Annotated in this window: 238 protein-coding genes and 6 pseudogenes (2 of these 244 running past the window's edge); 62 read left to right on the top strand and 182 right to left on the bottom strand. The window is 43.2% G+C overall.

What is annotated here, in order from left to right:
• Positions 1-110: the 3' portion of a hypothetical protein gene (locus tag ACYJZR_RS07395; RefSeq protein WP_005453881.1), read on the top strand. Its footprint begins 70 nt before the window's first position; only the last 110 of its 180 coding nucleotides appear in the window; its start codon lies off the left edge, out of view; it ends in the stop codon at positions 108-110.
• 74 nt (positions 111-184) lie between these two features.
• Here the strand turns inward: ACYJZR_RS07395 and ACYJZR_RS07390 are convergent, their stop codons facing one another.
• The 12 genes from ACYJZR_RS07390 to ACYJZR_RS07335 all read right to left on the bottom strand — a co-directional run bounded on the left by ACYJZR_RS07390 (position 185) and on the right by ACYJZR_RS07335 (position 16,459).
• Positions 185-1,405, bottom strand: coding sequence for an ammonium transporter (locus ACYJZR_RS07390; protein ID WP_406966355.1), 1,221 nt, complete (start codon positions 1,403-1,405; stop codon positions 185-187).
• A gap of 345 nt (positions 1,406-1,750) precedes the next feature.
• Positions 1,751-2,653, bottom strand: coding sequence for an immunity 49 family protein (locus ACYJZR_RS07385; RefSeq protein WP_025507048.1), 903 nt, complete (start codon positions 2,651-2,653; stop codon positions 1,751-1,753).
• 2 nt (positions 2,654-2,655) lie between these two features.
• Positions 2,656-7,041 (bottom strand): RHS repeat-associated core domain-containing protein, encoded by a 4,386-nt coding sequence (locus tag ACYJZR_RS07380; RefSeq protein ID WP_406966343.1) that lies wholly within the window; start codon positions 7,039-7,041, stop codon positions 2,656-2,658.
• A 501-nt stretch (positions 7,042-7,542) separates the two neighbouring features.
• Positions 7,543-7,959, bottom strand: coding sequence for a membrane protein (locus ACYJZR_RS07375; protein ID WP_005479430.1), 417 nt, complete (start codon positions 7,957-7,959; stop codon positions 7,543-7,545).
• A complete protein-coding gene (locus tag ACYJZR_RS07370; RefSeq protein ID WP_083151278.1) occupies positions 7,943-8,995 on the bottom strand; it encodes a formate dehydrogenase subunit gamma in 1,053 nt (350 codons plus the stop codon). Before ACYJZR_RS07370 ends, ACYJZR_RS07375 begins: the two co-directional genes overlap by 17 nt.
• 14 nt (positions 8,996-9,009) lie before the next feature.
• Positions 9,010-9,618, bottom strand: a complete 609-nt coding sequence (fdh3B, locus tag ACYJZR_RS07365) for a formate dehydrogenase FDH3 subunit beta (protein WP_005453840.1) — start codon at positions 9,616-9,618, stop codon at positions 9,010-9,012.
• A gap of 11 nt (positions 9,619-9,629) precedes the next feature.
• The gene (locus tag ACYJZR_RS07360; RefSeq protein ID WP_005453899.1) at positions 9,630-12,485 is read right to left on the bottom strand and encodes a formate dehydrogenase subunit alpha; all 2,856 of its coding nucleotides are present in this window, start codon (positions 12,483-12,485) and stop codon (positions 9,630-9,632) included.
• Between the two features lie 10 nt (positions 12,486-12,495).
• Entirely contained in the window at positions 12,496-12,696 is a 201-nt protein-coding gene (locus ACYJZR_RS07355; RefSeq protein ID WP_005396171.1) for a twin-arginine translocation signal domain-containing protein, read from the bottom strand.
• Between the two features lie 73 nt (positions 12,697-12,769).
• Complete coding sequence (locus tag ACYJZR_RS07350) at positions 12,770-13,396, bottom strand: TorD/DmsD family molecular chaperone (protein ID WP_406966342.1); 627 nt, start codon at positions 13,394-13,396, stop codon at positions 12,770-12,772.
• Between the two features lie 9 nt (positions 13,397-13,405).
• Complete coding sequence (locus ACYJZR_RS07345) at positions 13,406-15,067, bottom strand: 4Fe-4S dicluster domain-containing protein (RefSeq protein ID WP_020903769.1); 1,662 nt, start codon at positions 15,065-15,067, stop codon at positions 13,406-13,408.
• Between the two features lie 308 nt (positions 15,068-15,375).
• Positions 15,376-16,005, bottom strand: a complete 630-nt coding sequence (locus ACYJZR_RS07340; protein WP_023625031.1) for a DUF3306 domain-containing protein — start codon at positions 16,003-16,005, stop codon at positions 15,376-15,378.
• Complete coding sequence (locus ACYJZR_RS07335) at positions 15,995-16,459, bottom strand: DUF3305 domain-containing protein (RefSeq protein WP_005396177.1); 465 nt, start codon at positions 16,457-16,459, stop codon at positions 15,995-15,997. The genes ACYJZR_RS07340 and ACYJZR_RS07335 overlap by 11 nt, the downstream gene beginning before the upstream one ends.
• 315 nt (positions 16,460-16,774) lie before the next feature.
• Between ACYJZR_RS07335 and ACYJZR_RS07330 the strand changes: the two genes are divergently transcribed.
• Positions 16,775-17,608, top strand: coding sequence for a formate dehydrogenase accessory sulfurtransferase FdhD (locus ACYJZR_RS07330; RefSeq protein WP_005453887.1), 834 nt, complete (start codon positions 16,775-16,777; stop codon positions 17,606-17,608).
• A 360-nt stretch (positions 17,609-17,968) separates the two neighbouring features.
• Here the strand turns inward: ACYJZR_RS07330 and ACYJZR_RS07325 are convergent, their stop codons facing one another.
• The 3 genes from ACYJZR_RS07325 to ACYJZR_RS07315 form a co-directional block, all read right to left on the bottom strand.
• Positions 17,969-19,561, bottom strand: coding sequence for an ABC-F family ATPase (locus ACYJZR_RS07325; RefSeq protein WP_005453913.1), 1,593 nt, complete (start codon positions 19,559-19,561; stop codon positions 17,969-17,971).
• A 251-nt stretch (positions 19,562-19,812) separates the two neighbouring features.
• The gene (locus tag ACYJZR_RS07320) at positions 19,813-21,852 is read right to left on the bottom strand and encodes a sensor histidine kinase (RefSeq protein WP_005495055.1); all 2,040 of its coding nucleotides are present in this window, start codon (positions 21,850-21,852) and stop codon (positions 19,813-19,815) included.
• Positions 21,842-23,293 carry a sigma-54-dependent transcriptional regulator gene (locus tag ACYJZR_RS07315; RefSeq protein WP_005453875.1) on the bottom strand — a complete coding sequence of 484 codons (1,452 nt, stop codon included), beginning with the start codon at positions 23,291-23,293 and terminating at the stop codon, positions 21,842-21,844. Before ACYJZR_RS07315 ends, ACYJZR_RS07320 begins: the two co-directional genes overlap by 11 nt.
• A gap of 325 nt (positions 23,294-23,618) precedes the next feature.
• Between ACYJZR_RS07315 and ACYJZR_RS07310 the strand changes: the two genes are divergently transcribed.
• The 6 genes from ACYJZR_RS07310 to ACYJZR_RS07285 all read left to right on the top strand — a co-directional run bounded on the left by ACYJZR_RS07310 (position 23,619) and on the right by ACYJZR_RS07285 (position 28,593).
• A complete protein-coding gene (locus tag ACYJZR_RS07310; protein ID WP_015296729.1) occupies positions 23,619-24,437 on the top strand; it encodes an ABC transporter substrate-binding protein in 819 nt (272 codons plus the stop codon).
• Between the two features lie 6 nt (positions 24,438-24,443).
• Positions 24,444-25,142: an ABC transporter permease gene (locus ACYJZR_RS07305; protein WP_005396188.1), complete on the top strand. Its 699-nt coding sequence runs from the start codon at positions 24,444-24,446 to the stop codon at positions 25,140-25,142.
• A gap of 50 nt (positions 25,143-25,192) precedes the next feature.
• Entirely contained in the window at positions 25,193-25,912 is a 720-nt protein-coding gene (locus ACYJZR_RS07300; protein ID WP_025522065.1) for an energy-coupling factor ABC transporter ATP-binding protein, read from the top strand.
• A complete protein-coding gene (gene mobA / locus ACYJZR_RS07295) occupies positions 25,890-26,477 on the top strand; it encodes a molybdenum cofactor guanylyltransferase MobA (protein ID WP_025499924.1) in 588 nt (195 codons plus the stop codon). The genes ACYJZR_RS07300 and mobA overlap by 23 nt, the downstream gene beginning before the upstream one ends.
• Positions 26,474-28,252 (top strand): bifunctional molybdopterin-guanine dinucleotide biosynthesis adaptor protein MobB/molybdopterin molybdotransferase MoeA, encoded by a 1,779-nt coding sequence (locus ACYJZR_RS07290; RefSeq protein WP_406966341.1) that lies wholly within the window; start codon positions 26,474-26,476, stop codon positions 28,250-28,252. The genes mobA and ACYJZR_RS07290 overlap by 4 nt, the downstream gene beginning before the upstream one ends.
• A gap of 74 nt (positions 28,253-28,326) precedes the next feature.
• Complete coding sequence (locus tag ACYJZR_RS07285) at positions 28,327-28,593, top strand: DUF2960 domain-containing protein (protein ID WP_005377584.1); 267 nt, start codon at positions 28,327-28,329, stop codon at positions 28,591-28,593.
• Between the two features lie 219 nt (positions 28,594-28,812).
• Here the strand turns inward: ACYJZR_RS07285 and nagK are convergent, their stop codons facing one another.
• Positions 28,813-29,721: an N-acetylglucosamine kinase gene (gene nagK, locus ACYJZR_RS07280; protein ID WP_005495063.1), complete on the bottom strand. Its 909-nt coding sequence runs from the start codon at positions 29,719-29,721 to the stop codon at positions 28,813-28,815.
• Between the two features lie 173 nt (positions 29,722-29,894).
• Positions 29,895-30,644: a tRNA-uridine aminocarboxypropyltransferase gene (locus ACYJZR_RS07275; protein WP_029842797.1), complete on the bottom strand. Its 750-nt coding sequence runs from the start codon at positions 30,642-30,644 to the stop codon at positions 29,895-29,897.
• Positions 30,645-30,798: 154 nt separating this feature from the next.
• Between ACYJZR_RS07275 and ACYJZR_RS07270 the strand changes: the two genes are divergently transcribed.
• Positions 30,799-31,626, top strand: coding sequence for a sterol desaturase family protein (locus ACYJZR_RS07270; RefSeq protein WP_069492806.1), 828 nt, complete (start codon positions 30,799-30,801; stop codon positions 31,624-31,626).
• 96 nt (positions 31,627-31,722) lie between these two features.
• Here ACYJZR_RS07270 and ACYJZR_RS07265 read toward each other — a convergent pair whose 3' ends face one another.
• The 6 genes from ACYJZR_RS07265 to ACYJZR_RS07240 all read right to left on the bottom strand — a co-directional run bounded on the left by ACYJZR_RS07265 (position 31,723) and on the right by ACYJZR_RS07240 (position 36,146).
• Complete coding sequence (locus ACYJZR_RS07265; protein ID WP_406966340.1) at positions 31,723-31,941, bottom strand: hypothetical protein; 219 nt, start codon at positions 31,939-31,941, stop codon at positions 31,723-31,725.
• Between the two features lie 44 nt (positions 31,942-31,985).
• On the bottom strand, positions 31,986-32,366 hold the full coding sequence (locus ACYJZR_RS07260) for a hypothetical protein (protein WP_005495070.1): 381 nt from the start codon (positions 32,364-32,366) through the stop codon (positions 31,986-31,988).
• A 263-nt stretch (positions 32,367-32,629) separates the two neighbouring features.
• The gene (locus tag ACYJZR_RS07255) at positions 32,630-33,097 is read right to left on the bottom strand and encodes a hypothetical protein (protein ID WP_069489040.1); all 468 of its coding nucleotides are present in this window, start codon (positions 33,095-33,097) and stop codon (positions 32,630-32,632) included.
• On the bottom strand, positions 33,098-33,511 hold the full coding sequence (locus tag ACYJZR_RS07250) for an NUDIX hydrolase (protein WP_406966339.1): 414 nt from the start codon (positions 33,509-33,511) through the stop codon (positions 33,098-33,100).
• Entirely contained in the window at positions 33,501-33,920 is a 420-nt protein-coding gene (locus tag ACYJZR_RS07245) for an NUDIX domain-containing protein (RefSeq protein ID WP_025545532.1), read from the bottom strand. Before ACYJZR_RS07245 ends, ACYJZR_RS07250 begins: the two co-directional genes overlap by 11 nt.
• 207 nt (positions 33,921-34,127) lie before the next feature.
• Complete coding sequence (locus tag ACYJZR_RS07240) at positions 34,128-36,146, bottom strand: methyl-accepting chemotaxis protein (protein WP_406966338.1); 2,019 nt, start codon at positions 36,144-36,146, stop codon at positions 34,128-34,130.
• A 134-nt stretch (positions 36,147-36,280) separates the two neighbouring features.
• On the opposite strand from ACYJZR_RS07240, the gene ACYJZR_RS07235 reads away from it, so the two are divergent.
• Positions 36,281-36,775: an NlpC/P60 family protein gene (locus ACYJZR_RS07235; protein ID WP_015296721.1), complete on the top strand. Its 495-nt coding sequence runs from the start codon at positions 36,281-36,283 to the stop codon at positions 36,773-36,775.
• A gap of 62 nt (positions 36,776-36,837) precedes the next feature.
• Here ACYJZR_RS07235 and ACYJZR_RS07230 read toward each other — a convergent pair whose 3' ends face one another.
• The 3 genes from ACYJZR_RS07230 to ACYJZR_RS07220 form a co-directional block, all read right to left on the bottom strand.
• A complete protein-coding gene (locus tag ACYJZR_RS07230; RefSeq protein WP_005453925.1) occupies positions 36,838-37,182 on the bottom strand; it encodes a DUF3802 family protein in 345 nt (114 codons plus the stop codon).
• Between the two features lie 140 nt (positions 37,183-37,322).
• Positions 37,323-38,285 carry a GGDEF domain-containing protein gene (locus ACYJZR_RS07225; RefSeq protein ID WP_005453915.1) on the bottom strand — a complete coding sequence of 321 codons (963 nt, stop codon included), beginning with the start codon at positions 38,283-38,285 and terminating at the stop codon, positions 37,323-37,325.
• Positions 38,285-39,256: a response regulator gene (locus tag ACYJZR_RS07220; RefSeq protein WP_015296719.1), complete on the bottom strand. Its 972-nt coding sequence runs from the start codon at positions 39,254-39,256 to the stop codon at positions 38,285-38,287. Before ACYJZR_RS07220 ends, ACYJZR_RS07225 begins: the two co-directional genes overlap by 1 nt.
• Before the next feature lie 224 nt (positions 39,257-39,480).
• Between ACYJZR_RS07220 and ACYJZR_RS07215 the strand changes: the two genes are divergently transcribed.
• Both ACYJZR_RS07215 and ACYJZR_RS07210 read left to right on the top strand, forming a co-directional pair.
• Complete coding sequence (locus tag ACYJZR_RS07215; protein WP_461715866.1) at positions 39,481-40,347, top strand: fructosamine kinase family protein; 867 nt, start codon at positions 39,481-39,483, stop codon at positions 40,345-40,347.
• A 283-nt stretch (positions 40,348-40,630) separates the two neighbouring features.
• The gene (locus ACYJZR_RS07210; protein WP_005396219.1) at positions 40,631-40,825 is read left to right on the top strand and encodes a CPXCG motif-containing cysteine-rich protein; all 195 of its coding nucleotides are present in this window, start codon (positions 40,631-40,633) and stop codon (positions 40,823-40,825) included.
• 108 nt (positions 40,826-40,933) lie between these two features.
• Here ACYJZR_RS07210 and ACYJZR_RS07205 read toward each other — a convergent pair whose 3' ends face one another.
• Positions 40,934-41,545 (bottom strand): riboflavin synthase, encoded by a 612-nt coding sequence (locus tag ACYJZR_RS07205; RefSeq protein ID WP_025507637.1) that lies wholly within the window; start codon positions 41,543-41,545, stop codon positions 40,934-40,936.
• A 287-nt stretch (positions 41,546-41,832) separates the two neighbouring features.
• Here ACYJZR_RS07205 and ACYJZR_RS07200 point away from each other — a divergent pair, with 287 nt between their 5' ends.
• The gene (locus tag ACYJZR_RS07200) at positions 41,833-43,203 is read left to right on the top strand and encodes an MATE family efflux transporter (protein WP_015296717.1); all 1,371 of its coding nucleotides are present in this window, start codon (positions 41,833-41,835) and stop codon (positions 43,201-43,203) included.
• 142 nt (positions 43,204-43,345) lie between these two features.
• Positions 43,346-44,356 (top strand): DUF3080 domain-containing protein, encoded by a 1,011-nt coding sequence (locus ACYJZR_RS07195; RefSeq protein WP_025524985.1) that lies wholly within the window; start codon positions 43,346-43,348, stop codon positions 44,354-44,356.
• Here the strand turns inward: ACYJZR_RS07195 and ACYJZR_RS07190 are convergent.
• A complete protein-coding gene (locus tag ACYJZR_RS07190) occupies positions 44,346-45,188 on the bottom strand; it encodes a DNA ligase (RefSeq protein WP_017448527.1) in 843 nt (280 codons plus the stop codon). The genes ACYJZR_RS07195 and ACYJZR_RS07190 overlap by 11 nt on opposite strands.
• A 376-nt stretch (positions 45,189-45,564) precedes the next feature.
• Here ACYJZR_RS07190 and ACYJZR_RS07185 point away from each other — a divergent pair, with 376 nt between their 5' ends.
• From ACYJZR_RS07185 to ACYJZR_RS07110, 16 genes are all read left to right on the top strand, one after another.
• The gene (locus tag ACYJZR_RS07185; RefSeq protein ID WP_005454817.1) at positions 45,565-45,885 is read left to right on the top strand and encodes an STAS domain-containing protein; all 321 of its coding nucleotides are present in this window, start codon (positions 45,565-45,567) and stop codon (positions 45,883-45,885) included.
• Positions 45,886-45,911: 26 nt separating this feature from the next.
• On the top strand, positions 45,912-46,814 hold the full coding sequence (locus ACYJZR_RS07180; RefSeq protein ID WP_005491469.1) for an OmpA family protein: 903 nt from the start codon (positions 45,912-45,914) through the stop codon (positions 46,812-46,814).
• Between the two features lie 32 nt (positions 46,815-46,846).
• A complete protein-coding gene (locus ACYJZR_RS07175) occupies positions 46,847-48,913 on the top strand; it encodes an SLBB domain-containing protein (protein WP_049877691.1) in 2,067 nt (688 codons plus the stop codon).
• Complete coding sequence (locus ACYJZR_RS07170) at positions 48,913-49,599, top strand: CpsD/CapB family tyrosine-protein kinase (RefSeq protein WP_005454821.1); 687 nt, start codon at positions 48,913-48,915, stop codon at positions 49,597-49,599. Before ACYJZR_RS07175 ends, ACYJZR_RS07170 begins: the two co-directional genes overlap by 1 nt.
• Before the next feature lie 12 nt (positions 49,600-49,611).
• Positions 49,612-49,992: an Hpt domain-containing protein gene (locus ACYJZR_RS07165; RefSeq protein ID WP_005454845.1), complete on the top strand. Its 381-nt coding sequence runs from the start codon at positions 49,612-49,614 to the stop codon at positions 49,990-49,992.
• 271 nt (positions 49,993-50,263) lie between these two features.
• A complete protein-coding gene (locus ACYJZR_RS07160) occupies positions 50,264-51,808 on the top strand; it encodes a sigma-54-dependent transcriptional regulator (RefSeq protein WP_029559867.1) in 1,545 nt (514 codons plus the stop codon).
• Positions 51,783-52,853, top strand: coding sequence for a glycosyltransferase family 4 protein (locus tag ACYJZR_RS07155; RefSeq protein WP_406966336.1), 1,071 nt, complete (start codon positions 51,783-51,785; stop codon positions 52,851-52,853). The genes ACYJZR_RS07160 and ACYJZR_RS07155 overlap by 26 nt, the downstream gene beginning before the upstream one ends.
• A 150-nt stretch (positions 52,854-53,003) precedes the next feature.
• Positions 53,004-54,188: a glycosyltransferase gene (locus ACYJZR_RS07150; RefSeq protein ID WP_140090697.1), complete on the top strand. Its 1,185-nt coding sequence runs from the start codon at positions 53,004-53,006 to the stop codon at positions 54,186-54,188.
• Between the two features lie 10 nt (positions 54,189-54,198).
• Positions 54,199-55,371 (top strand): glycosyltransferase family 4 protein, encoded by a 1,173-nt coding sequence (locus ACYJZR_RS07145; RefSeq protein WP_005483470.1) that lies wholly within the window; start codon positions 54,199-54,201, stop codon positions 55,369-55,371.
• Complete coding sequence (locus ACYJZR_RS07140) at positions 55,364-56,794, top strand: lipopolysaccharide biosynthesis protein (protein WP_406966335.1); 1,431 nt, start codon at positions 55,364-55,366, stop codon at positions 56,792-56,794. Before ACYJZR_RS07145 ends, ACYJZR_RS07140 begins: the two co-directional genes overlap by 8 nt.
• Positions 56,791-58,155: an O-antigen ligase family protein gene (locus ACYJZR_RS07135; RefSeq protein ID WP_005454946.1), complete on the top strand. Its 1,365-nt coding sequence runs from the start codon at positions 56,791-56,793 to the stop codon at positions 58,153-58,155. The genes ACYJZR_RS07140 and ACYJZR_RS07135 overlap by 4 nt, the downstream gene beginning before the upstream one ends.
• A 115-nt stretch (positions 58,156-58,270) precedes the next feature.
• Positions 58,271-59,395 carry a glycosyltransferase gene (locus ACYJZR_RS07130; protein ID WP_031380940.1) on the top strand — a complete coding sequence of 375 codons (1,125 nt, stop codon included), beginning with the start codon at positions 58,271-58,273 and terminating at the stop codon, positions 59,393-59,395.
• Positions 59,392-60,825 (top strand): GumC family protein, encoded by a 1,434-nt coding sequence (locus ACYJZR_RS07125; RefSeq protein WP_005455029.1) that lies wholly within the window; start codon positions 59,392-59,394, stop codon positions 60,823-60,825. The genes ACYJZR_RS07130 and ACYJZR_RS07125 overlap by 4 nt, the downstream gene beginning before the upstream one ends.
• Before the next feature lie 235 nt (positions 60,826-61,060).
• Complete coding sequence (locus tag ACYJZR_RS07120; RefSeq protein WP_193276054.1) at positions 61,061-62,179, top strand: glycosyltransferase; 1,119 nt, start codon at positions 61,061-61,063, stop codon at positions 62,177-62,179.
• Entirely contained in the window at positions 62,172-63,365 is a 1,194-nt protein-coding gene (locus ACYJZR_RS07115; RefSeq protein ID WP_015296707.1) for a glycosyltransferase family 2 protein, read from the top strand. Before ACYJZR_RS07120 ends, ACYJZR_RS07115 begins: the two co-directional genes overlap by 8 nt.
• A gap of 10 nt (positions 63,366-63,375) precedes the next feature.
• Entirely contained in the window at positions 63,376-64,014 is a 639-nt protein-coding gene (locus ACYJZR_RS07110) for a sugar transferase (protein ID WP_005495117.1), read from the top strand.
• 18 nt (positions 64,015-64,032) lie between these two features.
• On the opposite strand, the gene ACYJZR_RS07105 is transcribed toward ACYJZR_RS07110, so the two are convergent.
• The 5 genes from ACYJZR_RS07105 to hrpA all read right to left on the bottom strand — a co-directional run bounded on the left by ACYJZR_RS07105 (position 64,033) and on the right by hrpA (position 71,917).
• Entirely contained in the window at positions 64,033-64,422 is a 390-nt protein-coding gene (locus ACYJZR_RS07105; RefSeq protein ID WP_100662288.1) for an ATP-binding protein, read from the bottom strand.
• 120 nt (positions 64,423-64,542) lie between these two features.
• Positions 64,543-66,123 (bottom strand): BCCT family transporter, encoded by a 1,581-nt coding sequence (locus ACYJZR_RS07100; RefSeq protein ID WP_069540361.1) that lies wholly within the window; start codon positions 66,121-66,123, stop codon positions 64,543-64,545.
• A gap of 384 nt (positions 66,124-66,507) precedes the next feature.
• Positions 66,508-67,023, bottom strand: a complete 516-nt coding sequence (locus ACYJZR_RS07095; RefSeq protein WP_140078703.1) for an outer membrane beta-barrel protein — start codon at positions 67,021-67,023, stop codon at positions 66,508-66,510.
• A gap of 243 nt (positions 67,024-67,266) precedes the next feature.
• The gene (locus ACYJZR_RS07090; protein ID WP_005483427.1) at positions 67,267-67,746 is read right to left on the bottom strand and encodes an outer membrane beta-barrel protein; all 480 of its coding nucleotides are present in this window, start codon (positions 67,744-67,746) and stop codon (positions 67,267-67,269) included.
• A gap of 184 nt (positions 67,747-67,930) precedes the next feature.
• Positions 67,931-71,917: an ATP-dependent RNA helicase HrpA gene (gene hrpA / locus ACYJZR_RS07085; RefSeq protein ID WP_025636356.1), complete on the bottom strand. Its 3,987-nt coding sequence runs from the start codon at positions 71,915-71,917 to the stop codon at positions 67,931-67,933.
• 185 nt (positions 71,918-72,102) lie between these two features.
• Here hrpA and ACYJZR_RS07080 point away from each other — a divergent pair, with 185 nt between their 5' ends.
• Positions 72,103-72,687: an FMN-dependent NADH-azoreductase gene (locus ACYJZR_RS07080; protein ID WP_015296704.1), complete on the top strand. Its 585-nt coding sequence runs from the start codon at positions 72,103-72,105 to the stop codon at positions 72,685-72,687.
• A 56-nt stretch (positions 72,688-72,743) separates the two neighbouring features.
• Here ACYJZR_RS07080 and ACYJZR_RS07075 read toward each other — a convergent pair whose 3' ends face one another.
• The 6 genes from ACYJZR_RS07075 to ACYJZR_RS07050 all read right to left on the bottom strand — a co-directional run bounded on the left by ACYJZR_RS07075 (position 72,744) and on the right by ACYJZR_RS07050 (position 79,647).
• The gene (locus tag ACYJZR_RS07075) at positions 72,744-73,241 is read right to left on the bottom strand and encodes a 4Fe-4S binding protein (protein ID WP_258519971.1); all 498 of its coding nucleotides are present in this window, start codon (positions 73,239-73,241) and stop codon (positions 72,744-72,746) included.
• Positions 73,228-73,839 carry a TorD/DmsD family molecular chaperone gene (locus ACYJZR_RS07070; RefSeq protein WP_461715865.1) on the bottom strand — a complete coding sequence of 204 codons (612 nt, stop codon included), beginning with the start codon at positions 73,837-73,839 and terminating at the stop codon, positions 73,228-73,230. Before ACYJZR_RS07070 ends, ACYJZR_RS07075 begins: the two co-directional genes overlap by 14 nt.
• A gap of 111 nt (positions 73,840-73,950) precedes the next feature.
• Positions 73,951-74,802: a dimethyl sulfoxide reductase anchor subunit family protein gene (locus tag ACYJZR_RS07065; RefSeq protein ID WP_005483416.1), complete on the bottom strand. Its 852-nt coding sequence runs from the start codon at positions 74,800-74,802 to the stop codon at positions 73,951-73,953.
• Positions 74,802-75,431, bottom strand: a complete 630-nt coding sequence (locus ACYJZR_RS07060) for a DMSO/selenate family reductase complex B subunit (protein WP_140079777.1) — start codon at positions 75,429-75,431, stop codon at positions 74,802-74,804. The genes ACYJZR_RS07065 and ACYJZR_RS07060 overlap by 1 nt, the downstream gene beginning before the upstream one ends.
• A complete protein-coding gene (locus ACYJZR_RS07055) occupies positions 75,431-77,878 on the bottom strand; it encodes a DmsA/YnfE/YnfF family dimethyl sulfoxide reductase (protein ID WP_461715864.1) in 2,448 nt (815 codons plus the stop codon). The genes ACYJZR_RS07060 and ACYJZR_RS07055 overlap by 1 nt, the downstream gene beginning before the upstream one ends.
• A gap of 488 nt (positions 77,879-78,366) precedes the next feature.
• Positions 78,367-79,647: a MipA/OmpV family protein gene (locus ACYJZR_RS07050; protein WP_228777689.1), complete on the bottom strand. Its 1,281-nt coding sequence runs from the start codon at positions 79,645-79,647 to the stop codon at positions 78,367-78,369.
• Between the two features lie 280 nt (positions 79,648-79,927).
• On the opposite strand from ACYJZR_RS07050, the gene ACYJZR_RS07045 reads away from it, so the two are divergent.
• From ACYJZR_RS07045 to ACYJZR_RS07035, 3 genes are all read left to right on the top strand, one after another.
• Positions 79,928-80,278: a VC1380 family protein gene (locus ACYJZR_RS07045; protein WP_025505285.1), complete on the top strand. Its 351-nt coding sequence runs from the start codon at positions 79,928-79,930 to the stop codon at positions 80,276-80,278.
• A 9-nt stretch (positions 80,279-80,287) separates the two neighbouring features.
• Positions 80,288-82,237 carry an alkaline phosphatase D family protein gene (locus tag ACYJZR_RS07040; RefSeq protein ID WP_406966333.1) on the top strand — a complete coding sequence of 650 codons (1,950 nt, stop codon included), beginning with the start codon at positions 80,288-80,290 and terminating at the stop codon, positions 82,235-82,237.
• Positions 82,238-82,325: 88 nt separating this feature from the next.
• Positions 82,326-82,766, top strand: a complete 441-nt coding sequence (locus ACYJZR_RS07035; protein ID WP_069540870.1) for a tellurite resistance TerB family protein — start codon at positions 82,326-82,328, stop codon at positions 82,764-82,766.
• Between the two features lie 185 nt (positions 82,767-82,951).
• Here ACYJZR_RS07035 and ACYJZR_RS07030 read toward each other — a convergent pair whose 3' ends face one another.
• On the bottom strand, positions 82,952-83,482 hold the full coding sequence (locus tag ACYJZR_RS07030) for a 3'-5' exonuclease (RefSeq protein WP_025502838.1): 531 nt from the start codon (positions 83,480-83,482) through the stop codon (positions 82,952-82,954).
• 82 nt (positions 83,483-83,564) lie between these two features.
• The gene (locus ACYJZR_RS07025) at positions 83,565-85,106 is read right to left on the bottom strand and encodes a sensor domain-containing diguanylate cyclase (protein WP_069540868.1); all 1,542 of its coding nucleotides are present in this window, start codon (positions 85,104-85,106) and stop codon (positions 83,565-83,567) included.
• A 289-nt stretch (positions 85,107-85,395) separates the two neighbouring features.
• Between ACYJZR_RS07025 and ACYJZR_RS07020 the strand changes: the two genes are divergently transcribed.
• From ACYJZR_RS07020 to ACYJZR_RS07010, 3 genes are all read left to right on the top strand, one after another.
• On the top strand, positions 85,396-86,028 hold the full coding sequence (locus ACYJZR_RS07020; protein WP_005454971.1) for a DUF2760 domain-containing protein: 633 nt from the start codon (positions 85,396-85,398) through the stop codon (positions 86,026-86,028).
• Positions 86,028-87,980: an Hsp70 family protein gene (locus ACYJZR_RS07015; protein ID WP_276454550.1), complete on the top strand. Its 1,953-nt coding sequence runs from the start codon at positions 86,028-86,030 to the stop codon at positions 87,978-87,980. Before ACYJZR_RS07020 ends, ACYJZR_RS07015 begins: the two co-directional genes overlap by 1 nt.
• 61 nt (positions 87,981-88,041) lie before the next feature.
• Entirely contained in the window at positions 88,042-90,849 is a 2,808-nt protein-coding gene (locus tag ACYJZR_RS07010) for an Hsp70 family protein (protein ID WP_461715863.1), read from the top strand.
• 97 nt (positions 90,850-90,946) lie between these two features.
• Here ACYJZR_RS07010 and ACYJZR_RS07005 read toward each other — a convergent pair whose 3' ends face one another.
• Positions 90,947-91,141, bottom strand: a complete 195-nt coding sequence (locus ACYJZR_RS07005) for a hypothetical protein (protein ID WP_005455030.1) — start codon at positions 91,139-91,141, stop codon at positions 90,947-90,949.
• Between the two features lie 86 nt (positions 91,142-91,227).
• Here ACYJZR_RS07005 and ACYJZR_RS07000 point away from each other — a divergent pair, with 86 nt between their 5' ends.
• From ACYJZR_RS07000 to ACYJZR_RS06975, 6 genes are all read left to right on the top strand, one after another.
• The gene (locus tag ACYJZR_RS07000; RefSeq protein ID WP_025534531.1) at positions 91,228-91,914 is read left to right on the top strand and encodes a DNA-3-methyladenine glycosylase I; all 687 of its coding nucleotides are present in this window, start codon (positions 91,228-91,230) and stop codon (positions 91,912-91,914) included.
• Between the two features lie 500 nt (positions 91,915-92,414).
• Positions 92,415-93,758 (top strand): sodium/glutamate symporter, encoded by a 1,344-nt coding sequence (locus ACYJZR_RS06995; RefSeq protein WP_005454913.1) that lies wholly within the window; start codon positions 92,415-92,417, stop codon positions 93,756-93,758.
• 236 nt (positions 93,759-93,994) lie between these two features.
• The gene (locus ACYJZR_RS06990) at positions 93,995-94,486 is read left to right on the top strand and encodes a prepilin-type N-terminal cleavage/methylation domain-containing protein (protein WP_005454955.1); all 492 of its coding nucleotides are present in this window, start codon (positions 93,995-93,997) and stop codon (positions 94,484-94,486) included.
• A 273-nt stretch (positions 94,487-94,759) separates the two neighbouring features.
• On the top strand, positions 94,760-96,499 hold the full coding sequence (locus ACYJZR_RS06985) for an ABC transporter transmembrane domain-containing protein (RefSeq protein ID WP_025508417.1): 1,740 nt from the start codon (positions 94,760-94,762) through the stop codon (positions 96,497-96,499).
• 3 nt (positions 96,500-96,502) lie between these two features.
• Positions 96,503-98,281 carry an ABC transporter transmembrane domain-containing protein gene (locus ACYJZR_RS06980; protein ID WP_406966331.1) on the top strand — a complete coding sequence of 593 codons (1,779 nt, stop codon included), beginning with the start codon at positions 96,503-96,505 and terminating at the stop codon, positions 98,279-98,281.
• A gap of 229 nt (positions 98,282-98,510) precedes the next feature.
• Positions 98,511-99,059, top strand: coding sequence for an MSHA operon transcriptional regulator (locus ACYJZR_RS06975; protein ID WP_005454867.1), 549 nt, complete (start codon positions 98,511-98,513; stop codon positions 99,057-99,059).
• Positions 99,060-99,209: 150 nt separating this feature from the next.
• Here ACYJZR_RS06975 and ACYJZR_RS06970 read toward each other — a convergent pair whose 3' ends face one another.
• The 4 genes from ACYJZR_RS06970 to ACYJZR_RS06955 all read right to left on the bottom strand — a co-directional run bounded on the left by ACYJZR_RS06970 (position 99,210) and on the right by ACYJZR_RS06955 (position 103,455).
• Positions 99,210-99,428, bottom strand: coding sequence for a hypothetical protein (locus ACYJZR_RS06970; protein ID WP_005455055.1), 219 nt, complete (start codon positions 99,426-99,428; stop codon positions 99,210-99,212).
• A gap of 90 nt (positions 99,429-99,518) precedes the next feature.
• Positions 99,519-100,643, bottom strand: coding sequence for an HD-GYP domain-containing protein (locus ACYJZR_RS06965; RefSeq protein ID WP_021486653.1), 1,125 nt, complete (start codon positions 100,641-100,643; stop codon positions 99,519-99,521).
• A 240-nt stretch (positions 100,644-100,883) separates the two neighbouring features.
• Positions 100,884-102,089 (bottom strand): aromatic amino acid transport family protein, encoded by a 1,206-nt coding sequence (locus tag ACYJZR_RS06960; RefSeq protein ID WP_015296687.1) that lies wholly within the window; start codon positions 102,087-102,089, stop codon positions 100,884-100,886.
• Between the two features lie 175 nt (positions 102,090-102,264).
• The gene (locus ACYJZR_RS06955; RefSeq protein ID WP_406966330.1) at positions 102,265-103,455 is read right to left on the bottom strand and encodes an iron-containing alcohol dehydrogenase; all 1,191 of its coding nucleotides are present in this window, start codon (positions 103,453-103,455) and stop codon (positions 102,265-102,267) included.
• A 576-nt stretch (positions 103,456-104,031) separates the two neighbouring features.
• Here ACYJZR_RS06955 and ACYJZR_RS06950 point away from each other — a divergent pair.
• Positions 104,032-105,297, top strand: coding sequence for an HD-GYP domain-containing protein (locus ACYJZR_RS06950; RefSeq protein WP_015296685.1), 1,266 nt, complete (start codon positions 104,032-104,034; stop codon positions 105,295-105,297).
• A gap of 65 nt (positions 105,298-105,362) precedes the next feature.
• On the opposite strand, the gene ACYJZR_RS06945 is transcribed toward ACYJZR_RS06950, so the two are convergent.
• Both ACYJZR_RS06945 and ACYJZR_RS06940 read right to left on the bottom strand, forming a co-directional pair.
• Complete coding sequence (locus tag ACYJZR_RS06945) at positions 105,363-105,965, bottom strand: 2OG-Fe(II) oxygenase (RefSeq protein ID WP_005454888.1); 603 nt, start codon at positions 105,963-105,965, stop codon at positions 105,363-105,365.
• A 160-nt stretch (positions 105,966-106,125) separates the two neighbouring features.
• Positions 106,126-106,893 carry a TerC family protein gene (locus ACYJZR_RS06940; protein ID WP_406966329.1) on the bottom strand — a complete coding sequence of 256 codons (768 nt, stop codon included), beginning with the start codon at positions 106,891-106,893 and terminating at the stop codon, positions 106,126-106,128.
• 458 nt (positions 106,894-107,351) lie between these two features.
• Here ACYJZR_RS06940 and ACYJZR_RS06935 point away from each other — a divergent pair, with 458 nt between their 5' ends.
• Positions 107,352-108,290, top strand: coding sequence for a LysR family transcriptional regulator (locus ACYJZR_RS06935; protein ID WP_021448633.1), 939 nt, complete (start codon positions 107,352-107,354; stop codon positions 108,288-108,290).
• 15 nt (positions 108,291-108,305) lie between these two features.
• Here the strand turns inward: ACYJZR_RS06935 and ACYJZR_RS06930 are convergent, their stop codons facing one another.
• The 4 genes from ACYJZR_RS06930 to ACYJZR_RS06915 all read right to left on the bottom strand — a co-directional run bounded on the left by ACYJZR_RS06930 (position 108,306) and on the right by ACYJZR_RS06915 (position 112,964).
• Complete coding sequence (locus ACYJZR_RS06930; protein WP_080606960.1) at positions 108,306-109,187, bottom strand: YjjW family glycine radical enzyme activase; 882 nt, start codon at positions 109,185-109,187, stop codon at positions 108,306-108,308.
• A 20-nt stretch (positions 109,188-109,207) separates the two neighbouring features.
• A complete protein-coding gene (locus ACYJZR_RS06925; RefSeq protein WP_025622438.1) occupies positions 109,208-110,746 on the bottom strand; it encodes a YjjI family glycine radical enzyme in 1,539 nt (512 codons plus the stop codon).
• 179 nt (positions 110,747-110,925) lie between these two features.
• Positions 110,926-111,552 carry a LysE family translocator gene (locus ACYJZR_RS06920; protein ID WP_005495271.1) on the bottom strand — a complete coding sequence of 209 codons (627 nt, stop codon included), beginning with the start codon at positions 111,550-111,552 and terminating at the stop codon, positions 110,926-110,928.
• A gap of 200 nt (positions 111,553-111,752) precedes the next feature.
• Positions 111,753-112,964, bottom strand: a complete 1,212-nt coding sequence (locus ACYJZR_RS06915; protein WP_461715862.1) for an HD-GYP domain-containing protein — start codon at positions 112,962-112,964, stop codon at positions 111,753-111,755.
• 345 nt (positions 112,965-113,309) lie between these two features.
• On the opposite strand from ACYJZR_RS06915, the gene scrG reads away from it, so the two are divergent.
• Positions 113,310-115,109, top strand: a complete 1,800-nt coding sequence (gene scrG / locus ACYJZR_RS06910; protein WP_140281041.1) for a regulatory protein ScrG — start codon at positions 113,310-113,312, stop codon at positions 115,107-115,109.
• Positions 115,110-115,217: 108 nt separating this feature from the next.
• On the opposite strand, the gene ACYJZR_RS06905 is transcribed toward scrG, so the two are convergent.
• From ACYJZR_RS06905 to ACYJZR_RS06845, 13 genes are all read right to left on the bottom strand, one after another.
• On the bottom strand, positions 115,218-115,691 hold the full coding sequence (locus ACYJZR_RS06905; protein ID WP_005454901.1) for a response regulator: 474 nt from the start codon (positions 115,689-115,691) through the stop codon (positions 115,218-115,220).
• Positions 115,678-117,015 (bottom strand): sensor histidine kinase, encoded by a 1,338-nt coding sequence (locus ACYJZR_RS06900; RefSeq protein ID WP_025589164.1) that lies wholly within the window; start codon positions 117,013-117,015, stop codon positions 115,678-115,680. Before ACYJZR_RS06900 ends, ACYJZR_RS06905 begins: the two co-directional genes overlap by 14 nt.
• Positions 117,016-117,018: 3 nt before the next feature.
• A complete protein-coding gene (locus tag ACYJZR_RS06895) occupies positions 117,019-118,437 on the bottom strand; it encodes an SLC13 family permease (protein WP_025624168.1) in 1,419 nt (472 codons plus the stop codon).
• Between the two features lie 236 nt (positions 118,438-118,673).
• A complete protein-coding gene (locus tag ACYJZR_RS06890; RefSeq protein WP_180921045.1) occupies positions 118,674-119,147 on the bottom strand; it encodes a GNAT family N-acetyltransferase in 474 nt (157 codons plus the stop codon).
• Between the two features lie 2 nt (positions 119,148-119,149).
• Positions 119,150-119,485: a hypothetical protein gene (locus ACYJZR_RS06885; RefSeq protein ID WP_005480730.1), complete on the bottom strand. Its 336-nt coding sequence runs from the start codon at positions 119,483-119,485 to the stop codon at positions 119,150-119,152.
• 148 nt (positions 119,486-119,633) lie between these two features.
• A complete protein-coding gene (locus ACYJZR_RS06880; RefSeq protein WP_024701682.1) occupies positions 119,634-120,236 on the bottom strand; it encodes a histidine phosphatase family protein in 603 nt (200 codons plus the stop codon).
• 105 nt (positions 120,237-120,341) lie between these two features.
• Positions 120,342-120,626, bottom strand: coding sequence for a putative quinol monooxygenase (locus ACYJZR_RS06875; protein WP_461715861.1), 285 nt, complete (start codon positions 120,624-120,626; stop codon positions 120,342-120,344).
• Between the two features lie 92 nt (positions 120,627-120,718).
• Positions 120,719-121,084, bottom strand: a complete 366-nt coding sequence (locus ACYJZR_RS06870) for a hypothetical protein (protein WP_021454243.1) — start codon at positions 121,082-121,084, stop codon at positions 120,719-120,721.
• A 112-nt stretch (positions 121,085-121,196) separates the two neighbouring features.
• Positions 121,197-121,844, bottom strand: a complete 648-nt coding sequence (locus tag ACYJZR_RS06865) for a methyltransferase domain-containing protein (RefSeq protein WP_193291203.1) — start codon at positions 121,842-121,844, stop codon at positions 121,197-121,199.
• 45 nt (positions 121,845-121,889) lie between these two features.
• Positions 121,890-122,789, bottom strand: coding sequence for a LysR family transcriptional regulator (locus ACYJZR_RS06860; RefSeq protein WP_005455031.1), 900 nt, complete (start codon positions 122,787-122,789; stop codon positions 121,890-121,892).
• A gap of 123 nt (positions 122,790-122,912) precedes the next feature.
• The gene (gene pdxY / locus ACYJZR_RS06855) at positions 122,913-123,764 is read right to left on the bottom strand and encodes a pyridoxal kinase (protein WP_461715860.1); all 852 of its coding nucleotides are present in this window, start codon (positions 123,762-123,764) and stop codon (positions 122,913-122,915) included.
• Positions 123,765-124,040: 276 nt separating this feature from the next.
• Entirely contained in the window at positions 124,041-124,220 is a 180-nt protein-coding gene (locus ACYJZR_RS06850) for a hypothetical protein (RefSeq protein WP_020903854.1), read from the bottom strand.
• Positions 124,221-124,439: 219 nt separating this feature from the next.
• Positions 124,440-124,571, bottom strand: a complete 132-nt coding sequence (locus ACYJZR_RS06845) for a hypothetical protein (RefSeq protein ID WP_370623268.1) — start codon at positions 124,569-124,571, stop codon at positions 124,440-124,442.
• A gap of 334 nt (positions 124,572-124,905) precedes the next feature.
• On the opposite strand from ACYJZR_RS06845, the gene ACYJZR_RS06840 reads away from it, so the two are divergent.
• The 6 genes from ACYJZR_RS06840 (at position 124,906) to ACYJZR_RS06815 (ending at position 130,846) form a co-directional block, all read left to right on the top strand.
• Positions 124,906-125,118, top strand: coding sequence for a DUF1656 domain-containing protein (locus ACYJZR_RS06840; protein ID WP_005454886.1), 213 nt, complete (start codon positions 124,906-124,908; stop codon positions 125,116-125,118).
• Between the two features lie 12 nt (positions 125,119-125,130).
• Entirely contained in the window at positions 125,131-125,994 is an 864-nt protein-coding gene (locus tag ACYJZR_RS06835) for an HlyD family secretion protein (protein WP_461715859.1), read from the top strand.
• 13 nt (positions 125,995-126,007) lie between these two features.
• Positions 126,008-127,372, top strand: a complete 1,365-nt coding sequence (locus tag ACYJZR_RS06830) for an FUSC family protein (protein ID WP_025570735.1) — start codon at positions 126,008-126,010, stop codon at positions 127,370-127,372.
• Between the two features lie 114 nt (positions 127,373-127,486).
• Positions 127,487-128,389, top strand: a complete 903-nt coding sequence (locus ACYJZR_RS06825; RefSeq protein ID WP_140243386.1) for a hypothetical protein — start codon at positions 127,487-127,489, stop codon at positions 128,387-128,389.
• Positions 128,390-128,399: 10 nt separating this feature from the next.
• A complete protein-coding gene (locus ACYJZR_RS06820; protein WP_406966322.1) occupies positions 128,400-129,581 on the top strand; it encodes a BamA/TamA family outer membrane protein in 1,182 nt (393 codons plus the stop codon).
• 95 nt (positions 129,582-129,676) lie between these two features.
• Complete coding sequence (locus tag ACYJZR_RS06815; protein WP_406966321.1) at positions 129,677-130,846, top strand: DUF4056 domain-containing protein; 1,170 nt, start codon at positions 129,677-129,679, stop codon at positions 130,844-130,846.
• A 113-nt stretch (positions 130,847-130,959) separates the two neighbouring features.
• Here ACYJZR_RS06815 and ACYJZR_RS06810 read toward each other — a convergent pair.
• From ACYJZR_RS06810 to ACYJZR_RS06760, 11 genes and pseudogenes are all read right to left on the bottom strand, one after another.
• Positions 130,960-131,193: pseudogene (locus ACYJZR_RS06810) on the bottom strand (integrase core domain-containing protein); the annotation flags it as partial.
• Between the two features lie 223 nt (positions 131,194-131,416).
• Positions 131,417-132,337: an IS5-like element ISVpa3 family transposase gene (locus ACYJZR_RS06805; RefSeq protein ID WP_406966320.1), complete on the bottom strand. Its 921-nt coding sequence runs from the start codon at positions 132,335-132,337 to the stop codon at positions 131,417-131,419.
• A 1,796-nt stretch (positions 132,338-134,133) separates the two neighbouring features.
• Positions 134,134-134,499: a T6SS amidase immunity protein Tai4 family protein gene (locus ACYJZR_RS06800; RefSeq protein ID WP_025537001.1), complete on the bottom strand. Its 366-nt coding sequence runs from the start codon at positions 134,497-134,499 to the stop codon at positions 134,134-134,136.
• Complete coding sequence (locus ACYJZR_RS06795) at positions 134,481-134,960, bottom strand: type VI secretion system amidase effector protein Tae4 (RefSeq protein WP_025537003.1); 480 nt, start codon at positions 134,958-134,960, stop codon at positions 134,481-134,483. Before ACYJZR_RS06795 ends, ACYJZR_RS06800 begins: the two co-directional genes overlap by 19 nt.
• Positions 134,961-135,206: 246 nt before the next feature.
• Positions 135,207-135,560: pseudogene (locus ACYJZR_RS06790) on the bottom strand (VOC family protein).
• A gap of 1,196 nt (positions 135,561-136,756) precedes the next feature.
• Positions 136,757-137,065, bottom strand: a complete 309-nt coding sequence (locus tag ACYJZR_RS06785) for a hypothetical protein (protein ID WP_025594887.1) — start codon at positions 137,063-137,065, stop codon at positions 136,757-136,759.
• Between the two features lie 162 nt (positions 137,066-137,227).
• The gene (locus ACYJZR_RS06780) at positions 137,228-137,992 is read right to left on the bottom strand and encodes a hypothetical protein (protein WP_085576710.1); all 765 of its coding nucleotides are present in this window, start codon (positions 137,990-137,992) and stop codon (positions 137,228-137,230) included.
• A 161-nt stretch (positions 137,993-138,153) separates the two neighbouring features.
• Positions 138,154-138,744: a hypothetical protein gene (locus tag ACYJZR_RS06775; protein WP_069501442.1), complete on the bottom strand. Its 591-nt coding sequence runs from the start codon at positions 138,742-138,744 to the stop codon at positions 138,154-138,156.
• Positions 138,745-139,090: 346 nt separating this feature from the next.
• The gene (locus ACYJZR_RS06770) at positions 139,091-139,546 is read right to left on the bottom strand and encodes a GNAT family N-acetyltransferase (RefSeq protein ID WP_080341997.1); all 456 of its coding nucleotides are present in this window, start codon (positions 139,544-139,546) and stop codon (positions 139,091-139,093) included.
• 126 nt (positions 139,547-139,672) lie between these two features.
• The gene (locus ACYJZR_RS06765; protein WP_406966319.1) at positions 139,673-140,053 is read right to left on the bottom strand and encodes a TonB family protein; all 381 of its coding nucleotides are present in this window, start codon (positions 140,051-140,053) and stop codon (positions 139,673-139,675) included.
• 147 nt (positions 140,054-140,200) lie between these two features.
• Entirely contained in the window at positions 140,201-140,608 is a 408-nt protein-coding gene (locus tag ACYJZR_RS06760; protein ID WP_406966318.1) for a hypothetical protein, read from the bottom strand.
• Positions 140,609-141,374: 766 nt separating this feature from the next.
• Between ACYJZR_RS06760 and ACYJZR_RS06755 the strand changes: the two genes are divergently transcribed.
• On the top strand, positions 141,375-141,881 hold the full coding sequence (locus ACYJZR_RS06755) for a hypothetical protein (RefSeq protein ID WP_406966317.1): 507 nt from the start codon (positions 141,375-141,377) through the stop codon (positions 141,879-141,881).
• 126 nt (positions 141,882-142,007) lie between these two features.
• Here the strand turns inward: ACYJZR_RS06755 and ACYJZR_RS06750 are convergent, their stop codons facing one another.
• The 3 genes from ACYJZR_RS06750 to ACYJZR_RS06740 all read right to left on the bottom strand — a co-directional run bounded on the left by ACYJZR_RS06750 (position 142,008) and on the right by ACYJZR_RS06740 (position 145,010).
• The gene (locus ACYJZR_RS06750; RefSeq protein WP_406966316.1) at positions 142,008-143,222 is read right to left on the bottom strand and encodes a hypothetical protein; all 1,215 of its coding nucleotides are present in this window, start codon (positions 143,220-143,222) and stop codon (positions 142,008-142,010) included.
• Between the two features lie 752 nt (positions 143,223-143,974).
• On the bottom strand, positions 143,975-144,454 hold the full coding sequence (locus ACYJZR_RS06745; RefSeq protein WP_406966315.1) for a hypothetical protein: 480 nt from the start codon (positions 144,452-144,454) through the stop codon (positions 143,975-143,977).
• Between the two features lie 133 nt (positions 144,455-144,587).
• A complete protein-coding gene (locus ACYJZR_RS06740; protein WP_005433788.1) occupies positions 144,588-145,010 on the bottom strand; it encodes a hypothetical protein in 423 nt (140 codons plus the stop codon).
• A 730-nt stretch (positions 145,011-145,740) separates the two neighbouring features.
• Between ACYJZR_RS06740 and ACYJZR_RS06735 the strand changes: the two genes are divergently transcribed.
• Complete coding sequence (locus ACYJZR_RS06735; protein WP_053314549.1) at positions 145,741-146,043, top strand: hypothetical protein; 303 nt, start codon at positions 145,741-145,743, stop codon at positions 146,041-146,043.
• A gap of 207 nt (positions 146,044-146,250) precedes the next feature.
• On the opposite strand, the gene ACYJZR_RS06730 is transcribed toward ACYJZR_RS06735, so the two are convergent.
• From ACYJZR_RS06730 to ACYJZR_RS06700, 7 genes and pseudogenes are all read right to left on the bottom strand, one after another.
• Positions 146,251-146,589 carry a hypothetical protein gene (locus tag ACYJZR_RS06730; RefSeq protein ID WP_025628170.1) on the bottom strand — a complete coding sequence of 113 codons (339 nt, stop codon included), beginning with the start codon at positions 146,587-146,589 and terminating at the stop codon, positions 146,251-146,253.
• 131 nt (positions 146,590-146,720) lie between these two features.
• On the bottom strand, positions 146,721-147,512 hold the full coding sequence (locus ACYJZR_RS06725; RefSeq protein WP_461715858.1) for a hypothetical protein: 792 nt from the start codon (positions 147,510-147,512) through the stop codon (positions 146,721-146,723).
• Between the two features lie 719 nt (positions 147,513-148,231).
• Positions 148,232-148,434 (bottom strand): annotated as a pseudogene (locus ACYJZR_RS06720) (hypothetical protein).
• Between the two features lie 252 nt (positions 148,435-148,686).
• On the bottom strand, positions 148,687-149,031 hold the full coding sequence (locus ACYJZR_RS06715; protein ID WP_461715857.1) for a hypothetical protein: 345 nt from the start codon (positions 149,029-149,031) through the stop codon (positions 148,687-148,689).
• A gap of 151 nt (positions 149,032-149,182) precedes the next feature.
• Complete coding sequence (locus ACYJZR_RS06710; RefSeq protein ID WP_461715856.1) at positions 149,183-149,629, bottom strand: GNAT family N-acetyltransferase; 447 nt, start codon at positions 149,627-149,629, stop codon at positions 149,183-149,185.
• Between the two features lie 133 nt (positions 149,630-149,762).
• Positions 149,763-150,065 (bottom strand): hypothetical protein, encoded by a 303-nt coding sequence (locus tag ACYJZR_RS06705; RefSeq protein ID WP_029825389.1) that lies wholly within the window; start codon positions 150,063-150,065, stop codon positions 149,763-149,765.
• Between the two features lie 153 nt (positions 150,066-150,218).
• The gene (locus tag ACYJZR_RS06700; protein ID WP_461715855.1) at positions 150,219-150,626 is read right to left on the bottom strand and encodes a hypothetical protein; all 408 of its coding nucleotides are present in this window, start codon (positions 150,624-150,626) and stop codon (positions 150,219-150,221) included.
• A gap of 212 nt (positions 150,627-150,838) precedes the next feature.
• Between ACYJZR_RS06700 and ACYJZR_RS06695 the strand changes: the two genes are divergently transcribed.
• Positions 150,839-151,285, top strand: a complete 447-nt coding sequence (locus ACYJZR_RS06695; protein WP_025502503.1) for a DUF417 family protein — start codon at positions 150,839-150,841, stop codon at positions 151,283-151,285.
• Positions 151,286-151,920: 635 nt separating this feature from the next.
• Here ACYJZR_RS06695 and ACYJZR_RS06690 read toward each other — a convergent pair.
• Both ACYJZR_RS06690 and ACYJZR_RS06685 read right to left on the bottom strand, forming a co-directional pair.
• Complete coding sequence (locus ACYJZR_RS06690) at positions 151,921-152,370, bottom strand: GNAT family N-acetyltransferase (RefSeq protein WP_140112896.1); 450 nt, start codon at positions 152,368-152,370, stop codon at positions 151,921-151,923.
• 321 nt (positions 152,371-152,691) lie between these two features.
• Positions 152,692-152,853, bottom strand: coding sequence for a hypothetical protein (locus ACYJZR_RS06685; RefSeq protein WP_318086090.1), 162 nt, complete (start codon positions 152,851-152,853; stop codon positions 152,692-152,694).
• A 227-nt stretch (positions 152,854-153,080) separates the two neighbouring features.
• Here ACYJZR_RS06685 and ACYJZR_RS06680 point away from each other — a divergent pair, with 227 nt between their 5' ends.
• The gene (locus tag ACYJZR_RS06680) at positions 153,081-153,383 is read left to right on the top strand and encodes a hypothetical protein (protein ID WP_042762919.1); all 303 of its coding nucleotides are present in this window, start codon (positions 153,081-153,083) and stop codon (positions 153,381-153,383) included.
• A gap of 317 nt (positions 153,384-153,700) precedes the next feature.
• Positions 153,701-153,964 carry a hypothetical protein gene (locus tag ACYJZR_RS06675; protein WP_461715854.1) on the top strand — a complete coding sequence of 88 codons (264 nt, stop codon included), beginning with the start codon at positions 153,701-153,703 and terminating at the stop codon, positions 153,962-153,964.
• Between the two features lie 260 nt (positions 153,965-154,224).
• Here the strand turns inward: ACYJZR_RS06675 and ACYJZR_RS06670 are convergent, their stop codons facing one another.
• From ACYJZR_RS06670 to ACYJZR_RS06605, 14 genes are all read right to left on the bottom strand, one after another.
• Entirely contained in the window at positions 154,225-154,746 is a 522-nt protein-coding gene (locus ACYJZR_RS06670; protein ID WP_046268386.1) for a GNAT family N-acetyltransferase, read from the bottom strand.
• A gap of 134 nt (positions 154,747-154,880) precedes the next feature.
• Entirely contained in the window at positions 154,881-155,276 is a 396-nt protein-coding gene (locus tag ACYJZR_RS06665) for a hypothetical protein (protein WP_419457905.1), read from the bottom strand.
• Positions 155,277-155,920: 644 nt separating this feature from the next.
• A complete protein-coding gene (locus ACYJZR_RS06660) occupies positions 155,921-156,334 on the bottom strand; it encodes a VOC family protein (protein ID WP_021453103.1) in 414 nt (137 codons plus the stop codon).
• 182 nt (positions 156,335-156,516) lie between these two features.
• Complete coding sequence (locus ACYJZR_RS06655) at positions 156,517-157,284, bottom strand: carbon-nitrogen hydrolase family protein (RefSeq protein WP_053320426.1); 768 nt, start codon at positions 157,282-157,284, stop codon at positions 156,517-156,519.
• Positions 157,285-157,432: 148 nt separating this feature from the next.
• On the bottom strand, positions 157,433-157,717 hold the full coding sequence (locus ACYJZR_RS06650) for a MazG nucleotide pyrophosphohydrolase domain-containing protein (protein WP_021452995.1): 285 nt from the start codon (positions 157,715-157,717) through the stop codon (positions 157,433-157,435).
• A 225-nt stretch (positions 157,718-157,942) separates the two neighbouring features.
• Entirely contained in the window at positions 157,943-158,203 is a 261-nt protein-coding gene (locus tag ACYJZR_RS06645; RefSeq protein WP_025558052.1) for a hypothetical protein, read from the bottom strand.
• Between the two features lie 136 nt (positions 158,204-158,339).
• Complete coding sequence (locus tag ACYJZR_RS06640) at positions 158,340-158,816, bottom strand: GNAT family N-acetyltransferase (protein ID WP_406966467.1); 477 nt, start codon at positions 158,814-158,816, stop codon at positions 158,340-158,342.
• A gap of 127 nt (positions 158,817-158,943) precedes the next feature.
• The gene (locus tag ACYJZR_RS06635; protein WP_015296898.1) at positions 158,944-159,465 is read right to left on the bottom strand and encodes a GNAT family N-acetyltransferase; all 522 of its coding nucleotides are present in this window, start codon (positions 159,463-159,465) and stop codon (positions 158,944-158,946) included.
• A gap of 136 nt (positions 159,466-159,601) precedes the next feature.
• A complete protein-coding gene (locus tag ACYJZR_RS06630) occupies positions 159,602-160,048 on the bottom strand; it encodes a GNAT family N-acetyltransferase (protein ID WP_025553785.1) in 447 nt (148 codons plus the stop codon).
• A 599-nt stretch (positions 160,049-160,647) separates the two neighbouring features.
• Complete coding sequence (locus ACYJZR_RS06625) at positions 160,648-161,073, bottom strand: bifunctional diaminohydroxyphosphoribosylaminopyrimidine deaminase/5-amino-6-(5-phosphoribosylamino)uracil reductase RibD (protein ID WP_406966489.1); 426 nt, start codon at positions 161,071-161,073, stop codon at positions 160,648-160,650.
• 167 nt (positions 161,074-161,240) lie between these two features.
• The gene (locus tag ACYJZR_RS06620) at positions 161,241-161,543 is read right to left on the bottom strand and encodes a type II toxin-antitoxin system RelE/ParE family toxin (RefSeq protein ID WP_069512227.1); all 303 of its coding nucleotides are present in this window, start codon (positions 161,541-161,543) and stop codon (positions 161,241-161,243) included.
• Positions 161,531-161,788 (bottom strand): type II toxin-antitoxin system Phd/YefM family antitoxin, encoded by a 258-nt coding sequence (locus ACYJZR_RS06615; protein ID WP_005448240.1) that lies wholly within the window; start codon positions 161,786-161,788, stop codon positions 161,531-161,533. The genes ACYJZR_RS06620 and ACYJZR_RS06615 overlap by 13 nt, the downstream gene beginning before the upstream one ends.
• Positions 161,789-161,979: 191 nt before the next feature.
• Positions 161,980-162,474: a hypothetical protein gene (locus ACYJZR_RS06610; RefSeq protein WP_100661986.1), complete on the bottom strand. Its 495-nt coding sequence runs from the start codon at positions 162,472-162,474 to the stop codon at positions 161,980-161,982.
• Between the two features lie 146 nt (positions 162,475-162,620).
• On the bottom strand, positions 162,621-162,893 hold the full coding sequence (locus ACYJZR_RS06605) for a PnuC protein (protein ID WP_406966476.1): 273 nt from the start codon (positions 162,891-162,893) through the stop codon (positions 162,621-162,623).
• Positions 162,894-163,622: 729 nt separating this feature from the next.
• On the opposite strand from ACYJZR_RS06605, the gene ACYJZR_RS06600 reads away from it, so the two are divergent.
• A complete protein-coding gene (locus tag ACYJZR_RS06600; protein WP_461715853.1) occupies positions 163,623-164,018 on the top strand; it encodes a hypothetical protein in 396 nt (131 codons plus the stop codon).
• Between the two features lie 103 nt (positions 164,019-164,121).
• On the opposite strand, the gene ACYJZR_RS06595 is transcribed toward ACYJZR_RS06600, so the two are convergent.
• The 18 genes from ACYJZR_RS06595 to ACYJZR_RS06510 form a co-directional block, all read right to left on the bottom strand.
• A complete protein-coding gene (locus tag ACYJZR_RS06595) occupies positions 164,122-164,424 on the bottom strand; it encodes a hypothetical protein (protein ID WP_029825389.1) in 303 nt (100 codons plus the stop codon).
• 209 nt (positions 164,425-164,633) lie between these two features.
• The gene (locus ACYJZR_RS06590; RefSeq protein WP_140055914.1) at positions 164,634-164,915 is read right to left on the bottom strand and encodes a barstar family protein; all 282 of its coding nucleotides are present in this window, start codon (positions 164,913-164,915) and stop codon (positions 164,634-164,636) included.
• Positions 164,916-165,057: 142 nt separating this feature from the next.
• Positions 165,058-165,567 (bottom strand): P-loop NTPase family protein, encoded by a 510-nt coding sequence (locus ACYJZR_RS06585; protein WP_025553775.1) that lies wholly within the window; start codon positions 165,565-165,567, stop codon positions 165,058-165,060.
• Positions 165,568-165,710: 143 nt separating this feature from the next.
• A complete protein-coding gene (locus ACYJZR_RS06580; RefSeq protein WP_029832791.1) occupies positions 165,711-166,172 on the bottom strand; it encodes a hypothetical protein in 462 nt (153 codons plus the stop codon).
• Positions 166,173-166,321: 149 nt separating this feature from the next.
• Entirely contained in the window at positions 166,322-167,152 is an 831-nt protein-coding gene (locus tag ACYJZR_RS06575; RefSeq protein ID WP_406966475.1) for a TIR domain-containing protein, read from the bottom strand.
• A gap of 174 nt (positions 167,153-167,326) precedes the next feature.
• A complete protein-coding gene (locus ACYJZR_RS06570; RefSeq protein ID WP_025553659.1) occupies positions 167,327-167,803 on the bottom strand; it encodes a GNAT family N-acetyltransferase in 477 nt (158 codons plus the stop codon).
• A gap of 134 nt (positions 167,804-167,937) precedes the next feature.
• Complete coding sequence (locus tag ACYJZR_RS06565; protein ID WP_042766354.1) at positions 167,938-168,447, bottom strand: hypothetical protein; 510 nt, start codon at positions 168,445-168,447, stop codon at positions 167,938-167,940.
• A gap of 147 nt (positions 168,448-168,594) precedes the next feature.
• Positions 168,595-169,419 (bottom strand): FRG domain-containing protein, encoded by an 825-nt coding sequence (locus tag ACYJZR_RS06560; protein WP_406966474.1) that lies wholly within the window; start codon positions 169,417-169,419, stop codon positions 168,595-168,597.
• Positions 169,420-169,563: 144 nt separating this feature from the next.
• Complete coding sequence (locus ACYJZR_RS06555; protein WP_406966473.1) at positions 169,564-170,091, bottom strand: hypothetical protein; 528 nt, start codon at positions 170,089-170,091, stop codon at positions 169,564-169,566.
• Between the two features lie 158 nt (positions 170,092-170,249).
• Complete coding sequence (locus tag ACYJZR_RS06550; RefSeq protein WP_406966472.1) at positions 170,250-170,732, bottom strand: tetratricopeptide repeat protein; 483 nt, start codon at positions 170,730-170,732, stop codon at positions 170,250-170,252.
• A 135-nt stretch (positions 170,733-170,867) separates the two neighbouring features.
• Positions 170,868-171,236 carry a hypothetical protein gene (locus tag ACYJZR_RS06545; protein WP_042765274.1) on the bottom strand — a complete coding sequence of 123 codons (369 nt, stop codon included), beginning with the start codon at positions 171,234-171,236 and terminating at the stop codon, positions 170,868-170,870.
• Between the two features lie 135 nt (positions 171,237-171,371).
• Positions 171,372-171,710: a hypothetical protein gene (locus tag ACYJZR_RS06540; RefSeq protein ID WP_219594426.1), complete on the bottom strand. Its 339-nt coding sequence runs from the start codon at positions 171,708-171,710 to the stop codon at positions 171,372-171,374.
• A gap of 700 nt (positions 171,711-172,410) precedes the next feature.
• Positions 172,411-172,971: a hypothetical protein gene (locus ACYJZR_RS06535; RefSeq protein ID WP_017045768.1), complete on the bottom strand. Its 561-nt coding sequence runs from the start codon at positions 172,969-172,971 to the stop codon at positions 172,411-172,413.
• Positions 172,972-173,106: 135 nt separating this feature from the next.
• The gene (locus ACYJZR_RS06530; protein WP_017449632.1) at positions 173,107-173,619 is read right to left on the bottom strand and encodes a hypothetical protein; all 513 of its coding nucleotides are present in this window, start codon (positions 173,617-173,619) and stop codon (positions 173,107-173,109) included.
• A 149-nt stretch (positions 173,620-173,768) separates the two neighbouring features.
• Complete coding sequence (locus tag ACYJZR_RS06525) at positions 173,769-174,296, bottom strand: hypothetical protein (protein WP_140299826.1); 528 nt, start codon at positions 174,294-174,296, stop codon at positions 173,769-173,771.
• Between the two features lie 161 nt (positions 174,297-174,457).
• Positions 174,458-174,979, bottom strand: a complete 522-nt coding sequence (locus tag ACYJZR_RS06520; protein ID WP_281517013.1) for a GNAT family N-acetyltransferase — start codon at positions 174,977-174,979, stop codon at positions 174,458-174,460.
• A 1,582-nt stretch (positions 174,980-176,561) separates the two neighbouring features.
• The gene (locus ACYJZR_RS06515) at positions 176,562-176,921 is read right to left on the bottom strand and encodes a hypothetical protein (protein ID WP_130241184.1); all 360 of its coding nucleotides are present in this window, start codon (positions 176,919-176,921) and stop codon (positions 176,562-176,564) included.
• 652 nt (positions 176,922-177,573) lie between these two features.
• Positions 177,574-178,170: a glutathione S-transferase family protein gene (locus ACYJZR_RS06510; RefSeq protein WP_406966466.1), complete on the bottom strand. Its 597-nt coding sequence runs from the start codon at positions 178,168-178,170 to the stop codon at positions 177,574-177,576.
• Positions 178,171-178,380: 210 nt separating this feature from the next.
• Between ACYJZR_RS06510 and ACYJZR_RS06505 the strand changes: the two genes are divergently transcribed.
• On the top strand, positions 178,381-178,629 hold the full coding sequence (locus tag ACYJZR_RS06505) for a type II toxin-antitoxin system Phd/YefM family antitoxin (RefSeq protein ID WP_005377003.1): 249 nt from the start codon (positions 178,381-178,383) through the stop codon (positions 178,627-178,629).
• A complete protein-coding gene (locus ACYJZR_RS06500; protein ID WP_005377002.1) occupies positions 178,619-178,909 on the top strand; it encodes a type II toxin-antitoxin system RelE family toxin in 291 nt (96 codons plus the stop codon). Before ACYJZR_RS06505 ends, ACYJZR_RS06500 begins: the two co-directional genes overlap by 11 nt.
• Positions 178,910-179,053: 144 nt before the next feature.
• Here the strand turns inward: ACYJZR_RS06500 and ACYJZR_RS06495 are convergent.
• The 24 genes and pseudogenes from ACYJZR_RS06495 to ACYJZR_RS06380 form a co-directional block, all read right to left on the bottom strand.
• Positions 179,054-179,470: pseudogene (locus tag ACYJZR_RS06495) on the bottom strand (lysozyme inhibitor LprI family protein).
• Positions 179,471-179,621: 151 nt separating this feature from the next.
• A complete protein-coding gene (locus ACYJZR_RS06490; RefSeq protein ID WP_345875307.1) occupies positions 179,622-180,269 on the bottom strand; it encodes a hypothetical protein in 648 nt (215 codons plus the stop codon).
• Between the two features lie 954 nt (positions 180,270-181,223).
• Positions 181,224-181,974: pseudogene (locus ACYJZR_RS06485) on the bottom strand (phosphotransferase family protein).
• A 136-nt stretch (positions 181,975-182,110) separates the two neighbouring features.
• Positions 182,111-182,653, bottom strand: coding sequence for a hypothetical protein (locus ACYJZR_RS06480; RefSeq protein ID WP_318127981.1), 543 nt, complete (start codon positions 182,651-182,653; stop codon positions 182,111-182,113).
• 145 nt (positions 182,654-182,798) lie between these two features.
• Positions 182,799-183,728, bottom strand: coding sequence for a GIY-YIG nuclease family protein (locus ACYJZR_RS06475; protein WP_140100473.1), 930 nt, complete (start codon positions 183,726-183,728; stop codon positions 182,799-182,801).
• A gap of 1,169 nt (positions 183,729-184,897) precedes the next feature.
• Positions 184,898-185,374 (bottom strand): GNAT family N-acetyltransferase, encoded by a 477-nt coding sequence (locus ACYJZR_RS06470; RefSeq protein WP_406966467.1) that lies wholly within the window; start codon positions 185,372-185,374, stop codon positions 184,898-184,900.
• Positions 185,375-185,523: 149 nt separating this feature from the next.
• Positions 185,524-185,931: a hypothetical protein gene (locus ACYJZR_RS06465; RefSeq protein ID WP_281947765.1), complete on the bottom strand. Its 408-nt coding sequence runs from the start codon at positions 185,929-185,931 to the stop codon at positions 185,524-185,526.
• A gap of 122 nt (positions 185,932-186,053) precedes the next feature.
• Positions 186,054-186,575 carry a GNAT family N-acetyltransferase gene (locus ACYJZR_RS06460; protein ID WP_015296898.1) on the bottom strand — a complete coding sequence of 174 codons (522 nt, stop codon included), beginning with the start codon at positions 186,573-186,575 and terminating at the stop codon, positions 186,054-186,056.
• Between the two features lie 149 nt (positions 186,576-186,724).
• Positions 186,725-187,333, bottom strand: coding sequence for a pyridoxamine 5'-phosphate oxidase family protein (locus tag ACYJZR_RS06455; RefSeq protein WP_023585736.1), 609 nt, complete (start codon positions 187,331-187,333; stop codon positions 186,725-186,727).
• Between the two features lie 690 nt (positions 187,334-188,023).
• Positions 188,024-188,500 carry a GNAT family N-acetyltransferase gene (locus tag ACYJZR_RS06450; protein WP_140203821.1) on the bottom strand — a complete coding sequence of 159 codons (477 nt, stop codon included), beginning with the start codon at positions 188,498-188,500 and terminating at the stop codon, positions 188,024-188,026.
• Between the two features lie 140 nt (positions 188,501-188,640).
• Complete coding sequence (locus tag ACYJZR_RS06445) at positions 188,641-189,330, bottom strand: hypothetical protein (protein ID WP_349974013.1); 690 nt, start codon at positions 189,328-189,330, stop codon at positions 188,641-188,643.
• Positions 189,331-189,542: 212 nt separating this feature from the next.
• The gene (locus ACYJZR_RS06440) at positions 189,543-189,836 is read right to left on the bottom strand and encodes a hypothetical protein (protein ID WP_461715852.1); all 294 of its coding nucleotides are present in this window, start codon (positions 189,834-189,836) and stop codon (positions 189,543-189,545) included.
• 104 nt (positions 189,837-189,940) lie between these two features.
• Positions 189,941-190,645, bottom strand: a complete 705-nt coding sequence (locus ACYJZR_RS06435; protein WP_140107913.1) for a class I SAM-dependent methyltransferase — start codon at positions 190,643-190,645, stop codon at positions 189,941-189,943.
• Between the two features lie 156 nt (positions 190,646-190,801).
• Positions 190,802-191,236, bottom strand: coding sequence for a GNAT family N-acetyltransferase (locus ACYJZR_RS06430; RefSeq protein WP_046268212.1), 435 nt, complete (start codon positions 191,234-191,236; stop codon positions 190,802-190,804).
• Positions 191,237-191,381: 145 nt separating this feature from the next.
• Complete coding sequence (locus ACYJZR_RS06425; RefSeq protein ID WP_021448742.1) at positions 191,382-191,699, bottom strand: hypothetical protein; 318 nt, start codon at positions 191,697-191,699, stop codon at positions 191,382-191,384.
• A 150-nt stretch (positions 191,700-191,849) separates the two neighbouring features.
• Positions 191,850-192,089: a hypothetical protein gene (locus ACYJZR_RS06420; RefSeq protein WP_237458071.1), complete on the bottom strand. Its 240-nt coding sequence runs from the start codon at positions 192,087-192,089 to the stop codon at positions 191,850-191,852.
• Positions 192,090-192,797: 708 nt separating this feature from the next.
• The gene (locus tag ACYJZR_RS06415; protein WP_461715851.1) at positions 192,798-193,484 is read right to left on the bottom strand and encodes an HAD family hydrolase; all 687 of its coding nucleotides are present in this window, start codon (positions 193,482-193,484) and stop codon (positions 192,798-192,800) included.
• Between the two features lie 128 nt (positions 193,485-193,612).
• Positions 193,613-194,209, bottom strand: coding sequence for a DJ-1/PfpI family protein (locus tag ACYJZR_RS06410; RefSeq protein WP_461715850.1), 597 nt, complete (start codon positions 194,207-194,209; stop codon positions 193,613-193,615).
• Between the two features lie 184 nt (positions 194,210-194,393).
• A complete protein-coding gene (locus ACYJZR_RS06405; protein WP_461715849.1) occupies positions 194,394-194,684 on the bottom strand; it encodes a YkgJ family cysteine cluster protein in 291 nt (96 codons plus the stop codon).
• A 207-nt stretch (positions 194,685-194,891) separates the two neighbouring features.
• Positions 194,892-195,209 (bottom strand): hypothetical protein, encoded by a 318-nt coding sequence (locus ACYJZR_RS06400; RefSeq protein ID WP_044023840.1) that lies wholly within the window; start codon positions 195,207-195,209, stop codon positions 194,892-194,894.
• Between the two features lie 150 nt (positions 195,210-195,359).
• A complete protein-coding gene (locus tag ACYJZR_RS06395) occupies positions 195,360-195,848 on the bottom strand; it encodes a 2-thiouracil desulfurase family protein (RefSeq protein WP_029849863.1) in 489 nt (162 codons plus the stop codon).
• A gap of 629 nt (positions 195,849-196,477) precedes the next feature.
• The gene (locus ACYJZR_RS06390; RefSeq protein ID WP_461715848.1) at positions 196,478-197,224 is read right to left on the bottom strand and encodes a carbon-nitrogen hydrolase family protein; all 747 of its coding nucleotides are present in this window, start codon (positions 197,222-197,224) and stop codon (positions 196,478-196,480) included.
• Between the two features lie 150 nt (positions 197,225-197,374).
• The gene (locus tag ACYJZR_RS06385) at positions 197,375-197,872 is read right to left on the bottom strand and encodes a GFA family protein (RefSeq protein WP_461715847.1); all 498 of its coding nucleotides are present in this window, start codon (positions 197,870-197,872) and stop codon (positions 197,375-197,377) included.
• Positions 197,873-197,958: 86 nt separating this feature from the next.
• A complete protein-coding gene (locus tag ACYJZR_RS06380; protein WP_025527050.1) occupies positions 197,959-198,486 on the bottom strand; it encodes an AAA family ATPase in 528 nt (175 codons plus the stop codon).
• A gap of 261 nt (positions 198,487-198,747) precedes the next feature.
• On the opposite strand from ACYJZR_RS06380, the gene ACYJZR_RS06375 reads away from it, so the two are divergent.
• On the top strand, positions 198,748-199,050 hold the full coding sequence (locus tag ACYJZR_RS06375; protein ID WP_053314549.1) for a hypothetical protein: 303 nt from the start codon (positions 198,748-198,750) through the stop codon (positions 199,048-199,050).
• A gap of 819 nt (positions 199,051-199,869) precedes the next feature.
• On the opposite strand, the gene ACYJZR_RS06370 is transcribed toward ACYJZR_RS06375, so the two are convergent.
• The 22 genes and pseudogenes from ACYJZR_RS06370 to ACYJZR_RS06265 form a co-directional block, all read right to left on the bottom strand.
• On the bottom strand, positions 199,870-200,364 hold the full coding sequence (locus tag ACYJZR_RS06370) for a hypothetical protein (protein WP_100661986.1): 495 nt from the start codon (positions 200,362-200,364) through the stop codon (positions 199,870-199,872).
• Positions 200,365-200,982: 618 nt separating this feature from the next.
• On the bottom strand, positions 200,983-201,783 hold the full coding sequence (locus ACYJZR_RS06365; RefSeq protein WP_021448777.1) for an HNH endonuclease: 801 nt from the start codon (positions 201,781-201,783) through the stop codon (positions 200,983-200,985).
• Positions 201,784-201,918: 135 nt separating this feature from the next.
• A pseudogene (locus ACYJZR_RS06360) lies at positions 201,919-202,329 on the bottom strand (cytidine deaminase).
• 148 nt (positions 202,330-202,477) lie between these two features.
• Positions 202,478-203,278 (bottom strand): HNH endonuclease, encoded by an 801-nt coding sequence (locus tag ACYJZR_RS06355; protein WP_021448777.1) that lies wholly within the window; start codon positions 203,276-203,278, stop codon positions 202,478-202,480.
• Positions 203,279-203,413: 135 nt separating this feature from the next.
• Positions 203,414-203,890, bottom strand: a complete 477-nt coding sequence (locus tag ACYJZR_RS06350) for a GNAT family N-acetyltransferase (protein WP_406966467.1) — start codon at positions 203,888-203,890, stop codon at positions 203,414-203,416.
• Between the two features lie 1,037 nt (positions 203,891-204,927).
• Positions 204,928-205,308, bottom strand: coding sequence for a VOC family protein (locus tag ACYJZR_RS06345; RefSeq protein WP_406966469.1), 381 nt, complete (start codon positions 205,306-205,308; stop codon positions 204,928-204,930).
• 151 nt (positions 205,309-205,459) lie between these two features.
• On the bottom strand, positions 205,460-206,203 hold the full coding sequence (locus ACYJZR_RS06340; RefSeq protein ID WP_332205045.1) for a hypothetical protein: 744 nt from the start codon (positions 206,201-206,203) through the stop codon (positions 205,460-205,462).
• A gap of 143 nt (positions 206,204-206,346) precedes the next feature.
• Positions 206,347-206,679: a hypothetical protein gene (locus ACYJZR_RS06335; RefSeq protein ID WP_140178143.1), complete on the bottom strand. Its 333-nt coding sequence runs from the start codon at positions 206,677-206,679 to the stop codon at positions 206,347-206,349.
• Between the two features lie 164 nt (positions 206,680-206,843).
• Positions 206,844-207,239 (bottom strand): ACT domain-containing protein, encoded by a 396-nt coding sequence (locus ACYJZR_RS06330; protein ID WP_406966470.1) that lies wholly within the window; start codon positions 207,237-207,239, stop codon positions 206,844-206,846.
• Between the two features lie 138 nt (positions 207,240-207,377).
• Complete coding sequence (locus ACYJZR_RS06325) at positions 207,378-207,842, bottom strand: GNAT family N-acetyltransferase (RefSeq protein ID WP_406966471.1); 465 nt, start codon at positions 207,840-207,842, stop codon at positions 207,378-207,380.
• 691 nt (positions 207,843-208,533) lie between these two features.
• A complete protein-coding gene (locus tag ACYJZR_RS06320; protein WP_140155432.1) occupies positions 208,534-208,998 on the bottom strand; it encodes a GNAT family N-acetyltransferase in 465 nt (154 codons plus the stop codon).
• 184 nt (positions 208,999-209,182) lie between these two features.
• The gene (locus tag ACYJZR_RS06315) at positions 209,183-209,773 is read right to left on the bottom strand and encodes a cold shock and DUF1294 domain-containing protein (RefSeq protein WP_311018156.1); all 591 of its coding nucleotides are present in this window, start codon (positions 209,771-209,773) and stop codon (positions 209,183-209,185) included.
• A gap of 159 nt (positions 209,774-209,932) precedes the next feature.
• The gene (locus ACYJZR_RS06310) at positions 209,933-210,313 is read right to left on the bottom strand and encodes a TonB family protein (RefSeq protein WP_406966481.1); all 381 of its coding nucleotides are present in this window, start codon (positions 210,311-210,313) and stop codon (positions 209,933-209,935) included.
• A 137-nt stretch (positions 210,314-210,450) separates the two neighbouring features.
• The gene (locus ACYJZR_RS06305; RefSeq protein ID WP_406966480.1) at positions 210,451-211,197 is read right to left on the bottom strand and encodes a hypothetical protein; all 747 of its coding nucleotides are present in this window, start codon (positions 211,195-211,197) and stop codon (positions 210,451-210,453) included.
• A 142-nt stretch (positions 211,198-211,339) separates the two neighbouring features.
• Positions 211,340-212,140 (bottom strand): HNH endonuclease, encoded by an 801-nt coding sequence (locus tag ACYJZR_RS06300; protein ID WP_021448777.1) that lies wholly within the window; start codon positions 212,138-212,140, stop codon positions 211,340-211,342.
• Between the two features lie 149 nt (positions 212,141-212,289).
• Complete coding sequence (locus ACYJZR_RS06295) at positions 212,290-212,694, bottom strand: DUF1801 domain-containing protein (protein ID WP_029801206.1); 405 nt, start codon at positions 212,692-212,694, stop codon at positions 212,290-212,292.
• Positions 212,695-212,831: 137 nt separating this feature from the next.
• Complete coding sequence (locus ACYJZR_RS06290; protein WP_406966479.1) at positions 212,832-213,350, bottom strand: hypothetical protein; 519 nt, start codon at positions 213,348-213,350, stop codon at positions 212,832-212,834.
• A gap of 222 nt (positions 213,351-213,572) precedes the next feature.
• A complete protein-coding gene (locus ACYJZR_RS06285; protein WP_406966478.1) occupies positions 213,573-213,917 on the bottom strand; it encodes a hypothetical protein in 345 nt (114 codons plus the stop codon).
• Between the two features lie 627 nt (positions 213,918-214,544).
• Positions 214,545-215,024 carry an Sbal_3080 family lipoprotein gene (locus ACYJZR_RS06280; protein WP_029865936.1) on the bottom strand — a complete coding sequence of 160 codons (480 nt, stop codon included), beginning with the start codon at positions 215,022-215,024 and terminating at the stop codon, positions 214,545-214,547.
• Between the two features lie 807 nt (positions 215,025-215,831).
• The gene (locus tag ACYJZR_RS06275) at positions 215,832-216,422 is read right to left on the bottom strand and encodes a cold shock and DUF1294 domain-containing protein (protein ID WP_311018156.1); all 591 of its coding nucleotides are present in this window, start codon (positions 216,420-216,422) and stop codon (positions 215,832-215,834) included.
• A 166-nt stretch (positions 216,423-216,588) separates the two neighbouring features.
• Positions 216,589-216,810 carry a VF530 family protein gene (locus ACYJZR_RS06270; protein ID WP_025625190.1) on the bottom strand — a complete coding sequence of 74 codons (222 nt, stop codon included), beginning with the start codon at positions 216,808-216,810 and terminating at the stop codon, positions 216,589-216,591.
• A 271-nt stretch (positions 216,811-217,081) separates the two neighbouring features.
• Positions 217,082-217,576, bottom strand: a complete 495-nt coding sequence (locus tag ACYJZR_RS06265; RefSeq protein ID WP_100661986.1) for a hypothetical protein — start codon at positions 217,574-217,576, stop codon at positions 217,082-217,084.
• A gap of 243 nt (positions 217,577-217,819) precedes the next feature.
• Between ACYJZR_RS06265 and ACYJZR_RS06260 the strand changes: the two genes are divergently transcribed.
• Positions 217,820-218,122 (top strand): hypothetical protein, encoded by a 303-nt coding sequence (locus ACYJZR_RS06260; protein WP_053314549.1) that lies wholly within the window; start codon positions 217,820-217,822, stop codon positions 218,120-218,122.
• Between the two features lie 207 nt (positions 218,123-218,329).
• Here the strand turns inward: ACYJZR_RS06260 and ACYJZR_RS06255 are convergent, their stop codons facing one another.
• The 16 genes from ACYJZR_RS06255 to ACYJZR_RS06180 form a co-directional block, all read right to left on the bottom strand.
• Entirely contained in the window at positions 218,330-218,752 is a 423-nt protein-coding gene (locus tag ACYJZR_RS06255; RefSeq protein WP_406966483.1) for a hypothetical protein, read from the bottom strand.
• A 154-nt stretch (positions 218,753-218,906) separates the two neighbouring features.
• Entirely contained in the window at positions 218,907-219,662 is a 756-nt protein-coding gene (locus ACYJZR_RS06250; protein ID WP_206623221.1) for a DUF6602 domain-containing protein, read from the bottom strand.
• A gap of 833 nt (positions 219,663-220,495) precedes the next feature.
• Complete coding sequence (locus tag ACYJZR_RS06245; protein ID WP_267864905.1) at positions 220,496-220,621, bottom strand: hypothetical protein; 126 nt, start codon at positions 220,619-220,621, stop codon at positions 220,496-220,498.
• 277 nt (positions 220,622-220,898) lie between these two features.
• On the bottom strand, positions 220,899-221,117 hold the full coding sequence (locus ACYJZR_RS06240) for a hypothetical protein (RefSeq protein ID WP_406966482.1): 219 nt from the start codon (positions 221,115-221,117) through the stop codon (positions 220,899-220,901).
• A gap of 245 nt (positions 221,118-221,362) precedes the next feature.
• Entirely contained in the window at positions 221,363-221,680 is a 318-nt protein-coding gene (locus ACYJZR_RS06235) for a hypothetical protein (RefSeq protein ID WP_044023840.1), read from the bottom strand.
• A gap of 152 nt (positions 221,681-221,832) precedes the next feature.
• Complete coding sequence (locus ACYJZR_RS06230) at positions 221,833-222,072, bottom strand: hypothetical protein (protein ID WP_237458071.1); 240 nt, start codon at positions 222,070-222,072, stop codon at positions 221,833-221,835.
• Between the two features lie 698 nt (positions 222,073-222,770).
• On the bottom strand, positions 222,771-223,247 hold the full coding sequence (locus ACYJZR_RS06225; protein WP_140203821.1) for a GNAT family N-acetyltransferase: 477 nt from the start codon (positions 223,245-223,247) through the stop codon (positions 222,771-222,773).
• Between the two features lie 141 nt (positions 223,248-223,388).
• The gene (locus ACYJZR_RS06220) at positions 223,389-223,979 is read right to left on the bottom strand and encodes a hypothetical protein (RefSeq protein ID WP_140076852.1); all 591 of its coding nucleotides are present in this window, start codon (positions 223,977-223,979) and stop codon (positions 223,389-223,391) included.
• Positions 223,980-224,136: 157 nt separating this feature from the next.
• A complete protein-coding gene (locus ACYJZR_RS06215; RefSeq protein WP_140304378.1) occupies positions 224,137-224,631 on the bottom strand; it encodes a GNAT family N-acetyltransferase in 495 nt (164 codons plus the stop codon).
• Positions 224,632-224,775: 144 nt separating this feature from the next.
• Positions 224,776-225,306 (bottom strand): hypothetical protein, encoded by a 531-nt coding sequence (locus tag ACYJZR_RS06210; protein ID WP_140052762.1) that lies wholly within the window; start codon positions 225,304-225,306, stop codon positions 224,776-224,778.
• Positions 225,307-225,451: 145 nt separating this feature from the next.
• Positions 225,452-226,663 carry a DUF3644 domain-containing protein gene (locus tag ACYJZR_RS06205; RefSeq protein WP_274023696.1) on the bottom strand — a complete coding sequence of 404 codons (1,212 nt, stop codon included), beginning with the start codon at positions 226,661-226,663 and terminating at the stop codon, positions 225,452-225,454.
• Between the two features lie 606 nt (positions 226,664-227,269).
• Positions 227,270-227,644 (bottom strand): nuclear transport factor 2 family protein, encoded by a 375-nt coding sequence (locus ACYJZR_RS06200; protein ID WP_274063367.1) that lies wholly within the window; start codon positions 227,642-227,644, stop codon positions 227,270-227,272.
• 152 nt (positions 227,645-227,796) lie between these two features.
• The gene (locus ACYJZR_RS06195) at positions 227,797-228,405 is read right to left on the bottom strand and encodes a pyridoxamine 5'-phosphate oxidase family protein (protein WP_023585736.1); all 609 of its coding nucleotides are present in this window, start codon (positions 228,403-228,405) and stop codon (positions 227,797-227,799) included.
• 842 nt (positions 228,406-229,247) lie between these two features.
• Positions 229,248-229,433 (bottom strand): hypothetical protein, encoded by a 186-nt coding sequence (locus ACYJZR_RS06190; protein ID WP_136678260.1) that lies wholly within the window; start codon positions 229,431-229,433, stop codon positions 229,248-229,250.
• 172 nt (positions 229,434-229,605) lie between these two features.
• Entirely contained in the window at positions 229,606-230,292 is a 687-nt protein-coding gene (locus tag ACYJZR_RS06185; protein WP_419408246.1) for a DUF4336 domain-containing protein, read from the bottom strand.
• Between the two features lie 144 nt (positions 230,293-230,436).
• A protein-coding gene (locus ACYJZR_RS06180) for a DUF3465 domain-containing protein (RefSeq protein WP_318095395.1) crosses the window boundary here: on the bottom strand, positions 230,437-230,686 show its 3' portion. It continues 146 nt past the right edge of the window; 250 of the gene's 396 nt are visible here — the last part of the coding sequence; its start codon lies off the right edge, out of view — the gene reads right to left on this strand; its stop codon occupies positions 230,437-230,439.

The raw sequence follows: 230,686 nt of genomic DNA, 5'->3' as shown, positions 1-230,686 counted from the left end.
GTGAAATTGACGACGTAAAAGTAAAAGTCAGCACAAATGATGACAATCATGGGCCGCATGGCAATGGTAGCTTTTGCCCCCCTGGTCAAGCTAAAAAAGGCAACTGCTAAAGCGGCTTGTATATCGATTTGAAGCAAACAGTTTAAAAAAAGAGCGGTTTGATGCCGCTCTTTTTTCGATTAAATTAGTCTTCGTTAGTAGATGATATTTTATGAATCGCTAAATCCGCACCATTAAACTCGTCTTCTTCTGAAAGCCTTAAACCTGTTAGAGCGTTAATTGCGCCATAGACTACAAGAGCACCTAAAACCGCAATGGAAATGCCAAGAAATGTCCCTAAAACTTGAACCGCGAAGCTAACACCGCCCATTCCACCAAATCCACTTTGACCAAAAACTCCTGCAGCGATCCCGCCCCAAGCACCACATACTCCATGCAAAGGCCACACACCCAGTACGTCATCGAGTTTGGTTCGGTTTTGCAGATACGTGAACAGATACACAAACAAAACCCCAGCAACGGCACCTGTCACTAATGCACCAAGCGGATGCATTAAATCTGACCCCGCGCAAACCGCAACCAAACCGGCCAAAGGGCCATTGTGAATAAAGCCAGGGTCATTTTTACCCGCAAGTAATGAAGCTACGATACCTCCAACCATTGCCATCAACGAGTTCATCGCCACTAAGCCACTGATTCCAGAAAGAGTTTGAGCGGACATAACGTTGAAACCAAACCAGCCAACACAGAGAATCCAAGCCCCAAGTGCCAAAAATGGGATATTAGATGGAGCGAAGTTCGTATGCTTTCCTGCGCGGATACGACCTCTACGCATCCCTAAAAAAGTAACAGCCACCAGCGCAATCCATCCACCAACGCCGTGCACAACGACCGAACCTGCAAAATCGTGAAAACCATAACCAAAGGTACTTTCAAACCAAGCTTGAACACCAAAGTTTCCGTTCCAGATCATTCCTTCAAATAGTGGGTATACGACGCCGACAGTGAAAAATGTTGCGATTAGAATCGGATAAAAACGAGCTCGCTCCGCGATACCACCAGAAACAATAGCAGGAATCGCCGCAGCGAAGGTCAGTAAGAAAAAGAACTTAACCAACTCGTAGCCATTATCTTGAGATAAGGTTTGAGCATCGGAAAAGAACGTGCCGCCATAAGCAACCCAATAACCAATAAAAAAGTAAGCAATCGCAGAAATACCAAAATCGGCAATAATTTTAACGAGTGCGTTTACTTGGTTCTTTTGGCGCACGGTTCCCACTTCAAGAAAAGCAAAACCAGCATGCATCAAAAAAACCATGATGGCACCCAACAATAGAAAAAGTGTATCGGAACTTTGTGTGAGAGCTTGTACAACGCCATGTACCTGATCGGCAGTTACACTCATTATGTTTATCTCCGTTATTTGTAGCGCACTCATCCTGTGCATCAAAGTTAAAGTCATCACCAATTTGGTGAATGAAATTCACAAAGCGTCTAATACAGCAATTACCGTTCCATAATTTACTCTTCTAACAATTAGGATTTAATTCATTGTTTTATAAGACTTTAAATGAAATCAAAAACATTTATTTGTATTGATTTTATCTATTCAAATGCACCAATGTAGGGTCTATGCACCAATATAATGCGCACAACATGCACGCGTTTAATTAGTATACTCTGGCCATAAACGCAAAAAGCCACCTCATAAGAGATGGCTCATACATTAAATTTCTAACTAAATGATAATTTATCGTGTGATCTTGCCTGCTTTTACATCTTCTAACCAACGCCCCTCGACGAGATAAGGAGGAAGCCAACCGGTTTCAATAGATAGACGGTTGCCTTTGTCGTACCACATACAAGCCATACCAAGTAGAGGGAAAGAGATGAAAGTTTCTATAGAAATCAAGTCCTCTGGCTTATCGAGCCTCATTTGGTATTGCTCTTGGAACTGAAGGTTCTTAATGAGTACATCTTCGAAATCATAACCGATGTCGGTTGTCAGGGCGGCAAAAGTTTCCAAAATACCCATGGCAATTTCTAACGCCCAATCATCACCCTGAGCAACTGCCGCGTCCATCGCGGCCACCAGTTTATCAGGGTAGTCTGCTGTACGGTTATGGAAAGACTGAATCACATCCACCAGCATATAAGACAGCTCACCCGCTTTGGTAGAACTCTGTCTCATCAAAGAAATCGGAAAGTTTGCCAACACATCCATACTAGCTTTGTCACGGACGATTACAGAGGTAAAATAGGTATCCAGCCACATTGAAGGACAAATGAAGCCCATCTCTAAGATACCTTCACCATCCCATGTTACTTCTGGGTAACCGAGTATCTTAATAGTTAATGACTCATTCGGAAACATAGTAAGCCGATGATAACAAGCGCCCATTAGAGAAGTTTCATAAAGACGCAAGGTACATATTTGTTCATCTTCATGTGAGGTTTGGAACCAGGTATACCAGCGAACCTGGTCGATGGCAAAATCACCAAGACTGATTAGATTTTCCCTCCTGACTTTAAGACCTTCTTTTCTGTTATCTAGGACCCTGTTTATAAATTTTTTTTTACTCGCAATGGCTTGTGCGTCAAGTTCAGGATTTGCTTTGCGCTCTACGATCTTGATCGATTCATTACTTTGCATTTTTACTTTAATCCTTTGGAATTAATTTTAAACTCTGCCACTTCTAGTTTTAAGTCCGAGGCCTTTCCACTTTCAGGGATGCTTGCTTGAGTATGTATATATCGAATAGGTCTGCCGGATAAAGCGGCGTATTGAATTTCGTCGGCAGCTACTTTTTCCGTCGTTCCTTCTATATTTTTCGACATTAACTTAACTATTTCCGCCGCATATTTACTTGTACCTTGCTGATATGCCTCGTTTCCAATCTTACGGCTACCCAGCGGGCTGCTCCCCCCTTTGGCCTCAACAATGATAATTTCACCTGGTGGTGGCTCTTCCACCTCGTAAACCATGTCAAAGTCGCCCGGCTTCGAAATTGAAGTTCCAATATCTTTGGGATGAAGCAACTTAGCATTGGGACATTTATTTCGAACAAAGTCATCCGCGGCCAACTCACCAATTTTTGCAGACTGTTGGTTAATATTGCCGATTTGAGCGTTATATCCCTCTTCGCCAGTTCGAGCGTCCACAGCCTTTTGACGCTCTTTCAAACATTCATCAATTTTTGCTTTGTTTCTTTCTGTTAGCTCATAACCACTCGTATTGAGTTCAGAGTTTTCTTTATACTCTGCTTTATTCAGCACAAGATCTTCAGTGAAGATCGTGCAACCTTCTTCCCCGCCAACTTTCTCTGAGTCAAAAACATGCGCATTTACAAATTCCTCAATCCCAACAACATACTGCACTTCGTGTCTGCTGCCATCTGAATGATTGATATGACGATAAAAAGTAATCTCGTTTTTCTCGCAATCAATATGGTCTAGGTCGTATTCATATCGAATATGATTTTTACCTTTGGGTTTTCGGATTTTGACTTGCGAACGAGCGCCATCTTCTCCGACAGATGACTCTTTTGCCGCCTCTAAAATCTGATCGCAAACCTCTTGGGGAACGTTGTTTTGCGCCTGATACTCAGCCAGCATTTTCTGCAAGCGTTTTAGCCCTTCTTCACAAAGAAAACCTGTTGGGTCAATCCACTGGATAGGGTTCACTGCATATTGGTAATGGTTAATACCACCAGCAATAGATATCGGGTCTTGTTGGATAAAGCGTCCTAGCTTAGGGTCGTAATAACGAGCGAGGTTGTAATGTAAGTTGGTTTCTTGGTCGAAGTACTGCCCTTGAAAACGCAGTGGATTTCTCACCTCTTCAACGTCTATAGAAGCAAATCCATGGACATCATAACTTGCACTCCAAACGATATTTCCGGCACTGTCTTTTAGTCGCTCCGGTTTGCCTACCTGATCACATTCATACAAATAAATTGAGCCATTTTCTAACACAGCCAATGGGATGTAGGTTTCTGGTTGATATAAGTACCAACGAAAGCCATCGGCCGTGCGTTCTCCGAGCAAACGCTCACCTTCCCAAAGAAACTCGGTGATACCATGTTGAGTAATTTTCTTTGTTCTACGGCCTAATGCATCATATTCATAGTGACTAATACTAGAATCACCATGTACTTCTACCAGTTGATTTAATGCGTCAAACACACGTTTTTGAACCGTGCCATCGCCTTCTCGTTTAACTTGATTGCCTTGTTGGTCGTATTTGTAACGAACACCTGCATAAACTTCAATTCGGTCACTCATTACCTTAGAATCAGCCAAAGCGGGATTCCCAAAGCTATCTGATTCAAATGTTGAAGTCGAACCTGCTTCTCTAACCTTTGTAACGTGCCCGAGAGTATCGTACTGATAGTGAGTTGCCCCTGCAGTATTATCTAAAATTGAAGAGATTCGGTTCTGTGCATTGTATATGTATTTTTTTTCTCTACCTGACCATTGCTGCTCGACTAATCGGCCGACACCGTCATAAAGCTTGCTCTCTTTGAAACTCGCAGTTTCAGTGACAGAAAGCCTCCCCATAACATCATATTGGAACTCAATTTTCGGTAATGAGTCATCGCTAAACCGGATTTCGGAAAGCCTACCCTTGGTGTCGTATGAAAAGTTAAGTGACGTCTTGTCAGGCAAGGTTTGCGAAATACGCTGCCCGACTCGGTTAAACTCTTCACCGATTTCAAATTGACCTTGAATACGCTTAGTTAAATGTCCAAATGAGGAATATTGATACTGTAGAGTTTGATGACGATTAGAGGCTAAAGTCAATCTTCCACCTAACGTATAGTTAAAGTGATTCTCAACAATATTTTTTCCATTTCCCGCTTTAATATGCTGAAGAAAGCCAGCATCGTCATAGCGGTATAAAACGGTCCTATCTACAACATCTTTTCGGGTGATTCTTCCCATAGAGTCGTATTTGAATTGGCTGTGTAGCCCATCAAATCCTACGGTACCTGATAGTAAACCTTCGCTGTCGTACAAAAACTCAAACTCTAGACCATCACTTCGAACTAATTTCGTTAGGTTACGTTGTTGATCGTACTCGTAGGAAATATGGCTGCCATCAGGGAAGATTACCGCTTCTTGTTGAGCCAAAGCTCCCCATTGATAAGACGTGACACCTTCTGGTGTGTGTATCTGTGCAACACGACTAAACTCGTCATAAGCGTACTCTTCACTGTAACCGACTTTGTCTTCGTCGTTGAAATATCTTATCGATGTGCGGCGTCCGTAATCATCATAGGAAATCTGGGCAACACATCCATCGGGATACGCAATCCCATTAACTAAATCGGTAGCGCCATAACTGTAGCGAAGTAAAGTGCCATCTACTTCATGAGCGACTAATCTTTGTTGTTTATCCCACCACCAACGGCTCTTCTTACCATCTTCAGACTCTCTCTTTACGACTTGACCATGTTTATCGTATTCATACTCCGTTACGCAGCCTAGAGCATCGATATCCCACACTCGTTGGCCAAGACTGTTGTAATAGGCCTTTTCAAGATCACCATCAGGAGATACCGTTTTTACAAGCTTACCTAAGCTGTCATAACCATATTGAATTTGAGCACCGGAAGAGTGCAGTTTGGAAATTAATTGGCCTTGCTGATTGTACTGGTACTGTGTTGTCGAGTTATCTGGGAATACCGCTTTCTCTTTACGCCCTAAATGATCATAGTGCCATTGCCACGTTCTTCCTGTCGGGCTCGATTTTTCAAGCAGATGACCTTGCTCATCATGAATGAAAGTCCACTCATTATCTAAAGAGTCAGAATAAGAGGACTTTGCGCCCTCATAATGGAATCGATAATCATAAATACCTGAGTCACCAAAGTTTCTAATGCACTTAGCACTCGAGCCTTCTCCCGACCATTCAAAGTGATGCGTAAACCCTGTTGGTCGAACACGTTTGGCTATCAAATGTTGGTCTTGATACTCATATCGCTCAGTCAAACCCAAATCATTCGTCGCACCAACAAGATCGTCTTGCTCGTCATAGATATATGTTGTTAATACTTGTTCTGTCTTTGCGTTCAGCAATTCAACAAGGCGCCCTTGTTTATCATATTGACACTCAAGAACTGGTCGCTTGTTATGTGCAACTTCAACTAGACGATGGTTTCTCGAATAACGGAGTTGGAACGTCGAAAAGATTCCATTGCGGACTTGTTTTAATAGCCAAATGTCTTCTACCAACTCAAAACGATATTGATCACCACTAGAAAGAGTGACAATTCGTGTATTTGGGTTTAGGAAATGACAGCTTGCTCCGACATAGACTTGATAACTTGTTGAACCATTCTCAACTGGTTCAAATTCAATCTCGTCAGCAGAATCACTTACAAATTCCCATGAGGTGACGTTGTGCTTTTCATCTGTGACTTCTTTCAGTTCAAATTGAAAAGCATGTCGCCAACCGTAACCAAGACCTTGATTTCGGGAAGCTTTGGATGAACGATACGTTCTTGACCAAACGAAGCCATTGGGAAGCTCTACATCATTGAGTGTTAATATTTCTTCGCCCGTTACTAGAGAAACCGGATCTCCCGCTTTTTCATGACATTCGCTGCCCGTCTGTAAAGGCTTTGCAGAGGCTGAATTCTTAGCTTGGGTTTTAGAAGATGTATGTGCTTTGTTCTGCTTAGACTTTGCTTTTACTTGCTTAGGTACCGGTGTTGGTTCACTGGATATTGTCGCGTTTTTCTTTGTTTTAGGGAAACTAGCGACATAAAGAGAACCATTCACAAGTGCTTTTGCAAATACAGGCGCATAAAGCTCTGGTGTCAGTTCTTCATCCGGTACGTTTGGGGGAAACTGATCAAGTAGATGATACAACTCTTCAACACGGCTTGAGCTAAGCGGTACGAAGTCATCTAGAAACGCCTTCGCACTCTGTTCTGAGTCAAACTTTTTGTGTTCACCTTTTGGGATTGGCTGACTGGAAAAATGATAGCTTTGACCAAGGCAGTTGGTGAGAGGGATAACAAATTGAGGAATCATAGTTGTAACGAGTGTGTCCTTTCCTATTGCCTACCACTGACTTCACAAGTTTGCTTTGTTTTCATCTAGCAGGTACTGAGAATACAAAGCAAACGTGTGAAAGCCGGATCCTTTTCAGAATTCGACTATTCCTTGACTTGAATGCACTAAGGCGAATTTGATGCTCTTTAAAAAGCTGAGCGTCGCGTACTCTAGCGGCTAAAAATGCCTTGAGTAAATGAACAATAGTGTGAGTGAGACTGAGGTCTCAGCGATTTGCCTTTTAGAGAGCAATTTCTTTTGTTAATTTGATTCGCTCCCCAGATAACAAAATTCACCAAGAAAATTCACAATAGTCGCATGACTGAGATACCGTGTCTCACACAAGAGAAGTTGACTCAAACTATAGAACGTTATGATCATGTCCAGCGTGTCACGACAAGCTTCTGGCTCTCCATTGCATAACCGAAGCAATAAAAAAGCCGCCCTAAATAAGGCGGCTTTGATGTTGTTGAGGTTCAATTATAGATTTGGACCTGTAGAGGGAGTATGAGGTTGATTGTTACGCAGTTGCTGCATGCCTTGGAACATACGGATGAACCAGACAAGAATAGCTAACGCAGCGAATACCATTCCGACCCAAGGGATGAAGTAAGCGATGTCTTCGATCAACGTACTTTTCACCCAATAATCACTCACCCCGACTAGCACACCGTTAGAGGTCGCTACGGTGACAATCAGCACCACAAAAAACGTCAGGTAGAGGAAGAAGGTACGAATCAGACCGTAGTAATGAGAAATCACTACGTCGCTGTCTTCCCCCTTATCCAAACGGTAACCCGCATAGATAATTGCGATAACGCCTGAGATCAAAAACGTAAACGGGGTAAAACAACTCAGGATATACGCAATCCAAATCCCGTTATGATGTTTGTTCATTCGCTTTCGCTCCTTTCTCTGTCGTTGGTTTTGATTCTGTTTCGCCCATCGCTTCTTTAGACTTCACTTCTTCATACCAAAGGTCGTGATGCTCTTTCGCCCATGTTTCATCGACTTCACCAGTCACCATGCCTTCTAACGCACCTTCCATACCGAATAGACCGATATAGATGTGGAAAATAAAGCCACAGATCAGAATCAGGGCTGAAATGGCATGAACTAGGTTAGAAAGTTCCATATCTCGTCGAGTTTGCCCAAAGATTGGGAAATCCAAAACTAAACCACTTACCGCGACAATAGCGCCAAAGAAAATCAACAACCAGTAGATGGCTTTCTCACCACCGTTTGAGAACCCTGCCGATGGATGCGTTCCTTTGTGCTTACCAACCATGCCGCCCATTTTCATGAACCAACGAATATCTGTCATGTTTGGAATCGACTTGCGCCACCATTTCAAGAGTACAAACATCAGCAAAATGAAGAACAGTGGTCCCATGTAGTTGTGGTACTGCTTCGCCAACATGACGATAAAGCCCCAAAACTCGGTAGGAACATACGGTTTTAAAAAGTGCTTACCGTAAACCAGCATCAAACCACTGAATGCAAGCGTTAAGAATGTAAACGCCATACTCCAGTGGAGAGCGCGATCCAAGCGAGACCAGCGCTTCATCTTTTTGCCTGTACGAGGCTTACTTAGCATCAAAGGGCCAACAAATACGTAAGCCATGATAACCATCGCGATACTGCCGAAAATCGCGACAGCACCAGCAGGAGACATCCATTTCTCTTTTAGAATGTACCAAGTCTCACCAGGTTTACTGATTAATACGCCATGTTCTGGCGATTTAGACGTGGTATAACCTTCTTGCCCCTCTCTGACTTCGCGCCAATAGTCTGCCCCGGCGAGTTGCGTTATCTCCTGTTGAACCACTTTAGAAGATTGCTCCTCTGCTGAAGCAGGCATTACGAAAGTCAGCAGCAATGCCGTCATCATTGACAGCATCGCTAGAGACGCACGTTTAAGAGTGTTTAACATGTGCCTCTCCTTACTTAGCTTTTCGTCGCATCGTAAGAAAGATCGTTTCCGTCTGTCCAACCTGCGTTTTTCGCGCCGCGCTCTACCACTCGTTGACGGAAAATATCAGAGACTTTCTCTGCGTCACCCGCAAGTAGTGCTTTTGTTGAACATAGCGATGCACACATCGGTAGTTTGCCTTCTGCGATACGGTTCGCACCGTATTTTTGGCGTTCTTCTTCTGAACCTGGTTCAGTGTTTGGACCGCCTGCGCAGAACGTACATTTGTCCATTTTGCCACGTTCACCGAACGCTTCTTGTTTCGGGAACTGTGGAGCGCCAAACGGACAAGCAAACAAGCAGTAACCACAGCCGATGCACAGATCTTTATTGTGAAGTACGATGCCGTCTTCTGTATGCTCGAAACAGTCAGCTGGACAAACCGCCATACAAGGCGCATCTGTACAGTGCATACAAGCAACAGAGATCGAGTTTTCACCCGGTTCACCGTCATTAAGTGTCACAACGCGACGACGTTGGATACCCCATTCAAGCGCATCGTCGTTTTCGTTCTTACATGCAGTAACACAGCCGTTACACTCGATACAGCGTTTGGTGTCACATAGGAATTTCATTCGTGCCATTGTCAGACTCCTTACGCTTTACGAATGTTACATAGGGTTACTTTGGTTTCCTGCATCAAAGTAACAGGGTCGTAACCGTAAGTGGTTGCCGTGTTGGCGGCTTCGCCAACAACATAAGGTTGCGTGCCTTCTGGGTATTTAGGACGTAGGTCTTCACCTTCGAACTTACCGCCAAAGTGGAACGGAATGAACGCCAAGCCAGGTTTCACACGACGTGTTACCATCGCTTTCACCTTGATTCGCCCCTTCTCTGCACCTTCAACCCAAACATCATCACCATCTCTGAAGCCAAGATCGTTCGCGTCTTTCGGGTTCACTTCAACAAACATTTCTTGTTGAAGCTCGGCAAGCCAAGGGTTTGAACGCGTCTCTTCACCACCACCTTCGTATTCAACCAGACGGCCAGAAGTCAGAACGATTGGGTACTCGCCCGATTTGTCTTGCTCTTGAATTGATTTATACAACGTAGGAACACGGAAGATTGCATCTTTGTCATCCCAAGTTGGGTAATCCGTTACAAGGTCACGACGTGGTGTGTACAGTGGTTCACGATGCAGTGGTACGCGGTCTGGGAACGTCCAAACAATCGCACGCGCTTTCGCGTTACCAAATGGGATACAACCGTGCTTGATCGCGACACGCTGAATACCGCCAGAAAGGTCAGTCTTCCAGTTTTTACCCTCTGCTGCCGCTTTCTCTTCAGCCGTTAGATCGTCCCACCAACCAAGTTGTTTCAACAACTTGTCAGTGAATTCTGGGTAACCGTCTTTGATTTCACAGCCTTTCGAGTAGCTGTCTTCTGCAAGAAGACTCTTGCCTTCGAATTCCACACCAAAGCGCGTACGGAAGTTACCGCCACCTTCGGCAACCGTCTTAGACGTATCGTACAGAATGTGTGTGCCTGGGTGTTTCATTTCCGGCGTACCCCAACATGGCCAAGGTAGACCGTAGGTTTCACCGTTGACAGGGCCACCTTCCGCTTCCAATGTGGTTTTGTGGAACGTATGCCAGTTTTGTTGGTGCGCTTTCAAACGCTCTGGGCTTTGGCCTGTGTAACCAATCGTCCACATGCCTTTGTTGAATTCACGCGTTAGGTCTTCAATCACCGGCTGGTTGTTTTCAACACGGATGTTTTTGAACAGAAGATCTGAATAGCCCAGTTTCTTCGAAAGCAGGTACATGATTTCATGGTCAGGTTTTGATTCGAACAAAGGTTCAATCACCTGATCACGCCATTGCAGAGAGCGGTTAGAAGCGGTAACACTGCCGTATGTTTCAAACTGCGTTGTTGCAGGAAGCAAGTAAACGCCGTCGGTACGGTCGTTCATTACCGCAGCAACAGTTGGGTATGGGTCCACAATCACCATCATGTCCAACTTCTGCATCGCTTTTTTCATCTCAACACCACGTGTTTGAGAGTTCACTGCGTGACCCCAGTAGAACATTGCACGGATGTTTTCGCGTTGACGAATGTTGTCTTTGTTTTCTAGTACGCCATCCACCCAACGAGATACAGGAATACCTGCACTGTTCATTGGTTTTTGACCACCGTAAGCATTGTCATCGAAACGACCTTTAATCCATTCGTAATCGATTTCCCACACTTTTGACCAGTGTCGCCAAGCACCTTCAGAAAGGCCGTAGTAACCCGGTAGCGTGTCAGAAAGTACGCCAAGGTCGGTCGCGCCTTGTACGTTATCGTGACCACGGAAGATGTTTGCGCCGCCGCCTGATTTACCAATGTTACCAAGCGCTAGCTCAAGCACACAGTAAGCACGTGTGTTGTTGTTACCAGTAGTATGCTGAGTACCACCCATACACCAAACAATACAGCCCGGGCGATTTTCAGAAAGCAGTTTTGCTGTTTGGTAAACGTCTTCTTCGCTTACGCCTGTTACGCGCTCAACTTCTGCTGGCGTCCACTTCGCTACTTCAGCACGGATTTCATCCATACCGAATACACGTTGACGGATGAACTCTTTATCTTCCCATTGGTTTTCGAAGATGTGCCACAACACACCCCAAATGAATGCTACGTCAGAACCAGGACGAAGTGAGACATAGTGATCCGATTTTGCTGCCGTACGTGTACGACGAGGATCCGCTACGACGATCTTACAGTTGTTCTTCTCTTTCGCGATCAGAATGTGCTGCATCGCTACTGGGTGTGCTTCAGCTGGGTTTGAACCAATGAACAGCATCGACTTACAGTTGTGCATGTCATTGAAAGAGTTGGTCATCGCACCGTAACCCCAAGTGTTCGCTACACCCGCCACGGTTGTTGAGTGACAAATACGCGCTTGGTGGTCAACGTTGTTAGTGCCCCAAAGTGATGCCATTTTGCGGAACAAGTACGCTTGTTCGTTGCTGTGCTTTGCGCTTCCCAAGAAGTAAACCGAATCAGGGCCAGACTCTTTGCGGATGTCCATCACCTTGTTACCGATTTCTTCGATCGCTTGATCCCAAGAAAGCTTTTTCCACTTACCGTTTTCAAGCTTCATTGGGTATTTAAGACGGCGCTCACCGTGGCCATGTTCACGCAGTGCTGCGCCTTTTGCACAGTGTCCACCGGCGTTAAATGGGTGGTCGAATGCAGGCTCTTGACCCGTCCAAACACCATTTTGAACTTCTGCGTAAATACCACAACCCACTGAACAGTGAGAACAGATAGTACGTTTTACTTCTGTTTTCGCTTCTGGGTCGACTGATTTTGCTTGCGCCTTTTTCATCATTCCCGGTGCGAATAGACTAGCACCAACCACTGCGCCACCAGCGGCAAGCGAAGTGTTTTTCATGAATGCACGACGAGATACGCCAAGCTGGTTCGTTTCTTTGCTCACACTGTCGGAGCGTTTGACAAGTTTCATCCGTTATCTCCTAAAGTGTGTCGTAGTAATCGCGAATGTGTTGAGTTTCACGATACCCTTTCTTCTTCACGTCTTTTTCAGAAGGCTCAACCGTTTCTGAAGCAACGGCCACTTTTGTGGTTCCCGCAACAACAGCACCAGCAACGGCAGCGGTTGTGAAGCCTTTTAGGAGATCCCTACGGCTTGTGTTTATTTCTTTATTATCTTTCATCATTGCTTCCTTACCTTACGGTAGATCTTTGGAGACTCATGCCTCTCTATCGATATGACCAAGTACTGCTCGATTACTCGTAATCAGTGACGTTTTTCACATCAATTTTTAATTTGCTCTTACTGCTTTTGGTATTCACGCTAAAGCGCACTTGCTCTAACGTTAAAAATGCATCGCAAAGCTGTGCAGCTGGCTTGTAGAAGTTCACGCTTTCTGCGTTCTCTAGTTGGCGCGTAAAAGATTGGAACCAAGGGGCGATGTGTTTGTTAAACACCGCTTGTTGAAGTTCTTCCTCTTCACCCGTCAGCATTGCCATCACTTCGCACAGTGCAGAAATATGGTCTTCAGGCTCTTTCACGTTCTCTTCTCGTTCGATGCCTAAAAGATCCAGATCGCGACGAATTTCCGCTAACGGTTTTTCCATCATCGAGCCAGTGCGATGCCAAGATCCGAATGGCACAACTTCACCACGTCCAATGCCAATAAACAGATCTTGATATTCTTCTTCTAATGCTTCTCGTTGCGCTTCGTTCGAGGCTTGTTGCAGTGCGAGCCAAGCTTTTTGCATCGCGCTCTCAGACGGCTCAATTTCTAGCGATTTCAAGAACGCCAGCATTTCATCAGTTGGCGCACTACGAAAAAGTGCGGATAGAACGAGATAAATGTCCGTTCTCAGTGTTTGTTCTTGTTGTGTATCCACTGCGAGCTCCTAGTATTTCAATTGATTCATTGGATCAGCAGCCATCGACTCAAACATGTCGATCACACGACAGTCTTCACACATGGCGATGCGATTAATGGCGGCTTCATCAGAGAAATGAGAATGACCACGAAGCTTGTTTTGCAGCATGTCGATCATCGATTGCGGAGCAAAAGGCTTGTGACAACGAATGCACTCGGCTGCCTTTTCTTCATGAATCACAACCGCTTTCTGGCGTTCTTCTTTCACCCAGTTCATACGAGGAGTAAGCGTCAGCACTTTCTCTGGACACGCTTTCTCGCACAGCCCACATTGAATGCAGTCTTGCTCGACGAATTTAAGCGACGGAGATTGGCCGTCCGTATGCAATGCACGTGTTGGACACACCGCCACACAGCTCATGCACAACGTACAATCTTTATTTTCACAAGAGACTGTGCCGTAAGGTGCGTTCGCTGGAAGCTCAACAATGTTCTCAACTGGAATACGTGATGCTGACAACGCATCCAACGCCGTAAATAGACGCTGACGTTTGTTACCTTGCAAATCACCTAATGCCAAATCAAAAGACTCAGTACAAAGTGTCGGAGCACCTTCACGTAGTGACTCTAGGTACAAAATGTCGATGGTTTCTTTGGCGATACCAAGTTGGTCGAGCAGCTCTTGAGCAATACCTACTTCGCTATTAAGCACACGAATAATGGTTTGAGGCATAAAACGCGAAGCCGCAAACAGCACCTGAGTGGCACCGTTCACAAGCGCGGCAAACCAAGTATCTATACCAACCGAAGGCAGTTCTTCCACCACAATTGGAATCACATTATCTGGCAATGCTTTTAGTGCCATCACGTTGTAGCTCTCGTGGCGAGAACTACAAATCAATACGATAGGATCTAAACCACCCGCTTGCTCATAGTTGGCTAGCGTACGTTCAATAAACTTTTGCGTATCTTCGGGGTTTGGCAGTGCGTAATGAATAGCTTCTGTCGGACACGCTGTAGCACAAGTACCCACGCCTTGACATAGGTATGGGTTGATCTCGATGCGATGGCCCGTTTTGTCGCTGCCTTCACTCGATAGTGCCCCTGCCGGACAAGCATCCACACAACGTTCGCAACCTTTTACGCCACGAGAGCTGTGTGCACATAGATCGGTATCTAAACGGAAGAATTTCGGTTTATCGAACGTCCCCATCAAGGTTGGAATTTCTTCCAACGCTTCAGCCAGTTTCGGATAGCCACGACCAACTGGGTAGTAGCCCGGTACTGGTACTTCTTCCGACATGCAGCTGTTTAGGCAAAGATCGAGTACGATATCGAAACAATCGCTATTGATCGCGACCTTGGCAAGATTGTTGGTCGAACCATGATTTTCAATCAGAACTTCAAACGTACCTAAGAACCCTGAAACCTGAACCGAATTGGCGTAGTAAAGCTCGGGATTTGTTCCCTTTTCGCCATCGGTAGAAAGCAGCGTTAGGCTGTTCATTTGCGACAATTGCGCTGCCGCACTTTCGATGATTGCCGTTGGACCCACAATCAAAGTATTACCGCCGCTTTCATAGCTTACGGTTGGTGGAATAAGATTGGTCAACTCTACGGTATTTTCGAAAGCGTACAGCCTCGCTTTACCGTTATTGGAAGTTGCTTGTTCTAATAATTGTTTCAGCATTGCTCAATTCCATTTATGAACATGGATAGTCTTTTCCATCTCTTAGTGTAGTTAGCGCCGGAGATTCTGCTGATTAACTTATCAATGAGCATTCTTATTCCGCCATCTCTAGGCGATGAATACTACGCAGTGCGTCCGTGCTAACTTCAACCAGATTGGTATTGAGCAACAAATAGCAAATGTCATGCCAATAAAATATCAATTAAAATTCAATCAGTTAGACATTTTACCGACAAATAGTAGGGATAAAAAAACCGGTTGAGACATTTTGTCCCAGCCGGTTCATTGAGTGTTTAGTCAAAATGTACCTATTCTTTGTGTGGTATATTTTGTCTCACCTCGTTAGGCGGTGATTCCTCAGCAAAAGTATCACTTTCACCAGATACTGTATTTATATACAGTTCATTTTCATCTTGGGTAATTCCGGCACTTTTTTCGGCGTTTGGTTCTGAGTCTTCAACCACTTCAGATGAGATATCGTCAGCGTTAAGTTCAGATCCTTGCGCCGTTTCAGCGTCTGGTTCTTCTTCCACTTTTTCTTTAACCCAATCACGCAGCGTCTCTGCGACGTCTTTAGAAAGTGACTTTAAGTTACTGTAATCATCATCGTAATCGTCTAGGCCATCACGCACATTAAATTCTTCGGACAAGAACATTTTGCGCAGCGCGGCTTTCTTAACGCTTTCTGAAGCTTCAGAAACCAGCAGTTGCGCCACAGACATTTCTTCGGGCTTTTCAGTCTCTACACTCGCGGTAATGTCTGGTGACTGACTAACCTCGTTGACGTTCAAAGCGTCTGAGCTTTCGTCAGCGTTTGAAAGCGCTGTGACACAATCTTCGGATTGCTCCGTCTCTGCTATCGGCGTGATCTCTTCATCCTGTTGGGAAGGTTCTTCTAATTTACGTTTCGACCAACGGCTTAAAAAACTAGTTGCCATTTGCTCTGCCCGCTCCTTTGCGTTTCTTACGTCTTACTTCTAACAACTCACCGTGGCGACCGATAAAGGCTTCCATCCAAGCCTGAACGGCTAACGGCATATCGTTGGATAGTACAAGGTTGTCGCCATCCATATATTGCGCCGCGACAGATTGTGAAGCCGTTAGTAGCTGTATCGCTGGTTTTTCACCAGACTCGACGTTATCCATCACTAAAAAAAGTTTAGGTTGCTGAGAGCTTAAGTTAAAGCGGTAGTCTGTACGCTCGTCTTTGTGCAATTGCAACAGACAAACATCTGGAGTCTCTTCCGTCGGATTTAGCGCAAATCCCGTCAACTGCCATTGGGTTGTCACCCAAATCCCTGTACTGATCTCATGCTCAACAAGCTCTACGCCAATTGGCCATGCGTCTTCAGTCTTCTCGTAATTGTTCTCGAAATCTTTCTTATCCGACATAACTCACCCAGTTTTTCTATTTTGGTCTGAAAACTCACAGGACATTTTGACCTTGGCTTTCATCCATTTCATCGCTACAAAGCAATAACCGCGCCAAATCAATCCTATACACAGCGCTATACTCAAGTACCAAAGTAGTTGAAACTCAAATTTATTGATGTGTCATTACTGCGATATCGCAGTTTTAATGCATTGTTGACATAAAACCTCGCAATTTTTATGGGAACCGCTATTTTGGAACGAGATTTGCTTTGCTAACCACTTAGCAAGCTAAATGCGTAGCAACCTAACGCTCTTAATCACTAGGACACGACTGTGCTGAAACCAAATATTATTAAAACCAGTGAAAATCCCCTGCAAACCATTGAAGTCGATGTGTACGACGAGTACGGCGAAAAGCTCACGAAGCAAATCGCTTGCGAGCGTCCTCTTACGGTCATGCTGAACTGGAAAGAAGTGGTCACGCTCATGACGCTAGGTTCGCGTCCAGAAGCGCTAGTACTGGGTTATTTAAAAAACCAAAGCTTCCTGTCTGATCCAGCAGCGATTGAATCCGTCATTATTGACTGGGAAACGCATTCCGCAGCGGTGATTACTAAAGAAAATACCGAACATTTAGAAGGCGCTCTGAAAAAGAAAACCGTCACATCTGGCTGTGGTCAAGGCACCATGTATGGCAACGTGATGAAACAACTTGAGAACTACCAAGTGCCTCAAGTTCCGCTTAAGCAATCAGAAATCTACTCCGCACTTGAAGCGTTGACTCATTACAACGACACCTACAAAAAAGCGGGCGCGGTGCATGGCTGTGCGGTTTGCAAAGGCAATGAGGTATTGTCATTTGTGGAAGATGTCGGCCGTCACAACGCAGTGGATACGCTTGCAGGTGAGATGTGGCTCAAAGAAGAGACAGGTGAAGATAAAATTTTCTACACAACAGGTCGCCTTACATCAGAGATGGTGATTAAAGTAGCTCAAATGGGCATTCCTGTTCTGCTTTCTCGCTCTGGCGTTACTCAAATGGGGTTAGATCTAGCGAAGCAATTTGGCATTACGACCATTGCGCGTGCGAAAGGTTTGCGATTCCAAGTATTTACCGGAGCGGACAAGATTGAGTTTGATGTGAAAGGCGAAAACGCATCTCGTTAACGAGAACACATTACAAAACCGCCGATTAGTGTAAACTTATAACGATTGGGATAAGTAAATCATCACGTTATGAAGGCTTAACTAAGCGATATAAGCCAGAAATAGCAACGTTTGTTGTAGCAATACAATACTTGTTTAATTGATGCTAACTACAGCTCATTCACAAAGGATGTGAACTATGGACAATGACCAACTGTGGAATTTTTTGCTCACGCCCAGTGGCATTATGCTCTCAATGATCATTACATTTGGTGTCGTCGGCATATATGCGTATCTAACCGGTCAGTTTAAGGATTAAGACCAATTAAAAAAGCCTCGCTAAATAGCGAGGCTTTTACTTTTCAAGCGCTGTATGAGTAATTACGCGTCAACGCCACGAGATTTCAAGAACTCAGAGTAAGTACCTTTGAAGTCTGAAATCTTGCCATCGCGAATTTCGATAATACGCGTTGCTAGCGAGTCTACGAACACACGGTCATGAGATACGAAGAACAACGTGCCTTTGTATTGCTCAAGCGCGGTGTTCAAAGATTCGATCGATTCCATGTCCATGTGGTTGGTTGGTTCGTCCATTAGCAACATGTTTGGCTTGTGCATCATCAGCTTGCCAAGCAGCATACGACCTTGCTCACCACCAGACAGTACTTTTACTGACTTCTTAATGTCGTCTTGACCAAACAGCATACGACCTAGGAAACCACGAACCACTTGCTCGTCGTCGCCCTCTTGACGCCATTGACCCATCCAATCCGTTAAGTTCATGTCTTCTGCAAACTCATGCGCGTGGTCTTGCGCGTAGTAACCGATGTTTGCATTTTCAGACCATTTGAACTCACCCGCACGAGGTTCAAGTACACCAGCAAGCGTGTTTAGAAGAGTTGTTTTACCCACACCGTTCTCACCGATGATCGCAACGCGCTCACCCACTTCAAAAATTGCATTGAAGTCTGAGAACAAGTCCTCTTCAAAACCTTGGCTTAGGTTTTCAACAATCAGAGCGTTACGGAACAGTTCTTTCGACTGTTCGAAACGAATGAATGGGTTTTGACGGCTAGACGCTTTAACTTCGTCCAGTTTGATCTTGTCAATTTGCTTCGCGCGAGACGTAGCTTGTTTTGCTTTCGATGCGTTTGCAGAGAAACGCGCCACAAAAGTTTGTAGCTCAGCGATTTGAGCTTTCTTCTTCGCGTTGTCGCTAAGTAGACGTTCGCGAGCTTGAGAAGCCGCGGTCATGTACTCGTCGTAGTTACCAGGGTAAACACGTAGTTCACCGTAATCCAAGTCAGCCATGTGCGTACATACTGAGTTTAGGAAGTGACGGTCGTGCGAGATGATGATCATCGTGCAGTTACGCGCGTTTAGCGTGTCTTCCAACCAACGGATTGTATCCATGTCCAAGTTGTTGGTTGGTTCGTCAAGTAGCATGATGTCTGGGTCAGCAAACAGGATTTGCGCTAGAAGCACACGCAGTTTCCAACCTGGAGCCACTTCGCTCATTAAACCGAAGTGTTGTTCCATTGGGATGCCTACAGCAAGAAGCAGTTCACCCGCTTTTGCTTCTGCCATGTAGCCGTCCATTTCCGCGAATTGAACTTCAAGGTCAGCCACTTTCATGCCGTCTTCTTCGCTCATTTCTGGCAAAGAGTAAATACGGTCACGCTCTTGCTTCACTTCCCAAAGCTCTTTGTGACCCATGATTACCGTGTCGATAACCGTGAATTCTTCGTACGCGAACTGATCCTGGTTTAGCTTTGCAACGCGCTCATTTGGATCGTAGCTTACGTTACCGCCTGTTGGCTCAAGCTCACCGCTTAAGATCTTCATAAAGGTTGATTTACCACAACCGTTAGCCCCGATTAAGCCATAGCGGTTACCTTCGCCAAACTTAACTGAGATGTTTTCAAATAACGGCTTAGCGCCAAATTGTTGAGTGATATTCGCTGTGGAGATCAAAACCTTTACCTTAGCAATTTAAGTGTATTGAGAAAAAACCGGGCAACGGTACTGCTTCAAGCTACATACTTCAAGTTTTGTTTTTATTAATTAATGGGAAATATGTTTCGTTACCTGTGTTTTTCTGTACGAAAAGGCGAAAAACCCATGTCATTTGTCGTACTTAAAGTGGCAACGAAGGATAAGATGAGTAGATAAGAAAAAGGCCAGTCTTCACTGACCTTTTTTGATGGAACTGGCGTTGGTTTACGTTACGCGATGTTCGTCACTTCCAGCAGTAGCTCGGCTTTCTTCGGTAAATAGATGCTGAATGTACTTCCTTTACCCCATTCAGACTCTGCTTTTAACTCACCACCCGTTTGGCTGAGAATACTTTGGGAGACCGATAGCCCTAGCCCTGTGCCGTCGCGTTTCGTCGTGTAAAACGGTGAGAAAATTCGATTTAAGTTTTCTGGTTTGATACCACAACCATCGTCGATAACATGAATCGCTGCGCCCTTTATTTCACCTTCTTCAATCCAATCTTCACTCATTACGATCAGTTTTCCTTTGCCGTTCATCGCATGAATGGCATTCATTTGCAGGTTAACCAAAATTTGTAGCAAGTGATGGCGATTAATTTCGACTGGCGTATGCGCTTGTAAATCGGTAATAAATTCGACGTCGCGCTTCTTAGTACCGGTTTTGACCAAGGTGATGCTCTCATCAATGATCGGGTTGACATGTTGCCAAGTGATTTCATCTTGAACACCGCCTTGGCGACTGTATTGCAATAAACTGCGAGTGATATTGCGGATACGGTCAATTTGCGCGTGAATTGCATCAATTTCTTCTTGAACTCGACTCGCATCTTCACCCAACTCAAAGTGAATCAACTCAACGTTACCAAGAATTACCGCAGTTGGATTATTGATTTCGTGTGCAATCCCGGCGGTCAGCTCACCGAGCGCCGCCAGTTTTTCATGCACTACCAATTTATCGCGGGTTTGGTTGAGCAACTGAATGTGAAGTTCGAGTTCCTCAGTTTTTTCTCGCAAGCTAGCCGTTCGCTCTTGAACTTTACACTCCAACTGCGCCGCAGCATTTTTGAGTTCGATTTTGCGATCTTCCAAGGCGTCAAGCATATTGTCGAACTGTCTAGCCAACTGCGCCAACTCATGATGATCATCCAACCCCAGGGGACCAATACGTTTCTCTTTGCCAAGTTGAACGAGCTTAACGACTTTATGAATGCGCTCTATTGGTCGGAACAAATCACGCGAACCACGATAAACCATGACGCCAGAAACCAGTAATAGCATTAAGGTAATAAGGCTGATTTCGGCGATGTTGGTCATGTATGCTTTCACAAATGGCCACATCAGGTAGCCGGTATAAAGCATACCAATGACGTTATCGTACTGGTCTTTGATTGGTTGATAAGCGGTGATGTACCACGCATCGTACACATACGCGCGGTCGACCCATTGCTGACCTTGAGAGAGCACTTGGTTATACACTTCAGCACTCACTCGCGTACCAATAGCGCGCCCTAGCCTATGATCGCTGTCTAGAGGAACATTGGTGCTCACACGCAAATCATCAAGAAACACGGTCAACGTACCCACAGGGCGAAGGCGGTCATTATCACTGAGATAAATGAGATCGCGGATTTGATCCACCAGTACAGTACTGTTGTTGAGGAGCAAACCACCATCAAGGAAGCCGATCAAATCGTTCGCTTGGCTGTATACCGGAATAACGGTACGACTCACCAAGCCGCGCGCTTCCATTCCACCATCAGCCAGAATGGGCACTTCGGCCCGTTTGGCGAGTTCCGGATCGAGCTGTTCGAGTTCTTCCCGATTGAGTACATCAAAAAACGATTCGCGCTTGGTGAGATCCATAAAACGGAATTTGTTTTCCATCGAATTAACGCGTTGGAAAGAGAGAAAGTCTAGGGAGTAACGTTTTTTCTGTTCAGTAACCCACTTTTGTAGCTCGTCTTGTGGTGTCCCTTGATTTATTCGAGTTCGGAAGTCGTAGGAGTCAGCAAACGCTCGCACGTAATTGGCTTGCTTTTGTTGTAACAACGTCACGCTGTTATTTGCCACACCCAAACGCTCTGACACATCCAGCAGCGCGTTTTGCCACGTGTAATGGATAGACCAATAAATCGTAATACCGATCAGCGCTATCAACGTAAGGAAGATCGGTGCAGAGGTTAAAATCAATAAGCGATAACGCACCATGGTTTTAAAACGGTGCGTCCATTTCGACAATCCTTTGTGCTGCTGCCAGTTAGTCGGCATATCCCTCATCCTCAGAATCCCATTCTTTGTATTTGCGTTCTAACGTCTTGCGGGCAACGCCTAAGTCGCGCGCCGCTGCCGATTTATTGCCTTCATGCAAATTAACGACTTGTTTGATGTGCGCTTTCTCGACTTCTTTTAAAGTCCAATTGTTTGGGTAGCCTTCGCCAGTAAATTCTTTGCCTTCTCTAAAAGTTGGTAACTCGGCGGAGTGAGAAACGGTAATCGATACATTAGGCAGAGAATGACCACCGTTCAGCTCTCGCCAGTAATGCGCTGGTGGCTTACCAAGTAAAATGCAGCGCTCGATGAGGTTCTTCAGCTCACGAATGTTGCCCGGCCAATCGTACTCACTCATGGCTTCCATGTCTTCGTGCGCCCATTTTGGCGCAGGCATACCGAGCTCGCGCGTCAGCATGTTGCTGAAAAATGGCACTAACTCAAATAAGTCGGTTTTGCGCTCTCGCAGCGGACACACTTCAATTTTCAGAACGTTTAAACGGTAATATAGGTCACTGCGGAAATTGCCTTGGTTGACCTCTTCTTGCAGATTACGGTTGGTTGCCGCCACGATACGGACATCAATGCTGATCTCTCTTTCTGAACCGACAGGACGAATTGTACGCTGCTCTAACACACGCAATAATGATGCCTGCATGGAAAGCGGCATTTCCCCAATTTCATCAAGGAATAAAGTGCCGCCATTCGCTACGCGGAACAAACCTTCGCGTGACTTTTTCGCTCCAGTAAACGCACCTGATGTGTGACCAAATAACTCACTTTCGAGTAGCTCTGGCGCAATCGCCCCACAGTTGATAGGCACAAATGGGCCCGTTCGCCCACTTGCTTGATGAATGCCTCGCGCGACCAACTCTTTGCCCGTGCCAGATTCGCCTTCAACCAATACTGAGGCTCGTGATGGAGCAAACTGTGTGATAAGTTGTTTGAGCTGACGCGTTTTTTCTGAACCACCAATGATCTCGGAAGTATTGTGACGCTGATAATCACGCTTCATGGCGTACTGCATGCGCTCGTTCAAACGGCGATCCATACAGCGGCTGACCGCTTTTAACATCTGCTCAAGGTTGAATGGTTTGAGGATAAAGTCGGAAGCACCGAGCTGCAGCGCTCGAATGGCAATTTCTAGATCCGCATAACCCGTCATGAAAATCACATCGGCGCGTTTTTCATCATCTTCAAACGCTTCTTCCCACTCAATCCCAGAACGCCCCGGCAGATTAATATCCAGCAAAATCAAATCATAATGGCGAGAATTGCGCAGTTGTTCTGCTTCTTCGATGCTGCCAGCGGTGTCGACATGTGAGAAAAGCTTTCCCAATGCCTTTTTTAAAATGGCTTGCATGCCCAATTCATCATCAACGACCAGTACGGAAAAGGCGTTATATTGTTGGTTTGTACTAATATGGGATTGAGTAGACATATTTACCCCAGATGGATTCGGATGGGACAGAGTGTACCAAGTTTGAAACGATATACCCTACAAAAAGTGCGACATTTTGTACCAACGCAAACTTTTGTGCAAATAACTCCATGAATCCGCGCATAAATCAAACATTTTTGGCTTGTAAAATGTTGGCATCTTGTTTGCTATAAGGGGTATCAAAGTGATCTCAGGATGTTGGAGAACTTGCTATTCCAACACCCTAAAGCAACTTGTGATTTGAGCAATCAAGATCGCTCCGGAGACTTCGCTGTCACCTAGACGGATAGAAGCCAAAGAATCATTGGAAAGGAAACACATAAAAATGAAAAAAATTGCGCTAACATTGGCCGCAACGTCAATCACGCTTGTAAGCTACTCTGCATTTTCTGCTCAAGACGCTGAACACGTCCGCCTAGCAACTACAACCAGTACTTACCACTCAGGCTTGCTTGACTACCTACTTCCACAATTTGAAAAAGACACTGGCTACAAAGTCGATGTTATTGCTGCCGGTACTGGTAAAGCGCTAAAAATGGGCGAAAACGGTGACGTAGATTTGGTGATGACTCACGCACCAAAAGCCGAAGGCACATTCGTTGAGAAAGGCTACGGCGTTCTACCTCGTAAGCTGATGTACAACGACTTTGTGATTGTTGGCCCTAAAGCAGATCCAGCAAAAATCAAAGATGACGAAAGCGTGTTAGATGTATTCAAAGAGATCGCGAACAAAAACGCAACGTTCATCTCTCGCGGCGATGATTCTGGTACGCACAAAAAAGAAATGGGCTTTTGGGCTCAAACTAAAATCGAACCAAACTTTGGTGGCTACCGCAGCGTAGGTCAAGGTATGGGTCCAACTCTGAACATGGCGTCTGAAATGCAAGGCTACACAATGTCAGACCGCGGTACATGGTTGGCTTACCAAAACAAATTGGATCTAGACATTCTGTTCCAAGGCGATGAAAAACTGTTTAACCCGTACCAAGTTATTCTTGTTAACCCTGAGCGCTACCCAACAATCAATTACCAAGGCGCAAAAGCTTTCAGTGATTGGTTGGTGAACCCTCGCGGTCAGGAACTTATCAATGGTTTCCGCCTGAACGGTAAACAACTGTTTGTTGCGAATGCTGAGAGCAAATAACGCAATATGAATCTTGCTGATACAACACTGGAAGCGCTTCGCTTGCTGGTGAATTTTGATGCAGACCTATGGGAGATCGTTGCGGTCTCCTTTAGTGTTTCTATCACGGCAATATCCTTGGTGGTATTGCCGGCTATTTTGATGTCCTTTGTACTGGCGTATACCGACTTTCGCGGGAAATGGTTCTTGCTGTCGATCGTGAATACGCTGCAAGCGGTTCCTACCGTCGTGATTGGCCTTTTGCTGTATATGTTGCTATCACGCGCTGGCCCTTGGGGAGACTGGCAAATGCTGTTCACTCAGAAGGCGATGATCTTCGGCCAAATGGTGATCTGCTTCCCTGTTTTGGTATCGATGATGCATGGTGCATTGCAATCTAGCGACCGTCGCGCAGTGGAAACCGCCATCACTCTAGGCGTCTCCATTCCGCGCGTTGCTGCTACGATGATTTGGGAAACCCGCTTTCCTCTACTTGCAGCTATCATTGCAGGGTTCTCACGTATCGTAACCGAGGTGGGCTGCTCAATGATGGTGGGCGGAAACATTATGGGCGTAACGCGCAATATTCCGACCGCTATCGCAATGGAAAGCAGCAAAGGTGCTTTTGCGCAAGGAGTTGCATTAGGAATTGTATTACTATCTTTAGCGTTGGCACTAAACTTCTTCTTATCAAGCATGAGAGGCAAAGGCTACCTCAGAACATAGAACATGAAGCAAACAAACGACTCACCATTAACCCCATGTAGAGGCGCATTATGACTATAAAAATCACCGCCGAGCAGTTATCCATGCGCTTTAAAGAGCGTGTGCTTTTCCACATCCCTGAGTTAGCCATCGGCCCAAATGATGCCATTTATCTCAAGGGTGACAATGGTGTGGGCAAAACTACCCTACTCAAAATCCTTGCTGGCTTGCTAAAACCTTCTACTGGCGATGTTGTTGCACCAAAAGATACGTGGCTGAAAAGACTGACGCGCCGCAACGGCCGTGTCGATGTGATTTATCTCCATCAATCTCCTTACCTTTTTGATGGCACTGTTTATGAGAACGTAGTCTATGGAGTGAAATATCAACAAGACACACCAAAAGATAAGCGAGCTCAAGTTATTCACGCACTACGCATGGTAGGTTTAGAAACATTAGCGGACGAACATATCTCCGTGTTGTCCGGCGGTGAAAAACAGCGTGTTGCCATGGCAAGAGCTTGGATCTTAAAACCGTCGATTTTATTGATGGATGAGCCAAGTGCGTCTTTAGACAAAGAGTCCATTGAACGATTGGTGGTGATGGCGAAAGATCTTTTGGATCGTGGTTCCAGTATCGTGGTGACAAGCCATCAAACCAACGCACTGACCGACTTATGTAAAAAACAGTGGTGGATTAAAGACAAGACTTTGATAGAGTCTCCTCTGTTGTATGTCATACCAAAAGAAACATCCCAAGAGAATGCATATGCTTCAACCAACACAAACTAGTTGGGTCATTTTGGCTGGTGGCCAAGCCAGCCGTATGGGTGGAAAAGATAAAGGTCTGATTGAATTAAATCAGAAGCCACTCATCGAACACGTTATTGAACGTTTATCTCCACAAACACCACGCATTTTAATTAATGCCAATCGAAACCAAGATGCGTACAGCAAATTTGGTTTCGTATTTAGTGATCAATTCAAAGATTTCCCTGGACCTATGGGCGGTATTCACGCGGGTTTGATGCATGCTGAAACTGACTGGGTCGGATTTGTACCTTGCGATAGCCCTCAAATTAACACCGACCTTGTCGAGCGTTTCTGCCAGGCCGTCAAAGCAGACAGCGATATTTTGGTCGCTCATGATGGTGACCATCAGCAACCTGTTTTCACGCTCTACCACAAACGCGTACTGCCAAAACTCACCGCATTTTTAGAACGTGGCGACCGCAAAATCATTCTGCTCTACAAAGAGTGCAACACCAGTTACGTTGACTTTAGCGACTCACCAAACTGTTTCGTCAACTTGAACACTCCGGAAGAACTGGCGCAATTTGGACAATTAGAATCATGAAACACACGCTAAATATTCCTACTCTTGGTTTTGCAGCTTATTCAGGCACAGGCAAAACCACGCTACTTGAAGCCCTATTGCCAAAGCTGACTGAAGCAGGTTTACGCATTGGCATGCTAAAACATGCGCACCACAACTTCGATGTCGATAAGCCGGGTAAAGACAGCTACCGTTTACGCAAAGCCGGCGCGTCTCAAATGCTGATTGCTTCTCGCAACCGTTTTGCGTTAATGACAGAAACGCCAGAAGCCGAAGCAGAGTTTGAATACCTATTAACACGTTTCGATGAAGACAAGCTCGATGTAGTTTTGGTCGAAGGCTGTAAAAACATCGCGTTTCCTAAAATTGAATTGCACCGTGAAGAAGTGGGTAAACCTTGGCTTTACCCTCACGATGAAAACATCATTGCTATCGCTTCCGACACTGCGGAGTTAGATTCTGAGCTCCCTCAAATGAACATCAATGATTTGGATGCCATCGCTCAATTTGTTCTTCAATACGTTCAAGATGCAAAAGCACCAAAATCTAAAGAGAAAGACGCCGCATGTTGCGACACACTTTCTCCGGCTTTCCTTTCTGTGGTTCAAGGCCAAGAAAAAATCCTTTCTTTGGTGAACACGGTTTCGGAAATAGAAGCATGCAAGATTGAAAACGCCTATGGCCGCGTTCTCGCGGAACATATCATTTCACCAGTAAACGTGCCGCAGTACACCAACTCCGCGATGGACGGTTACGCCATCCGCAGTGATGATGTTGACCGCGATAGCTACCAAGTGGTTGCTGAAGTGATGGCGGGCCATGCTTACGATCAGCCTCTTGAAGTTGGTCAAGCGGTGAAGATCATGACTGGCGCACCAACACCACTTAACGGCAACACAGTGGTCATGCGTGAGCAAGCCTCTCAAGAAGGTGACAAGGTCACCTTTAACGGTGCGCATATCAAAACAGGCCAAAACGTTCGTCAAGCAGGTGAAGATCTCACTATCGGCAGTGACGTCTTTACCGCAGGCACTCGCCTAGCCTCTCCAGAAATGGGCATGATCGCTTCGCTTGGTTTTGGTGAAGCGAATGTGTTCCGCAAATTGAAAGTTGCCGTGTTCTCCACCGGTGACGAAGTACAAGCGCCGGGAACAGAGCAAAAAGCGAATTCTATCTACGATTCCAACCGTTTTACCATCATGGGCATGCTTGAAAAGCTCGGCTGCGAGATCTTGGACTTCGGTATTCTGGAAGACAATGAACAGTTAATGATTGAAGCGTTGGAAAACGCATCGGCGCAAGCAGACGTGGTTATGACTTCTGGTGGCGTATCCGTTGGTGATGCGGATTACATCAAACTTGCCTTGGATAAACTTGGTCAAATCGATTTTTGGCGAATCAACATGCGTCCGGGACGTCCATTAGCGTTTGGTCAAATCAACAACAAGCCGTTCTTTGGTCTGCCGGGCAACCCTGTTGCCGTGATGGTCTCTTTCATTAACTTTGTCGAGCCTGCACTGCGTAAGATGCAAGGCGAACAAGGCTGGAAGCCTCTGAAAGTGAATGCCATCGCGACTGAGAATCTTCGCTCTCGCCAAGGTCGTACCGAGTTTAGTCGAGGAATCTATGAACTGGATGACACTGGCCGTTTAACCGTTCGTACAACAGGCAAGCAAGGCTCTGGTATTTTGCGCTCAATGAGTGAGGCGAACTGTTTGATCGAAATCTCCCCAGCTATTGATACAGTAAAAGCGGGAGAAAGCGTGACAATTATCCCACTTCAAGGCAGAATCTAGCCCAAACTAGAAATTCAAAGGTCAGCGAGTCTGGCCTTTTTGTTTAATACAGAAACCTTTTCAGAGAGACAGCTATGGCTCGCACCATTCTTTACACTTACAAAGACCAAGACAAAGAACTGACGTTCTCATACCAGCAGCACCGCAACATTCAAGAAGCGGTTGCAGAAGCAGAAGGTATCGATATCACTGAGTTCCTAAAGATGGAGCAACAAATCGAAGCAGTGTCTGACACTAAAGCAGTGCGCAACTACCGCGACAACTACTTCAGAAAATTAGGCTTTAGCAAAATCACCCTAGCTCAAAAAGAAAACCTAGGCGTAGGCAAAAAGAACAAATAAGCTTAGCTACAAACAGAAAACTCGCGATTCGTCGCGAGTTTTTTTATACATGCTATTTTTGTTCGTGCTCTATACCCGAGCATACCGAAATTACTTAGGTATATGAGTTACTTGGGTATATGAGTTACTTCGATATATAAGTAAAAAGCCCCGTTTTACCTTGATGGTCTAAACGGGGCTTTAAATTTCTTCTTACTTTATCGAGTAAGGTTTCAGTCACTACTTGATGTTTAGGAACGCAGCGCCACGTACACCACCTGAATCACCGTGTTTTGCTTTGATGATCTTCGGACACTTCGCGACAGAAAGCAGGTACTTAGGAATACGCTTTGGCATCTCTTCGTAAATCAATTCGAAGTTGGAAAGACCACCACCCAGCACAACAACATGTGGGTCAGTTGCTGTAAAGATGTTTGCAAAACAGATTGCCAGCAACTCCATAAAACGCTCAACGTGCTCGACGGCTTTCGCCTCACCTTCTGCGTGCGCTTTAATGATGTCGATCGCTTTCTTCTCTTCACCGTAGTAATGGGCGTAGAGCAGCTCGAAGCCTCGACCAGAAAGGTAACTGTCTAAACAACCCTTCTTGTCACAGCCACACCCCAACAAAGGTGCGTTTTCGCCTAAGTGGAACCAAGCATCGATAGGTAAACGAGTATGACCCACCTCACCTGCTACGTGGTTACGGCCAGAGAAAACTTTACCATCGTAGATAAAACCGCCACCAAAACCAGTGCCTAGGATCAAACCAAGTACAGAAGGCTCATCTTGAAGCTCTTCGTCCCATGCTTCTGATAGCGCAAAACAGTTCGCATCGTTTTCAATCTTTACGCTGCGACCGATTTTCGCTTCAAGATCCGCGCGCAGTGGTTTGCCTTTCGCCGCAGGAACGTTAACTGTTAATACCGTTGCATCGTCTGCGTCTTCCATGCCAGGTAGACCAAGACCAATGGTGCCTTCGCAACCAAACTCTGCATCGTATTTGTTAACCAATTCCGCAATGGTATCAACCAGCAGCTCGTAGTTGTCTGTTGGTGTAGGTACACGTTCCGTCGCTACACGCTCAAGCTTCTCGTTAAATGCACCAAATTCAATTTTAGTGCCGCCGACATCAAAGCCGTAATACATGTATTTCTCTCCTAAAAAATGCTTAAACGACTCCAAAAATGGCTGGAGTCAAAAGTATAAACTAGTGGCATTATCCATATCTGTACGCCTGCAAACCGTGACCGAATGCAGATTTATCCCCTCGCTGAAGTCAGTTGAACAACATGCCATCAACAAAAGTTCATTCCTTAGAGTCAGCTCTCGGTTTTCAACCACTCTTTGAAACGTTTCAAATGCGGTCGATTAGGATCGTTTTTGACTCGGGTCTTGGTTAGCATGTAGGTTTCTCTAAAGGCTTCAAACCACAATTGAAGACATTCCGATGCTTTGTTCTCACCGGCTTGTTTCAAAACTAAAGTCGCAACTTCAGCTGTCGAAAGATGCTGCTCGTTCTCAGAACGGCGCATGATGTATTCTGATAAACACTCCGGCTCGATAGATAGGACTGGTAGAGACTGTAAAAACTCAGAGCGACGGAAGATTTTTCGCGCCTCACGCCAACTACCATCGATAAAAATCAACAACCACTTTTTGCTATTACCATCAGTGCGATGTAAGTGCTCAGAGTGTAATCCATCTAGCAATCGCTCAGGTTGATCAACGTAATCGGCAGGAAAAACAATGACCGGCTGGTAGTCATCGTTGGACAAAAGATCAAGCATCTCTTGTGAAGGTTCAGTGCGATTCCATTGATACACGTAAGTCTCTTTCACCGTATCAGCAATCAAACGGCCTGTATTGCTTGGCTTAAACACTTCGTTCTCAGACACAATCAGCATGCACGCGACATTGCTATCGATATCAGGTTGCAATTCACATAAACAATGCTGCTCTGAAACCTGACAGAATGGGCAGCGCTGAACTTTGCATCCACGAGCATTGAAAGGCTTCGTTGAGATGGATTGACGATACTGATATAAACGATTGAAAGCGTGGATTCTCATGAAGGAAATGCCAAATAAAAACGAGAGCGCGATTCTACTGGTATAACCGCTCGCTCACAAGGCGGCAGCGTTATTACTCTAAAGACCAAACATTGAAAGAATCTCACGTTAGTTAAGGTCTATTGCGACAAATGCGTAGAAGAAGGAAAGATCAGTGACTGAAAACACGTTTACCGACCCATCTTGGTTGCGACTTAGCTGTTTTATTGGCGTATTGTTGCTGTGTACTCTTTGGGAAAACAAGCTCCCAAGAAAGACGCTCACCGTCAAACGTTCCTTTCGCTGGTTAAACAACCTCTCTTTGGTCGCCCTAAATAGCGCGATCATTGCATTAGTGATGCCTATCGCTGCGTTTCAAGCTGCGACCATTGCTCATGATCAGCAATGGGGACTATTCAATCTTCTCTCCCTGTCCGGTTGGTTAAATGTGTTACTTGCTGTGATTGCTCTCGATCTCATCATCTATGTGCAGCACTTGGTTTTTCATCGCGTGAAACCGCTATGGAAAATTCATCGTATGCACCATGCCGATTTGGATATCGATGTCACAACTGGCGCGCGTTTTCATCCAATTGAAATCATCATCTCGATGGTCGTCAAAATCGCCTCGGTATTCATTCTTGGTGTTTCACCTCTCGCGATTGTGGTTTTTGAGATCATTCTAAATGCGAGTGCAATGTTCAATCACAGTAACGCAAAACTTGCGTTATCTATCGATAAGAAACTGCGAAAAGTCATTGTGACACCAGACATGCACCGCGTGCACCATTCGGTGATTGTGAAGGAAACCCATTCGAACTTTGGTTTTTTCCTTTCCGTTTGGGATAGATGGTTTGGAACGTATCGCGCACAACCAGCGCTTGGACATAACGATGTCGTGATTGGCGTGCCTGAGATCAGGGAAGCGAGAGAGCAAAGATTGGATAAGTTGCTGACACAGCCTTTTCGCTATCGCGAAGGTAAGGGCAAGAACGATGATTAAAAGAAAAACGTAGATGGAGTAACCAACAAAAAACAAATCACAGAGTTCATTGTAGAGTTTTTTTGGAGGCCCCATCTACCGAAAAGACTTGCCGAATTAACTTTCGACTAATTGGCGTTTTTTATTTAATTGCGTAATGCCGACAACCAAGCCTATGACTCCAAAAACAGCACAAATTAAAGCGCTAGTGTTGACGTGTTGCTGCGTTTCGAAGGAGCTGTACACAAAAGCAAGACTGAAGAAAATGGTGCCAAAACTCAAACCTGTTAACGTACTAAAACCGGCAAAACTCGCCAAGTCTTTAAAATCGTTCATAACGAATCCCTGTTGATAATCCTTAAATGTGTGAGTAGATAAAGTTAACGAAATATCTGACGCGATTGCTGGTGCTTTCGCGCATTCCAAAGCCAGATGGAAACGCCCAACGAAAAGCCCAAGAACAGCGTTTTCATTTGCAGAGCCACATTGTTGTCCAATATTTCTAATGTATAGTGAGCGTGTGAACTAAAAATAACGTTTGTCATCAAAATCAATAGCATCAACACCAAGCCCACTCTGCGATGTTTCACTAATAAGTACACCGCTAACAAATCTAAAAGACCTAATGCGCTCCAATAAATGTTTAGCCAACGCGGAGCAAAATCGTAAGGCAAAAAGCCATCAACGATGTTGTCATACAGGTGAACCACGCCACCTATCGTCATAAAAAGGCATAAGAGAAACACTACGAATTTATCCATTATCGTTTCCTTATCTGAAAGAATGCGCAAAGCATATAGAAGTCAATTAAACATTTGTAATCTCATAGCCATTTTTGAGATCGACAGTGCCTTTAAACCGTACACGAGGCGTGCGAAAGAAGAGTAACGACTGCTCTTCCTTATCTATTCGCTCCTGATAGAAGCATAGTGTTTGCTTTGGCACTTCGCTCAAATCCGCTAGTTTTCCCTCGAGATTAGGTGAGAAAGGTTGTTGGGCTCGCGATGATAAAGATATGTCACACTCAACACTCCTTCGCGATCTCAGATACAAAAACAAATTTTTTCGACGGCGGAAAGATACAATCGTCCGAACATCTAAAGCCTCGTAGCCAGAATCCGTCGTCGAGATCCCGTAGATACAAACCACGAGGATAAGCTTTGTCATTCGAAAGCGGGGAAGACACCACAGTAAGGTACTCTCCCTTCGCCAAGTCAATTTCTTGTAAACGGAGGTATGGCGCAACAACTAAAGGGCAAGGTGATAGATTTTGTGTCGACGCCGCTTCAATCATTTCTCCAAGGGTCGCGCCAAAATAAAGTCCGAAGTCAAACGGTGTTTTTATCGTTAAAAAGAACGATTGAATGTCATCTGAGCACTCGACTTTGTCATCATCGAATAGTTGTTGGGCGAAGACATTCAATTGAACACCTTTTTGACTCAAGTGCTTTAACAAGTTCTTCTTTGTTAAACCTCCAACTTGCAACCTCACTTACACCACCTCTTGGTCTATGAGTTTTCGAACTTTTTCCAGTGCGTGCTGAAAAACAGTATGCGCCTGTGAGGAAATATCGCTCCCTATATCGTGCCAAAAAAACGTAAAATCATGTCCGCCATCGTCTTGCGTATGAAACGTCCATGAATCCGCTAGGTCTGGACACTCACACAAAACAAAATGCCATGCTTGATTTTGAAATCCACTGTCCCATGAGCATAAATACCGAGCGGAGATAATGTGCGCAATCCCAGATTCTTCAGCCAGCTCCCGTTTTGCAGCCGTAATGTAACTTTCATCAAACGTCTCAACCGTTCCCTTGACTAGTTGAATACCCGCTAAGGGATGCTGAAAAAGTAGGAGCTCTTGGTTTTGCTTACGCAGAACGACGGGACAGACTTTATCGATCATAAAACCACTCCTCGTTGTCTAAACAGAAAACTTTGGCTTGCTCTGGATACAAAGGAATCGTATGAAGTTGATCTAAACGCACCCACTTTAAATAATACTGGTTAACGTCTGACTGTCTGGTTTGTTCCGGCCCCACCCCCAATTTCACTTTTGAGTTCCCTACATAAGAAAGAAAATAGGTTTCTAAGCGACCTTGATTTTCGAGCTCAAAAACCTTTTGGATCCGATTGAGTCCCAATGAGGTTTCTTCCAGCGCTTCTCTTTTCGCAGCTTCAACAGGCTGCTCTCCAACTTCAACACTACCGCCGGGGAAAACCCAATAATGTCTATCGTTTTGAAAACGCTGGATAAGCAAAAGTTCTTGCTGATGATTAACCAGTATAAGGCTGGCTCTTTGTAATAGTTGCATGATTCATTCCTTTGAATTCGGACAACATTCTAGCCATCTTGTTTTACCGACATAGCATTAACACCACGTAGTGATAACTCAGCCCTTAAGAAATGAGCAAGATGCGATATAACTCACTTTTGCGATTTTAATAGCAATGAGAAGGTGCGTAGAAGCAACAAAAAAGCAGAACCGAAGTTCTGCTTATAGAAAATAAAAACATGTCACTTAGGCGGACTGATGTAGCTCGTATTTATGCAACATCGCTTGTTGATGCCCTGCAATTTCTGCCACTTGTTCAGAGCTTTCAACCATGGATTCAAGTTGTAGCTTTGTACGCTCTCCAAGCTCGGAAATATTATTGATGGATTGAGACACGTCCGCCGTCGCACGTTCTTGTTCTTCCGTGGCAACAGAGATCTGCTCAACACGCTCTTGAATGTGCTTAACCGCGAGGTTGATGTCAGAGAACGTCGATTTCACTTCATTGCTGGAATTCAGCGCGTGGGTCATTTCTTCTCGCGAATCATTTACCGCTTGGCGAGAACGCTCTGCCGCAGTAATAAGCTCGCTCATCATTTCACGAATATTGGTCGTTTGTTGGGAGGTATCCTTTGCCAGTTTACGGACTTCATCCGCGACGACCGCAAACCCGCGACCTTGTTCACCTGCGCGAGCAGCTTCAATAGCTGCATTCAGCGCAAGTAAATTGGTGTTTTCCGCGATACCACTGATCATATCGACCATTTCACGAATCTGCTTAACACGCTGGTCTAGCTCTAACATCGATTGTTCATTCATATCCAAAGAGCTTTCTAATGATTCCAACCGCTTGCGGTTTTGCTCGACAACTTGAACACCTTTTTCGGTATGTCGTGTAGCAAGTAATGAATCTTCTGACGAAGCATTCGTTACTGTCGCAATTTCACGTATGGATGCCTCTAGCTGAGTAATCGTAGTCACCATGCTTGCTAACGCTTCGTTTTGCGTCGTTAGACCTTCATTGGTTTGCTCAGCTGCATCGTGGCTGATTTCTGCGGTTTGATAAAGCGTCTCACAGTTACGTGTAACCGTTTGGATAGAGTCGTGTGTTGAATCGATCACCTGATTCAATTTGCGTGCGACCTCTTTTAGCTCAAAGGGGCCTATCTCATCTGCTTTGGCACGAAAATCGTGGTCAGTTAATGCGGATAAACGTACCAGCACATTCTTCAAGCCTCGGTTTGTCCACGTTTTTAGCCCGAACCAAGAGACCAAAACAACCAGAGATATAACACACGCCGCGACAAGAACCATCATGCTGACGTTGCCTATGGTGTTATTGACCATGGCTTCGCGTTCATCAATCAAGTTCGATGCCGACTGCGAAATGCTATCCAAGAGCCTCATGGTTTCATCAGCTAATAACGACGCTTGATGAAACTCACGCTGTTGTTGTTCGCTTTGGGCCAACTTGGCAAGAATGAGTTGCAAAATGCCCTCTTCGTCAAAGCCTGATTTCACCATCTCATAAGGCGCTGTCAAGCTGGCGTAGTCACTGACTTCAGGGTGTAGGGCTTTGAAATCTTCGTAAGCAAGGTTAATCCCCGCAATTCGATTTCGCATCTCCCGATATTCTTTCTCCGCTTTAGGTAAATCGGTATGCATCATCATTACAAGGAAAGTGCTTTCCATCGAACTCGCAGATGCAATAAAACGGTTTGCCGCGTCACTCGACTCAGGATCGTCCAGGCTTAAAAATGAGCTAATTCTGTTCATCTCTGGGCCGATGGAACTCAGTCCATAGCGAAAACCACCAACATTCGCGTCGATGTGCCCTTGCATCTGAATCACCGCGGATTGCTTGAGTAAAATGGAGTTTGTGATTTGGTGCAACGTCTCCACTTTATCTTTTAACTCATTGGAAAGCTGTGGGGCGACTTCGGATGTTTTCTCGATCAGACCTTCTGTCTGTTTCGCCAGCGCTTCAATTTGCGCTTCTACAAGCGGCAACTCTTTCGCTTCCGTTACCTGCATTCCATAGTTGAGCAGTTTCACCATCTCCAACACATTTCTGGTCAGAGTCGCATTGGCCATCGCAATCGGTAATGCTTTTTGAGACAAATCTTCAAATTGTTCTCCAACCTGCCCCATTCCTTTGAAACTTGAGACAGAAAGGGCTATAACAAGTGCGATGATAGTTAAAAATGTTGCGCTGATAGTCTGAATCAGTGAAAGCGATGTGCGTGAGCGTTTGCGCGTTGCCATAATCAATTTTTATTCTTTCTTGAGGTTGAGTCGGCTTTGTCGTGAATCCGTCACACATGTGAGACAAAACCGTGATTTTCAGCCCATACTATGGATTGGTTATGACATTAATATTTCAGTTATGAGTCATACAGATGACAGGTGAAGATTTGCGTCGTATATATTTTCCTTTGATAATCAGTGCTCTACTTTCAGCTTGTTCGTCTGGCCCAGAGCCGAGTGAACAGGTTGAAGTAACTGTACCCACCAATCAGTTATTGTCTAATAACCCTGACTTGTTTCAGTTTTACAACGAGTGGCACGGCACGCCCTATCGACTTGGCGGAACGCAAAAATCTGGAATCGACTGCTCGGCTTTCGTTCAAAGAGCCTTTGTCGAAGCGTATCAACTCGCCCTACCAAGGACGACAAAGCAGCAATCCACACAAGGCGTTGAGTTGAGTTGGACGGATGCCAAACAAGGGGATTTGGTGTTTTTTAAAACTCGACGAAGCACCTACCACGTTGGAATCTACTTGGGGAACAAGCAGTTTATGCACGCATCAACGTCTAAAGGGGTAATTATTTCTAGAATAGACAACCCTTACTGGGCGTCCAAGTTTTGGCAAGTAAGAAGAGTTACCTTGTAACCCTTCTTATTGTTGGAATAGTGTTTAGCTGAATATTAGGGGGCATACTCGGCATTTGAACATTAGTCGTAAGTGGCGACTGCGGTATCAAATAGGTTTTTCACTAACGCAATGTATTCATCTAGAAAAGCAATCTGTTCGTTCGTTGCTTTCTTGCTCCACACGCCCGCTAGCACTTCACCAAGGTCTTCTACAACGGCATCTGCTTCTTTAAGCAGTTTAAAACGTACGCTTGAGTGAAGCTCAGGGTTTTGCTCAAAGATCGCCATGATGTTTGAAGCAACCATGTCAGTAACCACATCTTCGATGCTTTCGGAACCTGTATCACCAATTTCCGTTGTGAAAATATCTAGATTAAGCGACAAATGCTCAATGAGAGCGAGATACCCATCGGTTTCTACAACCACTGTTTTTCTCCGTTTATTGCAAGCCTTCGTAGCTGAAAGCGAATTAGTTTCAATAGTAAGACATGCCGAGAAAATTTCATTAACTTATTTCATATTAATAAACATTCATGCGCTAACTGGATGCTTTTCAACCAATTAGGTTAATCGCATTCATGCAAACAAGTTTGGTTTCGCCCATTTTCTTTTGCGCGGTATAACGCCGCATCAGCACTCTTTAACCATTGAGTATGACTTTCAAAATAAGGCTTATACTCGCAAACACCAATACTTATCGTGTAATTAATCAAAAAATCTTCTACTTTCACGATCTCTTGCTCAATTCTCTTACGTAATCGCTCGGCAAAATAGCATGCTTGCTCTTGATTGGTATGCGGTAATAGCACAGTAAACTCTTCGCCACCAAAGCGGCCACAAATGTCACTGCTGCGCGCGGTTTTACGAAGTAAAGCAGAAGTACGACGAATTACCTCGTCACCCGTTGGGTGGCCATAGGTGTCGTTTACTTTTTTAAAGTGGTCAATATCGAAGATAACCAGAGAACATGGTCCGTCGATCACTTTGAGGTGCGCAAACTCATCTTTTAATGATTGCTCCCAAAATGCTCGATTAAACAAACCTGTTAAACCATCCTTTCTGCTGATCTCAGACAAATGCTGATTGGTTTCTCGCAAATGGATTCGGTTTCTCGCCGTTTCGGAAACATCGTTCACTTGAATCGCAATATGGCTTACTTCGCCAGAAAGTGAACGCAATGGCGTGATAACGATGTCTTGAAACATAAAGTCACAGCTGTTGGAAACCGGTGAAAAGTTGTTGAATTTAAAAAGGTATGGTCGGTTTTCCCAACTGGAGAAGGAACGAGTCTCAAGATCAGCAGAGGCCTTTAGTTTCGTTTCCAACCACGTTCGTGGTAGTTCGTCGAAATGATCGAACAAGCATTGACCTAAAATATCTTGAGACAGCACACCGCTGTAAGACTGCATAAAGCTGTTCCAGACACACACGTTATATTCTGGATCAAGAACAATGAGCCCAGAATCCATGGTATCTAAAATTTGTGTGACCCAATGAAAGTCTGCTATGTCCAGCGTGATATCGGACATCAGATTAACTCCATGATTTCATAAATAATTTCTACTGATGGTTTGTCTATTAGAAATAATACTTCACACTCAAAATCGAGCGCTTCCGCCATGTAGGTATATTCGATGGTAAAGAGTTCGCCTGATTCTCCTTGTTCTTCATTGTAAGGAGTGATTGTATCGACGATGCCCGGCTGACGAAGTGAAAACTGCTTATCAAGTTGGTTCCCTAAAGAGGTTAGGAATGACGAAACCAGCAAGTTAGAGACATTTAAAATAATTTCATTATGAGGCGTAAATTCGAGCAGATACCCCAACCTTTCGCCAATTTGATTGATATCTTTCCCACGTAGGCAAACCAACGCCTCTCCGTGTATACCGCCGCCAACAAAGCGCTGCGAAACCGCTACAGAGCTATCTCGCCCAATCACGTCCACCAGCGTCATATGCAATTCACCATAGGACAATGGCCCGACATGCGGAACTGGCAACTGGATAAACTCATGCAAGTGATCAGCCATAATGGCCGCCCCTTTGCCTAGCGCAATATTGGCAATTTCACGAAACTTGGCAAGGGATGAAAGCTCTTCTTGGCTTTGTGCAGAATTAAGCTCAATTGATGTTCGCTGTGCATAATGCAACCCAAGACGCTCGTACAGCGGGATGACTTGTTCTTCTGACAACGGCTTTGCGATAAAATCCATTGCCCCTAACTCTAGGCAGCGCTGCTTTGCTTCTTGTTGTACATCACCCGACACGATCACGATCTGAGTTGGATAATGGCTTACGGGTAAAGACTCAAGAACCTCGAAACCGTCCATAATGGGCATCGTTAAATCGAGGAACAAAACGTCAATATTTTGTTCGGCTAAGATTTTCAGCGCCTCATTCCCGTCTTGGGCTTCGATAAGGTGCAATGAGGTATCTTGTACGATGGTTCGAGCGATAAGCTTACGAGCAACCGCCGAGTCATCACATATCAGTATTTTCATGCCACCAATGGAACTAAAGTCAAAAAAATAATCATACCTGTTGTAAACAAATTGCTCCATATGTTAAGCCGACAAATCATAGGCTTATAGGAGATTTGATTCACACTTATAAAAAATAGGTGTTTTTAATCAAAGTTTTCTTGCCGAAGTATGCTCAACTCCGCGCCAATCTCTTGTCGTTTATCCTAAACTATTGGTGGTCAAATAGATTCGCGAGGTTTTGTATGTGGCAAGCAATATCGCAACAACTTTCTGATACTTTACTGTTTGAATATCAGATCACCGAAAAAGTTCGACTATCCGGCGGAGACATTAGCGAAAGCTATATGATAAACGACGGTGAGCAACGCTATTTTGTCAAAATCAACGACCGAGAATTCTTGCACAAGTTTGAAGTTGAGGCCGAGAGCCTACACTTGTTACGCGAAACTTCGACAATATTTGTCCCTGAAGTGGTATTGGTCGGTAAGACCAAAAACAACGCTTTCATTATTTTGAACTACCTTCCTACCAAACCCCTAGATGGCCCTGAAAACAGCTTTAAATTTGGTCAGCAATTAGCTCAACTGCATCAATGGGGAGAACAGAAAGAGTTTGGTTTCGATACCGACAATTATCTCGGTTCCACCCTGCAGCCGAATCAATGGCACAAAAAATGGTGCATGTTCTTCGCTGAGCAACGTATTGGTTGGCAACTGCAGTTATTAAAAGAGAAAGGCGTGACGCTAGTTGATATCGACGACTTTATTGACGTTGTAAAACAGCTTCTTGCGAACCATACGCCAGAACCGTCTCTTCTACATGGTGATTTATGGAATGGTAATGTCGCTCTCACCGCGTTTGGCCCGATTTGTTTCGATCCTGCATGCTATTGGGGGGACCGAGAATGCGATATCGCGATGACTGAATTGTTTGGAGGGTTTCAACCTGAGTTCTATCAAGGGTATGAATCGGTGATGCCATTGCTGCCTGGCTATCATGAACGAAAAGATATCTACAACCTCTATCACATCCTCAATCATTGTAATTTGTTCGGTGGGCATTATTTGGAGCAAGCTCAGCTCACTATCAATAAAATTATTTCTTACTAATTTGGAAGGAACAAGTCACTGCTTTGTGTCAATTTTCGAGGCACATCACTCAAGCTACAGACCCCAGATTCAAGGTTGAGTTTGGGGTCAAGTTTTGTACTTATTTCGAATCAATTAGCAACAAGTCCACCTAATATCTAAGTAACTTATCTTTAGATTGTGCCTGAGCCGTTGGCATAAATGGCGTTTACGCGATTTGTGAATGGTCAGGCAAAGTAAGTGAAAGGGCTGTACTTCCTTAAATATTGAGTTTTAAAAGCCCTGCAATACTAGGAGTTGTTGTATGAAAAATTATACTGAAAGGCATGTTAAGTGCCCGCATTGTGGGCACTCAATAGGCATAACATTGGATGCCAGTAATGGGGATCAAGAGTTTTATGATGATTGCCCGGCTTGTTGCCATGCGATTCATTTAAATATGCGCGTGGACGAACTTCAAGATAAAGTCGAGTTGTTTATTGATGACAACTACGAGTAGCCACCCTCGGTATTGTTTTAAATCCATTTAAAATAGAAAAAGGAGCCTCTTTGCTCCTTTTTCTTCATCTATATGAGGCCAATATATAAGGCCAAATCTGCGTTCCAGCTACAACTGTTTAGCCGCCAAAACGCGCTCAACAGTATCAACGATAGCTTGAGTTTGAGGATCGAATTCAATGTTCACCTTGTCACCCACCTGTCGACTGCCAAACAAGGTTCTTTGTAAAGTTTCAGGAATCAAATGCACAGAGAAACGGTTTGCTTCAACTTCTCCAATGGTTAGCGAGCAGCCGTCGATACCGATGTAACCTTTCGCAAGAACATATTTCATCGACTCTTGTGGTAACTCAAACCAAATTGTGCGGTTGTTCGGCGTATCAATCACATCCACAATATTTGCCATTAAGCTAATGTGACCAGACATACTGTGCCCACCGATTTCGTCACCAAATTTAGCAGCGCGCTCAACGTTAACGGCGCTTCCTTCTTCGAGAAGCCCCAAGTTGGTCAACGCAAGCGTGGCTTGCATCAAGTCAAAGCTGACTCGATTTCCATCGATGTTCGTCACAGTTAAACAGCAACCATTATGCGCAACAGACGCACCAATTTCTAACCCTTCAATTAACGCGCCATCGAGTTCAATGACGTGAGTTTGAAAACGCTCTTTCTTATTAATCTGAACAACCTTCGCTGTTCCTTGCACTATTCCTGTAAACATGTCTTTTACCTACTGATGCAATACAAACGTTGGCTATCCGCACAGACACTGAAGTCCCGCGGCATTTTGCCTTCTATACCTAAACAATCCTTCGAAGAAAGCCAAAATGAGAATCGCTTAGGTATAGCATATGCACATACAATTGTTTATCATTTGCGCGGAGTTTCTCCGAGGCATTTTTTCACCTTATCGTGACTAAAATCAACCATCAGATCAGTTCATCACATCTTTTGTCCTCGAGCACTCCCTTTCTTTCAATCTTATTGTTCCGCTCTGGAGTATTTTTCGTGCATCGCTATAAAGAAGAAGCATCGAGTCTAATTAAATTGGCTACCCCTGTATTGATCGCGTCTGTCGCTCAAACGGGCATGGGTTTTGTCGATACCGTAATGGCAGGTGGCGTTAGCGCAACTGACATGGCTGCGGTATCTGTCGCTTCAAGCATTTGGCTGCCATCTATTTTGTTTGGTATTGGCCTGCTTATGGCTTTGGTTCCTGTTGTGGCGCAGCTTAACGGATCTGCGCGTCGCGAAAAGATCCCATTTGAAATTCAGCAAGGTGTTGTCCTTGCGTTGTTAATCAGTATCCCGATCATTGGTGTGTTACTGCAAACACAGTTCATTCTACAATTGATGGACGTAGAAGCTGTGATGGCAGATAAAACCGTCGGCTACATTCATGCTGTGATTTTCGCTGTGCCAGCTTTTCTTCTCTTCCAAACTCTGCGCAGCTTCACTGATGGTATGTCATTAACCAAACCAGCGATGGTGATTGGATTTATTGGTTTGCTGCTGAACATCCCGCTTAACTGGATTTTCGTTTACGGTAAATTTGGCGCGCCTGAGTTGGGTGGCGTAGGCTGTGGCGTAGCAACCACCATCGTATATTGGGTTATGTTCGCGTTGCTGTTGGCGTATGTGATGACGTCATCACGACTAAAAAGCATCAATGTGTTTGGCGAATACCATAAACCACAATGGAAAGCGCAAGTTCGCCTGTTTAAACTGGGTTTCCCTGTTGCAGCGGCACTGTTCTTTGAAGTGACACTGTTTGCTGTAGTGGCGCTGTTGGTATCACCACTTGGCCCAATCATCGTTGCGGCGCACCAAGTTGCGATTAACTTCTCTTCGTTGGTATTTATGTTGCCAATGAGTGTAGGTGCTGCGGTAAGTATTCGCGTTGGTCACCGTTTGGGTGAAGAAAATGTCGACGGTGCACGCGTTGCATCTCGCGTCGGAATTATGGTTGGTCTTGCTTTAGCAACGATTACAGCGATCATCACAGTATTGTCTCGTGAACTGATTGCTGAGCTTTACACCAATAACCCAGAAGTAATCACACTAGCGATGCAGTTATTGCTGTTTGCCGCCGTTTACCAATGCACTGACGCCGTTCAAGTCATCGCAGCCGGTGCACTTCGTGGCTACAAAGACATGCGCGCGATCTTCAACCGCACGTTCATCGCGTATTGGATTCTTGGCCTTCCTACTGGTTACATTCTTGGTCGTACAGATTGGATTGTTGAACCAATGGGCGCGCAAGGTTTCTGGCTTGGCTTTATCATCGGCCTGACCGCAGCTGCGTTAATGCTTGGTGTTCGCCTTCGTTGGATGCACCGTCAAGAGCCCGATGTACAACTTAACTTTTCTCTGCAGTAATTCTGCTCGCCATTGGTGACGGTTTACAACAGAACGTAAAAGCCAGCATTCGCTGGCTTTTTTGATCTTCATGGCAAGTTGTTAGGTATACTTTTTGACAACGTATTAATTGAGTAACACAAGCAAACAGACAAGGAAGTTCGTGAAAATCCTATTCTTCGCATTACTCGCTTTGCTCAGCGGTTGCAACGGTTGGACGAATCCAGAGCGCGCAATCTTTGAAAAGTACCATCAACGTTTGGCAAACGTGCTCGACGTTCCTCCGAGAGAGCTTAACGAGGTTTCCGCTATCACGATTCCTGATAAAAGGGCTTTGTATCAAGAGTTACCAAGATTGTCGCTAGGGTTACTAGAGAGTTACCAGCTGCGTCAATGCGGCCTGTTCAACCTGATTGCGGAAAAGAACTCCCAATTGGGCAAAGTACAAGACCCTTTCCATGACCTGGATTACCAAACCACTTTGCTCAACACGCTCAATAGTTGTTTGACTGAATACCCCTTGAGCGAAGACGAACGCACGACATTAACTCGCCTGTATGAACAAAAATGGCAGCATCTTCCCGTTCATCTTGATAACGTTCTCCTCACAAGCGAAACCATGCGCAAGCAACTCACCGCTTCAAGTTGGTTATCAGCAAAAAGCCACAATCAAACTGCTCATGTCAGTAAAACCTTTCATGCGTTAAATGCCATGTATGAGACGCCTAAAGGGGTCATTTCGCGCTTACCCTCTTTCTCCTTCGTGCAATATCAAGAGGAAATGGAAAAGTCTCGCTTGATGGGTAAGGTTTACTTCACTTTGAACAGCACTTCTGAGTGGCTTGATGTCACCACCAAATTGCTAGAAGAAAATCAAGAGCACATTGTGTGTGGAAAGAATCGAGACACCACAAAATTTCGCTATTTGAAAAATGTTTTCCAATCAATTTATGTTGAAGAAGTACAGCCATACCTCGCCTTTGTCGACAGTACATATCAGCAGTTGAATGATGGTGCGATACTCATTGAGCAGAGAATGGAACTTCATGGGGAAAGTTATGGCGTGATAAAAGCGCATGAACAATTTAGAACAAAGACCCTCGAACATGTTAAGTTCTGGCAGGGTCTTTTTAAACGTTGTGGCGTGGTAGTTGGAAACTCACCTACTCCTTGAATCGTTCTCTCAAAAAGCGAGCAAATCTTGGTTTCCCCGTTTGGGTAAATCCGTTGTATCTAAACGTAATGGTAGAACCGATTTTCGGCGGATGGCGACGAACTTCATCCGTAAAACCGCTGCCGATGTAAAACTCTGTACCATCTGGCAAACGCACGAGCATTGCGCCCATCATCCCAAGCAAACGCCCCGTTCCCGGTTTGTAGCCAACCACTTGAGCTTCCGTGTCGGCATAGCGCTTTAGCTTAAGTAAGTCGCTTCCTCTGCCCGCTTGGTAACGGCTCGACACTTTACGCAGCATCACGCCTTCGCCATCGGACAAGGAAATTTTATCCAGTTGAGCAAACAAATGTTGCTCGTTTTGGATGGCTCGGTGCTCAACGTATTTGATGTGGTGCTCATCAATATCAAACACTAAATCCTGAATGTTGTAATAACGTTTTCGGTAATCTCCTGCGGAATACGGCATGTCAAACACCATAAAATCGATTTCGCGCCACGCGCTATCAATTGGTGTTTTATCAAGAACGGTTTGCTGAACAATGTGAAAATTTCCGCGTCCGGCCCAAAGCTCACCATCCAATGGATAGTTCGGGAGTGACTCAGTGAACCACTCGGGCGCATAAATTCGGTTTCCGTTTCGGGTCACGAGGTGTTGACCTGTCCAGTAGGCTCGAATTCCATCGAGTTTCTCACTGTACCAATACTCAGAAACATCTATTCCATCTTGATAGGTTTCAGCAAGAGAGACGGGCGGAGCTATAGGTGTATTCGCTTGGGGCTGCGCAGATGCCATAACGGCAAGGGCAATCAATGTCATTTTTAATGGCATGGGGGAACCTTGTACAAAAAAGCATCTTTATTGAAACGTAACTCCACCGATTTACCTATTTGTCAGTGTTAATTATTCGACTCAGAACAATCAACATAAGTAATGGTTTGCAAGGTAAATCATAAAGTTTAGACAGGTATTGCATTTGTTTTTTCAGCTCACGCTAATGGCACGGTTATAAAGCCAAACTCTCCTCTTCTATTTTCAATCTGCATCTAAATCATCGTTCATTTTTGATTCTCAAATTGAGAACTGGGCGTTTCTCAATTTGAACATCACACTGCCATCACTTTAATTGATTGAAATTATTGAATTTAAATTTTGGCACGCTCCCTGCTCTACGAGATTAGGAAAGAACCTAAATGGAGATAGGATCATGGAACTACGCAAACTTGAAATCACCCAAGACAAACTAGCGATTGAGATTTTTGGTGACTTGGATGCAAACGGCTGTCGTCAAGCCCAACATCACATTGATGAAGTAATTCACAACAATCATCACAAAGAAGTCGAAATCAACCTCCAGCACGTCCAATTTCTTGATTCCTCAGGGATTGGTGCCATTGTTTACTTATATAAGCGCCTAGTTGAACGTGAACGAAGCATGAGTATTGAAAACGTATCAGGTCAGCCATTAGAAATCATGAGCTTGCTACGTATCAACCATGCCATTCCCGTCAATTCAAAAGGACACTAAAAATACCGGTTTAAACGGAGGTTGGCATGGTAAATCTAATACGACGAAGTGTAGTTAGCGGTCTCGTTGTCGGCATGTTTGGTTGTTCGTCATTTGATTATCCCGATCATGGTCAGGGTGGATTGGCGGAAAGCTATCAAGATATTTCGATTGAGAACTATCAGTTCTCGCCTGTTATGCCAGATGAACCATTGGGCCCAGAGCATGGATTGCGATTCGATTGGCAGTTGACCAAGCTTCATCTCGACGCTTTGATTCAAGAAGGCGCTCGTTGGTGCTTCCCTGCTGCAGTGGTGCAAGCACTCGAGAAGCAAAATCGCATTGCTCGTGAACTAGAAGGCGGTTTACTGCTTGATGCCGCCAATGACCTGGTCATCCAGCGTCGTCGATTAAACCAGCTTGAGCAGCAACTCGATTACGTACTTACGCAAACCACTTGCACGCCGCCGGACGACATCGATGCACTAAGGAATGACTTAAACATCGTCGCCGATATTTATGCGCTGCTCAACGTCGACAATCAGTTTGCCATTGATTCTGCGGAGATCAATCCGAAGTACATGGGACACTTGGCAGAAGCCGCTTATATTCTGCGCGACCACCCTGCTCTGTCTCTGGTTGTCACTGGCCATGCGGACGTCACGGGTACGCCTGAGCACAATAAAAAACTAGCACAGGAACGAGCCGAGCAAGTTAAACGATACTTAAGTGTGTTCGGAGTAACGTCAGACCGTGTACAAACCAAATCTGTTGGCGACACATTGCCTTTGTATGAGGGACAAACGCCAGCCGTGCGCCTAACCAACCGTCGTGTGAGCATCGAAGTTCTCAGCGCAAACTCTGATAGCAATGCGCCAAGTAATCACAATTTACCTAACAAAGGCAACATGCCAACGAGCGCGAGCGGTTCGATAGGAGGCGCGTTATGAGCATTTTCAAAACGTTTTTTGCCTTGTTCGCGATGTGCGTGCTCGCTTGGGTAACCCCTCTACATGCCGCAGATAACGACACAGTAAAAGTTGGTGACTTAGTACAGATCAACCTGCCCGGCGAAGCATCGCTAAACCAAGGTTTTCAAGTGGACCGCCGCGGACGAATCAACTTACCGGAAATTGGTCCGGTGTTTGTTGCTGGTTATAACGAGCAGCAATTGCAAGATGTCATTATTGAAACGCTGAAAACCGTCTATCGAGACGTGAATAACGCTCGCGTGTTCATTAAACAGCAACAACTGCTTGTCTCCGTGCAAGGCTACGTTGTTAAGCCGGGAGAATACACGTTGCCCGCAGGTTCTAACATCCAAATGTTTGTTTACGAAGCTGGCGGACTCCGTGCTGGCGCGCAGCTCGACAAAATGATCGTCAAACGTGGCGATCAGAACATCGAGTTCGATTACAAACGCTTTTTGGATACAGGCGACAACAGCCAGCTACCAAAACTGGAATCGTTAGACGTGTTATTTGTGCCTGCTTCCCCATTGGTCGGCAACATTGAGCAAGAGTTCGATGCAGCCAAACTCGCCAACTCTGGTGACAGTGCCGACTCCGCTCGCGCAATCAAAGTGTTCGGTGAAGTGAACGCCCCGGGCTCATTTACTTACAAGCCAAACACCACACTTGTCGATGTGGTCATGCGCGCTGGCGGTGTTACTCGCTACGCGAGCGTTGAGCAAATTCGCGTGATTACGAACAACACACCAACCATGTTCAACTTGAAAACCTACCTAGATACTGGCGATCAAAGCTTACTGCCTGAGATATTGCCCGGTGCAACCATCTTTGTTCCTAAGCAGGAAGAAGAGATAAAAGCTGGCGCGAACGTAGTTTATATCATGGGTGAAGTTGCGCACCCGGGGGCTTACGAAGGTAAACAAGGCGCGAGCTTTATGGACATTCTGGCAAACGCGGGGGGCCCAACTCGTTACGCAGAATCACGCCAAATACGAGTGATAAAAGCCGACGGTCAGGTGATCAAATTCGACTTAACGGCGCATACTGAAGGGCTCTCTTCCGTGGCGCCACCAAAAGTGAGCGCCGGCGACGCGATATTCGTACCGGAAAAAACCGACTTTAATGAAAAGTCATGGTTGAAAGTCGCACCCAGTCGCGCCGTTGCCGTAATGGGCGAAGTCGTTCGTCCAGGCCGAATCGAATGGTCAGATGAAATGGATCTCATTGATTTGCTGGCTCACGTTGGCGGCCCTACTCGCCGTGCCGACACCTCCAAAATTGAAGTGGCCAACAACGGTCAAATGACGAATTTCGATTTAGATCAGTACATTTTAGATGGTTCGCCAGCGTCTAACTTGCCACGCGTTTCTGCTGGCACGGTCGTGCGCGTTCATGCACTGCCAGACGACCCTTCCGACAACAAATCTCAATGGGTCAGCCAAAGCTCAGACGCGTCCATTTACGTGTTTGGTCAAATCAACGCACCTGGTCGCTATCGCTTCACGGACGAAATGCACTTTCTCGATATTCTTTCGGCCGCCGACGGCCCGACGATGGATGCCGATATCCACAATATTCGCGTGACTCATCGCGGTTTAGGCTACGCAAAAGTGAGCAAATTAAATCTGTCGATGTATTTCGAAACGGGAGATGAATCTATCCTGCCAGACGTGCGCCCTGGCGACACTATTTACATTCCGGAGAAAAACAAAAACTGGCTCGACCGCTCTAAAGAATCCACCGTGCGCGTACTGGGTGAAGTACGAGATCCGGGACGCTACGTGTTCAACGACAACATGACGGTTTTAGACTTATTGGCAGAAGCTGGCGGCCCAACAAACAGCGCTTACCTTGAGAAAATTAGCATCGTCAATATGTCGTGCTGCCAAGGCCAAGCGAGAACGTTCGACCTCGTAAACTTCAGCAAAACCGCCAACATTTACGATCTACCTGTCATTAGAGCTGGGGATACGATTTACATTCCTCATAAAGATGAAAGCTTTGCAGAAAAAGCGCGCGCTGGTTTGAGAGACATTCTTCAAATCACCACCACCATCGTGTTAATAGGAGCGCTGTAATGACCATTCCTGCGACTCATGCCGAAATCGAGCAAATCTATCTGCAAAGTGAACAAAAGGGTCACAGATCGATTTGCGTGGTGGGCTGTAAATCTGAAGAAGGCGTTACGTCTGTCGCCTCTTCTCTTGCCGAGCGCCTTATCTTGGCAGGTTACAGCACATTATATGTGGACTTGAACTTATTCAAACCCGCGTATCACACGGTGCACGAGTTTGATGATGACGCAAATGTCGGTCATTTAATTACGCGCGAAGATGCGCACCAAACGCTGGTGGGATTGCCTGCCCCGTCGCTGGCAAGCACCAAACTGGCGTATCGAGATCCAACCGCACTGAGGAAAAACATCGAGACATGGTTATCTCAGTATGATCGCATTGTCATCGACACCTCTCCGTTGCTCAGTGTGAATAAGAGTAACATTCCACCGCAAGTCATCGCGGGAGTTTGTGATGCAACTCTTCTGGTTGCTCATTACGGGTCTACGACGACCACGCAACTTGAGCAAGCCAAAAAGCTGCTTGAAGCAAGCGATGCCAATCTGATTGGCTCGGTACTAAACATGAAACACACTCCGAGCCTAAAAGACGAGCTGATTCGCCAAGTCGAAAAGCTGCGTTTTCTACCGAAAAAATGGAAAGACAAACTGGCCCAGCAGATTAAAAAAAGTGAACTGTTTATGTTATAGGGAGCGCTTATTATGAATTCCAATACTGCACAACATATTGAACAAGAGTTGGTTGATGAGCTCATTCTCCAGCAAATGATTAAAGACACCTGCGCGGAGATCATTCCCACGTTGATTGAACACTATATCGAAGAGTCTCGCGAACGGATGCAAAAAATAGAGCGGGCGTTGGGTGAGCATGACCTAGAAAAACTTGAGTTTGAAGTCCATACACTTGGCAGTTCTGCGCTGGCATTAGGCAACCGCCCATTGTCTCGTCAAGCCAGAAGCATCGAGAAACATTGTGTCGAAGGTAAAACCCAACAAGCATTGGAGCTGTGTGCAGCATTGCCTTTACTGGCTGAACGTTCGTTTGAAGCACTCAACCTGCGCAAGGCTCAAGGTTTTGAGTAACAAGAAGAAAACCCGCAAAACCATATGAACCATCGCACTTATTAAAGTGCGATTTGGTCTTCATCTTTTAAAATTCATACCGCGCTTAATCAATTAAAAAGTAAAGAATTTTCGCAATATCCCTGCCCTGTGCTAATACTTAACTATAACTTTTCTCAAATTGAGAATCTTCTAGCGACTTGAGGATGCTTATCTATTTTTTCTTTCTCATCAATCTCCAAGTGAGCTGGCAGAATCATAACAATGAATCAGATTAAGTTGGGATAGGACTATGAGACCAAGGGTGTTACTGGTAGAAGACTCTACCTCATTAGCCATACTTTATAAGCAATATGTGAAAGATGAGCCTTACGACATTTTCCATGTCGAGACAGGTCGTGAAGCCATTCAATTCATTGAACGCAGCAAGCCTCAACTGATCATTTTAGATTTAAAACTTCCAGACATGTCGGGTGAAGACGTGTTGGATTGGATCAATCAAAATGATATTCCCACTTCGGTCATCATCGCCACCGCACACGGCAGCGTCGACTTAGCTGTAAACTTGATACAAAAAGGCGCTGAAGACTTCTTAGAAAAACCCATCAATGCCGACCGTCTTAAAACCTCTGTGGCACTGCATCTAAAGCGAGCCAAATTGGAAGACTTGGTAGAAAACATTCAGTCTACCTTCGATCGCCACAACTATCATGGCTTCATTGGCTCAAGCCTACCGATGCAAGCGGTATACAAAACGATAGATGCCGTCGCACCAACCTCGGCCAGCGTCTTTATCGTCGGTGAAAGTGGCACGGGTAAAGAAGTGTGCGCCGAAGCCGTTCATCGCCAAAGTGATCGCAGAGACAAACCTTTCATCGCCATAAACTGTGGTGCGATACCACGAGATTTGATGGAAAGTGAGATTTTCGGTCACGTTAAAGGGGCGTTTACTGGCGCAACCACAGACAGAAAAGGCGCAGCAACATTGGCCCACGGTGGGACGCTATTTCTCGACGAGTTGTGTGAAATGGAACTGGAAATGCAGAAAAAGCTACTGCGCTTCTTACAAACGGGCACTTACACCCCACTTGGCGGCACGAAAGAGATGAAAGTCGATGTACGTATCATTTGCGCCACCAACCGAGATCCACTTACAGAAGTTGAAGAAGGACGCTTCCGCGAAGACTTGTATTACCGTGTTCACGTTGTGCCGATTGATATGCCACCTTTGAGAGAAAGAGGAAGTGACATCGTCACGTTAGCCAAGCATTTTCTCACGACTTACGCCAAAGAGGACAAGAAGAAATTCTCTAACATTGATACCGAAGCGCAGCACGTGATCAAACATTACGAATGGCCTGGCAACGTAAGGCAGCTACAAAACATCATTCGTAATATCGTGGTACTCAACAATGATGAAAAAGTCACGGTGGCTCACCTACCCGCTCAGTTAACTCAAAAGAAAACGCAGGCAAGAACCGTAACCCCTGTGCACGTCGAATCATCAAGCCCGAGCAGCAATCTCAACGGACATAATGCTCCAGCGATGCAAACACAACCCATTGAACCAGTGCAACCTGTTCAAGAGGTGCCTGCTCAACAAACACAACCTACTGTCGGCGTTGAAACACCGAGTCATTCCTTATCGCCATACTTTAATGCAGACGGAAGTATCCGACCAATGTGGCAAGTCGAACGTGAAGCGATTCAAAACGCGATCGCTTATTGTGATGGTAACGTGCTCAATGCCGCTGTGATGCTGGAGCTAAGCCCTTCAACGGTCTATCGTAAAAAACAAGCGTGGGAAGCGGATGAAGTTAATCTCGAACAATCCTGATTTACCCATTGTGGGCGAAGTTTGGATTTTTGTTGATAGCCGCATTTTTGGCGGCATCGAAAGCCACATATTAGAGCTGGCAAAAGGCATTCTCGCGTTTGGGCACGCCGTGCGTATTGTGTTGCCAACGGAGTACACACCTCAAGCACAGCTTGTAGAAAAAGCGCAAGCGGCAAACATTCCCACCAGCTATTTACCGCAAATATCTGGTGTTCCTTCGAATACAATTGCGATCAAGCACCTCACCAGTGCTGTCGCGCATCACCAACCGAGTGTACTGCACACTCACGGCTACAAGGCGAGCATACTGGCTCGCACCGCCAAACTGCTCACTCGCACTTTTCCGCGTTTGGTCTCAACTTATCATGCAGGTGAGTCGTCATCGGGCAAACTGTGGCTTTACGACGGGTTAGACAGATGCTCAGGCTACCTCTCGGATCACTGCTTTGCAGTAAGCAAAAGTATTCAAGATAAAGTGCTCTGCCCTTCGCAACTGCTCAACAACTTTGTCGCGCTACCAAGCATGAACAACCATTATCAAGAGATCTCGTTTGTTGGTCGCTTAAGCCATGAAAAAGGCGCAGATCAATTTATCGAGTTAGCAAAAGCCTGCCCTGATTATCGCTTCTCTATCTATGGCGATGGGCCTGAGCGACAAAACTTAGAGACAACCGCACCAGCGAATGTCATTTTTCATGGTCATCAAACAGACATGAACCCGGTATGGGAAAATATCAGCGTATTGATTATCTCTTCTCGCTTCGAAGGACTACCCATGGCGGCACTTGAGGCAATGGCACGCGGCATTGTGGTGATCAGTCTAAAGGTCGGACGTTTACCCGACATCATTCAATCCGGCAACAATGGTTTTATTGCCGATGATGTCCCCGCTCTCGCGCTCAATCTACAGTACTGGATGGCGATGGAGAAAAGCCAACAAGAACGAATCCGTAAAAACGCACGCCAAACGATCGTAGAACAGTTTTCAACAGAGAGCGTTATTCCCGTATTGCTAACGCAATATCAAATTGAGATGGATAACTAACCCATATTGGTTCTCAAATTGAGAATTTGTCTCGCTGCCTCTTTGTTTTCATCTCCTCACCCATACATTTCAATCACTTAAACCAATAGCATATTTTGGCATCTCGGTTGCAGTAGTCGAATTAGATTAACGATAAGACCGAGGTGACTTATGACTACTCCAAAACGCATTCTTTACGTTCATTATGGTGATAACTGGATTCGCGGCAGTGAAGTGGTACTACTCGATCTTATCTTGGGTATCGACCGAGACAAGTTCGAGCCAATTGTCTGGTCAAACTGCCAACCTCTTATTGAGAAATGCCAAGATCTTGGTATCAAAGCAGAGCACTCTACGTTCAATCTCGTCGGTGGCTGGTGTGCGCCGCGTTGGGACATCACGGGTTGGAATAACCTGATCAAACAAGGTTCAGCGCTCATCGAGAAGCACAATATCGACCTCGTTCATGTCAACAGCGGTGGCCCTTGCCAATGGATGTCCTTAGCCGCACGCATGAATCATGTACCTCTCGTCACCCAATTGCATTGTCACTACACGCTGCGCGATCGTTTTTCGCTTGGCTTGCACCTTTCGCCGAAACTAATCTGTGTGAGCAAAGATGTAGGCCGTGAAATTCTGCGCGATGGTTATCCAGAAGAGCAACTGCACGTAGTGCACAACGGCGTCTCTTTGGATGACTCTGAAGCGCCTATCGACATCAAAGCGCGCTTGGGTATTCCTGCTAATGCATTCACCTTCCTTTCGGTTGGTTCGCTGATCAAACGCAAAGGGTTTGACCGCCTCATTCATGCTATGCGAATGCACAACTACCATCAAACCAATCCACATCTCGTGATTGTCGGCGACGGTGAAGAGCGCGAAAACTTGAAGCAATTAGTTACCGACCTTGGTATGCAAGACCGCGTGCACTTCGCCGGAGAACAGACCAATGCGGGCGCTTGGATGTCGGGCAATGCTGACGCTTTCATTAGCGGCGCATACGAAGAGGCTTTTGGTCTAGTCGTAGGAGAAGCGGCATTAGCAAAACTGCCAATCGTAGCACCTAAAACTGGAGGTATTCCCGAATTATTCGAGCACAACCATAGCGCCCTTCTTTATCCAAACCAGGGGATGGCGGGACTGCTGAATGCGATTCAATTGGTCATGCAAGATGCCGACTTGCGAGAAAAACTGGCTGAAAATGCCTACCTACATGCTAGCCAAAACTTGACCACGACCGCTTCCGTCAAAGCGATTGAAGCAATTTATGAAACCGAGCTGGAAAACAAAACTGTTGTACCGATGCCAATGGCGCAGTGCATGAAACCCATTTCCCGCTGGTTGAGCATCAACTGAGGAACAGATCATGAAACGTGTATTGATGTTCGATGCGATTCCAATGCAAGGCGGCTCAAAAATCGCCAATGCAGAGCTACTCAAACAGTGCAATAAGCTCAACGTTGTTGGTTATTTGGTGACAACAAAGCCCGAGCATTGGACGCCACTTTTGGAAGACACGCCGCGTATTCAGATTCTCAACATAAAAGCGGCGCCGTTTTGCTCCACTCACGGCCTTATCTATTGGTTGATGAATGCGTTTTACCTGATTCAACTACTCAAGGTTTGCATGAAGCTACCAAAAATAGATTGGTATTTGGGGCTTTCTTGCCCAAGCAATGACATGCCTTTGTACCTGATGAGATTGTTCAGCCGCAAACCAGTGGTACAAATGATTCACGGACCTGTTGGCGTCGCAAGATCGTCCGGCTACTGCTTAGTAAAAGCCAGCGCTATCTACTATCTGTCAAACACTCGCGAATCCTTGATTAACGCGTTGCAAGCCTATTTAAAAACACCAAAACCTGCGACGGAAAGATATTGGAGCACATTGAACGCCTCCACATTTGTGAACGGCCTTTCTCGCGAACGCTGGCCGAAACAAGCTAATCCAATCTCCAATCGCGTGTTTTGGGCAGCGAGTTTGTTGAAATGGAAAAACGTGGATTTACTGCTGGATGCCCTAACGTTAGAAAACACCACCACCATTCAATCCACCATTTGTTACATCAAACCGAATGTACCAGGCGTTGAATATTCCACTCCGGATTTTAATACCAAAGGGGTCGATTGGTATGAATCTCCAAACAACCTCAACGAATTGCGTGCACAGTGTGGTGTTTTTGTTTCCACCAGCGTGAACGAACCTTTCGGGCTTTCCATTTTAGAAGCACTGGCGTCCGGTATGTGTGTGGTTATCCCTCACGATGATAGCTATTGGGATCGCGTATTGACTCATGGAAAGAACTGCATCAAATACACACCGAATAATGCTGCTTCTCTACACAACGCGATTCGTCTGCTTAATGAGTCACCGTGGATGAAGGTCACAATGGGACTTGAAGCCTTAAATGTCGCACAGCTATACAGCGCGGAACGCTGCTACATGCCAATCGCTCAATATTTATGTTCAGAGCATGCACCAACCAGTCATCACGGTGCCAAAGCGCGAAACAACGTCAAAGGATATGACCATGTCTAAAGCAATGACCAACATATCACTTTTCGCGATTGCGTTAGTGATCAACAAAAGCATCAGCTTACTCATGTTGCCTGTGCTCCCACACTTTTTGACGCCAGAGCAAATGGGCAAACTAGAGCTACTGACCACTTTTGGCGTAGTGACAACCTTGTTGGTCAGCTTTGCTTTGCACGAAGCACTCTATCGTTTTGTCGGCGTTGAGAAAGACGCACAAAAAAGAACCGTTTCTCTCAACCAACTTTATTCATTGTCGGTACTGATCGCCTGCGCGGTGGCTTCGATTCTCCTGTTACTGATTGCGTTGCTCCCTATTCCTGAACCTTTTACGCGCATCGAATTTGCTGTTGTCACGCTTGCCATTGTTCTGGAAGGCAGCATTGCGATTGGCACGGCTTGGCTGCGCACTCAAGATGACAAAGCCAAAACGCTGCTTCAAGTGATGGTGACGACGACTCTACTGCAAGTCACGTTTATCGTCGCGGCGCTTGCGCTGCACCCGCATGTCATCTCGGTGCTGATTGGCGGTCTTATCGCAGCGGTCATGCAATTTGTTTGGTTACACATCATCAACCGTTACACCCTTGCTCTGCCTCAGATTGCCTTAGCCAAGCAGTATTTGAATTACTGCCTACCAGTAATGCTGTCTGCACTTGTCGCGTTTTGTTTGAATGGCGCCGAGCGCTGGTTCATCGGTGCAAATGCTTCGTTGGCGACGTTAGGCATTTATGCGATTGCGGTTAAGTTCGCTGTGGGTATGTGTATTTTGGTGCAGCCATTTGGCATGTGGTGGATGCCACGACGCTTTGCGTACCTGGAAAATGGTCGAGATAGTGAAGCCGTGCGCGTTTCTCATTTAGGGATGATTTATGTTTCTGCGCTCAGCGTGGTTGTAGCGACACTAGCAATGGTCATGATCACGAACTTCTTGCCAGAAACCTACCATGAAGCGGTACTGTACACTCTGTTCTTGCTACCGATTGCGATGCTCAAGGAATGGAGCGAATTGTTAAACATCGCCATTCTTTTCAAACGCAGAACCCGATGGTTGCTTGGTATTAATGTGGTTTCTGCCTTCGTTGCGATTGGGTTGCTGTTTGGTTTGTCTTCTCTCGGTATTTTTGGCGTGTTCATTGCGTTGTACTACGCGCAGCTTTGTAAACTCGGCTTAACTTACGCGGTTGGCCAACAGTGTATGACTCTACCATTCCATTTGAGTTTGATGGTTTTACTGCAAATTATCTCAGGTGTGGCACTGTTCCTGCTTCACTCTTCACAATCGATAGGAATCGCCATCGCAATTTGCATTTTGACATGCAGCCTGCTGGCAGGGCTCGCCGTTCGTTACATGAGTAAAGAAGCCCGCAGCGCATTAAGTCAGCAATTCATTCGATGGCGCGGACAAGTGAAGAGATATTCGATATGAGCCCAACCGATGTGAGAACAAAACAATCCATTGCAGCGCTGACGATCACCGTCGTGATTGCGTTGCTTTGGATCGTGATGCCTCACCCCATTTTGATTGTGGCAGTGTGCTTTGCACCGTTGGCATTGCTATTCGTCCTCAATCAAACCTTTTGGCTCGTGACACTGTTCGTTATCTTTTCCTTTTTCCGTATCCACGAAGCGTTTCCTGCCATTTACAGCTTTAAAATTCCATTGCTTTTATCCCTTGGCGCGTTAGCTGCGCTAGCTTTTCATCTACTGCTAAGTCGTCAACTTACGGCATTCTGGCACCCTTCACTCAAGTGGCTGTGCATTTTCTGGGGCCTGGTTATCATCGGGATTGTGTTCGCCTCTAGCCGAGATATTGCCATCACGGTATTTAAAAATACGTATTGGAAAATCATTGTGATGACCTTGGCGATCACTTGGCTGATCACCAAACCACAGCAGCTCGCTCAAATGTCCAAAGCGATCATCGTCGCCGGCATGTTGATTGGGTTAGTCGCGCTTAACAACGCTGCAAACGGCATTGATTTAGTCGAAGGCACTCGCGTGTCGATTGGGCGTTCCATTGGTTCAGTGCTGGGCGACCCTAACGATTTGGCACTCGTGTTGATGTTTCCTCTCGCCTTTACCGTTAGTCAATTGATGGAAAAGCGCTCGCCAACTCTGTTACGACTCTTCGCGCTTATCACCTGCTTTATCCTGTTTTTCGCAGTGATACAAACACAAAGCCGTGGCGGTTTGTTGGGCTCGCTCTCTGTGTTTGCTTACTTTGCCTTTAAACACATCAAAAGCAAAACCTTGGTTTTGGTTCTTGGGGCGGTTGCGGCTTTAGCCTTATATGCTTTTGCTGGGATTTCGGGGCGTGAATCCGGCGGCGCAGCAGAAGATGGTATCGACGCATCAGCGATGGGTCGTTTGTACGCATGGGAAGCGGCTTTCAAAATGGCACTCCACCACCCGTTTACTGGAGTAGGACTGGATAACTTCTACTTCAACTACTATTTCTACAGCCCACATTGGGATGGCATCAACCACGCGGTGCACAGTACATGGTTTGGCGTGTTAGCGGAAACCGGATTTGTCGGGCTAGCGGTATTCATCACGCTGATCGTCTCGTTGATTCGCACCTCTTTAAAATCCATTTCGCTGCTCACACCCGATTCCGATTACGCACTGACTGTTGGCGCAAACGCGGTATTGAGCGGCCTTATCGGCACCATTGTTTCGGGTACGTTTCTTACTCAAGGCTTTACTTGGCCTATCTACATCCTTGCCGCGCTCACCGTGGTGGTCAGTCGTATCGTTCAATCTGATTGTCAAAATGAGAAATCCTAATCCTTTCATTTTGACAACAATACAACCTGCTGTTTTTAAAAGCTAAAATCCTTGGCACGCATTGTGATTACTCCTTCTATCAGAAACCCAATCTTAAGGACTCAAGGAGAAACACATGACGGATATCGTAGTATTTGGCGAAGACTTCGGCGGCCTACCATCATCAACGCAGCACATCGTTCAGCGACTTGCCACCAACCATCGCATTCTTTGGGTTAATTCCATCGGTTTAAGACAACCAAAACCGACGAGTAAAGACATTCAACGTTTAGTGAGCAAGATTTCCCGCGTTTTCGGCGATACTGGCTCAGATAAGCCAACCATGCATTGTGATGCGGTAGACAACATTTTCACGGTAAATTTGCTGACAATACCGGCTCCCCACTCTGCTTTTTCAAGAAAAGTGGCAGCGAAGATGATGCAGCACCAACTAGAAAAACACTTAAAAGCGTTGAACTTCGACAACCCATTATTTTGGACATCCCTACCAACCGCCGCTGATGTGTGTAATGCCATGAATAAACGCGGGCTGATTTACTACTGCGGAGACGATTTTGGCGCGTTAGCGGGCGTTGATCATCAAACAGTGATGGAGCATGAACGCACGCTGATTGATAGCGCCGATTTTATTCTTGCTGCAAGCGACAAGCTGGCCGCTCGATTTCCGGATAATAAAACCACAACGCTGCCACACGGGGTCGATTTCAGTCTATTTTCAACGCCTGCAGAAAAGGCAAGCGACTTGCCGAACAATGGCCGTAAAATATTGGGTTTTTATGGCAGTTTGTCTGACTGGCTGGACTATCGTTTGATCGACCAAGTCGCCCAACACGCACCGGATTGGGATTTGGTTTTTATTGGACCGAATGAGTTTGCCCACAATCCATTACCACAGCGAGATAACGTTCATTACTTGGGGCCTCGCGCGCATCATTTATTGCCAAGCTATTCCCAACACTGGGACGCAAGTTGGCTACCGTTTGTCGACAACGCACAAATCAAAGCGTGTAACCCGCTCAAACTTTTGGAGTATTTGGCAACGGGCACGCCCGTTATTAGCACGCCATTTCCGGCTCTGATGCCTTACAAACACATGTTACACATCGTCGCCGACGTCGAAGACGTGTGTGCCAGCCTAAGTCACCTGCTGCCACCACCAAACGGCTCTACATCTTATGTCCAACAACAAAGCTGGGAAGCAAGAGCAGACCAAGTTGAGAAATTAGTGAGGGCACTATGAGTGATTTACGAGAAAACATCAGCGTATTACTGCATGGCGCTTGGCGACGTCGCTATATGATTGTCATTCCGATGCTTGTGCTACCTATCCTTGGTTTTGGCGTAAGCAAGCTCGTTCCAACAACGTACGTCGCACACACCAGCATGTTGATTCAAGAAACGGCGAAGATGAACCCGTTTTTGCAAGATATTGCCGTATCAACCATGCTTAAAGACCGTTTAAGTGCGTTGAGTACTTTGCTGAAAAGCCGTCACGTGCTCTACTCTGTCGCAAAAGAGCAAGGGCTGATTGACGATGACATGGGCGCGAAAGAACAAGAGTTCATCATCAAAGATCTCGCTTCGCGCTTGTCTGTTCAACAACTGGGTAAAGACTTTATCCAAATTCAGCTAAGAAGCGGTAAAGCACAAGGAATGGAGTCAATGTTGACGTCGGTGAGTAACCGATTTGTTGAGCAACTGTTGGCCCCTGAACGCTCGTCGATTAAGGATTCCAGTCATTTTTTGACCATCCATATCAATAAGCGAAGAGAAGAACTCGACAAAGCCGAGCACGCTTTTGCCGAGTACAAAAACACCTACTCACACGCAACTCCAGAAATGCAGGCCCAAAGCTTGACCCGCCTAGCCAGCTTAAAGCAAACCTTGGCGGAGAAAGAAGCCGAGCTGGCCGGTGTGACTCGCAGTTTGGGGAGCTTGGACCAACAGCTTTCCAAAACCAACCCCGTCATCGGTAAGATTGAAGAACAAATTATCGAGATCCGAAGCGAGCTTACTCTGCTCCGCGCCAAATACACCGAAGCGCACAGCCTAGTACAAGGAAAATTGCGCGAATTAAAACGCTTAGAGCAAGAACGAACAGTTCTGCTCAGTTCAAAACAGCCAGAGCTGAACAGTAACCAATTGTGGGACATTGCGAGTAACGCCACGGTAAGTAGCCTTGGAGAAGCGCAGCCATTGCTTGTATCTCAACTTCATCAACTGCAAATTATGCGTAGCCGTTTTGAATCACTCACCGAAGAAACCGTCAGTTTGCAAAAGATGATTCAAGAGTTAGAAAGCAATGCCCATCGCTTTGGTAGCACCGCGACAGAAATCAACCGTTTAGCACGTGATGTCGCCGTAAAGCGTGAAATGTACGACGACCTCGTCGAGCGTTACGAAATGGCGCAATTGACAGGATCGCTTGGTGTGTTTGAAGAAAACAAACGCGTGAAGATCATTGATGCGCCATTCACTCCGACAATTCCGTCTAATCTACCAAGTATTGTATTTATCATTCTAGGCTTTATCGGTGGTGCCGGCCTTGGCGTTGGTCTAGCCACCATACTTGAACTGGCAGATAACTCGGTGCGTTCTCGCCGAGCATTAGAAAAACACCTGGGCGTTCCGGTGATCACCACCTTGCCTAAAGTGACGTTCGCCAGTTAACTCTCCTACTCACCATGACGATAAAGCACTCGTTGACCCGAGTGCTTTTTCTTTGCTACGCCACGTTAATTTACCGCATGGTTTTGTCTTTTCATTAATATGAATCTCAAATTGAGAATGTTGACTTCCAGATTTAACATTAACTCCTAACTGATTGTTTTTATTTTAAATAAATAATGGCACGTAGCGTGCAATACGTTGTTCAGAGTAGATACACACTACTGAGGGCGTAAAGATGGAACGCAGAGAAAATAAAAACACCAAACGGAATCATAAAAAAGTGGTGTTGCATGTGGTGCAACACTTGGCACCGGGTGGATTAGAAACGCTAGTGCTGGATATGCTTCGCTTCGCAGAACCTCGTCACGATGTGTTTGTGGTGAGCTTAGAAGGCGCCAAATCCCAATCCTTAGCGAAATGGGCTAAGTTGACCGAATACAAAAGCCAGCTTCATTTTCTCAATAAACAGCCGGGGTTCAGCGTTAAAACCTTAGGCACACTTACGGCGATGATCAAAGGCATGAAGCCAGATGTTGTACACACACATCATATTGGTCCTTTGCTTTACGGTGGCATTGCCTCACGTTTGGCTGGCGTTCCTGTCATCATTCACACCGAACATGATGCCTGGCATTTGAACAATAAAAAAGCTGCGCGCTTACAGTCTGTGCTGCTAAAAGCCGTTCGACCACATGTGGTTGCCGATGCGCACTTTGTTGCGGACCAAATCACAACCAAACTCAACTATCGCGATGTGTGCACCATTCACAACGGTATTGATTGTCAAAAGTTTCAGTGCGGTGATCGCCAAGCTAAAAGAAATCACTTTGGACTACCTGAGGATAAAACCGTAATTGGCGTAGCAGGCCGATTAGAAACCGTGAAAGGACATAAAGTGCTGATAGAGGCCTTCTCTCACCTTGAATCTCATACCCACCTTGCGATTGCAGGTGACGGTAGCCAACGCGAGCAACTTGAACATTTGGTACGCACACTCAAACTTGAGCAACGCGTCACCTTTCTCGGTTTAGTCGACGACATGCCAAGCTTCTACCAAAGCTTAGACTTGTTTTGTTTACCGTCTCTGCAAGAAGGGTTTCCGCTTTCAACACTCGAAGCGCAAGCGTGTGACATCCCTTGCGTCGCGACGGATGTTGGCGGCGTGAAAGAAACACTGTGCCCGAAAAGCAGCGCTTTGGTAGAACCTAACCGCGTATTTTCACTCGCGGAGGCTCTATCTAAACAATTGGATTCAAACATCCATTCGCCTCGAGCTTACATTCTTCAACATTTCGATATTCGTGACATGGTTGGTCGCTACACTCGTTTGGCTAAGGAGTCGACTTATGAATGATCTCATTTGGATTGCTGGTTTTGGTTTGTCTGCGTTTTTGATCATCTACCATCATGTGGGTTATCCGTTACTGCTGAAATGGCTGCCACTCAAACCAAAATCTAACGACGAAGGCGAACACTTTGCAGAGCGTCATTACAAAGCCTCGGCCAGTGATAACAAACTTCCTTCCGTGACCATCATCATCCCCGCTTACAACGAAGAGCAGTGGATTGCTGAGAAAATTCGCAACTTGGCGAGTTTGGACTACCCAAGGGATAAGCTGAAAGTGGTAATCGCGTGTGATGGTTGTACCGATAAAACTGCAGAAATCGCACAAGATACCATCCAAGAAGCGATTTGCTCTGATACCTTGTTTATTGTGAACGACCACTCTATCAATCGTGGCAAAGTCGCGTTGATTAATGAAGAGATGAAACACGTCACGTCCGACATCACGGCGCTGAGTGATACATCTGCTCTGGTTTCTTGCGACTCTCTCCTTTTGGCAAGTCAGCATTATCAAAATGAGAAAGTGGGCGTCGTTAATGCGACATACCAAATTATGCGCACTAGCAATCAAGGCGAAGCCGCTTACTGGCAATACCAGTCTCGCGTTAAACACCAAGAATCCTTACTTGGTTCAACGATTGGTTCTCACGGCGCGTTTTACACGTTCAGGACTAAGCTGTTTGAGCCACTCGAAGCTGGCACCATCAATGACGATTTCATTCTCCCTATGAGAATCGTTTTGCGAGGCTTCACTTCGGTTTACGAACCTAAGATGCTCGCGCTCGAACTGGAACAAAGCTCAGACGAAGCGGACTTCAAGCGCCGCCTACGAATCTCAGCCGGAAACATGCAGCAGCTGATGCAATTGAAAAAATTGTTGCTGCCTCGCTATCGTGGCACCGCCTTTGCATTTCTATCAGGAAAGGTTCTGCGTTTAGCAACGCCGTATTTGATGATTGTGTGCTTAGTGTGCTCATTGTTACTTGCTCAACATCCGGTGTTTCTATTGTTGCTGTTGGCGCAGGTTGGCATTTACGGCATTGCGTTAATGACTTATCTGATACCAGCCCTTAACACAGTGAAACCTTTCAAACTGATTAGCTATATCGTCGTTGGCCATATCGCAAACTTTGTCGGCGGTATGAAGTACCTACTAGGCATGGAAAACGGACGTTGGAAACGCGTCAACCAATAAGGAAAACATCATGAAAAATTCACGTTACGACTCAAATGTATGCCACGCGAAAAGAACGTTTGATGTACTGGTTGCGCTGTTGATTCTGCTAGTAACCGCACCACTGTTTCCGTTCATTGCTCTTGCCATCAAGGTCAGCTCAAAAGGCCCAGTGATTTATCGTCAACTGCGTGTTGGTCGCTGCACACCCGAGAAGATGGATCTGTTTCAAATCATGAAGTTTCGCACGATGTACATCGATGCAGAACAACGCTCAGGTGCGGTTTGGGCAACCGAAAATGATCCACGCATTACCCCGGTCGGCCGATTTTTACGTAAGACTCGTCTCGATGAGTTACCGCAGCTATTCAATGTATTGAAAGGTGAAATGTCTATGATTGGCCCTCGCCCTGAGCGACCTGCCTTTTATCAAAAGTTGGAAGATGAAATTCCATATTTTGTAGAGCGTACATACGGCGTACTGCCAGGTATTACAGGCTTGGCGCAAGTAAACCAAGGTTACGATGCTTGCATTGAAGACGTGAGAAGAAAAGTTGGTTTTGACCACAGCTATGCACTAAGCCTTGGGTCGTTTTACTCGTGGATCACGATGGATCTTTCTATCATGAGCAAAACGCTTATCGTAATGATTGATGGACGCGGCCAGTAATGCTTCGAGTCTATTTTGCTACTCTTGCCACTGGCGACGCATCTTCTCGATTGTCGCTGGTGGCACATTGTGAATGCTCTGATATTCGCCCGAACACACCATCACTTCCACCTCGATAGATTTCTTTCGGCAGTAATCTAAATACCGCTTCATTTCCCAATGTCGTACAAAGGTATTACTCACAATCACGATTTTCCCTTTGTTCAACCATTTTCGCGTTTGTTCAAAACACCATTCGTGCGCTTGCGGAAGCAAAGACGGATTGAAGTGGTACTCGCCTTTCTCATTCTCAAAATACATGTCGGCTTCGAAATGCTTCGCATCGAAATCTCTCACCAATTGTTTCGCCAAGGTTGTTTTTCCTGAGCCAGGAAGGCCACGAATGAGAATAAGTTTAGCAAGCGACATAATGCAGTTGAGTGATGAAAAAGAAGCCCAAACTGTAACGGAATTTCTTAAAAAGAAAAGCAGAAATAAAAATGCCGAGCAATGAATGCTCGGCATTGAGTATTAGTTTATCAACATCGATTAGCGGTAAGCGGAAAGTTCGGTACGTAAACCTTTCACCAAACTCACACACATCAACAGCAGAACAAAGGTAAATGGCAAGCCGGTCGCAACCACACCAGACTGTAGCGCTTGTAAGGCTTCTTTACCGCCAACCCAGAGCATAACGGCGGCAATTGAACCCTCGATACACGCCCAGAAAATTCGCTGTGGAACGGGAGCATCAATCTTACCGCCCGCAGTGATACTGTCGATAACCAATGAACCGGAGTCAGATGAGGTGATAAAGAACACCAAAATCAAAACAATCGACAGAATAGAAATCACTGAGCTGTATGGTAATACATCGTAAACATGGAATAGTGTCAGTGAAATATCCGTTAAACCATTCGCACCCAATTCACCAACTTTGTTCACGACCTGATCAAGCGCAATACCACCAAATACTGACATCCAAACCAATGTTACCAACGTCGGAATCACGATGACTGCGAACAAAAATTCTCGAACGGTACGGCCTTTCGATACGCGAGCGATAAACATACCCACAAACGGAGACCAAGATACCCACCACGCCCAGTAGAACACTGTCCAACCGTGCATCCACGTTTCGTCTTCACGACCATGCGGGTTACTCAACGGAATGATGTTTTGGATGTATGCCATTGTCGTGTCGACTAATGAACCCATCGCAGTATCAAAGGTAATGAACGTAATAAAAATAAGCAGAGCAAACGCAACGATCATATTGACGTTACTTAGGAGTTTGACACCACCGTCAATACCACGAACAACAGAAAGCACAGCAATAAAGGTTACAAACGCAATCACCACCATTTGTGTACCGATGCCGCCGTTTAAACCAAATACATGGTTAATACCACTGGTTGCCTGCTGAGCACCCAAACCAAGAGAAGTAGCAAGACCGAACAACGTCGAAAGTACAGCAAGGATATCGATAACGTGGCCTAACCAGCCCCATGCACGGTCACCAAAAATTGGGTAAAACGCCGCACGCAATGAAAGTGGTAAACCTTTATTAAAGGCGAAAAAAGCAAGCGCCAACGCAACAAGGGCGTAAATACTCCAACCGTGAACACCCCAATGGAACATGGTCGCGCCCATCGCGAGTGATTTGGCATCGGCTGAATACGCTTCTGCGTTTAGCGGCGTGCCCCACCAATCCGTGAAATAGGCCGTTGGCTCAGCCACACTCCAAAAGAGAAGACCAATACCCATACCTGCAGCAAACAGCATTGATAACCATGAAACGGTTGAATGATCCGGCATCGCCTCTTTACCGCCTAAACGAATCTTACCTAATGGCGAGAAAAGCAGAGCAACAGCGAACAATAAGAAGAAATTGGTAGACCACATAAAGAATGCATCAAACTGTTCAATAATTCCGTTTTTGATCCCGTTTAATGCGTCGCGAGCGGTAACTGGCTCGACAAGAAGAAGTGAAATAAGACAGAAAACAACGAGACCAGCACTGATGCCGAATACGGGATTGTGTATATCGAAGCCCCATTTTTGAACGTTGTCTTGGCCAACCTGATAGTCTGTTGTGTCGATACTATATTTTTTAAATGCATTATCCATAAATACAAATTTAACGTAATTTGAAACGCTTCTCAGGGGAGAAGAACTCCAACACCGCCCTCCATTAATTTGAACTCTAAACTTTAAAAACGAAGCGAATTTTATCACCAATCACAAATTTATGCAAAAATGACACTTTTATTGCATATTTACAGCAAATAAACACCAAACGAGCGTCTTCAACTCACAAGAATAAGCTACGACATCTAACTATTTTTCGAAATTGGAATACACAGAGGAAAACCGTCAATCAACAAGGTCAAACGGTATTCAGTACAAAAGAAATGGCCTCGCACATAAGGGCGAGACCATTTTGAGGTTGGTGGAGTTTTTCAACCAACTGTGAAGAGTGAGTTGGATAAAGAAGATCGGGAAGTTTGCGGTTTACAAGAAATGGAAAGTCACGTTGCCCGTAAAGCTGCTTAGGTTATCGCTGTCCCCATTGATATCCACGCCAAATGATTGGTAACTTGCACCAACAGAGATATTGTCTAACAAGAAATATTCTGCGCCGACACCATACATGTAAGACACGCCATCATCGTTGCTGACCGAGCTTAATCCGCCATTGTAATCGACATTGAATGCATTAATGCCGCCTTTGGCATACACATGTAGCGGACCAAAATCGATGCTTGGTTTCGCCGCTAAATAGAACGAAGTGAAATCCGCATCCCCTTTGTTGCCACCGAAAGACAAGTCGACTTTACCGTGGTTGAAATAGCCGACTTCGATACCGATTAATGGCAGAATCCCCGTTCCGACATGCACGCCATACGTTGTGTCGTTTTCGCCATCAATATCTGATTGACCAATTTGGCCGCCTGCATAAATCCATGAGTCAGCAAGCACTGATGTTGAACACAACGCTAAAGCCAATAACGAGAGTTTTGTTTTCATAGTTATACCTTCCTGTTCGATTCCTGAACGGAACATTACGCATACATGCGCACCTACTCATCACTATATATTGGAAGGTATGGCGAATTTAAGATCAAAAAGTGAATAATTTATGTTCAGATTTTGTTTGTGTGATATCAATTCAGGTGAATAGTAGAATTAAGAGCAGTTAGGATTATCAATAGACAAAAAAACACCGGCGCAATGCCGGTGTTCAGAATTTGCATCATCTTGAACGGATGATTATAGGAAGTGCAATGTCGCGTTAACAGAGAACGTACCGATGTCGTCTTTGCCCGCAGTGTAGTTCATGTAGCTAGCACCAACAGACATTGGACCAAAAATGAAGTACTCAGCGCCTACACCGTACATTAGATCGAAATCATCATCGTCTTTGCCGCCTTTTACTTTCTTATCCCACTGGTGGATACCACCTTTCGCGTAAACGTGCAGTGGGCCAAAATCGATGCTTGGCTTAAGTGCAGCGTAGTAAGAAGTCAGCTTAGTATCTTGGCCGTTTACGTTGAACTCACCGTGTTGAGTTACACCCGCTTCAATACCGATGATAGGTAGAATACCTGTACCTACGTGCACAGAGTAAGACGTATCTGTCTCGCCTTTGTAGTCAGATTGACCAACAGTTGCACCGCCGTAAATCCAAGAATCTGCCATTGCCGCAGAAGATGCGCCAAGTAGCGCCACTGCTAATAGAGTTTTTTTCATCATCTACCTTTACTCTTTATTATTCCCCACGTCTTGCAAATCAGACGTTGGTACTACAAATACAAGGGAGGCGAACCATTGCCTCCCGAGAACTAAAAACAACACGTGACAAGTTACTAGCAATTACTGTACCAGTAACTTTTTCATCGTTTACAACAAACCACAGCGCCATTTTACTTGTTGATTAACAAGCATCAATCGCGTTTTTGATTCGTTTATCAGAAACCGGATATGGAGTGCCTAATTGTTGAGCAAAGTAGCTCACTCGAAGCTCCTCAATCATCCAGCGGATTTCTTTCACATTTTCTGGAATCACCATCCCTTTCGGGATCTTATTCAGCAACTCTTTGTAATCCTTGGTGACAGATTCCACTTTAAGCATGTGCAAACGGTCTTTGTTCGGATCGATCGGCAATTTCTCCATGCGGCGCTCAATTGCACGCATGTAGCGAAGAATATCAGGCAGACGTTTCCAGCCACATTCCGTTGCAAAGCCTTTAAAAATCAAGCTTTCGATTTGCGCTTTGATGTCCGACAACGCAAACGCCATGGTGAAATCAATCTTGCCTTTCAGCTTTTTGTTGATGTTGAAAGCCGTCGTCAGAATGGTTTCTACCTGTTTGGCAATTTCCACCACGGTATCACCCAGTTCAGCGCGAACGTGTTCTTTCAACGCTTCAAACTTCTCAGGTTCCCAAACCAAGCCGCCCTGCTCTTCAATAAGCTTATCGACACCACAGGCAATACAGTCATCAATCAGATCAAGCACTTTGCCGTAAGGGTTAAAGTACAGACCCAGCTTCGATTTGTTCGGCAAGTTTGCGTGCAAATATTTAATTGGCGACGGTACGTTCAACAAAATTAAGCGACGCTGACCAGCGCGCATTGCGGTGATCTGCTCAAATTCAGTTTCGTAGAGTTTGATTTCAACGCTGTCTTTAGTATCAACAAGCGCCGGATACGCTTTTACATCGTAGCCGCCACGTTTTTGTTGATACACTTTCGGCAGTTCGCCAAAGCTCCACGTATGCAGGCCTTGTTGTTCGATATCGTCATCCGCGACTTTGGAAAGCGTTTCTTGAACCTTGTCTTTCAAGCTTTCTTTCAGTTCATGAAGATCTTTGTTTTCCTTCAACTTGCGATTTCGGTGATCAACTGCGCGGAACGTGACTTTCAAGTGTTCAGGCACCTGTTCTAAGTTCCAATCTTCACGCAGCACTTCTACGCCCGTCATACGACGCAGTTCTTTTTCTAGCGAGTCCAGCAGAGGCGCTTCCATTGGTGTTACGCGTGCTAAAAACGCATCCGCATAGTTCGGTGCAGGCACAAAGTTCTTACGAATTGTCTTCGGCAGAGACTTAATCAAACTCACCACAAGCTCATGGCGTAAACCCGGGATCTGCCAGTCAAAACCTGCTGGTTCGACTTGGTTTAAAATTGGCAATGGCAAGTGTACGGTTACACCGTCACTATCATCACCCGGTTCAAACTGGTAACTCAACTTGAGCTTCAAACCATTCTGATGCCAGAAGTTCGGGTAATCCAAATCGGTGACATGACTAGCATCACCCTTGAACAGCATCTCTTTTTCAAAGTTCAGCAGTTCCGGGTTTTCTTTCGATGCCTTTTTCCACCATGTATCGAAATGCTTACCAGACACCACTTCGGTACCAACGCGTTGGTCATAAAAATCAAACAGCTCATCATCATCCACCAAGATGTCACGACGACGAGATTTGTGTTCAAGCTCTTCCACTTCTTGCAAAAGCTTACGGTTTTGCTTGAAGAACGCGTGTTTGGTTTCCCACTCACCTTCAACCAATGCACTACGAATGAAGATTTCGCGGCTAACGGTAGGATCGATACTGCCGTAGTTCACCAAACGTTTCGGTACGATTGGCACGCCGTAAAGCATGACTTTTTCGTGCGCCATCACCGCCGCACGTTTCTTCGACCAATGCGGTTCGCTGTAACTGCGCTTGATAAGGTGCTTGGCTAATGGCTCGATCCACTCCGGTTGAATCTTGGCAATGATGCGACCCCAAAGTTTCGAGGTTTCCACCAGCTCAGCCGACATGATCCACTTAGGTTGCTTCTTGAACAGCCCCGATGCCGGGAAGATATGAAAACGAGCGTTACGCGCGCCTTGGTATTCATTCTTCTCTTGGTCTTTCATACCAATGTGCGACAACAAACCAACCAGAATCGCACTGTGTACGCCATGGTAAGACGCAGGCTCATCGTTAAGTTTGAATTCCATTTCACGCATCGACTGGTGAATCTGGAAGTACACATCTTGCCACTCACGTACGCGCAAGTAGTTCAAGTAATCTTGCTTACATTGTTTGCGGAATTGGTTGCCCGTCAACGCTTTCTGCTGCTTCTGGATGTAATCCCACAAGTTCACAAATGTCAGGAAATCCGACTCTTCATGGAAGAAACGACGATGTTTATCATCTGACGATTGTTGTTTGTCTGAAGGGCGCTCACGCGGATCTTGAATCGACAATGCCGCTGCGATGATCATCACTTCTTTTAGTGCACCATATTTTGGCGCTTCCAAAACCATACGTGCGAGACGCGGGTCGATAGGCAAGCGAGCCAATTGGCGACCAATGCTGGTTAAGCGTTTTTTCGCGTCCTTCGCTTCGGCGTTAATCGCACCAAGCTCTTCCAACAAGCGAACACCGTCTTGGATGTTGCGTTTATCCGGCGCTTCTACAAATGGAAACGCTTGAATGTCGCCCAAGCCAAGTGCCGTCATCTGCAAGATAACCGACGCTAGATTGGTACGCAGAATCTCTGGGTCGGTAAACTCTGGGCGTGACTCAAAATCTTCCTCTGAGTACAGACGGATACAGATACCCTCTTCCACACGGCCACAACGACCTTTACGTTGGTTCGCACTCGCCTGAGAAATTGGCTCGATTGGAAGGCGTTGTACTTTAGTACGGTAACTGTAACGGCTAATACGCGCCGTACCCGGATCGATCACGTATTTGATGCCCGGAACCGTCAACGAGGTTTCTGCTACGTTGGTTGCCAGTACAATTCGACGACCAGCATGCGGTTGGAAGATTTTGTTCTGTTCACCCGCCGACAAGCGCGCGTAAAGCGGCACAATTTCCGTGCTCTTCAGGTTGCGTTTAGAGAGTGCATCCGCGGTATCACGGATTTCACGCTCACCGTTCATGAAGATCAGGATGTCACCTAAACCTTCATCACACAGTTCGTCTACCGCTTCGAAAATACCTTCAAGCTGGTCACGATCGTTGTCGTCATCACCACTTAGTGGGCGGTAACGCGTTTCTACTGGGTAAGTACGACCTGACACTTCAATAATTGGTGCATTGTTGAAGTGTTTTGAAAAACGCTCTGGGTCGATGGTTGCCGACGTGATGATCACTTTCAAATCAGGACGACGTGGTAGCAACTCTTTCAAGTAACCCAAGATGAAATCGATGTTAAGGCTGCGCTCGTGCGCTTCATCGATAATGATGGTGTCGTATTGATTCAAGAAACGGTCGTGTTGAATCTCAGCCAGTAAGATACCGTCTGTCATCAATTTGATTTGGGTGTTTTCAGAGATCTGGTCGTTGAATCGAACCTTGTAACCAACAAACTCACCCAGTTTGGTTTCCATCTCTTCGGCAATACGGTTCGCAACCGAACGCGCCGCAAGACGACGAGGCTGCGTATGACCAATCAGACCGAACTTACCGCGACCAAGCTCAGCACAGATTTTTGGTAGCTGAGTGGTTTTACCTGAGCCGGTTTCACCCGCAACGATAACCACTTGGTTTTCTTCGATCGCTTTCGCAATGTCGTCGCGTTTTTGGCTGACTGGCAGGATTTCTGGGTATTCAATCGTTGGCTTGTAGTTGCTGCGTTGTTCTGCAACCATCATCGATTTAGCAATGTCTAATGCGATTTCATCAAACACAGCGTTACGCGCTGCGTCCTTCTTAATTTTGCTTGCACCAGAGATTCTTTTACTCAAACGAAAACGGTCGCGCATCATGCACTGATTCAGTGCTTTACGCAGAGATGCCGCGCTGTTCACTTGAGCCTGAGGTGTTTGAGCTTGTTTCGCTGTCGCCTTTTGCGCACCATTTGACGGTGTCACTTGCTCTTCAGCGGGGGTCTTTTTTGGGGGCTGTGACGAAGTCAAAGCGTTTCCTATTCTTTTCATTACAAAAACTGCGCGGATTGTATCACACAAGGTCTGCAACAAGATAACCGAAAGCTCATTCAATTTTTTCGAACATGTTAAGCGAATCGCTAGGCTTTTGAACTCACTTGCCTTGCTTATAATGGCTCCCATAGTCGAAAGCACTTATTTAAGGAATAACCATTATGTCTCGTGTACTAGCTCTAAAATCAAGCATCCTTGGCGATTACTCTCAATCAAACAAATTGGTTGAAGACTTCATCAAAAATGTAGACCAAGACAAACTGACCGTTCGTGATTTGGCTGCAAACCCACTGCCAGTTTTGGACTTCGCCGTTGCCACTGCACTTCGCGCAACGGAAGATCTTTCACAAGAACAACAAGCGGTTGTCGACTTGTCTGATACCTTGATTGAAGAAGTAAAGGCCGCAGACACTTTGGTTATCGCTGCACCAATGTACAACTTCACCATTCCGACTCAGCTTAAAAACTGGATTGATTTGATTGCTCGTGCAGGCGTGACATTCAAATACACAGAAAACGGCGTTCAAGGTTTGATTGAAGGTAAGAAAGCGATCGTAGTAACGACGCGCGGTGGTATCCATAAAGATTCACCAACCGACAACGTGACGCCATACCTACGCACTGTACTGGGTTTTGTAGGAATCACTGATGTGGAATTTGTTTACGCAGAGGCGCTAAACATGGGTGAGGATGCGGCATCGAAAGGCATTTCAGAAGCGCAAAGCCAACTTGCCACAATGGCATAAGTTCAACGACAAAAAGAATACAAACGAAAAGGGATTGGTTTACGCCAATCCCTTTTTTATCGTTTTAAGTCAAAGCTGATCATGCTGGTGTAACAGCTTTGCGCACATTGCCCACAACCTTTGCATTTGGCTGCATCAATTTTGGGTTTGGCATCGTCTTGCCATTGCAAGGCATCGTATGGGCAACTGTCCTCGCAGCTACCACAATAACCGTATAAGTTTTCGCAGCTGTTCGAGATAGTTGCAATCAAGCCTGTTGATTCTATTTGGTTGGAAAGCGCCAATGTAGGACACGCCGACTTACACGCACCGCATAAATCACATGCTGAGTAGCTGATGTCTAACGCGGCCACGCCATCGACCATTTCAATGATTTGGCTTGGACATGCAGAGGCACACTCTCCGCATCCATCACAAAGCCGCGTGAACATTGATTCTTCCACCGCATACGGAGGTCTCGCTTTAACACGAGGCTCTTGAGCTTGTTCAACTGGCGCACGACGGAACGAAAACAAACGCCGCTTGCTTAGATCAACCGATTCAGACTGGCGCATCCGAGTAATCTCTCTTTGCTGGCACAACGACTTGGTATTGTTCACTCAGGGATTGAAGTAATTCTTCAGTAAGGTTCGACAGTTTTGAATAAGGCGTCAGTGTCACCACTTTTTTGAAGCGTTTGTTGAAAAAGCCAAACCACGTCATCAAGTGTTCGCGCAGCATTTCAGCCGCCAGTTGTTGTTGGTCAGTTTCAATCAACATCCCTAACACCATCAGCATCAAGCCGATCTGGTCTTCTGGCTCACGTTGGTCCGATTCCAAAGCAAAGCCACAACGCTGCAAAAAGTAACGATATTCAATGGTTGATTCACCAAACAACACCGCCTCTTTATCTAGATAAGCCGATCCCCAAGGTGGCGCTGGCATCTCACCAATACCGGCAAACATACGATCGTGCTCCATTTGCAGTGCCTCTTCGCTCTCGTTTTGAAAGCTGCGCAGCATGTCATTAAGCGCTTCGATTGGTGTATCTGTATTGCTCAGCAACGTATCGAGATTTGCCGCTGGGTAAGCTTTAGGCTGGTAGTAAAACAGTGCACCAAACAGCTTAAGAACGATGCTGGTATCTTGTGGTTCAAGTTGAGAAATTTGCATGAAGTACCTTTGATGACTGGTGTTTTTATTCTTCGATTAAGTAAAACGGAAAAGAGGTGGGACGAACACTCGCCCCACTCTGTTACTGGTTATCAGCACAAATCACGGTTATTAGTACAAACCAGATGTAAAGTGCATACCGTAGAACACATTACGACCCAGAATCTCTGCAACGAACAAGGCAACGAATGCCACGATAACCAGCAAGTTCTTCTGACGACCTTCTGCGGTAAACAACTCAGCGAATACCCAAAGACCCGCCGCAACCACAAGCAACAGCACATGACCGGCAACATAGCCAGATAGCATGGTGATTTGATCTAAGCCACTGTGAATCGCGGTTGAGATACCTGCGAAGTGAATGGTTTGCATCACTGTGAAAGCTAGGTTCAACGCAATCAAACTCACACCTGCCCACATTAGGCGACGGTTAGTTTTCTCAGCCGTCACGTCCAATACGTTGATCAGCGTGTAACCAAACATCAGGCCCGAAGTCACAACCGTGAACCAAAACGCAACCGTTGTCATTGGTGAGTACCATGCTGGAACCGTTTCGATTTGGTAAACATTTGCCATCGCGAACATGAAAATCACGCCGACCGCGATAGACAACCAGTTCACGATTTTGCGAACGCCTTCGCTGCCGATTTTTAGAATCGTCAGCAACCAGTACAAACCCGCTAGAGACAGAAAGCTTGCGCCCGTTAAGATCTCGTTAGATAGCGCCGCACTACCAACACGGTTTAATGCGTTGAAGGCACGAAGTGGGCTACCTAAGTGAGTGGTGGAGAACAAGAAACCCAAGCCCATTACAACCAAAATAGCGAAACGAGCGATGTTCATACGAGGTTCTGTCACGCGTGGTGGCTTGCCGAACTTCTCGAACGCATTAACCGTTAAGTGCGCGCCAACCGCAGTTTGAGCAAGAACCGTAAAGGCAACTAATGGTGCTTCGTATAACATTATTTCACCTCTCTTGGATTCTGTAGGAAACCAGTGCGGTCATTGGTTGGACGACCATTTGGATTTAGCTTCACGATCAAGTTCGGGCTCGTAATGCGAGAATCTGGCAGTGGTGCCACATCCGCGTTTGAACCGTATTTCGCGCGTAGTTCATCAATTGGACCAAACTCAATCGCACGTAGTGGACAGCTGTCCACACACACTGGCATTAAGCCTTCTACGACACGTTCATAACAGCCATCACACTTAGTCATGTGACCTTTTTCTTCGCTGTATTGAGGTGCGCCGTAAGGACACGCCATGTGACAAGATTTACAGCCGATACACACGCTTTCATCGACAACAACAAAGCCGTCTTCTTCACGCTTGTGCATTGCACCTGATGGACAAACCTTGGTACACGCTGGGTTAGTACAGTGGTTACAAGAGATCGATAAGTAGTACGCAAACACGTTTTGACGGAACGCACCGTTTTCTTCTGTCCAGTTGCCGCCTACATATTCGTAAACACGACGGAAGTTACGGTCGATACCCAGATCTTTGTTGTCTTTACAAGAGAGCTGACATGTTTTGCAGCCGGTACATTTGCTTGAATCAATGTAAAAGCCATACTGCTTCGCTGTGCTCATTATTTAGCCCCCATTTTCTTAATTAGCGTCACTTCAACGAGGTTGGTATGGCTCGGGTTCGATTTTGCCAACGGGCTTGGACGTTGTGTTGTCAGCACGTTGATTGAACCCGCTTGGTCAACACCTTTTGCGTTTGGTGCGTACCATGCACCCTCACCTAAGCCAACAACATGCGGCATGATGCGGGGGGTCACTTTTACGCGAACGTTCATTTCGCCGAACTTGCTACGAACGCTCACCAAATCGCCGTTATCAATGTTGCGAGAAGCGGCATCGACTGGGTTGATCCAAAGCTCTTGTGGCGCTGCTGCTTTTAGGATGTCCACGTTGCCGTACGTTGAGTGCGCGCGCGATTTGTAGTGGAAGCCCGTTAGTTGAAGTGGGAACTCTTTACGATCTGGCGAATCCCAGCCGTTGAATGTCGAAACATATTCTGGCAACGGTGTGATGGATTCATCTTCGTCCAGTTCCCATTCTTCGTTGATCTTCGCGAGGGTCTCTGAGTAGATCTCAATCTTACCTGATGGCGAAGGCAATGGATTCGCTTCTGGGTCACGACGGAAGTCTTCAAACGCCACATGTGGACGATCGAACTGCTTCTTGTAGATACCCTGTTTTCTCATCTCATCGTAAGACGGCAGGTTTGGATCGTTGTTTTGTTTGACGGTCTGAGCGTACATCCATTGCAGCCACTCTTCTTGAGTGCGACCTTCAGTAAATTCATCAAACACGCCCATACGCTTCGCCACGCCAGACATGATGTCGTAGATTGGCTTACATTCGAAACGAGGTTGAATCGCTTGGCTTGCAAAGATGAAGTAAGGCATTGACGCTGCCGCACCATCCATACAGAAATCTGATTGCTCGGACGTTGTACAGTCTGGCAGTACAATATCGGCATACTTCGCAGAAGACGTCATGTGGTTGTCGATCACTACAATCATTTCACACGCTTTTTCATCTTGAAGAATGTCGTGTGTGCGGTTGATGTCTGAGTGCTGGTTAATCAGACAGTTACCTGCATAGTTCCAGATAAACTTGATGTTGTTTTGCAGCTTCTCTACACCTTTGATGCCATCAGTAAGATCGGTCATCTCAGTGCCGCGGAAAATCGCGTCTGTCCAAAGGAACATTGGGATAGAAGCGCTGATTGGGTTTGGCACTTTCGGGAAGCGTTGGAATGGATAAGAGTGGTTACCCTCACGAGCACCAGTACCACCACCTTGTAGACCAACCTGACCACGAAGCAGAGACAGCATCATGATCGCTTTACACGCTTGCTCACCGTTTGCTGAGCGTTGTAAACCCCAACCTTGCGTGATGTAAATACGTTTTGCATCGCCGATTTCACGCGCAAGTTTCAAGATCACATCAGCAGGAATACCTGTGATTGGTTGTGCCCACTCTGGCGTTTTCTCGATACCATCCGGACCTGTGCCCATGATGTAATCTTTGTAGCTACCGTTTTCTGGCGCTGACGCTGGCAGTGTTTTGCGGTCGTAACCCACACAGTAACGGTCAAGGAAGTCTTGGTCGACTTTATCTTCGCTGATCAATACATTTGCGATAGCAGCGACAAGAGCGGCATCAGTACCATGCTTGATTGGTACCCATTGGTCTTCACGACCAGCGGCAGTATCGGTGTAACGAGGGTCGATACAGATCGTACGTGTGTGGCTAATATTTTTTGCGTCCACGTAGTTGTGGATTTGACCACCGCCCGACATACGCGTCTCGGCTGGGTTGTTACCGAACATCAGACAAAGATCTGCGTTTTGTACGTCGTCAATCGAGTTGTTGTCTACCCAAGTGCCGTAGAAGTACTCAGACATACATTCGATGTTCGCTGCTGAGTAGTCGCCGTAGTGATTCAGGTAACCACCACAAAGGTTCATCATACGTGCAACCAATGTCGCGCTCGGATCCCAGCTCTTAGTTACCGTACCACCCAAGGTACCCGTACCGTAGTTTAAGTAAACCGCGTCATTACCGTAGTCTTTAATGATGCGTTTTAGGTTGTCACCGATGAGGTCAAAGGCTTCGTCCCAAGTAATGCGTTTGAACTTACCTTCACCACGTTTACCAACACGAAGAAGTGGGTATTTCAAACGGTCTGGTGAGTAAATACGGCGACGCATAGAGCGACCACGCAAACAAGCACGAACTTGATGGTTGTGGTTATACACATCATCACCCGTGTTATCGGTTTCTACCCATTTGATTTCACCGTCGACCACGTGCATACGAAGCGGACAACGAGAACCACAGTTTACGGTACATGCCGACCAGACAATTTTTTCATTGGGTTTTGCCGGCGTTTCTTTGGCAACCGCTTTAGTTGCAAACGGGAGAGAAAGCGCGTTTCCTGCTAACGCTAAAGCGCCAAGTGCAGAACCGCCCTTTAAAGCATCACGCCGAGTAATATTAAACTTACCATTTTGACTCATGGTTTTTTCCTAAGTGCATTTAAAATTGGGAGGGGCGCTTAATTAATAACAAGTGGGAAAAGAACACTAATTAGAAACAAATAAGATATAGAGATCGCATTTTCAAAATAGGCATGAATTGAAAATATCTAAAACACTTTGAGGTCAAAGTGACATTTCTAAGATCTATTAATCAAGCTTTACTTATCAGGCCTTGAGCAACTAAAGCCAGACAAGAAACCACTATCGATATCCTTGTAGATTTAATGGCTAATAAGTTTGACCACTATCAATTTATAAATGGCACGATGCGTAATCTTATATTTCATTTTGCGATTTTTTATTAATGAAATATGAATAGGTCAGAGCTAGGTAAAATAGATAATATTTACTAATCTAAATTGAATATATAAATAAAAAAATAGAATACAGATGAATAAAAATAGTAATTGTTATCAATCATTGGATAATAAAAAAGCCCTGTAGGATTACAGGGCTTAATAATGTATTTAGAATTCGTATTGGAAATAAATCGTGTTGTAGTTACTTCCGCCTTTAATTCTGCCGAATTGAGAGGCGTTTTCGAAGATCGCAGAGCGATGGTGTAACGAATACCCCACCCACATGTTCTCCCAATCTTTTTGGTTAAACAGGTCACCGACGTTCACATCCAATGAAAAGTCCAGATAGTTAAGCAAGTTACTTGGCGTGTAACCTTTCTCTTCCATTTCTGTACCTTCGATATAGGTGATGTTATCGATGTAAGACATCCCTTCTGCAACACCAAAGCGCCATTGAGTCGGCCAGTTAAAGGTGTAATACGCTTTAATCGCCATGACATATTCGGTACTAGATGACTGAATATCCGACGACCAATGGTGAACCAAACCAGGCGTTAAATAGATATCAAGAGGCAAACCAAACAGTTCATCGGTCAACGGATGTCCGTAGAAAAACGAAGTGAGCTGATTATCGTATTCATCCTTTTCAGCGTTGAACTTGAAAATGTCGCCCATATTGGAAGGCGTCGCCCAGCCGTGCGCAATTCGCAAATATGGACGATTGTGAAGGTCAGATTTTCGCTCTTTGCCTTTGTCGTTAAAGAAGCCGAAACCGACAAACACTTCACCTTGGTAACGATCTTCGACAATTCCGCTCTTGTAAGCTTCGTTGTCTAAGCGCGTCACGCTGGTTTCGCCCAACAAATAGAGGTTAGAAATCACGTGATAACGCGCTTTGATGCCCAGATTAGCATCTGCGCCAGCACCGATTCTTTCCCCTGTCACATCTTTGAAAGCGTAATACTCGCTGTTGAAATCAGAGTCCTTATAACGGATGGTAAAAGATGGTTCGAACTCCCAATCACCCAGCTCGTAATTTGCTGCAATTCTGTAGTTTGAGTGGAACTGAAACTCGTCATCCGTCATCAATTCCACTTCAGCGCGCCAGTTTTCATTGAAGTCATAACGCAGTTGGCCACCAAAATCGACGCGATCACCTTCAAACGCGTTTTGAACGGATTTAGGAATGTCGACAAAACGAAGGCGCGTAATCGCGCTCACTCGCCAGTCAGAATCCTCTTCGTTAAACAGAAAAGCGCCGCCCTCGAGTCCGTTAATGTACAAATGTTCATTTTCAAAAAACATCATCGGCACGAAGGTGCTCACCGTAGAGTCATCGTTAGCAGTGTAAAAAGGAATCGAGGCCGTGCGATACATGGCAGCAATGCCCCACGTTTGCTCATCTGTTGCATAAGCCGTTGATACAGCCGCAGCGAGCGGAAGCATCATGGTGGCTTGTTTCAATCTCTTCATGGGTTTTAATCAAAGTTGATGGAGAAAATCAGTGAATTAAGCTTATGTTCTTTCGATATTAGCCGTTACAATACTTAACGTTGTCATGTGCGTGACAGTTCGCGTCATGCACTTTGATACGTTGGCATGAACATAATCTCAGTGCGTTGTTAACCTAACAACGAACTATGCCAGTAATCTAGGCATGTCGTCATCAAAAATCATTAAAAGCAGCCACTTATGGGTTTAGCTTGAACTTAAACATAACGAAGTAAACGTGAAAGCATCAGAACTTATCTCTATCCTCAATAATTTGCCGTCTAACTCCAACCCAGACATCGTGATGGGAGAAGATTGGCTACCTGAAAGATTAGTGGATACCAAGCTCGATGGTGAGCTCCTGTTTTTGCACTTCGATAACGCACCTGAAGATGGACAAGGTGACGAAGAAGGCCGTGGTTTTGTCGATCATGAAATAGATTTGATCCGCACTCGCCTACAACAAATTCTGGATGAAGACAGTGACAACGCATCAAAAGCGGATGCGATGTTAGGTTTGTTCTTAATGGGACATGAACTTAGTAGCTCTCAAGTCATCGAAGTATTAGAAGAAGAATCAGATACATAAGGAAGCGCTTTGCCAACAACGTTGACCAATACTGAACCTACTCCCCTTCCTCTTGTTATTGCCGGGCCTGTCCTGCGCAAAGTTACCGCGTCTGAAATCAACATTTGGCTAGTGACGACCAAGCCTCTTAAAGGCGTGGTTGAAATAATGGATGCAAGCACTCACAACGCATACACATCACAATCACTTGATGAACTTCAGCAGCTCCAAATAGGTCAGAGAGCGTGGGTAAGCTTACTCGCCATTAAAGGTGATTACCCAACTCATCAACCGCTTCGCTACCAAATTCAAACTCAAGATGGTCTATTGGCTGAGCTGTTACCACATCTGAGCTATGAACAAGACCAACATCCACATCAAGGATTGGAGTTTGTGATCAGCGAAAAAGCCGATTACGTTCTTCATGGCTCTTGTCGAAATCCTCACCATTTTAGTAAAGACACTTTAGTCACTGCAGACGAAAAGGTCGCTAGCTTACGTGTTGATGAGCGACCAGACATGCTGATCATGAGTGGTGACCAAATTTATGCAGACCACGTAGCGGGGCCGACTTTGGACGCCATAGAGCAAGTCGTTAAGCTACTAGGGTTACCAGACGAGCAATTTGAGCAAGCGCCCATTGCAGATACAAAAGCACTGTATAAACACCCAGATTGCTACTATGGACGCGATAAGCTTCTGCCACATTATGTCGATGATGGTAGTTTGTTAACTAAGCTGTTCCCTCATCGTGGCACACCCATTTTTAGTGCGAAAGAGTGTGAAAACCACCTGATCAGTTTCGCTGAATGCTTTGCGATGTATCTGCTAGTTTGGTCACCTACCCTTTGGGATCTAATCAAACGCGACCGCTTGCTGGAAACTGCATTCACGGTTGGTGGAAAAACTCTCGAACCAAAATGGCAACAGCAATGGCGCGATGAAAAAGTCCAAATTGATAACTTTGTTGCAGGTTTGGCGAAGGTACAAAGACTACTCGCGCATATACCTACCTATATGATCTTTGATGATCACGACGTAACCGACGATTGGAACTTAACCATCGGCTGGGAACAAGCGGCTTACAGCAACGCTTTCTCAAAACGCATTATCGGCAACAGTTTGATCGCGTACTGGCTTTGCCAAGGCTGGGGAAACGCGCCAGAAAAGTTTAACGAGACGTTTTGGCGACACGCGAACCACTTTTTCGACGCGCCCTCTTCGCAAGCTCAAGATGCCTTTATTCAACATCTCTATCGCTTCGAAGAATGGCATTACACTATCCCTACTTCACCAAAGGTCGTGGTACTCGACACACGAACTCGCCGCTGGCGGTCTGAATCTCGCATGAATAAACCATCGGGTTTGATGGATTGGGAAGCGATGATTGACTTCCACCAAGAGCTGGTGCATCAAGACAAAGTGATTATTGTTTCTGCCGCTCCCATGTTTGGTGTGAAATTCATTGAAGCCTTGCAGCGTGTGGTAACAATGCTTGGCAAACCGTTGATGGTCGATGCCGAAAACTGGATGGCGCATCCGGGCAGTGCCAATACGCTCATCAGTATTTTTACGCATACCAAAACACCAACCAACTTTGTGATTTTGTCTGGTGACGTTCACTACTCGTTCGCCTATGACATCAAATTGCGTTATCGAAAAAACAGCCCGAATATTTATCAAATCACCTGTAGCGGCATTAAAAACCAATTTCCTACGCAACTGCTCACGATCTGCGATGGCCTAGACAGAATGCTTTACAGTCCGCGTTCACCTCTCAACTGGTTTACGAAACGTAAACGCTTGAAGATCTACAAACGCGCGCCAAGCACTCACAATTTTTATCGCTTGGTTAATCACAGTGCTATCGGAGAGTTACGCTTGGACGATGAAGGAAAACCGAGTCACATCGGCATTCTGACTAGCGACGGAGAGGAGATTAACTTCCCTCCAACTCGCGCAGAAGATAAAGGAAAATAACCTGTCAGTGCGGTGCTAAATTTGATACGACACCTTGAGATTTACCGTATCTATTACCATCTTAAAAGAAAACAGCTTGGTGCTTACTATGTTTAATTCTCTTACTTCGTTGTTCAAACAACTTATCGACGGCTCGGATTTGAGCAAAACCAATGCACTGTCGCCAAACATGGCGATCGCATGTCTGCTGTGTGAAGTGTCTGGTGCGGATCATCTAATTGATGAAAAAGAAGAAAGCACAAAGCGTTCTTTACTGATGAAGTTGCTCGAGTTAAACGAGCAAGAATCGGAGCTGTTACTTGCTCAGGCAAAAGAAAAAACGCAAGACGCTACCTCTTTGTACGATTTTACTTCCCAGCTTCGAGAACTCACACAAGAGACTCGCTACAACTTGATTAAGAGCATGTGGGAAGTCGCTTATGCCGATGGACAAATCGACCCACTTGAGGATGCCGTAATTCGCAAAACCGCAGAACTCTTGTACGTTGACCACAGCGATTTTATCCGAGCAAAACTGCAATCACAGTAACGCTGTGGCAATAAAATTTGTGCTCAATGCTCATTTTCTACCAATAAAAAAACGCGCATTACGCGCGTTTTTTCTTCAGCCAACGACATTGTTATTAAAATACTGGTCAAGGTATGAATGTGTTTGACAGCTTCTACACTAAGCTACATCCATGACAAAACAACAATGATTGGATGACGAATTAATTACAGCATGGTGAGCGCAAGCTTCGCTAGGTTGTGCGCGTCCACGTAGCCCGAGTGCTGACGCCCTTCCCACTCAATGCCTTTTGCTTCTTGCGCAGCTCGGTGGCCAATTCGCTTGTCTTTTAAACGGTTTTGAATACGGTACAGCGTCGCGAGATTGATGAATTCCGTAAACGGCGCTTCAATGCCTTTTTGTTTACACTCTTCAAGAAGAATGACATCGTCACGTCCCCAAGAAGCATAAATCTTGTTGCGACCACCAAAGTTCTTAATCATAGATTTGATTACTTCGGCCAATGGTCTGCCTTGCTTTTCGATTTTACGCGGCGTGATGCCCGTCAGATCGGCACAAAACAGTGACACTTCATCATGTTCTGGCTTCACGTAGTATTGAGCACGCTTGACGATCTCGCCTTTAGACAAATCTATTTCAGCTAACCCTACTTCGATGATCTCTCCCGTACGGCCGACGCCATTCTCGCTCCAGCAGCACATTTCTAAATCGAAGCAGACGATACGGTTATGGTTCATAGCTTGTCTTGGTTCCTAGCGTAAATTTGAAAGGGTGCGATTCTACCGCAACACTATGAAAAACTCGAATTTGCGCGCTGATTTAATCGCCGATCGACACGGTATTGCGGCCATTTTCCTTACTTAAGTACAGTTGAACATCCATTTTGTGGTACAAGTTTTCCGGATCTTCGTCGTGATGAACTACCGCACCAATACTCAATGTGCAAATTATAGACGCCTCTTCATAGTCAAATGACGAGCTCGCCACGATGCCGCGTAATTTTTCAAGATACGCTTCTAGCTCTTCTGTGTCCGTCACCGTGGAAAGAATACAAAACTCATCTCCACCTGCGCGATAGAATCGGTCACCCGCATTTAAGTTGGCATTAACCAATCTCGTGACATGAAGTAACGCTTCATCACCCGCCAAATGGCCGTACTTATCATTAATCACTTTGAAATGGTCAATATCGAAACCAACCAAAGAGAACGGTTTGCCGCTATTAATTTGATTGAGCAAGTTGTCGTTAAACACGCGACGGTTCAACAATTGCGTCAGAGGGTCTAACTCGGCCATGCGTTTTAGCTCAACCGTCTTAATATCAAGCATTTCGGCTAAACGTTCTTTTTCTCGTGACTGTAAGTTAACGATGTAGCTGATCAAAAACGCAATCAGAAGACCTGCGATGGTCGTTCCCGTTAAAATGGAGCGCTCCCAAGCAGACACGGCATCTGAAAGTTTGAAATCAATTCGCCATTGTCGATTAGGCAGCTGAATCGTTCGGCTGATCACTTTACCGCTGATCCGATCCCAGTTTTCACTTTGAAACAAAAACGGGTCATCAGAGGCATCAAAACCTAAGTCTTCCACTCTGACCGACATCTCAAGTTCCGTCGCTGTCTTGGTGATCAGTTCTTCGAAATAAACAGTGCTACGAATCACACCTGTAACCACGCCCAACAGGTTTTTATTCTCGAAGTCAAAGACCGGGTGATACACGAGCAAGCCCGATTTGGGGATGGATTTGTCGTAGCCGTCTTGAAGCAGACGAACTTTATCGGAAACATTTGCGCGTTTGTGCGTCGAGATGTCGTCAAAGATCAAATCAAAACGCTTTCGAGAGAAGTAAAAACCAAGTAAAGATAAGTTGGCTTGGGTTCTTGGGTAGATGTCCGTTGCAACGTAAACAGGAGTGTTGTTTTCTAGAATGTAGCCAAAGGTTTTGGGCTGATCTTTTGGAACGGTAAAGATTTGGTAATCTGGGTATGTTTGACGCATTTTAGCAATGTGCGCGTCTAAATCTTCTCGCTCTACTCGTTGCATCCACTGCAAACCAATCAAACTGTGCGAGCTATTGATAACCTGCTCTGCATAAACGGGAAATGCTGACCAATAAGAACTGTCTATAGAATGATAAAAATTGGCCCCCGCTCCGATAAATTTCAAATCATTTTCAACATTTGCTTTTAGAGATTCAGCTTGTCGATCTGCAAGGGTTGCAAAAGTAGCGAGGGTATATCGTTGTTGAATTTGGTAGGCCACACCAACTACGCCTGCAGTGACGAGGAGCGCCGCTACAAAAGCAGAAATGGAATCAGAGTGTCTCTTTATAAAGCTCTTTTGAGCAGTGCTTGTGGTCATCTCGTCTACTGATATTTCCGTAAGTTAAACTTCGGTATTTAAGGAAATACTGCGTTACCAGCGAATAAACATCAAGCAGCAACCTACCAAGCTTAGTCCAATCGTTGATTTTTCACGCTGATCGTACGGTATATTCACGAATTATTACAGCCTTAGGCCTTGAATATGCTACCATCCGTCATCATTTTAATGTCTAAACTTGGTGCAAGATCGCAAAGACGATCGCTTTTAGTCAATAAATTGAGCCAACACTGAGCACCGAGCAATCAATAGAAAGAGAAAAAACGTCATGAACATTGATTTGAACCTAATTCCTCAAACGTTCGATATGCTGCACGCAGGCCTTGCGGCTTCGAGCGTATTGCTTCTTCTGATCGCAGTATCACGCAAATCAAAAGTGATTGAGAAAGTGGTAGAGAAACCTGTCGAGAAAATCGTCGAGGTTGAAAAGCCAGTCGAGAAGATCGTAGAAGTGGAAAAGGTTGTAGAAGTAGAGAAAGTCGTAGAAAAAGTGGTGGAAGTTGAATCAAAACTTGCAACAGCTTCTACTGATTCTGCAATGCAGCTGCTTTCTATCATGCAGCAAGAAGCGCGTCTAATCGACTTCTTGAAAGAAGACCTAACTTCGTTCTCTGATGAAGAAGTAGGCGCTGCGGCTCGTGTTATCCACACTGGCGGTCAAAAAGTATTGAACGATTACGTGACACTTGCGCACGTTCGTAACGAAGAAGAAGAAACTCGTATTACGGTTGAAGAAGGCTTCAACCCACAAGAAATCCGCCTAACTGGTAACGTGACAGGCAGCGCGCCGTTCCACGGCACTCTAGTTCACAAAGGTTGGAAGGCAACGTCTATGAACCTGCCTAAACTGGCTGAGAACTACGATGCTTCTGTGATTGCTCCAGCTGAGGTTGAGCTGTAATGGAACACATGAACCAAGAAAACCTTTCTCAAGAGACAGCGCAAGAGCAACAGTCTCCTAAATTCAGTGTTGGTATCGACTTAGGTACCACTCACTGCGTAATGTCTTACGTTGATACTCAAGACGAAGACGCTCGTGTACAAGTCATGCCTATCCCGCAGCTAACAGCTCCGGGTACTGTAGAAACTCGCAGCCAATTAGGCTCGTTCCTATACCAGCCGCATGAGCATGAAATGAACCCGCAATCACGCGTTCTTCCATGGTCGAGCGAGCCAAAGGCACTTGTCGGTGCGATTGCTCGTAACCTAGGTTCAAAAACACCAATTCGTTTAGTTGCTAGTGCAAAATCTTGGCTTTGCCACGCTGGTGTAAACCGTCGTGACGCATTCCTACCAGCAGGTAGCCCAGAAGAAGTGGAAAAAGTATCCCCTCTTCGCGCAACCGAGCTATACCTTGAGCACCTAAAAGACGCTTGGAATCACGCGAATCCAAACTACAAACTTGCCGATCAAGACGTTACCATTACGGTTCCAGCTTCTTTCGATCCTGCGGCTCGTGACCTGACAGCCGAAGCTGCACGCAACGTTGGTTTTGTGCACCTAACGCTTCTAGAAGAGCCTCAAGCTGCGCTTTACAACTGGATTGATAACAGCAACGACAAATGGCGCGACGAAGTTGAAGTTGGCGACATCGTGCTTGTGGTCGATATCGGAGGTGGTACAACCGACCTTTCTTTAGTTGAAGTAACAGAAGACGAAGGCAACCTAACTCTGAACCGTATCGCGGTAGGTGAACATATCCTACTTGGCGGTGACAACATGGACCTTGCACTTGCGTACCGCTTGAAGATGAAGCTCGCGCAAGAAGGCAAAGAGCTACAGCCATGGCAAGTTCAGGCGATGACGCACGCATGTCGTGACGCTAAAGAAGCGCTATTGAACGACAGCGAGCTTCAGTCAGTGCCAATCGTTGTACCAAGCCGCGGTTCTAAACTGCTTGGTGCAACGCTGAAAACTGAACTGACTCAAGAAGAAGTACAACAAACACTGGTTGACGGTTTCTTCCCTCAAGTTGCGATTACAGACCACCCTGTTCAACGTAACCGTGGTGCACTAACACAAATGGGTCTGCCTTACGCACAAGATGCGGGTATCACTCGCCACATTGCAGCATTCTTGTCTAAGCAAGCACACGCGCAAAGCGGTGGTGAATCAGCGCAAGCTCAAGATTTCAACCCATTTGCAAACATGCCAGGTATGCCTGGCGCGGATGCTGCGCAATCGGCTGACTTCATCAAGCCAACTGCAATCCTATTCAACGGCGGTGTTCTGAAATCGAAACTTCTAGCAACTCGTCTAGAAGACACGATCAACGAATGGCTAATTGAAGCAGATGCAGAAATGGCAAAACGCCTAACAGGTGTGGATCTAGACCTTGCGGTTGCTAGCGGTGCGGCTTACTACGGCTCTGTGCGTCGTGGTCAAGGTGTGCGTATCCGTGGTGGTATTGCTTCGGCGTACTACGTGGGTATCGAAAGTGCGATGCCTGCGATTCCGGGCATGGCGCCTCCAATGGAAGCACTTTGTGTCGCACCATTTGGTATGGAAGAAGGCTCAAGCGTTGACGTACCAAGCCAAGAGTTTGGTTTGATCATCGGTCAGCCAGTTAACTTCCAATTCTTCGGCTCAACCGTTCGTCGTGATGATCTAGCAGGTACTCACTTAGACTACTGGGCACCAGAAGAGCTTGAAGAGCTACCAGAAATCCAAGTAACGCTGCCTGTATCTGAAGGTCGTCGTGAAGGTGAAGTGGTTCCAGTAACTCTTGCTTCTCGCGTCACAGAGCTTGGCACGCTTTACTTAGAAGCCATCGCCGCAGATAACGGGCAAAAATGGCATGTTGAGTTCGATGTGCGCGAAGACGCGAAAAGTGACTCAAACGAAGAACAATAATTAGAAGTCAAACGGCATCCAATCGGGTGCCGTTTTTAAATACACGAAGGTTTGGTTTTGTATGGCATCTCCTCGTTTTCTTGTTGGTATTGACCTTGGCACCACAAACACTGTGGTGGCCTACTGTGAAATAACCAACAACCTTGAACAATCCGAAGTATCCCTATTTGACATTGACCAACTGATTGGTCCGGGCGAAGTCGTTCGTAAACCACTTCTGCCCTCTTTCCGCTATCATCCAGCTGTAGGTCAAATCTCCCCTTCTGACCTCACTCTTCCTTGGGACAACGAACCTGTTGCCGGCGACATTAACAATGTAATCATTGGTGAATGGGCTCGCGAATTAGGCGCGAAAGTAGAAGGCCGTCAGGTATCCAGCGCGAAAAGCTGGCTCTCACATCAAGCGGTTGATCGTAACTCAGACATTCTTCCTTGGGCTGGTGCGCAAGACGTGGATAAAGTCTCGCCAGTTATTGCCAGCGCAAGTTATCTCAATCACATTCGTCAAGCATGGAACTACCGTCATCCAAGTAACAAACTCGAAGACCAAGACGTAGTTGTCACCGTTCCGGCATCATTTGATGAAACCGCGCGTAAACTGACACTTGAAGCCGCCGAGCTTGCAGGCTTGAAAAAAATCGTCTTGCTCGAAGAGCCACAGGCGGTGTGTTACGACTGGTACGCACGCCACCAGCAAACCGCGGCTGACGAGTTAAAAGATCTGCCACTAATCCTTGTTTGCGATGTGGGTGGTGGTACGACCGACTTAAGCCTGATAGAAGCTAAGTTCACCAATAGCGACTTAGCACTTGATCGTATTGGCGTTGGTGAACACTTGATGCTAGGTGGTGATAACCTCGACTTAGCGTTAGCGCACCTTGCTGAAAGTCGCTTCAATCAAAATAAAAAACTCACTGCTGCAAGCCTGACTAAGCTGATTCAACAAACTCGTAAAGCCAAAGAAAACCTACTCTCAGCGAGCGCGCCTGACGAAGTAAAGATAACCATGCTAGGCAGTGGCTCCAAGCTGCTTGGGGGCACAAAGAGTATTGCTCTAAGCAAACAAGAAGTTCACCAAATCGCATTGGATGGTTTCTTCCCGCTTTCTGATTTCAGTGAAGTGCCAGACAAACGCCGCAGCGCCGTCGTCGAGTTTGGTCTTCCATACGTTGCTGACCCAGCGGTGAGCAAACACGTTGCCGAGTTCTTAACTCAGCACCAACAAGTTGCTCGTGCCGCTCTTGGCATTGAAGACGACAAACAAAACGCGATCCCAGTTGGCTTATTGCTGAACGGTGGCGTGTTCAACAGTGATCTGGTGACTGAACGTGTCACTACCCTACTTTCTGACTGGCGCGGCGCACCAGTTACGGTATTAGATAACCCACATCCAGATTGGTCGGTCGCACTAGGTGCGGTTGCGTTTGGTAAAGCGCGTCGTGGCGCACAACTGAAAATTGGTGGTGGTGCTGCACGCTCTTACTTCTTGCATCTACAAGAAAAAAACAAAATGGGTAAAGCCCTCTGTTTACTTGCAAAAGGCACAGAAGAAGGTCACGAGATCCGCTTAAGTGGTCGTCGTTTCTCGCTTACCCTAGGTGAGCCAGTCCGCTTTAACCTGCTGACTTCTACCCACGATACCTTAACCAACAACACGGCGATTCAAAACGGCGTGATGGTTGATGTTGACCCAGACTTGTTTGCTCCGCTGCCGCCTTACATCACCACACTTGAAGGTGAAGGTGCAGAGCTACAAGCCAACCAAAAGGAGCGTGTAGAAGTGCAACTGGCGTGTCAGTTGACTGAAGTCGGCACACTTAAGATGGAATGTGTCAGCGCAGAAGATGACAGCAAACGTTGGGAGCTGGAGTTCGAAGTTCGTAACAAGCAAACCGACGACAGCGAACAAGTTAAGCTTCACCCTAAACTGAACGAATGTAAAGAGCTGATTGCTCGTCTATACAGCGGCAACAAGAAAAGTGCTGAAGGCAAAGAAATCAAAACCTTAGCAAAAGATCTTGAGAAGAAACTGGGTAAACGCGATGAGTGGGACTTCACCACACTCCGTCAACTTTTCGATACTTTTGCGCAGGGCCGTAAGCGTCGTCGTCGCTCTGAACAACATGAGAAAAACTGGCTTCGTTTGGCTGGCTTTGCACTACGTCCGGGCTTTGGCGATCCAACAGACTCTTGGCGTATTGAGCAAGTTTGGGGACTGTATCAACAAAATATTCAGTTCAAAAACCATCAAGGTTGGACTGACTGGTGGGTATTCTGGCGACGTATCGCGGGCGGTCTAAGCCAAGAACAACAAGAAACCATTTTGGCAGACATCGCAAAATATCTGCATCCCGGCGCGATGAAAAATCCGCAGTCAGCAAAAGCGGCTCAGGAGATGGGGTACGAATCCATGGTGCGTCTTTCAGCCTCTCTGGAGCATCTAGAAGTGGAAGATAAAGTCCTGCTGGCGACGTGGTTCTTAAGCAAAGCCATCAACCAAAACCAGTTTGAACAAGCACACTGGTGGGCGATGGGACGTTTGGCTTCTCGCACACCGCTTTATGGCAGCCAGCACAACGTCATTCCTCGTGAACAAGCTGAGCAATGGTTACCTAAGCTTTTGGAACAAAATTGGCTGAAAGAACCAATGATCGCTTTCGCAGCCGTAATGATTTGTCGTAAGACGGGTGATCGCTTATTCGATATTTCTGACGACTACCGGGAACAAGTTCTAACAAAACTCAAACAGAGCAAAGTACCTGAGTCGTGGGTATCGCTGGTTGAAGAAGTGAAAGAGCTTTCAGAAAGCGAGTCAAAACGTGTCTTCGGTGATGCTTTACCAAGCGGTTTAACGCTGGTTCATCATTAAATCCACTTTACAAAAGAAGACGAGTTAAACGCACAAAGCCCTCCAAAGAAGGGCTTTGTTTTATTGCATTCTTTTGGTTTTGACCGCGCACAACGCGTTAATTCATTTCTGTCGTAATCACCACATCGCGCGTTTCGTTATCCATATCACTAATACCGACCACCGACACTTCTCTGTCCGATAGAGTCTCAATTAGGCTGTCTTCTAATCCACCATCAGCAAGCCAAGAATAGAATTTATCCGCAATACGCTCCGAACCTTCTCCGACAAACGTTAATGTGACCTTCTTCATTTGTGACACTCCATCAATTTACGATTCAGCCACTTAAGCGTAGTATGTTTCCTAAATATCGACATACACTAAGGTTAACTTCTTTTATGAGTATCGAAAAATTTGACGCCATCTATCAACGTGCCGCCGAACGAAAAGGTGGAGAAGATCAGCTCGAAGCACTGCTGTCGCATCCATTAAGTAAAGAAGAGTTAGCTGCCATTCCAAACGACCGTTGGTTAGCGGCATTTTCGATGAAGGTGTTTCAAAGTGGCATCTCGTGGAGCGTAGTTCGTAAGAAATGGCCGAACTTCGAAGAGGTCTTTTTCGGCTTTAAGATTGAACAATTACTGATGCTGTCTGACGAACAATGGGAAACCAAAGCGACCGATGAGCGTATTATTCGCCACCTAACGAAAGTGATGTCGATTCCTGCCAATGCTCGAATGATCCACGAAGCATCAGTCCAGCATGGGTCATTTGGCAAAATGGTCGCAGATTGGCCTCAGGAGAAAATCACTGAGCTTTGGGCGTATCTAAAAAAACATGGCAGCCGTTTGGGCGGTAATACAGGGCCATATACTTTACGTCAAATGGGTGCTGATACGTTTATTTTGTCTAACGATGTGGAAGCATACTTGCGCAATTGCAAAATCATCGAAGGCGGAAAAGACACCAAAAAATCTCACGATGCAGCAACCCAAGCGTTTATGCAATGGCAGAAGGAGAGCGGTCGTAGCCTCACCGAAATCAGTCAAATCATTGCATTTAGTACCGGTGATAATCGACTCTAACGACAGGTTGACAAGCACATTGGCTCTTATCACAGTGTGCTTTTTCTGGCCATATCTCTAGCTCCACTCTTGGCTTCATTAAACTTCAACCACCTTCCCATCTTGAGAATTACAAATAATTGTCGTATCGACAAAATTATTTTTTTATACAATATTTTTATTTATCAAACACCTACCTATGATTGATGTTTTATTAGGCATGTTTTATTGATTCTGCTCAATTGCATTGCCTATTCAAACTGACTAGGATACACGCCCTTCCTGAGTGAACTATCAAAAATAAAATCGAGAAACTTGCTCGAGTTTCTCAACAGTTCACGAACATTCTCGACAATTATATTCATTTCATGATTTTTAGCGCACTTGAGCGCTGATTGAAACGACCATTGCTCCGTACTCGAAAGATTTCGTATTCGCGCTTTCTTACGTGGAGTTATTTATTTCATCAAGGTTGGTCAAAAGGATGATGCCCCTTGAATGCATTTACTGGAGGACAAAAAATGCCAAAAGGTCTAATGCTGACTGACTTAGCCATCGCAGGCTTACTTTTGATTGTAGCGAAAGTGATTCGCGTGCATACGCCATTGCTACAACGCATGTACATTCCATCTGCTGTATTGGCAGGTTTATTTGGTCTCGTGTTTGGCCCTGCCATGCTCGATCTATTACCGTGGACAGACACGTTTACCGCTAACGCAAGCCTATTAACCGCTGCACTTTTTTCTGCGTTAGGGTTAGCAACGGATGTTCCATCCCCAAAAGTTGTCGCACAACGTGCAGGCTCGTTATGGGCATTTAACCAAATTGCTTCTGTCTCACAGTGGTTATTTGCTGCAATGTTTGGCCTGCTCTTAACTACATTTTTCTGGCCAGAAATCAATCCTGGCTTTGGCGTCACAATGTCTGCGGGTTTCATGGGTGGTCACGGTTCAGCCTCAGTTGTGGGAGATATTTTCACGGGTCTTGGTTGGGAAGATGGCTTCACGCTTGGTTTGACCTTTGCGACAGTCGGTATCTTCATCTCAATTTCCATCGGCATGCTGATGCTTCAATTTGCTCTAAAAATGGGTTGGATTCGAAGCTTTACAACTTTTGACAGCATGGATGAACATGAACGAAAAGGTCTTGTAAAACCAACAGAACAAGAACCAGTGATGAAAGACACAATGTCTTCACTCTCTGTGGATTCATTTGCTATTCACGCAGCCCTTGTCGTCGTCGTTACGGCTTTCTCTTATGTCGCAGCAAACTACTTATCGTCGTTCCACGACAAAGTACAAATTCCGACATTTGTAACGGGCTTTTTGGGCGGAATGCTCGTGCGAATTGTCGCGAAACAAACCAAAGCGTCGCGATACCTTTGTGATGGAGCATTTAAGCATGCAGCTGGTATCAGCACCGACTACCTAATCATATTTGGTATTTCGGCAATCAAAATTACTGTTCTTGCTCAGTACCTTGCGCCAATGATCGTACTCGCCATTGGTGGCATCGCATTTACGTTGTGGCTGATCTTCTGGGTTGCGCCTCGAATTATGGGCGATGATTGGTTTGAAAAAGGCATATTCTCCTGGGGATGGCTAACAGGCACAGTTGCAATGGGCATCGCGCTATTGCGCATTGTTGACCCTAAAATGCGTAGCAAAGTTCTGGATGACTACGCCATTGCTTATGTGCCTGGTTCAATTACCGATATCTTTATCATCTCTCTGATGCCTATCGCGATGTATAACGGTATGGAGTGGCAAGCACTTGGTGTCGGCTTAGCTTATATCGCAGTAGTCCTGTTTATCTGGCGATTTGTATTTAAACGCAGTGGCCAAACGGTAACGGACGCGTCTTAAGTACTCCGGCTCGGGAGATTTTTCCTCCCGAGCACATCTTTATTCATCTTTTTTCCTCCTCTCTTTAAAATCCCAATTGAGAAACCGCTTCAATCTCCAATGAATAAGTAAGCAACTTGTTTTATATATGAGATTTGTAATAGCAGTCACACCTTCTCATTCTTTTTTAATACCGATATAACCCTATTTTTATTCCAGAATAGCAGCCTATAAAATGACAAAGCTGGAGGCTGGTTGTGCGTGGTTCACGAGGATTTACCCTTATCGAGTTAATAATGTGCATCATCATTCTTGGTGTTGTTGGCGTTGTTGCCCTGCCCAAGTTCCTCGGAATACAAAAAGACGCACGAATTGCCGTTTTGTATGGTGCAAGAGAAGCGCTAATGACAGCCAACAACCTTGTTTACACTAAAGCCGTTATTCAGTCTCAAGAGAACATCAACTCAGAAGACACGCGAAACATCGACTTAGATAACGACGGAGTAAACGATCTTATTGGTTACTTTGGGTTAATCAAAAACGTGATTCCAGCAAAAGAGCTTGCCGGTTTTGACCCACAACTCACCATCAACAAATGGTACGGCGCCGATTCAGAGACTGAACCCTACTTCCTTATCGGCTTTGCCAACAAACCCGTGAGCATCCATCACCTGTGTTATGTCGAAGTGTACTACCCTAAAACACCAGGCGGACAACTTCGCTATGGAATTCAAACTGAAGACTGCTAAAAACCCTCCCAAACAAGCTTCAAAATTGTACATTTTGAAGCTTTCTACTTTTAGCGCTAACTTACGCGCCAAAACCTCAACTTAACATAGATTTCACATAATATTGTTGCATGGTTTTCTTGCAGCGAGAAAGCAAGTAATTCCTGAGCGCATATATTCAAAATCGACACAATCTGTTGTTTTCTTCTTCGCTCAAAAATTGTGCTTGTAAACTCATCATTTCGCTCAATAATAGTTCCATAACAAATTCAATAATTTAAAGCAGGAGGCGTAATGAGAATTTTCTGGCAGCTGCGTTGGTATTTCCGACAAAAATGGAAACATTATGTGGGTTCCATTCTTTTATTTGCAGTAATCTCTGCCCTTCAGCTGGTTCCACCCAAGGCAGTCGGAGTGATTGTCGATGGCGTTGTTGATAACACATTAGAAACAAACACGTTAATCATGTGGTTGTTAGGCCTTATTGTTCTACTTTTCACCATCTACGGGTGCAGAATCCTCTGGCGTATATGGCTATTTGGTGCGAGTTGGGAACTTGGAACCATTTTACGCAACCGCCTTTACCGCCACCTTTCGACTCAACCTCCCCGCTTTTTTGAACGATACAAAACTGGCGATTTGATGGCGCGCGGCACGAACGACGTAAGAAACATCGTTATGACAGCTGGCGAAGGGGTATTAACGGCAGCCGACTCGGTTATCACAGGCATAGCAGTGTTGATCATCATGGTCACGCAAGTCAGTTGGAAACTGACCGTTATGGCCCTGTTGCCAATGCCATTTCTCGCGGTAATTATTTTCTTTATCGTCCGCATTCTTCACCAACGTTTTCGTGTCGCGCAGGAAGCATTCTCTTCGATGTCCGATATGACGCAAGAATCCCTAAATGGTGTGCGAATGCTGCGTGCTTTTGGTTTGGAAAACCAAGAGCAACAACGATTTGAAGATGTCGTTGACGATACTGGTGCTAAAAACATCGCGGTAGCAAGAGTAGATGCGCGCTTTGACCCTGCGATTCAGTTGACGATTGGTCTTTCGTTTCTTCTTAGTGTGGCGGCAGGCGCGTATCTGGTCGACAAAGGCGAAATCACTCTTGGTGATTTGACAGCCTTCACCATGTACTTGGGTTTGATGATTTGGCCAATGCTAGCGTTCGCATTCTTGTTTAACATCTTAGAGCGCGGTTCTGCCGCATGGAATCGCCTACAAGAAATCTTCGATGAACAACCAGAGATCATTGGTGGCACACAGCCTCTAGATGACAAACCATTACCGCTGCACATCAAGATTGACGCGTTCCATTGGAGTAAAGAACTCCCACCAGCTCTTGCCGCTGTGGACGTAACGTTAGAGCCAGGGAAAATGCTCGGAATTGCTGGCCCAGTAGGCAGTGGCAAATCGACGTTACTCTCCCTGCTATTGCGTCAACATGATTTAGAAAATGGCACCATTCAGTTTGGCGATGTCAAAATCAAAGACGCTATCTTACCTCAATGGCGTAATCGCTTTGCGGTTGTGAATCAGAGTCCATTTCTGTTCTCAAAATCGATCTTTGACAACATCGCTCTTGGCAATCCTCAAGCAACACAAGAGCAAGTTTATCAAGCAGCGAAGTTTGCGTGTATCCACGACGATATAAAGAAATTTCCTGACGGATACCAAACCGAAGTTGGCGAAAAAGGCATTACTCTTTCTGGCGGTCAGAAGCAGCGTATTGCGATTGCACGCGCCATGCTTCTCAACGCTCAAGTGTTAGTTTTAGATGATGCCCTATCCGCCGTAGATGGTCGAACCGAACACCAGATTCTCAAGAACCTTGAAACACACTACCGTGATCAAGCGTTGATCGTTATCGCACACCGATTAACCGCATTGGAAGCGGCTGATGAAATCATCGTTCTTAATCATGGCCATGTCACCGAGCGAGGAAAACATCATTCTCTACTCGAACACCAAGGCTGGTACGCAGAAATGTTCCAGTACCAAAAACTCGAACAAGCAATGGAGGAGTAATCAATGAAACAAACCAGTACATTTAAGCGGTTGTTGTCTTATCCATTGTCTCAGCCGAAGCCAATGATAAAAGGCTTAGCTTTGCTGTTTATCGCGGCGTTAGCGAGTGCGAGTGGCCCTTGGTTGATCCAGTATTTTATTGATGAACACATTGCCAAAGGTGACTACTCTCGTAACGTATTGATTGCTTTAGCGTTGGGCTACGTGTCACTTCAAGTCATTTCAGCAACGTTCCAATATCTTCAATCGTTGCAATTTAGCATGGTGGCAACGAACACGATCAAAACCATTCGCAAGCAAGTGTTTTCGGGAGTGATCAAACAGCCACTTTCTGCGTTTGACTACACGCCTGCTGGTAAGCTTGTTTCTCGAATCACGAATGATACAGAATCACTTCAGCAGTTTTACGAGTTGTTAATCGCGACCGTGGTTAAGAACGTTGTGATGATCGTGGTAATGTTGGGTGTCATGTTCTTCATGAGTTGGAAGTTGACGCTGGTTGTTCTCGTTCTGTTACCGATCGTAATTGGTTTTATGTATCTGTTTAAACAACTCAGTACCGAGAGTTATCGTAGAATGCGTGACTTGCTCACGGACATTAACGCCAACTTAAGCGAATCAATCCAAGGGATGAGCGTGATTCAGCTGATGCAACAGGAAGAGCGCTTTAATAAACAGTTTAACGAACTCACTGCTGAGCATTTGGTCGCGTCCAAAAAAGTGATTTGCTTAAACGGGTATCTGCTGCGGCCTCTCATGGATCTGTTGGCTGGCCTTGCCCTACTCTGCTTAGTTGCCATCTTTGGCTTTAATGGTGTCGAGTTGATTGGTGTCGGTGTACTTTATGCGTTCATCAGTTATTTGGCGCGTGTGACCGAACCTCTGATTGAAATGACCCAACAACTTGCACTTTTACAACAAGCGCTGGTGTCGAGTGAACGTGTTTTTGAGTTGATTGATGCGAAGCCACAAACTTACGGTGACGATCATAAACCACTTAAAACGGGCTCAATTGAGCTAAGTAATCTGACGTTCAGTTATGATGGTAAGCAAGATGTATTGAAAGACATCTCCTTGAAAGCCGCTCATCAAGATTTTATCGCGCTGGTCGGCCATACGGGCAGCGGCAAGAGCACGTTAGCATCTTTGCTCATGGGCTTTTATCCAACCAATGTGGGCGAGTTATTAATTGATGGGCGGCCACTTAATACATTGGGTAAAGACGTACTTCGCAAAGACGTAGCAATGGTTCAACAAGATCCGCACATTCTCCCAGCCTCTGTACGTGAGAACATTTCTCTTAGCCGAGCAGTGAGCGATGAGCAGATATGGGATGCGTTAGATAAGGTAGGTTTGTCGGAGCAAATTCACCGCTATCCAAACGGCTTAGACACTCAACTCGGCCAAGGTGAAACCAACCTTTCGGCAGGTCAAAAGCAATTACTTGCGTTAGCCCGAGTGTTAGTAGCTAAACCAAAAATCTTAATTTTGGATGAGGCAACGGCGAACATCGATTCAGGAACTGAGGCTCTCATTCAAAAAAGCTTAAAAGTTTTGCGCCAGAACATGACGTTAGTGGTCATTGCGCACCGACTGTCCACCATATTGGATGCAGACCAAATTGTAGTTCTACACCATGGTGACTTGGTCGAACAAGGCACGCATAAAGCCCTATTGCAACAAAATGGTCGCTACGCTCAAATGTACCAGTTACAACAAGCGAATAGACACCTTCAACAGATTGAGCAAGAAGATGCTAAACAACTAGAAGAAGCTGTTTAAGCACTGTACAAGCCACCTGAAAATCGCAATGCAGGTGGCTCCATTTAGTTAAATCCATTCACAATTTAAACTAATTTTTTATTTCTTACCTATTATTGACATAACCCCTCGCTATATAACGCAAGGTCGTTGTAAAATCGTAACGAACTTCAGCTCAACTTCTTGCCGATGACTCGGTGAGCTGATTACCTATTTCTCATATTGCATATTAATCTCATGACACAAGTCCATGGACAAAGATAAGTTTACTAACATCTATCGCTTGCCTGGTTCGATTCAAATTCGTATCGGTAAATGGCAAAAAACGTTCCGCGGCACCTCTGATTTGGTTTTACATCAGGCGCTAATGGAGCGTAATAAACAGTTTAAAAAACCAGACTTTCTACCTAAAGGCTGGTGTGTTATTCCTATTGACGAAAACGACATCACTATTACGCACCACGGTAAGTACATCCAAACAGTCATGCGTACCATGTTAGATAGAAAGGTATCGTATAAGCGGCTGTTTATGTCGCGTATGAATGCAGAAGATGGTGAAAAGGCACTTCGAAAATACAAATTGGAGTGGGTTCAAAAACACAATCAGATTGCGAAAAAATACAACCAAATCAAGAAAAAGCAGTACATGAATTTTGCAAGGGAAGAAGAAGAAACACTCTACCCTTCCATTCCAAAAGGCGAGTTCGACAAAACACTGTGGAACAAATTGGTTATATCCACTTTTGGTCCAGAGAAGAAATACAAAAATCCTCACTTTGTACGCAAAGCAGACATCTAATTAAACACCCCTAAATTTAGGGGTGTTTATCTACACGTTAATACAATAAAAATGCAAGACTGATATTCAACTCAAGTAAACTCTAGATACTTGAGTTCTCGTTTTTGACCTATGGCGTTGAAGGATTGAAATGACGCCATAGCGGTTAATTTAATGACGAGCGTCAGCGCCAAATTCTACTTCTTTATAGATATCGGCCAGCGACTTCTTACCTTGTTTGTCTTTGGCTGAACGCTTTTTCTTTGCATGATAGTGATATTCTTGCTCCTGAAGTGCTTCTTCATGCTCTTTCGCTGACTGCACAAACTCAGGGTTCGCAAGTGCTTGTTGGCGTAAGCGGTTTACTCTCTCAAGGGTTTCCCACAACATACTTCACCTCCAAACTAGATACTGTATATAAAAACAGTATTGTTTATAATTTCCTCCTAGTCAATATTCGTGCTCCTTCGTTTACGGGGATTACATCAGCCCTAAGCCTGTGTAGTGCTCAGGATATTTATGGATGATTTGTTTTAGATAATTTTGATGCTCACGCAGCGCGTTGACACATTCTCTGGACAACAATCCTTGATACACCCATTTCTCCAACTCAAGCAAGGCATAAGGTATCGACCAAGCTTGGCGATATGGGTGGTGAGTCGTAAGCACATCGAATGCGTTAGCCACCGCAACGATTTGCGCTGCAATTGGGATCGCCTCTTTCTTCAAACCGTACGGATAACCAGAACCATTAAGGTTTTCGTATTGGTACGTAATCATCTGCAAAAACAGCGTCACGCTTGGGTGAACTGGATTACCAATACGCGCCACTATATCGTCTGCAGATTCGATACACTGCTCGATATGTTGAAGAAGAATCGCCTCCTGCTCTCTCGTGTAACGTGTTCTACTACAGGCTATTTCTATCGGCAGTTGAATATCGCTCAATGCATGAAACTGCGCAAACGTACCAATATGCTCAACCGTTTCGTCATTAAAATGATGATGATCCGCGAGTTGTGTGGCGATTAACTGGCTGTAATATTTCATCCGTTTAGTATGGGCATAATATTCTGGCGAATAACTCGGCATCATACCCTGCATTCGATCGGCAAGCGTTTCGATGGCATGAACGACATGATCCTCAGACTCAACAGCAAATTGAACCATCTCAAAATAAGGCTTAAGTCCATTCAATGCTTCAAGCTTAAAAGCTTGGGGCTGGACAGAATTTAAAAAGACAAACCCGGTAAAGGCTTTGTTGTCATAGCAAGGAATCGCGACTGATGACTGATAGCCTTCTTTAAGCAGGGTTTGTATGCGGGAACAATGATTGATGTCGTGAAGATCATCGACAATACGTGGTATTGCATTTTCAGCGGAGATAGTAAGGTTGTGGAGCTTTCTAAACGGCGCCTCATGATGGGCCAAGCACCAAGTATCAAATTCACTTTCGGCGAAAGATTTGAGCATGTCTTGATGAGGGTGATATTTCGCAAACGACACCCTATCGATACACGGCAAATGTGCCTGCATTCTATTCTTCAACGTTTGCAGTTGCTCATTAAGCGGTTTAGCAAACGGGTAAAAACTCCGGTGCGCCATACTTCACCTCCACACCCAAGTAGAGAAACCAGAAGAAAAAGCTCCTTTCTGTCAGAAATTTTGATGATCTTAGAGCGGCTTTTCCCCACTTAAATAATTGATATACCACAACCTAAGTGTACGAAATAAAAACAGATTTCCGCCAATTTTTTCACCGAATATCTTACGGTAATTTGATCCAGATTAAAAAAGCCAACAGGTTTCCCTATTGGCTTTTCACGTTCAATTTAAGCAGTGGAACTAACCTAGAGCAGGTAATACACCTAAAGTGATTAGCACTTGCGCTAAAACGATGCCCGTACCCGCTATACCAGTGACGACTAGTGCTCCTTGCCCACCAGCGACACGGTATTCACCAGAGAAATCATCGGAACGACGAACCTTGATCACCATGACAAGAGGAAGGAAAATCGCAAGAATAGCCAATGCAATCGCCGCGTAACCCAGCGCCATAATGAAGCCTTGCGGGTAGAAAAGCGCAAAACCAAGTGGCGGAGTAAACGTAATCACCGCAGCTAACAAGCGATTTGGTTTCTCACTTTTGCCTTTGATCGTATCACCTAAAAATTCGAACAAACCTAAGCTCACACCTAAAAACGAGGTGAGAAGTGCAAGGTCAGCAAATACACCTACAATGCTGCTCAAGTTGGATTTGTGAACAGTTTGAGATAATTGACCAATAAGTGCACTCAAGCCACCGTTTTCAATAAGCGCATCTTGGCTTACTACGCCTAAGGTAACGATTTGCCAGAAAATGTAGATAACTAAAGGAATCGTCGAACCAACGATAACCGCTTTGCGCAAAGATGACGTATCGCCATCTAAGTAGTTTACGATTGCAGGAATACTGCCGTGGAAACCAAACGATGTGAAAATCACTGGAATCGCCGCAACAATAAGTCCCTGTTCGATAGGCATGCTTAGCAAGTATGACTCGGTAACGTTTGGCGCTAAAAATGACAGTACCGCAACCATTGCGACTAGCTTTAACGCAAACAACACACGGTTTACTTTATCAACTGTTCCTGTACCAATAGTCACCACTAAAGTAACGATCAGAGTGAAAATCACTGTCGCTGTCGGACCAGAAATGTCTAACTCAAACCACTGAGATAAGCGGTCACCAAATTGTGCACCGCCACCAGCGATGTATGCCGCACACAATGAATAGAACAAAAATAGCATCGCAAAACTGGCAACCCACTTACCCTTTTGACCAAGGATTTGTTTCGCCAAGGTATGAAGTGTTGCACTACTTTCAGCATATTGGTGAAGTTCAAGCATCAGTAACGCAGTAAAGGCCATTAACGCCCACAAACTCAACATGATGACCAGAGATGTAGTAAAACCAATGCCAGCGGAGGCAAGAGGAAGAGCTAGCATACCAGCCCCAATTGTAGTACCAGCAATAATTAGGGTACTACCAAACACTTTAGAACGACTCATTGTATATTTATCTTTACATCTTATTGGGAGTTATCAGCATCAGATCGGGCAACGGCGCACCAAAACTGACACCATATTTGTAATAAACACGATATTGTAGGATCTTTGAGAGAAGATCAAGCAAAGTGTAAGGATAAAAAACCACAGCCGTAAAATTATGTTTACACAAAACAATCTAAGCGCTTATTTCTATCAATAAGCGAGCGCATTCTTCAGAATTCATAAACTTGGGAACGGGGTAATTCCAATGTGCCTCTTTCAGAATCAGGTCAACCAAGTCTTCGATATCATCTTGTTTTATGACTGTTGTGCATTTTTCGATACCAATAGCATCGTACAAGGATTCAATCTGTTCCAAGAAACGCTCAGCACTTGGTTTGTCTTTCGTATTGATATTGGTCTTCTCGGCAAGCGTTCTTAGCTCATCTTCAATTTCAGGCAAAGAGAACTTTAAGACGGGTAGCAACGCTAATCCATTTGCCATGCCATGTGGCAAACCATACCTTGCCCCTAAGTTGTGCGCAAAAGCATGCACGTACCCTAGACTTGCCTTGGTAAAAGCTAACCCTGCGTAGTAAGACGCCATGGCCATTTTGTATCGAGCTTCAATATCTCCCCCCTGCGCCACGGCTTTGGGTAAATAACGAAATATTAATTTGATTGCAGCGACTGAATACGCTTGAGTTTCTGGTGTCGCATTGCGCGAGATGTAGGCTTCTACCGCATGAGTTAACGCATCAATCCCTGTGTCAGCAGTGATTTTGGCTGGCAAACCGATAAGCAAGTCAGGATCGAGCGCGGCCATAATCGGCACCAGTTTCGGGTCCATCAAGGGCGTTTTTAAATGTGTGTCTGGGTCTGAAACCACTGCCGCGATCGTCACTTCAGAACCAGTGCCAGAAGTGGTTGGAATAACAAACAGAGGCGCTGGGGTTCGCCATACTTTGAAAAGTCCTGAGAGCTTTTTGATTGAGCGCTTGTTACTTACTCTTGCAGCAATCACTTTTGCACAGTCAATGGCAGATCCGCCACCTAACGCCAAAATGGCTTCCGATTGAGAGGCGTTGTAAACACGTAATCCATCTTCCACTTGATCGTAAGTTGGGTCTGGTTTTACTTCAGAAAACACGGCCACCTGTAAACCCAACCCCTGCGTTTGCTCCAAGACTTTACCTACCATACCGATTCGAACTAATCCCTCATCGGTCACTAGCAACAAACGTCGAAAACCTAGATCAGATATCGCCTCCAACAACTCAGATACGGCTCCCGAACCAGAAAACAGCGTCGGCCGTGGAAGTGGCAGCACATGCGCGGCGATTTTTAGCCCTTTGGTGTAACTGCGATACAAACAATGTTTCAACATACAAATTCCTTTTGAGTTGGAGCAATTAGTCTAGTAGTTTTTTCAGGCAACTCTTCTTTGCGGCTTCACAAATTCGCAATCGAGTCGTTTACCTTTTCTTCCTTTAACTCATTGAGCTAATTAAGAAACAAAATGGGGATATTTTCTTTCCTACAGTGACCACCACAATAGGTATTCCATCTGCACCGTCCATACGAATTACATTGAGAGTGGCAGCAAAACGTGCACCGTCACTTTGAGGCCGAAAACCCTAAAGTCGTCTCTCCCCCTTTGTTTGCTGATGTTTTAGTCAAAAGTAGAAATAAGAATACGTTGCATCATGATTTATTGTCGTTTTCAAAGAAGTCAACCAAAGCAACAAGAATCTTTTAAAACCAATACTCAGCTCAAAGAACTGACGTTAAACAGTGAGCTTCGAGTGATATTCTTATGCAACTAGGATTATTATCTACGCCATAATTAAAATTACGTCCAAATAGCCCACCTTTAAGGGCTCTTTTCGCTGTCGCGCCCTTTCTCTAAATATCAGGCCATGATGTCGGTTTGCGTGGGCTTAAAAACATGTCGGTATAAATAATGAAGCATTCTTCCTCTCCCGATGCTATTGCGGGTTTTGAAGTCGATCTAAAACAAGCACTTATCTGGGTCGCCCGTGCACTCGACTATGTAGGTGTCGATGACACTCACCACAGTCACCGTGTCGCATACATCGCCTACCAATGCGCTCTAGCCTTAAATTGGGATTTAAAGAAAGCAGAGTTTTGTTACTTTGCAGGCATGATTCACGATTGTGGCGTCTCTGAAACGCAAGAACATAAAATGTTGCTGGACGAGCTCATCCCTCAAGATGCCAAAGCGCACTGTCTGCGCGGCTACCAAACGCTCAAACAATGTCGCCTTTTAAGTCAATTTGCCGTTCCAGTACTTTACCACCACACCCATTGGGATGAACTGCAACATCTCGACCTGCCTGAGTTCGAAAAAGACGTTGCGGCCCTACTCTACCTTTCTGATCGACTAGACTTCATGCGTGCGCGCTATGTAATGAATTGCCACTGTGACATTGTCACGCTGCATGAGGAATTGATTGCAGAATGTGTATTGGCGAATGCTGGCACCTTATTTAATCCCGTTATGTGCAAAGCCATGGTTAAGCTCATCATGACCGACGGATTTTGGTTCGCGATGGAATCAGAAAACATCGAAACCATTGGTCTGAATTTTAAGAGCATTGATTGGTTACAAAAACAGTTAACCATTTGGGACATGAACAGCCTTGGATTATTTCTGGCGCGCATTGTCGATGCGAAAAGCCCATTTACTTATCAACACTCGCAAAAAGTTGCTGAGTTGTCGCGCTATTTGGCGGGCAAATTAGGACTCGATGAACACGACCAAGAAATGCTGTTTATTGCCGGTTTGGTTCACGACATAGGTAAGCTAAAGACGCCAGATGAAATTCTACATAAGGAAGGCGCGCTCAGTAAGCAGGAATACACGAGAATCAAACGACATACGATAGATACTCAACTTGCGCTGCATAAGGTGTTCCCAAACGCCAAAATTGCAGAATGGGCTTCAAATCACCATGAACGCTTGGACGGCTCTGGCTACCCTTACCATAAAACAGCAGAAGAACTCGACATCCCTTCTCGCATTATTGCCGTTGCCGATGTGTTTCAGGCACTATCGCAAGATCGCCCTTATCGAGGACGAATGAGCCAAACACAAATTGCTGAGATCATGGATGATCTAATTGAGCAGAATAAACTCTGCGCTCACGTCTATGAGGTGTTAGAGCAGAATATGACGGCTTGCTACAACATGTCTATTTGCCACTAAAAGCCGATTTTCAGACATTAAAAAGGGCGCATCACGCGCCCTTTTTAGTATTTAGTGTCTAGATGTTAACTCGCGATATCCAGAAGGTTATCTCTCACACCATTAATTCTGAACCAGCCTGCGATACTGAAACGCTCCGCGTTAGTCGGCAACACTTCATGAGGAAACTGTTCAGATAAGAACACCAGTAGACGCCCCCCACGAGGCGGTATTGTCGCGATTTCTTTGTCATTGAGGTCATAGACGACCAGTTCGCCCGCGTCCTCTTCACTCCAAGATTCATTCATGTAGAACACCGTGGTTAAGCGACGGTTTTCGTTCCCTTTAAAGCAATCAAGGTGTTTTTGGTAAAAATCGCCTTTTTCGTACTTAGCAAAGTGCGCTTCATACTCAAACAAACCCAAGAAGAAATGGCGGTTCACCTCTTGTCGAATCTCTTCCATTTTGCTCAAATAATTCGCGATTGGCTGGCCCATAGCTGGTTTTAACCATTGAATTTTGTCACTGCGAATTGATTCAATTCGGGTCACATCATCATTTCGACCAATGCGTGCTTTCTTCCAATTATCCGGTATGCAATCACGTAATTGGGTTACTTCGTCTTCAGAAAGAAAGTCATCCCAAATGTAGTAACCATCCGTTGCTAACGCATCGATCAGCTTGTTCATTTATTTTATTCACTCGTGTGGATTGGGCGGTTTATATAAAAAATTCAATCCAATGCAACAAATGCAACTTTTTGTCGAAACGACAAATTCTGAATCATCAAATAAAATTGAAAGAAAAGCACACAAAAAAGCCGCTCTCTTGAGCGGCTAAATTAGCAAGTTATTGGGCACCATAAACCACGGTTGGTTGATGCATCGGCCTGATTCGCTGGATAGTTCGGCGCTGTTTGTTCTTTAGTTGGATGTGACACAGTTCCAACACCAAACCAAACGCCATCGCAAAGTACACATACCCTTTATTGATATGGATTGCGAAGCCTTCGGCCATCAGCAAGCCACCCAGCAATACTAGGAACAGTAGCGCTAAGGTTTTGAAACCAGGGTAACGGGTAACTAGGTTATTGATCTTTTCAGCAGTCATAACCATGACCAATGCAGAAGTAATAATTGCAGCAACCATAAGTGGTACTTCACTTGTTAAACCGACTGCTGTGATGACAGAATCCATCGAGAATACCGCATCAACCGCAACGATTTGTAACAAAACCACCGCCAATCCCGTGCGCACATGGGTAGAGTGATTGGTTTCATTGTGAGTTAACCAGCTCCAAAGCTCTTTTAAGCTTTTCGCTAACAAAAACACACCACCCAAGATCATTATCATATCTCGACCTGTCACTGCATGGTTTGCAACGCTAAATAGTGGTTGTGTAAGTTGCATGATCCATGTGATAGAAAACACCAATCCAATACGCGCGAACACCGCAAGACCAATACCTAGGTTTCGTGCGAGCTTTCTCTGGTGGGATGGCAATCTTTCACATAACACGGAAATAAAAACGACGTTATCTACGCCTAAAACAACTTCGAGAGCAAATAAGGTGGCAAATATCACCCATGCTTCGGGCTGCATGAAAAGTTCTAACATGAGTATGCCTCCTGAGAGTGGAAGCGATACGGAGAAGGGTTCAGTCGACTAAAGGGGTCGTCCATTAATTATTTATACCTCTGTTACTTAGGGATCTAGAGTTAAGCACCTCTTGGTTTGCAACACAATACTCTTTTCAACACAAAAACTAGTGTCTTTATTTGTGCTCTAAAGGATTCTTTCCATCTCACCCCTCCTCTGTTTATCACTCGGAAAAGTTTATAGTGTAGGCTTAAGGAACATCCCCGCTCAGAACGCTTCTATATCAAGCATATTCAGATATTCGGCAAGTAAAACGACAAGTCTGCCAAGCATCTTTTATCAAATAAAGCCAACAATGGACCTTAAGCTATTCCATTGAGCTCAAAGAAAAAGATGCTATTTTTACTCAGTGATCAATAGTAAAAATTTGTTTCATGCTGATATACTGGCAGAAATCACAAGAAATCATCGCTCTCATGGATTATATCGCTCTATCGCGCATTAGCTTAAAACACCTCACCGTCCTTCACATGTTGCTGACAACTCACAGTGTCACTCAGGCGGCCGAGCGACTTTGTGTGACGCCTTCTAGTGTCAGTAAAACGCTAAGCCAGTTGCGTGAAACGCTCAAAGATGATCTTTTCTATCGTGATGGTACGCGTTTGGTGCCCACACCATTTGCGTTGAATATTGGCCCGTCCATTCACGGTATTCTGTCTAGTATGAACGGCCTATTGCACCAAGGTTCATTCAACCCCGCTTATTATCAAGGTACGTTTTCTCTGTCGATGAGAGGCAGTTCTTTTGAGCTGTTTGCTCCCGTGTTAACGCGCATTTCTCAACAGTTGGGGAACAATGCTCACTTAAGCGTCCATGCAAAAGAAGAGATGAGTTTTGATTCGCTGGTTAGAGGACAAGTCGACTTTTTGCTGCTGCCGCATGACATCAGCCAGCCGCCCACTCAAAATAAAGACTTGGTTTGGCAAACAATCTTGAAAGATGAAATGGTCTGTTTAATGGGCGAATCAAACCCGTTAGCTAAAGCGCCCCTGTCGATTGAAGGTTATCTTTGCGCTCGCCACATCGGGATTCACGATAAAGATCTTTCTCAGCCTTACTTCGAGCAAAACCTCACTCAGCAGCATTCAAAGCGTAATATGGCGATGCGTGTGGCAGATTTCGGTTCGGCAGCCGTCATGTGCCATCATTCCGATTATCTATTTACGTGTTCAAAACTTTGGGCGGGAGTCGCGCATCAAGCGAAAGGTTTAGTGCAGCGCTCTTTACCGTTTGATTACGGGCAAGTGGCTTACAGCTTGGTGTGGAACAAAGCGAGTCTCAATGATCCTGCTCTGAGATGGCTGCAACAACAGTTGCTTGATGCTTGTATAGAGCTCGAAGGCTGCGGTGTGTAAAGATAAGAGGCAGCTCTAAACGAATACGGAAGGAACAGCGATAGGACGATCAACAAACTTTCCAAGCTGTTTCTTTAGTTGCTCTATCTCTTCTTTTGAACACTTGTCCCAACTACGTGCCTCTCCTACCACGCCATGATGTTGAAAAGCATTGAGGCGAACGTGTACCGAGCTTGGTAGTGCATTAAGATAGCGCCCTACCGATTCGATTTCCGTATCTAAGTCACTTTTACCGGGAATATGTAGAAGACGCACTTCGTGCAGCTTTTGTTGTTCTGCAAGAAACTCAATCGTCTGAAAAACTCGGTGATGTTCTCGGCCAGTTAACCAACGATGTGTGTCGGTTTGCCACGATTTTAAATCAATCATTGCGCCATCCATAAAAGGTAAGACACGCAACCATCCCGAGACTGACAATGAACCATTGCTGTCGATGAAACAGGTGAGGTGCTGTAGTTCAGGATCCCGCTTGATCCCTTTAAACAGCTCAATAATAAAAGGAAGTTGTAAGGTAGATTCCCCACCGGATACCGTCACACCGCTAATAAAAAAGCGTTGTTTTCGTATCAAATCGAGCATTGTCGCCACAGAGTAGTCAGTAATTTTTGGATTAGATTGGTTCTGACATATCTCTATACAATGATCGCAGTGGGTGCACTCCTCTTTAAGCCAAACAACGTTGTTGCTTTCGTCGAACTTCAATGCGCCTGCCGGACACTCTGCAACACAATCACCACAGTGATTACAATGGTTGATAGTGTGAGGGTTGTGACAGTTCAAACACTGATAGTTACAACCTTGTAGAAAGATGACTAGACGATTTCCTGGCCCATCAACACAAGAGAAAGGAAGGATGCGAGTTACTTTCGCCAAAAGGCTTTCACTTCGTCTAGACATCTTGTTCTTTCCGTCACCAGTTACTTGTAGACTGGCGACATTTCTTGGCTCACCACTCGTGGTGAACGCTCTAAAATTCCTGTGTTCTTCGCCGCTTCAGCGCCCAAAAACGTCGTATTAGTCCGGGAGCCTTCCGCATCGTATTTCGCTATATCAGATAACTTCACCATATAACCAGTCACTCGAACTAAATCATTCGACGCGACGTTTGCGGTGAACTCTCGATACCCCGCGTTCAACGCGCCCTTGCATAAATTGAACATGGCTTCTGGGTTTGACTTCACCGTTTCATCAATCGTTAGAATATCGCTGATACCCGCTCGATAATATTGATGATGCGCCGCAGTTGCTTGTACATAAGTAACAGGGTCTGGCTCGCTACCATAAGGAAGGCGCACTCCTGGCGTTACATCCAGATCGAGACTGATACCACCTTGAGCATGCAACAACGCTTTGCCCTCTAAGCCATATCTCACAGGCGTAGAATCAACCAATGTCGCTAGTGTCGCTGAAATCTCGTGGCCTAATGCATTTGCACGTTCATCTTGTCCGTAGCGGGAGGTTTGCCCTTCTTTTTCAAGAAGTAAGTTGACCGCTTCAGCCATGCCATAAATGCCGTACATTGGCGCAAAGCGTGACTCTTCAATCAAGCCTTCTTGGGTTAAGAAGCCTTGGAAGAACTGTGATTGTTCATGCAAGTGCGAGCTTCTTGCGTCCATCAACTCCGTCATTAGTTGATGATACGTCGGTAATACATTACTGAAAAAATCGTCGCGACTTGCTGCACGTTTCGCCACTTCTTTTAGATTCATGCGTACAAGCGTGTTTGAACCACCAGCTAGCGGGAGTGAGTTGTAGCAACTGACGATACCAAACTGCGCTCCGTCATAAGCATTTGCGTGAATTGGGTAATTCGCAATATGAGGCTTGCTACACTCACAAATGTTTGTCGTCGCCTGACGTAACAAATCATCTGGAGTGATCGATTCGTCGTACATAAACGTGAGATTTGGTGCAATTTGCTTGAGCTCTGCGTCCACACGCAAAATAGTGCGACAGATAATGTTGTCTGTCGGCCCGATATTCACGTGCATGAAGGCATCCGGCAACGTGCGATCCAACATGATCCAGAAATGTCGAAGTTTTTTGTAAATCTGCGCTTCAGTTTGGTCGCCTACATAAGGCATCAGGACGTCGTCTAACTGCCCTAAATACACCGGAATATTGGTAACAGACGGCACATGATGATAGATGATGGTAAGCATATTTAGCGCATCATCAAAATCTTCTGCAGGTGACAACTCCAAATATTCAGAGCCTTGAGATAAAAACTTAGCATAGTCAGGTAAAACGTAACGCGGTTTAAAAGGCGCATGACCTTCAAACATGTCACAGATTACGCCATCGCTCATCGCTTCACGAAGTGCTTCAGAAATAGGCATGTATGGAATACATGCTTCGGCTTCTAGAGCGAGGAAGTTAGACTTCTGTTTCGGAGACAAACGGCCGTCAGTTGCGATATTGAGAAAACGCTGTTGGAGTTCAGATAGGCTTGTCATCAAGGATGTTCCTGCAAAAAAGACCACGACATCTGGATCTGGGTAGGTACAGATCATTACCCCTAAAGGGCTAGAGTGAATTTTACGCCTAGTTAAGCCTTGCCACTAATGAAAAAAAACAAACCGTTAATTTCCATATTGGAAATAAGCTATCCCTAAATTAGGGGTTGCCTCACAATCTAGCTGCGATTCGCCGTAGATAGCATCACACCAGCACTGATAAACACCCCACCCGTTAAGCGATTGAACAACTTAGCTCGTCCTGCTTCAAATAACCAATTGGATGTTTTCACCCCTAATAAGGCGTAAAAGGTTAACCAGCTCAATTCGAATACTACGAACGTACCCGCGAAAATCGCATATTGGGTCAGCAGCGAAGCAGTTGGGTCAATGAATTGTGGGAATAGTGCCGTAAAGAAAATAATGGCTTTCGGATTACTGGAACCAACGATAAAACCACTGGTATAGGCGCTGACGTGGCTGGTTGACACCAGTGCAGAGTCGGACTTCGAAAAATCGTTTTGTTTTGATCGAAATGCTTGAATGCCTAACCAAATCAAATATGCCGCACCACACCATTTAATGATGTTAAACACGAACTCAGAAGACGCAATCACAACACCTAAACCGGTAAAAGAAAGGGTAAGAATGATGGTAATCGCACTTAAACTGCCTAGAGCTGTCGTCAGAGCAAGACGAAAACCGCTGCTGACGCCTTTACTTAAGCAAAGTAGAGAACTTGGCCCAGGAGAGGCTGTGAGAACGAGTATCGCGAGAGTGTAGTAAATCCAAGTATCGAGTTGCATTGGCGCTCCTTTCCAATCATGGTTTGATGCCACATATCAAGCCTTAAGCTAAGTGATGTAGCATCGACGCTTCTATCCTTGAAACGTATTTTTGAGGCAAATGCGCAATCCAAATTGCGCATTAATTATGCAACCAAAATACTCGCTATATGCAATAGTGTAAAGAAAATAGTCAGTAATGATTCAAGCTAAGTACCGATTTAGTCATAGAACGGTTTTGGATCGATTTCTAACGATGAAGGCGCTATCGCTCTTTCAATTTTGTGCGTACTTGTTTTTAAATCCACCATCGCGACATCAATGTATCGTTTGTACTTACGGGAGTAGAAACATTTCACTTCTGGCTTTAACGCTTGAGATGGATTCGAAGACCACACCATACCCACTCGGCCATCACTGAGTTCCACGATAGAACCTACTGGATACACACCAATGCAGTTGATGAACTTGTAAACCAGGTCAGGGTCAAGATGGAAAGGCGTTAGACTGAGCAAAATCTTAAATGCTTCTGCTGAGCTCATACCTTTTTTGTAGCAACGATCAGCGGTGAGCGCGTCATAAATGTCGACGATACAACTCATGCGACCATGAATCGGAATCTCGTCGCCCGATAGTCTGCGCGGATACCCCGTTCCATCAAGCTTTTCATGATGCATTAAACACACGTCTCGGCTGACATCGCTCAACCCTTTCACTTCAACGATGATCTCGCCCGCGAAGACTTGGTGCAACTTCATGTGCTCAAACTCTTCTGGCGTTAAACGCGCTGGCTTGTGAAGAATTTTATCGTCCACTTTGATTTTACCCACATCGTGAATAATGCCACCAATCGCCAATTGCTTGAGGGTATCTTTGTCTAAGCCTAAGTGTTTGCCAAACGAAACCAGCAGACAGGCGACATTTACTGAGTGCTCGAGTAAATAAGAATCTTTCTGGCGCAATGCAGAAACACACTGCAAAGCGTCTGAATCAATAAATACACTTTCGATCATGTCATCCGCCCACGATTCAATCTCGTCGACTTGGATAACTTTGCCTTCAAAAGTTTGGTTGAGAAGTTTCTGCGCTAGGCCTTTTGCTTCCGCAATCAGCTTTTTAGCACGCTTGTGTTGGACTTCTCGCGAGCGATACGCACGTTGGACTTTGCTTGATACGGAAAGCGTTTTATCCCCTACTTCGATATCGATAGGTTCTTCGACGGGTTTGAATACGCACTGCTGAGCAGAAAGTGATTGATCAACCCAAACGAATTCCACGCCACTTGCGCGAAGCTTTTTAATGCCCTCTGCGCTCGAAACTCGACCAGCATTGGCTAAATTGACTCGTTTGTTATGCTCTATCGCGGTAACAAACATGCCGACAGCTACATCTGCGATTGCAATTTTAATTGAGTCTTCTGGGTTGTACTGCATATGGTGACATTTATTAAATACTATTAGGTAACGCGTGCATTATAAAAGATATCGCGCATAGCTGTTATAAGAATCCTCAATTCATTTCAATTAATGAGCATTCAATCAATTAATAGAGCGATTTACTTCATAAAACCATTTTATTTTTATGGACTTAGCTCAATAAATGACAGCATTATTCACTAATTTTAATAATTTGAGGAATGCATCAATAACTATTTCATATAAACACGATTTACTGTTGACTAAGTTTTATAAATATCGATGATCAGCAAGTTAAACTGAACGAAGTTTTATTCATTTGAAAGCGCAAGAACATGACTGTCTACTATTTTAAATTAGCATTTGTATCTTAATAATGCGCATGATTACTTCATTTCCCTGTTACAGGAACGCCCACTCATCTCTGTTGCCAGTAAGGCACGAGGAGGACATGTCTTGACCACCATTTTTGATCAACAGGCCTCAGACAATGATCGCGAGTTTCTCAAGATCGTCGAAGAACGCTTTATTCATATCTTTGATGTGTTCAACGAAGGCCTCTTCTACATGGACGAGTTCGGGACGATGGTTTTCTACAATCAGGGATTTTATGAGCAACTTGGAATCAATGCTGGACGCATCAACCTAGATCGTTGGTTGGATTTAGTGCATCCGTTGGATAGGGAAAGACTGTCCAAGCGCGTCGATGCCCACATTAATACCGACAATAAGCGCGTCACAACCACTTACCGCCTGCGCAAACCCAACGGGCAATACGTTTGGATTGAAGGCGTTGCGATGACCAAAGAAACTGAGCATGGTCATTATATGGTGGGTAGCCATCGCGACATTTCTGAACGTAAATTAATGGAAAGCTACATTCATCAAGTCGCGTTCCATGATAACGCCTCAGGTATGGCAAACCGCGCGCATTTGTTGCTTGATATTGAAGAACACGTCTGTTCGACAGACACGCCAACGTCGATTTGCTATATCCAAATCAATGAGATCAAATCCTATCTGAACCAGTACGGCAATGAACTGGTCAATGGCTTGGTGGAAAAGCTGCTGCAAACGCTCAGTCATCTGCCATCCCCCAACTGCTCAGTGTATCGCGTACATGATGACGATTTCGCAATTTTAATTCAGGACGATTGCTCAATAGACACGCTTCAAGCTTACGCCGAGACGATAAAACAAACCTATCACGAAGCCGTTGTAGAAGAAGGCCAGTATCTTGGCAGTAACATCAGCATTGGCTTGTACCCTTGTATCGACCCTGCTCACTCTGCTGATGAAATTTTGCGTAAAGCTGCAAGAACATGCCAATACGCCAGTGAACAAAATAAAGATAGGATTGCCATTTACAGCCAACGCACTCAACACGCGGTAGATCGGTACTTTTTTATCGAGCAAGGTTTGAAAAGCGCACTAGAAAAGCAAACCTTGAGTGTGAAGTTTCAACCAATCATTAATGCAAAAAGCTCCGAAGTGGTGAGTTTTGAATCTCTCGTTCGTTGGCGTAGCAAAGAGTTTGGCGAAATTTATCCCGATGAGTTTATTCCCGTTGCCGAGAACAAAGGCTTGATTGTCGAGCTAGGCTATCAAGTATTCGCGAAAGCATGTCAGTTCATAAAACAATACCGCGAACGCTACCAAAATGAAGTAAGAGTGAACGTAAACGTCTCCGTTCTTCAGCTTATGAATGGTGAGTTTCCCTCAAGAATCAAAGCCATGGCTGACAAAGCTGGCGTCGCACCTCAGTCTATCGTGCTAGAGCTCACCGAAACATTCATTTTGGATAACAACCAAACGGCTATGGCCCCCTTAAACACGCTTCGTGAGTTGGGCTTTGCGTTGTCTTTGGATGACTTTGGTTCCGGGTACAGTTCTTTAAACTGCTTCTTTGATTTACCGATGACGCAAATAAAAATCGATAAATCGATGGCTTGGAAAACGCTGACAAACCACTCTTCGCGAGAGTACCTAAAGTTTTTGATTGCAATGTGCCACGAGAACAATATTGAGGTAGTAATTGAAGGCATTGAGGATGCGAAGATGTGCGACTTCTTTACTCAGATGGGCGTCGATTATTTACAAGGTTACTGGTTCTCAAAACCCTTATCTGTCGCAAGTGCTAGCCGATATTCATTGAATTCGTAGTTCGAATTTTGTCATTCTCACCTGTTCCGCACAGCCACCGTTTAGTCACCGATTTTTATATCAAAACAGAACGTGGCTGTGGCGAAAACTCAGGTTAACTTTATCCACCTATCTTAAGCGGTCAAACACAACGTTTTGATCTAAGTGCTCGTGATATTGCGTGTAATCGAGCCCCATATCAAAAATGTATTGTGTAACGAGGTTTCTTACGCACTCAATCAACTGATTGGCTTGCCAAGGCTTTTCGAAATAGCGATCGATGCCCGCAGAGTTAATCGCATTGATCGTATCAGTGTGCGTGGCCTGCCCAGTCAACAAGACTTTGCGAGTGCGAACAAAGCGGCTGTCTTTGGAAATTTCCGTCAGCAGCTCAACACCCGTTTTACCTGGCATCACGTGATCCGAAATAATTAACGCGATCATTTCACCATCAGCATCAAGTTCATCCATCAGCTCAAGCACTTCATCAGCAGACTCACAATCCTCAATATTCAGCCATTTATTCAACGGTTCTAGATCTTGTAGAACCGCGCTTAACACCTCTCGTTGGTCATCAACGCAAATTAAATTAAGCTTCTCCATGTTCACCCTCTACCGGTAATTTGATTCTAAAAATGGTCTTTTCACTGTCACTTTTTACGACAATGGAACCGTTGTAACCTGCAATAATTCGTTTAACGATCGAGAGCCCAAGCCCCAACCCAAAAGACAATCCGCCCTTCTTCGTTGTAAAGTTAGGCCTAAATATTTTTCGGCGCGTGGCCTCATCAATTTCAGGGCCGTTGTTGGCGATCGTGACTAAAATCTTTCCTTTGCTCACGCGTGTATGAATTTCAATGGTCGGCGACTCAATGTTAATCATCGCATCGCACGCATTTTTTAAAATATTCACCCAAATTTGAACAAGCTCAGTTTGCGATCCAATAAAAACCGGCAGTTCTGCAGGGCTGAAACGCACACTAACGCGCCTCAAATCACTCTGCAGCAACGCCAATGCCCGATTTATTGAATCGTTAATGTTGATGGCCTCATCAAGGTCGATATCCGTTCTGCCCAATTGCTTAACGGAACGAACAATGCCAACCGTATGCTTAGACGCGATACGCAAGTCGTGCAGGTCTCGCCCAACTTGCCAGTAACGAATCGCCTCTTCTGGCCTTTTTAACCAATGCTCCGAGAGGTAGTTACTCGGCACGGCTCGCGCTAAATCACGCGCCAACTCTTTAGGCAACCCATAATATTTTTCGAAATGACGACCGCGCTTTCTCGCTTCACTAGACGATACTTTTTGCCCTTGCATCAAACCAAAATCAAAGAACTGACTCGCCTCTGGATGCACTTCTTCAAGCAGCGTCATGATGACGGACTCTAAACGCTCCGATTTACTGCTGACCACACCAATCGCATTGTTAAGTTCGTGTGCGATACCTGCGGCTAACTGACCGAGTGTTGTCATTTGCTCTGCGGTGTGGAGCTTTTGCAGCGCCTTCTCTTTTGCTATCGCTTCTTGCATCGCGCGCCGCTGACGGCGAGACAACTCATTCACCATAACGGGCATAAACTGTGTGGTTAATGGCCCGTAAGTTTCTTCTTCAACGGCTGGCGTATCGCGTTCTATCCACGCAAGTTCTACATCGGTTTGTGCAACAACCGTAGATGAGGCAGTCCATGTTCCTGAAAAAAAACTGTGCACTCCAATAAATGCCCCTTGAGAAGCAGAAAATACCTGAATAGGCTTTCTGTCTTCGTCCGCATAGAAGCCAGCAAGCTCGCCAGAGAGCACATAATATAGACGGTCGTTGTAGCCTTGCTGTTCGATCAATACGGAGCCGGCCAACACAGTCAGCCGACGTTCGATATGATTAAAGTAGCGTTCTACTAACGCATCTAACTTGGTTTCGTACATGTATTACCCAATATGCCCAACCGTATGAAGAATCCACACCATCACAAAGCTTAGCAGCACACCAACAATACCAAGTACCGCACCCACTCTCGCCATTTGGCTACTTTCTACATGGCCAGTGGCATGCGCGAGCGCGTTAGGCGGTGTACTGATAGGCAATGACATACCAAGCGAAGCCGCGAAGGTCACAACAAGAATAAGCGTGACTTCACCTCCTAATGGCGTTAAAGAAGCCATGGACGTACCAAGCGCAGCCATTATTGGCATCAGCAAGTTGGCTGTGGCCGTGTGTGACATAAAGTTTGCCATTAGTAAGCAGAGGAATGCCGCGCCGAATAGCACCACATAAGGCGAGAATTCATCAAACGGAATACTGTGCACCACCAGCTTAGCAAGCCCTGTTTTGTCGAGCGCTAAACCGAGAGCAATACCACCCGAGACTAACCAAAGTACATCCCATGAGATCTTTTTGAGGTCTTCTTTGTTGATGATCCCTGTCAGCGAGAATACGGCAACCGGAATTAAAGCGACGGTGTATGAGTTCATGCCATGCGCTGAGCCCATCAACCAAAGAATGATGGTGCCAGCGAATGTGACGTAAACAATCATCGCCTTTGGTGTTTTTAGGAACTTACTTTTGATGTTCAGATCAATCTTAGTCTGCTCGGCTTTGTATAAATAGCCTATCAGAAGCCAAGCAAGCGCCATCATAATCACCACAAATGGTACGCCGAACACCATCCACTCCCCAAAAGTAATCAAGTTATCACCCACGAGGTATTTCAGAGCAATCGCGTTTGGTGGCGTACCGATTGGCGTACCAATACCACCGATGTTCGCAGCAACAGGAATACACAGCGCGAATGCAATTCGGCCCGGGTCTTTAGGCCCAAACACGGCGATAACTGGCGTTAATATCGACAACATCATCGCGGTGGTCGCGGTATTCGACATAAACATCGAGAATATTGCGGTGATCAGCATCAGGCCTAACATGACAAACTTAGGGTTTTGCCCAAACGGCTTGAGCAACACCCTAGCGAGGTTCACATCCAAACGATATTTGGTTGCGGCCATTGCTAAGAAAAAACCACCTAAAAACAGCATGATGATTGGGCTTGCAAAGGTAGCCATGATTTCGTGGTATTGCAGTAGTTCGCCAAAATGAGGCAGCCCTTCTTGTGTTCGAAACAAGACAATGCCTTTGTTCGAAACGAGCAATAACTCAAGCACGATGATCACCACCGACGTGGCATAAATCGGAATAGGCTCGAACACCCAACAGAGCGCTGCCAGCAAAAAGATCGCGATAACTCGCTGTTGGACGATGGTGATGCCGTCAAAAGGAAACGCTGACAAAGGCATCAGCCAAATAAATAACGGAATCACCGTTGGGATGATGTATTTGAGATATGGGCGCATAGTACTACTACTCTTCCTGAGTTGGTTGGCCATGACATTAGGCATTTCGAGCCACATTCAGTCATCTTTCTATCAATCTGATTTTTATGAACAACTTTGCGGTTGTGAGATAGAAACATACCTGTTTGATAACTCTGAGTAGAGATTATGTACACTGTTTTGAAACGAAATTTTGGTCTTAGATCAATGAACTGGAATTCACATCAGAAAACATCTCTTATCTGTGTCCAAGCTCACTAATTACGCGATAGATACTTCTTCATCACATAATTAGTTAAGTGTTGCCCTCTCACTTCAACTTCTTGATGTTTAATCACTTTAAATCCCATCCGTTCAAAGAACGGACGAGCAGTGATACTGACCTCTGAGTACAAATACGGTAACGCTAATGACTCCGCTTGAGAGAAAATATGAGCCATCAATGCGCGGCCAACACCTATCCTTTGATGCTGGTGATGGCAAAAGAAATGGTCAATGAAACCATCTGGCTGTAAGTCCGCGTAACCGACAATCTCACCTTCAATTTCGGCAATAAATGGGGTGATGGTGTCCATCCTCGCTTGCCAAGTTTGTAGTTCAAAATCATCGGGAGCCCAAGCTTTCACTTGATCTGTTTGGTAATCGCGGCAGTTTACTTCTCGAACCGTATGGTAGAAGAGCGTCCATAGTGTTGGCGCATCATCAGCTCGATAGCTGCGTATTGAAAGCATCATTACAGTGTTCCAGACAGACGAAACAAAAACGTGGTCACAATCGCGCTCACTAACAACGTATTGATTGGCAAATAGTGCGGAAATAAATAAGGCAAATAGCGTAAATCTGGTTTGGTGATAACTCTTTGAGGCTGGATATCTAGGCTCTTCGCGACCTCACAAGCCCGAACCGTTAACGGATGTTTAAAAAGCCATTGTGAATAAGCGCTATAAAGTGCTACCACTCCCGCCATTCCGATGATTTCTATCAACACAATAGCCTCTAGAGTAAAAGGCAGTAAAGTTGGGCCACTCAAAAGCAGCACCGCGGCAAAAAGCCACTGTTTGTACGTCATCATCCATCCTTGAATTACATTCTATAAATGTACATTTGAGACCAATCGTCCATGATCAGCCTTGCAAGCGTATTTTCTATAAGCCAGTGTACTAAGTTATTTTGATTACTGACCAAAATCAAGTGGACGTAAACAGAAACAAACCGAGTTAGACTACCTCAACAGTATCCACACAGTTGACACGAGTGATTCGACCGTCTTCGATAATGAAAAAGGCATCTTGAGGTAAATCTTGCTGCCAAACTTGAGTGTAATCCATACCCAACAGCAATCCTCTTAGCACGATGCCTGTTAGCCCATGGCTCACCACGACAATGTCTTCGTCATGCGTTACATCACTCAGCCAGCAGGACAAACGCTCCCTTACCGACTCATAAGTTTCACAGTTTGGCGCTTGAAGATACCAGTCATTTTGAGCCAATAAGTTGGGAATTTCTTGCTCTAAGCTGGGAATCGTTCTTTGCTCCCACTCACCAAGAGAAAACTCTTTTAGCCTAGGCTCTTTGTTGAGGTTTTCATACGAGTAGTTAAGCTCTTCACATACGATTTGCGATGTTTGAAGTGCTCTCCCAAGCGTACTTGAGTAGACACGGAAAGGACGGTTTTCAACATACTGTTTGAGCGTCGTGCCGACGCGCCTTGCTTGGTCGCTGCCTTTAGATGTCAGTGAAGAGTTACAGTGACCTTGTAACTTTTTATCTGCGTTAAACTCTGTTTCACCATGGCGCAATACGAATATTCTTCTCGTCATTTCTTTACCTTAAACGGTTTAAATTCATAGGTAAGCTAACGTAAAGTCGCCAACTGGGCAAAAAACACTATTTGAGTCAACTTTGACACAGAATGACTCGCCTCATTATTCCTGAACATTCAAAATTTCATAATGGCGCTCAACATTCACTGTCACCCGCCCCCAGTCTGAATCTTTGACTCGGAGTTGATGGTGCTCGAACGTATCTCGATTTGTAAACTCTTCGTACACATCAAAGCGCAACGGGTTGCCAGGGTTTTCCACCACTTGAAACACAAGGCACCCAGCCTCGCTTTTAGTTAATCGCATATGAATAGGCAGCGCACTTATTACCGTTTCAAGTTCCCCTTCAGGCAACAATATAAATCCTTTTAATATGACTTTGGACATCACGACTCCATCGCTATTTTACTATCTACAAAAAACGCATAACCGACAAGTTATGCGTTAAAACCATTAATGTGGATTGAAAGGTTACCTAATTATTTTAACGTGAGGGTAAACACCTCGTTGTTCACGCCACCAATCATCATTGGTTTTCCAAGCTGATCTTGCTGGACAAAGAGCGTGGTTTTTAACTCACGACTTGAGTGACGAGATTTACTTTTGCGAACCACAAGCACATCAACAACGTAATCCGAATATTCCTTAATCACGGAGCCTGAGAGTTCGATGATTTCCTCATCATTGTCTTCAACGACGTCAAATCCTCGATCAACCTGTATCGGTGCTGAAACCGAGGTTTGTCCGTAGTTTAAAACCGCGGTTTGAGGCTCTTCAAGCTGTGAAGCAACACTAGTAAAGGCAATAAAACACGTTGCCAATAACGCTTTGGATATTATTTTCATTAGTATTTTTCTGATTTCCGGCAAGCAAATAGAAATAAAAACCTTAGATAAGAGTTTGATAAATAGTTAATAATGGCTATCTAAGGCGTGACTGGAAACAATACCGATTTCATTACGAATAAACAACTTTTACAGCATGTATTGTAATGTGATTTATCTCTTCACGTTCGTAGACGTTTGCAGTAACCACACGAAAGCCTGACTGTTCTAGTTCCGTAATCAAAGATTGTTGTGAACATACATGTCGATAAACATGGTCATTTTTGGTGATTTCGTAGCTGTTACGGTCTTTGGCACACAAGCTGCTCACAAAGAAAACGCCATTTTCAACCAAAGAATTATAGATATGACCTAGAAAAGTATTCCGATCTTCACCAATGATGCAGTGTAAACAGTTTCCGTCGATCACCACATCATAGATCTCTGGAATCTCAAGCGTTTTCTCGGTCAAGTCCGCAACGTAAAACGCCCCTTGATTGCCAGTATCTCTCGCTTTTTCTTTTGCCCAAGATATGGCAGTCGGTGAAACATCAATACCTGTTACTTCAAAGCCTAATTTAAAAAATGCTCGACAATGATGCCCTTCGCCGCAGCCAACTTCCAAGAGTTTGCCAAAAGTCGGAGCTCCTTCTAGCTCAGTAAAGCGCTGAACAAGAATGGCTTGCGATATGCGCTCATTGCCTCCCCATCCTTCCCAGCCCTCTTTTCGGGCTTGAACATACATATCCTCGTGGACATGGTAGTTCGCTTTCATATTCATCCTTGATAATTCCTTGCGTTAAAGCGCTATCGACCTATCAATACATTACGGGTTGTACGACTCAACATGTTCATGTACTGCGTGCATTATCGACGCTTTAATATCCTTTAAATATTTCGCGTGTGGGCACCACATTGAAAGCGGCAGCTTCATCCCTTCTAGCATTAGGTCGATACTCACAGGCTCGATACCCTCTGCTTTAAACTGAGGCTTAGTTAATGCTTTGGGTAGCCACGACCACCCTAACCCCTCTCGCACCATATTGATGACAACGGAGAGCTGATCGACTTGCTCATTATTGGCTGAAAATATGAATTTCTCTTTTAAACCTTCATCGACTAGCGATTTTAGAATGAACTGTCTCTCGGTCACCATCGCGTCAACGACAGAGCTCTGATCTAATTTCGCTAATCGTCCACCAGCTTGAACATATGGAACGAACTCGACGTGGCCTAAAAAAACCGAGTCCATGCTGTGCATCGCGCTACTTTCGTGCACATTAACTAACCCAAAGTGGATTGAGCCATCAACAATACCACGCTTGATTTCAGCGCGATCACGCACTAATAACTCAACGCGCATGGTCGGAAAATCTTTCGCTAGTTGTTTGCGAATCATGAACAAAGCAGAAGGCGGCATAAAGCTCGAATAGGCAATCACCACGCGCTCCAAACCTCCGAAAGAAAGGCTCAGTGCGATGTTTTCAAATATCCTCGCCTGTTCGACTGTTTTCTTGGCGTAGTGATAAAGCAAGTGACCATCTTCGGTAGGCTCAACAGAACGGCCTACTCGGTCAAATAAAGTGATAGCCAACTGATCTTCAAGATTGCTGATGACTTGCCCCGTTGTCGTTCGGTGCTTATTGAGCTTAACGGCTGCTTTACTAAATGATAATTCTTCATACACAGTGACAAATGCCAACAGCTGCTCAAAGTTAAACGTCATGTTATTCCCCCACGTTCAGTGACTTACTCAAAATATCACTATCGTTCACCGTCGTGTCATTAGAAATGAGTGAGATGTGACAATCGAACAGTTTATTGCCTCGAGGTTTACTATTCCAGATTTCTATACCATCGAGAGCGCCATGAGTTTCTTGACAGGGAAATCAAACGTAGGCTCAACAAACTCATACTGGCCTGCGATCGTTTCTAACTCCGAACTCCCATTGTCATAAGTCAACTCTAGTACGCCATACACCGCATTATTGGTATGACGTAACGCTGCAACCGGAGACATACGCTTGACTAAACAGGCAGTAAACACCACCGCTGTTAAGTCCCCAACACCAGCAGGTGGCGTTTCAAAATCTAGCATCGGCCTTTGACTTAGATAGATAGATTTCGGTGTCGCTAGCATCATCGTGAAGTGTTCTTCAAGCTCAATATTTGTCACAAGGATGAGCTTCGGCCCCATTTCGAGGGCCTTTTGGCAAGCCTGCGTCGCTGATTCAACATTACTAATCTTGACTCCTGTAAACTGCTCCAGCACATACTTACTCGATACAATCACGTCGGCCATTGGCATCAGGCTCTCAAACAATGGAGTGTGAGATTCTTTATCAGCGATAGGCTCAGCTAGCTCTGGGTGACAGACATAAAGTACTTGGCGACTTTCCTCTTTAACTCGCGTAACCAACTCACAAACTGAATCGCGGAACTTTGAGTCCGTTTGATAACCCGCAATGACAGCGCCACATTCAGATAGCTGACGGAGGCTTTCTACACCATCCGTCAACGTTAGTAATTCATCGACAAGGCTTCTACCGACAAACACCTCATGGTCTTGTGTTTGTTGTGCATTTTGAACAGCGTGGATTGGCCATATGTCCAACCCCATTCGTTGAACAGGAAACCCGGTCACGCTGCTACTTAAATGCCTAACTACGCCGTAAGTTTTAATTGAAATGATACCTTTCATCGCTATGCCTACATTACTTTGCTTTACATCTATTCATTGAGTATTCGGCATAGCAATTACGCTCGAATCCCTCGCTATCAAGTGTTCTCACAAATTATCGAGGTTATCCATAAGCTGGTAGAAGAAACCAATTGAACGGCCGTATTCGTCTACACGGATGCGCTCATTCACACCATGGAAACCTTCAAACTCTGTTGTATTCTCCAACTGAATTGCCGTAATCGTGTAAACATCTTGTGCAAAATCACTGCGATCTTGATTGGAAATTGTTGGGAATTACACCGCTTTTGATAGGCGTTTTGCGGCCCCATCTAAGTCGACCTTAACTTCGATTTGCTCCACGCCTTTCATCTGCATTGAGCTAAAGTCTTGATCGCCTGCCGCCCAAGCTGAAACGCCCGCAGTAAAGGAAATTGCTGAAGCGACGCCAGCGAAAATTTTTGAATGTTTTGTCATGTCCATTTTCCTTTTCAATAGGAAGTAAATTGGATTATTGCTCGTTGATATGGTCAGTATTATCGAAAAGCGTTACCTCAACCAATCGCTTATGTAGGACCTAACCCTACAAACGGTTTCATCGTATAAGGACGTAATAGACAACCATCAAAAGCTTCACTCACAGAGCTCATCACCTTTGGGAGCTGGTGACATAGGAATGCGCCGAAGTGTTACAAGTCAGCGCTTTTTCTGATCTGCATGCTTCATGTGAACATCAATTTGAGGGTAAGAGATTTCAACATGATTCTCTTTGAAGAGTTGATTAATTCTCTTATTCACCAAATGCAATGTTGGTAAACGATCATCAATGGAGTTGATGTGAAATCGAAGCTCGAACTCTAAACTTCTATCGTCAGGGCATTAATCGTTTCCGGCCAAATCGACGAACACTGCCCTTGAGTAAGCTTAGTCAAAGATTCAATGATTCATTGTCTAACATGAACAAAAACGGGCATTGATGAGCTGGTAATAGCTCTACTGTTCAGGCTTTGAGTAGCAAGCGCATCACTCTTCGGTTTTTCGGTGCAGAACAAGGCTCAGATTTTACTTACACCATTTGTAGGATGGCGTCCTACAAATGCGATTATCTGCTTTTCATCTCTTCCCTTATCTTTGCCTCATCCAAGACAAACGAGACAACTTCATGAACACAATGCCGCACGAGCTGGTATGGGGTGAAATCTATTTCCCGCCGCTGCTTTTAGTCATCGGATTGGCTTACGTTCTGACCACGATGGTAACTTCGCTAGCAACGAGATGCGGACTACATAAGTACGTTGCATTCCCTGCACTGGCAGAGCTAAGTCTGATTGTCATTTTTACCGGCGTTATTGGCCAATTTATTTCGATCTTTTGAGGAAAGCACACTGTGATCAAACGTTATCTCATTACCCTTATTTTGTTGTGTACCGCGGGTACTGTGCTTTACACCCACTACCAAACATACACAAACAATCCATGGACGCGAGACGGACAGGTGAGTGCCTATGTTATCTCCATTACGCCTCGAGTCACTGGGCAGGTTACGCAGGTGTATGTTGCTGATAACTCAAAAGTAAAAAAGGGAGATTTGCTGTTTGAGATTGATCCAAGCACATACGTTGCGTCTTACCACAAAGCACTGGCAAACAAGAAACAAGCGACTGCATTGCTAGCAAAGGCACAAAATGAAGAACAGCGAGCACGAAAATTAGAGAAACGTACGCACGGTGCAGTGCCTGCGTTAACACTTAGCAATTTACACAATGCCGTACAAACAGCGCAGGCAAATGTTGAACTTGCGAAGGCGAACATTGAAGAAGCGCAGCTTAACTTGGACTTCACCAAAGTTTACGCGCCGACCGATGGTTACATCACCAATCTAAACGTTCGAGTGGGCTCTCAAGTGGTCGCTAACTCCCCTGTTGTCGCCCTTATTGATGAAAATAGCTTCTGGATTGAAGGTTACTTTAAAGAAACAGACCTCGCGGGCATTGCCCCTAACGACCGCGCAACTGTGACATTACTCATGCATGATGACGTCGCGTTAGAAGGCAAAATCAAAAGCATTGGTTTTGGCATTGCGAAAAAAGATGGCACAACAGGAAATGACCTTCTGCCAACAGTGAACCCTAACTTTCAGTGGATTCGCTTAGCTCAACGTATCCCAGTCAAAGTGACATTGAATGAAATGCCAAAAAATCTGCAGCTTCGCGTAGGCATGACGGCATCGATAAAAATCATCAAACACTAATTAGGTGAAGGTCATGCTGAGTTCATCGACTAAAGAAGCAATAAAAGCAGCGCTCTCAATTGTTGTCGCTATTTGCCTTGCACTGTGGTTTCAGTGGGAAAAACCTTATTGGGCGGCCATTGCGGTTGCTGTTATGGCACTAAATGAAAGCTTTGCCCACTCAATTCATAAAGGACACAACCGCGTTTGGGGAACGCTCATCGGAATCGCTTATGCGCTTTTCTTAATTGGTACGTTTCCTCAAGATCCATTTTTGTTTTTGAGCTTTTTAACTCTGTTTCTTGGCTTGTGTATTTTCATGTCGAGTGACGAGAAATATGGCTACATATTTTCGATGGCCTTTACGGTTTGTGCGTTAGTTGCTTGTATGGGTCAATTTGACGACCAAACTATATTTCATTTCGCGATATTACGACTTCAAGAAACAGTTCTAGGTGTAATAACATTCTCTGTTGTTTATCGAGTTATTTGGCCAGTAAATACTGAGCAGAAATTCATTCAGCAGTTTGAAAATAGTCGAACGTTGCTACTGGAAGCTCTTAAAAATAAGCACGACTTTAACCTTGAAGCGCTAGAAGCCAATTCAGGAAATATCAACAAGCTTTATCAACTGCTTAACCTACCGTTAAAAGGTAGCTATCGGCTCAGACAGCACCGACGTGCTTGGCTTGAGCGAGTCAACGAATTGACTCACATTCAAGACAAACTACTAAACAGAGGGGATAAGTCAAATTCAAACAGTGCAGAATGGAAAGCTCTAACCGAGCAGTTAGAAAATTTTTATGTAGATAAGCCTCAAACTTCGCTCATTGGTGTCAAAAATAGCAATAAAATAGAAAGCATTAACTCATCACTTCGCCAAGGGAAACGAACATTTTCCCAACATATCAAAGAGGATAAACGTAAAGTTTTTCACGGCGTGTCGATGTTCGTAACATCATTGCTCGTTTGGATTTATCTCCCAATACCCGGTGGTTCTATTTTTCCGATGATCGCAGCGGCTTTTTCTTGCATCCTACCGACAATGCCACCGAGCGTACTTAAAGATGCTTTCTTTGGTGTTATAGGCACAGGAACCGTAATTCTACTGGAGTACGTGTTTTTGATGCCACTCATGACTGAGCTATGGCAGTTAGCGTTATTTTACTTCATCAACACGATAGTAATTTGGGAGGTATTTTCAACACCCAAAATGCTGATTCATCGAGTTCTAGGGATTAATCTATTGGTTGTACTGACCTCCGGCGCGTTAAACCTGACTCCAATATATAGAATTGAAACACCAATTTTAATGCTGACGAATATTTTAATTATTCTTCTGATCGGCAAATTGTTTTCTGACCTGTTTTGTAAACCTCAAAATGTGCGCAGAGTTTAGAAACTCGATATTAATAGCCATGCTATTCATGTGATGAATTATCAAAATAAATTTTGAAATAACACATACACATTTTTAGAAAATGGGTATTTATAATATTAAAGAGAGACCATTGTGAAATTAAAAATAGGACTGGTATTTTTAACCACTTTATTTACCCAGTTAAGTTTTGCTCAAGATTCATTTTTCCCTATTTGGGGAGATGAAGCAGAAAAGCGTGGCTATTCACTGCCAAAACCTTATGGTCTTTCCCTTTCATACATGGATATGAGCAATCCAATCACGGTCAACAGTATTGATTTAACAGGACATCCGGTACTAGAGGCGCTTGATATTGATGCTAACCACGCCGATTTTAAAGGTTCCAATATTACTCTAAGGGGAGACGTGTGGATTTTCCCGTTTATGAATATCTATGGAATTATTGGTTATACCCAAGGCACGAGCACAGCAAAAATTAACGCTTTAAGTTGCGATACTTCCTCCGTGCAAGGTATCGGAAACAAAGTTCTGTGTTCGCTGCTCGATGCCGCGGGTGACGAACTACCGGATAGCGCCGCATTTGAGTTAGAGATGGACGGAGGAACCTATGGAGCAGGCACCACATTAGCTGGCGGTGTGGGAAATTGGTTCGCACTACTCGATATGAACTACACCTACACCAGCATAGCCGCCATTGATGGCAATATTAAAACCTTCGTGGCTGCCCCTAGAGTCGGATATCGCTGGCAATACGATGGCGGACGCGAACTGCGCGTATTTGTTGGAGCCATGTATCAAAATGTTCAACAAGAATTGTCTGGTGACCTCAAAAGCTTAAACCTACCACCACAACTACTTGGTTTAGTTGAAAACTTAAGCCCTAATGCAGACTTCAATGTCAGTCAAAGTGCCGATGAGAACTGGAACAGTGTGCTTGGTTTCCAATATGCCTTTAACAAAGACTGGGAGATATTGATGGAGGCCGGATTTGGGGAACGTGAGACCTTATTCTTTTCATTAGGTCGTCGATTCTAGGATTGAAAGCATGACAAGATTACTTCCTATTGTTTGTCTATTTCTATCTGGAGCAACTCTCGCCGAAGAGGCTTTGCAAGAGTCAGAAACGCATGAACTGACAAGCTATCAGCAATATCAAGCGTGGCTTGAGAACTTATTGCTGGAACTAGGCGCGGATGGTCAGTTCGATCCTGAAAAAGGCATCGACTGGAGTGTCATGCCCGGCCCCTTTTATACTCCAGAGAAAAAGTTTGGTATTGGCGTCTCGGCGGTCGGCCTCTATAAGCCAGATATCAATGACATCGACTCACAACCAAGCTCTATTACCGTTAACGGTTTTGGGTCAATAAATGGTGCTTATGGGGTATCTATCAACAATGCCAACTACTTAAACAACGATAAATACCGCTTGTTTGTTGACGCTGAACTAACGGATTCTCCCGATGTATTTCATGGTATGGGCGTTGATGCAGGAATGCACAATGAACGAGTTAATTATGACCGACGCAGTTATTCCGCCTCAATCACTGGTATGACGCGTGTATTACCATTTACCTACTTAGGCATAGGGCTCTCCTTTTTCCACAATGAAGCGTCCAACGCCAAACAAGAAAATACACACATCCCCTGGATAGGTGATGATTTGGCGGAGTTTCCTAGCACGCAGCGAAATATTGGCAGCATGCTCAACCTCACTTATGACTCTCGGGACTTCGCCCTAAATGCCTTAAAAGGCAGGCTGATTGAGCTTGAATACAAGCACTTCAGCACTGAATTAGGCTCAGATAATGATTTTGAACGTGTGAGGCTTAATTACAGCGATTATCGTGCCCTATCGTCAATTCCTGGTGTTTTGGCCTGGCAAATACGCTCCGAATCCAACTTCGGCGACGTGAGCTGGGATCAAATGGCAATGCTCGGAGGCGCTGAGGCTCTTCGTGGCTATCAACAAGGCCAATATCGCGGCAGAAATATGCTGATTTCCCAAGTAGAGTACCGGCAGCCGCTATCTGGGCGCCATGGCATAGTGTACTGGTTAGGAGCAGGCACACTGGCTGAAGAATTTGATCAACTGGGTCAAGACGAATGGCTCTACTCTGTCGGCGTTGGCTACCGATTTGAAATCAAGCAGCGAGTTAACCTGCGCTTAGATATCGGCTTTGGTAACGATCAAAGTGGATTTTACTTTGCAATTAATGAAGCGTTTTAACTGAAATGAACCGTATACTTTTTATATCTCTTTACACTGCCACCCTTTGTACCTTCTTGGCTGGATGCTCGTCCGACAATTGGGCAATTCATGCGATGCCAAGTTCGAATCAGGCCGCTGATATGCTCGCAGGTGATCTGAAGACCAATCAAAATTGGTATTTGGATGAGTCTCGCTACCCTCAATTGACCGTACCGCAGAACGTACGCCCGTGTTGTGCCTTTGGGGATATGCAGAAAGTCAAAATTGGGCCAGTTCCAGTGCCCTTTTTTCGACTGAACAACGTTGTCGAACTTGAGGAGATAGGCCCACACAAGTTTGCCAGCGGGATATATCACTACACACCGTCATCCTCATCGGCATTGGGTCATGGCGGTAGCGAAAATAACGGAATCTTATACACGCAAAAAGGTGGCTTTATCGACCTCGCCCATGTGCGCGATACCGCCGATGACACCATGGGCTTATTTTTCGAGATACTCGCCAACTTAGGCCAAGCCCATCGCATTGATTTACCTGCTGAATTAGGGCCAAGATACATCGAGATGGCCTCGTTCGACGCATCTTCTCTAACCGATGAACAAAGGTGGTCTGTGGCCGCTCATTTAGCCGCACGCTTAGCCTACTTCAAGGCTGAATCCCACGAGATCGCCCAGTGGCACGGCTACGCAAATTTTTCAGGTTGGCCAGAAACCATTTCCGCCTACTCGCTTGAAGATCTCTACTCCAACATGTTGGGAGCTAAAATTGTACTTAACCTCATTCAACAATATAAGATGCTGAGCGAAAGAGAATACAACCAAAATGTCAGCTTGCTTCTCAATGCAAGTCTGCAAGAACTTGGCGTCGTTGATAAATCTCAATCAAAACTGGTATTAGCCGCCGTCGACGGTAAATGGTGGAACTCACACGAGTCAATCCCAAGCAAATTCATGGTTCTGCAACGTCACTATGACCTAGGAGATGTACAAACGCCCCACCGACTAACACCGGAGTTATTAGGAAAAGAGAACTCGAACTTACAGTATCTCGCGCAATCTCCCGCGATAGTGCTCACCATACCAGCATCTGTAGAGTCGCTGGATCTAGATAACATTGCCAAGTTAGTACTTGAAGTAGCGCCGAGTTACGCAGATACCTTCAACCACATCCCAAAACGTATCTGGTCAGAGCGTATCGAACATACTCAGTTTCCTGTCATTGCCAAGTATGCAGAGTTACAAGATGGTCAAGAAATGAAAGCGTTAGATGTGACGGAGAAGTAATTTAGAGAAACAACAGCTGTACATGATCTCTCATTAAGAAAGACATACCCTAAAGTGTACGAATTCAGACCTGAGCTGGCAGCTACCCACTTTTAGACTCGGTGCCTGTCAGATTATATATGGGCTAGATTCCTTACAGCCCAGATTGATTTCTCATCCTCTAATGTTTCTATTGGCGTTTTACCACAGCACGTTTTTCATTGATGAGTACGATGATTGTTGTAGTACTCCACCCATTCACCCAGATATTTCTGCAACTCTTCCATTGAGCCATACAGTTTCTTTCTGAACGTAACTTGATAGAGCTCATTCAATATGGTTTTGTGGAAGCGTTCGCAGATCCCGTTTGCATTGGAACCGACATGCACATGAGCAGCAACCTAGCACCAGCAGGTACCCAATATACATCGCCGTTTGAGCTGATATTAGGTCATGGGTTACCACATTGAGAACAAGACTCAGATTTAAAGCCCGAATTAGTAGAGAAAGTCTTAATTTGAGGTTCGCCAGTTTACCGGCTTTGTTGCGTAATTCGGCCAGAGAACCAAACTGCCTGCAATTGAGTGATTCTTATACAACACACTGAGTTTCAGGCATACCAAGCCCTGTAAGTTTGTTCAGCGCTTTAATCATGGCGTAAGTTTCACCAACCTGAGCATTGTAGTTTCTCAGACTTAATCGCCCACCTAACAACTGCTTCACTCGATACATTGCTGTCTCTGATAGTGAGCGTTTATGGTAGCCGTACCGCTTTTTCCACTTATTGTTGGAGCCGTAGAGCTTCTGGCAACCTACCGCTAAATTCCTAGGGTGACCATTCTCCCAGAAGGCTGCCCCTTCTCTTGGAGGGATGAGTGGAACAGCTCGCTTGAACCGTATGGCATCATGGCAATCCCTTGTGTCATAAGCGCCATCACCAGATATCTCGATAATTCTTCGGCGTGTTTGCTTGAGCAAGTTAGGAAGGACTTCTGCATCGGTAACATTAGATAAACTCAGTTCTGCCGCGACGACTTCATGAGTACTGGTATCTACCGCTAAATGCAATTTTCTCCAGACCCTATGCTTCCCGTCAGTACCATGCTTCTTGACCTTCCATTCACCTTCGCCATAAACCTTGAGACCCGTCGCATCAATAGCTAGATGCTGTATTGCACCTCTAGTCTTGGGTTTAAATGAAACCTCGACTTGCTTAGTTCTTCGACTTATACAACTGTAATGTGGACAGACTATAGGGACGTTAGCCAATGAAAAAACAGAATAGATAAACCCTTGCAATGCTCTCAACGGCATTGAGAAAACTCGTTTCACCATAAGTGCAGTGGTAATGGCTAAGTCGCTGAACTGACGAGGTCTACCACGTTTATCTTGTTTACTCTGCTTCCACTGGCGAATGGCTTCTTCATCAATCCAGAAAGTGAGTGAACCACGGTTGATTAAGGCTTTGTTGTACTGTTTCCAGTTCGTTGTTTTGTAGCGAGGTTTCGGCATGAGACTATGGGAATTAACTTACTTAGCCGATCAGATCGTAACCTTCTGATTTAGTTCCCTCGAATTACGCAACAAAGCCCATACCACCTTAACCACTGAACACAACGCACAGTGAAAATGCCACGCGTTGCGAATCACTCTTAAACAGTTTGTTAGGCAAATGCTTCCAAGTTAGCAGGTTTAAACACCCCATTTTTCTACTAATGTAGATAGAGTTTATATAGCTTGTCGGAATGGGGCATAAACTCGTAGATTCGAGTTTTGGCATATACTGCCGACTCATGCCGGACTCTCTCTAACGCATTCTCGTTTCATCGGCAGACAAAAACGAATCACTTAACCGTGATACATCAATTTCAAACCAAACTGTTTGTGCACAACCACTCTTACATGGAATGAAACTATATAGAATTTCACTGACATGAGAGTTTGGTAAACGAAAATCGAACAAGCTAATTCCACCAATACTTCTTACAAACGGATGGACACGTTCCGATTTTCCTCCCCAACACTTTGTTTGGTCGATATCAGGTTCAGCAAAGATGAACCCTTGTCTGACTATGCTCATCGCATTCTCAATACTTGTCGAATGCCAAACTTTACCCTTTAGCTCAGTTGGTACTTTAGTTGACAATTTACAGCCTCTGTTTAGCTCAAAACCCGTATTTTATTATGAACGGCTGAATACGAGTAGTACCATTTGCCTAACGCCCAATTAAGGGGTGAACAACGCCTCCACCGAAACCTAAAGCATTGTGCCATAAACACTAAGTTTGAAGTAAAAGCAAAAGTGCCAAGCGTTGTGAATCCCTCTTGAATGCTTTGTTAGTTGCCAAGCCTAAAGCTTTTCTTTGAGGTTAATCGCCGCTTTGCCAACACTAGCTTTACGTGTTTTAAGAAACTCAAATCAGGCGCAGATTCAAAGCACCTGCTACTGAAATCACTTGGAAAAACAACACCGTAGAAAACGAACTGACAACACCAAAAAGACCTTTTGGAGAAACAATGCCACAAAGCTGACTTTCAACAAGTAAATCGGTTTCTGAAACGGAAAATTTAACCAAAAAAGAAACCTGAGAACGATTTTCACAAACCCAAACGATTGGAAATTGAAGTTCGAAACCTCACTCAAAACACACTGACTTTAACTCTAAACATTCTGCTTTAGCTGCGTTTTCCTCATTGGCAACTAACGCCGCATTAAGGGGCAGCAACGCGCTACCGCCAAACTTCAATTTACCACCGTAAACACAGATGCCAAGATTTAAACCAAACTCGCCACGCGTTGACTGTCCCTCTTGAATGCTTTGTTAGTTTCCAAGCCTAACGCTTTGATTTGAAGTTAATTGCAGCTTTGCCAACACGAACTTTACGTGTTTTAAACAACTTAAATCAGGCGCAGTTTCAAAGCGACTGTCACTGAAACCACTTGGAACACACAACGCCGTAGAAAACGGACTGACAAAACCTAAGAGCTCTTTTGGAAAGACAATGCTACAGAGCTAGCTTTCAACAAGTAAATCGGCTTCTGAAACAGAAACCCCAAACCGCACAAGGAACCAAAGCACGATTTTCACAAATCCAAATAACTAAAAATTGAAATACGAAAACCTAGCCAAAAACACATGGAGATCAGCCCTAAACATTCTGCTTTAGGTACATTTTTCCTCGTTGGCAACTAACGCCCTGTTAAGGTGTGAGCAACGCAATACCGATGCCGCCGCAAACCACCTTAAACACAAAACGCAACGCATAGTAAAAATGCCATGCGTTGCGAATCACTCTTAAACAGTTTGTTATAACTCTGATTTTGCCTTAGTCAATAGCTTATGAACTTCATCTGAGTTAGCGAAGTCTAAGCAATATGCTAATTCTATTGAACTACCACTTTTTGATTTATAAGAGTCAATATTCTCATTGCTCAATAACTCACTGAGCTCAAAAAATGCATCCAAAGGCAAATTAGAAAACTCTCTGTAGCCTTGCATTGCCGTTACCGCATCTTTGGCTACATCTGAGCCCTTGTAATAAGTCGCAATACAAGAAGAAAGTGCATATTTTTTAAATAACTGCTCATCACTTTGAGTGCTCAATGGACTTGCGCTTAATCCCACACTAAAAGTTGCAATAAATATAGTGCTGACTAATCCTCTAGTTTCCATAAGTACGCCTTCTTTGCTTGTGGGAAGTAACAACTATCCGTACATCTTGAGCCAGTCCAAATACTTGCATGCCCTGATGCATCTAGCCAAGTATCCACATCAACGACCAATATACCTTTGTAGTCAGCCAACTTATTCGCGTTGGGATTTTCAATTACAACCTCAGGATCACCAAACTTTTGATGCAAGAAGCTGATCAAATCCCTGACTCTGTAGATATACCAATTTCCCTGTCCACCAGATACAGTTTTATTTTTAATGTAAGGAACCTTAAAACCAGCATAATTAAGTGCATAGGACATCCGAATTGCACATGCATTTTCAAAACGGCCCTGCTCTGGTGTTAGCACATTGATATTGTGATTCACTTTACCACCAATTATTGTACCAACGTCCGATACATCTCGGTTAACCTTTGCAAAAGCCACTTTCATTTTTAGTAAGCTAGGACGTGCTGCCATTGAAAAACCTCCCCATCAATTGTTTGAACGAAAAGGTCTCACAAAATAAGCGACCATACTAACAACAAGTTAATCGTTCTTGAGGCTCTTCAAGATCAAAGGTGTAACAATGAAACTGACAAAAGAGTTATAACGCCCGCTTAAGTGGTGAGCAACGCAACACGAAGTTTCCGCATACCACCTAAATCACTAAATTTACCACAAACTACAAATGCCACGCGTTGCGAATCCGCCTTAAAGCGTTTGTTATGTGGTAGTCCCACGAAGACCAATTAAGTTTCCAAAAGGGTCTTCTATTTGGCACATTGAAAGCCCATTTTCTATTGCCATTGGGCCGCGATAAAGATAGGCACCAAGAGCTTCAAAGTGGGCTAACGCAACGTATAAGTTGCCAACAGACCAATAGATAACTGTGCCATTTTTATCTGTACCAACCTTTTCGTCTGCTTGGACAATTTCTAAGGAAAAACCATTTAGATCAAGTACAGTAAAATCGAAATCTGGATGATAAATTGGAACAGCTTCTGGAAAGGCTTTCTTATACCATTAAAGCCCTTTCGCGACATCTGGAACATGAACAAGAATAGCTAAAGGGGTCATAAGTTCTCTCCTACCACATAACGCCTTGTTAAGTTGCAGCTAACTGCCACGACACTCAAGCAAAGCCACCGTAATCACTGAACCCAACCGAACCAAAAATGCCACAGGTTAGCTGTCAGCTTGAACAATTTGTTGTGTGGCTCTCACTCGAAAGCTGGCAATGATTAAACGGACAAAACTTGTAACCACGAACCTTTCGTAACCCACAGTTGCCAGCGATAGCCTAAATTATTCAGCACCCTGCCTGCGTGGTTATCTAAACCTTTTTCACCAAAGAAAACGCCCAGACAGCGAGCACGATACGTTTTGGGAAAGCAAGTTTTCAGAGCGGAGTTTCAGCGAACACACTCGTTCAGACAAACCATTGCTGGCAGCGACTTTACGCCAACGAAACAAGCAACGAGTGAACAGTCAAAGATGACAACCGGCTGAGCCCCAAAACTCTGACGGCCACACAACGCCGCGTTAAGGGGTGCAGGCACGCAATACAAAAGCTACCGCACAGCGCCATAAACACTGAACCCAACGCATATTAAAAATGCCACGCGTGCCAAATCCCTCTTAAACGCTTTGTTATACGCACGATCGTTTAAGCCAAAATTCTACGACAAGCCCTACTTTGAAGCCATGATTTTTATGTGTATTGATGCACTCAAGTCAGGCTAAGACTTACCGCGGCTTGTCACTGGAACCACTTGGAACAAACCGCGTCGCAGAAAACGGGCCTGCAACACAAAAAAGCACTTTTGGAAAGACAATTTCACAATGAGGACTTTCAACAAACTCACTGAAACCACGTGAATTCACCACACCAGAGAAAGCGCCCTATCAGCAAGCAAACCAGCTTTTAGAAAGGCAAAATCACAGAGCTAAATCTCAACGAAAAACGCAGCCTGGACTAACCTTGAAAAATCAGCACCCAAGGAAAAAAACCACCGATAAACGGCAGGCCCAAACCGAGCAAAGAACTGAAGAAAACTAGGATTGGAGCAGGAAAATCTCAACGCCTCAAAACCAGAACTCAAGGCTGAAAACTGAAATTTTTGACCTGAGTTTTGAGGCTTTCTTCATATAGCGTATAACGCCCTGTTAAGGGGTGAGCAACGCAATACCTAAGCCGCCGCATACCACCTTAATCACTTAAACCAACGCATAGTAAAAATGCCACGCGTTGCGAATCCCTCTTGAACAGTTTGTTAGCTGACAATTTCACCGAGTGCATCTATCCATTGCTCTGGCTTCGCTACAATAAACTGGTAACACGTATTGTTGGCTAGTTTTATGCGAAATGCATCCGTGGTGATTGGAATTACACCACCACCTTTGCCCAAGCACTTAGCTACGGCAGCAATGTCTTGGCGCTTTAATTGATAAGGACCAAAGCCCAACTTTTCGTTGTACGGAATAAAAATCAAATCCGACTCCGTTAGTTCTAATTTCCCATCTGCTTTAGTCGCACCGACTTGAATTGTAGCTGTTGAAGACTTAATTACTTTATCAGACATAACGTACCCTCTTCCTTGATTTACTTTTGCCTGCTAACGCCCTGTTAAGGTGTGAGCAACGCAATACCAAAGCCGCCGCATACCACCTTAATCACTAAAACCAACGCATAGTAAAAATGCCACGCGTTGCGAATCACTCTTAAACAGTTTGTTATAAGTAATTTATGCCTCCAGCTTTAAAATTGCTTCTTGCATACTTTGTAACGCACTTTCCGTATATTTGACTAAATTGCGTAGTTCTGTGACTACTGGCTTTCCAGACAATGGCTGATCTTTACCAAAGAGAACTGAAAAGGATACTGATTGTGAATCAAAGCTAAAGTCGGTTATGTCCCCTCCAACTCGAGCAATGTTAAGAACGCCATCTGGTCCTATGTCTGCTACAAGTTTTCCAATAGTCAACCCACCCATTTTTATATTGGTAATTTCAGCTTTTGATGGGCAGAAAATAGGTATTAAAATAATATGCTTATCAGTAATATTTAAGTCATGGATTACATGTAGCAAACTATCCTCATTTCCATCTCTATATGGACATAAAGTAGTAGCTATAACTTCTGCAATATCGGGGCGACTAACCAGTATACCTTTACCTTTAGTCAAGCCTGAAACGAGCTCATTACGAGTATTTACTATTTTAATTTGTGTTTTGGGTGTAAGAGAGATGCCAGCAATATCTCTGATTAGTTCACAGTACGCAATGTCTAACGAAGATCTCAAATTGTGCACTGCATCTCCGATAATCAGCGGTATATCTGATGGTGGTTCTTTAGTCTGAGCCAACCTTAACAAGTAGTCACCATTGCTCTCATCTTTCTCAACCCATAGCTCGCAAAAATTTGAATCGACATAAGTACAACATAAATCGTGTAGGTCATTGATATGCTTTTTAGCTCTTTCAATTTTAAGTCTGGCTGACTCAAACATACATTTCGCACTCCCTTGTTTCCATTACTTATAACGCCCTGTTAAGGGGTGAGCAACGCAACACCAAAGCCGCTGCAGACCACCTTAATCACTTAAACCAACGCATAGTAAAAATGCCACGCGTTGCGAATCCCTCTTGAACAGTTTGTTAGCAATTAGAGCTAATTGTATTTATCACATACTGAAGATTTGCCAAAACTGTCATCATCCCTACAAGCTTCTTTTGTCGCGTCAATAACTGACTCATTACTAATCGGTGTCCAGTAATTTTCAGATACTAAATATTTAAGCTTCTTGTTCCCAGCACCAAGCCCTGTAAACTCTATAGCTTTTTCTAATTTATTGATAAAGCTATTAGATGAACTTGTTTTATAGTCAAGATACATTACAACTGATTCAGGCGTAACATAATCACGTGACGATAATGGCGGGAGTTTAAAGTTGATTGTAGATTTGGCAGGAATTACATAACCATCCATTCCTTTGTATTCATAAGCAGGCATGTAAGATTCATTACCACCTGGAATAGAAACGCTACGGCCATCAGCAGAAAAGTTTCCATAAACTTTTTCTGTAATTTTAAAGACAAACTCTTGCTGATCTGGAGTTGCTCTTAAATACTCAATTTTTTGATCGGTTGAGCTTTTATTAGTTAATTGAAATTCATAGCCTCTACCTACAGGTTTGATGTATTTTACTTCGATATCTCCAGTAAAATATGAAAAAATAAAATTAGAAAAAAATGCTAACAAGCCAGTAGCTGCTAACCAAAGAATAACTGGGTTAATTTTTCCCCAAATATTTATATTTGATTTTACATTTTGATTAACAGGCTGCTTTAAAGAGCGTTTTTTAACCTGTTTTTTCTTTTATTTTTACTTTTAGGCATTTTAATTTTTAAAACTGTTACTTTTCATCAATGATAACAATACCAGATAGATATTACTACTGGATGAGTTTTCGCGATAGTTGAAATGATTGCTAACGCCCGCTTAAGTGGTGAGCAACGCAATACGATGTTTCCGCACACCACTTAAATCACTAAACTTAACGCATGGTAAAAATGCCACGCGTTGCGAATCCGTCTTGAAGCGTTTGTTATGCCTCTGACTTACGGTAAACATCTGGATGCCAAATTTGCATTAGTATCTCTGGATTTTCAATTGGTTGGAAACCGTATTGCGCGTACAAACCATGCGCATCTCTTGTTGCCAATACCATACGCCTTAAACCTTGCAGATCAGGGTGAGACACTATTCTTTCAACGAGCCACTTGCTCAAACCTTTTCCTCGGTGCATCTCTACTATGAATACATCAACAAGGTAAGCAAACGTTGCTTTGTCTGTTATCAGGCGAGCAAAGCCTACTTGAAAATCATGGCTATCATAGACACCAAAGCAAAGGGAATTTGAAATGGCTTTTTCTAGGGTATGTTTTGGTATTCCTGACGCCCAGTAACTTTCTGAGATAAATTCGTAGATCACCTCAAAGTTGAGGTGACTTTTATCCGTGCTGATTCTGTATCCTTGCACCATTTTTCCTCCTTGAGGCATAACGCCCTGTTAAGGGGTGAACAACGCAGTACCGATGCCGCCGCATACCACCTTAATCACTTAAACCAACGCATAGTGAAAATGCCACGCGTTGTGAATCCCTCTTGAACAGTTTGTTATATTTTTCTATTCCGCAAATTTAATTTCAGTTGTCACATATACTGGTATATTCAGTGAGTTAGACTCGGATGGTACGTATTCAACTTTACTTAACGCTTTTAAGGCAATTAAATCCCATTCACCCTTAGGGGACGACTCAACAATTTTAGGATTAAATATCTCGCCATTCGAATCTATTAAATAGTTAATTAGTACATAACCACCTGTTTTTGGCACCTTTATATTAGACTTTAAACTAAATCTAAAATCCTCTGACGACTGAACCCAATAATCACCTAATTCATGTTGCTCAACTTTTATTGGAGATTGTGTCAGATACACTTCCTGTTTTGATGCACAACCACATAAAATTAAAAAACTTAGTGACAATATACTCAGTTTTTTCATATACACTCCTTGTAAAATATAACGCCCTGCTAAGGGGTGAGCAACGCAATACCTAAGCCGCCGCAAACCACCTTAATCACTAAATTCAACGCACAGTAAAAATGCCACGCGTTGCGAATCCCTCTTGAGCAGTTTGTTAGCTGTGTTTTACAACACGAGCTTTGCTCCCAACATACCAAGAGCTAAGATAGCTACCATCGTAAACCAAAGGTAAATCATAAAAGATATGTATAACGAAAATAAACCTCTCACAGCTTTATCTAAGTTTGCACCTTCATCGTGCTGTAAGAAGTACGCTAGTTCTGCTGTAGGTATTGATCCAGCAAAGCTCTTAAATTTGAACTTTACCATCATCAAGCCCATTGAGACTGGAAGACTAGATACTAATAAAATGATTCCCACCGAAACCCAGACATTCTCAGGGGATTCATTACCTAAAACTACTGCTGCCCCGATCAACACTAAAAGCATTCCCAGAAAGCCCTTAAAAGATGACAACAATGAGTCTCTTGTTTTTATATACAGCCAGAATAGCGGCTTATCGAATTTTCTCATTTTTTCCTCAAACAGCTAACGCCCAATTAAGGGGTGAACAACGCCTCCACCCAAACCTAAAACATTGTGCCGTAGACACTTAAGCTGATTCAAAGCAAAAATGCCGAGCGTTGTGAATCCCTCTTAAATTGCTTGTTATGTTTTACCACAAACACATGATTTACTTGAGAAAGAACTGCTATTTCTAACTAGTTTTCTGAAGCAAACCACAAGGTAAAAGGCAACTTGGCCACCAAAAGCGACCAACCTAAAACAAGCAAGTCCACTTCCCTGCCCAATGAGGCAACCCGACTAAGCTCCAACAAGCGCCCTATTTTTCCAACCAAAGCGCAGGGCAATGCTTAATTGCCGAGGCAACTGCCAAGCCGAAATGCTGATTGGCTAAGAACCTAAATGCGACTTAAAGCCACTTAAACTAGAAGCCAACCGCCACGACCTGACAATGAAGCAACCCACGAACATTGGCATGTTTTACGGGCGGAGAGATTCAAGAACTTAGGCCGACAATGCGGATTTGCTGAGTCTACTAGGGACGAATTGCTTAAGGGACAAAGAACTAGAGCCTAAGACCTTTAAGCCTTTGAATTACAAGTAAACATAACGCCGCGTTAAGTAGTGAGTAACGCAACCACCTAACTTAAACCATTACATCTTAAACACCAAACTCATTTTGAACTGAGAATGCCACGCGTTGCGAATCTGTCTTTAACGCTTTGTTATGGGTCTTTACCATCTATAATTACAGTAAAATTAATGAGGTTGGTACATGGAAATACCGAGTTTAGTTACAGCTGTCACCATTTTATTTGAGAAGCTTTGGAAAGCACCGCTCTTGCCCCATTTGACTGCAACAACGTTGTTAGGTGCACTAACCCATCCAAAAATATTTGAAAACACTCAGTTTTATGAAGCACTGCAAACATATCAACCAAGTTTAAACCTAGCTCTACTGTTATATGGTTGCTTTATCATACTTAAGTTAATGAATTACATATCATATCTGTATTTTTACATTTTACGCTTAATTACGTTAAAGACATTAAGTGAAAATGAGCGCAAATTAATTAGAGTCTTAACCACGAAAGAAGGATGCTGTGAAACTTTCAATTCTGATTTACCTGAACTAAACAGCTTACTTAGAAAAAAAGTTTTTAAGTATCCGAAAATTTTTGTAGGTGGTGTCATCGGCTTTTCAACTGTAGAACTATCCGATTGGGCTAAGACTCTCATATATCGCCATAAAACTATTCTAACTAAGTTGCATACAAACTGAACTGAGCCATAACGCTCTGTTAAGGTGTGAGCAACGTAATACAGATGCTTCCGCATACCACCTTAACCACTAAACTTAACGCATAGTAAAAATGCCACGCGTTGCGAATCACTCTTGAACAGTTTGTTAGCTCACGGTTGCAATAGGTTCAAGCCAATCAGATGATGTATGTATATTGTCACCTTCAAACCACAGCATTCCTATATCCATCCAGTTTAATAACTGGATAACCTTATTATCTGGCTTTTCTGGCAGAAGAATAGCTATATGTGGCTCATCATCACCTTTGAGCTCATACCAGTAATCAAATAACTGACCGATCGCCATACGTATGTTTGATCTTTCAATAGAGCTTTTTACTTCAATAATTAAATCGTTCTCATCACCGTCATAATCTTTAACAAGAACGTCAAACATACATGAGTCATCACACCCTTCCAGTAATGTGAAGCTGGAAAGACTATTTAATACTTTGTTTGTAAGCTGGTTATGAATTCTTCTTTGTTTGATAGTTCCTGAGTGTTTTATAACTTTAACATCAGTTTCATCTTTCAATGGAAGCTCTGCTGTATTTTTTGTATCTTTCTTCTCTAATAATTTCTTTTTTGCTTTTTTGCCTGGAGTGCTTATGAAATCAGGAATATCTCTTCCTACTTGGTCTAGGTCAGCAGCATCAGTGATTCCACCTACTCCGTATAGCTTGATCATGGCATCATACTGATCAGGTAAGCTCTTACCTTGAACTTCTAATTTTTTCAGTAAGTTTTTCACCCACTCGTTTCCATTGATAAGTGGAAACTTTATTTCTGCGTCAAGCATGAAGAACGTAGGTGTTAAAAAGTACTCAGGCTTCATCAATTGATCTGGATGATTTGCCTTTGGTATTCCAGGGGTGTTAGCTATTTGAGTGATTATTCTTTTTCGGTCTTCGGAGTTCTTGGCCAAGAAAGCACTTTTATACATAGGCAGCAGTATGTCAAAATTATCTTCTATCCATACGTAAGCACTATTACGATATGCTTTATAGAAATTGGTGAATCCAGTATGCTTTGATACTTCTACAGTAATATTTGAATCTTGAAGTATATCTGCAACATCCTTAGCAACTTCATCAATACTTACTTTTTTATAATCTCTGTTAAAGATTGCAGCTAATGCAGGGATTTTAGTGCTCGATATATAGCTAGCGTTTTCACCTTCGTAACTGTTGGTGATCCACGATAATTTTGATAAACCATAAAGCTGCTTTGCTGAAATACTCTCTTTTGAAAAGATATATTTGGCAATTCTACGAACTAATTTATTTGTATCTCTTTGTCTATTCGCCCAATCTACAGACATAATACGATCCCTCTTTCAGTGAGCTAACGCCCTGCTAAGGGGTGAGCAACGCAATACCGATGTTGCCGAAAACCACCTTAATCACTAAATTCAACGCATAGTGAAAATGCCACGCGTTGCGAATCCCTCTTGAGCAGTTTGTTAGTTTGCAAACCCAACGCGTTGATTTTACTTCATTTTAAACTTTGCAAACAACAAACCTTATGTGCTTTGATGCATTTAGGTCAGGCGTAGTCTAAAAGCGGCTAGTCAATGAAACCATTTGGAACAAACAACTCCGCAGAAAACGAACTCACAACACCAAAAAGCGCTTTTGGAAAACCAATCTCACAATGAGGACTTTCAACAAAGTCACTGAAACCACGTGACCTTTCCACACCAGAGAAAACGTCATTTCAGCGAGTAAGTCAGCTTTTGTACCAACAAACTCAACGAGCAGAGCTTCAGCAAAAAAGCTCAACTCAGTTAACCCAAAAAGTCGCCGCACCAAAGAACAAATCAACCGTTGAAACGATGCCAATTTTGAATTTTCACCACGTTAGTTAACACTGAAATTGAACGCCGATACGACAATTTCAACTTTGAGCTTTTACCACTAGATCTTGCGATATAGCTGCGTTTTTCCTCTTGCAAACTAACGCCCTGTTAAGGTGTGAGCAACGCAATGCCGAAGCCGCCGCATACCACCTTAACCACTAAAACCAACGCATAGTAAAAATGCCACGCGTGCCGAATCACTCTTAAATTGTTTGTTATGTACGTGTTTGCAAGTGATGACTCAAAGCTTCAATTTGCTGTTCGTGAAGATGAATTAACGGGCTAATTAACTGCGCTTCCTTACCACCTTGCTTCAGGATCCTTAAAACTGTTTCCGGATCACTATATAAATTCAAGAAAGAAACCCCGACACTGTCAAAGCAGTACTTCAACTCACGAGCAGAATTTATAGCGTCTGCGTACGAAGATACAGAAAAACGACGTTGGCCATTACCATTTATACTTCCAAGTTCAGCCCCCAGAATTAGACGCATATTTTTAATTTTCAAGAACTCAACAGCTACATCACAAACAGCATCAAAGTCTGATATATGATCAATACAGCTCATATGTATGTGCCAATGACAATCGTCTACTTTTAGCTTAAAAGTACGTTGGGATTTCACATATTTCCAACTAGGAAGAAGAGAACTCAACTCATTCAAAAATACACTCTGTAGTTCAGATACTTTCATATTCCCTCTAAGTACATAACGCCCTGTTAAGGTGTGAGCAACGCAATACCGATGCCAACGCATACCACCTTAAACACTAGACGCAACGCATAGTGAAAATGCCATGCGTTGCGAATCACTCTTGAACAGTTTGTTAAACGGCTTCTACCCAAGTGTATTGCTCACCTTTTAACAACCTTGTTGTCGGTTTATTGATAAGTGTTTTTCTCCAACGAAGGATTAGATACTCTTCAATTTCTGAACGACCGAAATCAACACCAATAAATGAAATTTGATAAGTATCAGAAATATACTGTCTCAATAAATCGAGATCGCTAATTTCATTTTCAATTCCAACTTTCTTTGTAAACGCATGATTAACCGGACGCATTAGATCACCCATTCGACTGTGAACTCCAGAGGTCTCGCCGACATACACAGGGGTGCCACTTTCCCAAATGACATACACACCGCCACCATGAGGGAAGTTACTCCGCCAATTCACTGCAAATGGCTGATGTCTATCAGCAATTCGTAATTGTTTTTCAGCACTTTGCAGTAGCTGCTTCGTATTCATTTTTACCTCATAGCCGTTTAACGCCGCATTAAGGGGTGAACAACGCAAACCACCCTACCTAAACCATTGTGCCGTAGACACTAAAGTTAATTCAAACCAAAACTGCCAAGCGTTGTGAATCCCTCTTGAATGCTTTGTTAGTTGCCAGATCCAAGGCTTTGATTTGGAGTTGATTACCGCTTTGCCTACACTGTTTTTACGTGCTTTGAAAAACTCAAATCAGGCGTAGTTTCAAAGCGCCTGCCAATGAAACCACTTGGAACAGATAGCGCCGTAGAAAACGGACTAACAACACCAAAAAAATCTTTTGAGAAGACAATATTGAAAGCTGACTTTCAACAAACAAATCGGTTTCTGAAACAGAAAATCCAACCACAAAAGAAACCTGAGAACGATTTTCACAAACCCGAACGATTCAAAATTAAAGTACGAAACGCCACCAAAAACACACTGATTTTAACTCTAAACATGCTGCTTTAGCTGCGTTTTCCTCGTTGGCAACTAACGCCCTGCTAAGGGGTGAGCAACGCAATACCTAAGCCGCTGCATACCACCTTAATCACTAAATTCAACGCATAGTAAAAATGCCACGCGTTGCGAATCCCTCTTGAGCAGTTTGTTAGTCGCGAGGCACCGAGCGATAATTTTAAGCCGAACTAAACTTTGCGAACAACAAACTTTATGTGCTTTGATGCATTTAAGTCAGGCGTAGTCTCAAAGCGGCTACTCAATGAAACCACTTAGAACAGCCAACGCCGCAGAAAACGGACTGACAACACCAAAAAGCGCTTTTGGAAAGCCGATCTCACAGTGCGGACTTTCAACAAAGTCACTGAAACCACGTGGAACTTACCACACCAGAGAAAACGTCATTTCAGCGAGTAAATCGGCTTTTGTACCAACAAACTCACCGAGCGGAGTTGCAACCAAAAACAAACTCTCGATTGCCCTGCTCTGTCAGCACCAAAGAACAAAACAATCGCTAGGACACTTGCAAAATTTTGGACTCAAAACAGCTAAAACTAAGTTCTAATGATCGACGATGAATCTGTGTTCCAAACAAACTGCTGCTAAATTTTAAGCTCAGAAACATGATTTTGATTGCTAGCTTTTTCTGGCTACTAACGCCGCGTTAAGTGGTGAACAACGCTACCACCAAACCTAAACCATTGTGCCGTAAACACTTAAGCAGAGACAAACTGAGAATGCCGAGCGTTGTGAATCCGTCTTGAACGCTTTGTTATGTGTTGCTTACAAGTTCTGAGTAGCCATCACGTTCATGCCTCAGAAATACAACATGTCTCAGATGTAGCATTTCGTTTGGTGGCTCATCTTCAGCGTCCCTGAACCTTACGACAATATATTCCTCTTCGATCTGCATAGCGGAATCAAAGTCAGCTATAACTTCTGTTGCTGCTTCAGATAAAATTTCCCACTGAGATTCTTTAGCGACTTCGGAGGCAAATATACAACGCCACTTAATCACCGTTCCAACTCTCTCAATAGAAACAGCCCTCAAGCCACGAGAAATACATCCAAGTAGAGCTCTTTGAGCAGATAACCTTATATCTTCGTCCATATCATCCTTACACATAACGCCCTGTTAAGGTGTGAGCAACGCAAGACCGAAGCTTCCGCATACCACCTTAACCACTAAACCCAACGCATAGTAAAAATGCCACGCGTTGCGAATCACTCTTGAACAGTTTGTTATGACTCATCTGTGCCAGCCACGCATTTGCCTATGATGCATGATTTAATGCTCTCCAAACTAGGGTCTTGTTCCGATTTCACTTTAAACAGATACTCGCACAGCGACAACTTGTTAATAATCGAATCAGAGCCAATAGGAATACTGATAATTTGATTTAGCGTAAAAGTAAAAGTCAATGCAATGATTACAAAGAGCCAAGATATCCACCTCTGGTAATATGTGGCAAGATAATTAACTACAGGAACAATCAATAACCGAAATAACATGTAAAAAGCAGTTAGTGCTGTTATACCAGCGAGCGTTAGGATCATAAAACTCGGCTCAACATCCAGAAAGTCTTTCGTTACCATCAGTTGTATTCCAATCCAGAACAAACTGACTACAAAAAAATTCACCACGGAGTACGTTTGCAAAACCTGAAGAAAGTACAACGGATAACACCCCTTCTTTTTGACACTAGTCACGCACATTAGTACGAACCAAAATAGGGACGCGAAAGTTAATGCGCCTATCGTCATATTAATTGTAAGGTATGCAGGATTTACTACTGAAGGAAATGATATAACACCTGAGTTAGAAAGTAGCTGATTTACAAAAGATGTTAATGCTACAACTAGAATCAATGAGGTTACTATATTTTCCCCAGCATTCTTCAAAGGTGAAAGTTCCCACTCACCATCCAACATTTCTGGACGTTTGATAAAGTAATACATCCGAGGAAAGAACTCCTTACCTGGAAAAGCTCTTAATATTCCTGAAAAGAAGTCTCTTGCTACATTTTTATCCATGATATGTCCTGAGTCATAACGCCCAATTAAGGGGTGAGTAACGCAACACCAATGCCGCCGCAAACCACCTTAATCACTAAAATTAACGCATAGTAAAAATGCCACGCGTTACGAATCCCTCTTGAATTGTTTGTTAGTACGCTGCCCGCAAAGCCTTTGGTACATGCCAAGACATTGAAATATAGCACGAAACTGTTGGTTTAAAACACTGAAGCTAAACGGAAAACTGCCAAACTGAAAACTAACTTCAAGACGTAAGTTGGCTAGAAGAAAAACATGCTTAACTGCCCTTTTTCACCGCTTTCAAATTAGCAAAGAATACGGGCTTCAAACTTGAACAACTGCTACAAAGAAACGCTTGTTTTGCCGAAAATTTTTCAGCGCCAAAGAAACCACGCCAGAGAAATAGCCCGAAAGTTAGAAACAGTAAACGATAAACTCAAAGCGAAAACTTCACATCTAGTGCCACCGGAGCGAACCTGAAAGGCACATTTGGTCAGATGTAAAGCGTGGAAAAGAAACCAATAAAAACAGAAACTTTTAGCCTTTGATGCCAACCCAGTACTAACGCCGCATTAAGGGGTGAACAACGCCACCACCCAACCTAAGCTATTGTGCCGTAAGCACTAAAGTTGATTCAAACCAAAACTGCCAAGCGTTGTGAATCCCTCTTGAATGCTTTGTTAGTTGCCAAACCTAAAGCTTTGATTTGATGTTAATTACTGCTTTGCCAACACTAGCTTTACGTGTATTAAAAACTCAAATCAGGCGCAGTTTCCAAGCGACTGTCACTGAAACCACTTGGGACTCAAAGCGCCGTAGAAAACGGATTAACAACACCAAAACGCTCATTTGAAAAGACAATGTCACAGAGCTGACTCTCGACCAGTGATTCGGTTTCTGGAACAGAAAAACCAACCACAAAAGAAACCTAAGAACGATTTTCACAAACCCGGACGATTCAAAATTAAAGTACGAAACGCCACCAAAAACACACTGATTTTAACTCTAAACATTCTGCTTTAGCTGCGTTTTCCTCGTTGGCAACTAACGCCCAATTAAGGGGTGAACAACGCCTCCACCCAAACCTAAAGCAATGTGCCATAAACACTAAAACTGAAGTAGAAGCAAAAGTGCCAAGCGTTGTGAATCCCTCTTAAATTGCTTGTTATGTTTACTCTACGACGGCCCCTTCAACTTTCCTTACCTTGGAGCAAGTCCCGTCATCGCTATAATTGGCACACTCCCAAAAAACATCTCTCCAGATGATTTTTTCAGGATTCCAGGCTCTATTTTTGTTAAATACGCAAGTGCATGGAACTTCATCTTTATTAGCGGATTTGAGAGCGGTTTCTAAACTAGCTTTTGCTTCCTCATACGCTTTTTTGGCTCGATCATATTCTTGCTTTTTGATCTCTACATTCTTGCGCAGTTCACTGACATCTGAGCTTTGCTCTACAGCAAAAGCAGTCGATGAGAGAAAAACCAACAACATTATCATTAACTTACGTAAAATCATGTTTAGTCTCCGTAAACATAACGCCGCGTTAAGGGATGAACAACGCGATGCCACCCAACTTAAACCATTGTGCCATAAACACAAAAGCTAAACTTTGAACCAAAACTGCCATGCGTTGAGAATCCCTCTTAAACGCTTTGTTATGTGCGTACTAAAGTTGTACGTACAATCTCAGCATGTCTTTGTGTTGAATACCATTTTCATAGATTGGCTCTGGATAATTCAGCAAAAAGTAATCTTTGACGATTAAGTCAACCCGAAAGCCAAGACGCTGATAATAAGTCAGTTGATAGCCAAAGGTGCCTGTACCCAGTTCAACACGTGAGATTCCCTTACTTGATAACTGAGACAGAACCGACTTAAGCAATTCAGAACCAACACCTTGACCTTGTAGCTTTGGATATACAGAGACATTGAATATCTCAGCAAGACTATTGGTTTGTAGCTTCACTATGCAAGCAGCTAAAACACGCCCATTATCTAGTGCAGCGAAGCACCATGAATCGGATAAATATGAAGAAATACTCGCTTCAGAAGGATCGGCTTCAAGCAGCAAATCTAGCGGAATCTGGCTACTTTTGACTTCTATATATTGCATTTTTCCTCCAAGCACATAACGCCCTGTTAAGGTGTGAGCAACTCAATACCAAAGCTCCCGCATACCACCTTAAACACTAAACGCAACGCATAGTAAAAATGCCACACGTTGCGAATCGCTCTTAAACAGTTTGTTATGTGTAAATCCTTACAATGTACGTAATAATGCCTGTTCCCATAATGCCGGCAACTAACCACTTAAATTTATCGCTTGGTTTGTTAGATACTAATTTGTCTAGATGTTCTTCACCTTTATCAGTCAACCTTACTTTCGCACTTGTATTTATATTATGAGGAGGATCTAAAGCTATCAAACCATCATCTCTCAGTTCCTTTAACAAGCCCAAAGTTCCTTCATCATTTGATACCGAAAGTGGATTAACTTTATTTCTACATTGTTTTAATATTCTTATTTTTTTCTTTATTTCCTTAGACATATAATCTCCTTCATCTTTTACACATAACGCCGCGTTAAGGGGTGCAGGCACGCAATACAAAAGCTACCGCATAGCACCTTAAACACAGAACCCAACGCATACTAAAAATGCCACGCGTGCCAAATCCCTCTTAAACGCTTTGTTAGCTGTGTTTTACAACACGAGCTTTGCTCCCAACATACCAAGAGCTGCGATAGCTACCATCGTAAACCAAAGGTAAATCATAAAAGATAGGTATAACGAAAATAAACCTCTCACAGCTTTATCTAAGTTTGCACCTTCATCGTGCTGTAAGAAGTACGCTAGTTCTGCTGTAGGTATTGATCCAGCAAAGCTCTTAAATTTGAACTTTACCATCATCAAGCCCATTGAGACTGGAAGACTAGATACTAATAAAATGATTCCCACCGAAACCCAGACATTCTCAGGGGATTCATTACCTAAAACTACTGCTGCCCCGATCAACACTAAAAGCATTCCCAGAAAGCCCTTAAAAGATGACAACAATGAGTCTCTTGTTTTTATATACAGCCAGAATAGCGGCTTATCGAATTTTCTCATTTTTTCCTCAAACAGCTAACGCCCTGTTAAGGGGTGAGCAACGCAATACCGAAGCCGCCGCATACCACCTTAACCACTAAAACCAACGCATAGTAAAAATGCCACGCGTTGCGAATCCCTCTTGAACAGTTTGTTAGGTAACTGTTCTCAATGAAATTTTTTGATTACCACCTCGGTCTTCTCTTGCATGCTAACTATGAGGAATATAATTTATGCATGCTGTAGAAAATAAATCAAAAAATGACAACGTCGGGTACCTTATCGGTGTTTTGGGTGTTTCATTAGTTCTAGCTTGGATTGGTATCTACAAGTTCACACCTACTGAAGCGAAACTCATTCAACCACTAGTTGAAAATCATTTCGCCATGAGCTGGTTATATAACGTCATCTCCGTTCAAGCTGTATCCAACATTATTGGTGCAACCGAAATTGTTGTTGCTATTGGACTTATTGTTGGCATTAAAAATAACAAAATAGCCTACCTTTCGGGTATCGCGGCAGCACTTATTTTTGTCACGACATTAAGTTTTCTTCTTACTACCCCAAACACATGGAAAGTTTCTGACGGAGTATTAGTTACTAACTTCTTCTTAGTCAAAGACATTCTGTTTCTCGCAATATCTGTGAGCGTTATCGAACGAAACAAGCCTAGTAAGTGACAAATATTGAGCCGAAATAGAGCATATCTAAAGTAGGCTCCTGTTACCTAACGCCGCATTAAGGTGCGAGCAACGCTAAAACACCTAACCTAAACCACTGCACCTTAAACACTAAAGCCAAGTTTAAACTTAAATCGCCAAGCGTTGTGAGTCACTCTTAAATGCCTTGTTATATGCCTGAGACTTGCCTAGATTCAAGAAATAACTCGTATTCATGATGCGTATATACAAATAAAGCTAACACAAACACCCAAAACAAAAACCTTTTGCCATGCTGCAGTATTTGTCTCCGATAAAGTTCAGCAGCATCAGATGACTTACATGGTATAAAGATCAAAAAAGGAACCATCGCTATAGCCGCTACACTATATCCGTTCAATGCAGAAGACATTTTGTAAAACAACCTATGCATTGAAACAAGGTTAGAGATAATCATTCCCAAACAACCTAACAATAGTGCTACTTGAAAAAAACCTAATATTTCCAATTATTTCCTCTACATTCAAATCGGGCATATAACGCCGCATTAAGGGGTGAACAACGCATTCCACCCAAACTAAACCATTGTGCCGTAAACACTAAAGCCGATTCAAACCAAAACTGCCAAGCGTTGTGAATCCCTCTTAAATGCTTTGTTATGTGACTAGCGCCTTTGATAGGCAAATTGACCGTTTTACACCAACGTATTTTCCATATGCACCTGACTCTGAATAAGAGTTACGTTTATAGAAGTTCACCGCTTTTGAGTTAATTCTACGTGTAGACAGGACGGCTTTTTTATAACCTTTTTCAACCGCATAACATTCTAGTTGTTTGAGTAAATAACCACCTGCGCCAGGTTTGTTTGAGTACATTCGCTTTAACTCACAGACTTCATTTTGATGGTGCCTAAAAACCCCACACGCTACAGCAACTTTGTTTAAGTAGACTACAATACATCCATCTTTCGACGAATCGAAAGCATCAGATGAAAACGAGCTTTCGCCAGAATCATTAGTGATCTGGCTAAGTGAGGAGTTCAGTTCAGCCACGAGTGACTGAAAATCAATATTGTTTGGTTCTACTTTCTTGCGTTCGAATCTCATACCTGTCACATAACGCCGCGTTAAGGGGTGCCGGCACGCAATACAAAAGCTACCGCACAGTGCCGTAACCACCGAACTCAACGCAAACTAAAAATGCCACGCGTGCCAAATCCCACTTAAACGCCTTGTTATGCTTAAGCTTCAATGGGTTACGTTTTTCTGGAAACAAGATTAACTCGACTTTGATTTACAAACAAAAGCCAAAAGCTAGAAAACTGAAATGACTCATAGTTTTTAAAAATCAGACTTTGAAATTTGGCTGCTAAAACTCAAAAACCTAAGATCAAATTGCTGATTGAGCCAGCCACCCTAACCTCGCCCTTACGCGAAAACTGATTGAGGCAACTCTCCGAATTTCCAGCGCCAAAGAATAAGTGTCCGGAAAACAGCGCCCACTGAAGCCAACTTGCCGACGAGCACAAAACCAAAAAGCTGAGGGAACAAAGAAAAACCATAACCAACTGATTTTACTTGATTAAGCATAACGCCCTGCTAAGGGGTGAGCAACGCAATACAAAAGCCGCCGCAAACCACCTTAATCACTAAATTCAACGCATCGTAAAAATGCCACGCGTTGCGAATCCCTCTTGAGCAGTTTGTTAGTCGCGAGGCACCGAGCGACAATTTTAAGCCAAACTAAACTTTGCGAACAACAAACTTTATGTGCTTTGATGCACTTAAGCCAGGCGTAGTCTCAAAGCAGCTATTCAATGAAACCACTTGGAACAAACAACGCCGAAGAAAACGAACTGACAACACCAAAAGGCGCTTTTGGAAAGCTAATCTCACAGTGCGGACTTTCAACGAAATCACTGAAACCACGTGGAATTTACAACACCAGAGAAAACGTCATTTCAGCGAGTAAATCGGCTTTTGTGCCGACAAACTCACCGAGCGGAGTTGCAACCAAAAACAGACTCTCGATCGCCCTACTCTGTAAGCACCAAAGAACAAAACAACCGCTAGGACAGGTACAAAACTTTGGACTTAAAACAGCTAGAACTAAGCTCTGATGATCGACGATTAATCGATGTACCAAGCAAACAGCTGCTAAATTTTAAGCTCAGAAACATGATTTTGATTGCTAGCTTTTTCTGGCGACTAACGCCCTGCTAAGGGGTGAGCAACGCAATACCAAAGCCGCCGCAAACCACCTTAATCACTAAAATCAACGCATAGTAAAAATGCCACGCGTTGTGAATCCCTCTTGAGCAGTTTGTTAGTCGCGAGGCACCGAGCGACAATTTTAAGCCGAACTAAATTTTGCCAACAACAAATTTTATGTGCTTTGATGCATTTAAGTCAGGCGCAGTCTCAAAGCGGCTACTCAATGAAACCACTTAGAACAAACAACGCCGCAGAAAACGGACTGACAACACCAAAAAGCGCTTTTGGAAAGCCAATCTCACAGTGCGGACTTTCAACAAAGTCACTGAAACCAAGTGGAACTTACCACACCAGAGAAAAAGTCACTTCAGCGAGTAAATCGGCTTTTGTACCAACAAACTCACCGAGCGGAGTTGCAACCAAAAACAGATTTTCGATTGCCCCGCTCTATCACCACCAAAGAACGAAACAACCGCTGAGAAAATAGCAATGCATTGATTTAGAACCGATGAAACAGAGCTTTGACCGTCGAAGATGAATCTGTGTACCAAACAAACTGCTGCCAAATTTTTAGCTCAGAAACATGATTTTGACTGCTGGCTTTTTCTGCCGACTAACGCCTTGTTAAGGGGTGAAGCACGCAACACCGATACTACCGCATACCGCCTTAATCACTAAAACCAACGCATAGTAAAAATGCCACGCGTGCTGAATCCCTCTTGAACAATTTGTTAGCCCGATACCCGACTAGTACATATAACCTAACCAGTCTATATGACCAACTGCCCAAGTTTTACCGCTAATCGGTTTAACATACAAATCATCAACTTGATCAACTGCAACGCCGTAATTCTTATGTTCATGTATTCGCAACCAAGAGCTTAAAGAACTAAGACGAAGATAACCATTAGCCGTATAAAAAGCATCTAAATCGGAGATTAAAATTATAAAGTCAACGTCTTTGCTTGAGGCATACTCGCTCAGTTGAGACAACATGGCAGTGCCAATACCATTTCTTTGAGATGATTGTTCAACACAAAAGTCACTAACGCCCAATACTTTATAAATTTCATCGTCGACGCTGACAACTCTGTAGTCCAGTCCCATGTAACCAACCAGTTGATCATCTCTGTACTTTAAAGCTCTCATATGCGGGAGTTGCTTATAGTACGAACGAGTTGCTTGATGTTCAGGAAACGACTTGTTTCTGAGGACTTCAATTGAGTTATGCTGCTCTTTAGATAACTCTATTTCTGGGTAAATATCCATATTTGACCTTTGAGGGCTAACGCCCTGTTAAGGTGTGAGCAACGCAATACCGAAGCTCCCGCATACTACCTTAAACACAAAACGCAACGCATAGTAAAAATGCCACGCGTTGCGAATCACTCTTAAACAGATTGTTATATGCTTGCCAATGCTTTCGCAACGTCCATTTCAATATGATGCAATTTCATCTTTTTATCGATAATCTCTTGTTCTGTAAATCTACTATTATTTGACCAATAGATTCCTTTGAAAAAGCAACGTTCAGCTAGTTCTGCATTGTACTCGCGTACAAGAATGGAGGTTGAGTACCAACATTCTGATAATTCCCTTTCGACAGTGTCTGACTTAGACTCAGCATTATCAAGAACAGACTTCATGTACACTGCTGTTCTGTCTAAAGAGATCATTAGTGACTTAATAGCTTCATTTTCTTTCTTCGCTTTGTTTTCTTTACGGTTTACGTAAAACTCTACCCATTTGATCGCTGCCTCACTTAACGAAGATACATCTGAAATTTCTAGTAATGCCATTAAAACTCCTAATTAAAAATTAACTTGGGCATATAACGCCGCATTAAGGGGTGAGCAACGCATTCCACCCAAACTAAACCATTGTGCCGTAAACACTTAAGCTAATTCAAACCAAAACTGCCAAGCGTTGTGAATCCCTCTTGAATGCTTTGTTAGTTGCCAAATCTAAAGCTTTGATTTGATGTAAATTGTCGCTTTGCCAACACTAGTTTTACGTGCTTTGGAAAACTCAAATCAGGCGCAGTTTCAAAGCTCCTGTCACTGAAACCGCTTGGAACAAACAACGCCGTAAAAAACGGGCTAACAACACCAAAAAGCTCATTTGAAAAGACAATATCACAGAGCTGACTCTCAACAAGTGAATCGGATTCTGAAACAGAAAGTCCGACCTCAAACAACCAAAGCCTGATTTGCACAAACCTGAAAGACTAAAATTTGAATTGCAAAACCGAGCCAAAAACACACGGACATTAGCCCTAAATATTCTGTTTTAGCTGCGTTTTTCTCGTTGACAACTAACGCCCTGTTAAGGGGTGAGCAACGCAATACCTAAGCCGCCGTAAACCGCCTTAATCACTCAAACCAACGCATAGTGAAAATACTAAGCGTTGCGAATCCCTCTTGAACAGTTTGTTATGTGCGTACTATTTGGTTGTGCTGTTTAGTTGCAGTAAGTCCCACTTATTTCCATATAGATCTTGGAACACCACTACCGTGCCATACTCTTCTACTCGCGGTTCTTCGTTAAATACAACACCATTTACTTTCATTAACTCGTAGTCTCTCCAGAAGTCATTGGTCTGAAGAAACAAAAACACACGGCCACCAGATTGATTACCTACAACAAGATGCTGCTCTTCTGTGCTTGCCTGAGCCAAAAGCAAATTTGTACCATTTGAGTTTGGAGGAGAAACCTGAACCCAGCGTTTTCCGCCACCTAAGTCAGTGTCTTCGACAAGTGTAAATTGAAGTTTTTGAGTGTAAAACTCTATAGCATCATCGTAGCTTTCAACGACTAGTGCGACATTACCGATTTGCTGCTGAACTGATTTAGACATGATGATTTCCGCTAATTTCAAAACGCTAATACTACACTAATTTTCAAATTTTCGGAGAAAGCACATAACGCCTTGTTAAGGTGTGAGGCACGCAATGCCGATGCCTCCGCATACCACCTTAACCACCAAAACTAACGCATAGTAAAAATGCCACGCGTGCCGAATCACTCTTGAACAATTTGTTATAACGCGGTTTCCAGTGAACTCATAGTCTCAACAGACCTCAACTCCCCCTTAGAAAACTCCAAGATACTTATCGCAAGTTGGTCTAAAGGCATGGACAAAAGACATTTACCATCGGTTCCAAATATACGGCTACCACCTAATCCGCGAATGTTCTGATCGTTGAGCGCTTGTGGCCAGTTGCACTGTAAAACAAACGCATCGAGTTCCTTAGCTATTTCAGAAGCCGCTGAAAAATAGCCTGTTAAGGTATTGTCATTGCCGCTCTGCCTGATATAGCTAGGCCAAACTATGATTTCTGGAGAGCAGGAACGAACTTGAGAGATAAACCAGTCGGCATCCTCGACTTCTCTACAAATGACCGTGGTACAGCGAGTGCCATCAAGATCAAATACGCTTCTATTACCACCTTTAGCAAAAAACTGGGATTCACTTTCAGTTAATCCAGCCTTGTCCCATTGTGCTATGACCTGACCAGTTTTACTGATGCACAAATAACTATTGAACACATTTGACCCAACTACTTTAGGTGCACCAAAAAACAGACTTGTTCGATACTTTTTCGCTAAATTTTGTAGTTCGACTATGGCATTTTGAATTAAGAGTTCTTTACACTCAGCTTTTATATTTCTATGAAAGCCACTTAATGCGAGTTCAGGGAAAATTAGGACATCTAGTGCACCTAGCCTTTTAATGTACCCAGATATTGTCGAAAGGTTTTGTGCAACAGTCCATCTCATTTGCATCTGAACAATGCCTATTTTCACTCTGTACTCCTTTAGCGTTATAACGCCTTGTTAAGGGGTGAAGCACGCAACACCAATGCTACCGCATACCGCCTTAATCACTAAAACCAACGCATAGTAAAAATGCCACGCGTGCTGAATCCCTCTTGAACAATTTGTTATACGCGTTCTATCGGTTGTACTTAACCTTATTCAGAACTTCTTTTAGTTCATGCGTTTTCTCAAGGTTTACACCGTGAATATTGGCTAAAGCACAAACATAATACAAGACGTCATATAACTCTTCTGCGATTGAACCTTTGAGTTCATCTAGCGTTGGTTGCCCACGTTTACCTTTGCGAATAGATTCCGATAATTCGCCAACTTCTTCGATTAGTTTTAAAAAATAGTGTTCAGATTGCTCTGGTGCATAATCGAATTCTTTTATATGACTTTGTAATTCTGATAACTTCATAACGTCCTTTTTGTATTATTTTCCATAAAGCGTATAACGCCTTGTTAAGGTGTGAGGCACGCAATAGCGAAGCCGCCGCATAACACCTTAACCACTAAAACTAACGCATAGCAAAAATGCCACGCGTGCCGAATCACTCTTGAACAATTTGTTATGTGGCGAGCTCAAGATGTGAACAAATCGAATGATGAAACCCTACCGGTTTGATACGCCGTTACTTGGTTTTTATGCGCCTACTTGGTTGTTATGTGCGATGAAAATTAAAATTGAAAAGAAAATGGTAAGCCCGAACAGTGATATTTTACCTTTATGTTCTTGTGATTTAGTTTTATCAGGGAACCTACCAAGCGTGAGTAGTAACAAAGTTACTTTACCCAGAAAATAACATCCAAACTCAACAAATACGCCAACCACTAGAAAGCTAATAACCTTATTAATCGTCCTAGAAACTGGTGTCAAAATTTCTTCTAAGATATCGGATATCACTTTTTCCTCCATAGACACATAACGCCCTGTTAAGGGGTGAGCAACGCAATACTGAAGCCGCCGCAAACCACCTTAAACACTAAAACCAACGCATAGTGAAAATGCCACGCGTTGCGAATCCCTCTTGAACAGTTTGTTAGGTGCGTAGCCAAAGTTGGTAAAAGTCTGTTTCATTGTGCTTGAGATTCTTGCGCACGAACTCCCAACCATGGCGCTTATAGAATGTAAGAGCTCGATGGTTAGTTCGGCTTACTGAAAGTACAGCACGCAAACAACCCGCTTTACTCAAAGTGCTTACAATATAATCCTGCACTTTTGGAGCAAGTCCTGAACCACGAAAATTCGGCTTTAAGTAAATGAGATGCACATAGCCAGTCTCCGGCTCAGGTGAAAAACTGCGAAACTCTAACTGCCCTGCAAACTGACCATCCACAAATACATGGATATAGAACCATTCTGATGTTGCTAACCTGTCTAAGACTCGTTCACGATAACCACTGATGAAGTCGTCGAAACCATCGTAATGCCCAAAACTACAAAAGTATGCATCTTTTCTCGCAGCAACGCATAATTCGAAATCATCAATATTTATCTGCCGAAAAGCAATTTCCATACTTACCTTTTCCTTCAAGCACCTAACGCCGCATTAAGGTGTGAGCAGCGCTTGGCTATACTTGAGCGAAGCGAAACTGCCAAGCGTTGCGAATCACTCTTAAATGCTTTGTTAGCCCTGTGGTTGACTAGTACATATAACCTAGCCAATCAAAATGTCCAACACCCCACTGCTTATCTCTGAGTGGTTTCACATACAGTCCATCAATATGCTCTACAGCAACTCCAAAGTTGGTGTGCTCGTGAAGCCTTAACCAAGACTGCATACACTGAACTTTGTTAAAGCCATTTGATGAGTAGAAATCATGTAAGTCAGATATGAGGATTATGAAATCAACGTCTTTAGTTTCGGCAAATGACGATACTTCTGACAACATGAAAGAGCCAATACCTTGCCCTCGATAACGTTCATCAACACAGAAGTCGATTACGCCCAGAACCTTATGTATTTCCCCACCGACACTAACAACGCGATAGTCCAGTCCAAGGTAGCCAACCAACTGTTCACCTTGAAAATGAAGGGCTCGCATATGAGGCAACTGCTTAAAGTAAGAACGACTTACTTGGCTGTCCGGAAAAGCTCGGTTTCTTAATGCTTCGATTGCCTTATGGTGCAATTCTGAAACATCAATTTCTTGTACGATTTCCATATCATTTCCTCGAAAAGGGCTAACGCCCAATTAAGGTGTGAAGCACGCAATGACTATGCCTCCGCATTGCACATAAACACCGAAATCACCGCATACCGAAAATGCCACGCGTGCTGAATCACTCTTAAATTGTTTGTTATGTGCGAACAAGTCGCATTGGAACAAACCTTACGCCATCGACATTTTGCTCAACTTCTGTGGCAACAAAACCTTGAGACTCATAAAAATTTTGCGCGTTAACAGACGCCCTCAATCTTACTTCACTGGACTCAGTAAGTGATAACAATTTGTCTAGCAATAGTTTGCCTAACCCTTTGTTTTGAAAGTTAGTGTCAATGAAAAGATGAGTAATGTAATCATTTTCTCTCAACGCAGCAAAACCAATGACTTTGTTATCTTCTATCAGCTTAAGGTTTTGAAACTTTGATTTATCAAATGTAGTTTCAATATCAGACCGCACTTTTGAAGAAAACAACGCCTGACCTTCATTGCTGAAATGAGGAAGTATATCTTTGTCGACAACGCGCTTAACCAAGTCAACAACTTGGAAAAAGTCAGATTCTTGAGTTTCTTCAACTCTCACGTTTATCTCCCTAGCACATAACGCCCTGTTAAGGTGTGAGCAACGCATTACCGATGCCGCCGCATACCACCTTAAACACTAAAAGCAACGCATAGTAAAAATGCAACGCGTTGCGAATCACTCTTGAACAGTTTGTTATGTGCGCTTGTACAGCGTATTCAATACATTAAAAGTTAAGAGCCTAACCTTGTGTTGCACACAAAAAGATCAATTATGTGCATTCAACGGCGTTTTTTTAAAGTACAACAAGGCTAAGAAAATGAAATTTAATGGCGGGATAAATGCGAATATAAATCCAAAAATTGCCCCTGCTACACCTTTATTCAGCTTCCTTTCACCTAAAAAGAATCCAATTATTGAGTTGACCACTGCATAAACAATAAAGATCAGTAGAGGTAAATAAATCGCGTGCATAATAAATCCTTTTAAAATAAACACTGTGAGAACGTTATAACTTGCTTTACCTTAGCACATAACGCCCAGTTAAGGGGTGAAGCACGCAATGACCAAGCCTCTGCATAGCACTTCACACCTAAATCAAATGCATACCAAAAATGCCACGCGTGCTGAATCCCACTTAAACTGTTTGTTGTATGCCTTTACGACTTACCTAAATATGGATCCAAGAAAGCGCGAACCTGAGCTTCACAGAAACCAACTTGAACATTAATACCTGCTCGTTCAAGTATTTCAATACCTTGACCATTATTGCGTACATCTGGGTCAAGCATTGCAACAACAACACTTTTTATACCAGAATTGACCAATGTATTTGCGCAAGCAGGTGTTCTACCAACAAATGAACATGGTTCTAATGTTACATATGCAGTGACACCTTCCATTGAACCATTATATGAATTGAGAGCTTCAACTTCCGCGTGATTCCCACCAACAGATTGAGTATGTCCTTGAGCTACAACATAGCCATTTTTCACTAATACACATCCAACTGGTGGATTAGGGAGACAGTTCGGCAGAGCATTACGTGACAACTCTAGTGCTCTAAGCATAAATTTTTCTGACATTTGTAATGTACTCATTTCACTGGCATATAACGCCGCATTAAGGTGTGAGCAACGCTACCACGAAACCTAACCATGTCGCCGTAAACACTAAACCCAACGATGGAATGGAAAATGCCAAGCGTTGGGAATCACTCTTAAATGCTTTGTTAGCCGCTCATTCCCAAAGGTTATTGCTTACTCAACAAGAACTTACGCAAATCTCTCTCTGCACGCATAACAAACAGAATAAACACTTTGTCACCGTTTTGTTTATAGAAAACACGACATGGATTAACGACAACTTCACGATAACTTAAATGTTCTAGCTCGGGTGGAATACGACCTGACTCTGGGAAAGTTTGTAGGCGTTCGACTTTGGAGAAGATCGTTTGCACTAACTGCTTTGCAGCTACGATATTTTCAAGTGCGATGTATTCAGCGATATCGTTGAGGTCTGATAACGCTGGCTCAGTCCAGATTATTTCAGCCATTTTGACATTTTGTCCTTGGCTTCATCATGACTTACCACTTTACCGTCAGCTAGTGCACGCTCACCTCGTGCAATACCCTCAAGAATAGCTAAACGATTTTGCATAAACTCGTAGTCATCAACATCAACTAGATACGCGGATGGCTTACCATGCTCAGTAATTAACACTGGTTCTTTGGTGTCGTGGAGATCGGCGAGGATCTTAGTTGCTTGACGTTTGAGTGATGTAACTAGTTCTACTTTCATGAGAGCTGCTCCAAAGGAATACTAAAGTGATACTATTCTATCACTTTGAGTATAGCAAGCTCCATGACGGCTAACGCCGCATTAAGGTGCGAACAACGCTTAACACCTAAACCAAACCATTGCACCTTATACACTAAAGCCAAATTTAAACTGAGATCGCCAAGCGTTGTGAGTCACTCTTAAATGCTTTGTTATGTGCATTTGGGACTGTGTTTACTTAGGTCTTTTTCTGCTAAGTTCTGCATTTTTGAACAGTCACCAAAGAACTGCAAATTAGCTTCACAATACTGAACTAACATTTGGTTCAGTACACCCTGCTCAGAATATTTGCCATCTAGTTTGGTATAAAGGCTTAGTGTTGTTTGTAAGGTGTCTGCAATAAGTTCATGAGTTTGTTTAGTCAATATTCCTACCTGCAAAGAGTCCAATACTAAAACTGTAGCGAGTGCATCTGATTCAACACCATCGAGTTCACACATTGTATAGCGAGCTAATAGATTCGACTTTTCGACTAGAGGTGCAGAGCCTTCGCCCATCACTAACCTGAATTCGTGTGAACCTTTCTCTAAGCCCTTTTGGTACTCAGCTTTCCTAAATACTTCTACTTGCTCGGTGATAACATAAAAACTTGCATATGCGCCGATACTTAGAGCAATTAGGAAAATTGCTATATATCTAACTATCATTGTGCCTCCTGCACATAACGCCCTGTTAAGGGGTGAGCAGCGCAATACCGAAGTTACCGCATACCACCTTAAACACTAAAACCAACGCATGGTGAAAATGCCACGCGTTGCGAATCCCTCTTGAACAGTTTGTTATGTGCGAACTTCTAGCTTGCAGATGACTGCTCAGCAACACTAACTTTAGGCTCTTTCTCTGGCGTCGACCATTTGATGATTGCTCTAAGGTTCATTGAGAAAAAGATGACATTTGCAATTATCATTGCCACACTGCCAGTAAGATAACCAACTGCTACCCAACTAGTGTTACCGCACATCATTAAAATGAAACCGATTTTGTTCTTATTTCCAATTTGCCAAATTGCAAGAAACGTAAGTACCATTGCAACCCAGTCGATTCCATAGTACTGAAAATATTCCATTTTTCCTCCAAGCACATAACGCCGCATTAAGGGGTGAACAACACCACCACCGAACCTAACCCATTGTGCCGTAAACACTAAAGCCGATTCAAACCAAGACTGCCAAGCGTTGTGAATCCCTCTTGAATGCTTTGTTAGTTGCCAAACCTAAAGCTTTGATTTGAAGTTGATTGCCGCTCTGTCAACACTGCTTTTACGTGCTTTGAAAAACTCAAATCAGGCGTAATTTCAAAGCGACTGTCACTGAAACCACTTGGAATTTATAACGCCGTAGAAAACGGACTTTGAACACCAAACAAACCTTTTGGAACGACAATGCAGAAGAACAGACTTTCGACACCCGAACAAGCTTACGAAACAGAAAATCCAACCACAAAAGAAACCTGAGAACGATTTCCACAAACCCGAATAACTAAAAATTGAAATACGAAAACCTAGCCAAAAACACACGGACATTAGACCTAAATATTTTTGTTTTAGCTGCGTTTTTCTCGTTGGCAACTAACGCCCTGCTAAGGGGTGAGCAACGCAATACAAAAGCCGCCGCAAACCACCTTAATCACTAAATTCAACGCATAGTAAAAATGCCAAGCGTTGTGAATCCCTCTTGAGCAGTTTGTTAGTTTGCAAACCCAAGGCGTTGATTTTACTTTATTTTAAACTTTGCAAACAATAAACTTTTGTATCTTGATGCACCTAAGTCAGGCGTAGCCTCAAAGCGGCTACTCAATGAAACCACTTGGAACAAACAACGCCGCAGAAAACGAACTCACAACACCAAAAAGCGCTTTTGGAAAACCAATCTCACAATGCGGACTTTCAACAAAACCACTGAAACCACATGAACTTTCCACACCAGAGAAAACGCCATTTCAGCGAGTAAATCGGCTTTTGTACCAACAAACTCAACGAGCAGAGTTTCAGCAAAAAAGTTCAACGCAGTTAACCCAAAAGTCGCCACACCAAAGAACAAATCAACCGTTGAAACGATACCAATTTTGGATTTTCACCACGCCAGCTAACACTGAAATTGAAAGCCAATACGACAACTTAAACTTTGAGCTTTTACCACTAGATCTTGCGATACAGCTGCGTTTTTCCTCTTGCAAACTAACGCCCTGTTAAGGTGTGAGCAACTCAATACCGAAGCTCCCGCATACCACCTTAAACACTAAACGCAACGCATAGTAAAAATGCCACGCGTTGCGAATCGCTCTTAAACAGTTTGTTATGTGTAAATCCTTACAATGTACGTAATAATGCCTGTTCCCATAATGCCGGCAACTAACCACTTAAATTTATCGCTTGGTTTGTTAGATACTAATTTGTCTAGATGTTCTTCACCTTTATCAGTCAACCTTACTTTCGCACTTGTATTTATATTATGAGGAGGATCTAAAGCTATCAAACCATCATCTCTCAGTTCCTTTAACAAGCCCAAAGTTCCTTCATCATTTGATACCGAAAGTGGATTAACTTTATTTCTACATTGTTTTAATATTCTTATTTTTTTCTTTATTTCCTTAGACATATAATCTCCTTCATCTTTTACACATAACGCCGCGTTAAGGGGCAGCAACGCGCTACCACTAAACTTCAATTTACCACCGAAAACACAGATGCCAAGATTTGAGACAAACTCGCCACGCGTTGACTGTCCCTCTTGAACGCTTTGTTAGCACTATTGGTCACCAATCAGTCTTTAGTGTCAATATCAACGCCTTCACCAGATGGGCTACCTTACCGCAATACCATTTGGTGACTGGTTTGAATTGTTGAAAACTCAACCATGCAAGCAACAAATTTGTCATGTAGATCTGGAAGAAATTTTTTTAGTGAAGATAACCCTTCTACTACAAGTATTTCAGGTATCGTTGATTGTGAGTTGTCCATGACACAGTCCCAAAACGCATCAATGTTGTATCCATAGTGCGCCGGAAAATTGAGTTTCTTAGAAACATACTCATGAAAAGTTTCTTCGTCCAAAATTCCCGATAAATCTAAAAGTAATTCTTTATTCACCCGCGTCACCTATTACTTAGAGTGCTAACGCCCTGTTAAGGTGTGAGCAACGCAATACGAAAGCCTCCGCACACCACCTAAATCACTAAAATCAACGCATGGTAAAAATGCCACGCGTTGCGAATCACTCTTAAACAGTTTGTTAGCATGTTGTTTCCGCTACAAACTCATTCACTTGAGAGCGCGTTGTGAAACGTACTTTAGAACCGTGAAAATCTCTGAACAATTGCTGATGGAACTGTCGTGAACTTTTGGACTCGCGAACCGAGTATTCAGAAGCCCATTTTAATAATTCACGAAAATTCTTCTCCGCCTGTTCCTCATTAAGTTGCTTCGAGCTCTCCGAACCACGAGCATAAAGAGAACTTTTACATTCAGACCATTCCAAATCCAAAAACAACAGCATGTCAGCAGAGAAAATAAGCTGTTCGGCTAAAGCACCAAATACTCCCTCAACTACCCAGTTGCATTGAGACTTTATACTAGCAATTTCATTTTCGATTGCTCCGGTGGAGCGTTTTTGATTATAGCCACCTGGCTCCCATACAATCGAGTCCAAGTTAACTTCTTGCAACTGAAGTTTTCGGGATAACTGTTTCGACAACCAACTCTTGCCTGAGCCAGAATTACCGATGATGAGAATTTTCTTCATATTACTCCCGCATGCTAACGCCGCGTTAAGTAGTGAGCAACGCTACCACCTAACCTAAACCATTACACCTTAAACACAAAACCTAATTTGAACTGAGAATGCCACGCGTTGCGAATCTGCCTTAAACGCTTTGTTAGAGTGAATTAAACAGGGTGCTCATTTCGCAATTCACTTAGTTGATTGCTCAATTTTTTTATACGTTTAACCAGACTATTAAGCTGTTTTATTGTGTACCTAGTTTCGCTTTGCTCTGGTGACGTCGGCAAACCCACTACATTTGCAACGCAGCCTTCACGAGGAATGAATCCATACCTTCCATGTACTAATTGGTTACGTATTTCTCTTACATCGTTAGCGTTTTTGATCCAATTTATGTATTTATTAAGCTCGTCTGAGCCTCTGGCATATTTTTTATGCGCTAATTTTTCAATGAATTTTAATCGGCAACTAAAGCCCTTTTGATTGTACTTGGATGATAACTCATTGATATTTTTACCTTCATTAGTCCATACAACACAAAGGCCTAGGTTCATATCTAAACGTGTAAATTCAAAAAGGATTAATCCGATAGCTTTTGCCGCTTCTTCTTCAATCGTATTGTTCAAATAATATACCTTTCACTCTAACGCCCGCTTAAGTGGTGAGCAACGCTACCACAACACTCAATTATTACACCGTAAACACTAAAGCCAATTCAAACCAAAACCGCCAAGCGTTGCGAATCCGTCTTAAAGCGTTTGTTATGTAACACTTGCTAGACGTTGTAGCCACAGGCTTGTAGCTCTTTTACGACTTCAGCTTTCCAAGCACCGTAACTATCCATACCAACGTAAACAACGCCGCTTATATCATTAGGTGTTTCAATGTCACCTTTAACTAATGCAGTTACATTTCTACGTCCGAGTTTTGCCATAAGATAGCCATGTTCAAATATTACGTTCTGACGTGCTCTTAGTTTCGGCGGTACATTATTTTCATGAACACCTCTACCCTTATCACAAGCGGTATAAAGCACTAAAGCAAAGTCAGCTTCACCTGAGTAATGCTCAATTTTTTCAATGATTGTCATGCCACTGCTAGCTTGTTCATGCAGTATAATAGCTTCTAAACCAAGGCTCTCAATGTGACGAGCAATTTCCTGCTTCGCTTCGTTGTCGCGCCCATGGACGATAAAAACTTTATTCTTCTTTTTCGGTTGAACTTGAAATGATGAAGTTACGTCATGTGAAATATTTACAACCTGCTTTGGGACTTGCTGGGTTTGAGTCGTAGGAACTGCTTGGGGAGCACTTGGCGCACCTAACTCTAAGAAATTTAGTAAATCAACAAACTCTTGATCCAAAAACGAACGACGTTCTTGGTATGTACGAAACTTAGGTTGAATGAAATCCCAAAATGATGAAAGATCTCTAGTCAACTTCAACCACGAAGGCAAATAAGGCGCTACAGTAGTATTCCTAAGCAACTCAATTCTGAGTTGTTGAAACTCAGATTCAGATGCGTCATTACCAGTAGCCCTAGCCTTAAGTATAGTGCAGATATATGCAACTTTCTCAGCATCAGTAGTTAAAAACTCTAAACTCATTGTTTCAGAATACTCCTAAATTTCTCAAAATTTTATTGTGTTACATAACGCCCAATTAAGGTGTGAAGCACGCAAGCACAGCACTTAATTTGACCACCGTAAACACTGAACTAAACCCAAACTAAAAATGCCAAGCGTGCTGAATCACTCTTAAATTGTTTGTTATACGATGCCTCACAGCATGCGTAGATACTGACCCTTTTTAGCATCGAAACCTAGCTTTTTAAACAAAGCCTTAGACCGAAAGTTACCCTCATCAATGTCTGCATACAGTTTTTCAATCCCTAGGAATTTTGCATGAGAAAACAGGACATTCAAGGATTCCGACATGTATCCATGCCGCCAGTATGAAGAATTAAGCAAGCATCCAACCTCACATGAAAGACCGCTATCACTAAAATTGTGTAAGCCACAAGTTCCAATCACTTTCTTTGTCGTACGCTCAGCGATCGCCCATTCTAATGATTCACCTGACCTCTCCAGTTGAACAACACTTTCTAGCATTTGAGCTATCATATCTTTCGAAGTAAAAACTGGGTCTGATGCAAATTCCATTGTTTGAATATCACCATAAATTTCAAACAGATCGTTACAATCCTTAGGTTGAATAGACCTCAAGATGACTCTACTTCCGTGTAAATCCGGCTTCATCTTTCTCCTTAATCGTATAACGCCCTGTTAAGGGGTGAGCAACGCAATACCGAAGCCGCCGCATACCACCTTAATCACTAAAACCAACGCATAGTGAAACTGCCGCGCGTTGCGAATCCCTCTTGAACAGTTTGTTATGTGTATTTTTCCATCTCAACTTTTACTGACGCCTTTAGTCCTGCCAACACTTCTTTCACCGCGGTTGTTGCGTCTTCATAAGATACATAAGTGCTTGCGTCTGATTTGTTATTAAGCTCTAACATATCGAATTGATGATGAACTTTGTATATTGTTTTCTGCGTCAACTTTGAATCAAATGGGATGTTTGAAAAATACAATGATGACAGCATTTCGATTTTATCTGAAAGCTCTACGCTCTCCACCATCTTGTTAATGGTAATTTGATCTGATGGAGACTGCTGATAGAAACGCGATAGAATATCGAAGCACAGCCTTTCGTAAGCATAAATCGTAGTCGCAAACTCCTCCAGCTTAGAAACTCGAAGATTTCGTTTATCTTTTCGGGTACTAAACCACTGATTTAGCAATAATAGAATCACCGCTAATGTTGTAGAAACAGCTATTGAAAACAACGTCGCCTGTTGAGACGATGATTCAAAAGTTTTGCTAAACCATTCAAACATAAAAATTAACTCGATCTTTACTAATACACATAACGCCCTGTTAAGGGGTGAGCAACGCAATACCTAAGCCGCCGCATACCACCTTAACCACTTAAACCAACGCATAGTAAAAATGCCACGCGTTGCGAATCCCTCTTAAACAGTTTGTTATGTCTCGTTTCCAACACGCACTTGATGCCTAGAATCAAACACTGGTAATTTATGAAGACTTTTGCAGAACCCGTCTAATCCAGGGTAAATAGTTCCTGAAGTGATGTTCATTTGATGTAACATTCTTAGCCCTTCATAACGTAACTTATCAGAGATAATTAACTTATACGCATCTCTGTCACCCATTTCATATTCTGTTAACGCATCTTCGTGCGAAAAAGTTACGTAATTAGTAGCAACGAACAAACCTTGTTGAGCAATTAAGCGTTGATTGGAAAACTCTGGTTCAAAAGCAAATAGGAAAACTTCATCTAAGTTTTCCTCTCCATGCATTAACTGGCTATAAACTTCCTTTCGACCCTCTCCGAAATGCTGATCATCAATTAGTTTTAAGGAATTATGATTTAAACAATAAATTGCAGCATCCGAACTGCCACTTTCTAAAGCAAAATACAACGCAATATAAGGAGAGAAGCTAAAATCTAGTAACCTAGTTGGAGCTCCATGATGTTGCATAAGAGATAACCAACTAAGATCGTCATGGTTTTTAGGTAGATGGCTTAAGTAAAGGTGGGCACAACTTTTAAAACGCTCTAGCATAATTTCTTCATGCCTTCGTTCATTCATCGATTTTGACGGTTTTCCGCCTAAATTGCGGGTAACCTTCGCATCATTTATAGAGCGATAAAGTGAACTTTCTAACTGCCAAGAGCTATCTGATTGACCTCGATAGATCCATTTCCGATAGTGCTTACCATCAACATGAGTTCTAAACTCATTCCAAGTATTTATATGAATTTCTTTGATTTCTTTAGAACTCATTTTTACCTCATAGAGACATAACGCCGCGTTAAGTGGTGAGCAACGCAGACCACCACACCTAAAGCACTGTGCCGTATACACTAAAGCTAATTCAAACTAAAAATGCCAAGCGTTGTGAATCCGTCTTAAACGCTTTGTTAGCAATCACTTTAACAAACCAACCGATTTTAAATACTTACCTAACTCGCTATTGATCCTTGTTACCTCATGTGGAGCTTCTGCGATTTGGGCCTTGGGGTTCGATTGAAACTGATTAATACATGCTTGTAACCAGAGCGATGCAGAGTATAAGTCACCAAAACAGGTGATTACATTCTCTTCAGTGATTTTTGGCAAAATAGAGTTAAAGTTTTCTACATGACCATAAATAATTCCCAGTGCAAACCTTTCCTCAGGCGAAAAGTCCGCATATACAGAAACATAATGTGTATCAAACACTACAGACTTAATTGGTTGGGGAACAATAACACCATATCTGTTTGATCCCAGACTATCTCTAAACTCACAGCACTGCTCAATTGCTATGTCTGAGTATTTCTTTATATCGCAAAGCTCAGCCAGAATTGCTTTCTTTACTCTGGCAACTTTCCTGCGAGATTTCACCAATTCCGTTCCTTGCGACAACAACCAACCTAGACACACCGACACTAAAGCAACGATTACACTTTCCAATACGATCTCCTACTTGTGATTGCTAACGCCGCATTAAGGTGTGAGCAACGCTACCACGAAACTCAACCATACCACCGTAAACACGAAACCCAACCTTGAACTAAAAATGCCAAGCGTTGGGAATCACTCTTAAATGCTTTGTTATAAGCGTGTTTCGTTTACCACGTTCTATCTAAATCTTGTGCGTATAAAGAAATTGCTCGCTGATACTCTTTAATTGCATCACTATTCGTGGTTGATACTAAAAGTTCGAGTAGCAATGATGTTGCTTCTTTATGGCGTCCCAAGTTGTAGAGACACATTGCATAGAAAGGCTGAACTTCAATAGAACTCGGGGACTCACTTAGAGTTTGCTCGAAATAGCTTAACGCCTCTGAATACATGCCAAGGCTTCGATAGGTGCTCGCTAGTCCAAACAAAGCATCAAACCTTTCTACCGGCGATAATGGACCTGAAAGAGATGACAGATAATGAGCAACCGCTTCTTGCTCTTTACCCTCATTGTCGTACGACCAAGCAATTTGCAAATGAGCCTTAGCAGAATAAGTCTCATCGTTTAATAGCGTTTTTAGCAAAGCTCTCGACTCTTGATATTTAGCCTCTTTCCGCAATTCAATTGCTTGTTTGATGATACTTTCCATAATTTTCCTCGAAGCTTATAACGCCTTGTTAAGGTGTGAGGCACGCAATACCGAAGCTTCCGCATACCAACTTAACCACTGAAACTAACGCATAGTAAAAATGCCACGCGTGCCGAATCACTCTTAAACAATTTGTTATGTGCGTTGCTCAAATTCATACTCTGTAAGGCACCACTGCTTTGGGCTTGACCAACTGATTTCTTTGAATGATGTTCTTAGTTCACCGCTCAATAAAAGTTGCTTCATAAAATGGCTAGGTGAAATATAAGCTTTATCGTCGTAAGCAAACACAAAACCCTGCTTATTGAGCCCAAGCATTATCTGTTTAGTTTCTTCTGATTCAAGCCCACCATTGAGATAAAGTTCATCAATACGACCATCTGTATCGCCATCTCGGCTGTTCTTGCTTAACTTTATTGAGGTCTTATCTATGGCAACAACGTGAGGCGGAGGGACATCTCCTGATTGACCAAACTCAACTTTGTACGGAGGCTGTTTTATCATTTTATCTCCAAGCACATAACGCCGCATTAAGGGGTGAACAACGCAAACCACCCAACCTAAACCATTGTGCCGTAAGCACTAAAGCCAATTCAAACCAAAACTGCCACGCGTTGTGAATCCCTCTTGAATGCTTTGTTATGTGTATTTTCCTTTGACCCCATTGATACGCCAAAACCAATATATATGCGGTGCAAATGCCAATAGCAGCGAGAAATATGGATTAACAATAAAGGCAAGTAAAAGCAAAAAGAAACTTACCAATATTAACTTAAATCGGAAAACTGACCACATTTCTAGAACTACTGTGTAATAACACACCACGGCTGGAGCACAAACAATGAGATAGATAGCAAAAGTTACGCTGTCAGGTGAATCTATTTGGTCGTTAAATACAACAGCCACGAGAGTTAGAACTATGTGAAGAACCACCCCACTTGCCACTATCCAATAGTATTGGATGCCATTGATTTTCATGAAGTACTTCCTGTACACATAACGCCCAATTAAGGGGTGAGTAACGCAACACCGATGCCACCGCAAACCACCCTAATCACTAAAATTAACGCATAGTAAAAATGCCACGCGTTACGAATCCCTCTTGAATTGTTTGTTAGTACGCTGCCCCTAAAGCCTTTGGCACAAGCCAAGATATTGAAATATAGCACGAAACTTTTGGCTTAAAACGCTGAAGCCAAACAGACAACTGCCAAACTAGAACTCAATCTCAAAACGCAAGTTGGCGAGAAGAAAAACTTGCTTTACTGCCCTATGTTCTCCGTTTTCAAATTAGCAAAGAAGACAGGCTTCATAACTAAACAACCGCGCCAGAGAAACTCAGTGTTTGACGAAAATGTTCCAGCACCAAAGAAACCACACCAGAGAAATAGCCCGAAAGTTAGACACCGTAAACAGTGAAGTCAAAGCGAAAACTCCGCATATAGTGCCACCGGAAAGAACGTGAAAGGCACATTTGACCAGGTGTAAAGTAAGGAAAAGAAACCAATAAACTCCGAAACTTTTAACCTTTGATGCCCATCCAGTACTAACGCCCAATTAAGGGGTGAACAACGCCTCCACCCAACATAAAGCATTGTGCCATAAACACTAAATTTGAAGTAGAAGCAAAAGTGCCAAGCGTTGTGAATCCCTCTTAAATTGCTTGTTATGAAACTGATTATCGATAGTCTTCAATTTTGAGCAACTCCCTAAATGCAGACTCCATTTGATCATAAACCTGAATTTTTAACTGAAACACTAGCTGCTCATATTTTTCATGTTCAGGGTCGTTACTTAAATAAAATACCGTATTGATTACATTATTGATTTCCCCAGCAATATCTCGGGGAAAGTACAAGCGGTTCAGCTCAAAGTAGTCAATCAAAGCCCTACACTTAGTATCAATTTCTATGCTGGAGTCTTTTCGCTTATGTTCAGCTAATAATGCAAGTTCACTCATGAGCTTGTATAGGTTTATAACTACTTTTTCACGCTTCACATATAAGTTACTGAAGACTATTTCGTGTTCTTTTTGAAGCTTGACCAACTGTGACTTAATATCTTCCAGCTCTTTCTGGTGAGTTAACTTTTGTTCTTCTAACGCCTGAGCATTTACTAATTCATATCTCTTAATCGCTGCTGAGGCTATTGAGTTAGCGAATAACTTAGCTAGAAAGCCAATAGCAGCGACACTACCTGCCGCTGCCAATACTGTAGAAAATGCCTCAATTAATGCCATGTTTCCCTCTAAGTTTCATAACGCCCTGTTAAGGGGTGAGCAACGCAATACCGAAGCCACCGCACACCACCTTAATCACTTAAACCAACGCATAGTAAAAATGCCACGCGTTGCGAATCCCTCTTGAACAGTTTGTTATGTGACCGAGCGAGAGAATGAAACAATGAGATATACGACCGCAATAGCCAAAGCAAATAAATTAGTCAATTTAGTAGAAGTTGTTGCATTTTCATCTGACATTGCTGCTAGACATAAACCAGCAATAGAAAAAGTCACTGCGTATTTCTCAAAATTTTCGCCAAAAATAGTGAGATTGTCTGATAAAGATACCCAAACGATAATAAGCAAAAAAGATAAAGTGTTAATTAGAAAGCCCAATTTAGCTAGGAATCTATTGATTCTCTTAACCCACGTAGGCGTCATCGATGATCTTTTGATTTCCGCAACTTCTTCCGGTGGGTAAAACATGCTATGAAACTTACAATTATTACAAGACTCTACTTGAGAAATTAAAAGCTGTTCATCTCTTCGAGGATCTTTTGATGCTATAGATACAACACCTAATGCTCCATTGTGTTTATCATTTGAACAACTTTGAGTTACCAAATATCTAATTTTCTGTTCGCTCAAGTTTATTACCTTTTTCATTAAATCTCATTTCGGTCACATAACGCCCTGTTAAGGTGTGAGCAACGCAATACCGATGCCACCGCATACCACCTTAAACACTAAACCTAACGCATAGTAAAAATGCCACGCGTTGCGAATCACTCTTAAACAGTTTGTTATATCACGTTCTAAAAGAGCATGATCAAGCAACCCAACACAACTGCAGACATACTCACAAGTATGATAAGAACACACAACATACGATAGATCGCTTTTAAGCGCCCCTCTACCCCAGCTAGCAATAGTTTATTTTCTTTATCAATATTAACCGGGCTATCTGAAGAGTGTTCTGTGGCAACGTTAGCTATAACACTACCGCCAGCACCAAAAAACGTTGCACCTGCAATAGCAACTAGACTTACAAATGAAAGCTCTAGTTGTTTCGGAACATCAAATATGCGCCCTTCTTTTACTTCTAAGCCTGCAGCTGTCGTTAACAACACAACGAAGCAAGTACCGCTTAGTATCATTAGAAGCCCTTTGTCTAACTGAGAAGTTTCATAATGAACTACCCATAAAAACAAAGTTATATAGCTTATTAAAAAACCAATCAGCGCAAAATCAACGTGGTTAAATATACCTAATAACAGAGAAAGGAAATATATAAGCCAGCTAAACACTCCAAGCTTTTTACTTTTTGTGGTTTTATTTTTCATCGTTTACTTTTTATTTATCTTAGTGATATAACGCCTTGTTAAGGGGTGAAGCACGCAACACCAATGCTACCGCATACCGCCTTAACCACTAAAACCAACGCATAGTAAAAATGCCACGCGTGCTGAATCCCTCTTGAACAATTTGTTAGCCCGATCCCCGACTAGTACATATACCCTAACCAGTCTATATGACCAACTGCCCAAGTTTTACCGCTAATCGGTTTAACATACAAATCATCAACTTGATCAACTGCAACGCCGTAATTCTTATGTTCATGTATTCGCAACCAAGAGTTTAAAGAACTAAGACGAAGATAACCATTAGCCGTATAAAAAGCATCTAAACCGGAGATTAGAATAATAAAGTCGACGTCTTTGCTTGAAGCATACTCGCTAAGTTGAGACAACATAGTGGTGCCAATACCATTTCTTTGAGATGATTGTTCAACACAGAAGTCACTAACGCCCAGTACTTTATAAATTTCATCGCCGACGCTGACAACTCTGTAGTCCAGCCCCATGTAACCAACCAGTTGATTATCTCTGTACTTTAAAGCTCTCATATGGGGGAGTTGCTTATAGTAAGAACGAGTTACTTGATGTTCAGGAAACGACTTGTTTCTGAGGACTTCAATTGAATTATGCTGCTCTTTAGATAACTCTATTTCTGGGTAAATATCCATATTTGACCTTTGAGGGCTAACGCCCTGTTAAGGTGTGAGCAACGCATTACCGATGCCGCCGCATACCACCTCAAACACTAAAATCAACGCATAGTAAAAATGCCACGCGTTGCGAATCACTCTTGAACAGTTTGTTATGTGCGCTTGTACAGCGTATTCAATACATTAACAGTTAAGGGCCTAATCTTGTGTTGCTCACAAAAAGATCAATTGTGTGCATTCAACGGCGTTTTTTTAAAGTACAACAAGGCTAAGAAAATGAAATTTAATGGCGGGATAAATGCGAATATAAATCCAAAAATTGCCCCTGCTACACCTTTATTCAGCTTCCTTTCACCTAAAAAGAATCCAATTATTGAGTTGACCACTGCATAAACAATAAAGATCAGTAGAGGTAAATAAATCGCGTGCATAATAAATCCTTTTAAAATAAACACTGTGAGAACGTTATAACTTGCTTTACCTTAGCACATAACGCCCTGTTAAGGGGTGAGCAACGCTAACCACCCAACCTAAACATTTACACCGTAAACACTTTTACCAAATTTAACACCAAACCGCCAAGCGTTGGGAATCCCTCTTGAACAGTTTGTTAGTTGCCAAGCCCACGGCAGTGACTTGAAGTTTATTGGACTTTGCCAATGCCCATATTTCGTATTTTGAGAGACTTAGATCAGGCGCAGTTTCAAAGCGCCTGTCACTGAAACCACTTGGAATTTACAACGCCGTAGAAAACGGAATTTGAACACCAAACAAACCTTTTGGAACGACAATGCAGCAGAGCAAGCTTTCAACAAGCTAATCAGCTTCTGAAACAGAAAACCCAAATCGCGCAAGGAACCAAAGCACGATTTTCAAAACACCTAATAACTAGAAATTGAAATACGAAAACCTAGCCAAAAACACACGGACATTAGCCCTAAACATTCTGCTTTAGGTACATTTCTCCTCGTTGGCAACTAACGCCGCATTAAGGGGTGAACAACGCAAACCACCCAACCTAAACCATTGTGCCGTAACCACTAAAGCTAATTCAAACCAAAACTGCCAAGCGTTGTGAATCCCTCTTGAATGCTTTGTTAGTTGCCAAACCTAAAGCTCTGATTTGAAGTTAATTACCGCTTTGCCAACACTTGCTTTACGTATTGTTGGAAAACTCAAATCAGGCGCAGTTTCAAAGCGCCTGTCACTGAAACCACTTGGAACACGCAACGCCGTAGAAAACGAACTGACAACACCAAAAAGACCTTTTGGAGAAACAATGCCACAAAGCTGACTTTCAACAAGTAAATCGGCTTCTGAAACAGAAAACCCAAACTACACAAGAAACCAAAGCACGATTTTCACAAACCCAAATCATTAGAAATTTAAATACGATCACCTAGCCAAAAGCACATGGACATTAGCCCTAAACATTCTGATTTAGGTACATTTTTCCTCGTTGGCAACTAACGCCCTGCTAAGGGGTGAGCAACGCAATACCGAAGCCGCCGCATACCACCTTAATCACCAAAATCAACGCATAGTAAAAATGCCACGCGTTGCGAATCCCTCTTAAGCAGTTTGTTAGCTGCGTTCTTGATTAGAAGTACTGACTTACAAAATTTAAGTAACCTTGCCGACCAAGTTGCTTTGTCCATTTAGAGATTGATTTTCCAATTACCTTTAAACACTCCAATAGATCATTGTTACTTAGCTCTGAATTGAGAGACAAAATTTCATTGATTGCCGCGTCCAACGCCGAGAAAACACGCAAATCTAAACCATCTAAATTCAGTTGCTGTGCTGGCTTACCTTTTACCTTTGATTTAAAAATATTCACCATAGACTCTACTGCTCTAGCGACTTGTGAGTCTAGCAAGTTTGGTTCTGCACGGAATACACCTACAATTGATGATTCCAATGCTTTTAACTCGTTTTCAAATTTTTCTTGAACTTTCATAAATATATTCTCTGTTCTTATCATTACCTTGAGCAGCTAACGCCGCATTAAGGGGTGAACAACGCATTCCACCCAAACTAAACCATTGTGCCGTAAACACTTAAGCTAATTCAAACCAAAACTGCCAAGCGTTGTGAATCCCTCTTGAATGCTTTGTTAGTTGCCAAACCTAAAGCTTTGATTTGAAGTTAATTACCGCTTTGCCAACACTGTTTTTACGTGCTTTGAAAAACTCAAATCAGGCGTAGTTTCAAAGCGACTGCCACTGAAACCACTTGGAACTCAAAGCGCCGCAGAAAACGAACCAACAACACCAAAAAGCTCTTTTAGACAAACAATGTCACCGAGCTGACTTTCAAGAAGTAAATCGGTTTCTGAAACAGAAAATTCAACCACAAAAGAAACCTGAGAACGATTTTCACAAACCCGAACGATTCAAATTTGAAGTACGAAACCCCACCAAAAACACACTGATTTTAACTCTAAACATTCTGTTTAAGCTGCGTTTTCCTCGTTGGCAACTAACGCCGCGTTAAGTAGTGAGCAACGCCTGCACCCAACCTAAACTATTACACCTTAAACACAAAACTCAATTTGAACTGAGAATGCCATGCGTTGCGAATCTGCCTTAAACGCTTTGTTATGCGCGTGGTTAAGACATACCTACGTAACCGTCCAACTTGCGAATCCCCTCAATCCAACGCTCGATATTTGGGTAAGTTTCTAAGTTAAAACCACCCTCATTTGCAACATGGGTATAAGCATACAGTGCGATATCAGCGATAGAAATATTATCACCAACTAAGAACTTAGTTTTTGACAGCTGTAATTCCATAATTTGTAATGCTTTATGACCACCTGTTTGTAGTGATTTGTATTCTTCTAGGCGTTGCTCCGGCATACCTTGATACTTCTGAATAAAACGCGCTACGGCAATATAAGGCTCATGTGAATATTGCTCAAAGAAAAGCCACTCGTACACTTTTGCTTTTTGGTAACTGTCCTTAGGTAGATAAGGCGTATTTTCTGCAAAGTACCCTAATATTGCATTGGACTCACAGAGTACACGACCGTCATCAAAAACAACTGTCGGGATTTTACCATTTGGATTGAGGGCTAAAAATTCTGTTGTTTTAGTCTCGTTATCTAAGATATTAACGTGTTTCCATTGGTGCTCAATGCCAAGGAATGACAATATTAATTTTACTTTTAAGCAGTTACCTGACTGCAAATCTCCATATACAACCATTACACTCTCCATGTTTCATTTCGTAAAAGCGCATAACGCCTTGCTAAGGTGTGAGCAACGCAATACCTTAGCCTCCGCATAATACCTTAAACACATAAACCAACGCATAGTAAAAATGCCACGCGTTGCGAATCACTCTTAAGCAACTTGTTATACCGCTTGGTTGAGGCTAAAATGACCAACATTAAGACCACTTAAGAGACCGATTATATGACCACTAGGATTTTAGCCGATGTTGCTGCAAGCATTACTGAGTTGAAAGCTAACCCTATGAAAGTTGCAACTAGTGCTTACGGCGAACCTGTTGCTGTATTAAACCGAAATGAGCCAGCATTTTATTGCGTACCTGCCGAAGCGTACGAAATGATGATGGACAGACTCGAAGATCTTGAACTACTAGCTATCGCTAAAGAGCGTGAATCTGAAGAGAGCATTTCGGTAAATATTGATGACCTATAAACTCGACTTTAAAAAGAGCGCACTCAAAGAGTGGAAAAAGCTTGGCTCTACTCTGCAACAACAATTTAAGAAAAAGCTAATCGAGCGCTTAGATAACCCACATGTTCCGGCTTCAAAACTTTCTGGAGCTGACAACATGTATAAAATTAAGTTGCGTCAATCGGGCTACCGTCTCGTCTACAAAGTTGAAGACGATGTCATCATTGTAACCGTCTTAGCAGTCGGAAAACGCGAACGTAGCGATGTTTACCGTAAAGCCATGAAAAGGTTAGATGATTGATTGCGGTATAACGCCCTGTTAAGGGGTGAGCAACGCAATACCGAAGCCGCCGCATACCACCTTAATCACTAAAAACAACGCATAGTAAAAATGCCACGCGTTGCGAATCCCTCTTGAACAGTTTGTTATGTGCGTGGTTGAAACCTACTCTACACTTGGCTCCGGTAAAGCTGGTGGTGCACTGTCCATATAAGTTAAAAAGTTTTCCCATAACTCGTGCGTTCTTTGCTTAGTTAACTTAGTTTTGCACGATATCGCCATAATTCCACGAATAGTCCCATCACGCCATTGCGTATAAACCGAATCACAGTGAGAGGAGATATATGCTTGCCAATCCTGTTGCGCAAGCTTAATTGCTACGATCAGTTCTGGGTCATGAGAGTTATGCTCGAAACTAGCGCTTAGATATTTGTCTAATTTAACTTGTGCTGACTCTAGTTCAATAGCGGCACATTGGTTTATCTCAATTGTGGTCATCGCATTATTACAGTCAGTGGGCTCTTCTTAAGCAAGAGCACCAAATGAAAGACTAGCTAATATGATGATTAGACACTTATTCATCGTTTTCTCCGAAAGCACATAACGCCCAATTAAGGTGTGAGCCACGCTACCACGATACTAAAATTGAGCGCCGTAAACACTGAACTTGACCCAAACCAAAAATGCCAAGCGTGGGGAATCACTCTTAAATTGTTTGTTATGCGTGTTGTACCTACAGCTCAAGATACTCACAACTTAGGTCTTCTAATGGCAAAAACTTTTGCATAATTGCATGCCCTTCCTCGAAAGAGAAACTGCCATCTAAGCGGAATAGCTTGTCTTGCTTAACCCCACGGCTAACTATATGTCGATACATAAGAGCTTCGATTTCATCTTTAGAGTAGTAAATCGTAGCGCCATCCAAGTGGGTAAACACCCCACTTTCTAGATCAATTTCGCCATGAACGTAAAACAAGTCAGAGTCGAGGTTAAATAATTCCCAACACTCAAACTTTACACAATGCTCGATTTTTTCAATATGAGCCACTAACGTTCCGACGACACCAACTTTTGATAACTCTGTCCAATCAACTCTCTGATAACTCGACTGAACTCTGGTATCACCTAGCGACTGAATTTTTTTGAATGCTTCAATGAAAGGAACCCCAAAAATAGGAGCCCTCTTCATTCTAATGTCACGCTCTAAGCATCTAATTTTAGAAATAGCCGTTAAGCGATCACTTGAAATAAGCCCGTTGAATACTGAGGTTGCATTCGGATCTACGTATACTTCTTGTTGACCACAAAACAGCTTACCTCCTGAACAGGAAATCTCCGTTAAGGGCACTAGCCCTTCTTTGTCTACTTTAGACTGAAGCATACTTACCTCTTATTGTGTGTAAACGCATAACGCCGCATTAAGTGGTGAACAACGCGACCACCCAAACCTAAACTTTGCCACATTTAGCACTAAAGCTGACTTGAACTGAAATTGCCAAGCGTTGAGAATCCGTCTTAAATGCTTTGTTATAATTTGTTTGCACCATCTCATTTCAATACAAGAGCTTTACAAAAGATATAGCCGTGAGAAAAAAAACAAACGAAAACAAAATTAGGTGGATTCTGCTGCACCGTAGTTGACAAAAAAGTTGATAGATAGGGCTATTTAATTCAATATATCTTAAGTCGTATTCGGGAAGACTTAATGCACTAAGATCCCCAGAGGGAGCATTTCCTATATCGAGTTTGTATATTTCACCATCCGTAGTAAAAATACAAACATTTTTAAATTGCTTAATCACCCCCACCCTTGGAAGATATACCTCGTAACCTTGAATTTCAATAAAGTCCACATTGCACCTAGGAATGATCAATTCTCTTTCCCATAGCCAATTCGGTATGTATATGGCTGAACTAGTTAGCCTAAATGGTTTCACGTATTTTTTAACTAAATTATTAAGTACAAACATTTCTATCAAACACGCAAAAAAGTAAATCAGCATTGGACCCAACATCATATCGAGTTGGTTGTCATCGAGTATTATAGAACTCTCAAAAAGGAAAGGAACGAGCATCAGAAACGTAAAACTTAATGGAAAAAGTATAATAACTCGGCCAGTAACTACTTCATAAAAACTCGGGTAAATATCAAACTTACGCAAATTATTCTTCATTGACATCTTCCAAATTATAACGCCCAGTTAAGGGGTGAACAACGCAATACCGAAGTTGCTGCAGACCACCTTAAACACAAAAATCAACGCATAGTAAAAATGCCACGCGTTGTGAATCCCTCTTGAACTGTTTGTTATAACGTTTTTTCCACCAAAATCAACTAACTAGGCACATTTTCTCTAAACCAATTGACGTACATAGAGGCTGATGATTTACCTCGACGTGTCAAGATATTAGTGACTTCGACAACCAACCAAACTTTCGCAAGAATCAAATGTCTTTGCAGTTTATCTTGGGACAACTTGGAAGAGTATTGGACGTATTTTTCTACGATTGACTCATAATCACGGCTTGTTCCTAAACCTCTAACCAAAGGAGCCAAATCAATTGCAGGACTACCAAAACCAAACCGCTCCCAGTCAAACAAAACAAGTTCGCTATTATCTCTAGTACCCCAGTTCCCCCTCATTGCTATCGCCCGATATTAGTCCTTTAAAGTTGAATAATTCGAATGATAAATGCTGAATACTTCTTATAGAATCTTGGGTCACCTCAGGCAAGTCTAATCTAGTCAATGCAAGGTCAGTAGAGCGTGTATCCCAAGCGTGGTTCTTTACTGGAAACTGTGGCTGGAACTTCGAATTATGAATAAATGCTAATTGCTCAAAAGTACTTTTATTAGCGTGTAGACCATCGAGCGTAATACTATGGGGAATGTACTCAATAACTAAGTTATTGCCATTAATATTAAGTAGTTTGGGAGTATTTACACCATCTAATGCCTCAGCTGCAAACTGATAGAAACCAAGTTCAACATCAGATGCCTCCCTTTTATAAATACAAGGCTCGCCCTCAAGTTCCTCAATTGAAACATAAGCAGCCCCCATTTTGGATAAGTCTTGTTTTCCCATATGCTTCCCTGCGTTATAACGCCCAATTAAGGGGTGAACAACGCTGCCACCCAAACGTAAAGCATTGTGCCATAAACACTAAATTTGAAGTAGAAGCAAAAGTGCCAAGCGTTGTGAATCCCTCTTAAATTGCTTGTTAGGCATCTTTCGCTGATTGGTACTCTGAGAACTGCATAGCCATTTCTTTTTGTATCCAAGCCTCGTCTACACCAAACTGTTGCCATACAATTGAACTTAATTTCTCGATTGCACGGTCTGCAATTTGAAACATTGTTATGAGACATTGAAGTTGTGAGATCATTTGAGCACGCCCATCAAAGTCTGTCATATGAATTGCATAATCATAGAAGAAATCATGAGCCAACCAGTTTCTTTTTTGTAGGGTTTCATCAAGGTGGACTAGCAAAGTATCTGGTAGATCAACTCGATTTTTTATTTGACCTAAGAGGCGACCAAATGTATTCGAGTTAAGTCTATCGTATAACTCTAACCACTGTTCTTGAGTAAGCGCTGATTCATCAACTAACTTGTAACCCATAGCAAAGTTAACAAGTGCCTTTTCCGCACACTGGGCATTAAATGAAGCTAGCCCATAAAAAGCGAACACTTCTTTTTCATCTCCGGACTCTAACTCTGGAACTGGTTTTAGCTCACCAATATCTATATTCCCAAACTTCAATTATTACTCCTTGATGCCTAACGCCGCATTAAGTGGTGAGCAACGCACCGCCTAACCTGAAATATAGTGCCATAAATACCGCACTAAAACTTTGAACTGAAACTGCCGAGCGTTGGGAATCCGTCTTAAATGCTTTGTTAGGCATTTACAACCACTTTAAGTCTTGTCTCCACTTACCCTGAGAGAGTTTGTCATTGTTACTGATGCGTTTGGCAATAGAGCGAGGATCTCTACCCAAGTAAGAAGCCATCTGTGATGGCTTCATTTCAAAATCAACCAACATTACTCGTAATTTTTCTTGATCCTCATGCGTCCAAGGCTTCCCATAGTTTTTATGTCGCAAAATTTTCTTTTGCCTCAGTGCGAACCTAGCTTCTTTCTCTTTTTCTCTTTGGCTAATCTCTTTATCTAGCTGCACAGAAAATATTCGGTGGGCCTCTATTGGTACACCCGCTGTATGCAAGTTGTTAAAAATAACCTGAGATGCCAAATCAAGTTTGGGAGAATCAATACATTGAGATATTTTTGTCAAATCAGGCTTTTCAATTTTTCCTAAAATACTTATTTGCTTAAGATTGAAAAAGCCCCTTAGATCAAAAGCTTTTACTAGCTTAGTTTGAATGACACTCTCAATTAGTGTTGCCTTTTCATAAGTATAGTCAGCGAATGGAAGCGCCCAAACTACTAACTGAGGAAGATATTTGTTCAATAATATGTCTTCCCATTGAAAACCAAATTGTTGTTCCTCTGAGAGAAGGTTTATAGCGCTGTTTAAATCGACCGTAGTGGAAGCCCAAATCTTGTGTTGATTAGCTAATTCTTGATAATGCTTTGTATGATTACGGATTTTGTAGGCTGACATATATTTATACACGTCATCATTCTGACCGGCATTATAAATGGTTCGGTTACCTCTTAAGTAACCTTCATAGTGTTCGCTGATTCTTCTACCGACATTGTTACTAACTCCAACATACACTACACGATCAAAAACTCCTTGATGAACAATGAGGTAAACACCACTACATCCCGATTTTCGAGCTTCCGACAGAGAACCTAGAAATCGCCACTTCATATTTGCCCTCCATTGATGCCTAACGCCCAATTAAGGTGTGAGGCACGCAATACCGATGATGCCGCATACCACCTTAACCACTAAAACCAACGCATACTAAAAATGCCACGCGTGCCGAATCACTCTTAAATTGTTTGTTAGTACGCTGTTCCTAAACCTTTTGGTTTGCACCAACATATTGAAATATAGCACGAAACTGTTGGCTTAAAACGCTGAAGCTGAAGGGGCAACTGCGAAACTGGAGCTTAACCTCAAAACGCAAGTTGGCTAGAAGAAAAACTCGCTAAACTACCCTATTTTGACCAGTTTCAAATTAGCAAAGGATTCGGTCATCGAACTTTGACGACCACACCAAAGTACAGAATTGAAGGCTAAAAAGCCAACCACACAAAAGAAACCGCGCCAACGAAATAGACCCAAAGTTAGAAACCGTAAACGGTGAAATCGACGCGAACACTCCGCACATAGTGCCACCGGAAAGAACGTGAAAGGCACATTTGATCCAGTTAAAAGCTGGAAAACGGAACTGATAAACACCGAAATTTTTACCGTTGATGCCAATCCCGTACTAACGCCGTGTTAAGTGGTGAGCAACGTACCACTTCACTCAATAAAACCACCTTAATCACTGAACCAGAATTTGCAACTAAAACTGCCGAGCGTTGAGAATCCATCTTGAACACATTGTTAATAAAGTACTTTCCACGCGCTCTAGACTCAAAAAACACACAAGACTTAACACCAGTAAACAACTAGATTTTTACTGGCTACTGCCCCACGATAGCTTCCACAAACCAAGTTTCAGCTAGTGACTAACTTGACTGATTGAAATGGGCCACCCACAGAAGTTCAGGTTAGATAATTGCCATATCGACGAACGAATGAAAGCGAAAATGGCTGTTGGCATATTAGCGCTTTCGATGATCTAAAATGGCATTTTCAGCAAAGAACTTACAAAACAGATAGCGAAGGACTCAACTATTTTGAGCCGACAAACCGATAACCAACACAAAACCACTAGCCATGAAACCCATTCGTTAACAGTAGCTTATTAACGCCCTGTTAAGGGGTGAGCAACGCAATACTGAAGCCGCCGCAAACCACCTTAAACACTAAAACCAACGCATAGTGAAAATGCCACGCGTTGCGAATCCCTCTTGAACAGTTTGTTAGGTGCGTAGCCAAAGTTGGTAAAAGTCTGTTTCATTGTGCTTGAGATTCTTGCGCACGAACTCCCAACCATGGCGCTTATAGAATGTAAGAGCTCGATGGTTAGTTCGGCTTACTGAAAGTACAGCACGCAAACAACCCGCTTTACTCAAAGTGCTTACAATATAATCCTGCACTTTTGGAGCAAGTCCTGAACCACGAAAATTCGGCTTTAAGTAAATGAGATGCACATAGCCAGTCTCCGGCTCAGGTGAAAAACTGCGAAACTCTAACTGCCCTGCAAACTGACCATCCACAAATACATGGATATAGAACCATTCTGATGTTGCTAACCTGTCTAAGACTCGTTCACGATAACCACTGATGAAGTCGTCGAAACCATCGTAATGCCCAAAACTACAAAAGTATGCATCTTTTCTCGCAGCAACGCATAATTCGAAATCATCAATATTTATCTGCCGAAAAGCAATTTCCATACTTACCTTTTCCTTCAAGCACCTAACGCCGCGTTAAGTGGTGAGCAACGCTACCACCAAGCCTAAACCATTGTGCCGTAAACACAAAATTAAAAGCAAACCCAAAATGCCAAGCGTTGGGAATCCGTCTTGAACGCTTTGTTATGTAGCTAGTCACAGTTACCCAAATCAAGAAAGTCTATACCCCCAGAACTATCTAAACTGGTGTTCGTAGCTTTCCCCTTGGGTACACCATTTACGTCTGCGTATAGTAGGTAGCTTTCAAAAGACGGCGCTTCAGGTACATTAAATAAAATCTTTCCAACAGATTTTTGAAACTCTAACAAGTCCCCCAAATCTTCGTATAACTCCATAGCCAGCTCTTTGCTGTAGGGCAGCAGCATGCCATAAGAAATTGACTTAAAAAACTGGTCATCGCTGCGATTAATCTCGCTCAATACCCAACTGATTTCCTGAAATGAATAGACGTGCTTTTTCCCAAATTTTGAACACAGTTTAGGAGCCACGTTTTTAGCTACTGACTGAACATTAGCCTTTTTATTCAAAATCTTAAGCATACCTGACCTCTTGCTACATAACGCCGCATTAAGGTGTGAGCAGCGCTTGGCTATACTTGAGCGAAGCGAAACTGCCAAGCGTTGCGAATCACTCTTAAATGCTTTGTTAACCCTGTGGTTGACTAGTACATATAACCTAGCCAATCAAAATGTCCAACACCCCACTGCTTATCTCTGAGTGGTTTCACATACAGTCCATCAATATGTTCTACAGCAACTCCAAAGTTGGTGTGCTCGTGAAGCCTTAACCAAGACTGCATACACTGAACTTTGTTAAAGCCATTTGATGAGTAGAAATCATGTAAGTCAGATATGAGGATTATGAAATCAACGTCTTTAGTTTCGGCAAATGACGATACTTCTGACAACATGAAAGAGCCAATACCTTGCCCTCGATAACGTTCATCAACACAGAAGTCGATTACGCCCAGAACCTTATGTATTTCCCCACCGACACTAACAACGCGATAGTCCAGTCCAAGGTAGCCAACCAACTGTTCACCTTGAAAATGAAGGGCTCGCATATGAGGCAACTGCTTAAAGTAAGAACGACTTACTTGGCTGTCCGGAAAAGCTCGGTTTCTTAATGCTTCGATTGCCTTATGGTGCAATTCTGAAACATCAATTTCTTGTACGATTTCCATATCATTTCCTCGAAAAGGGCTAACGCCGCATTAAGGTGTGAGCAACGCTAACACGAAACTTAGCCATACCCCCGTAAACACAAAACCCAAACTTAAACTGAAAATGCCAAGCGTTGTGAATCACTCTTAAATGCCTTGTTATACACGCTCTAAAGGCTTGACTGGTAATACTTAACCATTTCGTCTTGGCTAATCGCGTTACTTTCTAAGTTTTGTTGATCTTTAAAGATTCGCGCCAAAGAAGGAAGAATTGAACGATTTACTTTATAGTCATCAGACCAAAGCTTCCCTCTCATCACTGCTTTAGCACAGTGAAAATACATACTTTCTATCACTATTTTGATAACAACCTTGGGAGACTTACTTCCATCAGGACAAACGGATAACAAGTTGGAGTCAGTACGAATACTCGCTGTTCCTTTGATGCGAACTACTTCATCAATACCATTGACCATCAACAACAGCCCTACTTTCGGGTTACTGATAATATTTTTAAGGCCATCTATTCGATTATTCCCCGAGCTATCGGGAAGCAATACTGTTGATTCATCTAAAACTTTAATGAAGCCAGGCTCTCCTCCCTTTGGGGAGAGATCAACATAGCCTTGTGAATCAGTGGTGCTTAGAACCGCGAAATGGCAATTATTTATTAGCGTAATCGCATGAGCATCCAGAGCAGGTAGAACTTTATTTTTAGCTCTCGCACTTGGCTCTGCGTAAATTCCTTTTAATTGCTCTATCGTTTTAATTTCACTCATTCTATTTTGCTCCTTCATAAGTGTATAACGCCCAATTAAGGGGTGAGTAACGCAACACCGATACCACCGCAAACCACCTTAATCACTAAAATTAACGCATAGTAAAAATGCCACGCGTTACGAATCCCTCTTGAATTGTTTGTTAGTACGCTGCCCGTAAACCTTTTGCACACGCCAAGATATTGAAATATAGCACGAAACATGTGGTTTAAAACGCTGAAGCCAAAGGAGTAACTGCCAAACTAGAACGCAATCTCAAAACGCAAGTTGGCGAGAAGAAAAACTTGCTTAACTGCCCTATCTTCGCCGTTTTCAAATTAGCAAAGAAGACGGGCTTCAGAACTAAACAACCGCGCCAAAGAAACTCAGTGTTTGACGAAAATTTCCCAGCATCAAAGAAACCACACCAAAGAAATAACCCGAAAGTTAGAAACCGTAAACGGTGAAATCAACGCGTACACAACTCATATAGTGCCACCGGAAAGAACGTGAAAGGCACATCTTACCAGGTGTAAAGCTAGGAAAAGAAACCGATAAACTCCGAAAATTTTACCGTTGATGCCAATCCAGTACTAACGCCCTGTTAAGGGGTGAGCAACGCAATACCGAAGCCGCCGCATACCACCTTAATCACTAAAACCAACGCATAGTGAAAATGCCACGCGTTGCGAATCCCTCTTGAACAGTTTGTTAGGTGCGTAGCCAAAGTTGGTAAAAGTCTGTTTCATCGTGCTCGGGGGTCTTGCACACGAACTCCCAACCATGGCGCTTATAGAATGTGAGAGCTCGATGGTTAGTTCGACTTACTGAAAGTACAGCACGCAAACAACCCGCTTTACTCAAAGTGCTTACAATATAATCCTGCACTTTTGGAGCGAGTCCTGAACCACGAAAACTCGGCTTTAAGTAAATGAGATGCACATAGCCAGTTTCCGACTCGGGAGAAAAGCTGCGAAACTCTAACTGCCCTGCAAACTGACCATCCACAAATATATGGATATAGAACCATCCTGATGTTTCTAGCCGGTCTAAGACGTGTTCACGATAACCACTGATGAAGTCGTCGAAACCATCGTAATGCCCAAAACTACAAAAGTACGCATCTTTTCTCGCAGCAACGCATAATTCGAAATCACCAATGTTTATCTGCCGAAAAGCAATTTCCATACTTACCTTTTCCTTCAAGCACCTAACGCCCAATTAAGGTGTGAACCACGCTACCACACAACTCAATTTGGACGCCGTAAACACTGGACTAAACCCAAACCAAAAATGCCAAGCGTGGTGAATCACTCTTAAATTGTTTGTTATATCTTGTCGCTAATGAACCCTTCTGACTTATACACTTCCACAAATAATTTGTACTTATTGATTAGCATCGTGGCATGATCACTTAGGCTTGATTGCAATTCTCTGTAACGGGCTTCCGAAGGTCCATTTCTCCAATCAAATGGAGGGACAACCATCAAAGGCTTACGTTGCGGATGGTCGACTGACAAAAAAGAAATACAGATTTCATTAAAGCTATACACAGCATTTAGGAACTCTTCCTTGGCTGCTTCCACTTTTGGATTGTAAATCTTATACTTTGGTCCATTGAAGTCTTCTGCTCTATCAAGAGATCTAGCAAATTCATATGGCATACCGGAGATGTATGAAAGATCTACATGGTGTAACGTATCTTCGTAAGGCAGCAGTTCAACGATTTTTTCTATAATACGAAGATCATGTGACTTTTTTGCTTGCTCTTCCTCATGCTCAGATGAGTTAATGCTGCCAATCGTTACATTCATATCTCCACCAGATTGAAACCCATTCCCTGAGCCAACATTCAAAGTCTGCTCATGATTCTTACTGTTATCAATTTTATTAACTTGATTCTTGAACTTAAGATTAATAACTTTCGACCCACCCCAAAAAAGCCCAATAATACCAACAAAGGTTCCTATATATGTTGCCGCATCTGCTCCGACATTCTCATTGAGCCAATCTATCATTTTGTTTCCTATAAGCTAATTGGGGAATTTAGCTATTTTAATACAGCTATCGGACTGTAGAAAGATATAACGCTCTGTTAAGGGGTGAACAACGCAATAACAAAACTACTGCATATCGCCGTAAACACTAAAACCAACGCATAGTAAAAATGCCACGCGTTGTGAATCCCTCTTGAACAGTTTGTTATTGCGCTGAGCTAACTGCGCCACTATCAGCATCCATTTGATAGCCAAAATTCATACCGTTCTTTTGCCCTTTCAGATACACGCAACACTTTGCCTTCAATCCACTTAGGAGCATGTTTTCGATTCAAAATGGAAATATTTAGCTTATCCCCAGATTCTGATGTGCAATCATCGCAACCTAATCCATATTGATTGCGTAACCATCTTTTACCTTGAAAATAATAAGAGCGACCGTTTCGAGTCAGTTTGACGATATCAATCAAAACAGTACCACTTTCCAACTCAATATATGCTAACAGCTCTCTTTGTTTATGCTTCATTTTTGCCTCTGCGCAATAACGCCGCATTAAGGTGTGAGCAGCGCTTGGCTATACTTGAGCGAAGCGAAAGCGCCAAGCGTTGCGAATCACTCTTAAATGCTTTGTTATGTGCGCACTTTTTCACACCTAAAGAATATGAAGTTTGGGTTATTCTTTAGGTGATTGTACGTTGATTCAGACAACTCTTTTGCCTTTTCATCAATCATACCTTCGCTGATTTTTGATATCAGCAGCCCTGTGTTCGTAATTGCTTCACTAATTTCAGTTAACGAACGGCGATAGAATTGTACTTTTACTGGAGGCCCAACAGTATTCCACTCTTCTTCAACAAGCTCACGACTAAAATAGTTTCCTGACTCTGAGCCATCAAAATCAGCAAAAGGGTGATGAGTAGAAAAAACCATATAGCCGCCCGGTTTCAAAACACGATAAACCGACTCAAAAACAGGTGTTAAATTCTCAATGTAGTGCAGCACCAATGGACATACTATTACGTCCGCACTATTGTCTTTCTCCAAGGGTAAACCTTGGGATAGGTTCTGGCAGTATGCATGAACATTGGAACCAAACTTATTTTTAACTAGAGCTATCATCTCTTCTGATATGTCTGTACAAGTCAATCGACCCACCGATTGTTCAAGCAGCCATTGAGCATACTCCCCAGGACCACAGCCCATATCAATAACATTTTTACCTTGTAGGTCCCCCAACAAAGCCATCGTTGACGGACGCTCCAATAGTGCGTTGTAAATATTGTCTTTTACGACTTCAGCATACTTAACAGCATGTTTCGTATACATTTCTGACATGAGATTCACCTACAAGAATCAAAGGTGGATGGATAGCACATAACGCCCGCTTAAGTGGTGAGCAACGCAATACGATGTTTCCGCACACCACCTAAATCACTAAACTTAACGCATGGTAAAAATGCCACGCGTTGCGAATCCGTCTTGAAGCGTTTGTTATGCCTCTGACTTACGGTAAACATCTGGATGCCAAATTTGCATTAGTATCTCTGGATTTTCAATTGGTTGGAAACCGTATTGCGCGTACAAACCATGCGCATCTCTTGTTGCCAATACCATACGCCTTAAACCTTGCAGATCAGGGTGAGACACTATTCTTTCAACGAGCCACTTGCTCAAACCTTTTCCTCGGTGCATCTCTACTATGAATACATCAACAAGGTAAGCAAACGTTGCTTTGTCTGTTATCAGGCGAGCAAAGCCTACTTGAAAATCATGGCTATCATAGACACCAAAGCAAAGGGAATTTGAAATGGCTTTTTCTAGGGTATGTTTTGGTATTCCTGACGCCCAGTAACTTTCTGAGATAAATTCGTAGATCACCTCAAAGTTGAGGTGACTTTTATCCGTGCTGATTCTGTATCCTTGCACCATTTTTCCTCCTTGAGGCATAACGCCCAATTAAGGTGTGAAGCACGCAACCCCATAACCCAACTGGAGCACCGTAAACACTGAACTCAACTCGAACTAAAAATGCCAAGCGTGCTGAATCACTCTTAAATTGTTTGTTAGGTTTTTATTTCTGCTCGTCAACTGACGTAATGATCCCTGGCTCTAACAACTCTGCGGCAGCTAATAGCGAAGCGGCCAAGCTAGACTTTTCCCAGAGGCCTTTTGTACTGATATGCAATGCGTCATCAGTAACAAATACCTCTGGTAACTCACCGTTACCTTTTAGAATAATTAGGTTAGCTTCAACGGAATCACTGTTCGGTGAATCAACTATATCAAGGTGAACTGAAGTTTTTAGAAAATTATTGACTCGTGCAGAAGCGTTGTCGTCATACATCTCAATACTAAAGATATGATCTTCGTTGCTACTTTCAAATTTCATAAAATATTCTCCGAATACTATTGCTAAAACCTAACGCCGCATTAAGGGGTGAACAACGCATTCCACCCAAACTAAACCATTGTGCCGTAAACACTAAAGCCAATTCAAACCAAAACTGCCAAGCGTTGTGAATCCCTCTTGAATGCTTTGTTAGTTGCCAAACCTAACGCTTTGATTTGAAGTTGATTGCCGTTTTGCCAACACCAGCTTTATGTGTATTGATAGACTCAAATCAGGCGCAGTTTCAAAGCGTTTGTCACTGAAACCACTTGGAACACGAAACGCCGTAGAAAACGAACTGACAACACCAAAAAGACCTTTTGGAGAAACAATGCCACAAAGCTGACTTTCAACAAGTAAATCGGTTTCTGAAACGGAAAATCCAACCACAAAAGAAACCTGAGAACGATTTTCACAAACCCGAACGATTCAAAATTGAAGTACGAAACGCCACCAAAAACACACTAATTTTAACTCTAAACATTCTGCTTTAGCTGCGTTTTCCTCGTTGGCAACTAACGCCTTGTTAAGGGGTGAGCAACGCAATACCGATGCCGCCGCATAACGCCTTAATCACTAAAATCAACGCATAGTGAAAATGCCACGCGTTGCGAATCCCTCTTGAACAATTTGTTAGCTTTTAACTGTCGTCGTCTACAGATTCTGAAGCATTACAGTCAATATCACTAGGGGTTTTGTTTAGCGATATTACCCAAGAGAGAAATAGTAAATTTCCTAAACCAAAGCCCTTTTTTCTAATTATCGGCACATCATCTAATACCGAGTACAGTATGAGACAAGAGCCGATAATTGGTAGTAACCAACACAAAACTAGCGCATTAATCTTTTGCTTTCGGCTGAACCCTTCAGATAAAAATACACAATATGACACGCTGATATTTAAGTACAGAATTGTGCCGACAACCAAAAAAGTTACTGTCCAAACGAGCAAATCTGACTCCCTATTTCACTGTAAAAGCTAACGCCGCGTTAAGTAGTGAGCAACGCAACCACCTAACCTAAACCATTGCACCTTAGACACAAAACTCAATTTGAACTGAGAATGCCACGCGTTGCGAATCTGCCTTAAACGCTTTGTTATGCGTAAACTAACGTTGTTCGCCATAGCTGATCGAACTCTTGAAAAGTAGAAAAACTATGGTCAACGTACTCTGGTTTATGCAACTTTTCAGTTTTCCACAATGTCACAAGACCTAAATTTTTCGCAGGAGCCATATCAGATGACAAACTGTCTCCGCAAAAGCACACCTTTTGGTCGCTATCGCTAAATTTACTTAAACCCATTTTAAAAATACTTAAATCAGGCTTTTTAACACCAACACCGCCTGATGTAATTATGAAATCAAAGTACTCATCGAACCCCAAAGCCGCAATTTTGTGCTTTTGAAAAAAGTCCCGACCATTCGTTATACAGCCGATGGAAACACCACTATTTTTCAACATTGCTAATGTCTCCTGCGCACCATCGAAAGGAACCGAAAACTCATGGAAGGAACGGTCAAAGGCTAACAATAGCTCTCGCTCAAGTTTTGGCGAAAAGTTAAAGCGTTCAGCTAATACTCTAAAAACTTGAGTTTTAGGTTGGATGATATTGTTTTGAGCAATAAACTCACTGACAAACCGTTGTTCCGGTACAACTAGATTATTCAGCGTTGTATTTAAAAGCTCATCAGCATAACTTTTAAGAGACGCACTTTTGTCATGCAATGTATCGTCTAAATCAAATATTATGTTCAACAGACTATCCTTGTCTTCATTACGCATAACGCCGCGTTAAGTGGTGAACAACGCCACCACCCAACCTAAACCACTGCACCGTAAACACTTAAGCTAAATCAAACCGAAAACGCCAAGCGTTGTGAATCCGTCTTAAACGCTTTGTTAGGCAAATTTTATAGATATGCACCCACTACTGACATACAGTGCTGAACTGTGCTCTCTTTTTCACCGACAGACGCAACATAATGAATTGCCGATTCTGCGTCCGTCCGACCCGATAACTTGCTAATCACCCACGTAGCCAAGTACTTCGATGATAAACAACCACCTGCTGTAGCAATATTACCTTTGGCATAAAAGGGTTGTTCTAAAACAGTCACTCCTGATTCCACAACCCAAGGTTTTGTTGTTAAATCGGTACAAGCTGGTATGTGATGCAGTAAACCAAGTGCTGACATGAGCAACGTACCTGAACATTGTCCACCAATTAACTGCGTTTCAGGGTTTAGCTGTAGCCTTGAAAGTATATCTCTGTCTTGAGAGATATCACGCGTTAGTACACCGCTACCAAATAATACGACGTTGGCACTATTAGCAAACTCAAGAGGTTGTTGAGATTGGATTGTAACTCCATTCATTGAAGTGACGTATTGAGAGGGACTCGTTATTTGCACGTTCCAACCTGCGTCTTTCATACGGTTCAAAATACCCGCTGCTATAAATGAATCCAGTTCATTAAATCCGTCAAAAGTTAGTACAGCAATGTCCATATTTGCTCCTATTTGCCTAACGCCGCGTTAAGGGGTGAGCAACGCATACCACCCAACCTAAACCATTGTGCCATAAACACAAAAGCTAAATTTTGAACCAAAACTGCCAAGCGTTGAGAATCCCTCTTAAACGCTTTGTTATGGCTTACAACTCACGAATAAATAGAAACGCTAATCGGTTGTTTTATATAAACTTAACACGTTCATCTAAGCACTCATTAGAACCCATTTCGAATTCGCGACATATCCAAGGACGATTTTCATAAATTGTGCACATTAGAGTGTCTCTGTCTAAAGCCGCACACCAACCATCATTTAATCGCATCATTGTTTCACCGCCATACTGGTCACGTGCGATGAACTCTTCTGGCACGCCAGTATCAGAGATAATCATAACTTCAAGACGACAGCAGCAAGCTTTGCAGTTTGAGCAAGATACATTTGAGGAAGGAGGTGTATTAGTTGGTATAAGCATAAGTAACTACAGTTTAGTCAATTGTGCATGATACCGTAAATTTGATGCGGACAACCTTCATTTCTGAGATTGCTTACCTTGTGAGCCATAACGCCGCGTTAAGTGGTGAGCAACGCCTACCACCCAAACTAAACCATTACGCCTTAAACACTAAAGCTAATTCAAACTAAAAATGCCAAGCGTTGGGAATCCGTCTTAAATGCTTTGTTATATTTTGTTTTCGATAACTTTTTTGTGATAACTATTTATCTGCTCGTTTACTTCACGAAGCTTTATTTCTAGCTCGCTTCCTTTTTTTACGTTGTAGAGAAACGCCTTTGAATGAAGGTCATCTTGCCTTGGATTAATCTTTACACCATTCTGTTTTTCGAGAAGCCTAAGATAATGCTCTTTCAGTGCAAGTAACGCATTTAATCGACCAATATCATTAGCTCGACTCGCTTGTTTTACTGACCAACGAGAATAGAGAGCAGAGAGGCAAGACGCTATCAGAGCCAAAACAGATATTACAACGGAAACTTCCATACTTACTTCCAAAATTATAGTCCCCAAAAAATATAACGCCCTGTTAAGGTGTGAGCAACGCAATACCGATGCCTCCGCATACCACCTTAAACACCAAACACAACGCATAGTAAAAATGCCACGCGTTGCGAATCACTCTTAAACAGTTTGTTAGCTATGTTCTTCCAACGCTTCTCGGAGTTTAGCTATCGTATGTTGACTGTAGACTTTAATGCCATTGCGCTCTAACAATGCAGCAGCAACCCCCGAGCCATCGATTTTAATCCCGTTGAATGTACCATCATAAATTTTTGAACTGCCACAGGAAGGACTGCCCTCTGCAAGTATCGCATATTTTATTTGCTGTTTTTTACAAAGTTCCAAAGCGTTCTCTGCCCCACTTACAAATTGTTCAGTAACGTCAATGCCATCATTTCCAACAACGTTTGCCAAACCATCAAGCACATCAACACCTTTACCAGCAATGATTTCAGCAGGTGCTCTAGGAATAGGTAAACCTGCTGATACTTCGGGGCAAAAGACCACCAGTTCTGCGTTTGACTTGAGCCAGAGCAGCTCAGGCTCTTTGACTGATAAACAGCTCGCATTGTATCTAACGTTGTTTCCAACCAAACATGAACTAACGAGAACTTTTACCACTGGTACTCCTTTATATTCGAGAAATAGCTAACGCCGCGTTAAGGGGCGACAACGCTATGCCCCGAAACTTAAAGATTGTGCCGTAAACACATAAGCCAAACTTTGGACTAAAACCGCCAAGCGTTGGGAGTCCCTCTTAAACGCTTTGTTATACGTAATTTCGTCGATTTCTTAATAGCTTGGAAGCATCATACTAAATTAAGCTCAGAACAAAACTCACTAAGATAGGCAGTAAAATACACAACTGAACCAACTTAGTACTTGAAGCGTTATTCTTGTACAAAACGACAATGGAAATTATCCAAATTACTATTGCCAGGTAGCTTAGGCAGTCATCCAAGTCGTTATAATGCTGAAATTTAGAAAGAACTTCCACCATAGACGATTCCGGGGTTGCTTCTAGCTTCATTATTTCCGCATTGGCAACATGACCATAGTATTTCGACCAGCATATTAATACCAGCTGAGTCATTAATGTAACAACTGAGAATATCTTCATACTTCCATTACGTATAACGCCCAATTAAGGTGTGAAGCACGCTGCCACAAACTCAAATTGAACACCATAATCACTAAACTTGATTCAAACTAAAAATGCCAAGCGTGCTGAATCACTCTTAAATTGTTTGTTATGTTTTAGTAGCCTCGAGCTCATTGCCAGCAATAGTACACAAAACCAAACCACTTTCTTTTTCGCTAGAGCTAATAACGAGCTTCCCAAATGAATCCCAAACTGAACTTTTACCACAAGTTTCCCAGCTACCTGTTTCTGATATATGGTTGCTTAGAAGTACAGGGATTCGGTGTTCTAAAGCAATTTCGGATAGGATTTTAGAATCAGGGGTAAAGCCATTACCAGAAATTAGAGCACTTACAACATAAGCATCCGCACCGAGCTTTTTAACCCGCTGAGAATGTTCCGGTGTTGTGAAGTCGGCACAAATAGCCAGTGCTATTTGATGCCCATTAACAGTAAAAAAATAATCGGTCGCCCCAAAAGAACAATACTTCTCTTCGCCTTCATGTAGATATTGCTTTGAATAAAATTGGACTGAGCCATCGGGAAAACAAACTACCGCACCTATTGTTGGCTTTGAGGAATTGTTAGCTTTTAGCGGACAACCTGCAATAACTATAATCTCATTTTCAACTGACGCTTGAGATAGTTCTTTAAAACTCAACGGCTCAGGCGAAAAAGCCAGCTCAGCAACCAAGTCTAGTTCATAGCCCGTCAATGATAATTCCGGAAAAACGACAACATCGGCTTTGTAAGAAGATGATTTCTTGATCATTTTAATATGATTTTCAATATTCCCACATAAGTCGCCTCTCACGATCGGGATTTGAGCCAAGCTTATAGTTACACCAGTTTTCAAGTTTCCTCCTTAAAACATAACGCCGCGTTAAGGGGTGAACAACGCTATACCACCCGACTTAAACCATTGTGCCATAAACACAAAAGCTGAACTTTGAACCAATACTGCCAAGCGTTGAGAATCCCTCTTGAACGCCTTGTTATGCGTGCGTTACCTGCATATTTTTAACCAATCTTTCTCAGTTGGCATCGTATCAAATTTCGGTATACCGTCATTTATAAAACCCACATCCCAACTAGCATGAGAACCAACATAAACATGAGCAGAAACTTTTGTATCCACAGGTTCGGACAGCAGACCAGCTGGCACCCAATATGAATCACCGCTTGAGCTGATATTCGGTACTGGGCTACCGCATTGACAGCAAAACTCAGATTTAAAACCTGAGGTCGTAGAAAATGACCTAATTTGATGTTCGCCGGAACGCCACTTAAAATTTGATGCTTCAACTATCAACGCTGAATTTGATGAAGAACCCGATACCTTGCGACACAGAGAACAATGGCATTGATAGATGGGTGGCAATTCGCCTGACAACTCAAACGAAACCTCTCCACACAAACAGTTTCCTTTCAACTTTAATTCTTCCTTGGTAATTAGTACGCATAACGCCCGCTTAAGTGGTGAGCAACGCAATACCGATGTCACCGCATACCACCTTAATCACTTAAATCAACGCATAGTGAAAATGCCACGCGTTGCGAATCCGTCTTGAAGCGCTTGTTATGCGCGTTTTAATTTATGTGCTCGATTATTAGTTTTGCAACTTTGTCTGGTGACAAATCTGAGTTATCAATATGTATCGTTTTTGGCGTTTCAATTGGTGCATATTCACACTGTTCCAGAAAGCTAGATAATTGATTTGCACACGAAATTTTATGTGTCGGCTTGCGCTCTTGTGATTCAACCCGACGTAACAACTCTGACCTTGATGGCGACAAGTGAACCGGATAAAAGTCAATTTGCTCTTGTTTGAAGAAATCTAAATAGCCTTGAATTTCTTTCTGATGAATTTTAGAACAAACTACCCACGTCATAACGACATATTGAACACCAATATCTTTAGCTTTTCGGAGTGTTAACCTACGAATATTATCCGTGAACTCATGAAAGTCCTTGGCTCCAAATTCATCGTAGATTGCAAGACTAAGATCTACTGCTAAATGATTATGAATTAATTTGAACCCAAATTGTTCATTCAACTCTTTAGCTACAGTAAGCTTACCTGCTGCCGGAGGACCGTGTATCCATACTACTTTCATAACATCCTATATATTCAATACGATAAAAGCGCATAACGCCCTGCTAAGGGGTGAGCAACGCAATACCTAAGCCGCTGCATACCACCTTAATCACTAAATTCAACGCATAGTAAAAATGCCACGCGTTGCGAATCCCTCTTGAGCAGTTTGTTAGTCGCGAGGCACCGAGCGATAATTTTAAGCCGAACTAAACTTTGCGAACAACAAACTTTATGTGCTTTGATGCATTTAAGTCAGGCGTAGTCTCAAAGCGGCTACTCAATGAAACCACTTAGAACAGCCAACGCCGCAGAAAACGGACTGACAACACCAAAAAGCGCTTTTGGAAAGCCGATCTCACAGTGCGGACTTTCAACAAAGTCACTGAAACCACGTGGAACTTACCACACCAGAGAAAACGTCATTTCAGCGAGTAAATCGGCTTTTGTACCAACAAACTCACCGAGCGGAGTTGCAACCAAAAACAAACTCTCGATTGCCCTGCTCTGTCAGCACCAAAGAACAAAACAATCGCTAGGACACTTGCAAAATTTTGGACTCAAAACAGCTAAAACTAAGTTCTAATGATCGACGATGAATCTGTGTTCCAAACAAACTGCTGCTAAATTTTAAGCTCAGAAACATGATTTTGATTGCTAGCTTTTTCTGGCTACTAACGCCCTGCTAAGGGGTGAGCAACGCAATACAAAAGCCGCCGCACACCACCTTAATCACTAAAACCAACGCATGATAAAAATGCCACGCGTTGCGAATCCCTCTTGAGCAGTTTGTTAGTTTGCAAACCCAAGGAGTTGATTTTACGTTATTTTAAATTTTGAAAACAACAAACCTTATGTGCTTTGATGCAATTAAGTCAGGCGTAGTCTCAAAGCGGCTACTCAATGAAACCACGTGAAACAAACAACGCAGCAGAAAACGAACTCACAACACCAAAAAGTGCTTTTGGAAAACCAATCTCACAATGCGGACTTTCAACAAAGTCACTGAAACCACGTGGAACTTACCACACCAGAAAAAACGTCATTTCAGCGAGTAAATCGGATTTTGTACCAACAAACTCAACGAGCAGAGTTTCAGCAAAAAAGTTCAACTCAGTTAACCAAAAATTCGCCGCACCAAAGAACAAATCAACCGTGAAACAATGCCAATTTTGGGTTTTCACCACACTAGTTAACACTGAAATTGAACGCCGATACGACAATTTCGACCTTGAGCTTTTACCACTAGAACTTGCGATATAGCTGCGTTTTTCCTCTTGCAAACTAACGCCGCATTAAGGTGCGAACAACGCTTAACACCTAAACCAAACCATTGCACCTTATACACTAAAGCCAAATTTAAACTGAGATCGCCAAGCGTTGTGAGTCACTCTTAAATGCTTTGTTATGTGCATTTGGGACTGTGTTTACTTAGGTCTTTTTCTGCTAAGTTCTGCATTTTTGAACAGTCACCAAAGAACTGCAAATTAGCTTCACAATACTGAACTAACATTTGGTTCAGTACACCCTGCTCAGAATATTTGCCATCTAGTTTGGTATAAAGGCTTAGTGTTGTTTGTAAGGTGTCTGCAATAAGTTCATGAGTTTGTTTAGTCAATATTCCTACCTGCAAAGAGTCCAATACTAAAACTGTAGCGAGTGCATCTGATTCAACACCATCGAGTTCACACATTGTATAGCGAGCTAATAGATTCGACTTTTCGACTAGAGGTGCAGAGCCTTCGCCCATCACTAACCTGAATTCGTGTGAACCTTTCTCTAAGCCCTTTTGGTACTCAGCTTTCCTAAATACTTCTACTTGCTCGGTGATAACATAAAAACTTGCATATGCGCCGATACTTAGAGCAATTAGGAAAATTGCTATATATCTAACTATCATTGTGCCTCCTGCACATAACGCCGCATTAAGGGGTGAACAACGCATTCCACCCAAACTAAACCATTGTGCCGTAAACACTTAAGCTGATTCAAACCAAAACTGCCTAGCGTTGTGAATCCCTCTTGAATGCTTTGTTAGTTGCCAAACTTAAACCTTTGATTTGAAGTTAATTGCCACTTTGCCAACACTAGCTTTACGTGTATCGAAAAACTCGAGTCCGGCGTAGTTTCAAAGCGCCTGCCACTGAAACCACTTGGAACTCAAAGCGCCGTAGAAAACGGACTGATCACACCAAAAAGCTCATTTGAAAATGATAATGTCACAAAGCTGACTCTCAACAAGTGAATCGGTTTCTGAAATAGAGAGTCCAACAACAAAAGAAACCAACGCACGATTTTACAGACCCAAATAACTAGAAGTTGAAATACGAAAACCGAGCCAAAAACACACTGATTTTAACTCTAAACATTCTGCTTTAGCTGCGCTTTCCTCGTTGGCAACTAACGCCCTGTTAAGGTGTGAGCAACGCAATACCAAAGCCACCGCATACCACCTTAAACACTAAAACCAACGCATAGTGAAAATGCCACGCGTTGCGAATCACTCTTAAACAGTTTGTTAGGAATTTGAACCCAACAATACTTTGAGTTCTTCGACTGACAGAGTCTGATCTTTTTTCCTATGAACCATTGCGTGACAATTTGCGCATAAAGGGACTAGATCTTTTTCTGGATCCACTAACGTTGAAATACCTAATTGCGACACTGGAACTTTATGATGGATATGAATGTAACCCTCGCCGATGCTGCCATAAACTTTACCGTAGTCGAAACCGCACGCAGCGCAGATAGCCCCATGAATTGCTATTGCTTGGCGCCTTAATTTTGGATTTCTCTCATAAGTAGTGACGTACTTCTTATTGAAGTTACCCTCATGAAATGACTCAAACATGTTTGATTGGTCACTATTCTCTTCCACTCCGTACTTAGGCTTAGCAGTTTGCAAGGCATCTTTAGAAAGGTGTCCTAATATCAGATCGTAGTTTTCTTTGGATATAGGCCTAACACCGTTTCGCCAATAATTTGATATTAGGTTAGAGGGAATACTTTCTAAATACTTACCATCTATTTTGGCAAGGATTGGCTTAGCGAATGTTTCAAAACTATCGATAGTGCCGAAGTAGTCACTTTTAGTACTATTTCTATCGGGAAATACTTTGCCGATTGTTCCAATACCGAAATAGTGAGGTTCGTTAGACAATCTACTTACTTGATACGCTTTGTCTTTAATACGTCCCTTGTAGTAAATAACTTGAGTTCCTGGCTCTAGATACTTTAAGTACCTCTTCGGAAAATGATACAAAACGCCTGTATCATCGTCCCATTGAGAAACATCATTTTCTACTATCACCGCGTACATAACTTTCCTCAAATTTCCTAACGCCCTGTTAAGGTGTGAGCGACGCAATACCGATGCCGCCGCATACCACCTTAAACACTAAAACCAACGCATACTAAAAATGCCACGCGTTGCGAATCACTCTTAAACAGTTTGTTATAGCGGTTTGCCGTTCACAAGTGACCAATGATGAGGCATTAATTCTCGTATAGGTTTGAAAACCAATGCATTCTCTAGAGTTGTTATTGCTGCTTTGACATCCCCACCCCAGTGGACAAGGCGCTCCTGGCAAACTCCGCATGGTGACAAGATTAGAAATTCATCGTTCTCGTTCTCACGACACAGGCATAATGAGTGAGTCACTCGCTCATTGAGTTTGTGAGCCTCTAAATACGCTCCCACTTCCATGCATAGTGAAAGAGCATCGTTTTTGGTATCAGGAGCAATACTTGTTAATATTTTTCCTGACTCTGTTCTAACAGCCGCAGCACCACCCCAACCAGAAGGATATCACATATTTACTAGTTCTATTGCTGCTTGATAGAGCTCTTTTTCGATATTATCCATGACCATCCATATTCAATTTTATCGAGCGCTATAACGCCCTGTTAAGGTGTGAGCAACGCAATACCAAAGCCACCGCATACCACCTTAAACACTAAAACCAACGCATAGTGAAAATGCCACGCGTTGCGAATCACTCTTAAACAGTTTGTTAGGAATTTGAACCCAACAATACTTTGAGTTCTTCGACTGACAGAGTCTGATCTTTTTTCCTATGAACCATTGCGTGACAATTTGCGCATAAAGGGACTAGATCTTTTTCTGGATCCACTAACGTTGAAATACCTAATTGCGACACTGGAACTTTATGATGGATATGAATGTAACCCTCGCCGATGCTGCCATAAACTTTACCGTAGTCGAAACCGCACGCAGCGCAGATAGCCCCATGAATTGCTATTGCTTGGCGCCTTAATTTTGGATTTCTCTCATAAGTAGTGACGTACTTCTTATTGAAGTTACCCTCATGAAATGACTCAAACATGTTTGATTGGTCACTATTCTCTTCCACTCCGTACTTAGGCTTAGCAGTTTGCAAGGCATCTTTAGAAAGGTGTCCTAATATCAGATCGTAGTTTTCTTTGGATATAGGCCTAACACCGTTTCGCCAATAATTTGATATTAGGTTAGAGGGAATACTTTCTAAATACTTACCATCTATTTTGGCAAGGATTGGCTTAGCGAATGTTTCAAAACTATCGATAGTGCCGAAGTAGTCACTTTTAGTACTATTTCTATCGGGAAATACTTTGCCGATTGTTCCAATACCGAAATAGTGAGGTTCGTTAGACAATCTACTTACTTGATACGCTTTGTCTTTAATACGTCCCTTGTAGTAAATAACTTGAGTTCCTGGCTCTAGATACTTTAAGTACCTCTTCGGAAAATGATACAAAACGCCTGTATCATCGTCCCATTGAGAAACATCATTTTCTACTATCACCGCGTACATAACTTTCCTCAAATTTCCTAACGCCCTGTTAAGGGGTGAGCAACGCAATACTGAAGCCGCCGCAAACCACCTTAAACACTAAAACCAACGCATAGTGAAAATGCCACGCGTTGCGAATCCCTCTTGAACAGTTTGTTAGGTGCGTAGCCAAAGTTGGTAAAAGTCTGTTTCATTGTGCTTGAGATTCTTGCGCACGAACTCCCAACCATGGCGCTTATAGAATGTAAGAGCTCGATGGTTAGTTCGGCTTACTGAAAGTACAGCACGCAAACAACCCGCTTTACTCAAAGTGCTTACAATATAATCCTGCACTTTTGGAGCAAGTCCTGAACCACGAAAATTCGGCTTTAAGTAAATGAGATGCACATAGCCAGTCTCCGGCTCAGGTGAAAAACTGCGAAACTCTAACTGCCCTGCAAACTGACCATCCACAAATACATGGATATAGAACCATTCTGATGTTGCTAACCTGTCTAAGACTCGTTCACGATAACCACTGATGAAGTCGTCGAAACCATCGTAATGCCCAAAACTACAAAAGTATGCATCTTTTCTCGCAGCAACGCATAATTCGAAATCATCAATATTTATCTGCCGAAAAGCAATTTCCATACTTACCTTTTCCTTCAAGCACCTAACGCCCTGTTAAGGTGTGAGCAACGCATTACCGATGCCGCCGCATACCACCTCAAACACTAAAATCAACGCATAGTAAAAATGCCACGTGTTGCAAATCACTCTTGAACAGTTTGTTATGTGCGCTTGTACAGCGTATTCAATACATTAACAGTTAAGGGCCTAATCTTGTGTTGCTCACAAAAAGATCAATTGTGTGCATTCAACGGCGTTTTTTTAAAGTACAACAAGGCTAAGAAAATGAAATTTAATGGCGGGATAAATGCGAATATAAATCCAAAAATTGCCCCTGCTACACCTTTATTCAGCTTCCTTTCACCTAAAAAGAATCCAATTATTGAGTTGACCACTGCATAAACAATAAAGATCAGTAGAGGTAAATAAATCGCGTGCATAATAAATCCTTTTAAAATAAACACTGTGAGAACGTTATAACTTGCTTTACCTTAGCACATAACGCCGCGTTAAGGGGTGCAGGCACGCAATACAAAAGCTACCGCACAGTGCCGTAACCACCGAACTCAACGCAAACTAAAAATGCCACGCGTGCCAAATCCCACTTAAACGCTTTGTTAGGCTAATTTTACGCTCGCGATTCGCCAATAGATGACAAGAATGGCCAACAATACCCATTGTGTTAAATACAATAAATAATACGATGCTTGGCTATCAATTAAGTAAAAATAAATTACTAGTCCGAAACTCGCGAATACCGAGATGGAATATAGAAACCATAACGCTACACAAACATTATTGTTGAAATCAGAAAGCTTCTCTTCCCGCTCTATACAAGAGAGGAATATAAGTCCAAAACCAATAGTGCCACCCACTCCAAGTTGAAAAAATGAAAGCGGAATCAAAATCCAAAGTGACATCATAATCTCCCTGATTAGCCTAACGCCGCATTAAGGGGTGAACAACGCCACCACCTAACCTAAACCATTGTGCCGTAAACACTTAAGCTAGTTCAAACCAAAACTGCCAAGCGTTGTGAATCCCTCTTAAATGCTTTGTTAGCAAGGTTTTGCAAAGGCTATGATGTGGCCATCAATATCTTTGCTATAACCTACAATGTGCCCCCAATCCCTTTCCTGCACCGGACTCAATTCTACGCCGCCAAAGTTCAAGCTACGTTTGTGGTAATCATGAGGATCTACTACTACTAGGTACAACTCTGAGCTAGGGTTAAGGCAAGCTTCACTAGAGGATGTGCAGTCCATACCTAATAGTTTGTTTATGCCCGCATACGGCATCAAACCTAGCTTACAGTTGTTACTTAGCTGAAACTCTGTCATGCCCGGAACGTTTAATACTGGGGTTAAACCCAATACATGTTCATAGAATTTGGAACTCGCTTCTTGATTCAATACATATAATATGTAATGCGAAAACATACACTTACTCCTTTAAGCTTGCTAACGCCGCATTAAGGTGTGAGCAACGCTACCACGAAGCTAAACCATACCACCGTAAACACGATGCCCAACCTTGAACTGAAAATGCCAAGCGTAGGGAATCACTCTTAAATGCTTTGTTATGTTCGAACTAAATGCATAACTCTTTTTTCACATTAAGCCGATAAACTTTATACAATTCTTTATAGTTATCAATGATCTGAAATAGCTCCCTCATAGCGACATCATATTTTTTAGATCCCTCGAAGTCATCCCAACTTCCAGCTCTGTCACAGTTCCATTGAGGATGTAAACATAACCAAAAATCATCACCTCTCCCTGGACCATAAGCATCAAAGTTACAGACAAAAAACTCGTCCAGTTGACGTGTTACTGGCTTTAATTGATTGAGAGATGATGCTATGGGTTCCAGTACGAATTCAGTTTTAACCTTTTCAATTTCATACATAAAGTCCGTGAGCGGCTTAACTTTACTATAAAAATAGGCATGATTTACTTCTACACCCTCAAAGAAGCGCATTAAGTATTCGTCGTCCAGTATATTATCGAGGTGCTCGAATAAAGCCTTGTCATGCTCAATGGCTTGTTTATTAACTTCAATCTTGCCATTCACCTCAATTTTAGTTTTTTCTCTTTGTAGCAATATGTTGTGAATCAACCCAAAGGCAATTAGGACAACGCCGATAAGGGAATCGTATGGACCTAAAATTCTAATATTAAATTGAGTTTCCAAGAACGCATTGATAATACTTTGCACTAATGAAGTCGAGGTCAGGCCGATACCGGCAATGACTACAGCCCAAGTTACTTTGTTTGAGAACTCAGGGAAGAATAACCTGAATACTTTCTCAATTTTTTCCCAATTAATGTTCAATTTACCTCCTAGAACATAACGCCCAATTAAGGGGTGAACAACGCCTCCACCCAAAACTAAAGAATTGTGCCATAAACACTAAATTTGAAGTAGAAGCAAAAATGCCAAGCGTTGAGAATCCCTCTTAAATTGATTGTTATAAATTATTTGTAGTAGGCCTTATTTTTCACCAAGCACAGCGCAAAAACTATAGAAACCAAAGTACCAACAGGAAATATAAATAGCCCCAATACTGAACCTCCTATTGCCACTTTCCTTGCTATCTCTTTCCGCAAAAACAAACCAACACATACGGTAGTGACAACAAAAGCACTAACGATGCTACCAATTACCCAAGAGCGATCACTCCCAGACTCCATAAGGTTCAAATAAAGCGTGCCATATGCGAACTTCAATGCGAAGATCATAATAAAAGCAGCGACTGAGTTGATGAAAATCACCAACTCCTTCGAATAGTTCGTGTCATTACCGGACAATTTGTTCTCCTCACTGTGATAATTTATAACGCCGCATTAAGTGGTGAGCAACGCAGACCACTGCACTTAAAGTATTGTACCGTAAACACTAAATTCAAAGTAAACCAAAAATGCCGAGCGTTGGGAATCCGTCTTAAATGCTTTGTTAGCAATATGGCTTAACCCTATGCACTGAACTCTTCTAATGCTGAAACTGCCGCTTCAGCTTTACCACTTTGAACAAAGATATGGTCGTGATAATAAGCTGCAATGACATTAGCACTAATACCCTTTGATGCTAACTTGCTAGCCACTGCTGCTGTAAGACCTACAGCTTCCAAACTGGAGTGCACCGTCAGAGTTATTTGACAATATGTACCATCAAACGACAAACCTGCCTTTTCTGCCGCTGATTTCTCTAGAACCAAAGTTAAACCCTCAGATTCAATAAACGTAGCAACTGGATTTAGCTCAACATAGTCTGTTAGAACACCAGAGACTGTACAAAACACAAACTCTGATTCCGCTAACTTTGGACTCATAGAGCGCAATAGTTCATCTAAATCCGTGATTCCTGACATATTGATTTACTCTTATATTGCTAACGCCTTGTTAAGGGGTGAAGCACGCAACACCGATGCTACCGCATACCGCCTTAATCACTAAAACCAACGCATAGTAAAAATGCCACGCGTGCTGAATCCCTCTTGAACAATTTGTTAGCTGTATTTTTCCATTACAAAGTTTCTTAGTTTTTGACCACGGACTTCCATTTCTTGGGCTTGAACGACTTTAAAACCGAAGTGTTCGTAAAATGGACGAGCAGTGATACTGACTTCAGAAAAATAACGTTTTATACCGCGCGAATTGCCAACCTTAAAAACGTGATTCATTAAAGCTTTACCTACACCTTTGCCTTGATACTCATGGTGACAAAAGAAATGGTCTATAAGCCCACTAGCTTGCAAATCTGTGTAGCCAACAATGACACCGTCTATTTCAGCAACAAATGGAGATAACCCTTTCATCCTTTTTTCCCAGACTGACGGATCTAGACGTTCTGGAGCCCAAGCTTCGACTTGAGCTTGAGAATAGTCACGAATATTAATATTCCGAATTGTATAAAAGTGAATATCCCATAGTGCTTTGGCATCTTCTACGCTGTAATTTCTAATTGTAATCATCGTGCTGACTCCATAATACAGCTAACGCCGCGTTAAGTGGTGAACAACGCTAACCACCAAACTTAAACCATTGTACCTTAAACACTAAATTCAACTTGAACTGAAATCGCCAAGCGTTGTGAATCCGCCTTAAACGCCTTGTTAGGCGAAGTTTCCCGCCAGTCTTTAAGTTGGTTTGAAAGCAGATTACCCGAAACACAATAAGCAACCAAACACCCGCTGACTTTTTGTGATTCAAGAACCACAAATGTCACTATGTTTCAGCCAAGATTCCAACAACCACGAAATGCTGACCTTCAGCAACAAAGCAGGTTTTGAACCTGAAAGTGCCAAAGCTACAAACTAGCAGCAAAATCGAAAGCCTCAATTGACTTGCCCTTTCCACACTTTGAGCCAGTGAAACTCACCACTAACCAACTCCAAAAACCAATGAGGCAACCCACGAAAATTGGCATGTTTTACAGCTGGAGATATTCAAGAATTTGAGCCGACAATACCAAATTGCCGACTTAGAAAAACGAATTGCCAAAGGGAACTAAGAAGATGAGAACAAAGAACTTTCCTCTCCGTCGCCTAACGCCCGCTTAAGTGGTGAGCAACTCTACCACGACACTCAATTATTACACCTTAAACACAAAAGCCAATTCAAACCAAAACCGCCAAGCGTTGCGAATCCGCCTTAAAGCGTTTGTTAGGTTTGTTTGCCAATGTTCCGGGCAATCATCAACACTTCATCGGCCGAATATAAATTGGAAATTGTCGTCTCGACTTCAGCGCCTAAAGTACTTTTATATAATTCTTGAGCATAATTATCAGCTCTTGTAGTAACCAACACGTGCTTCAAAATAGATTGTTTAAGAGCAAGCTGATTTTTTACCTGAGGCAATGATTCGACGATCAGCTTTCGACCAATACCATTTCCCTGATAATTCGGCATGACGGCTAGTTGCTCTAATTCCAAAACGGCTTCAGGACGAAAGCCACTTTTCTGTACCCAAATAATATAACCGACGATTTCATTATCAATATCAGCTACATAAATTAAGTAACGTGGGAAGGCATTCAAATTACATTCTAACCATTCATTTGAGTAGTTTTGCCTAACAAACGCAGACTTATGAACGAGAGCTGCACTTGGTAAATCCTTTTCCGTCATTAAACGAATGATCAAATTGACCTCCTGATATCGACAATAAACCTAACGCCCTGTTAAGGTGTGAGCAACGTAATACCTATGCCGCCGCATACCACCTTAAACACTAAACACAACGCATAGTGAAAATGCCACGCGTTGCGAATCACTCTTGAACAGTTTGTTAGCCCACATCTCACAGCTAGTGCTAGAACCAATTGCTAATAAAGTTCTGAACGAACACCGAACCTGATGGAGTGAATGTCCAAACAAATGCTCCAATATTTACGAATATCGTCAGCCACAAAATCGATTTAAATGGCTGTTTTTTAGACTTATGACGAAGTTGATTTTGAGCACATAATGCCCCCATCCAACCACCGAGTAACGATAAAAGATGAAGCGTATTTTCTGGTGTCCGCCATTTGCCGTTTTGAGCGGCATTTTTATCTATTGCGTACATTACGTAGGTTACAATGGACATCAGGATATAAGCTGCAATGAACAGCTTCTCACCACCTAATACGAACACAGCTGTACTCGCTAAGACTAAGTAAACGATGCTAAACATGATTGTTGAAGGTACCGAGCCGGAACCTAGAATTGTTACATTAGTGGCGTTGTAACGCCCTTTTTTGTCTTCGTTAACTTCAAATTTAACTTCATCATCGATCTTAGGACGTCGACCTTTACTCTGAACCGTTGATATATGGAGAAAAACTCTTAGTTCACCATTTAATGCCAAAATGAATCCATAACCTTTTGAGTCATTCCACTCTACAACTTTACCTTTGATCATCGAACTCTACTTTTTACTTCTCTCTTGTGGGCTAACGCCCTGTTAAGGGGTGAGCAACGCAATACCGAAACCGCCGCAAACCACCTTAACCACTAAAGTCAACGCATAGTAAAAATGCCACGTGTTGCGAATCCCTCTTGAACAGTTTGTTATATTTTTCTATTCCGAAAATTTAATTTCAGTTGTCACATATACTGGTATATTCAGTGAGTTAGACTCGGATGGTACGTATTCAACTTTACTTAACGCTTTTAAGGCAATTAGATCCCATTCACCCTTAGGAGACGACTCAACAATTGTAGGATTAAATATCTGGCCATTCGAGTCTATTAAATAGTTAATTAAGACATAACCACCTGTTTTTGGCACCTTTATATTAGACTTCAAACTAAATCTAAAATCCTCTGACGACTGAACCCAATAATCACCTAAGTCATGTTGCTCAACTTTTATTGGAGATTGTGTCAGATACACTTCCTGTTTTGATGCACAACCACATAAAATTAAAAAACTTAGTGACAATATACTCAGTTTTTTCATATACACTCCTTGTAAAATATAACGCCGCGTTAAGGGGTGAACAACGCGACCACCCAACCTAAACCATTACACCGTAAACACTTAAGCTGATTAAAACCCAAACTGCCAAGCGTTGTGAATCCGTCTTAAACGCTTTGTTATGTGTTTCTTGAAATCTGTGAAAGTGTAAATTTTTTTAAGTCTTCACAATCATCAGTATCTATACCAAAACGCCTATATATGCCAGCATATCGCTCCCAATTCATAACCTTCTTTTCGAACTCTTCCATACCACGCGCAAAGTCAAATATGTTATCAATTAATATTTGAATATGAGCTAAGCTATAAACGCAAGATTTATAGTAAGAATAGTTTGAGCCAGTCTCTGAGGGCATTGACTGCATTCTTGAGTGGTGAATTTGCAATAACATCAAAATATTTGCCAAGTAGCCCGCCACTTCTGGTTGTGCGTGTCGAATACAATCTTGAAATACAGCCACATGAAAGTCTGGGTATGGGGTTACAGTGGAAGTCAACTTATCTCTTCGCAGTTTTCTCGAACGCCCTCTTTCATATGACTCCACGACAATTTTACTGCTGCCTTCACAATACTCGCAAAGTTCGCTTAGGGCTTTCGGTAATAGTGCTTTAGAAGCAATAAACTCTCGTTCAGTTTGTTTATTTGCGTTGTATCTTGATATGTTGAAAGCTATTACGCTAGAAGCAAATGCTAAAACTCCGACGTTTAGAGCCTGCCATGTATACCAAACAGAATGAACATGCTCCCAATTGAAATTTGAAGTTACAAATGGATACACGAGCATTGAGAATAGATACAGAACAAACGCCAATAAACAAATTTTATTTCCAATTTTTAACATCAAGTCGAAGTCAATTTTTCTCATTAACGTAAATCTACCTCATTACACATAACGCCCTGTTAAGGTGTGAGCAACGCAATACCAAAGCCACCGCATACCACCTTAAACACTAAAACCAACGCATAGTGAAAATGCCACGCGTTGCGAATCACTCTTAAACAGTTTGTTAGGAATTTGAACCCAACAATACTTTGAGTTCTTCGACTGACAGAGTCTGATCTTTTTTCCTATGAACCATTGCGTGACAATTTGCGCATAAAGGGACTAGATCTTTTTCTGGATCCACTAACGTTGAAATACCTAATTGCGACACTGGAACTTTATGATGGATATGAATGTAACCCTCGCCGATGCTGCCATAAACTTTACCGTAGTCGAAACCGCACGCAGCGCAGATAGCCCCATGAATTGCTATTGCTTGGCGCCTTAATTTTGGATTTCTCTCATAAGTAGTGACGTACTTCTTATTGAAGTTACCCTCATGAAATGACTCAAACATGTTTGATTGGTCACTATTCTCTTCCACTCCGTACTTAGGCTTAGCAGTTTGCAAGGCATCTTTAGAAAGGTGTCCTAATATCAGATCGTAGTTTTCTTTGGATATAGGCCTAACACCGTTTCGCCAATAATTTGATATTAGGTTAGAGGGAATACTTTCTAAATACTTACCATCTATTTTGGCAAGGATTGGCTTAGCGAATGTTTCAAAACTATCGATAGTGCCGAAGTAGTCACTTTTAGTACTATTTCTATCGGGAAATACTTTGCCGATTGTTCCAATACCGAAATAGTGAGGTTCGTTAGACAATCTACTTACTTGATACGCTTTGTCTTTAATACGTCCCTTGTAGTAAATAACTTGAGTTCCTGGCTCTAGATACTTTAAGTACCTCTTCGGAAAATGATACAAAACGCCTGTATCATCGTCCCATTGAGAAACATCATTTTCTACTATCACCGCGTACATAACTTTCCTCAAATTTCCTAACGCCGCGTTAAGGGGTGAACAACGCCACCACCGAACCTAAGCCATTGTGCCGTAAACACTAAAGCTGAATCAAACTGAAAATGCCAAGCGTTGAGAATCCCTCTTAAACGCATTGTTATGTGAATTTTTCACACGCCCAAAAGAGGCAGATTCTTACGCTGATGATAGGTTAAAGCTAACTCTAAACAGGACTTGATGACCGTTTCTGGTAGCGGTTTCGATAAGGACAGAACTATTGCTCTGTTACCCTGAAACACCAATTCGTCACTATACAACTCCCGAAATGTATCAATTAGCTTAGTTTGGCAATTAAAGAATAGGTAATAACTATTAGGAGACTTAAGCTTCCAGTCCATTCTTAACGGACTGCCAGTTTTTACACTGTAGCTTGGCTCACCCCATTTGATAGTTTCATCGACCTCACCCAGTTCCAACTCAGATGCGACTTGAAAGACTAAATTTCGCAGCTCTTCTAACCTAACACGAGCATTATCTGGATACTCATCGAAGCGATCTTTGACCACCTTGTCCATCGAAATCTCCTATTCACATAACGCCGCATTAAGGTGTGAACAACGCGACCACGAAACTTAACCTTACCACCGTAAACACTGAACTCAACGATGAAATGAAAAATGCCAAGCGTTGAGAATCACTCTTAAATGCTTTGTTAGCTTTCTGATAGTTGAGTAAGTATGTCGTGCATAACCACTGTTAACCGAGCTATTCGATTTTTCTTCTTAATTTTCGCGCTATTTGTAGATATTAATTTCGTGCCATTAACATCTCTATTAATAGTGCTATTTAAACCTCTATTCCCCAAATGCTGGATAAACGCAAACTTTACATTAGGCTCAAAGTCTTTTGCATAACGTAATGCGAGAATTGCAATTTTCGCATTGTCACCACAAGCTAAAATCACAGATTTAGTGTCTTTAATCTCTAAATAGAGCCTATCAAGGTTTTGGGCATCTAGTACTTCAACTGCTGTCGCTTCTGATCGTCCAGTCTTGACTTCATATTCAACTTTATCCCAAGAGTTAGCGATTGTGATATTACCTCGGGTTAACGACATACCTTGAAGATTTGGAGTCAAGAGAGTTAGTAGTTGTTCAAGGTTATCACCAGTTTTACCCATCGCAGGCATTTGTGGGTTAGATTGTTCTTCATCTTTACCGGGACGGGACATGACAGGATAACCGTGAATTCATCTAGATCACCAGCTTTGTACGAAACTGAGTTTTCCATCTTAGTTCCTCAACTAAACGTGGGGCACGTTGAAAGCTAACGCCTTGCTAAGGTGTGAAGCACGCAATGACCAAGTATATGCATGGCACTTCAACACTGAAGCCACCGCCTACCAAAAATGCCACGCGTGCTGAATCACACTTAAGCAATTTGTTAGGTGAGTTCACTCCCAAATACCTTGTTCTAACAAAAGCTCACTACCAGAGTCATCCACAACACTCAATACACCAGATTCATATACGATGTAACGAACTCCATCACTACGAAACTCATAACCTAAGAACCGACAAGGGGTGATTCCGTCAGCGCAAAGTGAGTGGATAGACTTACCTAAAGCCTCTTGCTTTAGTTCTATACCAATGAGTGAAAAGAAAACTCGGACTTTCTTACAAGTAACTGCGCCTTCGCCACATTCATTATGAAATTCGAACTCGAAATTATCAGTTCTAAACGTTTGACCCAAGACGGAAGATGAAAAAAGAAACAGCAACATTATACAGATTTTCATTTTACCTCCTAGCACCTAACGCCGCATTAAGGGGCAGCAACGCGCTACCATCAAACTTCAATTTACCACCGTAAACACAGAAGCCAAGATTTAAACCAAACTCGCCACGCGTTGACTGTCCCTCTTGAATGCTTTGTTAGTTGCCAGCCCCAAGGCTTTGATTTGAAGTTTATGAGCACTTTGCCAACTAGACCTTTACGTATTTTGCAAAACTCAAATCAGGCGCAGTTTCAAAGCGCCTGTCACTGAAACCACTTGGAACTCAAAACGCCGTAGAAAACGGATTAACAACACCAAAAAAATCTTTTGAGAAGGCAATATTACGAAGCTGACTTTCAACAAGTAAATCGGTTTCTGAAACGGAAAATCCAGCCACAAAAAAAACCTGAGAACGTTTTTCGCAAACCCGAACGATTTAAAATTGAAGTACGAACCCCCACCAAAAACACACTGACTTTAACTCTAAACATTCTGTTTAAACTGCGTTTTCCTCGTTGGCAACTAACGCCCTGTTAAGGTGTGAGCAACGCAATACCGAAGCCGCCGCATACAACCTTAATCACTAAACGCAACGCATAGTAAAAATGCCACGCGTTGCGAATCACTCTTAAACAGTTTGTTATAGCGCTAGTTTGGCGTAGTTGATGAAGACGCGTTTGCTGCTTGAGTTGCTTGTTCTGGTGTCATTTGGCCAAAAAGCGTGTCCATCATAAAACCAATTCTCTTACTTGCATCACCAAATTTATTAGGATTAGCGGTATAAGGAACTTTAAATTTCACTTCCCCAACTCTTTGCCCACCTTGATAAGCTGTTATCTCCGCGTTTTTCAAATATAACGCCAGATCCCACCCCCAGTGACCTTCATATTCAAGAGTCAATTTGTTCAGGTCGTGCTTAGAATTATCAGGTACGACAACATAAGAATAGTTATGTTCTTGTAGCCAAGACTCAATTGTATTTTGGAACCCAGAGCGAGTTTCATTATCTTTAACAACAACTATTTCCGACTTAATATTAGTCTCTGGAACAGGGGTGCCCATATATCTGGGCGCCCCACAACCAACTAGTGTAAGAGAAGCTAAAGACAACACTATAATTTTTTTCATTTTTATTTTCTCATATTGTTTTTCAGGCACATTGTATCTGTTTGTGTATTGCGCTATAACGCCCTGCTAAGGGGTGAGCAACGCAATACAAAAGCCGCCGCATACCACCTTAATCACTTAAACCAACGCATAGTAAAAATGCCACGCGTTGCGAATCCCTCTTGAGCAGTTTGTTAGTTTGCAAACCCAAAGCGTTGATTTTACGTTATTTTAAACTTTGCAAACAACAAACTTTATGTGTTTTGATGCACTTAGGTCAGGCGTAGTCTCAAAGCGGCTACTCAATGAAACCACGTGGAACAAACAACGCCGCAGAAAACGAACTAACAACACCAAAAAGCGCTTTTGGAAAACCAATCTCACAATGCGGACTTTCAACAAAGCCACTGAAACCACATGAACTTACCACACCAGAGAAAACGCTATTTCAGCGAGGAGTACGGCTTTTGTACCGACAAACTCAACGAGCAGAGTTTCAGCAAAAAAGTTCGACTCAGGTAAACCAAAAGTCGCCGCACCAAAAAACAAATCAACCGTTGAAACGATGCCAATTTTGAATTTTCACCACGCTAGTTAACACTGAAATTGAACGCCGATACGACAATTTCAACTTTGAGCTTTTACCACTAGATTTTGCGATATAGCTGCGTTTTTCCTCTTGCAAACTAACGCCCTGTTAAGGTGTGAGCAACGTAATACCTATGCCGCCGCATACCACCTTAAACACTAAACACAACGCATAGTGAAAATGCCACGCGTTGCGAATCACTCTTGAACAGTTTGTTAGCCCACATCTCACAGCTAGTGCTAGAACCAATTGCTAATAAAGTTCTGAACGAACACCGAACCTGATGGAGTGAATGTCCAAACAAATGCTCCAATATTTACGAATATCGTCAGCCACAAAATCGATTTAAATGGCTGTTTTTTAGACTTATGACGAAGTTGATTTTGAGCACATAATGCCCCCATCCAACCACCGAGTAACGATAAAAGATGAAGCGTATTTTCTGGTGTCCGCCATTTGCCGTTTTGAGCGGCATTTTTATCTATTGCGTACATTACGTAGGTTACAATGGACATCAGGATATAAGCTGCAATGAACAGCTTCTCACCACCTAATACGAACACAGCTGTACTCGCTAAGACTAAGTAAACGATGCTAAACATGATTGTTGAAGGTACCGAGCCGGAACCTAGAATTGTTACATTAGTGGCGTTGTAACGCCCTTTTTTGTCTTCGTTAACTTCAAATTTAACTTCATCATCGATCTTAGGACGTCGACCTTTACTCTGAACCGTTGATATATGGAGAAAAACTCTTAGTTCACCATTTAATGCCAAAATGAATCCATAACCTTTTGAGTCATTCCACTCTACAACTTTACCTTTGATCATCGAACTCTACTTTTTACTTCTCTCTTGTGGGCTAACGCCGCGTTAAGGGGCAGCAACGCGCTGCCACCAAACTTCAATTTACCACCGAAAACACAGATGCCAAGATTTGAGCCGGAGTCGCCACGCGTTGGCTGTCCCTCTTGAACGCTTTGTTATGCAACTTTTCTTACTTGCAGAAGGTTTCAATATACAAGGCTTCGACCTTGTCTCGTGCCCACTGAGTTCTGCGTAAAAACTTTAATGATGATTTGATAGATGGGTTGCTGTAGAAACAGTTGATTTGAATTTCTGCATCTAAGCCTTCCCAACCATAGTGCTCTTGTAGACGCACAAGAATCTTTTCTAAGGTTAATCCGTGCAGTGGGTTATTGGGTTGCTCTTGGCTCATTTCTGTCGGTTCCTACAATACTAAATTCAAAGGCTGAGTTTACCAGAGCGAACACAAATACTTTCAAATTTTTTCTACCTGAAAAGCCTATGTAGAACGAGAATTTTTTGCTTTCAAGAGGGCCTAAACGCTCAAACTTCGGACAGTTGCATAACGCCGCATTAAGGTGCGAACAACGCTTAACACCTAAACCAAACCATTGCACCTTATACACTAAAGCCAAATTTAAACTGAGATCGCCAAGCGTTGTGAGTCACTCTTAAATGCTTTGTTATGTGCATTTGGGACTGTGTTTACTTAGGTCTTTTTCTGCTAAGTTCTGCATTTTTGAACAGTCACCAAAGAACTGCAAATTAGCTTCACAATACTGAACTAACATTTGGTTCAGTACACCCTGCTCAGAATATTTGCCATCTAGTTTGGTATAAAGGCTTAGTGTTGTTTGTAAGGTGTCTGCAATAAGTTCATGAGTTTGTTTAGTCAATATTCCTACCTGCAAAGAGTCCAATACTAAAACTGTAGCGAGTGCATCTGATTCAACACCATCGAGTTCACACATTGTATAGCGAGCTAATAGATTCGACTTTTCGACTAGAGGTGCAGAGCCTTCGCCCATCACTAACCTGAATTCGTGTGAACCTTTCTCTAAGCCCTTTTGGTACTCAGCTTTCCTAAATACTTCTACTTGCTCGGTGATAACATAAAAACTTGCATATGCGCCGATACTTAGAGCAATTAGGAAAATTGCTATATATCTAACTATCATTGTGCCTCCTGCACATAACGCCCTGCTAAGGGGTGAGCAACGCAATACCTAAGCCGCTGCATACCACCTTAATCACTAAATTCAACGCATAGTAAAAATGCCACGCGTTGCGAATCCCTCTTGAGCAGTTTGTTAGTCGCGAGGCACCGAGCGATAATTTTAAGCCGAACTAAACTTTGCGAACAACAAACTTTATGTGCTTTGATGCATTTAAGTCAGGCGTAGTCTCAAAGCGGCTACTCAATGAAACCACTTAGAACAGCCAACGCCGCAGAAAACGGACTGACAACACCAAAAAGCGCTTTTGGAAAGCCGATCTCACAGTGCGGACTTTCAACAAAGTCACTGAAACCACGTGGAACTTACCACACCAGAGAAAACGTCATTTCAGCGAGTAAATCGGCTTTTGTACCAACAAACTCACCGAGCGGAGTTGCAACCAAAAACAAACTCTCGATTGCCCTGCTCTGTCAGCACCAAAGAACAAAACAATCGCTAGGACACTTGCAAAATTTTGGACTCAAAACAGCTAAAACTAAGTTCTAATGATCGACGATGAATCTGTGTTCCAAACAAACTGCTGCTAAATTTTAAGCTCAGAAACATGATTTTGATTGCTAGCTTTTTCTGGCTACTAACGCCGCGTTAAGTGGTGAGCAACGCTACCACCTAACCGAAGCCATTGTGCCGTAAACACTTAAGCTGATACAAACCCAAAATGCCAAGCGTTGTGAATCCGTCTTAAACGCTTTGTTATGTGCTTGCCGATTGATGCCCTAGACCTATTCTTGACCACGCATCACGATAATCAGTTTGATCATATGATTTAGGTTGAAGCCAATATGATATACGCCCGTCTTTTTCACCACGATGAGCTAAAGACTTTACTTCCTCAGGTGTCATGATGAACACATTTGGCTCTTTAGCGACATTGTTTACTATTATCCAGTAGTTTCCCATTATTTTTTCGAGGGATGTACCCAGTGGTACTGGGTTTCTTTTGGATAATGACTTGACCTGAACCCCAATGAATTCCGTTCCTTGCGTATTGTAAGCCACGATATCAATACCTTTTGCATTCCTCGCGGTTGGCATGACATTCCATCCCATTCGCGAAAGGTGATAGCAAACATAGTACATACCTATATTCCCTGTGACTTGAGTATCGAGCTTCATTTACCAGCCTCCTTCACATAACGCCCTGTTAAGGTGTGAGCAACGCAATACTGAAGCCGCTGCATAACGCCTTAAGCACTAAACACAACGCATAGCAAAAATGCCACGCGTTGCGAATCACTCTTAAACAGTTTGTTATATGGTTTTTGTTTCATTAAAAACGTTGAGACTTAACGTTCTTATCTACAGGAAACCAAAGTTTGTTATTTGAATTAACCGACGTTCTTTGGAGATGCGCAATTAGATTTGAAATAAAATATGAAAATGAAAGATCATCGATCTCATAAAGGTAACTTCCATCACTAGCGCAATTTTGGTCCCAGAACTTATAAAAATGGTCTTTATTGAAGCTTATATGGTTTACTTTGAACTTTTTGTGCTTTGGATCATTCTGGGTTGTATTATCTGCATTTGTAATATGACTTTGTAGTGTCTGACTGTTAGAAATGTTAAGTCTTTCATGACCTGCATATGAGAAAATGCCGTTAAACAAGCGTTTTTCTTTGTTTGATTTTGCATTGAATACAAACTGACCTATTTCATTCGCTTTCCTAATAACTTTTTCGGGCTGTTGATTCTTCAGATTTGCCTTTACTTCTATAATTGCCTCAACAGAGTCCGCTGTAACAATAGCAAAATCACCTTCTTTGAAAAGAACAGGATAGTCACGATCATAGATTATTATATCAATTTGCTTACTTGCTTCATGATTTTCACTAGTCGTTGTTTGCTTGATTACAAACCCTGACGTTATGCAATATCTCTCTGGTAAGAAGCGTTCAATTACACTCTTTAACACTGCTTCTTGATATCTACCGTCTTCACCCCAATGATTAATGAGATAACGAACTCGATCTTTTATTGCCAGAAGCTCCTTTGTAGTCGTCTTATGAAAGTCTACAGTATTCATCGATTTCCTCTAATTTTTGATGCCATATAACGCCGCGTTAAGGGGTGAATGCCACACAAACCAACTTTCCGCAGACCATTTTCACCACCAAAACTCACCGCATACCCAAAATGCCACGCGGCATGAATCCCTCTTTAACGCCTTGTTATGTTTAAGCTTCAAGGGCTTACGTTTTACCAAAACCAAGATTAACTCGGCTTTGATTTACAAACAAAAGCCAAAACCTAAAAACTGAAACGACTCAAAATTTTGAAAATCAAACTTTGAACTTAACAGTCAAAACTCAAAAAACTAAGATCAAATTTCCGATTGAGCCAGCCACCCTAACCTCGTGCTTACTCGAAAATTGACTGAGGCAACTCGCTGAATTTTTAGCGCCCACAATTTGGAGTCCAGAAAACAGCGACCACTGAAGTTAACTTGCCGACAAAGCCAAAATTAGAAATCCAAGAAAAGATGCAAGCTGCTGATTTTGCTTGATTAAACATAACGCCCTGCTAAGGGGTGAGCAACGCAATACCGATGTTGCCGAAAACCACCTTAATCACTAAATTCAACGCATAGTGAAAATGCCACGCGTTGCGAATCCCTCTTGAGCAGTTTGTTAGTTTGCAGACCCAAAGGGTTGATTTTACGTTATTTTAAACTTTGCGAACAACAAACTTTATGTGCTTTGATGCACTTAAGTCAGGCGTAGTCTCAAAGCGGCTACTCAATGAAACCACTTGGAACAAACAACGCCGCAGAAAACGAACTCACAACACCAAAAAGCGCTTTTGGAAAACCAATCTCACAATGCGGACTTTCAACAAAGCCACTGAAACCAAGTGAACTTACCACACCAGAGAAAACGCCGTTTCAGCGAGTAAATCGGCTTTTGCACCAACAAACTCAACGAGCAGAGTTTCAGCAAAAAAGTTCAACTCAGTGAACCCAAAAGTCGCAACACCAAAGAACAAATCAACTCTTGAAAGATGACAATTTTGGATTTAACCACGCTAGTTAACACTGAAATTGAACGCCGATACGACAATTTCAACTTTGAGCTTTTACCACTAGATCTTGCGATATAGCTGCATTTTTCCTCTTGCAAACTAACGCCCTGTTAAGGGGTGAGCAACGCTAACCACCCAACCTAAACATTTGCACCGTAAACACTTTTACCAAATTTAGCATTAAACCGCCAAGCGTTGGGAATCCCTCTTGAACAGTTTGTTAGTTGCCAAGCCTAAGGCTTTAACTTGAAGTTGATTGCAGCTTTGCCAATACCCATATTTCGTATTTTGAGAGACTTAAATCAGGCGCAGTTTCAAAGCGCCTGTCACTGAAACCACTTGGAACATGCAGCGCCGTAGAAAAAGGACTAACAACACCAAAAAGCTCATTTAAAAAGACAATGCCACAAAGCTGACTCTCAACCGGTGGTTCAGTTTCTGAAACAGAAAATCCAACCACAAAAGAAACCTGAGAACGATTTTCACAAACTTGAACGATTCAAAATTGAAGTACGAAACCCCACCAAAAACACACTGACTTTAACTCTAAACATTCTGTTTAAGCTGCGTTTTCCTCGTTGGCAACTAACGCCGCGTTAAGTGGTGAGCAACGCCTACCACCCAAACTAAACCATTACGCCTTAAACACTAAAGCTAATTCAAACTAAAAATGCCAAGCGTTGGGAATCCGTCTTAAATGCTTTGTTATATTTTGTTTTCGATAACTTTTTTGTGATAACTATTTATCTGCTCGTTTACTTCACGAAGCTTTATTTCTAGCTCGCTTCCTTTTTTTACGTTGTAGAGAAACGCCTTTGAATGAAGGTCATCTTGCCTTGGATTAATCTTTACACCATTCTGTTTTTCGAGAAGCCTAAGATAATGCTCTTTCAGTGCAAGTAACGCATTTAATCGACCAATATCATTAGCTCGACTCGCTTGTTTTACTGACCAACGAGAATAGAGAGCAGAGAGGCAAGACGCTATCAGAGCCAAAACAGATATTACAACGGAAACTTCCATACTTACTTCCAAAATTATAGTCCCCAAAAAATATAACGCCGCATTAAGGGGTGAACAACGCATTCCACCCAAACTAAACCATTGTGCCGTAAACACTAAAGCCAATTCAAACCAAAACTGCCAAGCGTTGTGAATCCCTCTTGAATGCTTTGTTAGTTGCCAAACCTAACGCTTTGATTTGAAGTTGATTGCCGTTTTGCCAACACCAGCTTTATGTGTATTGATAGACTCAAATCAGGCGCAGTTTCAAAGCGTTTGTCACTGAAACCACTTGGAACACGAAACGCCGTAGAAAACGAACTGACAACACCAAAAAGACCTTTTGGAGAAACAATGCCACAAAGCTGACTTTCAACAAGTAAATCGGTTTCTGAAACGGAAAATCCAACCACAAAAGAAACCTGAGAACGATTTTCACAAACCCGAACGATTCAAAATTGAAGTACGAAACGCCACCAAAAACACACTAATTTTAACTCTAAACATTCTGCTTTAGCTGCGTTTTCCTCGTTGGCAACTAACGCCCTGTTAAGGTGTGAGCAACGCATTACCGATGCCGCCGCATACCACCTCAAACACTAAAATCAACGCATAGTAAAAATGCCACGCGTTGCGAATCACTCTTGAACAGTTTGTTATGTGCGCTTGTACAGCGTATTCAATACATTAACAGTTAAGGGCCTAATCTTGTGTTGCTCACAAAAAGATCAATTGTGTGCATTCAACGGCGTTTTTTTAAAGTACAACAAGGCTAAGAAAATGAAATTTAATGGCGGGATAAATGCGAATATAAATCCAAAAATTGCCCCTGCTACACCTTTATTCAGCTTCCTTTCACCTAAAAAGAATCCAATTATTGAGTTGACCACTGCATAAACAATAAAGATCAGTAGAGGTAAATAAATCGCGTGCATAATAAATCCTTTTAAAATAAACACTGTGAGAACGTTATAACTTGCTTTACCTTAGCACATAACGCCCTGTTAAGGGGTGAGCAACGCAATACCGAAGCCGCCGCATACCACCTTAATCACTAAAACCAACGCATAGTGAAAATGCCACGCGTTGCGAATCCCTCTTGAACAGTTTGTTAGGTGCGTAGCCAAAGTTGGTAAAAGTCTGTTTCATCGTGCTCGGGGGTCTTGCACACGAACTCCCAACCATGGCGCTTATAGAATGTGAGAGCTCGATGGTTAGTTCGACTTACTGAAAGTACAGCACGCAAACAACCCGCTTTACTCAAAGTGCTTACAATATAATCCTGCACTTTTGGAGCGAGTCCTGAACCACGAAAACTCGGCTTTAAGTAAATGAGATGCACATAGCCAGTTTCCGACTCGGGAGAAAAGCTGCGAAACTCTAACTGCCCTGCAAACTGACCATCCACAAATATATGGATATAGAACCATCCTGATGTTTCTAGCCGGTCTAAGACGTGTTCACGATAACCACTGATGAAGTCGTCGAAACCATCGTAATGCCCAAAACTACAAAAGTACGCATCTTTTCTCGCAGCAACGCATAATTCGAAATCACCAATGTTTATCTGCCGAAAAGCAATTTCCATACTTACCTTTTCCTTCAAGCACCTAACGCCGCGTTAAGTGGTGAACAACGCGACCACCCAACCTAACCCATTGTGCCGTAAACACTAAAGCTGATTTAAACCAAAACTGCCAAGCGTTGTGAATCCGTCTTGAACGCTTTGTTAAGTTTCAGTTCGCTGCACAAACTCATTATAGAATTTCATTGCATCGTCTTCAGAACCCAAAGCGGTGCTGATAAGCATTTGCAAACTCCACAAACGTCCCGGAACGACTTCGTCTAAGTTTAAGTCAGCAGGATAACTCTCAGGGTCGATGGCCATTTCTAGGTTTACGAACCACCAAATCTCGATCTTCCGTAATAAACCCACCATATCATCAAAGCTTTTTGCCACATCAAAATCGCAACCTTGGGAAGCGAACTTAAATAGTTCATGCGTTAATTCATTACGATGGCGCTTAATACGCTCATATACTTCAATATCAGCGTCATCAATAGCTTCATGTTGCTTTAACCATAAAAGCGAAGCATAGGTTCGACTACGATTTAGCTTTAAAACTTTGAGCTTATAATCATCGCTAACAAGTGGGCCGTTTTCATCAAAGCCATTTGTAAAGAATTCTCTAATTTTATCTTCAATACTGCTTTTTAGCATTTCGAATGCCATCGAGTGCACAGAAGCCGTGATTATGTTGTTCTTGAGCGACACTGGATTGAGAAACCTTTCCCATGACGCCTTTACTTCTTTATCCATTGCACCTGAACTCCAATGAAACTTAACGCCGCGTTAAGTAGTGAGCAACGCAGACCACCTAGCTTAAACCATTGTGCCGTAAACACTAAATTCAAAGCAAACCGAAAATGCCAAGCGTTGGGAATCTGTCTTAAACGCTTTGTTATAAGGCGGACTTTTAGTTAAACGCCTTTTCCAACCAAGCCGAACTAATGTACTCGCCATTTTTCTTTGCATATTCATTGAATACGCCAATTTCTCTAAAACCAAAACGTTTGTGTAAGGCAACTGAAGCATCATTAGGTAATGCAATACCTGACAACACCCTGTGGACTCCGTAACCAGAAATTGATGAGAACAGCTTAGAATACAGTTTTGAACCAACACCTTTACCTTTTGCTGTTGGAGCAAGGTACACGGTAACTTCAGCTGTATCCTCAAATGCTGAGATGTCCCTATAAGGCTGGGAACATGCGAAACCTAGCAACTCCCCACTTTCAATAGCAACGAAGAGTTGATGCTTACTATTACATGAGAATTGAGAGAACCAATTTAGACGATTTTCTTGCGTAAATGACTGCTCTTCAAAACGAGCGTTAGTATGCTCTATGTAAAAGTTAAAGATATCGGTGATGGCTGCGACATCGCTTAGCTTCCCTACTCTGATTTCCACGTAAATTCCTTTTATCTTCGAGCCTTATAACGCCTTGTTAAGGTGTGAGGCACGCAATACCTAAGACTCCGCATACCACCTTAAACACTAAAACTAATGCATAGCAAAAGTGCCACGCGTGCCGAATCACTCTTGAACAATTTGTTATGTGCCTTTGCGAATAGAGCCCCAATACACTTTGTGCCTATCAGCCAAAGGAATGATTTTATATTTTTGAATACCAAGCAGGCACCCAACCCTTGAATGCCCCTCAACTAAATGAGGTATGCCAGATTTACCACCAAGAACATTTGCATCTAGAAATATCGGTGGAGTTAACCAAGTGCCATGCTTTTTCCAATGATTGAGTACTTCCTCTCGGCAATCAATCACTGCCTCTCCAACGTCGTTGAAATGCGATGCATCTTCAGATACCTCCTCAAGGAAATCAGGAAATGAAGCATTGCTACCTATTTGCAAAAACTTCGTCGTATCAAAATCAACTAGCTCCCACTTTAGATCAGGAAGTGATAGATCACCGTAGAGAGCTAAAAAGCGACTGTTGGCATTATGATCAATATAAAACTGTTCAATCACAGAATCAGGCGCACTAACCCCATGCAGCTTGAGTAAATCGATACTCTTATCTGTGCTATATAGGTCTAGTGCAATTTTCGACAAGTCTTTATACTTCAATTTATTGCCTCAAAACTCTGGTGGCACATAACGCCCTGTTAAGGTGTGAGCAACGCAATACCGATGCCGCCGCATACCACCTTAATCACATAAACTAACGCATAGTAAAAATGCCACGCGTTGCGAATCACTCTTAAACAGTTTGTTAGGCTTTCTTTCGACGGTTCCGGTGACTTTTTAATGCACCGTCCAGCCAATTTTTCTGGTTAAGGTTATTCACAAACCATTCAATGAAAGCCTCAGAGTACCTGTGACGTCCATCTAGTTCATAATGATAGTTAGAGCGCTTGGCTTTCTGAGTTTTGTTTTTCTTTACAACAGCTTGAAAAGAGTAACTTGTAATCTTAACGATTGTTTGTCGAAGGTTAATTTCTGCGATTGCTGTGTTCTGATGGTATGGATGGGTAATATCTGGATCTTTAGTTTCTCGGATGATAATTGCTTTCTCACCACCATCACTTAGTGATAAAGATAAATCACTCTCTGAAGACTTTTTGGTTAACGCTAACTTGTAGTCTACAGAAATCGAAAATTCATCCGAGTCACATTCACGTGCCATTTCTGTAAATTTGCCCAGAAAGCTTTTCACTTGAGTTGCGGTTAACTCACCATAAGTTTCTTTGATTACCGCAACTTCAGGTTCACAACCATCGACAATAAGACTCAACAAACCAACGCTTTGACCCGCTAATGGGCTATTGCCCATTAGCGCTTTATAGCGTTTTTGATAATTCAGTACTGTTGCTTGGAACAAGCGAGATAATTGAGGTTGTAACTCTGGAATTAGCAGATGAATCGCATGGTCTCTAAGATCAATCAGCGTTTCCAAGTTTTTAGCCACATTGTCGGATGACTCGATTAACTTACACATAGCTTCACGAATGCTAATGCTGAAATCACCCTCTTTAAAAATACTTGAAGCACCGTCTCTTTTAGCTAGTTCCGATTTAAGCATGAGTTCCCAAGCATTTACCATCATAATGGTAAATGCTTCAACCCGATTCCCCAATGTTGGACGGTTATAAACTTCAAGCGCCAATGTAAAAGCATCATGACTTCTTTTTATTAGTTGATCCGAGAGAATTTCATCGGGTGATTTAGACTGTGTATTCAAACTCTGGGACATGAGCCTGAAAAACTCGTCATTAGAGAGTTTGTGAATACCGCTGCATTTCCATAGTGAACGACTCACTTTAACGATGTACTCGCCCTTGAGCTTTTCGTTAAAGTACTTATTTACAGAGCTAACACTGTAACCGACTGATTCCGCCACTTCTTTAGCGGTAAACTCACAACCTTTTTCCTCTAGCTTTCGGAGTTCATCCAATAGCTGAAGAAGCATACCCTTTTTAACCATGTTGAATATTTCTCCAAAAGCCTAACGCCCTGCTAAGGGGTGAGCAATGCACTACGAAAGCTACCGCACACCGCTTTAATCACGAAACTCACCGCATGCTGAAAATGCCACGCATTGCGAATCCCGCTTAAGCAGTTTGTTAGCTTAAATTTCAGCACCTTAGATTTACCAGGCCTGAGATTAAACCGATTTGGAAAACCAACAAACCACTTAAGCTTTGAAACCCGAATTGGCTCAAACTTTGTGGCCTTTCATGCGATTTGAAAACCCGAAAATTTTGATAAATCACTTTCGGAAAATTCAAAGCTAAAACAAAACCTCCAAAGCGACTTTGCACCAAACTGGCGAACCTCGCGCAGTCCCAAAACTCAATTGAGGCAACTGTTCGAAACTCACGTTGACAAACAATGTGGATTTACCGTGGAACCAGAGCGGATTGCCGAAGGAAGAAAGAAAAACCACAAACAACTGATTTTTAATGTTTTAAGCTAACGCCCTGTTAAGGGGTGAGCAGCGCAATACCAACGCCGCCGCATAACACCTTAAACACTAAAAACAACGCATAGTGAAAATGCCACGCGTTGCGAATCCCTCTTGAACAGTTTGTTATGCGATAACTGTTGAGTGCGCAGAGATAATCTGCCAGTTACCCTTTTGCTTTGTCCAAACACGAGAAAATGCAAACTCACCGTTTGCTACAGCCCCATTATAACTGCCTTTGATTTCCGCGTTTACGTAAACCAAAACGACATTCTTCTGAGGTACTACGTGAAGATCATGGAATTGAATTGACTTAATAGCTAGTAAGCCAGAGCCATGCAGTGCTATATCGTCTTGCTTGGAAGTTCGATGACCAAGGTGATTAACAAATACCAAGTCATCAGACAATAAGTCTTGCAAGGCAATCATATCTGAATTGAGCATTGAAGTTTTTAACTTCTCCTCTGCTTCAATTATTTCTTTAACTACATTGCTTTCCATACTATCAACTTCCTCATATCGCATAACGCCGCATTAAGGTGTGAGCAACGCTAACACGAAACTTAGCCATACCCCCGTAAACACAAAACCCAAACTTAAACTGAAAATGCCAAGCGTTGTGAATCACTCTTAAATGCCTTGTTATACACGCTCTAAAGGCTTGACTGGTAATACTTAACCATTTCGTCTTGGCTAATCGCGTTACTTTCTAAGTTTTGTTGATCTTTAAAGATTCGCGCCAAAGAAGGAAGAATTGAACGATTTACTTTATAGTCATCAGACCAAAGCTTCCCTCTCATCACTGCTTTAGCACAGTGAAAATACATACTTTCTATCACTATTTTGATAACAACCTTGGGAGACTTACTTCCATCAGGACAAACGGATAACAAGTTGGAGTCAGTACGAATACTCGCTGTTCCTTTGATGCGAACTACTTCATCAATACCATTGACCATCAACAACAGCCCTACTTTCGGGTTACTGATAATATTTTTAAGGCCATCTATTCGATTATTCCCCGAGCTATCGGGAAGCAATACTGTTGATTCATCTAAAACTTTAATGAAGCCAGGCTCTCCTCCCTTTGGGGAGAGATCAACATAGCCTTGTGAATCAGTGGTGCTTAGAACCGCGAAATGGCAATTATTTATTAGCGTAATCGCATGAGCATCCAGAGCAGGTAGAACTTTATTTTTAGCTCTCGCACTTGGCTCTGCGTAAATTCCTTTTAATTGCTCTATCGTTTTAATTTCACTCATTCTATTTTGCTCCTTCATAAGTGTATAACGCCGCGTTAAGTGGTGAACAACGCTAACCACTAAACTTAAACCATTGTACCTTAAACACTAAATTCAACTTGAACTGAAATCGCCAAGCGTTGTGAATCCGCCTTAAACGCCTTGTTAGGCGAAGTTTTCCACCAGTGTTTAAGTTGTTTTGAAAGCAGATTACCCGAAACAAAATACTCAACCAAACACCCACTGACTTTTTGTGATTCAAGAACCATAAAAGCCACTATGTTTCAGCCGAAAGTTCGACAACCACGAAATACAGACTTTCAGCGATCAAGTTGCATTTGAGGAAGCGAGACGTAAAGCTGCAAACTTAAAGCGAGAACGAAAGCCTCGATTAACTTGCCCTTTCCACACTTTGAGCCCGTGAGATTCACCACCAACCAACGCTGAAAACCAATGAGGCAACCCACGAACATTGGCATGTTTTACGGCTGGATAGGTTCAAGAATTTGAGCCGACAATGTTGAATTGCCGACTTAGTAAAACGAATGCTTAAAGAAAACTAAGAAGATGAGAACAAAGAGCTTTACTGCCCGTCGCCTAACGCCGCGTTAAGGGGTGCAGGCACGCAATACAAAAGCTACCGCACAGTGCCGTAACCACCGAACTCAACGCAAACTGAAAATGCCACGCGTGCCAAATCCCACTTGAACGCTTTGTTATGCTTAAGCTTAAGCTTCTACGCCCACATTTTTACCAAAACTAAGATTAACTCGACTAGGATTAGCTAACAAAAGGCAAAACCTAAAAAACTGAAATGACTCATAATTTTTGAAAATCAGACTTTGAAATTTGTCCGCTAAAACTCAAAAACCCAAGTTCAAAGTGCTGATTGAGCCAGCCGCCATAACTTCGCGCTTACCCGAAAATTGATTGAGGCAACTCTCTGAATTTTCAGCGCCAAAGAATAAGTGTCCGAAAAACAGCGCCCAATGAAGCCTACTTGCCGACAAACTCGAAACGAACAAGCCGAAGGAACAAAGAAAAACTATAAACCACTGATTCTATTTGATTAAGCATAACGCCGCATTAAGGGGTGAACAACGCCAACCACCCGACCTAAACCATTGTGCCATAAACATTGAAGCTGAACTTTGAACCAAGACCGCCAAGCGTTGAGAATCCCTCTTAAATGCTTTGTTATGTGATTTTCTCAAAGGTTTCTCATACTAACCATTTGAAAGACTTTTGTAAGAATTTGTCTGCATTTTCAGTGACGATTTCACCGTGAGCCATGACCAATATTTGCGGGTTCCAAGACAACAACCTATTGAGGTGTTTCCGCGCGTCCGCTTTACCAAACATGAAGCTTAAACGCCAATCCAAAGGCATTTTCCCATTAGGGGCAAGTATACCAACACCTTTGGCCACAACCCGTTGCCAGTAGTTAAAGTCTTTACCTGAAAAGTTCTCAACCAGGTCAGTAACAATTAACGTACTTGAACTGCTATGGTAAAACACACATTCTTCCATTAGCGGAGAACCAGAAAACAACTCTTGTTCAATGTCAGGCTCCCAAGCATAACTTTGCGGGTTATTAAGAGATGTATGAAAAGAAATATCGCTACGCTTTTTTATCACCTCGTTTGTCCCATAGACTTCTGCGTTTGGATAGGCCGCAATCCATTCAGATAAGAACAAGTGGTGTAGATGATTGGGGGCAATTAAATATTTAACAGAACCTAAACTGTCAATTTGCTCTGCAATTGACTCAGATAATTTGATTGGACTATGAACCCATAGTTCTCCACTAAAAAGTCTAACAACCGTCATTCGAGTGGAAAAAGGCAACCCTAAGAACTGAACGGGTTCACCATCAAATATCCATATTTCATGCGCTAATTTTTCCATGTTGCTCCAATCACATAACGCCCTGTTAAGGGGTGAGCTACGCAATACCGATGCCTCTGCAAACCACCTTAATCACTAAAACCAACGCATAGTGAAAATGCCACGCGTTGCGAATCCCTCTTGAACAGTTTGTTATGTGAATTTTTACTCGTACGTCTTACCGTTGTGCCTTAACCAGCCGTGCGGGTGTCTATTGTTTGGGTCATGGTGTGTCCAGTGCATAACACCACCTTTTTTATTCCATTCATATTCACCGTAAAACTGAACTCGATCGCCCACTTTTAGGTTTGGAATTCTAGGAGCCAAATCAATATTGTGAGCAACAAGTAAGGTCTGTTTACTGTCCAACTTTAAAATAAACTTTTGATGCCTACTTCCTTCGTTGTCATCACGT

The organism is Vibrio sp. RC2502 (genome assembly GCF_054850435.1).
Note: the sequence above shows the minus strand (reverse complement) of the source record. Positions and strands in the feature narration are given on the sequence as shown.

Excerpts from the sequence above, each read along its gene's own strand:
- ACYJZR_RS07390 (WP_406966355.1), bottom strand. The coding sequence starts at position 1,405 with ATGAGTGTAACTGCCGATCAGGTACATGGCGTTGTACAAGCTCTCACA.
- ACYJZR_RS07385 (WP_025507048.1), bottom strand. The coding sequence starts at position 2,653 with ATGCAAAGTAATGAATCGATCAAGATCGTAGAGCGCAAAGCAAATCCT.
- ACYJZR_RS07380 (WP_406966343.1), bottom strand. The coding sequence starts at position 7,041 with ATGATTCCTCAATTTGTTATCCCTCTCACCAACTGCCTTGGTCAAAGC.
- ACYJZR_RS07375 (WP_005479430.1), bottom strand. The coding sequence starts at position 7,959 with ATGAACAAACATCATAACGGGATTTGGATTGCGTATATCCTGAGTTGT.
- ACYJZR_RS07370 (WP_083151278.1), bottom strand. The coding sequence starts at position 8,995 with ATGTTAAACACTCTTAAACGTGCGTCTCTAGCGATGCTGTCAATGATG.
- fdh3B (WP_005453840.1), bottom strand. The coding sequence starts at position 9,618 with ATGGCACGAATGAAATTCCTATGTGACACCAAACGCTGTATCGAGTGT.
- ACYJZR_RS07360 (WP_005453899.1), bottom strand. The coding sequence starts at position 12,485 with ATGAAACTTGTCAAACGCTCCGACAGTGTGAGCAAAGAAACGAACCAG.
- ACYJZR_RS07355 (WP_005396171.1), bottom strand. The coding sequence starts at position 12,696 with ATGAAAGATAATAAAGAAATAAACACAAGCCGTAGGGATCTCCTAAAA.
- ACYJZR_RS07345 (WP_020903769.1), bottom strand. The coding sequence starts at position 15,067 with ATGCTGAAACAATTATTAGAACAAGCAACTTCCAATAACGGTAAAGCG.
- ACYJZR_RS07340 (WP_023625031.1), bottom strand. The coding sequence starts at position 16,005 with ATGGCAACTAGTTTTTTAAGCCGTTGGTCGAAACGTAAATTAGAAGAA.
- ACYJZR_RS07335 (WP_005396177.1), bottom strand. The coding sequence starts at position 16,459 with ATGTCGGATAAGAAAGATTTCGAGAACAATTACGAGAAGACTGAAGAC.
- ACYJZR_RS07320 (WP_005495055.1), bottom strand. The coding sequence starts at position 21,852 with ATGCCGACTAACTGGCAGCAGCACAAAGGATTGTCGAAATGGACGCAC.
- ACYJZR_RS07315 (WP_005453875.1), bottom strand. The coding sequence starts at position 23,293 with ATGTCTACTCAATCCCATATTAGTACAAACCAACAATATAACGCCTTT.
- ACYJZR_RS07310 (WP_015296729.1), top strand. The coding sequence starts at position 23,619 with ATGAAAAAAATTGCGCTAACATTGGCCGCAACGTCAATCACGCTTGTA.
- ACYJZR_RS07305 (WP_005396188.1), top strand. The coding sequence starts at position 24,444 with ATGAATCTTGCTGATACAACACTGGAAGCGCTTCGCTTGCTGGTGAAT.
- ACYJZR_RS07300 (WP_025522065.1), top strand. The coding sequence starts at position 25,193 with ATGACTATAAAAATCACCGCCGAGCAGTTATCCATGCGCTTTAAAGAG.
- mobA (WP_025499924.1), top strand. The coding sequence starts at position 25,890 with ATGCTTCAACCAACACAAACTAGTTGGGTCATTTTGGCTGGTGGCCAA.
- ACYJZR_RS07290 (WP_406966341.1), top strand. The coding sequence starts at position 26,474 with ATGAAACACACGCTAAATATTCCTACTCTTGGTTTTGCAGCTTATTCA.
- ACYJZR_RS07285 (WP_005377584.1), top strand. The coding sequence starts at position 28,327 with ATGGCTCGCACCATTCTTTACACTTACAAAGACCAAGACAAAGAACTG.
- nagK (WP_005495063.1), bottom strand. The coding sequence starts at position 29,721 with ATGTATTACGGCTTTGATGTCGGCGGCACTAAAATTGAATTTGGTGCA.
- ACYJZR_RS07275 (WP_029842797.1), bottom strand. The coding sequence starts at position 30,644 with ATGAGAATCCACGCTTTCAATCGTTTATATCAGTATCGTCAATCCATC.
- ACYJZR_RS07265 (WP_406966340.1), bottom strand. The coding sequence starts at position 31,941 with ATGAACGATTTTAAAGACTTGGCGAGTTTTGCCGGTTTTAGTACGTTA.
- ACYJZR_RS07260 (WP_005495070.1), bottom strand. The coding sequence starts at position 32,366 with ATGGATAAATTCGTAGTGTTTCTCTTATGCCTTTTTATGACGATAGGT.
- ACYJZR_RS07250 (WP_406966339.1), bottom strand. The coding sequence starts at position 33,511 with ATGATCGATAAAGTCTGTCCCGTCGTTCTGCGTAAGCAAAACCAAGAG.
- ACYJZR_RS07245 (WP_025545532.1), bottom strand. The coding sequence starts at position 33,920 with ATGCAACTATTACAAAGAGCCAGCCTTATACTGGTTAATCATCAGCAA.
- ACYJZR_RS07240 (WP_406966338.1), bottom strand. The coding sequence starts at position 36,146 with ATGGCAACGCGCAAACGCTCACGCACATCGCTTTCACTGATTCAGACT.
- ACYJZR_RS07235 (WP_015296721.1), top strand. The coding sequence starts at position 36,281 with ATGACAGGTGAAGATTTGCGTCGTATATATTTTCCTTTGATAATCAGT.
- ACYJZR_RS07225 (WP_005453915.1), bottom strand. The coding sequence starts at position 38,285 with ATGTCCGATATCACGCTGGACATAGCAGACTTTCATTGGGTCACACAA.
- ACYJZR_RS07220 (WP_015296719.1), bottom strand. The coding sequence starts at position 39,256 with ATGAAAATACTGATATGTGATGACTCGGCGGTTGCTCGTAAGCTTATC.
- ACYJZR_RS07215 (WP_461715866.1), top strand. The coding sequence starts at position 39,481 with ATGTGGCAAGCAATATCGCAACAACTTTCTGATACTTTACTGTTTGAA.
- ACYJZR_RS07210 (WP_005396219.1), top strand. The coding sequence starts at position 40,631 with ATGAAAAATTATACTGAAAGGCATGTTAAGTGCCCGCATTGTGGGCAC.
- ACYJZR_RS07205 (WP_025507637.1), bottom strand. The coding sequence starts at position 41,545 with ATGTTTACAGGAATAGTGCAAGGAACAGCGAAGGTTGTTCAGATTAAT.
- ACYJZR_RS07190 (WP_017448527.1), bottom strand. The coding sequence starts at position 45,188 with ATGCCATTAAAAATGACATTGATTGCCCTTGCCGTTATGGCATCTGCG.
- ACYJZR_RS07185 (WP_005454817.1), top strand. The coding sequence starts at position 45,565 with ATGGAACTACGCAAACTTGAAATCACCCAAGACAAACTAGCGATTGAG.
- ACYJZR_RS07180 (WP_005491469.1), top strand. The coding sequence starts at position 45,912 with ATGGTAAATCTAATACGACGAAGTGTAGTTAGCGGTCTCGTTGTCGGC.
- ACYJZR_RS07175 (WP_049877691.1), top strand. The coding sequence starts at position 46,847 with ATGTGCGTGCTCGCTTGGGTAACCCCTCTACATGCCGCAGATAACGAC.
- ACYJZR_RS07170 (WP_005454821.1), top strand. The coding sequence starts at position 48,913 with ATGACCATTCCTGCGACTCATGCCGAAATCGAGCAAATCTATCTGCAA.
- ACYJZR_RS07165 (WP_005454845.1), top strand. The coding sequence starts at position 49,612 with ATGAATTCCAATACTGCACAACATATTGAACAAGAGTTGGTTGATGAG.
- ACYJZR_RS07160 (WP_029559867.1), top strand. The coding sequence starts at position 50,264 with ATGAGACCAAGGGTGTTACTGGTAGAAGACTCTACCTCATTAGCCATA.
- ACYJZR_RS07155 (WP_406966336.1), top strand. The coding sequence starts at position 51,783 with ATGAAGTTAATCTCGAACAATCCTGATTTACCCATTGTGGGCGAAGTT.
- ACYJZR_RS07150 (WP_140090697.1), top strand. The coding sequence starts at position 53,004 with ATGACTACTCCAAAACGCATTCTTTACGTTCATTATGGTGATAACTGG.
- ACYJZR_RS07145 (WP_005483470.1), top strand. The coding sequence starts at position 54,199 with ATGAAACGTGTATTGATGTTCGATGCGATTCCAATGCAAGGCGGCTCA.
- ACYJZR_RS07140 (WP_406966335.1), top strand. The coding sequence starts at position 55,364 with ATGTCTAAAGCAATGACCAACATATCACTTTTCGCGATTGCGTTAGTG.
- ACYJZR_RS07135 (WP_005454946.1), top strand. The coding sequence starts at position 56,791 with ATGAGCCCAACCGATGTGAGAACAAAACAATCCATTGCAGCGCTGACG.
- ACYJZR_RS07130 (WP_031380940.1), top strand. The coding sequence starts at position 58,271 with ATGACGGATATCGTAGTATTTGGCGAAGACTTCGGCGGCCTACCATCA.
- ACYJZR_RS07125 (WP_005455029.1), top strand. The coding sequence starts at position 59,392 with ATGAGTGATTTACGAGAAAACATCAGCGTATTACTGCATGGCGCTTGG.
- ACYJZR_RS07120 (WP_193276054.1), top strand. The coding sequence starts at position 61,061 with ATGGAACGCAGAGAAAATAAAAACACCAAACGGAATCATAAAAAAGTG.
- ACYJZR_RS07115 (WP_015296707.1), top strand. The coding sequence starts at position 62,172 with ATGAATGATCTCATTTGGATTGCTGGTTTTGGTTTGTCTGCGTTTTTG.
- ACYJZR_RS07110 (WP_005495117.1), top strand. The coding sequence starts at position 63,376 with ATGAAAAATTCACGTTACGACTCAAATGTATGCCACGCGAAAAGAACG.
- ACYJZR_RS07105 (WP_100662288.1), bottom strand. The coding sequence starts at position 64,422 with ATGTCGCTTGCTAAACTTATTCTCATTCGTGGCCTTCCTGGCTCAGGA.
- ACYJZR_RS07100 (WP_069540361.1), bottom strand. The coding sequence starts at position 66,123 with ATGGATAATGCATTTAAAAAATATAGTATCGACACAACAGACTATCAG.
- ACYJZR_RS07095 (WP_140078703.1), bottom strand. The coding sequence starts at position 67,023 with ATGAAAACAAAACTCTCGTTATTGGCTTTAGCGTTGTGTTCAACATCA.
- ACYJZR_RS07090 (WP_005483427.1), bottom strand. The coding sequence starts at position 67,746 with ATGAAAAAAACTCTATTAGCAGTGGCGCTACTTGGCGCATCTTCTGCG.
- ACYJZR_RS07080 (WP_015296704.1), top strand. The coding sequence starts at position 72,103 with ATGTCTCGTGTACTAGCTCTAAAATCAAGCATCCTTGGCGATTACTCT.
- ACYJZR_RS07075 (WP_258519971.1), bottom strand. The coding sequence starts at position 73,241 with ATGCGCCAGTCTGAATCGGTTGATCTAAGCAAGCGGCGTTTGTTTTCG.
- ACYJZR_RS07070 (WP_461715865.1), bottom strand. The coding sequence starts at position 73,839 with ATGCAAATTTCTCAACTTGAACCACAAGATACCAGCATCGTTCTTAAG.
- ACYJZR_RS07065 (WP_005483416.1), bottom strand. The coding sequence starts at position 74,802 with ATGTTATACGAAGCACCATTAGTTGCCTTTACGGTTCTTGCTCAAACT.
- ACYJZR_RS07060 (WP_140079777.1), bottom strand. The coding sequence starts at position 75,431 with ATGAGCACAGCGAAGCAGTATGGCTTTTACATTGATTCAAGCAAATGT.
- ACYJZR_RS07055 (WP_461715864.1), bottom strand. The coding sequence starts at position 77,878 with ATGAGTCAAAATGGTAAGTTTAATATTACTCGGCGTGATGCTTTAAAG.
- ACYJZR_RS07050 (WP_228777689.1), bottom strand. The coding sequence starts at position 79,647 with ATGATGCTTCCGCTCGCTGCGGCTGTATCAACGGCTTATGCAACAGAT.
- ACYJZR_RS07035 (WP_069540870.1), top strand. The coding sequence starts at position 82,326 with ATGTTTAATTCTCTTACTTCGTTGTTCAAACAACTTATCGACGGCTCG.
- ACYJZR_RS07030 (WP_025502838.1), bottom strand. The coding sequence starts at position 83,482 with ATGAACCATAACCGTATCGTCTGCTTCGATTTAGAAATGTGCTGCTGG.
- ACYJZR_RS07025 (WP_069540868.1), bottom strand. The coding sequence starts at position 85,106 with ATGACCACAAGCACTGCTCAAAAGAGCTTTATAAAGAGACACTCTGAT.
- ACYJZR_RS07020 (WP_005454971.1), top strand. The coding sequence starts at position 85,396 with ATGAACATTGATTTGAACCTAATTCCTCAAACGTTCGATATGCTGCAC.
- ACYJZR_RS07015 (WP_276454550.1), top strand. The coding sequence starts at position 86,028 with ATGGAACACATGAACCAAGAAAACCTTTCTCAAGAGACAGCGCAAGAG.
- ACYJZR_RS07010 (WP_461715863.1), top strand. The coding sequence starts at position 88,042 with ATGGCATCTCCTCGTTTTCTTGTTGGTATTGACCTTGGCACCACAAAC.
- ACYJZR_RS07005 (WP_005455030.1), bottom strand. The coding sequence starts at position 91,141 with ATGAAGAAGGTCACATTAACGTTTGTCGGAGAAGGTTCGGAGCGTATT.
- ACYJZR_RS07000 (WP_025534531.1), top strand. The coding sequence starts at position 91,228 with ATGAGTATCGAAAAATTTGACGCCATCTATCAACGTGCCGCCGAACGA.
- ACYJZR_RS06995 (WP_005454913.1), top strand. The coding sequence starts at position 92,415 with ATGCCAAAAGGTCTAATGCTGACTGACTTAGCCATCGCAGGCTTACTT.
- ACYJZR_RS06985 (WP_025508417.1), top strand. The coding sequence starts at position 94,760 with ATGAGAATTTTCTGGCAGCTGCGTTGGTATTTCCGACAAAAATGGAAA.
- ACYJZR_RS06980 (WP_406966331.1), top strand. The coding sequence starts at position 96,503 with ATGAAACAAACCAGTACATTTAAGCGGTTGTTGTCTTATCCATTGTCT.
- ACYJZR_RS06975 (WP_005454867.1), top strand. The coding sequence starts at position 98,511 with ATGGACAAAGATAAGTTTACTAACATCTATCGCTTGCCTGGTTCGATT.
- ACYJZR_RS06970 (WP_005455055.1), bottom strand. The coding sequence starts at position 99,428 with ATGTTGTGGGAAACCCTTGAGAGAGTAAACCGCTTACGCCAACAAGCA.
- ACYJZR_RS06965 (WP_021486653.1), bottom strand. The coding sequence starts at position 100,643 with ATGGCGCACCGGAGTTTTTACCCGTTTGCTAAACCGCTTAATGAGCAA.
- ACYJZR_RS06960 (WP_015296687.1), bottom strand. The coding sequence starts at position 102,089 with ATGAGTCGTTCTAAAGTGTTTGGTAGTACCCTAATTATTGCTGGTACT.
- ACYJZR_RS06955 (WP_406966330.1), bottom strand. The coding sequence starts at position 103,455 with ATGTTGAAACATTGTTTGTATCGCAGTTACACCAAAGGGCTAAAAATC.
- ACYJZR_RS06950 (WP_015296685.1), top strand. The coding sequence starts at position 104,032 with ATGAAGCATTCTTCCTCTCCCGATGCTATTGCGGGTTTTGAAGTCGAT.
- ACYJZR_RS06945 (WP_005454888.1), bottom strand. The coding sequence starts at position 105,965 with ATGAACAAGCTGATCGATGCGTTAGCAACGGATGGTTACTACATTTGG.
- ACYJZR_RS06940 (WP_406966329.1), bottom strand. The coding sequence starts at position 106,893 with ATGTTAGAACTTTTCATGCAGCCCGAAGCATGGGTGATATTTGCCACC.
- ACYJZR_RS06935 (WP_021448633.1), top strand. The coding sequence starts at position 107,352 with ATGGATTATATCGCTCTATCGCGCATTAGCTTAAAACACCTCACCGTC.
- ACYJZR_RS06930 (WP_080606960.1), bottom strand. The coding sequence starts at position 109,187 with ATGTCTAGACGAAGTGAAAGCCTTTTGGCGAAAGTAACTCGCATCCTT.
- ACYJZR_RS06925 (WP_025622438.1), bottom strand. The coding sequence starts at position 110,746 with ATGACAAGCCTATCTGAACTCCAACAGCGTTTTCTCAATATCGCAACT.
- ACYJZR_RS06920 (WP_005495271.1), bottom strand. The coding sequence starts at position 111,552 with ATGCAACTCGATACTTGGATTTACTACACTCTCGCGATACTCGTTCTC.
- ACYJZR_RS06915 (WP_461715862.1), bottom strand. The coding sequence starts at position 112,964 with ATGCAGTACAACCCAGAAGACTCAATTAAAATTGCAATCGCAGATGTA.
- ACYJZR_RS06905 (WP_005454901.1), bottom strand. The coding sequence starts at position 115,691 with ATGGAGAAGCTTAATTTAATTTGCGTTGATGACCAACGAGAGGTGTTA.
- ACYJZR_RS06900 (WP_025589164.1), bottom strand. The coding sequence starts at position 117,015 with ATGTACGAAACCAAGTTAGATGCGTTAGTAGAACGCTACTTTAATCAT.
- ACYJZR_RS06895 (WP_025624168.1), bottom strand. The coding sequence starts at position 118,437 with ATGCGCCCATATCTCAAATACATCATCCCAACGGTGATTCCGTTATTT.
- ACYJZR_RS06890 (WP_180921045.1), bottom strand. The coding sequence starts at position 119,147 with ATGCTTTCAATACGCAGCTATCGAGCTGATGATGCGCCAACACTATGG.
- ACYJZR_RS06885 (WP_005480730.1), bottom strand. The coding sequence starts at position 119,485 with ATGACGTACAAACAGTGGCTTTTTGCCGCGGTGCTGCTTTTGAGTGGC.
- ACYJZR_RS06880 (WP_024701682.1), bottom strand. The coding sequence starts at position 120,236 with ATGACGAGAAGAATATTCGTATTGCGCCATGGTGAAACAGAGTTTAAC.
- ACYJZR_RS06875 (WP_461715861.1), bottom strand. The coding sequence starts at position 120,626 with ATGTCCAAAGTCATATTAAAAGGATTTATATTGTTGCCTGAAGGGGAA.
- ACYJZR_RS06870 (WP_021454243.1), bottom strand. The coding sequence starts at position 121,084 with ATGAAAATAATATCCAAAGCGTTATTGGCAACGTGTTTTATTGCCTTT.
- ACYJZR_RS06865 (WP_193291203.1), bottom strand. The coding sequence starts at position 121,844 with ATGAATATGAAAGCGAACTACCATGTCCACGAGGATATGTATGTTCAA.
- ACYJZR_RS06860 (WP_005455031.1), bottom strand. The coding sequence starts at position 122,789 with ATGACGTTTAACTTTGAGCAGCTGTTGGCATTTGTCACTGTGTATGAA.
- pdxY (WP_461715860.1), bottom strand. The coding sequence starts at position 123,764 with ATGAAAGGTATCATTTCAATTAAAACTTACGGCGTAGTTAGGCATTTA.
- ACYJZR_RS06850 (WP_020903854.1), bottom strand. The coding sequence starts at position 124,220 with ATGACAAAACATTCAAAAATTTTCGCTGGCGTCGCTTCAGCAATTTCC.
- ACYJZR_RS06840 (WP_005454886.1), top strand. The coding sequence starts at position 124,906 with ATGAACACAATGCCGCACGAGCTGGTATGGGGTGAAATCTATTTCCCG.
- ACYJZR_RS06830 (WP_025570735.1), top strand. The coding sequence starts at position 126,008 with ATGCTGAGTTCATCGACTAAAGAAGCAATAAAAGCAGCGCTCTCAATT.
- ACYJZR_RS06820 (WP_406966322.1), top strand. The coding sequence starts at position 128,400 with ATGACAAGATTACTTCCTATTGTTTGTCTATTTCTATCTGGAGCAACT.
- ACYJZR_RS06815 (WP_406966321.1), top strand. The coding sequence starts at position 129,677 with ATGCCAAGTTCGAATCAGGCCGCTGATATGCTCGCAGGTGATCTGAAG.
- ACYJZR_RS06805 (WP_406966320.1), bottom strand. The coding sequence starts at position 132,337 with ATGCCGAAACCTCGCTACAAAACAACGAACTGGAAACAGTACAACAAA.
- ACYJZR_RS06800 (WP_025537001.1), bottom strand. The coding sequence starts at position 134,499 with ATGGAAACTAGAGGATTAGTCAGCACTATATTTATTGCAACTTTTAGT.
- ACYJZR_RS06795 (WP_025537003.1), bottom strand. The coding sequence starts at position 134,960 with ATGGCAGCACGTCCTAGCTTACTAAAAATGAAAGTGGCTTTTGCAAAG.
- ACYJZR_RS06785 (WP_025594887.1), bottom strand. The coding sequence starts at position 137,065 with ATGTCTGATAAAGTAATTAAGTCTTCAACAGCTACAATTCAAGTCGGT.
- ACYJZR_RS06780 (WP_085576710.1), bottom strand. The coding sequence starts at position 137,992 with ATGTTTGAGTCAGCCAGACTTAAAATTGAAAGAGCTAAAAAGCATATC.
- ACYJZR_RS06770 (WP_080341997.1), bottom strand. The coding sequence starts at position 139,546 with ATGCCTCAAGGAGGAAAAATGGTGCAAGGATACAGAATCAGCACGGAT.
- ACYJZR_RS06765 (WP_406966319.1), bottom strand. The coding sequence starts at position 140,053 with ATGAAAAAACTGAGTATATTGTCACTAAGTTTTTTAATTTTATGTGGT.
- ACYJZR_RS06760 (WP_406966318.1), bottom strand. The coding sequence starts at position 140,608 with ATGAGAAAATTCGATAAGCCGCTATTCTGGCTGTATATAAAAACAAGA.
- ACYJZR_RS06755 (WP_406966317.1), top strand. The coding sequence starts at position 141,375 with ATGGAAATACCGAGTTTAGTTACAGCTGTCACCATTTTATTTGAGAAG.
- ACYJZR_RS06750 (WP_406966316.1), bottom strand. The coding sequence starts at position 143,222 with ATGTCTGTAGATTGGGCGAATAGACAAAGAGATACAAATAAATTAGTT.
- ACYJZR_RS06745 (WP_406966315.1), bottom strand. The coding sequence starts at position 144,454 with ATGAAAGTATCTGAACTACAGAGTGTATTTTTGAATGAGTTGAGTTCT.
- ACYJZR_RS06740 (WP_005433788.1), bottom strand. The coding sequence starts at position 145,010 with ATGAATACGAAGCAGCTACTGCAAAGTGCTGAAAAACAATTACGAATT.
- ACYJZR_RS06735 (WP_053314549.1), top strand. The coding sequence starts at position 145,741 with ATGAAACCACTTAGAACAGCCAACGCCGCAGAAAACGGACTGACAACA.
- ACYJZR_RS06730 (WP_025628170.1), bottom strand. The coding sequence starts at position 146,589 with ATGGACGAAGATATAAGGTTATCTGCTCAAAGAGCTCTACTTGGATGT.
- ACYJZR_RS06725 (WP_461715858.1), bottom strand. The coding sequence starts at position 147,512 with ATGGATAAAAATGTAGCAAGAGACTTCTTTTCAGGAATATTAAGAGCT.
- ACYJZR_RS06715 (WP_461715857.1), bottom strand. The coding sequence starts at position 149,031 with ATGATTTTACGTAAGTTAATGATAATGTTGTTGGTTTTTCTCTCATCG.
- ACYJZR_RS06710 (WP_461715856.1), bottom strand. The coding sequence starts at position 149,629 with ATGCAATATATAGAAGTCAAAAGTAGCCAGATTCCGCTAGATTTGCTG.
- ACYJZR_RS06705 (WP_029825389.1), bottom strand. The coding sequence starts at position 150,065 with ATGTCTAAGGAAATAAAGAAAAAAATAAGAATATTAAAACAATGTAGA.
- ACYJZR_RS06700 (WP_461715855.1), bottom strand. The coding sequence starts at position 150,626 with ATGAGAAAATTCGATAAGCCGCTATTCTGGCTGTATATAAAAACAAGA.
- ACYJZR_RS06695 (WP_025502503.1), top strand. The coding sequence starts at position 150,839 with ATGCATGCTGTAGAAAATAAATCAAAAAATGACAACGTCGGGTACCTT.
- ACYJZR_RS06690 (WP_140112896.1), bottom strand. The coding sequence starts at position 152,370 with ATGAGATTCGAACGCAAGAAAGTAGAACCAAACAATATTGATTTTCAG.
- ACYJZR_RS06685 (WP_318086090.1), bottom strand. The coding sequence starts at position 152,853 with ATGCTTAATCAAGTAAAATCAGTTGGTTATGGTTTTTCTTTGTTCCCT.
- ACYJZR_RS06680 (WP_042762919.1), top strand. The coding sequence starts at position 153,081 with ATGAAACCACTTGGAACAAACAACGCCGAAGAAAACGAACTGACAACA.
- ACYJZR_RS06675 (WP_461715854.1), top strand. The coding sequence starts at position 153,701 with ATGAAACCACTTAGAACAAACAACGCCGCAGAAAACGGACTGACAACA.
- ACYJZR_RS06670 (WP_046268386.1), bottom strand. The coding sequence starts at position 154,746 with ATGGATATTTACCCAGAAATAGAGTTATCTAAAGAGCAGCATAACTCA.
- ACYJZR_RS06665 (WP_419457905.1), bottom strand. The coding sequence starts at position 155,276 with ATGGCATTACTAGAAATTTCAGATGTATCTTCGTTAAGTGAGGCAGCG.
- ACYJZR_RS06660 (WP_021453103.1), bottom strand. The coding sequence starts at position 156,334 with ATGTCTAAATCAGTTCAGCAGCAAATCGGTAATGTCGCACTAGTCGTT.
- ACYJZR_RS06650 (WP_021452995.1), bottom strand. The coding sequence starts at position 157,717 with ATGAAGTTATCAGAATTACAAAGTCATATAAAAGAATTCGATTATGCA.
- ACYJZR_RS06640 (WP_406966467.1), bottom strand. The coding sequence starts at position 158,816 with ATGGAAATTGCTTTTCGGCAGATAAATATTGATGATTTCGAATTATGC.
- ACYJZR_RS06635 (WP_015296898.1), bottom strand. The coding sequence starts at position 159,465 with ATGGAAATCGTACAAGAAATTGATGTTTCAGAATTGCACCATAAGGCA.
- ACYJZR_RS06625 (WP_406966489.1), bottom strand. The coding sequence starts at position 161,073 with ATGTCAGAAAAATTTATGCTTAGAGCACTAGAGTTGTCACGTAATGCT.
- ACYJZR_RS06620 (WP_069512227.1), bottom strand. The coding sequence starts at position 161,543 with ATGGCTGAAATAATCTGGACTGAGCCAGCGTTATCAGACCTCAACGAT.
- ACYJZR_RS06615 (WP_005448240.1), bottom strand. The coding sequence starts at position 161,788 with ATGAAAGTAGAACTAGTTACATCACTCAAACGTCAAGCAACTAAGATC.
- ACYJZR_RS06610 (WP_100661986.1), bottom strand. The coding sequence starts at position 162,474 with ATGATAGTTAGATATATAGCAATTTTCCTAATTGCTCTAAGTATCGGC.
- ACYJZR_RS06605 (WP_406966476.1), bottom strand. The coding sequence starts at position 162,893 with ATGGAATATTTTCAGTACTATGGAATCGACTGGGTTGCAATGGTACTT.
- ACYJZR_RS06600 (WP_461715853.1), top strand. The coding sequence starts at position 163,623 with ATGAAACCACTTGGAACAAACAACGCCGCAGAAAACGAACTCACAACA.
- ACYJZR_RS06595 (WP_029825389.1), bottom strand. The coding sequence starts at position 164,424 with ATGTCTAAGGAAATAAAGAAAAAAATAAGAATATTAAAACAATGTAGA.
- ACYJZR_RS06585 (WP_025553775.1), bottom strand. The coding sequence starts at position 165,567 with ATGAAGAAAATTCTCATCATCGGTAATTCTGGCTCAGGCAAGAGTTGG.
- ACYJZR_RS06575 (WP_406966475.1), bottom strand. The coding sequence starts at position 167,152 with ATGAGTTTAGAGTTTTTAACTACTGATGCTGAGAAAGTTGCATATATC.
- ACYJZR_RS06570 (WP_025553659.1), bottom strand. The coding sequence starts at position 167,803 with ATGAAGCCGGATTTACACGGAAGTAGAGTCATCTTGAGGTCTATTCAA.
- ACYJZR_RS06565 (WP_042766354.1), bottom strand. The coding sequence starts at position 168,447 with ATGTTTGAATGGTTTAGCAAAACTTTTGAATCATCGTCTCAACAGGCG.
- ACYJZR_RS06560 (WP_406966474.1), bottom strand. The coding sequence starts at position 169,419 with ATGAGTTCTAAAGAAATCAAAGAAATTCATATAAATACTTGGAATGAG.
- ACYJZR_RS06550 (WP_406966472.1), bottom strand. The coding sequence starts at position 170,732 with ATGGAAAGTATCATCAAACAAGCAATTGAATTGCGGAAAGAGGCTAAA.
- ACYJZR_RS06545 (WP_042765274.1), bottom strand. The coding sequence starts at position 171,236 with ATGATAAAACAGCCTCCGTACAAAGTTGAGTTTGGTCAATCAGGAGAT.
- ACYJZR_RS06540 (WP_219594426.1), bottom strand. The coding sequence starts at position 171,710 with ATGAAAATCAATGGCATCCAATACTATTGGATAGTGGCAAGTGGGGTG.
- ACYJZR_RS06535 (WP_017045768.1), bottom strand. The coding sequence starts at position 172,971 with ATGGCATTAATTGAGGCATTTTCTACAGTATTGGCAGCGGCAGGTAGT.
- ACYJZR_RS06530 (WP_017449632.1), bottom strand. The coding sequence starts at position 173,619 with ATGAAAAAGGTAATAAACTTGAGCGAACAGAAAATTAGATATTTGGTA.
- ACYJZR_RS06525 (WP_140299826.1), bottom strand. The coding sequence starts at position 174,296 with ATGAAAAATAAAACCACAAAAAGTAAAAAGCTTGGAGTGTTTAGCTGG.
- ACYJZR_RS06520 (WP_281517013.1), bottom strand. The coding sequence starts at position 174,979 with ATGGATATTTACCCAGAAATAGAGTTATCTAAAGAGCAGCATAATTCA.
- ACYJZR_RS06515 (WP_130241184.1), bottom strand. The coding sequence starts at position 176,921 with ATGAAAGTTCAAGAAAAATTTGAAAACGAGTTAAAAGCATTGGAATCA.
- ACYJZR_RS06510 (WP_406966466.1), bottom strand. The coding sequence starts at position 178,170 with ATGGTTGTATATGGAGATTTGCAGTCAGGTAACTGCTTAAAAGTAAAA.
- ACYJZR_RS06505 (WP_005377003.1), top strand. The coding sequence starts at position 178,381 with ATGACCACTAGGATTTTAGCCGATGTTGCTGCAAGCATTACTGAGTTG.
- ACYJZR_RS06500 (WP_005377002.1), top strand. The coding sequence starts at position 178,619 with ATGACCTATAAACTCGACTTTAAAAAGAGCGCACTCAAAGAGTGGAAA.
- ACYJZR_RS06490 (WP_345875307.1), bottom strand. The coding sequence starts at position 180,269 with ATGCTTCAGTCTAAAGTAGACAAAGAAGGGCTAGTGCCCTTAACGGAG.
- ACYJZR_RS06475 (WP_140100473.1), bottom strand. The coding sequence starts at position 183,728 with ATGAAGTGGCGATTTCTAGGTTCTCTGTCGGAAGCTCGAAAATCGGGA.
- ACYJZR_RS06470 (WP_406966467.1), bottom strand. The coding sequence starts at position 185,374 with ATGGAAATTGCTTTTCGGCAGATAAATATTGATGATTTCGAATTATGC.
- ACYJZR_RS06465 (WP_281947765.1), bottom strand. The coding sequence starts at position 185,931 with ATGCTTAAGATTTTGAATAAAAAGGCTAATGTTCAGTCAGTAGCTAAA.
- ACYJZR_RS06460 (WP_015296898.1), bottom strand. The coding sequence starts at position 186,575 with ATGGAAATCGTACAAGAAATTGATGTTTCAGAATTGCACCATAAGGCA.
- ACYJZR_RS06455 (WP_023585736.1), bottom strand. The coding sequence starts at position 187,333 with ATGAGTGAAATTAAAACGATAGAGCAATTAAAAGGAATTTACGCAGAG.
- ACYJZR_RS06450 (WP_140203821.1), bottom strand. The coding sequence starts at position 188,500 with ATGGAAATTGCTTTTCGGCAGATAAACATTGGTGATTTCGAATTATGC.
- ACYJZR_RS06445 (WP_349974013.1), bottom strand. The coding sequence starts at position 189,330 with ATGATAGATTGGCTCAATGAGAATGTCGGAGCAGATGCGGCAACATAT.
- ACYJZR_RS06440 (WP_461715852.1), bottom strand. The coding sequence starts at position 189,836 with ATGAAGCATAAACAAAGAGAGCTGTTAGCATATATTGAGTTGGAAAGT.
- ACYJZR_RS06435 (WP_140107913.1), bottom strand. The coding sequence starts at position 190,645 with ATGTCAGAAATGTATACGAAACATGCTGTTAAGTATGCTGAAGTCGTA.
- ACYJZR_RS06425 (WP_021448742.1), bottom strand. The coding sequence starts at position 191,699 with ATGAAATTTGAAAGTAGCAACGAAGATCATATCTTTAGTATTGAGATG.
- ACYJZR_RS06415 (WP_461715851.1), bottom strand. The coding sequence starts at position 193,484 with ATGCGTAATGAAGACAAGGATAGTCTGTTGAACATAATATTTGATTTA.
- ACYJZR_RS06410 (WP_461715850.1), bottom strand. The coding sequence starts at position 194,209 with ATGGACATTGCTGTACTAACTTTTGACGGATTTAATGAACTGGATTCA.
- ACYJZR_RS06405 (WP_461715849.1), bottom strand. The coding sequence starts at position 194,684 with ATGCTTATACCAACTAATACACCTCCTTCCTCAAATGTATCTTGCTCA.
- ACYJZR_RS06400 (WP_044023840.1), bottom strand. The coding sequence starts at position 195,209 with ATGGAAGTTTCCGTTGTAATATCTGTTTTGGCTCTGATAGCGTCTTGC.
- ACYJZR_RS06380 (WP_025527050.1), bottom strand. The coding sequence starts at position 198,486 with ATGAAAGTAGTATGGATACACGGTCCTCCGGCAGCAGGTAAGCTTACT.
- ACYJZR_RS06375 (WP_053314549.1), top strand. The coding sequence starts at position 198,748 with ATGAAACCACTTAGAACAGCCAACGCCGCAGAAAACGGACTGACAACA.
- ACYJZR_RS06370 (WP_100661986.1), bottom strand. The coding sequence starts at position 200,364 with ATGATAGTTAGATATATAGCAATTTTCCTAATTGCTCTAAGTATCGGC.
- ACYJZR_RS06365 (WP_021448777.1), bottom strand. The coding sequence starts at position 201,783 with ATGTACGCGGTGATAGTAGAAAATGATGTTTCTCAATGGGACGATGAT.
- ACYJZR_RS06355 (WP_021448777.1), bottom strand. The coding sequence starts at position 203,278 with ATGTACGCGGTGATAGTAGAAAATGATGTTTCTCAATGGGACGATGAT.
- ACYJZR_RS06350 (WP_406966467.1), bottom strand. The coding sequence starts at position 203,890 with ATGGAAATTGCTTTTCGGCAGATAAATATTGATGATTTCGAATTATGC.
- ACYJZR_RS06345 (WP_406966469.1), bottom strand. The coding sequence starts at position 205,308 with ATGTTTTCGCATTACATATTATATGTATTGAATCAAGAAGCGAGTTCC.
- ACYJZR_RS06330 (WP_406966470.1), bottom strand. The coding sequence starts at position 207,239 with ATGTCAGGAATCACGGATTTAGATGAACTATTGCGCTCTATGAGTCCA.
- ACYJZR_RS06325 (WP_406966471.1), bottom strand. The coding sequence starts at position 207,842 with ATGATTACAATTAGAAATTACAGCGTAGAAGATGCCAAAGCACTATGG.
- ACYJZR_RS06320 (WP_140155432.1), bottom strand. The coding sequence starts at position 208,998 with ATGACGGAAAAGGATTTACCAAGTGCAGCTCTCGTTCATAAGTCTGCG.
- ACYJZR_RS06315 (WP_311018156.1), bottom strand. The coding sequence starts at position 209,773 with ATGATCAAAGGTAAAGTTGTAGAGTGGAATGACTCAAAAGGTTATGGA.
- ACYJZR_RS06310 (WP_406966481.1), bottom strand. The coding sequence starts at position 210,313 with ATGAAAAAACTGAGTATATTGTCACTAAGTTTTTTAATTTTATGTGGT.
- ACYJZR_RS06305 (WP_406966480.1), bottom strand. The coding sequence starts at position 211,197 with ATGAGAAAAATTGACTTCGACTTGATGTTAAAAATTGGAAATAAAATT.
- ACYJZR_RS06300 (WP_021448777.1), bottom strand. The coding sequence starts at position 212,140 with ATGTACGCGGTGATAGTAGAAAATGATGTTTCTCAATGGGACGATGAT.
- ACYJZR_RS06295 (WP_029801206.1), bottom strand. The coding sequence starts at position 212,694 with ATGGACAAGGTGGTCAAAGATCGCTTCGATGAGTATCCAGATAATGCT.
- ACYJZR_RS06290 (WP_406966479.1), bottom strand. The coding sequence starts at position 213,350 with ATGTCCCGTCCCGGTAAAGATGAAGAACAATCTAACCCACAAATGCCT.
- ACYJZR_RS06285 (WP_406966478.1), bottom strand. The coding sequence starts at position 213,917 with ATGAAAATCTGTATAATGTTGCTGTTTCTTTTTTCATCTTCCGTCTTG.
- ACYJZR_RS06280 (WP_029865936.1), bottom strand. The coding sequence starts at position 215,024 with ATGAAAAAAATTATAGTGTTGTCTTTAGCTTCTCTTACACTAGTTGGT.
- ACYJZR_RS06275 (WP_311018156.1), bottom strand. The coding sequence starts at position 216,422 with ATGATCAAAGGTAAAGTTGTAGAGTGGAATGACTCAAAAGGTTATGGA.
- ACYJZR_RS06270 (WP_025625190.1), bottom strand. The coding sequence starts at position 216,810 with ATGAGCCAAGAGCAACCCAATAACCCACTGCACGGATTAACCTTAGAA.
- ACYJZR_RS06265 (WP_100661986.1), bottom strand. The coding sequence starts at position 217,576 with ATGATAGTTAGATATATAGCAATTTTCCTAATTGCTCTAAGTATCGGC.
- ACYJZR_RS06260 (WP_053314549.1), top strand. The coding sequence starts at position 217,820 with ATGAAACCACTTAGAACAGCCAACGCCGCAGAAAACGGACTGACAACA.
- ACYJZR_RS06255 (WP_406966483.1), bottom strand. The coding sequence starts at position 218,752 with ATGAAGCTCGATACTCAAGTCACAGGGAATATAGGTATGTACTATGTT.
- ACYJZR_RS06250 (WP_206623221.1), bottom strand. The coding sequence starts at position 219,662 with ATGAATACTGTAGACTTTCATAAGACGACTACAAAGGAGCTTCTGGCA.
- ACYJZR_RS06235 (WP_044023840.1), bottom strand. The coding sequence starts at position 221,680 with ATGGAAGTTTCCGTTGTAATATCTGTTTTGGCTCTGATAGCGTCTTGC.
- ACYJZR_RS06225 (WP_140203821.1), bottom strand. The coding sequence starts at position 223,247 with ATGGAAATTGCTTTTCGGCAGATAAACATTGGTGATTTCGAATTATGC.
- ACYJZR_RS06220 (WP_140076852.1), bottom strand. The coding sequence starts at position 223,979 with ATGGATAAAGAAGTAAAGGCGTCATGGGAAAGGTTTCTCAATCCAGTG.
- ACYJZR_RS06205 (WP_274023696.1), bottom strand. The coding sequence starts at position 226,663 with ATGGTTAAAAAGGGTATGCTTCTTCAGCTATTGGATGAACTCCGAAAG.
- ACYJZR_RS06200 (WP_274063367.1), bottom strand. The coding sequence starts at position 227,644 with ATGGAAAGCAATGTAGTTAAAGAAATAATTGAAGCAGAGGAGAAGTTA.
- ACYJZR_RS06195 (WP_023585736.1), bottom strand. The coding sequence starts at position 228,405 with ATGAGTGAAATTAAAACGATAGAGCAATTAAAAGGAATTTACGCAGAG.
- ACYJZR_RS06185 (WP_419408246.1), bottom strand. The coding sequence starts at position 230,292 with ATGGAAAAATTAGCGCATGAAATATGGATATTTGATGGTGAACCCGTT.